Source organism: [Actinomadura] parvosata subsp. kistnae, assembly GCF_900323885.1.
Classification (GTDB): Bacteria; Actinomycetota; Actinomycetes; order Streptosporangiales; family Streptosporangiaceae; genus Nonomuraea; species Nonomuraea composti.
The window spans coordinates 342,657-565,718 of sequence record NZ_OOHJ01000015.1; the positions used below are offsets into that span (position 1 = coordinate 342,657).

The following is a 223,062-nucleotide window of genomic DNA, read 5'->3' on the forward strand; positions in this document are numbered from 1 at the left end:
CAGGAGGCCAAGGAGGAGGTGCTGACCTTCGACCGGCCCCCGTACGTGCTGGACTACCACAACCCGCTGCAGACCGACCTGCTGCGCAACGGCGTGCGCTACCGCACCCTCTACGTGCCCGAGGCGTTCGACCACCCTGGGGCGCTCGACGAGGTGGGCAGCCTCATCCGGGCGGGCGAGGAGGCGCGGATCCTGCCGTGGCTGCCGTTCAAGATGGCGCTCGTGGACCGGTCGCGGGCCGTCATGCCGCTGCACATGGAGCCGCCGCTGACGCGCGGCGTGCTGATCAGGGGCTCCACCATGGTCGTGGCCCTGGTGGAGCTGTTCGAGCGGCTGTGGCGGGAGGCGCTGCCGGTGCGGCCCGAGCTGTGGTCGCACGGGGTGCCCGAGCCCCAGGTGGAGCCGGACCCGGGCGCGGGGCTGAGCGTCGAGGACCGCCGGCTGCTGGCGCTGCTGGCGGCCGGGCTCAAGGACGACGCCATCGCCCGGCAGCTCGGCACCAGCCCGCGCAGCCTGCGCCGCCGGCTGCGGCACCTGCTCGACGAGCTGAACGCGGAGACCCGCTTCCAGGCGGGTGCCCAGGCCAGCCGCCGCGGCCTCGTCTGAACGGCTGGGTGTCAGCCCTTGAGGGCGGTGTAGAGGTCGAGGGTGCGCCGCGCGATGCGTTCCCAGGAGAAGTGCTCGATCGCGCGCGCCCGGCCCGCCTCCCCCATCGCGCGCGCCCGCGCCGGGTCGCCCAGCAGGGCGTTGACCCGCTCGGCCAGGTCGGCGGCGAAGCGCTCGGGGTCGTGCGGCGTGCCGTCGGCGCCCTGCGCGATGGGCACCAGCAGGCCGGTCTCGCCGTCGGCCACCACCTCGGGGATGCCGCCGGTCGCGGTCGCCACCACCGCGGTCTCGCAGGCCATCGCCTCAAGGTTGACGATGCCCATCGGCTCGTACACCGACGGGCACACGAACACCGTGGCGTGCGTCAGGAGCTGGATCACCTCGGGCTTGGGCAGCATCTCCTGGATCCAGACGACGCCGTCGCGGTCGAGCCCGCGCACCAGCCCCGTGACCTCCTCGGCGATCTCCGGGGTGTCGGGGGCGCCCGCGCACAGCACGAGCTGCGCCGCCGGGTCGAAGGAGCGCGCCGCGTGCAGGAGGTGCACCAGGCCCTTCTGGCGGGTGATGCGGCCGACGAAGACGACGTAGGGGCGGCCCGGGTCGACGCCGTGCCTGGCCAGGACGTCGGTGCCCGGGTCGGGGGCGTATTGGGCGGTGTCGATGCCGTTGTGGATGACGGTGACCCGCTCGGGCGGGATCTCGGGGTAGGCGGCCAGGACGTCGCGGCGCATGCCCTCGGAGACCGCCACGACCGCGTCGGCGGCGGCCAGGGCGGTGCGCTCGGCCCACGACGAGATCGCGTAGCCGCCGCCGAGCTGCTCGGCCTTCCACGGGCGCAGCGGCTCGAGGCTGTGCGTGGTGACCACGTGGGGGATGCCGTGCAGCAGCTTGGCGGTGTGGCCGGCGAAGTTGGCGTACCAGGTGTGGGAGTGCACGACGTCGGCGCCCGCGCAGGCGGCGGCCATCTCCAGGTCCACCCCGAGCACCTGCAGCGCGGCGTTGGCGCCGGACAGCTCGGCGGGCGCCCGGTAGGCCGAGACGCCCGGCTCGTCGCGCTCGGCCCCGAAGCAGCGCACGCGTACGTCGGCCAGCTTCCGCAGCTCCCTGGCGAGGTATTCCATGTGGACCCCGGCCCCGCCGTACACCTCGGGCGGATACTCCCGGCTGAGCAGATCAACACGCATGAGACGACCTTAAGGGCGGTCCAGGCAAGAAAAACACATCGACAAGCCCAAGCTCGGCAAGCCCAGTTCGTACATCCGATCCCAATTCCGGACAAGAAAGGAGCTCGTGGTGCGGGGTTTCGTCGATAGATCGGCCATTTGAGGGTAGCGTCTCGGACATGAGGTCCCGGAGGGTGCTTGCGGTCGTGCTGGCAGGTGGAGAGGGCAAGAGGCTCATGCCGCTCACGGCGGATCGAGCGAAACCGGCGGTGCCGTTCGGCGGGATGTACCGGCTCATCGATTTCGTCCTGTCCAACCTCGCCAACGGCGGCTTCCTGAAGATCGTCGTGCTGACGCAGTACAAGAACCACAGCCTCGACCGGCATGTCTCGCGCACCTGGCGGCTGTCGGCGATGCTGGGCAACTACGTCACGCCGGTGCCCGCCCAGCAGCGGCTCGGGCCGCGCTGGTTCTCCGGCTCCGCCGACGCGTTGTTCCAGAACCTGAACCTGATCTACGACGAGATGCCCGAGCACGTCATCGTCTTCGGCGCCGACCACATCTACCGCATGGATCCCCGGCAGATGGTCGAGCAGCACGAGGACTCCGGCGCGGACGTGACCGTCGCGGCCATCAGGCAACCGCTGTCGCTGGCCGACCAGTTCGGCGTGATCGAGACCGACCCCGAGGGGCGCCGGATCGTCGCCTTCCGCGAGAAGCCGAAGGACGCCGTGGGGCTGGCCGACTCGCCCGACGAGGTGTTCGCCTCGATGGGCAACTACGTGTTCAAGACGCAGTCGATGATCGACGCGCTGCGGGAGGACGCGCTCGACCCCACCAGCAAGCACGACCTGGGCGGCAACATCATCCCCATGCTGGTCAAGTCGGGCGGCGCCGACGTCTACGACTTCGCCAACAACATCGTCCCCGGCTCCAGCGAGCGCGACCGCGGCTACTGGCGCGACGTGGGCACGCTCGACGCGTACTACGAGGCCCACATGGACCTCATCTCGGCCCACCCGATCTTCAACCTGTACAACGACAAGTGGCCCATCTTCACCGGGCACGACCCGCTGCCGCCCGCCAAGTTCGTGCACAACGACGGCGACCGGGTGGGGCGGGCCATCGACTCGCTGGTCTCCCCCGGCGTGATCGTCTCCGGCGGCACGGCGATCAGGTCGATCCTATCGCCCAAGGTCGTGCTCCACTCGCACTCGCTGGTGGAGGACTCCGTGCTGATGGAGAACGTGAAGGTCGGGCGGGGCGCGGTCGTGCGCAAGGCGATCATCGACAAGAACGTGGTGATCCCCGACGGGGCGCGGATCGGGTTCGACCTCGAGTACGACCGCACGCGCTTCGCGCTGACCAGGGGCGGCGTCGTGGTGATCGGGAAGAACGAGATCGTCGACCGGTGACGGGCACCCCTCCGCGGGCGCCGCGCGGGGAGGGCCGTCCTTCGCCGGGGGCATGACAAGGTCCCGGGCCACGTGAGTGCCCCGGGACCACGCCGGACTAAGTCATGAGGCCGGCGTCGGCCGGCCTCCGCTCAGAACCGGTAAGCCGAGGTCGGCCAGCCGTAGCCGCGCGAGCCGGGGGCCCCGGGCAGGCCGTAGCCGCGGTTGCCCCAGTTGCCCGGCGAGGCCCAGTTGGTGGTGTAGCCATGGCCGCCGTGGCCCCAGTTGCCGCCGTTGTTCCAGTTGCCGCCGTTGCCCCAGCTGCCGTTGTCCCAGCCGCCGCCGTTGTCCCAGTTGTTGCCGTCGTCGTACTTGTCCTTCTCGTTCTCCCACTTGTCGTGGGCCAAGCCGTGGTCGCTCTCGCACGCGTCGGCCTCGCGCTGCCCGGCGTACACGCCCCAGGTGTCGATGCCCAGCGAGCGCGAGGCGTCGGCCAGGCTCAGGTTGCAGTAGGCCGGGACGGCGCTGGCCGGAGCGGCCAGCACCATCAGCGCGGCGGCGGTGGCAAGCGCGCCACCCGCCGCTATGAGCGTACGTTTCATGATCTCCCCCTGTAGTCACGATGTGACATCGGTTCCTCACTTTACGTAGCCTGACCTGGGACGACGTGTAACGCCACGCCCGGAACGTCTCACCGGATCGTCGCGTCATGGGGTCATAGCCACCGGTTATGCCGATAGGTCTTGGACGGATCTCCCGCCCCTGCCGCAGGATCGCGACATGCGAAGGCACTCCCTCTTCCTCGGGGCGGCGCTGGTCCCGTTCCTGCTGGCCGCGGCCTGCGGCGCGCCGCCCTCTCCGAGCCCGCCCCGGCCCGCACCCCGACCGGCGCGGCGGCCGTATCCGGCGTGGACGGGGCGGCGCGGGCGTACGTGGACGCCGTGAACGCGGGCGACCTCGACGCCCTCGTCGCCGCCTTCGCCCCCGAGGCCGAGATCATCGACGTCACCCGGAGCATCAAGGGCCACGACGCCATCAGGACCTGGGCGGACAACGAGGTGATCGGCGGCACGCTGCGGGTCCTGGCGATCGCCGAGCGGCGGCCGGACGGGCAGAAGCTGCTCGTCCACTGGGCTCCCGGCGGCTCCGGCGGCTGGCGGGCGCACTACGACTTCACGCTCGCCGGCGGGCGCATCGTCAGGGCCGACCTCCAGTACGCCTGACGCCGTTTTGGGTCTTGCTGCCTCCGCCCTACGGGATCACCCTGGGGGCCACAGGAGGCAGTGACATGTCGCACCCGCTCGGAGTCAGCCGTCCCGATCTCGAAGTCACCGACCTGCCCACGCCGGAGGAGGTCTTCAAGGTCTCCAGGATCGGCTTCAAGGAACTGTTCAAGTACGCCGTCGGCCCGAGCCTGATCGCTCTCGGCATCTCGATCGGCAGCGGCGAGTGGCTGCTGGGCCCCCTCAACGTGGGGCAGTACGGCTTCGTCGGCGTCGGCTGGGTCATCGTGGTCTCGGCGCTGCTGCAGACGTTCTACAACGTCGAGTGCTCCCGCTACGTCCTGGCGACCGGGGAGACGCCGGTGGTGGGGTGGGGCCGGGTGCCGCCCGGCTGGCCGCTGTGGGTGCCGCTGTCCGTCCTCATCGTGATCTTCGCGTTCATCGCCGGCGGCTGGGCCGCGTCGGCGGGGCAGGGCGTGTACGCGCTGGTGCACGGCGTCCCGCCCGGCGCCGGCGACGTCGAGCCGCGGCTGTGGGCCATCGCCCTGCTCGTGCTGGTGTTCCTCATCACCGCCGGAGCCCGCCGCATCAGCCGCGCGCTGGAGCTGGCCAACTGGGTGATGGTCGGCGCCATCCTGCTCGCCCTGCTGGCCGTGGACCTGCTCGTGGTGCCGTTCGGCCTGTGGTGGGAGGGCATCCGCGGCTTCGTCACCCCGGCCGCGCCGCCCGCCGGGATCACCGCCACCCAGCTCGGCGCCCTGGCCGGCTTCACCGCGCTGGCCTCGGGCCTCAACTGGTACGTCATGGGCCACTACCGCGACAAGGGCTACGGCATGGGGCACCGCGTCGGCTACCTGTCGGGGCTGCGCGGGGAGCGGCGCGCGGTGCTGGCCAGCGGCGTCACCTTCCCCGACGACGAGCGCAACCGCGGCCTGTGGCGGCGCTGGTACCGGCTGCTCATGGTGGACATGTGGGGCGTGTTCTTCGTCGGCGCCATCCTCGGCATGCTGCTGCCCACCATCCTCATGGCGCAGGCGGTCGCCCTGTCGGGCGAGAAGCCCACCCGCGCGAACGTGCCCACGTTCGTCGCCTCCGCCCTCGGCGACCAGTACGGCCGGCTCACCTTCTACGTCGCTCTGGTGGTCGGGGTGCTGATCCTGTTCTCCACGCAGCTCGGCATCTTCGAGGCCATGGTGCGGGTGACGACCGACGCCGCCAACGCCACCAGCCCCCGCCTGCGCCGCCTGATCGAGGGCGACCCGCGCCGCTTCTACTACCCGTTCATGCTCCTGCTGCTCGTCGTCATCTCGATCATCATCTTCCAGTCGCTGCCGGTGGGCCTGGTCGAGTGGTCGGCGAACATGTCGAATCTCGGGGCGCTGATCTACCCGTTCCTGCTCATGTACCTGAACAGCCGGTTGCCGCGCCCGGCCCGCCCGCGCCCCTGGCACTACGTCATCCTCGTCCTCAACTTCCTGTTCTTCGGGTTCTTCTTCGTCAACTTCATCGCCGACTTCGTGGGGGACCCGCTGGTGACGTTCTGATCGCCGCATGCCTTGCCCGGGGCGGCGGCGGTGTGCTTCCTTGGCTGGGTGATCTCCCCCTACACGGGCTGGACCAGGGAGCACTGGGCGGCTCTGGCCGACCGGCTGCTCCTGGCCGCCCGCCGCCACGCCTCCCCTCGCACGCCCGCGTCAGCTTCCCCGGCGCGCCCGGCGGGTACGGCCCCGACGTGGACGCCCTGGAGGGCTTCGCGCGGACGTTCCTCGCGGCCGGGTTCCGGGTCGCGGGCGAGGCGGGGCACGATCCGCTGGGGCTGATGGAGTGGTACGCCGGCGGGATCGCGGCCGGCACCGACCCGCACCACCCCGACCGGTGGGTGCGGCTCGACGAGCACGGGCAGGCCAAGGTGGAGGCCGCCTCCATCGCGCTGGTCCTGCACCTGACCAGGCCGTGGCTGTGGGACCGGCTGCCGCCCCGCGTGCAGGAGCAGGTGGTGGACTACCTGGCGCCCGCGGTCGGGGCGGACTACCCGCCGATCAACTGGGTGTGGTTCCAGATCGTCGTGGAGCAGTTCCTCGCCTCGGTCGGCGGGCCGTACGCGCAGGAGGACATCGACGCCGGGCTCGCCCTCGCCGAGAGCTTCGAGCGGGCGGACGGCTGGTACGCCGACGGCTCCGAGCGCGCCTACGACCACTACGCCGGCTGGGCGCTGCACTTCTACCCGCTGCTGTGGAGCGAGATGGCGGGCCGCGCGCCGGACCCCCGCTACCTGGCGCGCCTCGAACGGTTCCTCGACGACGCCGTGCACCTGGTCGGCGCCGACGGCTCGCCGCTGATCCAGGGCGCAGCCTCGCCTACCGCTTCGCCGCCGCCACGCCGTTCTGGGTCGGCGCCAGGGCCGGGGTCGGCTCCCCCGGGCTGCTGCGGCGGGCCGCCTCCGGCATCGTGCGGCACTTCGCCGAGCGCGGCGCGCCCGACGAGGACGGGCTGCTCACGCTGGGCTGGCACGGGCCCTACCGGGGGATCGCGCAGGACTACTCGGGGCCCGGCTCGCCGTACTGGGCGGCGAAGGGCCTGTTCGGGCTGGCGCTGCCGGCCGACCATCCCGTGTGGACCGCCGTGGAGGAGCCGCTGCCCGTCGAGACGGGCGACTTCACCCGCGTCGTACGGGCCCCGGGCTGGCTGGTCAGCGGCACCCGGGCGGACGGCGTCGTCCGCGTCGTCAACCACGGCACCGACCACTCGCACGAGGGCTCCGACCTGGCCGACGCGCCCCTCTACGCGCGGCTCGGCTACTCGACGGCCACGTTCCCGCTGCTGACCGGCGACCCGCTGGACCAGTCGGTGGCGGTGCTGGACGAGAAGGGGCGGGCCAGCCACCGCACCGGCTTCACCGCCGGTCCGGTGCGCGCCCTGCCGTCGGGCACGCTCACCGGGTCGTCGCGGTGGCGGGCGCACTGGGGCGGGCAAGGGCCCGGCCCCGACCACGGCTACTCCCGGGCGGGCGCCGGGATGCGGCACGGGCCGGAGGTGGAGGTCGTGTCTCTCGTACGCGGGGCGTGGGAGGTGCGCCTGACCCGGTTGATCGGCCAGCCGCACAGGCTACGGATGGGTGGCTGGCCCTCGCCCGAGGGCGGCCCCGCCACGCGCGTGCACGGCGGGCCCGGGCTGAGCGAGGCGGGCACGGAGGTGGCGGCCACGCCGCTGGGCGAGCGGACGCTGGTGCCATGGTGCGCGACGCCCGGCGCGGCGGAGCCCGGCCGCTGGTACGCCGCCGCGCTGCTGCTGGGCGACGGCGACCAGCCGCCCGTGATCGACGACCGGAAGGTCACCTGGCCGGACGGGACGATCGACGACCTGCCCGAGACCGTGACGCTTTCAGGTCTGTCGAAGTGATCTCCCTGGCCGATCGGGCGTTGTTAGCTTGGCCGACGTCTTGATCAGCCCATCGGGAGGAAACCCACTATGTCGTTCGGCCGCATGACCCGTCCCGTCGGCCTCGGGCTGGCGGTCGCCCTGGGCGCCACGCTGTCCCTCGGCGTCGCCACGGCGCAGGCCGCCACCGCCACCGCGAAGACGTCGGCCACGGAGACGGCGGCCACGAGCGTCGCCGCGCAGCGGGTGAAGGTCTACGAGCTGGTGACGAAGGACGGCGGCTTCTTCTACACCGCCAGCGAGTCGGAGAAGCAGGACGCGATCACCAAGCACGGCTGGTCCACCACGCAGACGCCGCTGTACTACATCGCGCGGGCCCCGTTCGCCGGCGGCAAGCCGCTGTACCGGCTGCGCTGGGCGAAGAAGGCGTCGTACATCGTGACCGCCTCGGTGGCGGAGCGGGAGCGCCTGGTGACCTCGGGCGAGTTCCGCTACGAAGGCATCCTGGGGTACGCGCCCGGCAGCGCGGACGCGGGCGGCGATGTGAAGATCTTCCGGCTGTCGAACAACAACAAGTGGCGGCTGGCCATCGAGTCGCACACCGAGAAGATCCTCGCCAACGAGCCCGGCTGGAAGCTCGACGGCCCGCTGCTGAGGCAGTTCAGCACCGGCAGCTGAGCCGTAGGCCCGTAGGGGCTTCCACCGCACGGGTGGAGGCCCCTTCGTCGTGTCCGGGGCCGTGCCTACGTGCGGCGGAACAGCTCCAGCAGCTCCTCGGCGCGGTGGGTGCGGCCCACCCACACCTCCCTGCCGCGGCGCTCCCTGGTGATGAGCCGGGCGGCCCGCAGCCGGTCGCAGTGGTAGGTGATGCTGCTGGGCGCGATCTGCATGTCGGCCGCCAGCATGCTCATCGTCTTGGGCCGGGCCACGGCGCACAGCAGGTCGGCGCGTACCTGGCCCATCAGCGCCGACAGCTCGTCGCGCGCCGGGGCGGCGGGCCGGCGCCACAGGGTGGCGGCGCCGGGCACCGGGTAGGCGATCCAGACGGCCTCGCGGTCGTCCAGGCTGAGGATGAGGGCGTCCTTGCCGGCCAGCATCGGCACCAGGACGATGGGCCGCTCCCCTAGGTCGTGGGTGCCGGCGTCGGCGCCGGAGACGAGCAGGCGGTCCCCGCCGTACGTCAGGCGCGGGCTGAGCGTGCCGAGCAGCGCCTCGGGGCCGCCGCGGACGGCCGCCACGCCGACCCTCCTGATCTCCCTGTCCAGCAGGGCGCGGGCGTTGTCCCACAGGGGCGCGGCGGTGTCCCACGCCTCGGAGATCGCGCTCGCGTACCCGTGCAGCCAGGCGGCGGGCCGCTCGGCGGCCGAGCGCCACTGCACGGGCAGCGGCCCGGAGCCGAACGCCTGCTCCAGGTCGGCGAGGAGCCGGCCGGGCGGCAGGTCGCGCAGCGCGGCGAGCTGCTCCGGTACGGTCGCGTCGCCGCGGGCGGGCGTCAGGGGGACGAGGCAGTCGGGGCCCACGGAGGTGCCGGGGGCGGCCAGCGGGCGGACCGCCTGGTGCCCGGGCCGGCCGACGCGGGCGGCGATCGCGTCACGCCAGAGGCCGGGCAGGCCCGGCGGCGGCCGGCGAGGGCGTCGGTGATCAGGGCCAGGGCCGTGAGGTGCGGGGAGATCGAGAGGGACAACTGAGGTGTGGAGGTCACGCGCAGCTCGCTCCACGCAGTCGTGCTGGTTACGTCGGCTCCTTGAGGTCGACTCGATCGGGCAGGGAGTCAACCTATGCCTGACACTTTCTCCTGACTTACAGGCCGATTGCAGAGTTTCGACGGGCTTGTCATCGTCCCGACAGACGGCGTTGTAAGTTATAACGAGCACTTCCCGCACGACAGGACGAACATGGGCGAACCAGCAGCAAAAGGGAACAGGCGTTATGCGATGGCCGTGCTGCTGGCCCACTCGGCGACCACCCAGATCGTGACGTTCGTGCTGCGGCCCACCATGTCGTACCGGGCGATCGAGCTGGACGTGCCGCCCGCCTGGCTGGGCGTGCTCGGCGCCAGCTTCGCCATCGCCCCGCTGCTGCTGGCGCTGCCCGCGGGGCACGCCGCCGACCGGTACGGCGAGCGGCGCATGGCGGTGGCGGGCGCGCTCACGCTCACCGCGGCCGGGGCCGCCTTCCTCGCGCTGGGGGACAGCGTGCCGGGGCTGATCGTGGCCGGGGTGCTGCTCGGCACCGGCCACCTCGGCTGCGTCATCGCCCAGCAGGCGCTGGTCGCCAACACCACCAGGCGCGGCGGCCACGACACCGCGTTCGGCCGCTACACCTTCGCCGCCTCCCTGGGTCAGGCGGCCGGGCCGGTGCTGATCTCCGCGTTCGGCGGCGAGCGGGCCATCCCGGACACCGAGCAGATCTTCCTGTGGTCGTGCGGGCTCGCGCTGCTGCTCGTGGTGCTGGCGGCGCTGCTGCCGCGCAGCCCCCGTCCCGAGACACAGGACCGGGAGGCGGGCGGCGGCCTGCGCGGTCTCCTGCGGCGGCCCGGGCTCGCGCACGCCCTGATCACCAGCTGCGTGGTGCTGGCCGCCGTGGACATCACGCTCGTCTACCTGCCGGCGCTCGGCACCGAGCACGGGCTCGCGGCGGGCACGATCGGCCTGCTGCTGACCGTGCGCGGGCTGGCCTCCATGGTCTCGCGGTTCTTCCTGGGGCGCCTGTCGCGGGCGCTCGGCCGGCGGCGGCTGCTCGTCGGCAGCACGGTCGCCGCGGCCGCGGCCATGCTCCTCACTCCCCTGCCGATGCCGCTGTGGCTGCTGGTCGCCGTGCTGGTCGTGCTCGGGTTCGGGCTCGGGGTGGGGCAGCCGATGACCATGTCGTGGCTGGCCGAGTCGGCGCCGCCCGGCCTGCGCGGGCGCGCCATGTCGCTGCGCCTGGTCGGCAACCGCACCGGGCAGCTCCTCCTGCCGGGCGCGGCGGGGCTGGTGGCGGCCGGGCTGGGGGCCGCGGGCGTGCTCATGATCACGGCGCTCGGGCTGGGCTGGGCCGGCGTGGCCGCCCGCCGCCTACCCGTCGACGGCTGAGCGGGAGGGAAACCCTTGGGGTGCGTCGCTCGTTGTGCCCGATGACGGGAGAACGCCGACCTCTTGGAGGCGCAGCGTGGAAATCACCGGCATCATCTCCGGCCTCATCATCGGCATCGTCATCGGCGCCCTGGGACGGCTCGTCATCCCGGGGCGGCAGCGCATCCCCATCTGGCTCACCATCCTGATCGGCGTGGTGGCGGCCCTCATCGGCACCGCCATCGCGGCCGCGCTCGGGGTGGCGGACACGCGCGGCATCGACTGGATCGAGCTGGCCATCCAGGTCGCGCTGGCGGCGCTGGGAGTGTCGCTGACGGCGGGCATCTACGGCAGCAGAAACCGCGGGTGACCCCGGCCCGGCCACGGGGCACTCCCCGTGGCCGGGCGGCGGGTCAAAGGCCGGCGGCGGGCCGGCGAGGCCGCGCTCGATGCGGCGGCGGGCCGGCGGGGCGGCGCTCAAGCCGGCGGCGGGTCACCAGTCGTCGCCGCCCTCCTCCTCGTCGCCTTCGAAGATCTCCTCCACGATCTCCCCCGCCACGAGGCCGCCCACCACGCCGGCGGCGCCGGCGGCGACCACCGCGCCCATGCCCGCCCCGCCGTGGTGCCCGTGGTGGTCATCGTGGTGACCGTAGTGGGGCTCGCCGTAGTGGTGGCCACCCCCGTGAACGCCGTACTGGGTGAGGCCGTCGAGCCAGCGCCCCAGCTCCCCCGCCCAGTCCGTACGCAGCGCGTCGTCGTGGCTGATCGTGAAGCGGCCGATGGCGTCGCCCGAGTAGTGGCCGGCGCGCTTGTCGGCCTCCAGGACGACCTCAAGGCCGCCGGGGTTGGCGACGAAGGTGACCTCGACCTCGCGCACCCGCCCGGCGTAGTGCCCGGTGGGGTAGAACTCGATCTCCTGGTAGAACGGCAGCTCCTGCGCGACCCCGTACAGGTGGCCGGCCTCCAGGTCGGCCGACTTGAAGGCGAAGCCGAGCTGCAGGAACGACTCGAGGATGCGCAGCTGCGAGGGCAGCGGCTCGACGGCCACCATGTCGAGGTCGCCCTTGTCGACGGCCTTGGCGATGGCCAGCTCGGTGCGCACGCCGACGGCCATGCCGCGCAGCGGCTGCCCGGCGATCTCGCTGATGGGCGCCTCCCACGGGACGGGGATGCGGAAGTCGATGGTGCGGTCCTCGCCCTTGCGCAGGGTGAAGGGGCCGGAGACGCGGACGCTGCCGAACTCGCTGAGCCCGGCGCTCTCACCGCCTCCGTGCTCGATCTCCACCCGGGCGACGAGGCCGAGGGTGACGTGCTCGATCTCGGCGTCGAAGTCGCCGCCCTTGAGCCGTACCTCTCCTTCCAGCGTGCCGCCCGGCCGGGTTCGCGGTGTGGACAGGACGGTGTCCACCGAAGGCGCGCCTACCCCGAACGCACCCAGCATCCTCTTGAAGACCACGGCTCTTGTTCTCCTGTCGAACGAAGATCGAAACGTGTGACGCCCGCGTCAACGATCGGCCGTGGGGCGGAGTTCCTCGGGGCGCTCTCTCATAAGGAGCTGGTCCAGCTTGGCGTTGACCGCGGCGAGCTCCTGCTTGACGGCTTCGAGCTCGGGCGGGGTGTCGCTCTCCTCGTTCATGGCGTTGACCACGACCGCGATGAACAGGTTCAGCGCGACGAACGTGGACATGAGGATGTAGACGATGAAGAAGATCCACGCCCACGGCTTGTGCTCCATGACCTCCTGGGCGACGTTCCCCCAGTCGTCCCCCGTCATGATCTGGAAGAGCGTGAACAGCGAGCGCGGCAGCTCGTCGAAGCGCTCGGGCACGATGTCGCCGAAGAGCTTGGTGGCGATGACGGCCGCGATGTAGATCATCAGGACGAGCAGCCCGATGATGGAGGCCATGCCGGGCACGGCGGCGAGCAGCGCGCCGACGACGCGGCGCATGCTGGGCACGGCCGAGACCAGTCGCAGGGCCCGCAGGATGCGCAGGGCGCGCAGCACGGACGTGGGGCCGGAGGCCGGGATGAGCGCGACGGCGACGATGATCGCGTCGAACCAGTTCCAGGGGTCCTTGAAGAACGCCTTGCGGTAGGCGTACAGGCGGGCGGCCAGCTCCACGGTGAAGATGGCCAGCGCGACCCGGTCGATGGCGTGCAGCAGGCCGCCGGCCCGCTGCATCAGGTAGGCGCTGGTCTCGCAGCCGATGGTGATCGCGTTGACGACGATGACCAGGATGACCGCCCGCTGCACGAGGCGGCTCTCCAGGACGGCCCGGACGCGTTCTTGCCGAGACAACGATCACCCCTCCGAATGATCGTTGATCATCGTAGGGACGCGCGGGGCCGGGGCCCCCGGCAAAGGTCAGGCTGAGACGTGGATCACAGACCGCCACCGGCCCTGACCCGCTCGACGAACCCGCACACGTGCGCGCGCAGCAGCTCGGCGGCCTCGGCGGCGGAGCCCGCCTCGGCGGCCCGCAGGATCTCGCGGTGCTCGTCGGCCTCCGCCTCCCAGGTGGGCACCCGCTCCCAGGCCGCCGCCGAGATGAGCGCGGTCTGGTCGCGCAGCGAGTCGAGGGTGCTGACGAGCAGCGGGTTGCCGCAGCCGGCGTAGAGGGCGCGGTGGAAGTCGCGGTTGGCGAGGCTGCGCTCGGCGCGGTCGGCGGCGGCGTCGGCGCGGCGCAGCGCCTCGGCGGCCGGGGCCAGGTCGGCGCCGCGCTCGACGGTTCGGGTGACCGCCTCGGGCTCCAGCAGCAGGCGCAGGTCGTAGACCCACTCCATGAGCGCGTCGTCCACGGTGCGCACGGTGGCGCCCTTGTACTCGCTCATCGTCACGAGCCCGGCGCCGGCGAGGGTCTTGAGCGCCTCGCGCACGGGTGTCTTGGACACGCCGAGCTGCTGGGCGAGCTCGGTCTCGACGAGCTGACGGCCGGGCGGGAGTGCGCCGGTCAGGATCGCGTGCTTGATCGCCTCAAGGACGACCGTGCCGCGCGAGGACAGCGATCGGGGCTGTCCGGAGAAGACCGGGGACGCCATCACCTCACTCATGCGATGAAAGATATCGTACATCGCATCTCGTATATGACCGCTGTTTGGGTTACAGTCCCGTTAATTAGGACTTCACCCATGTCAGGAAGGGGAAACCCGTAACCGCGCCGTCCGGTGTGGCCCGCGGCCACGGACCACACCGGCGAAGCGGCTCCGTTCACTCGAACACCCGGACCGGACGGATCCCCGTCAGGACGCCGTTGGCGCGGCGCCCGGCGGGCTCACGAGCCGGCGGCCCGGCGTGACCACTGCACTGACCTGCAGCCTGGAGCTCGAATGCAGTCTAACTCCGCGACACCCGCCCCGGCGGTGCCCGCGACCGCGCGACGCGCACGGTCCCGGCTCCGCTGGACGATCATCACGATGTCCGGCCTCGGCCTGACCATCGCCTACCTCGACCGCTCCGCCCTCAGCGTCGCCAGCACCTACATGCAGGACGAGCTGGGCTTCGACCAGACCGTGAAAGGGATCCTGCTCAGCTCGTTCTTCTGGACGTACGCGATCTTCCAGCTGCCCTCCGGGTGGCTGCTCGACCGCTTCGGCCCCCGCCTCATCTACCCGATCGCCGTCGTGTGGTGGTCGTTGTGGACGGCCGCGACGGCCCTGGCCCACGGCGTCGGCACGCTGCTGATCACCCGGCTCGGCCTCGGCATCGGCGAGGCCCCCGTGCAGCCGGCCAACATCAAGGTGGTCGCCACCTGGTTCCCGCGCAGGGAGCGGGCGCTGGCCTCCAGCCTGTTCGACACCGGGCAGCAGGTCGGCGTGGCCCTGTCCGTGCCGGTCGTCACCGCGCTGATCGCCGCCTTCGGGTGGCGCGCGGCGTTCGTGGTGATCGGCGTGGCGGGCCTGTTCTGGGTGATCGGCTGGTGGATGATCTACCGCTCGCCGCGGGAGCACCCGCGCATCTCGCAGGCCGAGCTCGACTACATCGAGGGCGGCGACGCCGCCGTGCCCGAGAGCGGGCCGCGCATGCGCTGGGTGGAGCTGTTGCGCTACCCCACCGTGTGGGGGCTGGTGCTCGGCTACATCTGCCGCTCGGCGACCGGCGCGTTCTTCCTCACCTGGTATCCGAGCTACCTGGTCGAGGACCGCGGCTTCTCGATCCTGGAGCTGGGCGTGTTCGGCTCGATCCCGTCGCTGCTCGCGGTGGGCGCCACGATCGCGGGCGGCGCGTTCTCCGACTGGCTGGTCCGCCGCGGCGTGCCCATCGCCCGCGCCCGCAAGCTGCCCATCATCACCGGCATGCTGCTGGCCTCGTCGATCGCACTGACCACGTTCGTGGACGGGAACGTGGCCGTGATGGTGCTGCTGTCGATCAGCAACTGCGCCCACTCCTTCGCCGGCGCCGCCATCCTCAGCCTGCCCGTCGAGGTCGCCCCCGCCCCCTCGGTCGTCGGGTCGGTCGCCGGCTTCCAGAACTTCGGCTCGCAGATCGGCAACATCGTCAGCCCGATCCTCATCGGGTTCTTCCTGACGCTGAGCGGCAACTCCTACACGGGCCCGATGCTGTTCGCCGGGGTGATGGCCATCCTGGGCACGCTGATCTACGGATTCGTGGTGAAGGTCAGGCCGCTGAACGAGAACATCCCCGCAGAGAGCAGAGGTTGAGCCGAGGTGCAGTCCCTGATCGAGAAGCTGAACGACGTCGCGGCCGTCACCGTGACGCCCTTCGACGCGGACGGCGCCGTCGACCTCGACGCGAACGCCAAGCTGGTGCGCCGCCTCGTCGACGCCGGCGTCAAGGTGATCACGCCGAACGGCAACACCGGCGAGTTCTACGCGCTCACCCCCGACGAGCGGCGCCGGATGCTGGAGTCGACGGCGCGGGCGGCCGGCGGCGACGCGATCGTGCTGGCCGGGGTCGGGCTCGACGCGTTCTCCGCGATCGAGGCGGCCCGGCACGCCCGCGACCACGGCGCCCGGGCGGTGATGGTGCACCAGCCGGTGCACCCGTACGTGGCGGCCGAGGGGTGGGTGGACTACCACCGGCAGATCGCCGAGGCCGTGCCCGACCTGGGCGTGGTGCCGTACGTGCGCAGCCCGCGCATCACCGGCGCGGAGCTGGCGCGGCTGGGCGAGGCGTGCCCGAACGTCGTCGGCGTCAAGTACGCGGTGCCCGATCCGGTGAGGTTCGCGTCGGTGGCGCGGGATGCCGGGTTGGCGCGGTTCGCGTGGTTGTGCGGGCTGGCGGAGCCGTACACGCCGGCGTACTGGGCGGTCGGCGCGCGCGGCTTCACCTCCGGGCTCGTCACCGCGGCGCCCGGGCTGACGCTGCGCATGCGCGACGCGCTGCGGGCCGGCGACCAGGCCGCCGCCATGGAGGTGTGGGAGCTGATCAGGAGGTTCGAGGAGCTGCGCGGCACGGACGCCTCCGCCGACAACGTGGCCGTGGTCAAGGAGGCGCTGGCGCAGCTCGGCCTCTGCCGCCGCGAGGTGCGCCCGCCGAGCCGGGCGCTGCCGGCCGCCGTACGGGAGGAGGTGGCCGCGATCCTGGCCGCCTGGCACGAGAAGGGGATCGCGTGAAGATCACCGCGTTGCGGACGTACATGCAGCGGGTGGACGTCCGCCCGCGCCTGCTGGTGAAGGTGGAGACCGACGAGGGGGTGTCCGGCTGGGGCGAGGCGTACAACCACGGCCCCGACCACGCGCTGATCCCGGTGCTGGAGTACATGTTCCAGCAGATCGAGGGCGTGGACCCGCGGCGGGTGGAGTACGTCGTGCGGCGGCTGCTGCAGGAGGCGCGCTTCCCGCCAGGCGCGATCGGGCTGGCCGCGATCGCGGCCATCGACCAGGCGTTGTGGGACATCTCGGGCAAGGCGGCCGGCTTGCCGGTCTACATGCTGCTCGGCGGCAACGTCCGCGACCGCGTGCCCGTCTACTGCGGCGTCTACACCGCGCCCGACCCGCCCGCCTGCCGCGACCTGACCCAGGAGCTGCACGACCGGTACGGTTTCACCGCGTTCAAGCTCAGCCCGTACCGGCGCGACCTGTACGCGGGCCGCTGGGGCAACGTGGTCAAGGAGGCGGCCGACTACTTCGCGCAGATCCGCTCGATCCATCCGGACGAGTGGGAGTTCGCGTTCGAGGCGCACGCCCGCATCTTCGAGCCGCGCCAGGCGATCCAGCTCGGCAACGCGCTGGCCCCGTACGACCCGCTGTGGTTCGAGGAGCCGATCAGGCCGGAGTACATCCCGGCCTGGGGGCACCTGCGCGCCCAGCTCCAGGTGCCGCTGGCGACCGGCGAGTCGCTGTTCCTGCCGCAGGACTTCCTGGCCCTGCTGACAGCGGGCGGCGCCGACATCGTGCAGCCGGACGTGTGCGTGGTCGGCGGGCTGGCGCAGATGCGCAGGATCGCCACGATCGCGGAGGCGCACTACGCGAGCGTGGCCCCGCACAACCCGATGGGCCCGCTGGCCACGGCGGTGAACGTGCACTTCGCCGCCGCGCACCACGGGCTCAAGCTGGTCGAGTACAAGCCGTGCGAGACCACCTGGTGCCCCGACCCGTACCTGCCGGTGGACGGGTACCTGGAGCTGCGCCCCGACCGGCCCGGCTGGGGGGTGGAGATCGACGAGTCGGTGCTGGGCGCCGACGACTACGTGCGCTGGGAGCGCGTCCTGCCGATCCGGCCGGACGGCTCCACGGGGTACGTCTGAGTCAGGCCGCTGGAGCGCTCGCGGGGCCGCCGGTCAGCGGGCGCTCCACTTGATCTCGTACGCCTTCAGCGTGTACTCCTTGCCGTCCACCGTCGTGGTGACCTCGCCGTCGCTGGTGTTGACCAGCAGGAGCCGCTCCGGCTGGGCCAGCACCTTGACGGAGGGCTCGGAGGAGGTGACGGGGTCGAGCCGCACGCCGGCCGGGAAGTACGTGACGAAGTCGCTCAGCAGCCGCCCCGACTGCGTCTCGGAGCCGCTGCGCGGATCCCACAGGCAGCCCTTGCAGGCGCCCTCCTTGGCCTGCGGGTTCCAGTAGAGCGCGGTCGCGGCGCCGCTGTTCACGAACGCGATCATGGAGGTGGCCTGCACGGCGAGCCGCTTGGGCTCCGCCCAGTTCGTGCTGCCGTCCTCCGGCTCGAAGTACCACTCCGACCACCAGATCGGCATGTCGCCGGTCTTCTCCCGCAGCCACTTGGTGACGTCGGCGAACTTGTCGACCGCGCCGAACTCGTCCGGGAGCTGCTCGTGCGCGTCGGTGACCGAGGCGCCGTCCACCACGATGAAGTCGGCGCCCTTCTTGTTCTCGAACCAGTAATTGAAGGCGTCGAGCACGTTCTGGTTGACGACCCCCCACTCGCCGCGCAGCTCCGTGTCACCCCGCGCGTTGCTGTCGAAGCCGAGGTACGGGCCGCCGACCTGGGCGTCCGGCCGGACCTTCTTCACCGCGTCGTAGACCTTGTTGTACATCTCGGTGTAGCCCTTGTAGTCCGCGGGCTTGGCGTGGTCCTTCCAGAAGCCCTTGAACTCGTTCCACACCATGAAGTACTTGACGTCCTTGTAGCGCTCGGCGACCGCGGCCGCGAGCTTGGCGAAGTCGTCGAAGTGCTCGGGGTAGGGGGCGTCCTCCAGGTGCTCGCCCCACGCCGACTCCTCCGTGGGGCCCTCGGGGCCGCCCTTCATCCAGTCGGGCGCGCAGCACAGCGTGATGACCGGCGTGGCCTTCGACTGCCGCATGAGGTTCATGCGGCTGTCGAGGTCCTCCCAGTAGTACTGGCCCGGGTACGGCTCGGGGTTCAGCGCGCCGAAGCCCATGATGTGCTGGTTCTGCAGCATCGGCGTGCGGGCCAGCTCCCCGGCGACGACCTGCTCGAACTCCCGGGTGATGTTGTTGGCGCTGACGCCCGTGTGCGTGAAGCCCCAGCGGGGCCAGCCCTCGTCCACCTTCGGCGGCGTGGCCGCCTGGCTCTGCGCCGGAGTCTCCGCCGCGGCCTCGGTCGGCCGCTCGGTCGGCCGCTCGGCCGGCGGCCCCTGCTCCGCCACGCCGACGCTGCCGCACCCGGCCATGATCCCGGCCATCGTCACGGCCATCGTGGCGACCCCCGTCGCCCGGCCGAGCCTGCGCCAGAACGATCCCCCGCTAGTCGTTGCCACCCGATTCTCACCCGATTCCACTTTGAGCATGCCGCTCGTAGCGTTCCATGCGTGGGCTAAAGGGGGCATATCGGGGGGCGACTTTCACAGGTAATCGTTATCGTTCGGTGGTCGAAACCGGAGCGCCGGCCTCCAGCGCGGCCGCCGTGTTGACCACGGCCAGGTGACTGTACGCCTGGGGGAAGTTGCCGACCTGGCGGCGGCGCGCGGTGTCGTACTCCTCCGCCAGCAGCCCCACGTCGTTGCGCAGGCCCAGCAGCCGCTCGAACAGCTCCCGCGCCTCCTCCCCCTTGCCCATCAGGGCCAGCGCGTCGGCCAGCCAGAACGAGCAGGCCAGGAACGTGCCCTCGCCGCCGGTCAGCTCGTCGAGGTTGTCCAGGTCGTGGCGGTGGCGCAGCACCAGCCCGTCCCTGCCGAGCTCGCGCCGCACGGCCTCGACCGTGCCGGCCACGCGTGGGTCGGACGGCGGCAGGAAGCCGAGCCTGGGGATGAGCAGCAGCGCCGCGTCCACCCCGCGGGAGCCGTAGAACTGGGTGAACGTGTTGCGCTCCGCGTCGTAGCCGTGCTCGCACACCTCGCGGTGGACCTCCTCGCGCAGCGCCCGCCACCGGCCGGCCGGGCCGCCGTGGTCGCCCGACTCGACCGTGCGGACCATGCGGTCGGCGGCGACCCAGGCGAGCACCTTGGAGTGGGTGAAGTGGCGGCGGGGGCCGCGCACCTCCCACAGGCCGTGGTCGGGGTCGCGCCAGTGGCCCTCCAGGTAGTCCATGAGGGCGCGCTGCAGGTCCCAGGCGGCGTCGTCGTGGTGCAGGCCGGCCCGCCTGCCCTGGTACAGGCAGTCGAGGACCTCGCCGTAGACGTCGAGCTGGACCTGGGCGTACGCGGCGTTGCCGACGCGCACCGGATGGGAGCCCTCGTAGCCGCGCAGCCACTCCGCCCGCCACTCGGGGATGCGGCGGGTGCCGTCGAGCGTGTACATGATCTGCAGGTCGGCCGGGTCGCCCGCGACCGCGCGCAGCAGCCAGTCGCGCCAGGCCCGCGCCTCGTCCTCGTAGCCGGCCTGCAGCAGGGCGCGCAGCGTGAACGAGGCGTCGCGCAGCCAGCTGTAGCGGTAGTCCCAGTTGCGGGTGCCGCCGATCTCCTCGGGCAGCGACGTGGTGGGCGCGGCGACCAGGCCGCCGGTGGGCGCGTAGGTGAGCGCCTTCAGGGTGAGCAGGCTGCGCCGCACGGCGTCGCCGTACCGGCTGCCCTGGTAGGTGCAGTCGCGCAGCCAGCCCGTCCACGTGCGTTCGGTGTCGTCCAGCGCGGTGAACGCGTCGACCCGGGCCGGGCGGGGCAGCCACGACTGCTGCCAGGTCAGCACGAACGGCAGCCGGTCGCCCGCCGCGACCGAGAAGCGCGCCGCGGTGACGCCCGTGCCCTCGCCCGTGCCCTCGCCTGTGCCCTCACCCGTGCCCTCGTCGAGCGGCACGGGCGCGTCCAGCCAGGCCGAGTCGGGGCCCGCGACCGCGGCCAGCTCTCCGCCGTCCTGCCTCGTCCAGGGGACGATGCTGCCGTAGTCGAAGCGCAGCGCCAGCTCCGTACGCATCTCGACCCGGCCGCGCACGCCCTCGACGATGCGCACGACGTCGGGCGCCTCGACGCGCGGCGGCATGAAGTCGAGCACCCGCACGCACCCGCCCTCGGCCTCCCACGTCGTCTCCAGCACGAGCGTGTCCTGCCGGTAGCGGCGCCGCGCGGTGGCGTCGGCGTCGGCGGGGGCCAGCAGCCAGCGGCCCGCGCGCGGGTCGTCGAGCAGCGCGGCGAAGCAGGCCGCCGAGTCGAAGCGGGGCAGGCACAGCCAGTCGATCGAGCCGTTCCTGCCCACGAGGGCGGCGGTCTGCATGTCGCCGATCAGCGCGTAGTCCTCGATCCGCATCGGTGCACCCCCTGGTCGGTCCAGTGCCCCAGGACCGGCCGATGGAACGCAGGGGTTATCCCTGAGTCACCCCCGGTGTCGCGGGCGCGGGGGCGGGTGGACCCTGGGGGCATGGCCGCTGAGGGTGACATTCTCTCGGCCGAGGTCGAAGCGGTGCCCGGCCGGCAACGCCAGGTGGCCACCGCCCTGACGCGCCTCGGCTTCAAGGTGCTCCACATCGGGACGACGATCAGCGTGCGCGCGCCGAAACAGGTCTGGGAGCAGGCGTTCGGCCTGCCCCAGGTGGAGGTTCCGGGGGAGCTGGGCGAGCTCGTGGTCGGCGTGCACTTCGCGGAGCCACCGGACCTGCACGCTCTTTGACGGCCGCCCCCGGTCCTCTTCCGCAAAGGAGCGACATGACCACGATGACCGAGCGCCGGGAGGACACCGTCTACTTCGAGGCGGCCCTGCGGCCGGACAGCGGGGCCTCGATGTTCGCCGAGTCCTCCGCCACTCAGAGCACCGGTCTGGAGCAGCTCAGGCCGGCGCCGGGGCTCGCCGAGCGCACCGCGAGCGCGTTACAGGCCAAGGGTTTCACCGTACGGCACGTCGGGACCTTCTCCATCAGCGCCGAGGGCCCGAGGTCGCTGTGGGAGAGCACGTTCCACACGCACGTCGAGGTGCGCCAGGCCGACCTGGAGGGCCGCCCGCCGGACGTGACCGCCGCCGCCGGCCCCCAGGTGCCCTACCTCGCGCACGTCAGCGGCGAGCCGTTCACGATGCCGCAGGACCTGGAGCCGTACATCGAGCGGGCCTACCCGCAGCCGCCGCCGCGCTTCTTCGCCTCCCCCATCCCGCCCCGCGTCGCCTACCACCACCTGCGGGTGCCCGACGACGTCGCGCTCCTGCTGCGCGCGCACGCCGTGCACGACCGGGGCATCACCGGCCGGGGCGTGCTGGTCGCGATGCCCGACACCGGCTTCTACCGGCACCCCTTCTACGACCACCACGGCTACAACTTCAACGCCACCCTCGCCCCCGACGCGACCCGCGTGCAGCGCGACGAGCACGGGCACGGCACCGCCGAGGCGGCCAACATCTTCGCCAGTGCCCGCGACGTCGACTTCGTCGGCGTCAAGATGGGCGCCAACGCCACGCTCGCCTTCAAGACGGCCTCCGACCTGTCGCCCGCCGTCATGACCAACAGCTGGGGCTACCACCTGCCCGGCCTCGACACGCTGCCGAACTTCCTGCGCCCGCTGGAGCTCGCCGTCGTCGAGGCGGTGCGGGAGCGCGGCATCACCGTCTGCTTCTCCGCCGGCAACGGGCACGTCGCCTTCCCCGGCATGATGCCCGACGTGATCTCCGTCGGCGGCGTGTTCGTGGACGAGACGCAGGTCAACGGGGACTTCAAGCTGGAGGCGTCCGACTACGCCAGCAGCTTCGACAGCCTCATCTACGCCGGGCGGCACGTGCCCGACGTGTGCGGCCTGGTCGGCAAGGCGCCCCGCGCGATCTACATCGTGCTGCCCGTCGAGCCCGGCGACGAGATCGACACCAGCCTCGCCGGGCCCGGCTACCCCGCCAAGGACGGCACCGCGCCCGACGACGGCTGGGCCGTGATCAGCGGCACCAGCGCCGCCTCCCCGCAGGTGGCCGGGGTGTGCGCGCTGCTCAAGCAGGCCCAGCCCGGCCTCTCGCCCGACCTGGTCAAGGCCGTGCTCAAGGCGTCGGCCCGGGACGTCGTCGACGGCAAGAGCGCCATGGGGCAGGTGGCCGGCGACGGCTACGACGGGCCCACCGGGGCGGGGCTGGTGGACGCGGAGGCGGCGTACCGGCTGGCCCGCTCGGTCACCCCGCGCAACCTGAACACGCTCCCGCCGCCCCGCTGAGCCCCCGCCTCGCGGGGGCGCCGGGCAGGTCGTCGCCCGGCGCTCCCGCGAGGGTCACGCCCAGGTGTCGGCGGGCGGGGCGCCTGCCTGATCGCCGGCCCAGGCGACGTGGCCGTCCGGGCGCACCAGCACGGCCCGTACCGTCGCCCACGCTCCGGCCGGATCGGCGAGGCGGGCGCGGTGCGGGTCGGCGTGCGGGAGCTGCGGCAGCTCGGCGTCGCCGGTCAGGTCCAGCAGGACGTGGCGGCCCGCGTGCATCAGCCCGTACAGCGTCCCGGCCCCGTCGGCGAAGGGCAGGTCGGGGGCGCGGGTGCCGGTCAGCGGGTGGGCCGGGCCCGGCCCGGACGGGGGGTAGCGCACGTCGAGCGCGGCCAGCCGTTCGGCCAGCGTGCGCGACAGCTCGGGCACCTCGGTGAGGAGCGAGCTGAGCAGCGAGCGCAGCGCCCGCCCGTCGTCGGAGATCGCGGTCATGAGCGCGGTCTGGGCCATGGTGTGGCGCAGCAGCTCGGCGCCGACGGGGTGGCGCTCGGCGTGGTAGGTGTCGAGCAGGCCGGCGGGCGCGGTGCCGCGGACGGTGGCGGCCAGCTTCCAGCCGAGGTTGGCGGCGTCCTGCACGCCGACGTTGAGCCCGACCCCGCCGGCGGGGAAGTGCATGTGCGCCGCGTCCCCCGCGAGCACGATCCGCCCCCGCCGGTACGTCTCCGCCTGGCGGGCGGCGTTGCCGAAGCGGGACAGCCAGCGCGGATCGCGCATGCCGAAGTCGGTGCCGAGCACGCGCACGACCTTGGCCCGCAGCTCCTCCAACGTCAGCTCGCCCGGGTGGCCGGGGCGCAGGTCGTCGGCGGTCGCGCCGACGAACCGGTGCACGCCGCCCGGCAGCGGCACCACCATCACGCCGCCGTGCTCGCCGGCCGCGCTGAGCGGCCCGGCGGGCGGCTCGTCGAGGACGACGTCGCCCAGCCAGCCCCAGACGCTCGGCTCGGTGCCGGGGAAGGCGATGCCGGCCGCCTGCCGGACGGTGCTGCGGGTGCCGTCGCAGCCGGCCACGTAGGAGGCCCGCAGCCGGTACGTCCCGCCGGGTCCCTCCGCCAGCACGGTCACCGCGTCGGCCCGCTCCTCCAGCCCGGTGACGCGGTGGCCGCGCAGCACGGTGGCGCCCAGCTCCCGCGCGTGCTCCTCCAGCAGCCGCTCGGTGTCGGCCTGCGGCAGGAACAGCGTGAACGGGTACGCGGTGTCCAGCACGCCGAAGTCGAGGCGCTGGGGCAGCCCGCCGAAGTGCCCGGTCGGGATCGGCAGGCCGGCGGCGCGGAAGCGGCCGGCGATGCCGCGCATGGCGAGCACCTCCAGCGTTCTGGGGTGAATGGTGACCGCCTTGGAGTGCGGGTCGCGCTCCTCGCGGGTCTCCAGCACGGTCACCGGTACGCCGTGCAGCCGCAGCTCGGCGGCCAGCCACAGCCCGGTCGGCCCGGCGCCGACGACGATGACGGGGTCCATCGTTCCTCCCTTGGTCGGTGACCAATTCAGTGAGGCGAGTAAACTAGGTCAGTGACCAAAAGGCAACCTGGGGCCGACCGCCTGGAGCCCCGCACGGTCGTGGCGGCGGCCCTGCGGCTGCTCGACGATCAGGGGCTGGACGCCGTCTCCACGCGGGCCGTCGCGGGCCTGCTCGGCGTGCGGATGAACACCGTGCTCTGGCACGTCAAGACCAAGTCCAGGCTCCTGGAGCTGATGGCCGACGCCGTCGTGGCCGGCATCCCGCTCGACGGGCTGCCGGCGGCCGCGCCGCAGCGGGCCAGGGAGCTGATGCGGCGCTACCGCGCGGCATTGCTGCGCCACCGCGACGGCGCCGCGCTGGTGGCCGGCACCTACGCCGCCGAGCCCGCCACCCTCCGCTTCGCGGACGCGGTCGTCGCGGCCCTGGCCTCCGGCGGCGCGACGCCCCGGCAGGCCGCCTGGACGCTGAGCGCCCTGGTCTACTTCACGCTGGGGCTCACGCAGGAGGAGCAGGGGGCGACGGGAGCCGACGGGAACCGGCTGCGCGCCGCCGTCGCCGCCGGCTCCTACCCCGCCCTCGCCGAGGCGGTCGGCCACCTCGTGGAGGGCACGTTCGACGAGCGGTTCGAGGACGGGCTCGACCGCATCCTCGTCTGACGAGACGGTGAGTGAAGGCCGGCCTCGTTTTCCAGGCGAACAGCGTGAGAGGCACGGCCCCGTCTCTAGGCGAACAGCGAGACAGGCACGGCCTCGGCCAGGGCGCGGTAGCCGGCCGGGCTCAGGTGGAGGTGGTCGCCCTCGTCGTAGGCGGCGGCCAGGCGGCGGGGCGCGGCCGGGTCACGCACCGCCCGGTCGAAGTCGACCACCGCGTCGAACGCGCCCGCGTCGCGGATCCACGCGTTGACCGCCTGCCGGGCCTCCTCCCGGTGCCCGTCGGGGTCGTCGTACGGGTCGTTGCCGCCGAACGGCGTCAGCGTGGCCCCGTACACGAGCAGGTCCTTGGCGCGGGCGCGGACGGCGATCTGCTCGTAGGCAGCGAGCAGGTCCGCCACGACCTGCCGCTGGCCGGCCCGGGTCGCGGGGGCGGTGCCGAGGTCGTTGACGCCCTCGAAGACGAGCAGCCAGCGGGCGCCGCTCTGGGCGAGGACGTCCCGGTCGAGGCGGGCCAGGGCGCTCGGGCCGAGGCCGTCGTTCAGCACCCGGTTGCCGCCCGCGCCCTGGTTGGCGACGGCGACGCCGGCCGGGAGCCGGTCGAAGAGGCGGTCGGGCCAGCGGTCGTTGCCGTTGGTGGTGGAGCCTCTGCCGTCGGTCAGCGAGTCGCCCAGCAGGACGAGCGTGGCCGCGTCCGGCCCGGCCCAGACCTCGGCGCCGCTGAGCAGGTACCAGTGGTCGACCGGGGTGGCGGCGGGCAGGCCGGCGGCGTTCACGTGGTCGCCGGTGGCCAGGTGGGAGGTGGTCCTGGAGCCGGGGTGCGAGGTGAGGGCGGAGGAGGCCAGCCCGTGGGCGAGGTGGACGGTGACGGCCAGCACCGAGCCGGGGAGCAGGTCGTACTCCAGGGGGTCGGAGACGACGTGCGCCCCGGGCGGGACCGTGGTGGAGTCGCGGCCGGAGAACGTCACGGGCCGGGAGGTCTCCGGCCGGATGCCGCTCGCGCCCGCCCCGCCGGCCGGCAGCGCCACGGCCACGCGAGTGATCGGCAGCGGCGCGCCCCCGAACGCGTTGGACAGCCGCAGCCGCAGCCGGTCGCCGCCGAGCGTGACGCGCAGCGTCTGCCGCAGCGTCGTGTCGGCCAGGCTCAGGCCCTCCTTGGCGTACGGCGGGGGCGGCATGTTGTCCGGCTCGGTGAGCTGCGGCATGGCCGTCCACGTGGTGACCCAGCGGCCGGACGGGTGCGAGACGGACATGAGGGCGCTCCACTGGTCGGTCGTCAAAACTTTCGGCACCCTAGCGAATGTTTCGCCGACGCTCGCGGCCGGGTCGCGTTTTTACCGGCACTTGTCGATCAAGTCATAGGTCCGCGCACCCTTCCCGCCTAAGGTCGCCACCATGGACTCTGCGGACGACGGCGGGCGGGAGCTGATTCTGCGGACCGCCACCAGGCTGTTCGCGGCGCTCGGCTACGACTGCTCCTCCGTCGCGCAGGTCGCCGAGGCGGCCGGGGTGGGCCAGGAGGAGATCCACGCCCACTTCCCCACCAAGCGCGAGCTCTACCTGGCCGTCATGGAGCAGGCCCGCAACGTGCTCGCCGAGGGCATCCGGCCCCGGGTCGACGCGCTGATGGCGGCGCCGCCGGAGCGGCGGGCGCGGGCGCTGCACGACTTCATCGACGGCTACCTCGACCTGTGCGTGGCCCATCCGGAGATGCCCGCGCTCTGGATGCACCGGTGGCTGTCCGACGCCAGCGACATCGTCAGCCTGGAGGCCGAGAACGCCCAGCCGCTGACCCAGTACGTGGTGGAGGGCGTGGACACGCTCGCCGCCCCGGCCGGCGCGGACCCGCTGCACACCACGTACACGCTGATCTGGTGCACCCACGCGTTCGTGGTCAGCGGCGTGCTGGACGGGAGCGGGGTGCGGCGCGGCATCGACGACCAGCGCCAGCTGCGCCGCTTCCGCGCCCACCTGCACCAGCTTCTCGGGCGCGGGCTGGGCCTGCCCGAGCCGGAGGCCGGGCAGCGGGTGCCCGGCCTCTAGGGTCCGGCGAAGCCGCGCTCTCAGCTCAGCAGCAGGATCAGACCGGCCAGGAGAAGCACGGCGACGACCGCGGCCGCCGCGGTCACGCCTGCCGCGCCGAACCGGCGGCGGATGAGCTTCGGGTTGTGCGCCATGGTGATCCTCTTTCCGTGGTCGGGCTTGTCACCCAGCACAGTCGGGCCAGCGGCCGGGGAGGTTCACGGGTCACGGAAACCGGCGCCGCCGACCTGTCACTCCATGGGCGGAACGTAACCAAATCCCTACAGGTCTGCGTGTAACCTGCCCGTATGGGGGGTTTCGATGGGGTTGCGGGCTCACCGCGCGTGAGCGAAGCCTGCTGACGCGGTGCCGACGGACGACGCCCCGGCGACAGCGAACGGCCCGTCCCGCCCGGACGAGCCGGCGAGCGGCGCGTCCCGCCCGGACGAGCCGGCAAGCGGCTCGTGCCACCACCCGGACGAGCCGGCCGACGGCGCGGCCCGCCTCGACGAGCTGCTGATCGACGCCGTCGTCAGCACCGGCGCGCACATCGGCGCCGTCTACCTGCTCGACGACAGCGGCCAGGTGCTGCAGATGGTCTCCGAGGTCGGCCTGCCCGCACCGATCGCCCGCGCCTGGGCCAGGGTCAGGACGAAGGACCCCGTGCCGATCGCCGTCGCGGTGCGCGAGCGGCGGCTCATCTGGATCAGCGGGCGCGAGCACCTGGCCCGCGAGTTCCCCGCGGCGGCGCTGGCCCTGCCGTACCCGTTCGCCGCCGCTCTGTCGCCGATCCGCTGCTCCGGCGGCGAGGTGCGGGGCGGGCTCCTGCTGTTGTGGCCGGCCGGGTACGTGTCCGGGCTGACCAATCGCCAGTACGACGTCATCGACCGGACCCGCACCGCCATCGGCGACCTCGTCCGCGACGGCGCCCGGCGGGGGCGGCCGGTCCAGGCCGGGCCGCGACCGCGGCTGCTCGGCCCGCGCACCGCGCACGCCGCCGACGGCCGGGCCGGCCTCGTCGCGCTGGAATGCCTCAACCGGCTGCCGGAGGGGTACTGCGTGCTGGACGTCGAGGGCCGGGCGACGCTGGTCAGCGCCCCGGCCGCCGACCTGCTCGGCGTGGCGCCGTCCGCGCTGCTCGGCCGGCGGCTGTGGGAGGTGTTGCCGTGGCTGGCCGACCCCTCGTACGAGGACCGCTACCGCGCCGCCATCATCAGCCTGCAGACCACCCACTTCGTCAGCCGCAGCCCGGCGGGGCGGCGGCTGACGTTCTGGCTGTATCCGGGCCTGTCCGGCATCACCCTGCGCATCACGCCCGGCGTCGCGTCCAGCGCCGCGACCGGGACCTCGACCGGCGGGGTGTCGTCCGGGGAGGTCACGCTCGATCCCGTCGTCGGCGGGGACCGGGCGCTGCGCGTCATCGCGGTGCACGAGATCCTGAACCTCGCCACCGCGCTCGCCCGCGCGGTGACCGCGCAGGAGGTGCTCGACCTGGTCGCCGACCACGTCATGCCGGTCTACAACGTGCAGGCGCTGGCCATTCTCACCGCGAAGGGCGGGCGGCTGCGCGTGGCCGCCTCGCGCGGCTACAGCCGGCAGGCCGTGGACGAGTTCGACGGCCGCCCGGTCATCCCGGTCGCGCCCGAGAACCAGCCGTTCGACGCGGCCAAGCCGGCGTTCTTCTCGACGTGGGACCAACTGCGCGCCACCTACCCCGACGCGATCCGCTCCGACGGCATGTGCGCGTGGGCGTTCCTGCCGCTGGTCACGTCGGGGCAGCCCATCGGCACGTGCGTCCTGGCCTACGACCGGCCCCACCGGTTCAGCACCGACGAGCGGGCCACGCTCACCGCGCTCACCGGCCTCATCGCGCAGGCCTTCGAGCGGGCCCGGCTCTACGACGTCAAGCACCAGCTCGCCCAGTGCCTGCAGTCGAGCCTGCTGCCGCACACGCTCCCGCACGTCCCCGGCCTCGACGTGGCCGCCAGGTACGTGCCCGCCACCCCCGGCATGGACATCGGCGGCGACTTCTACGACCTGATCCGCCTCAGCGACACCATGGCCGCGGCCGTCATCGGCGACGTGCAGGGGCACGACGTGACCGCCGCCGCGCTCATGGGGCAGGTGCGCACCGCCATCCGCGCGCACGCCTCGGCCGGCGGCAGCGCCGGCGACGTGCTGGCGCACACCAACCGGCTGCTCGTCGAGCTGGCGCCCGACCGCTTCACCAGCTGCCTGTACGTCGGCCTCGACCTGCGCCGGCACACCGCGCGCCTGGCCAGCGCCGGGCACCTGCCGCCGGTGCTGGGCCGGCCCGGCGCCCCGGCGCGGGTCGTCGACACCTCCCCCGGCCTGCTGCTCGGCATCGACCCCCGCGCCGAGTACGCCACCACGGAGCTGGCCATCGAGCCCGGCGACGTCCTGGCCCTCTACACCGACGGCCTCATCGAGGAGCCGGGCCTCGACCTGGGCGACGCCATCGCCGCCCTGGCCCGCCGCTTCCGTCCCGCCGCCGGCCGGCCGCTGCACGACCTGGCGGAGACGCTGATCGAGCCGGCCACGCTGGAGCGGCGCACGGACGACATCGCCGTGCTGCTCCTGCGCGCCGCGTCCGGCTCAGCGGCGGGCTGACAGCCGCAGCACCGCCTTGCCGGAGGAGAGCGACACCACGCGCACGCCGATGTTGTTGACCGAGCCCGTCGCGCCCTCACTGAGGAACACCTGGGACATCGCGCCCCGCGCGGTGCCCTTCACGTGGACGGTGGAGGAGTCGAAGGAGATGGCCAGCCGGGTGATGCCGAACCGGGGGCTGACCCGGAACGAGACGCTCTTGGTGAGGGTGAGGTTGCACCTGCCGTCGTAGCAGGCGCGCAGGTTCGGCTTGGCGGCAGCTGTGCTGGCTGCGGTGGCCGCCGGGGTGACGGCGGGGACGATGGCGAGGGCGGCGGCCACCGCCAGGGCGGCGCTCCTGATCGTGCGGGACATGATCCTCCTTGCTCTCCATGTGCGGGGCATCCAGTGTGCGACGGCCGCGCCGGGACCGGTCCCGGGAAGGAGCGGGCAAGCTTGGGTACGGAAGTTCCAGGAGAGGGAGGAGTGCGATGGACGTCCCGGGGAGCCTCGCGCGCGGCGTCGCGCCCGCCGCGCCCGGCACGCTGCACGCCCGCAGCGTCAACGGCGGCGTCGCGATGCCGCCGAGGCCCGGCCTGACCGTGCGGTTCGGCCGGGGCGAGCGGCCCGACGTGGACCTGTGCGTCGGCGAGGACGACCTGTGGGTGAGCCGCCGTCACGGCGAGCTGACCTACCGCGAGCACCGCTGGTGGCTGCGCAACACCGGCCGTCAGCTCCTGCGCCTGCCCCGGGGCCGGCTGATGCACGCGACGACGGAGGCGATCCCGCTGGCGCCGGGGTACACGCCGGTGTTCGTGCGCGGGTCCGGCTTCCGCGAGCACCTGGTGGAGCTGTACGTCACGGGCCACGACGCGGATCGGGCGCCGCGCCGGCGGGCGGAGACGCAGCCGCCGCGCAGGTGGCCGCTGGACGACGACGAGCGGCTGCTGCTGGTGGTGCTGGGCCGGCGGTACCTGCTGTACGAGGAGGGGCCGCGCCCCCTGTCGTACCGGCAGGCGGCCGAAGAGCTCGCCTGCTTGCGGCCGGACGGCGACTGGCGGGAGCGCAGGATCGAGAACCGGATCGAGGGCGTGCGCCGACGCCTGGACGCGGCCGGTTTCCCGTACCCGCTGACCCACGACAAGGCGGCGGGCGGCCCGTCGGACAACCTCCTGCACAACCTGCTGCGCGGCCTGGTGGAGTCGACGACGCTGGTGCCCCCGGACCTCGACCTGCTGGAGGACGACCCCGGCGGGCCCGTGGGGTGACGGATGGCGTCACGGCTCGCGCAGCATGAAGCCCGCCCCGCGCACGGTGTGCAGCATGCGCGGGTGGCCGGACGCCTCCAGCTTGCGGCGCAGGGAGCCGGCGAGCGGGTCGAGCGGGCCGGCGCCGATCTCGAAGTCGTACCCCCAGACGCGTTCCAGGAGCAGGGTGCGGGACATGGGGATGCCGGCGTTGCGGGCCAGCACCTCCAGCAGGTCGAACTCGCGCCGCGTCACCTCGACCTCCGCGCCGCCGAGGGTGACCCGGCGGGTGGCCGGGTCGACGGTGAGCGGGCCGACCGTGACCGGGGCGCGGGCGGCGGCATGGGGCGCGACGTGGCGCAGGAGTGCGCGCAGGCGCCGGGCCAGCTCGTACAGGTCGAACGGTTTGAGCACGCAGTCGTCGGCGCCCGCCGCGAGCGCGGCCGCCCGGCCGTCCACGTCGTCCCGCTCCGCCAGCATCAGGACGGGCATCCGCGTGCCCGCCGCCCTGATCCGCGCGCACACCTCGACGCCCGACATGCCGGGCAGCGTGACGTCGAGGACGATCGCGTCGGGCGGGGCCTTGTCCACGCGGTCGAGCGCGAGCGGCCCCGCGTCGACGGTGTCCACGGCGAAGCCCTCCAGCCGCAGGCCGCGCCACAGCGCCCGCAGGATCGCCCAGTCGTCGTCCACGGCGAGGATGCGGTAAGCGGTCATGGGCGGGCTCCGGTCAGCGGGGGTCGCGGCGCAGGGGGTGGCCGGCCGGGACCTCGACCAGGACGATGCGGTGGCCGTCGGGGTCGGCGATCCACGCCTCGATCAGCCCCCACGGCTCCTCGCGCGCCTCGCGCAGCACGGTGACGCCCGCCTCGCGCAGCCGTTTCTCCTCCTGCGCCGCGTCGCGCACCTGCAGCCAGAGCCGCATGCCCGGCCCGCCCGCCTCCTCCGAGGACCCGGACAGCTCCAGGAAGCCCTGGCCCAGGAAGAAGACCACGCCGGGATGCTCGGGCGGGCCGAACTCGCGGTAGACGGCCAGCCCGAGGGTGTCGGCGTAGAAACGGCGGCTGCGCGTGGGGTCACGGGGACGCAACAGCACGCGACTGCTCAGCACCTCCATGCCGAACCTGTTCCCCACGCCGGGCCGGGGAAGCCCCGGATCGGGAAAGCCCGGGATCCGGAAGATCACCCGCCCCGGCGGGGCCCGCGTCACACCACGGCGCCCGAGCCCCTCGGTTCCCTGGCGGGGCGGCGGGGTTCGGCCGGCTCGGGGGCCGGGCGGCGGTCGAAGCGGCCGAGCAGGATCGCCGCCGGCCCGGCCACGAACGCGGACGACAGCGTGCCCGTCACGATCCCGGTCACCAGCGCGATCGCGAAGTCCCGCAGCGAGTCGCCGCCGAAGGCCATGAGCGCGAGCAGGATGAACAGCGCGCCGAGCCCGGTGTTCACGGTGCGCGGCATGGTCTGCAGGACGGCGCCGTTCACCGCGAGCGCCAGCGGCTCGCGGCGGCGGGCCGCCCACAGCTCCCTGACCCGGTCGAACACCACCACCTTGTCGTTGACCGAGTACCCGACGACGGTCAGCATGGCGGCCAGGAACACGCCGTCGATCGGCTTGCCCAGCCACGCGAACAGGCCCGCCACCACGATCACGTCCACCAGCAGCGCCAGCACGGCCGCCGTGCCGAACGTCCAGCGGAACCTGACCGCCAGGTAGGCGAGCTGCAGGGCCACGGCCACGCCGAGCGCGACGAGCGCGTTGCGGCGCAGCTCCTCGCCCAGGCTGGGGCCGATGAACTCCTCGCTGCGCTTGGTCACCTCGCCGCCGTGGGCCTCCAGCGCCTGCTCGATCCTGGCCACCTCGTCGAGGCCGAGCCGCGCGGCGCGGACGGACACGCCGTCGTCGCCCGCCTGCACCACGGCGGTGGGGAACCCGGCCCGCGCGACCGCCTCCCCCGCCGCCTCGGCCGGGATGGGCTTGGAGGTGGCGAACTCGACGAGCCGGCCGCCGGTGAACTCGACGCCGAAGTTCAGCCCGCGCGCCACGAGCCCGGCGACGGCCACCGCCGCCAGCCCGCCCGCGATCGCCAGCCAGAGCTTCGGGCGCCGCATGAGCCGCGGGTTCCTGCGCGTCAGCCACGTACGCACGGAGCCGGCCGAGCCGAGCCCGGACAGGCGGGGACCGACGCGGCCCATCACGGCCTGGGTGAGCACGCGGGTGATGAGCATGGCCGACACGAGCGAGGCCAGCACGCCGACGGCCAGCGTCACGCCGAACCCCTTGACCGGGCCCGATGCCAGCCAGAACAGCAGCCCGGCGGCGATCAGGGTGGTCACGTTGGAGTCGGCGATGGCGCTCCAGGCGTTCCTGAAGCCCCGGTCGAGCGCCCTGCGCAGCCCGCGGCCGGGCGCCTGCTGGTACTCCTCCCTGGCCCGCTCGAAGACGAGCACGTTGGCGTCGATGGCCATGCCGATGGCCAGCACGAACCCGGCCAGGCCCGGCAGCGTGAACGTGGCGCCCATCGCGACCAGCGCCGCGTACGAGATGAGGCCGTAGCAGAGCAGGGCGGCCACGGACAGGAGCCCCGCCAGGCGGTAGACGGCCACGATGAACGCGGCGGTCAGGACCAGCCCGGCGATCGCGGCCTGGGCGCTGGCCTCGATGGCGGCGGCGCCGAGCGTCGGGCCGACCGTGCGCTGCTCGACCAGGTCGAGCGGCACGGGCAGCGCGCCGCCCTTGATGAGCACGGCCAGGTCGCGCGCCTCCTCGTGGGTGAAGGAGCCGGTGATCTCGGCGCTGCCGCCGGGGATGCCGGTGCGGCACGGGATGGACGGGTCGAGCGGCGGCGAGGAGATGATCTCCCGGTCGAGGACGATGGCGATGCGGCGCGCCGGGTCGCCCTGCGGCTTGCAGGCCGCTTCTCCGGTGAGCCGCCGCCACGGCTCCTGCTCGCGGAAGTCGAGGCTGACCCACCAGCCGGGGCCGCGCTGGGGGTCGCTCTGCTCGGTGGCGTCGCTCACCCCGTCGCCGGTGATGGCGGCGGGACCGAGCTTGAGCGGCACGCCGCTCTCGTCGGGCACCGCCGTCTTGTCGCCGGGCTCGGCGGCGCCGAGCACGGGGTGGAAGGCGAGCTGCGCGGTGCGGCCGATCACCTCGGCGGCCTGCCTCGGGTCGAGCACGCCCGGCAGCTCGACGATGATGCGCCGCTCGCCGGAGCGGACCAGGGTGGGATCGACGACGCCGAGCGCGTCGGCCCGCTGGCGCAGCACGTTGAGCGCGCGGTCGGTGGCGGCGGCGTCGGCCCGGACGGTGGGGGTGCTCCTCGTCTCGAAGACGAGCTGGGTGCCGCCGCGCAGGTCCAGGCCCAGGCGCGGCGCGGCGGCGAGAGTGACGATCAAGGAGATCACGATGACGGCAGCCGCCGTCACCGCACGCCAGAACGGCGCACGGAACATGGAAGCCTCCACAGGCTTGAAAATCAGGAAAAAGGGATCTTCAGTGCCCTGTGGAGGGAGGCGCCCGCGCGCCCGACGCCCGGGGCCGCCGGGCCTGCGGGACGTCGAGGGAGGCCGGAGGGACGACGACGGCCCACGCCGGGCGTGCGCCGGACGGCTCGGCCGCGAGCGCCGCGGCCGTGCCTCCCGTGCCCCCGGTGCCCGCCGCGCCCGTCTGCCCCTGCCAGGCGCGCAGGTCGGGCCCCGGGTACGGGAGCTGCCGCGCCCCCGACTGCTGCTGCTCGGCCCGCCAGACCGCGGCGTGCACGGCGGCCGCCTGCTGGGCGGCCTGCGCGTGGGCGGTGGCGGGCAGGAACCACGACAGGAGGAGGAGCAGGACGGCGGGCAGCCTCGCGCGCATGTCACCCCTCCCCTGACCGACCACCCACCCTAGCGGGCCGTGGCCGGCCGTGCCCCTACGACTTGAGCCCGTAGGTCAGGACGATGATGCCCGACGTGAAGCGGGTCGAGTCCAGCAGCTCGAAGTGGGTGAGGTCGAGGCCGTCGAGCAGCCGGTCGCCGCCGCCGGCCACCACCGGGAACATCCACAGGTGCAGCTCGTCGATCAGCTTGTGCTCGATCAGCGTGCGGTCGAGCACGCCGCTGCCGTACTTGAGGATGCTCTGCCCCGGCTGCCGCTTCAGCTCCGCCACGGCGGTGGCCACGTCGCCCTCGATCAGGTTGCCGTTCCAGGCGGTGGCCTCCTTCAGCGTCGTGGAGGCGACGTACTTGGGCAGGCCGTTGATCCGGTCGGTGTACTCGTCGCCGGAGCGGGCGCCCCACGCCTCGGCGAAGCCCTCGTACGTCTCGCGGCCCAGCAGCAGCGCGTCGGCGCCGAACAGCAGCTTCGCCGAGTAGGCGTTGTGCTCGGCGTCCCAGTACGGCGGGCCCCAGACGTGCGGGTCGCTGATGACGCCGTCCAGCGTGACGAAGGTGGATTCGACGAGCTTCCTCATCGTGTGCTCCTCAGGTCGTTCCTCGTGGTCGATGAGGAGAGCATGGCGACGGCCGCTTACCGAATCCTGCCGATATTCTTACGGCGCCTTCCCTACGGTCGCTCCGCAAGGAACACGAACTCCTTGCCGGGCCGGTCGGGGGCGTCCCTGACCTCGCGCACGACGTAGCCGCTCGCCTCCAGGTCCGCCTCGACCTCGGCGCGCTCGCGGAAGCGCAGCGTGGAGTGCGAGGTCAGCACCTCGCCGTCGGAGGTGAAGACGACGGTCGTCCGGAAGGTCACCAGCGGCCCGCTGACGTCGGTCACGTCGTGCCACTGCTCGACCCTGCCCACGCCCGGGACGTCGGTGACCTGGTGGGTCTGCTCCTTGGTCCAGCCGAGCCACGCCCGCCTGGCCGGGTCGCGGGTCTCGAACACCAGGTGCCCGCCGGGCCGCAGCGCCGCGCGCACGGCCGCCAGCGTGGCCCGCCAGTCGTCCGGCTCGACGATGGCCTGGGCGGCGTTGCCCGTGATCGTGGCGAGGTCGGCCTCCAGCGGCGGCACGTCGGTGGCGTAACCGTGGATCCAGCGCACCCGCTCGGCGCCCGGCTTGGCCCTGGCCACGTCGAGCGACGCCCCGGCCGGGTCCACGCCCGTCACCTCCATGCCCCGGCCGGCCAGCAGCAGCGCGAACGTGCCCGTGCCGCAGCCGACGTCGAGCACGCGGCGGGCGCCCAGCTCCTCGGCGATGGCGGCGTAGACGTCGAGGTCGCTCCGGTCGGGGTCCAGGGGGTCGTACACGGCGGCCAGCCGTGGATGCTCGAAGATCGCGTCAGCCATGCGGCCACGATAAAGGGATTTCGCGGACATGAAGGACGGTTATCCTCGTTCGATGCTCTTCACGATCACCCACGCCCGCCTCACCACCCGTTTCACCGCGCCGGGCGCGGCCCGGTGAGCGCCGCCGTCCACGCCTACCTCAGGGCGGCGGCCGGGCCCGGCGCGGTGCGGTCCGGGCCGTTCCTCATCAGGTTCGACGCGCGCGACGACGCCCGCCCGTTCAACTACGCGGTGCCCGACGATGGCGCCTCGCCCACGCCGGACGACGTCGCGGCGCTGGTGGCGGCCTTCCGCGAGCGCGCGCGGGTGCCCCGGCTGGAGTACGTGCCGCAGACCTCGCCCGAGGTGGAGGCCGCCCTGCTGGCCGCCGGGTTCGTCCCGGAGGGGCGTTACCCGCTGCTCGTGTGCCCGCCCGCCGAGGTGGTGGACGTGCCGGTCCCGCCTGACGTGCGGGTGCGGCTCGTGAGCGACGACCCCGGCCTGTGGGCGGTGGCGCGGGTGATGAACGAGGCGTTCGGCGCGCCGGAGGCCACCGAGCACGACGTGGCCCGGCTGCGCAACGTCCTGGACGGCGGCGGGCTGGTGGCCGCCGCCTCCGTCTCCGGCCAGGTCGTGGGCGGCGGGCAGCTCGGCCGGCCGCACGAAGGGGTCGCCGAGGTGGCCGGCATCGCGGTGGCGCCGGCGTACCGGCGGCGCGGCATCGCGGGCGCGGTCACCGCGCTGCTGACCCGCGAGGGGGCCGGGGCCGGGGTCGGCACGCCGTTCCTCACCCCGGCCGACGACGCGGCGGCGCGCGTGTACGCCCGCACCGGGTACCGCCGGGTGGGCGAGGCCCTGCACATCTCGCTCCCCTGACCCGCCGGCCCTGCTACGTGGCGCCGTTCAGGGGCGGCGCGTGCCTCGACACCCAGACCGCGAGCTGCGTGCGGTCGCGCAGGCCGAGCTTGCGCAGGCAGCTCGAAATGTGGTTCTTGGCCGTGCCCTCCGTGATGTGCAGCCGGCGCGCGATCTCCCGGTTGGCCGCCCCGGCGCCGATGAGCAGCGCGATCTCGTACTCGCGCTCCGACAGCCCGCCCGGCGGCTCCTGGAGGGCCCGTGTGATCGAGGGGGCGGGCGCGCCGCGCAGCAGGGCGACGAGCCGCTCGCTGGCCGCCCCGCCGAGCACGGTCTCGCCGCGCGCGGCCCGCCGGATCGCGGCGACCAGCTCGTCCGGCGGGGTGTCCTTCAGCAGGTAGCCCTTCGCGCCGGCGCGCAGGCCGCCGAAGATGTAGTCCTCGTCGTCGAACGTGGTCAGGATGACCGGCGCCAGCCCGGGGAACTCGGCGCGCAGCCGGGCCACCAGCTCGACGCCGTCCATGCCGGGCATGCGGGCGTCCACGAGCACGACCTGCGGCCGCTCGCCGGCCACGGCCCCGGCGAGCCAGGCCAGCGCCTCCTGGCCGCCGCCGGCGGTGGCGGCGATCTCGATGCCCGGCTCGATCTCCAGCAGCTTGCGCAGGCCCTCCCGCATGAGGATCTGGTCGTCGACCAGCATCACCCGGATCGGCTCCGCGCCGTCGCCCGGCCTCATCCGGCCCGTCCCAGCACCGGTACGGTGGCGCGCAGGGTGAACCCCTGCCCTGCGCCGTCGATCACGTCCAGCTCGCCGCCCACGCCGCGCAGGCGGTCGCGCAGCCCGCGCAGGCCGAAGCCGTTCGCCGTCGTGCCGGGCGCGGCGCCGGTGCCGTCGTCGGAGACCGTCACCTCGACGCGTTCGGCCGTGCAGTCGAGGGCGACCTCGACGTGCCGCGCGCCCGAGTGGCGCACCGCGTTGGTGAGCCCTTCCTGGACGACGCGGTAGCAGACCAGCTCGCGGCCCTCGTCCACGTCGGGCCAGGTGCCGGTGACGGTGAAGGCGACGCCCGTCTCGGCCGAGCCGAACGACTCGGCCAGGGCCCGCAGCGCGTCGGGGCCGGTGCGGCCGTCCATGCGCAGGGGTTTGAGCGCGCGCACCCAGCGGCGGGTGTCGTTCAGCGCCTCCAGGGTGAGCGCCTGGGCCTGGCGCACCTCGTCCCAGGCGGCCTCGGGGCGGGCGGTGCGGTAGCGCTGGGCGTTCTGCAGGCCGACGTTGATGACGGTCAGGTAGTGGCCCACGGAGTCGTGCATGTCGCGGGCGATCCTGGCGCGCTCTTCGGCGATGGCCAGCTCGCGGGAGCGGGCCGCGTACCCGGCCAGCTCGGCGTGGGCCTGTTCGAGGTCGGCGAGCAGGCGGCGGGTCTCCTCGGCGCGCCGGCTGGAGTCGAACATGGCGACCGCGCCCAGCAGCAGCACCAGGCAGAGGAAGATCATGATCAGGCCGTTCATGGCGGCCTCGAACAGGGTCTGGACGGGGTTGAGCGCGCCGATCACGAAGCCGAGCAGGCCGGCGATGCCGGTGTAGGCCAGCGCGCCGCGCAGCCCGAGCACGAGCAGCGCGTTGCTGACCGCCAGCCCGACGATCAGCAGGCCCGCGACCCCTCCCGACAGCATGAGCGGCAGCGTCAGTGCCAGGAACGCCACCGTCACCGCCTTGCGGCCCGGCGAGGCCCCCGGCTGCCAGGGCAGGACCCGCCACAGCACGGCCGCGGGCAGCAGGGCGGCGGCGCCGGCGTAGAAGAGCACGGCGAACAGCGGCCAGCTCCACAGCTCGGCGCGTTCGATGGAGGTGAAGGAGAACCCGTAGATCGTCGCGGCGATCGTGGCCGCGGCCCAGAAGAACACGCTGAACACCAGGGGCGGCCGGTCGTCGGTGAAGCGCACCCAGCCGTTCAGGTCCCGGAACGATCGCGCCTGCCGCATATGCGGAGCATAACCATCCACCGCCCGCCTGACAGGGTGCCAAAAGTCATGTGACGCCGGTCATGGTGAGACATGACGTGACATGACCCGCGCCGGATATCCGTCCCGGCCTTCGCGATCTACGCTCACAGCACGGTAGTCGGCGAGGCGAGGAGAGGAGGCGGTCATGGCGGTGACGGAGCGGCGAGCGGGTGGCGTGCCGTGGGCGGGGGTCGTGGTGACCGCGCTGAGCCTGGCCGCGGCGGTCGCGATCTCCTTCGCGGTCTACGACTCGCTGCCGGAGCTGGTGACGACGCGGGAGCCCCGGCCCGGACGGATGGGCAGCCAGGTGCCGAGGATCGTGCTGGTGTCCGCGGTCCCGCTGACGCTGGTGCTGCTCGGCACGCTCATGGTCGGCCGCGCCCTGGTCGCCGACCGGCTGCGCCGCCTGGTGCCCGCGGCGCTCGTGCCCCGGCGCCGGTCGGCCGATCTGTTCCTGGTGGTGCTGCCGCCGTTCTTCGCCGTCGTCCACGGCGGCGTGCTGCTGCGGACCGCCGGCCACGCCTTCCCGCTGGAGGTGACCGTCGCCGTGGCGTTCGGGCTGCTGATCGCGGGGCTGAGCCGGGCGCGCCCGCTGCTGGACCCGCTGCGGTTCGTCCCTGGCGTGGAGCAGGCGCGCCGGCTCGGCGGACACGGCCTGGCGGCGGTGGGCGGCTGCTGCGCGGTCGGGGCGTTCTTCCTGCCGCCGATGTTCGTGGCAGTGTCGGCCGCGTTCGCGGCGGGGGCGATCTCCCTGCTGATGGTGCTCGTGCCGCTGTCCAGGCTGCGGTCATGACGGGCTCAGGCCGCCCGATTCCCGGACGAACGGCATAAATGGGTCCTCTCGGCGCGCAATACGCCGTTTACGCTGACGACAGCACTCGTTCATCGAACGCTTCACATGGACTCCCGGTCTATGCCCTTGTCCCGAGGGGAGCACCATGACCGAGCTCGACCGTCGTTCCTTCCTCGGCCGCGGCCTGGCCACCACCGGCGGGGTGCTGGCCAGCGGCCTGGCCATCGAGACCCTTTCCGCGCACGCCGCCTGGGCGGGCGCCGGCCGCCCCGCCGCCGACCCGCGCGAGAGCGGCTACGGCCCCCTGCGCCGCATGCCCGCCAGGAACACCGGCGAGGAGTACCTCGCCCTCCCGGCGGGCTTCTCGTACGTCGTGCTGAGCAAGAGCGGCACGCCCATGACGGACGGCGTCGCCACCCCCATCGCCCACGACGGCATGGCCGCCTTCCCGGGCACCCGCCGCCACACCGTCCGCCTCATCCGCAACCACGAGGTGCGCACCACCCCCGGCTCCCCCGTCGGCCGCGTGTACGTCGAAGGCTCGCGGCGCTACGACGAGCTGGGCGTCGGCGGCACCACCACGCTGGAGGTCGACCTGCGCAGCGGCGCGGTGCTGCGGCACTTCGTCAGCCTCAACGGCACGATCGTCAACTGCGCGGGCGGCCGCATGCTGTACGACCGCGGCTGGCTGACCTGCGAGGAGACCACCGCCGGCCCCACGCAGGGCTGGCAGCGCAAGCACGGCTACATCTTCGCGGTGCCGCTCGACGGCCCCGCGCCCGGCAGCCCCGCCCCTCCCCGCCGCTGACCGCGATGGGCCGCTTCTCGCACGAGGCGGTCGCGGTCGACCCGCGCACGGGGTACGTCTACGAGACCGAGGACCAGTCGGGCACGCCCGACGGCTTCTACCGCTTCCGCCCCAGCGACCCGCGCGACCTGGCGAAGGGCGGCGTGCTGGAGATGCTCAAGATCAGGGGGGTGGACGGCTACGACTGCCGCGAGGGCCAGACCATGGGCGCCCGCCTGCCCGTCGAATGGGTCCGCATCGACGACCCCGACCCCGACCTCGAGAACGGCGCCACCACCTGCACCGGGCAGGGCCTGGCCAAGGGCGGCGCCAAGTTCAACCGCCTCGAAGGCTGCTGGTACGGCGACGGCAGCGTCTTCTTCAACTCCACCAGCGGCGGCGACGCCAAGAACGGCGACCCGCCGAACGCCGACGGCTACCTGGAAGGGTACGGCCAGGTCTGGCAGTACGTCCCCGGCCGCCGCGACGGCGGCACGCTCGTGCTGGTCTACGAGTCGCCCGGCCGCAAGGAGCTCGACTCGCCCGACAACCTGACGTTCACGCCGCGCGGCGGCATCGTGCTCTGCGAGGACGACGCCAGCTCCGCCGACGCCGACCCGCACCCGCTGGCCCCCGGCCTGACCAACGTGAACCGGCTGATCGGGCTCGACCCGCGCAGGGGTCAGCCGTTCGAGTTCGCGGTCAACATCGCCGACGAGTGCGAGTTCGCCGGCGCGTGCTTCAGCCCGGACGGCTCCGTCCTGTTCGTCAACAACTTCGGCGACTCCGTCTCGCTGGACCCGCCGGGCCGCACGTACGCGATCCGCGGCCCCTGGCACCGCGGCCCGCTCTGACGAGCCCCGGAAGGACGGCTAACATCACACCGAGCGAGCTTTTTGTGGCGCTCAGTGTCACAACTGCCCACTTGCATGGGAGTACGGGCAGGGGCGGACACTCGTAAGGAACACACACGCTCCTTACCCGGCCGGGGGTGATTCCCTGTGCACGACGGGTTCGAATCCCGTGAGTCATGGCCTTTCGAGTGCCTGCGCTGTCTCTACGTATGGGAGGAGGACTACGTCGTCCGTCACCTGACCGACGACCACGGCAACGAGACGGAGATCTGGCTCGCCTCCGGGGTGCCCGTCCAGCCACCCTGGTCCGGGCTGAGCTGCCCGGCGTGCGGCGCCTACCATCTCACGTCCTTCCCCGCCGGCTACCTGGCCCGCCACCCCGAACTGGCGGCGGCCCCCGACCCGGTGCCGCTGGCCAAGGTGCCGGTCATCCCCATCAAGGACATCGCGCCGCCGGTCGCCCGGCCGCCGCTGCCGCGCCGCCTGCTCATCGCGGTCGGGCTGCCGGTGGTCGCGTTCGTCGGGTACGAGCTGTACGCGTACATGGCGCCCATCGCCCATCACCACTAGCCCACCCGGCGAGGAGGCCGCACACGGCTCACAGGCGGCGCAGGCTTCGCAGGGGTGAGGCGGCGCCGATGGCGGTGCCGGCGAGCATCACGCACGAGGTGACGACCAGGGTGGCCCGGAGCCCCAGCGCCGCGGCTGCGGCGCCGCCCGCCAGCGCGCCCAGCGACTGCCCGCCGTACGCGAGGAAACGCCAGGTGGCGTTGGCGCGCGACAGCAGCTCGGCGGGGATCAGCGCCTGGCGGAACGTCTGCTGGTTGACGCCGTACAGCGAGGGGCCCGCGCCCCGCAGCAGCTGGGCGAGCACTACGACGGCCACGACCAGCGCGAACGGGCCGGCCGCCGCGGCCAGCACCAGGCCCGCGACGGACGCGAGGACCATGCCCGCCACGAACGCCGGCCCCGGCCCGAGCCGGCGCGTGACCCGGGTCGCCACCGCCGCGCCCGCGACACCCGCCACGCCGCTCGTCGCGACCAGCACACCGATCAGGGACGGTGACAGGTGGAGGCCGCGCACGAGATAGAGCACGAGCACGACGGCCTGGGCCGAGCCCGCGAACGCGCCCACGGTGGCCGCCAGCACGACCGCCCGCATGACCGGATGCGCGAACACCGCACGCAACCCCTCCGCGACATCGGCCCGCAACCGCACCGGCCGCCGCTCCCCACCCGACGGACTGCGCCCCTCCACCCGGATCCGGGCCTTGAGCAGGGACGACACCGCGAACGAGGCCGCGTCCACCGCGATCGCGACCGGCGCCGTGAACGCCGACACCAGCAGGCCGCCCACCGCCGAACCGACCGTGCCGACCGTCGTGTTGCCCAGCATCAGCATGCTGTTGGCGGCCAGCAACCGCTCACGCGGGACGAGCTGCGGCGTGAACGACTGCGCGGCCACCGACTCGACCAACGCCGCCGTCCCCGCCAGCGTCACCACCACGTACAGGTGCCACATCCGCAGCCCGCCGAACACGGCCAGCACCGGCACCGCACCGAGCAGCCCCACCCGCACCGCGTCGGCCACCACGACCGCCCGGCGGTACGGCACCCGGTCGATCCACACGCCGGCGGGCAGGCCGAGGAGCAGGTGCGGCAACAGGCCGAGGGCACCGAGCACGCCCATCTCGGTCGCGGAGGCGCCCAGGTGGACGACGGCGGTCAGGGGCAGCGCGACCGTGGTGACGCTGGATCCGAGCAGCGAGACGGTGTTGCCCGCGAGAAGCCGGCGAAAGTCCGCATGCCGCACCAGCACGGCCCAGGGGCTGGACACGGCACCGCCCTCGGCGGCGCCTCCGGCTGCGGCCTCCCCGAGCGTGGCGCCCGCGACCGCGACGCCCTCGGCGGCCCGGCCCTCGGCGGCCCTGCCTTCGGCTGTGGCCGCCCTGGGTGCGGTGTCCCGGGGGGCTGCGGATTGCTCGGGGCCCGTCTCGGGGTCGCTGCCTCGGGTCATGCGGCACGCTAACCCGGCCCCCATGCCCCCGCAAATCGCGGGGCGGGAGCGTCAGGGGGACAGGGCGAGGGCGGCGATGTCCACGTGGAGGTCGGCGCGGTGGCGGGTGGCGCGGATGGCGGCGGCGTTGGGCTCGTCCACGGTCGCGACCCAGCGCTCCGCCTGCTCCGGGCTCTTGCCGAACCGGACGTGCCGCCGCGTGAGGCGCTCCAGGCGGACGCGGTCGTCGAGGTCGGCGTACCAGACCTCGGTCATGGCCGTGCGCACCTGCCGCCACGGGTCCTCGTCGTGCAGCAGGTAGTTGCCCTCGCTGACGACGACCCGCGCCTGCGGCGGCACGGCGATGGCGCCGGCGATCGGCTGTTCGATGTCGCGGTCGAAGGACGGGGCGTACACGACGGTGCCGGTCTCGGTGTGCAGGCGGCGCAGCAGGGCGAGGTAGCCGTGCCCGTCGAAGGTGTCGATGGCGCCCTTGCGGCCGAGCCGGCCGAGGCGTTCGAGGGCGACGTCGGCCAGGTGGAAGCCGTCCATCGGCACCCAGACGGCGGGCAGCCCGGCGGCGGTGAGCGCCGTGGCGAGCCGGCCCGCCAGCGTCGACTTGCCCGCGCCGGGGCAGCCGGCGATCCCGACCACCACGCGCTCACCTGCGGCGGCCAGCCCGCGCACGCGCTCGACCAGCCCCTCCATCCCGCTCACCGGCCACCCCACTGATCCACACGAGCACCCTAGCGGCGTACCGGCCAACGGCGCGCCGACCACCCGCGGGCACCGCCCGGGGCCCGCGCATCACCGCCGGCGGCACGCGGCTCACCGTCTCGGGCACGCCCGCCAACGCTCCGGGCACACGTGTCATCGCGGGCGGCACATGCGTCGCCTCCCGGGGCACGCACGCCACCGCCGGCGGCACGTGTGTCACCGCTCGCGGCACGCGGGTCGCCACATGACGGGCGTCACCCGTGGCCAGGTCACCACCGGAGTCGGACATGGCCGGGGGCGCCACGTGGCGGGGTGGTCACCAGGTGACGGGTAGCTCGTAGACGCCGTAGACCTGGCCGTCGTGTTTGAAGGGGATGCGGTCGAGGTCGGTGGCCAGGGTGAGGGTGGGGATGCGTTTGTAGAGGGTGCCGTACACGACCTGCAGCTCCATCCGGGCGAGCGGCTGGCCGAGGCACTGGTGGACGCCGAAGCCGAAGGCGATGTGGCGGCGGGCGTCGCGGCGCAGGTCCAGCTCGTCGGGGTCGGGGAAGACGGCGGGGTCGCGGTTGGCGATGTCGTTGGCCATGATGAGGCCTTCGCCGGCGCGGATGACCTGGCCGGCGATCTCGATGTCGGCCAGGGCCACGCGGCGGCGTCCGCTGTGGGTGATGTTGAGGTAGCGCAGCAGCTCTTCGACGGCGCCCGCGATCAGCTTGGGGTCGTCGCTCTCGCGCAGGAGGGCGAGCTGGCCGGGGTGCTGGAGCAGGGCGAGGGTGCCGAGGGCGATCATGTTGGCGGTGGTCTCGTGGCCGGCGATGAGCAGCAGGACACCCATCTGGGCCGCCTCGGCGCGGGTCAGCTCGCCGGCCTTGACGCGGGCGGCCACCTGGGAGAGCAGGTCGTCGCCGGGGTGGTCGAGCTTGTCGCCGACGAGCCCGTCCAGGTAGTCGAACAGGCGGCCGCCGGCGGCGGCGCGTTCCTCGGCGGTGGTGTCCCGCTTGATGATGGTCTTGCTGTTGTCCTGGAAGAAGTCGTGGTCGGCGTACGGGACGCCGAGCAGCTCGCAGATCACCAGCGAGGGCACCGGCAGGGCGAACGCCTCCACGAGGTCGACGGGTCTGGGCCCGGCGAGCAGGTCGTCGATGAGCCCGTCCACGATCCGCTGGACGGCGGGGCGCATGCTCTCGACCCGGCGGACGGTGAACGCGCCCTGCACCATGCGGCGCTGCCGGTGGTGCTCGGGGTCGTCCATGAGGATGAAGCTGAGGGAGCCGCCGGCGGTCCGGGGCGCGGACAGCGGGTAGCCGGGCCGGGTGACGTCGGAGCTGATCTGTGGGTGGCTGAGCAGGGCTTTCTGCTCGGCGTACGTGGTGACGAGCCAGGGGGTGCTGCCGTCCCACAGCCGGACCCTGGTGAGCGGCCCGTCCTGCTGGAGGGCCTGGATCCGGGGCGGCGGGTCAAAGGGGCACTTCTCGGCTCTGACGCCGGGGAACTCGGGCAGCGTCTCGGACTGGGTGCCGGGCAGCGTCTCGGTCATGCGCCCTCACCGATCCTGATCGCGCCCGCCGGGCAGACGGCGGCGGCCTCGCGGACCCGCGCGTGCTCGGTCCCGGCCGGCTCGGCGTTCAGGAGGAGCACGATGCCGTCGTCCTCACGCTGGTCGAACACCTCGGGCGCGAGCAGCACGCAGTTGCCGGCGCCGCAACATTTGTCCTCGTCAACGGTGACCTTCACAGGCTCACTCAACCAGCCTGACCATCGTAAGTCAAGCAACTGATTTAAATTTTGTCCCGACAAGGCGGCGCGCCGGTGAGGGGGAGGCATTGAATGGTCATGCATTCATGTGTATATACTTCTACTCGTGTCCAAGATGCTCACCTCCCTCCCCGTAGGCGAACGCGTCGGGATCGCCTTCTCCGGCGGCCTCGACACCTCCGTGGCGGTCGCGTGGATGCGCGAGAAGGGTGCGGTTCCCTGCACCTACACCGCCGACATCGGCCAGTACGACGAGCCCGACATCGCCTCGGTGCCGGGCCGCGCGACGGCGTACGGCGCCGAGATCGCCCGGCTGGTCGACTGCCGGGAGGCCCTCGTGGAGGAGGGTCTGGCCGCGCTGGCCTGCGGGGCGTTCCACATCCGCTCCGGCGGCCGCACCTACTTCAACACGACGCCGCTCGGCCGCGCCGTCACCGGCACCCTGCTGGTGCGCGCGATGCTCGACGACGGCGTGCTGATCTGGGGCGACGGCTCCACGTTCAAGGGCAACGACATCGAGCGGTTCTACCGCTACGGCCTGCTGGCGAACCCGTCGCTGCGCATCTACAAGCCGTGGCTCGACGCCGACTTCGTCAGCGAGCTCGGCGGGCGCAAGGAGATGTCGGAGTGGCTGCTCGCCCGCGACCTGCCCTACCGTGCGAGCACGGAGAAGGCGTACTCCACCGACGCGAACATCTGGGGCGCCACCCACGAGGCCAAGAGGCTCGAGCACCTCGACGCCGGCATCGAGATCGTCGAGCCGATCATGGGCGTGCGGTTCTGGGACCCTGAGGTCGAGATCGCGGCCGAGGACGTCACGATCGGGTTCGAGCGGGGCCGGCCGGTGACGATCAACGGCAAGGAGTTCGCCTCGGCGGTCGATCTGGTGCTGGAGGCCAACGCGATCGGCGGCCGGCACGGGCTCGGCATGTCCGACCAGATCGAGAACCGCGTCATCGAGGCCAAGAGCCGGGGCATCTACGAGGCGCCGGGCATGGCGCTGCTGCACGCGGCCTACGAGCGGCTGGTCAACGCCATCCACAACGAGGACACCCTGGCCAGCTACCACATCGAGGGCAGGAAGCTGGGCCGGCTGCTCTACGAGGGCCGCTGGCTCGACCCGCAGGCGCTGATGCTGCGCGAGTCGCTGCAGCGCTGGGTCGGCATGGCGATCACGGGCGAGGTGACGCTGCGGCTGCGGCGCGGGGAAGACTACTCGGTGCTCGACACGACGGGCCCGGCGTTCAGCTACCACCCCGACAAGCTGTCGATGGAGCGCACCGAGGACGCCGCGTTCGGCCCGCTCGACCGCATCGGCCAGCTCACCATGCGCAACCTCGACATCGCCGACTCGCGCGCGAAGCTGGAGCAGTACGCCGGGCTCGGCATGGTGGGGCACCAGACGCTGCTGGGCACCACGCAGGTGGCCGCGACGGGGCTGATCGGCGCGATGCCGGAGGGCGGCGCCGAGGCGATCGCCTCCCGTGGCGAGGCCCCCGGCGAGGTGTCCGACGACGACGTGCTGCTCGACCAGGCGGCGATGGAGGCCGGCACTGACTGACGCACGCGCCCCTTCATCCTCTGCCGGGTGTGTCCCGCCCGGCAGAGGTGCCTTGCCACACCGATGCGGCGGCCAAACATATCCAAGACAACCGGTCTAGCGGGTTGTCATTGACTGGAATTGTTGGAACATATGGTTCGAGTCATCGAGTGAGGTCCAGAGATCGTCTACCGGCTTGCCGGTAGCGGCGAGGGAAAAGGGGCCATCATGCACCAGCGTGCCGTGCGGAACTTGGCCGGCCTCGAGACCACGCAGGCCAGAATAACGCGCATCTTCGACGCTGCGGCAGGTGGCAAGAACCATTTCCTCGCGGACAAGGACACGGTCCGCCATTTCGATCAGGCGGCCCCCGCCCTGACCACGGCGGCCCGCGCGGTGCTCGAATTCTTCTCCCGCATGATCGGCCATTTGTCGGCGGAAGGCGTCGACCAGTATCTGATCGTGGGCAGCGGCATCCCGAGCGGCCCGTCGGCCGGGCACGGCCTGCACGACGTGGCCCGCCAGGCGTGCGCCGCCGCTCCGCGCGTCCTGTACGTCGAGAACAACCCGATGGTGGTCACCATGGCGCAGGCCACCATCGAGCCCTTCACCGACCTCGTGCGCGTGGTGGAGGGCGACATCCGCGAGATCGACGAGGTGCTGCGCGACCACGTGGTGCGCACGTTCATCGACTGGGACCGGCCGGTGGCCGTGCTGCTGCTGTCGACCTACAGCCTCAACGACGACGAGTACGCCCACTACGTCATCAAGCGCCTGCGGCACACGGCGCCGGGCGGCAGCTTCCTCGGCCTGCTGCACACCACGTTCGACGGCGTCCCGCCGGAGCTGCTGCCGGCCATCCGCGACCTGCTCGCGATGACGCTGCCGCACCTGGCGATCCGCACGAAGGACGAGGTGGCGGCCCTGCTGGAGGGGCTCGACCTGGTGGCGCCCGGGCTGGTGTGGGTGCCGGAGTGGCGCCCTGACGACAACGGCCACGCCTGTCGCGAGGAGCCCAGCTCGTCGGGCAACTACGGCGCCGTCGCTCGCATCCCCTGAGGAAACTTCTCTGCCACGCATTCACAAAAGTGAAGGCGAGCGCTTATCGTAAGTGTGGGAGCGCTCCCAAAATGAAAGAACGTGATGCGTATGGCCCCCCACCTCGCCCCTCACGGCGGGTCCCTGACCGCCCCTCAGGCCCGCGCGGTGGAGTACCTGCTGCCCTCCGCTCCCGCCGGGGTCGCCGAGGCCCGCTCCCTCGTACGGGCGGAGCTGTCCCGCTGGGAGCTGGCCCATCTCTCCGACGACTGCCTGCTGATCGTCAGCGAGCTCGTCACCAACGTCGTACGGCACGGCGGCTCCGCCTACACGCTGCGGCTTGAGGAGCGCGGGGGCCGGTTGTACGGCGAGGTGTTCGACCCGGGCGAGGGCGTGCCGTTCCAGCGCTCCCCCGGCGTGGACGCCCTGTCGGGGCGCGGGTTGCAGATCGTCGCCGCGATCGCGGACGAGTGGGGCGTGACACCGGCCGACAACGGCAAGCTGGTCTGGTTCGCGATCACCGCCTGAAGACTCCGCCACCGAACGGGACTCGCGATCGCCGCCTGAGCACCCCGTGTCGCCGCCTGACCACCCCCGTCACCGGGCGGAGCCCAGCGCCGGCCGTTCCCGCAGGATCCTGATGAGCAGCCCGGTCAGCCGCTCCCGCTCCGCCTCGTCCAGCGGCGCGAACCACTCCCCCTCCCGCCGCGCCTGCTCGGCGAACGCCTCCCGCACGGCCTTCTCCCCCGCCCCGGTGAGCGCGATGACGACCGCGCGCCCGTCTCCCGGCACCGGCCGCCGCTCCACCAGCCCGCCGCGTTCCAGCGTGTTGACCGCGTTCGTGACGGCGGAGCGGGACATGGCCGACAGCTCGGCCAGCCGGACCGGCTGGGCGGGGCCGAGCAGCCACAGCTTGAACATCAGCCGGAAGCCCGGCAGCGTCCAGCCGCGCGGCCGGTGGATGCGTGTCTCCAGGTCCGTCACGAGCAGGTAGGCGAGCTGCAGCAGGTGGTAGGCCAGCGCGAACGCGTCGGGATCGGCGGGCGGCGGCATCGCGGCCAGCCGCTCCCGCGCGTACGCGGCGTACTCGAGGTCGGGCGGCCCGGCCTGGGAATCGGTCACCGGTCAAGTCTTGCGTAGCGGGACGCCCACCCGAGATATTGTTTCGGCCATAACAATCTCGGAGGAGGGCCAGTGCGCATCGTCATCGCCGGAGCCGGCATCGGCGGCCTGACCGCCGCACTCAGCCTGCACGCGGCGGGCTTCTCCGACGTGACCGTGCACGAGGCCGCCCGCGAGCTGAAGCCCCTCGGCGTCGGCATCAACCTGCTCCCCCACGCCGTCCGCGAGCTGACCGAGCTGGGCCTGGCCGACCGGCTGGCCGCGATCGGCGTCGCCACGGCCGAGCTGGCCTACTTCAACCGCTACGGCACCCCCATCTGGTCCGAGCCGCGCGGGCTCGGCGCGGGCTACGCCTGGCCGCAGTACTCCGTGCACCGGGGCCGCCTGCAGATGCTGCTGCTGGAGGCGGTGATCGAGCGGCTGGGGCCGGACAGCGTACGGACCGGCAGCCGGATCACCGGCCCCGGCGAGGAGGACCTGCTGATCGGCGCGGACGGCATCAACTCGGCCGTGCGCGCGCACCTGTACCCGGACGAGGGCCCGCCCCCGGGGAACGGCCTGGTGCTGTGGCGCGGCACCACGTACGGCGAGCCGTTCCTGACCGGCCGATCCATGATCATGGCGGGGGACGGCACGCAGAAGTTCGTCGCCTACCCCATCGAGACCGGCAAGCGCACCCTGATCAACTGGATCGCCGAGCGCCCGCTCGACGGCGAGCCGCCTGAGCGCGGCAACTGGAACCGCCCCTGCGACCTGGCCGAGGTCGGCCGGCACTTCGCCGACTGGCGCTTCGACTGGCTGGACGTGCCGGGCATCATCGCCGGCGCGGACACGGCCTACGAGTACCCGATGGTGGACCGCGACCCGCTGCCCCGCTGGACCGTCGGCAACGTCACGCTGCTCGGCGACGCGGCCCACGCCATGTACCCGATCGGCTCGAACGGCGCCTCCCAGGCCATCATCGACGCCCGGGTGCTGGCGTACGCGCTGGCCCACGACGACCTGCCCGCGTACGAGCGGCTGCGGCGGCCCGCCACGACGGCGCTGCAGCTCTCGAATCGGGAGATGGGCCCGGAGGTCGTGATGAAGCTGGCCCACGAGCGGGCGCCGGGCGGGTTCGACGACGTGGAGCAGGTCATCCCGCTGGCGGAGCGGGCCGAGATCGCCGCCTCCTACAAGCGCACGGCAGGCTTCGACCCGGCCTCGCTCAGCGCCCGCCCGTCCTGGAGCGTCACCCGATGAACCTCGAACCGCTCGCCTCCTTCCACGTCGAGCTCGACCCGATCCTCGACCTCGGCGACTCGCCGTGGGGCCGCCGCCGGGTGATCAACATCGTGGGCGGCTCGTTCGAGGGGCCCCGCCTGTCGGGCGTGGTGCTGCCCGGCGGCGCCGACTGGCAGGTGGTGCACGCCGACGGCGCGATCAGCGTGGACACCCGCTACACGCTGCGCACCCACGACGGCGCGCTGCTCTACATCTCGACCAGCGGCGTGCGGCACGGCCCGCCCGAGGTGCTCGACCGGCTCGCGCGGGGCGAGGAGGTGGACCCGTCGGAGTACTACTTCCGGCTGTTCTGCCGTTTCGAGACCGGCGACGGGCGTTATCTCTGGCTGAACCGTACGCTGGCGGTGGCCTCGGCGGCGCGCGCCGCCTCCGCCGTACGGTACGACGCCTACGCCCTCACCTGACCGGCGCCGGCCCCGCTCACGCCGACCCGACCCGACCGACGCCGGAGGCTCCGATGCCGAAGCTCGACCGCTCGCCGATGCGCGTCACCGCCGAGTACGACACGCCCATGCCGATGCGTGACGGCACCGTGCTGCGCGGCACCGTGCACCGCCGGGCGGAGGGCGGCCCGTTCCCGGCGTTGCTGGCGCGCAGCCCGTACGGCGAGGGCGCGTTCCGGATGATCCCGGTGACGGCGGCGCTGGAGGCGGGCTTCGCGGTGGTGCTGCAGCACTGCCGGGGGCGCGGGAGCAGCGACGGCGAGTTCCGCCCGTGGCGGGACGAGGGCGACGACGGGCACGACACAATCGCCTGGATCACCGGGCAGCCGTGGTCGAACGGCGAGGTGGTGATGACCGGCATGTCGTACCTGGCCGGTTGCGCCCTCCAGGCCGCCGCCACCCGCCCGCCGGGGCTCAAGGCGGTGTACGCGGCGATGACGCCGCACGACTTCCACGACGGTCTGAAGTACCACGGCGGGGCGCTGGCCCTGGGCTCGGCGCTCAACTGGGGCACGATGCAGGCGGCGCTCGGGCTGATGCACGCGGCGGAGGCGGGCGAGGACGTCGGGGCGGCGTTCGGCGCGCTGCTGCCGGCGATGACCGACCAGGCCACGGCGCTGCGCACGCTGCCGCTGGACACGATCGAGGGCATCCCGTGGTGGCGCGAGTGGATCTCGCATCCGGCGCGCGACGCGTTCTGGGAGGAGCTGGCCGAGACGTTGCGGCACGACCGCATCGAGGTGCCGGTGATGCACGTGGCCGGCTGGTTCGACCTGTTCCTCGCGGGCACGCTGGAGAACCACCGGCGGCTGGGCGGCCCGCTGGTCGTCGGGCCCTGGTCGCACCTGACGGCGGCCTCGTCCGGCACGGGGCGGCTCGACTTCGGGTTCGCCGCCTCGGCGCCGGCGGTGCAGCTCGAACAGCGGCAGCTCGCGTTCCTGATGGGCCGCGACACCGGCCCGGCCGTCAGGATCTTCGTGATGGGCGACGACGTGTGGCGGGACGAGGAGTCGTGGCCGCTCGCCCGCGCCGTGGACACGCCGTACTACCTGCACGCGGACGGCCTGCTCAGCCCCGAGCCGCCGGTCTCGGCCGAGCCGGCGACGTTCACGTTCGACCCGCGCGACCCGGTGCCCACCACCGGCGGCCCGACGCTGCTGGCCGACCCGACGAACGTGGGCCCGCAGGACCAGCGCGACGTGGAGCGCCGCCCCGACGTGCTCTGCTACACGTCGGAGGTGCTCGGCTCCGACGTGGAGGTGACCGGGCCGGTGTCGGTGACGCTGCACGCCGAGACCTCGGCCGCCGCCACCGACTGGACGGCCAAACTGGTGAACGTGTATCCGGACGGGCGGGCGATGAGCGTGATCGACGGCATCGTGCGCACCGGCACGCCGACGGGGACGTACACCATCGATCTGGTCGCCACCAGCCAGGTCTTCAAGGCCGGTCACCGGATCCGGGTGGAGATCTCCAGCTCGAACTTCCCGCGCTTCGACCGTAACCCGGGAACCGGCCGCCCGGCCGCGCTGGCGACCGAGGCTGACCTGGTCGTACAGAATCAGCGGGTTTTTCCGGACTCGTACATCACGCTGCCGGTGGTGCCGCGTTAAGCGGCCGTTCCCGTTCAGGCAATTTCCAGGTACGCCCGGTACTCTCCCTGGGCATGAAGTGGCAGCGCACAATCAACGGGGCGCTGGCGAGGTACACAGGATTCCAGTTCAACCGAGTAGGTAAAGCAGGGCAAGCGGCTACGACGACGGTCCAGGAAAAGGCTCCGGTCAAACGGCCGGAAACGCCTTTCCGGCTCCCGGCGGATCCGAAGACCGATCGCCTCGTGCAGGCGCCGGTGTTCATCATCTCGCCGGTCCGATCGGGCTCGACGCTGCTGCGGGCGATGCTCAACGCTCACCCGGACCTGCACGCTCCGCACGAGCTGCACGTACGCCGGTTGCGAGTGGAATTCGACACCTCGCTGGCGGAAAAGGCCATGGAGGCACTCGGCCACAACAAGGCCGACCTGGAGCACCTGCTGTGGGACCGCGTGCTCCACCGGGAGCTGGTCCGCAGCGGCAAGCGGTACATCGTCGAGAAGACGCCGGCCAACGCGTTCGCCTACGAGCGGCTGTCCACCTGCTGGCCGGACGCGCGGTTCGTGTTCCTGCTGCGCCACCCCGCCTCGATCGCCAGCTCCTGGTACGAGGCCAGCCCCGGCAAGCGCACCCCCGACGAGGCCGCCGCCGACGCGCTGCGATACATGAAGGCCGTGCAGCGCGCGCGCAAGGCCCTGCCCGGCCTGACCGTCCGCTACGAGGAGCTGACCGCGGAGCCCGAGCGCGTCGGCCGCGCCATCTGCGACTTCCTCGGCGTGCCCTGGGCGCCCGAGCTGCTCACCTACGGCACCCCCGACGTCGTGACGAAGGGCCTGGGTGACTGGAAGGACAAGATCCGCTCAGGAACGGTACAACGCGGCCGCGACCTGCCCCGCCCCGACCAGATCCCTGATGTGCTGAAGGACATGTGCAGGACCTGGGAGTACCTGACATGAGGATCCGCTACATGCTGCTGCACGCCTACGGCATGGGCGGCACCATCCGCACCGTGGTCAACCAGGCCAACGCGATGGCGGCGGCCGGCCACGACGTCGAGATCGTCAGCGTGGTCCGGCGCAGGACCGAGCCGCAGTTCGCGATCGACCCGCTGGTGCGCCTGTCGACGCTGGTGGACCAGCGCGCGGGCGTCACCGCAGACTCCCTGGCCCGCAAGGTGTGGCGGCGGGCCCGCGGCAAGATCGTCCCGTACGGCGAGTTCGCCGCCGAGTACTTCACCGAGCGCGTCGAGGCGGCCGTCATCGAGTACGTCTCCGGCCTGCGTGACGGCATCCTGGTCACCACCCGTCCCGCGCTCAACCTCATCGCCGCCCGCCGCGCCTCCTCCAGCGTGATCCGCGTCGCCCAGGAGCACATGAACCTCGCCTCCTACCATGAGCGGGTCCGCGAGCAGATCGCCCGCCACTACGGCCGCTTCGACGCGATCGCCGTGCTCACCGAGACCAGCCGCCGCGAGTACCGCAAGCTGCTGAAGGACACGCCGGTCGTGCGCATCCCCAACGCGGTGCACATGGACGAGCGCAAGCACTCCGACCAGAGCGAGCCGATCGTGATCGCCGTGGGCCGGTTGGTGCCGCAGAAGGGCTTCGACATGCTCATCCCGGCCTTCGCGGCCACCGCGGAGGAGCACCCGGAGTGGAAGCTGCGCATCTTCGGCACCGGCCCGTCGAAGGAGCGGCTGCAGAAGCGCATCGACGAGCTCGGCGCGGGCGACCGGATCCGGCTGATGGGCCGCAGCAACCGCATCCACGAGGAGCTGGCCAGGGCGTCGGTGTACGCGCTCAGCTCCCGCATCGAGGGCCTGCCGATGGCCATGATCGAGGCGATGGGCCACGCGCTGCCGATCGTCGCCTTCGACTGCCCGACCGGGCCCGCCGACGTGCTGACCCCCGGCAAGGACGGCCTGCTCGTGCCGCCCCGCAACGTGCCCGCCATGACGGAGGCGCTCGGCCGGGTGATGGGCGATCGCGAGCTGCGGCTGCGCCTGGGCGCCACCGCGGCCGAGACGGCCTACGGCTACACCCCGCACGTCGTGATGCCGATGTGGGAGAAGCTGTTCACGGCGCTGGCCGACCGCCGGCCGATCGACGCCGACCTGCTGAAGGCCACCCGCTAACGCCTTCGACGATCCCCGGACGCGTCCGGCACCGGCCGGTGCGCGTCCGACCCTTCCTTCTCAGGGGCGAGGACGATGTCGAAGCGCACCCGCGTCCACGGCCCCTCGATCCGCCGCCCGCCCGGCGCCGGGGTGCCGGGCTCCTGCCGGACGAAGTCCTTGACCAGCGACTCCTTGACGCCGAACACGCTGTCGCGCCCCAGGTACGCGCAGCCGCGGACGAAGATGTGCGTCACCAGCGTGCGCAGCCCCTCGGCGGAGACCAGGAAGTGCAGGTGCGAGGCGCGCATCGGCGAGCGCCCGGTGGCTCTCAGCAGGTCGCCGACCGGGCCGTCGGCCGGGATCGGGTACGGCGTCGGCGTGACCCCCCAGAAGGCGAAGCGGCCCTGGTCGTCGCTGTGCAGGCAGGCGCGGCCCGCCGTGCGGCCGTCGCCGTACTGGACGTCGTAGAAGCCGTCGGCGTCGGCCTCCCACACCTCGATCCTGGCGCCGGGCACCGGCGCGCCCGCCGTGTCGGTGACCACGCCCTCCACCCAGCACGGCTCGCCCGCCGCGCCGCCGGGCAGCTCGCCGCCGATCGGGATCTCCGGCGCGCCCTCGGTGAAGAACGGCCCGAGCACGGTCGCCTCGGTGGCGTCGCCGCGTGCCTCGTTGTTGACCGCGATCGTCTGCATCGACAGGCCCAGCACGTCGGACAGCAGGATGAACTCCTGCCGCCGGTCGTCGGTGATGTGCCCGCAGGCGGTGAGGAAGCCGATCGCCGCCTCCCACTCCTCCGTGGTCAGCCGGGTCTCGCGGACGAACGCGTGCAGGTGCCTGACCAGGGCCTGGACGAGCTGCTTGAGCCGGGGCGACGGCGTGCCCTCGAAGGCCGCCAGCACCTGCTCGACCAGGGCCTGCTCACGGGCGTCCTGCTCCTCGCTCATGCCCCACTATGACACGATCGCCCCGGCTCCCGGGAACATCGGCGGCTCCTGCTCGGGGGTGAGCGCGGTCGGCCCGAACAGCCAGTCCACGTAGGTGTAGTCGTGCACGTCGCGCCCGCGCAGCACGTCGTTGCGCCACAGCCGCTGGTCTCCGTCGTGGTGCCACAGGTTCCCCCAGGCGCGCGCGGTCGTCACCACGCGGCGGCAGTGCTCGGGACGGACGGCGTCGTACGCCGCCAGCACCGCGTCCCAGTCACCGTTACCGCCCGCGTGCTCCGACAGCACCCAGGCGTCCTCGATCGCCATCACCGCGCCCTGCGCCAGGTACTGCAGCGGCGGGTGCGCCGCGTCGCCGGTGAGGGCGATCCTGCCGGTGACCCAGCTCATGATCGGGTCCCGGTCGAACATCCGCCACCAGCGGTCCCGCCACATCAGCGGCAGCCCCGCCCGCACCTGCGCGCACGTGTGCTCGAAGGCCGCGTCCAGCTCGTCGGGCGTGCCCCACTCGGCTTCGCCGGCCAGCGCCTTGGGCGACTCGAACACCGCTACCTGGTTGAACATCTCCCCCTGGCGCAGCGGGTACTGCACGAAGTGGCAGCGGGGGCCGATGTAGACGACGACGTCCTTGGGGTGCACGTCGAGGCCGCTCACCTCGTGGAACGGCACGGCGCCGCGGTAGGCGACGTACGCGGAGCTGACCGGCTCGTCGTCGCTCAGCAGGCGGCGGGCCACCGAGTGCAGCCCGTCGGCCGCGATCACCACCCGGCCGAACTCCCGCCCGCCCTCATGCACCGCCACGGCACCGCCCGCGGCCTGCTCGTACCCGGTCACCGTGACGCTCGTGACCAGGTCCACGCCCGCCTCGCGGCAGGCGCGCAGCAGTGTGCCGTGCAGGTCGCTGCGGTGGATCACCACGTAAGGGAAGCCGTAGCGGCGCTCCACGTCGTGCAGGTCGAGCCGGGTCAGGACGCTGCCGTCGAGGGCGTCCTTCATGACGATGTGCTCGGGGAGCACGCCCAGCGAGACGATCTCGTCGAGCAGGCCCCAGTGGTCGAGGATGCGGGTGCAGTTGGGCGCGATCTGCAGGCCGGCGCCGACCTCGCCGAACTCCCTCGCCCGCTCCAGCACCCGCACCCGCAGGCCCTTGCGGCTGAGGGCGAGGGCGTTGGCCAGGCCGCCGATGCCGCCGCCCACCACCACTACGTCGACACTGGTCATCCGGGGTGTTCCTCTCGTCGGGGGGCTAGAGCCAGCGCGGCAGGGCGGGTGCGGGGCGGCCGCCCGGGCCGCTCGCCCGGCCGGACAGGTAGGCGGCCAGCTCGGCGAGGGTGCCGGTGACGGTCACGGGGCCGTCCCCGGTGCCGGAGACGTGCCACGTACCGTCGTGATCCGTCGCCTCGAGCAGGAGCGCGGGGCCGTCGGCGGCGCCGGAGCGCTTGGCGGCGATGTCGTCGACCAGGGCCGCGAGGAAGTCCGGCGGGAGGTCGGCGAAGCCGACGCCCGCGCCGAGATCGACGGCGTGCACCATGACCTCCCGCGCCCGCAGCCACGGGATCTCGGTCGCCGGGACGGTACGGCCCTGCGCGGTGCGCACCGGCCGGGCCCACTGCCGCTCGTCCAGCCCGGACAGCCGCTTCTCCAGCAGCCCGGCGGAGGTCGCGGCCCAGGACCGCAGCTCGGCCGGGGACCGCACCGCGCCCGTGCGGATGTCGGCGTCGCGCTGCTCGAACGAGGTGTACATGGGGCGCTCCTCGCCCGTGCTCGCCCAGTGCGCCAGATTGAGCAGCGCGTCGGCGTTCGCGGCGACGTGCGCCAGCAGGTGCCTGCCGGTCCAGCCGGTCAGCGCCGTCGGCCGGTCCAGCCGGTCGTCGGGCAGGCGGGCGAGCGCGTCGAAGAACGTGCCGGTGCCCTCGGCCATCCAGCGCAGGCTGTCGGCCAGGCTCCGCCGGGCCGCCATCAGGAGACCCCCTCAGCGGCGGCGGGCTTCTCCGCCACCGCCTTCGACTCCGCGCGGCCCAGGCCGGTGATCTCGGTGGCCAGGACGCTGCCGTCGGTGAGGTAGCGGGCGGGCTCGCGGGCGTGCCCCACCCCGCCGGGCGTGCCCGTCGCGATCACGTCGCCCGGGTTGAGTGTGACGATCGTGGAGACGTACCGGACCAGCGCGACGGGGTCGAAGACCAGGTCCGAGGTGTCGGCCCGCTGCACCACCTCGCCGTCCACGTACCCGGTCAGGGTGAGCGAGGGGCGGGTGCCACCGGGCAGCTCGTCCGGGGTGACCAGGTACGGGCCGAACGGCGTGCTGGCCTCCCACGTCTTGCCCTGCAACCACACCGGCGAGCGGTACTGCCAGTCGCGCATGGTGACGTCGTTGAGCACGGCGAACCCGGCGATGGCCGCCTCCGCCTCCGCCTCACCGGCCCGCCGCACCCGCCCGCCGATGACGACGGCCAGCTCGGCCTCCCAGTCCACCTGGCCGGACTCGGGCGGCAGCCGGATCTCGTCGTACGCGCCGATCAGCGCCTCGGCGTACTTGGCGAACAGCGTCGGATACCGGGGCAGCTCGCGGCCCATCTCCAGGATGTGCGTGCGGTAGTTCAGCCCGATGCAGACGATCTTGCCGGGGCGGGGCACGACCGGCGCGAACCCGGCGCTCTCGACCGCGTCGCCGTCCGCCCGCGCGGCACGCTCGGCCCAGCCCGGCCGGGCCAGCAGCTCGCCCACGTCGGCGGCGCCCAGATCCACGAGAGCGTCCCCGTCCACGCGCACCGCCCTGGTCCGGCCATCGGACGTGCGGATGGTGGCCAGCCTCATGCCTGGTCGTTCCCTTCCACGGTGACCCGGTCGAGGTGCAGCGCCTCGAAGACCGGCCCGTCGCTGAACCTGAACAGATCGAGCGCGCCCGAGTCGGAGTCGGACGCCGACGCCTCGGACCTGGCCGAGAACGGCTGCCACGACGGCACCACGAACAGGTCGCCGCGCGTCACCGACCACGACGAGTCGCCGACCGTGACGCGCCCGCTGCCGTCGAACACCTGGAACACCGACGAGCCCGCCTCGCGGCGCGGCGCGGTCTCTGCCCCGGCCCGGATCCGGTGCATCTCCGCCCGGATGGTGGGCAGCACGTCGCCGCCGGTGGTGGGGTTGGTGTAGCGGACGGCCGCGTGGCCCGGCTCGACCGTCCCCGCGTGCCCCTCCGCCTCCAGGTCGAGCTGGTCGGCCAGCGCGCGGTCCGTGTCGGCCCAGCGGTAGGCCAGCAGCGGGGTGCCCGGCCGCGGGCCGGGCGCGGAGACGGGGCGCAGGCCCGGATGCCCCCACAGCCGCTCCGAGCGGGAGCGGTCCGGGGTGGTGCGCTCGGCGTCGGAGATCCGGTCCCGGCCGAACTCGAAGAACTGGGCGTCCACGGCGTACTGGAACGGGATGTCCAGGCCGTCGATCCAGGCCATCGGCTCGGCCGCGCCGTTGTGGTGGGCGTGCCAGTTCCAGCCCACCTGGGGCAGGAAGTCGCCGCGCCGCATCGGCACCGGGTCGCGCCCGACGACCGTCCACACGCCCTCGCCCTCGACGACGAACCGGAACGCGTGCTGCGTGTGCCGGTGCTCCGGCGCGTCCTCACCCGGCATCAGGTACTGGATCGCCGCCCACAGCGTCGGCGTGGCGAACGGCCGGCCGCCCAGCCCCGGGTTCGCCAGCGCGATCGCCCGCCGCTCCCCGCCGCGGCCGACCGGCACCAGGTGCCCGGCCCGCTCCGCCAGGGCCAGCAGGCTCCGCCAGCGCCACAGGTGCGGGACCGCCTTCGAGCGCGGGTGCGGCGGCATCAGGTCGCCGATCTCCGTCCAGAGCGGGATCAGCAGCTCCCGCTCGAAGCCGCGGTACAGCTCTTCCAGCGCGGGCGACGGCGGCGGCTGGTCCGGGGCGTCGACCACGGCGAGGCGCACCGGATGGTTCGCGGTGTGGGTCATCTCGGCTCCTTCGGGCGTGCGGCTCGATGCCGTCGGTGCCAGCTTGTAGCCTGGGCGCGCCAGAAGAACAGGACATTCTGCTCTGAAGAATCCGCCGAACCTGCTGTGAAGAATCCGCCGGACCCGCTGTGAAGAATCCGCCGAACTACGCCATCCGCAGCGTCGACCACGCGCTGCAGCTCGCCGTCATGCTGCAGGTGGAAGGGCCGCTCGGCGTCGGCGAGGCCGCCGAACGGCTCGGCGTCGTGCCCTCCACGGCGCACCGGCTGCTCGCCATGCTGGTGTACCGCGACTTCGCCGTGCAGCTCGAAGACCGCCGGTACGCGGCCGGGCCCGTGCTCTCGCTCGGCGCCAGCTCCCTGTCCCACACCTCGCGCCTGCGCGCGATCGCCATGCCGCACCTGGCGGCGCTGGTCGAGCGGGTACGCGAGAGCGCGAACCTCGTCATCCTGGCCGGCGACCACGTCCGGTTCATCGGCACCGTGGAGTGCGCCCAGGCGCTGCGGGTCGGCAACCGCGAAGGCATGGTCTTCCCCGCCCACCTGGCGTCCGGCGGCAAGGTCATGCTCGCCGACCTGCCGCCCGAGCGGCTCGACCTCCTCTACAGCGCGGAGAAGTGGGCCGACCGGCCCGAGCAGCGGCCCAACCTGGCGGCGCTGCGCCGCGAGCTGCGCACGACGCGGGAGCGCGGGTTCGCCATCAACGCGGGCCGCACCGAAGCGGGCGTCACCGCCGTCGGCCGGGCTGTGCGCGGCGCCGACGGCACGGCCCAGGCGGCCGTGTCGGTGTCGATGCCCACCACGCGCTTCTCGCGGGACCTGCTGCCCGGCCTGGTCGGCGCGCTGGCCGCGACCGCGCGCGACATCGAGGCGGAGCTGCGCGGCGCCGCCATGTGAGCCCTCCTGTCTTGGGCGGCCGGCTCCATCAGCACATGGTCCAGGTCGCCGACTTGCTCCTGCGCTGCGGGGAGGTGAGCTGGAAGACCACGGTGTGGGACGTGCCCAGCTCCGGCCTGACCTCCTTCTTCGAGCCGAAGTAGTCGCTCTTGCCGTAGGACGGGATCCTCCTGGAGCCGCTCTCCAGCACCTGGCCGTCCACGATCCACTGGTAGGAGAACGGGGCGCCCGCCTGGCTCGCGTCCAGGCCGATGCCGAAGCCGATCGAGCCGGTGTAGCAGGTCACGCCCTCAGGGTTGATCTTCGACGCGCCGGCGACCCGCACGTACGCGAGGCTGAACGAGGCCGCCGCCGGCCGCGTCTTCCTCGCACTGGCGGACGGCGACGGCCGGCTGGCCGCCGTCCGCGTCCGGGACGGGGTGGGGCGCGGCCGCGTGGTCGTGACGGTGGGCGACGGGGTGCTCTTGGGGGTCCTTCTGGGCGTGCTTTTTGGGGTGCTTCGGGGAGTGCTTTCGGGGGTGCTTCGGGGAGTGGACGGCGTGGTGCGGGCGCGGTGCTTGCTTCTCGTGGCGGACGGGGTCGGCTCGCCGGAGCCGGCCGCCAGCACCGGCGTCACGGGGGTGTCGCCGGACCGGACGTTCCACACGACGACCCCGGCCACCAGGCACGCGACCAGCCCACCCGAAACCCCGGCGACCAACGGCAACCGCCGCCGCCCCCGGCCCACCGGCGGGGCGGGCGCCGCATGGTGAGCGGGCGGGGCATGGTGAGCGGGCGCGGCATGGTGAGCGGGCGCCGCATGGTGAGCGGGCGCGGCGTGCGCGGCGGGGCCGTCGCCGAGGAGGTGCAACAGGACGTCCTGCATGCTCGGCCGGGCCGCCGGGTCCTTGGCCAGGCAGGCGGAGACGATCGGGCGCAGCGGCGCCGGCAGGTCGCCGAGGAACGGCTCCTGGTTCAGGATGCGGTTGATGACCGCGGGCAGCGAGTCGTCACCGAACGGCGGCGTGCCCGTACCGGCGAACACGATGACCGAGGCCCAGGCGAACACGTCCGCCGCCGGCCCGACGGGCGCGCCGGCGAGCTGCTCGGGCGCCAGGTACGCGGGCGTGCCGACGACGCCGCTGGCCGCGGTGAGCGCGGTGCCGGCGGCGCGGGCGAGGCCGAAGTCGATGACGCGCGGCCCGTCGCGCCCGAGCAGCACGTTGGCGGGCTTGAAGTCGCGGTGCACGATGCCCGCCCGGTGGATGGCGGCCAGCGCGGTGGCGGTGCTGACGGCCAGCCGCTGCAGGTCGGCGCCGTGGTGGCGGCCCGCCTGCTGGAGCGAGGGCCCTTCGACGTACTCGCTGACGATGTACGGCCGCCCGCCCGCGCCGGCGTCGAGCACCTGCGCGACGCAGAACGGCTGCACCCGCCGGGCCGCGTCGACCTCCCGGGCGAACCGGCCGTCGTCACCGCGCGCGGCCTCCCGCAGCACCTTGACGGCCACCGGCCGCCCGTCCGGCGCCCAGCCCAGGTAGACGACGCTCCGGCCGCCCTCGCCGAGCCGCCCGGTGATCCGGTACGCGGCGATGGCCTCGGGGTCGCCCGGGCGCAGCGGTTCGGCGTGGGGCATGGGCGGCGGTACTCCTGTGACGGCCGGGACGGACCCCATGCACCTTAGCGAGATAAATCCCGACTTGTAGGTCGTTCCCCAGGGATGAGGCCAGCGGGCCCCCTCGCGGGCCGACGCGCCGCAGCCTCGCCCTCGCGGGCCGACGCGCCGCGGCCCCGCCCCTCGCGGGCTGAGGTTAGTGCGCCGCGACCGCCTGCTTCTTGCGGGCCCGGTAGGCCGCCGCCTTGACCTTGTTGCCGCACGACTCCATGCCGCACCACTCCCGCCGCCCGCCCCGCGACCGGTCGATGAAGACCTTGGTGCACTCGGGGTTGGCGCACTCCTTCATCAGCGGCACGTCCGGCCCGCTGAGCAGCTCGATGGCGTGCCGCGCCACCGTGGACAGCGCCTGCTCGGGGGTCGCCTCCGTCCACCGGCCCGTGGCGGTGAGCCTGGGGGTCGCGGGTGGCGTGCGGGCCGCCTCGTTCACCAGCGCGAGCGCCTGCTCGTCGTAGCCCTCGCCGGCGAGGCGGGCGGTGACCAGCGCGTAGATGGCCTCCCGCACCCGCACGGCCCGCGCGAGATCGTCCCCGGAGCAGGAGGGCGCCTCGTTGACCAGGCCGCACTCCACGTACCAGGAGTCGAGCGCGGCGGGGGCGTCCAGCGTCTCGAAGCGGTCGGTGCGGCGGGCGCGCATCGTGCAGGCGAAGTCGAGTGCGGGGTTGCCACACAGGAAGACATGTTTCACATCACCAGTTTGACAGGTGACGCCCCGATCGGGCAATCGCCGGGCGGAAGGGCGGTGAAGACGAAATGAAACAGCTCCGGGTTTGACTGGAGTTCGTACCGATCACCCCACCTCTCCGGGAATCTCATGAAAAGAGCCCTTCTGCCCCTCCTCCTGACCCTGCTCGCCGCGACGTCCTTGATCCCCGCGACCGCCGCCCAGGCCCGTTCCGCACCCGAGCGGCCCGCCGTCATCTTCGACACCGACATGGACTTCGACGACGCCGCCACCCTGGCCTACCTCGCCCAGGAGCACCACGCCGGCCGCATCGACCTGCGCGCCATCACCGTCACGAACAGCGGCGCCGGCTTACCCGGCCGGGCCATCCGGCACGCCAGGTGCCTGGCCGAGCGGCTCGGCCTGCGCGGCGTCCGCATCGCCGACGGCTCGGGCACCGGGCCCCATTCCTTCCCCGCCGACCTGCGCCGGCTCTTCGACCGGGTGCTCACGGCGGCCACCCCCGGCTGTGCGGGGGACGAGAGCCCGTCGGCCGTCCGTGCCCCCGAGCTGATCAGGAAGCTGCTGCGGGACGACCCCGCGACCCAGATCATCGCCACCGGCCCGCTCACCAACCCGGCTGCCGCCCTGCCGTACTCGGCGGCACGGCTGACCACGATGGGCGGCGCCCTCCACGTGCCGGGGAACCTGTGCTGCGGCACGCCGCCGGAGTTCGACGGGACGCAGGAGTTCAACTACTGGCTCGACCCCGCCGCCGCCCGCGCCGTGCTCACCGGCAGCCGGGGAACCGTCCGCATGGTGTCCCTGGACGCCGCCAACGAGGTGCCGATCACGGACCCGTTCCTGGACCGGCTCGCCGCCGACCACGGCACCCCGGCCGCCGCCACCGTCCTGGAGATCGTCACGCATCCCGAGGTGCGGCCCCTGATCGCGCAGAACCTCCTCTACTGGTGGGACCCGCTCGCCGCCATGAGCGCCGTCCGCCCCGGGTACGTGGAGTTCACGTACGGACGCGTGGACGTCGCGCTCAGCGGCCCGTCGGCCGGCCGCACGTTCCTGTCCCCGGCAGGAGGCCGGCTCCGCTACGGCACGGCCGCCGACCGGGCCGCGTTCGAGCAACGCTTCCTCGACACCCTGAACGGCCGCCCCTAGGAACGCCGGCGGTCGGTGGCCTGGATGAGCAGGCTGCGGATGCCGGGCTCCGAGCCGCCGTGACCGGCGTCCTCCACGATGTGCAGCTCCGCCTCCGGCCAGGCCTGGTGCAGGGCCCACGCCTGGCCGGGCGGCGTCTTGATGTCGTAGCGGCCGTTGACGATGACGGCCGGGAGGTGGCGGATGCGGTCGATGCCGGCCAGCAGGCCCTCGTCCGGGAGGAAGGCCCCGTTCGCGATGTAGTGGTGCGTGATGCGGGCGAAGCCCAGCAGCACGGCGTCGTCGAGGTCGGGCGGGGCGACCGGCAGGAGCGTGTTCGCCGACAGCTCCCAGCCCATCCAGGCGCGCGCGGCGGGCAGGTGCACGGCGGGGTCGGGGTCGGCGATGCGGCGGCCGTAGGCGGCGATCAGGTCGTGCCGCTCCTCGGCGGGGATCGGGGCGACGAAGGCCGCCCACTCGGCCGGGAACAGGTGCGCCGCCCCCGACGGCGTGAACGACCACGCCTCGTCACCGGGCCGGACGAGCCACACGCCGCGCAGCACCAGCTCGGTCACGCGGCCCGGATGCGCCTGCGCGTACGCGAGCCCCAGGGTCGTCCCCCAGCTTCCGCCGAACACCAGCCAGCGCTCGACGCCCAGGTGCTCGCGCAGCCGCTCGATGTCGGCGACCAGGTGCGGCGTGGTGTTGTGGCGCAGCGAGACGGCCGGGTCGCCGGCGTGGGGGCGGCTGCGGCCGCAGTTGCGCTGGTCGAACAGCACGATCCGGTACGCGTCCGGGTCGAAGAAGCGCCGATGGTCGGGCAGCAGGCCGCCGCCGGGGCCGCCGTGCAGGAACAGCGCGGGCTTGCCGGCGGGGTTGCCGCAGGTCTCCCAGTAGATCTCGTTGCCGTCGCCGACGGCGAGCAGGCCGGAGTCGTACGGCTCCGTCTTCGGGTACCAGTCGATCACGCTACCCGAAGATAGATCACCGTCCCGGACGCCGGTGGCCGGCTCTCGTTGCCGAGGTCGGCGCACCCGCGCCCAGGATCGCCGGATCGGGCCCCGCGGCGACCGACCCGGAGTCGCCCACGTACGTGTGCCGCGCCCAGCCGATCGCCCAGCCGATCGCCCAGCCGATCGCTGGGCCGTCACCGGTGGTGGAGCGCGCCGGCATCGCCCCGTGTCGCGAGAGAGGGAGCGTGGCGGGCACGGCGCTGTGCCCGCCCTGTCACCGGAGGTCGCCGGCGCTCGGGCCCGCGTACCGGGCCGGGGGGATCAGGCGTTGCAGCCGCAGCTGCAGGTGCTGGCGCAGGAGCAGGAGGATCCGTGTCCGCATGAGCAGGATTTCGTTCTCTTCGCCGTCATACCGGATACGTTGCACGGAACGCGGTCGCCCGAACTCGCCGCGAAGCGACAAACACCACGCCCTCACGGCAGGAACATGGCTCTTGGCATGCTCCCGCCATGAGATCCCGGGACGGCCTCCTGGATGATGGGAGGTGATGTCGATCCATTCGCTGCCGGCGCGGCCACGGCCGGAGCCGTACGAGGTCCGGGTCCGCGCGGCCCGGCCGCAGCTGCGTCCCTACGTGCTGGGCTGGGCGGGTTTCCGCACGCCGGCGGTGGCGGGGCAGCCCACCCGGATGTTGCCGCTGAACGCGGCCACCTTGATCGTCGACTTCACGGGCGCGGGGGCGTTCGTCACCGGGCCGCGCAGCGCCGCGGCGCTCGTTCCTCAGGCGCTCTGGCGTCACGGGGTGGCGGTCGGGCTGACGCCCGCCGGGATGGCGGCGCTGACCGGGACGCCCATGCGCGAAGTGGCCGGCGCCGCCGCCGTCCCCCTGGAGGAGCTGCTCGGAGCCCGTCAGGCGGCGAGCTGGCCGGGCGGCTGGCGGAGCAGGCGGGCTGGGCGGAGCGCTTCGCCCTGCTGGAGCGGTGGCTGGCGGCCCGGCTGCGGCCGGCCGGCCCCGACGACCTGATCATGCGGGCGTGGCGTCGGCTCCAGGAGCCGCCGGACGGGCAACTGTCGGAGCCAGGCAGAAAGCTGCGGGAGCCGGGTGGGCGGGTCACGGTGGAGGGGGTGGCTGCCGAGCTGGGGGTGAGCCGCCGTTATCTGGAGCTGGGGTTCCGGCGGGTGGTGGGGTTGTCGCCGAAGACGGTGGCGAGGGTCGCCCGGTTCCAGCGGGCGGTGCGGGCGCTGAGCCGTCCCGCCGCCGTGCTGGACGAGGCCGCGGTCGCGTGCGGTTACGCCGACCAGCCGCACCTGACGCGCGAGGTGCGGGCGATGGCGGGGATGACGCCGGGGCAGCTGTTCGCATTCGTTCAAGACACCGGGACGGCGGCGCACTAGCGTGCGCGTTCATGACGCTCACCGGGACGACGGGAGCGGCTCTCGCGGCCGATCCCACCCTCGCCGACTTCGGCCATGATCCGCTGTGGATCACCATCGTCAAGGCCGTGATGCTGTTCGTGTTCCTGGGGCTCGGCGTGGTCTTCGGGGTGTGGTTCGAGCGCAAGCTGATCGCGCGGATGCAGCACCGCTACGGCCCGAACCGGGCGGGCAGGTTCGGCTTGCTGCAGTCGGTCGCGGACGCGATCAAGATGGGGCTGAAGGAGGATCTTTTCCCCCGGAACGTGGACAGGGTGCTCTACCTGCTGGCTCCGGTGATCATGGTGGTGCCGGCGTTCCTGGCCTTCTCCATCGTGCCGTTCGGGCCGGTGGTGAACCTGTTCGGGGTGCAGACGCCGCTGCAGCTGGTGGACCTGCCGGTGGCGGTGCTGTTCATGCTGGCCATGGGCGCGGTCTCGGTCTACGGGGTGGTGCTGGCCGGGTGGTCGTCGCGCTCGCCGTACGCGCTGCTGGGCGGTTTGCGCTCGGCGGCCCAGGTGGTCTCGTATGAGATCGCGATGGGCCTGTCGTTCGTGGCGATCTTCCTGTTCGCCGGCACCCTGTCGACCTCCGAGATCGTCAAGGCGCAGGAGCAGACCTGGTTCGCGGTGCTGCTCATCCCGTCCTTCCTGGTCTACGTGATCTGCATGTTCGGCGAGGCCGCGCGCATCCCGTTCGACCTGCCCGAGGGCGAGGGCGAGCTGGTCGGCGGCTTCCAGACCGAGTACTCCTCGTCGCTGAAGTTCGCCCTCATCATGATGGGCGAGTACCTGCACACCTTCACCGCCTCCGGCATCGCGGTCACCCTGTTCCTGGGCGGCTGGCGGGCGCCGTTCCCGATCTCGCTGTGGGACGGCGCGAACCAGGGCTGGTGGCCGGTGCTGTGGTTCTTCATCAAGTTCGTGCTCACCTTCTGCTTCATCGTGTGGGTGCGCGCCTCGCTGCCGCGGGTGCGCTACGACCAGCTCATGTCGCTGGGCTGGAAGGTGCTGATCCCGGTCAACCTGGCCTGGATCCTGCTGGTGGCCGCGGTGCGCAACGTCGTGGTCAACGACGGCAACCGCACGCTCGGCATCGGCCTCGGCGTGGTCATCGTAATCGGCGCGCTGGCCATCTGGATGCGCTTCGACACCGTCGGCCAGCGGCGCAAGGAAGCGAAGAAGGCACAGGTGGAGGCCGAGTTCGAGCAACTGTCCGAGGAGCCGACGGCCGGTGGCTTCCCTGTGCCGCCGCTCGACCTGCCGCACTACCACGGCGTCCAGCGGGATCGCGTCTGAGGGCCCTCAGGCCAGGGACAGGAGAGCGGGGATGCTCGCCACGCCCGGCAGGAGGTGGGTGTGGCGGACGGCGCCGAGGGTGGCGGCGTCCTGGCTGCCGGTGAGGACGCCGGCCACGACGCGGGCGCCGGCGTTCGTGCCGGCTTCCAGGTCGCGGACGGTGTCGCCGGCGGTCAGGACGCGGCCGACGTCGTGCACGCCGGTCGCCTCCATCGCCCGGAAGATCATGTACGGGGCCGGCCGCCCGGTGGTGACGTCGTCCACGCACACGACCGCGTCGAGGACGCCGTGCTCCCAGCCCACCACCTTCAGCAGCTCGGTGGTGACCTCGCGGTCGAAGCCCGTGGTGAGCGCCACCTTGACGCCCGCGGCACGCAACGTGCCGATCGCCTCGGGCACGCCGGGCAGCGGCGCGGGCGGCCGGGCGGCGTAGGCGGCACGGAGCCGGGCGCGGAAGTCGGCGAAGGCAGCGTCGATCGTCTCACCGGACGGCCCGCCGGACGTTTCGCGGGACGGGCCGCCGGTCGGTGAGCCGGTCAGCAGGGCGGCGATGGCCTCGCGCTTGTCGGCGCCCATCCAGCGCTCGATGTCGGCGGCCGACGGTGTGCCGCCCGCCGCTCGCACGGCCTCCTCCAGGGCGAGGTAGACGGCGCCGTGCTCTTCCACGGTGGTGCCGGCGATGTCGAGGACCGCCAGTTCGATCACGGGGTTACTCCTTGCGCGGCTCGCGCGGCGAGCGGGTGGCTGGGGCTGCGCAGCAGCGCGGGGTGGGCCTGCTGCGAGTTGTCGATGGTGAACGAGACGAGGTCGGGCCGGTAGCGGTCGTCGGAGAACTCGACGGGCTCGCCGGCGGCGGAGGAGGTCTGGCGGCGCTCGCGCAGCAGGGGCGCGCCGCGCGGGATGCCGAGGAGCGCGGCGTCGGTGTCGTCGGCGCCGACGGCGTCGATGACGTGGCGGGCCCGGCTGAGGTCGACGCCGCGTCCGCTGAGGTAGGCGAACACCGACCCGGAGTCGCAGTCGAAGTCGAACAGCAGCCGCCCCACGGGCCAGACGAACGTGGTGCGCTCGACCATGGCGGGCAGGTCGTCCATGAGCCGCAGCCGCAGCATCTCCACGACCGGCTCGCCCTCCTCCAGCCCGAGGGCGTCGCACGCCTCCTGGCCGGCCGGGCGGCGGGCGATCTCGAGGGTGCGCTGCCCGGGGGTGCGGCCCATGAGCTGCACCCAGCGCGAGAACGACAGGAAGGTCTCGAACGGCTGGGGCATGCTCTGGCTGCGGACGACGGGAGGCTTGCCGCGCCCGCCGCCGATGAGGCCCTCGGCGCGCAGCGTGGCGAGGGCCTGGCGGATCGGGCCGCGCGAGATGCCCCACTGCTCGCACAGGTGCGACTCGGAGGGGATGGCCGCGCCCACCGACAGCTCGCCGGAGCTGATGCGGCGGCGCAGGTCCGACGCGACGCGTTCGTGAAGAGGTGCGTCCATGCGACTTGACCATACAGGAGCGCGCAGACTTCGCGAAAGCCTCGATCCTGCTTTTACCTGCGAAAATGACGGGCAGGCGAACGCGAGATGACATGTCCGGGCCGGGATTGACGCCGCCGGGCGGCGAGCGGCAGCGTACCTGTCATGACAAGTCACTTGCCGTGGGACACGTCCCTCGGCGCGGCCGATCTCGTGGTCGTGGGCGCGGGCATCGTGGGGCTGGCCCACGCCGTGGACGCCGTGGCCCGCGGGCTGTCCGTCGTCGTGGTCGAGCGGGATGAGCGCGCCGTCGGCGCCTCGGTACGCAACTTCGGCCACGGCTGCTTCACCGCCCAGGACGGCGACGCCCTGCGGTACGCGATGGCCGCCAGGACCGCCTGGCTGCGCCTGGCCAAGGAGGCCGGGCTCCGGCTCGACGAGACCGGCACCGTCGTGGTGGCCCGCGCCGACGACGAGTACGCGGTGCTGCGCGAGTTCGCCGCCGCCCGCGACGGGCAGGCCGTGCTGCTCGACGGCCGCCGCGTGGCCGAGCGGGTGCCGGTCGGCGCCGGGGTGGTCGGGGGCGCCTGGCTGCCGCTGGACGTGCGGGTGGATCCGCGCGAGGCCGTGCACGCCATCGCCGCCTGGCTGGCCGGGCAGGGCGTGCGCTTCCACTGGGCCACCACCGCGCACCTCGTCGAGCCCGGCCTGGTGACCACCAGCCGCGGCCGGATCAGGGCCGGGCACGTGGTGCTGGCCGTCGGCCACGACGTGGACCGGCACTTCCCCGGCCTGGCCGAGCGCGCCGGGCTGCGCCGCTGCGTCCTGCGCATGCTGCGGGTCGCCGACCCGCACGGCCGCCGCGTCGACCCGGCCGTGCTGTCCGGCTTCTCGCTCCTGCGGTACGCCGGCTTCGCCGCCTGCCCGACGGGGCCCGCGCTGCGCGCCCGCCTGGAGCGGGAACGCCCCGAGCTGACCGGCATCGGCCTGAACCTCATGCTCACCCAGCGCCCCGACGGCGACCTCATCGTCGGCGACACCCACGCCTACGCCGTCACGCCCGAGCCGTTCGGCGCCGACGAGCTCGACCGGCACATCCTGGACGAGGCCGCCCGCCTGCTCGGGTCCGGGCCGCTGGCGGTGCGCGAGCGGTGGCGCGGCGTCTACGCCTCGGCGCCCGACCCGTTCCTGATCGCCGCCCCGATGCCGGGCGTGCGCGTCGTGTCGGTCACCTCCGGCATCGGCATGACCACCGCCCTGGGCCTGGCCCCCGAGATCCTCGACGACCTGCTGGCCTGACCAGCCTTTTTCCAGGAGACACCTATGCGCGCACGACCTGCCCTGGCCGCCCTGGCCGTGCTCCCGGCCCTGCTGCTGACCGGATGCGGCGGCGGTGACACCACCACGGCCACCTCGCCCACCTGCCCGAACGGGAAGATCCGCTTCGGCGTGGAGCCGTACGAGGACCCGGCCAAGCTCAAGCCCGCCTACGAGACGCTGGCCGCCGCGCTCCAGAAGACGCTGAACTGCCCGGTCGAGCTGAAGGTCGTCGAGGACTACTCGGCCGAGGTGCTGGCGATGCGCAACGGCCGGCTGGAAGTGGCGCAGTTCGGCCCGCTCGGGTACGTCTTCGCCAGCACCAAGGCCGACGCCCAGCCCGTCGCCTCCTTCGCCGACGCCAAGGGCGCCCTGACCACCTACACCGCCGGCATCTGGGTGCCCGCCGACTCGCCGATCACCTCCGTCAAGGACCTGAAGGGCAGGTCGCTGGCGCTGTCCAGCCCCGGCTCGACCTCGGGGGACGCACTCCCCCGTTACGCGCTCAAGACGCAGGGCGTGGCCGAGGCCGACGTCAGGATCGACTACGCGGGCGGCCACCCGGAGGCGCTGCTCGCCCTGACCAACGGCAAGGTGGACGCCGCCGAGATCAACAGCCAGCAGCTCGCCACCGTCCAGGCGGAAGGCGGCTTCGATCCCGCCAAGTATCGCCGGATCTGGACCTCCGACCCCATCCCGAACGACCCGATCACCGTGCACGGCAAGCTCGACCCCGCCGTGCGGCAGGCGATCACGTCGGCGCTGCTGAAGCTCGGGCCCGCCGACGTCGCCAAGGTCGGCGCGTTCCTCGACGTGGACCCGCCCGGGCCGCTCGTCGCCGTGCGCAAGGAGACGTACCAGCCGCTGTTCGACCTGGCCACCGCCCTCGACCTGACCGAGAAGGACGTATGACCATGACCTCGCCGACGTGGCCCGCCCCTCCAGGGGCGGCGGCGCGAGTCGGTGGAGCCGCGTTGCAGGTGCGCGGGCTGCGGAAGTCGTTCGCCGGCCGGACCGTCCTGGACGGTCTCGACCTGAGCCTCGCGCCCGGCGAGTTCCTCGCCCTGCTCGGCGCGAACGGCAGCGGCAAGTCCACCGCGCTGCGCTGCGTCGTCGGCCTGGAGCGCCCCGACGCGGGCGAGATCCTGGTGCACGGCCGGCCCGCCGACACCGCCCCGCCGCACCGCCGGATGGCGATGATCTTCCAGCAGATCCACCTCGTCCACCGCCGCACCGCGCTGGACAACGTCTGCGCCGGCGCCCTCGGACGGCTGCCGCTGCGCCGCTCGCTCACCCCGCTCCTGTTCCCGCGCGAGCTGCGCGAGGAGGCCATGGTGTGCCTGGACCGCGTGGGCATGGCCGGCCGGGCCGCCGAGCCGGCCGGGCGGCTGTCGGGCGGCCAGCGTCAGCGGGTCGCGATCGCCCGCGCCCTGTGCCAGCGGGCGGAGATCATCCTGGCCGACGAGCCGGTCTCCGCCCTCGACCCGGCCGCGGCCGAGCAGGTGGTCGCGCTCCTCGCCGACCTCGCCCACGAGCAGGGCCTGGCCGTCGCCGCCGTGCTGCACCAGCCCGACCTGGCCCGCCGGCACGCCGACCGCGTCACGGGGCTCCTGCATGGCCGCGCCACGCTCGACACCCCGGCCGCCGCCCTCACCGCTGCCGACCTCGCCACCTTGTACGCCCCCGATCACCAGCACCACCCGGACGCCGACCAGGAGCACCAGTGAGCACCAGCACGGGCGCGCTGCCGCCGGACAGCCGCCTCACCCCGCCCCGCCGGCGCCCGGTCACCACGGTCACCGCCGCCGTCACCGTGGCCGTCGTGCTCGCCCACGTGCTGGCCTGGAACGGCACCGAGTTCTCCCCCGCCGCCCTCGTCCAGGGCTGGCGCGGGATGGCCGACTTCGCCGGGCAGGCCCTGCCGCCGGACCTGTCGTGGGACGGGGTGCTGCGGCCCGGCCTCCAGGCGGCGCTCGTCACGCTGGGCATCGGCCTGCTGGGCACCACGTTCTCGGTGCCGTTCGCGCTGGTGCTGGCGCTGCTCGCGGCGCGGACGACGGCGCCGAACCGCTGGGCCTACCAGGCGGCCCGCTCGGTGCTGTCGTTCCTGCGCGCCGTGCCGGACGTCGTGTTCGCGCTGGTCTTCGTCACCGCCGTGGGGCTCGGCCCGTTCGCCGGCGTGCTGGCGCTGATCTTCCACAACACGGGGGTGATGGGCAAGCTGTGGGCCGAGGCGATGGAGGAGATCGACCTCGGCCCGCGCGACGCGCTGCGCGTCGGCGGCGCGTCGGGCGTCCAGGCCGCGGCGCACGCGGTGCTGCCCGCCGTGCTCCCGCAGTTCGTGGGGCTGCTGCTCTACCGCTTCGACGTGAACGTGCGCTCGTCCCTGGTGCTCGGCCTGGTGGGCGCGGGCGGCATCGGCTTCCTGGTCAACCAGTCGATCAAGCTCTTCCGGTTCGACGAGATGGTGACGCACCTGGCGATCGTCATGGTGCTCGTGGTCGCGGTGGACCAGCTCTCGGCGTACGTGCGCCGCCGCGTCGGAGGTTAGCGCGCGGGTCACACGGCCAGCGTGCGGCCGCGCGCGCCGCCCTCCACGGCCTGGACGTAGACGCGGGCGACGTCGGCCGCCGGGGTGCCGCCGGCGGGGTCCATGCCCAGGTCGAGAAGGGTTTCGCGGACCCAGCCCGGGCTGACGGCGTTCAGCCGGATCCCGCGCGGCATCTCGATCGCGGCGGCCCCGACGAACGCCTCCAGGCCGGCGTTGACGAGGTGCCCGAGCGAGCTGCCCGGGATGGGTGCGGCGAAGCGCCCGCTGGTGATCGTGACGGAGCCGCCGTCACGCACGTGGGCGAGTGCTCCGCGCACCAGCGTCACCTGGCCGATGAGCTTGCCCTGGAGCCCGCGCCAGTAGTCCTCGTCGGACGGCGTGTCCAGGGGGCTGAGGCCGCCGCTGGCGGCGCAGCACACGACCGCGTCCACCGGGCCGGTCCCGGCGAGCAGGGCGCCGATGGAGGCGGGGTCGTCCATGTCCACGCGGGGTGAGGTGTTGCGGGACGCGCGGACCACGTCGTGGCGCGCCTCCAGTGCCCGGGCGACCGCGCCGCCGATGGTTCCCGTCGCACCGATCACGATGACTTTCACGCTGCTCCTCCGTTGGTAAGGGGTTCGCAGGACAGACTGCGGCCGGCCGGCGGATCTCAGCCAGCCATCCGCCGTGCCTACACCTGACAGGTGCAGGCACCGCGCCCCGCCGACCGGCGATACTGGCCCGTATGGACACATCGGGTGAGCTGGGCGAGTTCCTGCGATCGCGACGGGCGCGGCTGCGTCCCGAGGACGCCGGGCTGCCGACGTTCGGCGGCCGGCGCCGCGTGCCGGGGCTGCGGCGCGAGGAGCTGGCCCAGCTCGCCGGCGTGAGCGCCGGCTACTACACCCGCCTGGAGCAGGGGCAGAGCCCGAACGCCTCCGACGCCGTGCTCGACGCCGTCGCCCGCGTGCTGCGCCTGGACGAGGCCGAGCGGGCCCACCTGTACGCGCTGGCCAGGCCGAAGGCGAAGGCCCGGCCCCGGGCGGCCAGGCCCGAGCGGGCCCGGCCCGGCGTCCGGCTCATGATCGGCTCGTTCGGGGACGTGCCCGCGCTGGTCATGGGCCGCTTCCTCGACGTCCTCGCCTGGAACCCGATGGCGCACGCGCTGCTGGCCGGGCACCTCGCCTTCGACGCGCCCGGCCGGCCCGCCGACCGGCCCAACATCGCGCGGATGTTGTTCCTCGACCCGCACCTGCGGGAGCTGTACGGCGACTGGCCGGCCAAGGCCCGCTCGACGGTCGCGGACCTGCGGCTCATCGCGGGCCGGTATCCCGGCGCGCCGGGGCTGGCCGCCCTGGTGGGCGAGCTGACCGTGGGCAGCCCGGAGTTCGCGGCGCTGTGGGCGGCGCACGCGGTCGGCGACTGCGGCACCGACCCGCGCACCTACCACCATCCGGTGGTGGGCACGATGGAGCTGCTCACCGAGTTCATGACCCTGCCGAACGACGACGGGCAGCGCGTGGCCGTGTTCAACGCCGAGCCCGGCTCGCCGTCGGAGTCCGCGCTGAAGCTCCTCGCCGGCCTGACCGCCGCTCAGTGCCCGGCCGGGCTGGAGGCGCGCGAAGCCGGGCGGTGACCGCTCCCGGCCTGCTGCACCAGCTCGTACACGTGCCCTCTGAGCTGCGCGAAGCGCGGCAGCGAGCGGCCGCCCGCGCGCAGGTCCGCCGGGCCGGACCGGGCGGAGGCGTCACACCGCCGGCAACATCGCGATCCACGTGCCGGGGGCGGCAGTGCGAGCGGGGCGGTCAGCGGCGGAGGGCGACCAGCTCCCCCTTGCCGAGGTTGAGCGTGGTGACGGTCAGGGCCGGCTCGGCGAGGAGCAGGTCGCGGAGCGGGGCGATCTCGTCCGGATGGGACAGGGCGTTGTCGGCCACGAGCACGCCGCCCTCGCGCAGCACCCGGTAGGGGTGGGGCCACCAGGACGGGTACTCGGTGCGTTCGGCGTCGAGAAAGAGCAGGTCGACCGAGCCGTCCGGCAGGCCGGCGAGCGCGGCGCCGCCGTCGGCGACCCGGAACTCCACGTGCTCGGCCAAACCGGCCTCGGCGGTGGTGCGGCGGGCGTGCTCCTGGGCGGCGGCGTCGGTGTCGAGGCTGAGGACGTGGCCGCCGGTCGCGCGGGCGGCGTCGGCCAGCCACAGCGTGGACACGCCGCGGGAGGTGCCGACCTCCACGACGGCCCGCGCCCCGACGCTCTGCGCCAGGAACCACAGGAACTCCCCCGCGTCGGGCTCCAGGACCCGCCACCGGTCGAGCCGGTCCTGCTGGGCGGCGTCGTGCCGGGCCGCGGCTTCGTTCAGGGCCTCGATCGTCTTGCGTACTCTCTCGTCCACAGGAGAAGTGTGCCCTGGCCGCCGTTCCATCACTGCCCCAGGAGGCACCTGCGGCCGCCGGGAAGAGCTACGCCGAGCGTGAGCAGGACAGGGGTGGCCGCGCCTGTGCCGACTGGAGCAGCTTGGCGCTGATCTGCTTGCGGGAGACGATGCCGAGCTTGGCGAACACCTTGCGCAGGTGCCACTCGACAGTGTGCGGGCTGATGAACAGCTGCGCGCCGATCTCGGGATTGGTCAGCCCCTCACCGGCGAGCCGGGCGATCTGCGCCTCCTGCGCGGTGAGCGCGGCCCGCTCCTCCACGGCCCGCCTGCGCACGGTCTCGCCGGTGGCCGAGAGCTCGCGCCTGGCGCGCTCGGCGAACGCCTCCACCCCCATCTCGGCCAGCGACTCGTACGCGATGCCGAGCTGCTCGCGCGCGTCGACGCGGCGGCCCTCCCTGCGCAGCCACTCGCCGTAGAGCAGATGGGCGCGGGCGAGCGTGGTGCGGACCTCGGTCCGGCCGAGCCGCTCGATCGCCTCGCGGTACAGGGCCTCGGCGGCCTGGCCCTCGCTCACCTGGGCGCGCGCGCAGGCGGAGGTGCCGAGCGCCCAGTCGGTGCCGGTGGCCTGCGCCATCTCGTCGAGCGTGCGGGCGACCTCGGCGGCGCGGGCCCGCCGCCCGCTCCTGGCGGCGGCCTCGACGAGCTCGACCATGGACCTCATGTACGTGCCGCCGAGCTCCTGGGGGTGCTCGGCGCCGCGTTCGGCCGCCACGTACGCCTCCTCGTAGCGGCCGAGGCCGTTGCCGAGCACGGCGTTCGCCCATTGGGTGGCGGTGCGCACCTTGCCCTCCCCCTGGATGGCGGTGTCGCGGGTGATGGCCTCGCTGACCTGGCGCATCGTGGCCTCCCTGCCGCGCCACGCCTCCAGGACGAGGGCCGCGTACTGGGCCAGGAAGCGGCTGCCCGTCACCTCGCCGATCGTGGCCGCCTCGGCCACCAGCGTTTCCGCGACGCTCAGCTCACCGGCCAGGACGCGGTTCGCGACGAGCATGTGCAGCGCCGACGGCAGCACGGACAAAGCGCCCGTCTCCCGGGCGAGGCCGGCCAGCCGCGCGGAGAGCACGGACCAGCTGTCGAAGTCCCACACGTTGTGGGCCATCCGGGAGGCGAACGGCAGCCAGCCGAGCCCTTCCTCCCTGGTCACCGCGTCGGCGCGGAAGGCGTCGAGGGCCCGGCGCACCAGCGGCACGCCCGCCGCGTACCCCTCGGTGGCCGACCGGGCCACGCCGTTCAGCAGCAGGTCGTGGCGGGGCGGCGGCGGGCCGGGGGGCGCGGCGAGCGTGGCCGCGGCGATGTCGGCGGCCTGGGCGCCGTCGGGCAGGTGGCCGGCGGTCATGGCGGCGTTCAGCGCGTCGCGGTAGGTCTCGCGGGCCAGGCCCGCGTCCAGCGGCTCCAGCCGCTTGCCGGCCTTGAGCAGCAGCGGCAGGGAGGCGCCGGCGCTGGTGGAGGCGAACGTGATCTGGCCGCGCAGCAGGTCGGCCTGGGCGCGGTCGCGCTCGTCGAGCGGGCTCAGCTCCGCCGCGTCCAGCAGCTCGTACGCGGCGTCGAACCCGCCGGCCCGGTACTTGGCCCTGGCCGCGGCCAGCCCTCTGAGGCCGCGGCGCGCCGGATCGGGCGTCAGCTCGGCGGCCCGCTCCAGGAACGCCGCCGCCGCGGCCACGCCGCCGCGCGCCTGCGCCCGGCCGGCCGAGCGCTCCAGCTCGGCGGCCACCTCCTCGTCGGGGCCCGCCACCGCGTTGGCGAGGTGCCAGGCGCGCCGGTCGGGGTCGGCGTCGGGGTCGGTGGCGTCGGCCAGCGCGCGGTGCACCCGCTGCCGGTCCTCCAGCGCGGCCACCCGGTAGGTCGCCGAGCGGACGAGGGGGTGGCGGAAGCGCACCCGTGTGCCGATGGTGATCAGCCCGGCCGCCTCCGCCGGCGCCGCCGCGCTCGCCTCGATGCCGAGCAGCTTGGCCGCCCGGGTCAGCAGGGTGACGTCGCCCACCGGCTCGGCCGCGGCGATGAGCAGGAGCTGCTGCGTCTCGGGCGGCAGCGGGCGGAAGCGGCGCAGGAAGCTCTGCTCGATCTGGCCGGCCAGCGGCCGGGTGTCGGGCCGGCCGAACCCGCCCGCCAGCTCCGCCGCGCTCAGCCCGCGCGGCAGCTCCAGCAGGGCCAGCGGGTTGCCCTGCGCCTCGGCCACGATGCGGTCCCTGACCCGCTCGTCGAGCCGGCCGGGCGTCACCGAGTCGAGCAGGGCGCGGGCGTCGGTGTCGTTCAGCCGCGTCACCTCGATCTGCGGCAGCCCGGTCAGCTCGCTGTCCAGGCAGGGCTCGCGGACGGCGAGCACCAGCCCGACCCGCTCGGCGAGCAGGCGCCGCGCCACGAACGCGAGGGTCTGCGCGGAGACCTGGTCCAGCCACTGCGCGTCGTCGACGAGGCACACCAGCGGCTCCTGCTCGGACACGTCGGACAGCAGGCTCAGCACCGCCAGCCCGACCAGGAAACGGTCGGGCGGCGTGCCCGCGCTCAGGCCGAACGCCGTGGCCAGCGCGGCGCGCTGCGGCGCGGGCAGCCGGTCGAGGCGGTCGAGGAACGGGGCGCAGAGCTGGTGCAGCCCGCCGTAGGCCAGCTCCATCTCCGACTCCACGCCGGCCGCCCTGGCGATGCGGCAGCCGGCCGCGTTGTCGCGGGCGTGCTCCAGCAGCGCGGTCTTGCCGATGCCGGCCTCGCCGCGCAGCACCAGCACCGCGCTGCGGCCGGCCTGCACGGTGGCGACGAGCCGGTCCAGGGCCTCGCGTTCGAGCCGCCGGCCGCGCAGCGACGATCGGGCTTCCCTGCTCATTTCAGGCACCGCCTCCACCCACGGAACGAGGACGCCGAATGGGAGGGAGGCGACCGGTTTTGATTTTATGTGGCGCGGTGCCCGCGCCGGTCGTCCGATGATCCGTCGAATCGGCGGCACGTACGGTGACCTGCGCGCGTGCACCGTCTCTCGCATCTGATGAATGATTCACGCGTCGGACGGGGGGCGGGTGACCCGAGACGCGGGGTCCCCGGCGATCGTCGGGCGGTCGGCGCAGCTCCAGGCGCTCACCACGTTGCTGGACGACGCCACGCGGCGGCGCCCTCGTGGTGCGGGGCGAGGCCGGCATCGGCAAGTCCGCGCTGTGGAGCCGGGCGTGCGCGCCGGCCGAGGAGCGCGGCATGCGGGTGCTGACCACCACGGGCGTGCAGGCCGAGATGGAGCTCCCCTACGCCGGGATCACCCACCTGTTCCGCCGGCTGCCCGAGCTGACCGTCTCCGGGGAGGAGTCGCCGTTCCGGGTGGGGGTCGAGGTGCTCGACCTGCTCGGCCGCCTCGACCGGCCGGTCCTGCTGGCCGTGGAGGACGCCCACTGGCTCGACCGGGCGAGCTGGGAGATGCTGACGTTCGTGGCGCGCCGCCTGGAGCCCGACCCGGTGGCGCTCGTGCTCACCGCCCGCGACGGCGGGGACGTCGACCGGCTCCTGGCCGCCGCCGCGCTGCCGGAGCTGCCGCTCGACCCGCTCGACCCGGATCAGGCCGGCGCGCTGCTCGCGAGCTGCCGGCCGCCGGCGAGACGGCGCGCCGGCGTGCCGCCGAGACCGGCGACCGGCTGACGCCGCACGAGACGCAGGTCGTCCGGCTGGTACGCCAGGGCCTGACGAACAGGGAGATCGCCGCCCGCCTCTACGTCAGCCCGCGCACCGTCGAGTACCACCTGGGCAAGGTGTTCACCAAGCTCGGCATCACCTCCCGCCGCCAGCTCGGACGGGCCTCGTGACCGGCGGGCCGGACTACCGGTGGCGCCTGCGTGAGGTGATGGCCGCGCGGGGGCTGTTCTCGAGGCCCTGCTGGACATCCTCGGCTGCGCCATGGACGACCTCATCGAGCCGCTGCCGGCCCGGACCGGCCGCCGGGGCGGACCAGGCCGCTCTCGTACGCCAGGATGACGAGCTGCACCCTGTCGCGCACCTCCAGCTTGGCGATCGCCCTGGTGATGTGGGTCTTGGCGGTGAGCGGGCTGATGACGAGCCGCTCGGCGATCTCGTTGTTGGACAGCCCCAGCGCCACGAGCCGCACCGCCTCCAGCTCCCGCGCCGTCAGGACGTCCAGCCGCCGGTCCGCCCCAGGCGAGAGGTCCTGCCGGTGGGCGAACTGCTCGACCACGCGCCGCGTCACGCCCGGCGACAGCAGCGCGTCGCCCGCGGCGACGGCGGCCACCGCCCGGCGCAGCTCGGCCGGCTCGACCTCCTTGGTGAGGAAGCCGCTGGCGCCGGCGCGCAGGGCCGCGAAGACGTGCTCGTCGCTGTCGAACGTGGTCAGGATGACCACCCGGCAGCCCGTGGCGCCCGGCTCCGCGAGGATGCGGCGGGTGGCGGTGATGCCGTCGGTGCCCGGCATGCGGATGTCCATGAGGATGACGTCGGGGCGGGTGCTCGCGGCCAGCCGCACGGCCTCGTCGCCGTCGCCGGCCTCGCCGACGACCGTGATGTCCTTGGAGCGGGCCAGCAGGCTGCGGAAGCCGGCCCGGACGAGAGCCTGGTCGTCGGCGAGGAGCACCCTGATCGTCATGCCGCCGAGCCTGCCACAGTGCATCCCCCAGGGCCTCCCAGCGGGCCTCCCACAGGAATCTCCGCCCGGACGGCGAAGCCGCCCGGCACCGGCCCCGCGCTGAGCACGCCCCCGAGTGCGCTCACCCGCTCCCGCATGCCGGCCAGGCCGTGCCCCTCGGTCACCTCGGCGGCGCCCCGGCCGTCGTCGGTGACCTCGACGGTGACCGACTCCGGCCGGTAGCCGATCGTCACCCCGGCCCTGCTCGCGCCCGCGTGCTTGATCGTGTTGGCCAGCGACTCCTGGACGACGCGGTAGACGGCGATGGCGGGCACGGCCGGGACGGCGGCCGGGTCGCCGCGCTCGTCCAGCGTCACCTCCAGGCCGGCGGCGCGGGCGTCGGCGACGAGCGTGCGCAGGCCGGCCAGGTCGGGCTGGGGCGCGGTGTCGCCCGAGTCGTCGCGCAGGGTCGTGATCAGGGTGCGCAGGTCGTTCATGGCACGGTTGCGCACGTCCTTGGCCAGGCGCAGCGCGGTGGCGGCCGCCGCCGGGTCGTCCTCGTCGAGGGCGTCGGCGGCGACGTTGAGCTGCACGCCGACGAGGGCCAGCGTGTGGGCGATCACGTCGTGCACCTCGCGCGAGACGCGCAGGCGTTCCTCCGCCACGCGGGCCCGCTCATCGGCCTCGCGCAGCCGCTCGCGCCGGCGCGTCGCGGCGGCGTACAGCAGGCCCGCCGCGATGAGGGCCGCCAGCAGCAGCCCCTCGCCCGCGACGTGCAGCACGTAGCGGAACAGGTTCCGGTCCACGATCGCGCGGGCGTCGAACGCGGAGTACGCGAGCTGGGCCACGCCGACCACGGCCGCCCAGCGCACGCGGGGCGTGGTCGCGGCGGTGAAGTACGCGGCCGCGACCGGCCAGATCCAGCCGGCCGGGGACCAGTTCCCCGCCAGGTGGTAGACGAGGACGCCGCACACCGACAGCAGCAGCACGGCCGTCGGCCACCGGCGCCTGACCAGCAGCAGCGCCCCGAGGAACAGGCCGAGGGGGACCGCGTTGCCCATGGGCTGCCGCACGCCCGCGGCCAGGGCGATCGAGACGAACAGGACGAGAGTGACTGCGGCCAGCGCGACGTCGGCGATCCTCGCGAGGTGCCGGACGGGGGCGGGCTCGGCCATGCGCGGGCTCCTTGGTGCTCAGGGTCGTTGCCAGGGCCGGCGGGGTCACCGGCCCTGGCGGAAGTATCAGACGTGAGTGACCAGAAGGGTCACGCCCGCCTCGCCGCCGCAGTCGACGAAGACGGGGCCGACGCCGTTGCCGATCCTGGGCGAAAGGGTCGCCTTCGCCTCGAACCGCTTCGGGTCGTCCCTGACGATGCGGATGTTCTCCAGCACCGGATGCTCCCTGTCGAGGCCGGCGAGGACGGCCTTGAGCCCCTTGCCGCCGCCGCAGTGGCCGGTGATCGTCACCTCCTGGCCGCGCCTGGCGGTGGGGTTGGGGCTGACCTGCACCACCGCCCTGGCGCCCTTCGGCGGCTTCGGCGCCGCCGTGCGCGCCGTCACGCCGGCCTTCTGGGCCGTCACATCGGCCGTGCGGGCGGTCACGTCGGCGGCGGCGATGGACGGGATGCCGGCCGCGCCCACGAGCCCGGCCATCAGGGCCAGGCCGGCGACCGTCGTGAGGACACTCTTGAACATGATGTTTTCTCCCGGTTGTCGGCTCGTCCGGCCACGCTAGACGGGGCCTCACCGGGATCGCGTCCTCTCACGGCTGTCACTCTGCCGTGCACCGTTCGCCGTACATCTGCACCGAAAGGAGCAGGCGTGCGGCGCCTCACTGGGGCTGCAGGTAAACCACCGTCGCGAGCGGCACGCGCTCGCGGATGCGTTCCTCCGCGCCGCGCAACGCCTCGGCCACCTGCCCGTCCGTGACGGTGACGCGGGCCGCCACCAGCAGTTCCTCGGGGCCCAGGTGCAGGGTACGGAGCTGGGTGAAGTCGCGGATGGCGCTGTCGTGGCGCAGCACGTCCTCGATGGCCCGCTGGATCTCGGGCGACGCCGCCTCCCCGATGATCATGCTCTTGGTCTCCCTGGCCAGCGTCACCGCCACGACGATCAGCAGCAGTCCGATGGCGATCGAGCCGAGACCGTCGAAGAGCGGGTTCCCCGTGAGCAGGGCCAGCGTCACCCCGACGAGCGCGAAGGCCAGCCCTGCCAGGGCCGCGGTGTCCTCCAGCAGGACCACGGGCAGCTCCGGCGCCTTCGCCTCCCGGATGTACCTGGCCCACGACCGGCCGCGGCGCACCCGGCCGGCGTTGCGGACCGCCGTACGCAGGGACAGCCCCTCCATGACGATGGCCGCCACCAGCACCCCGACCGCCCACGGCCAGCTCTCCAGCGGATGCGGGTGCGCGACCTTCTCGTACCCCTCATAAAGCGCGAACAGCCCGCCGCCGAAGAACAGCACCACCGACACCAGGAACGCGTAGAAGTACCGCTCCCTGCCGAAACCGAACGGATGGTCGGGCGTGGGCTCCCGCTCCGCCCGCGTCCGCCCGAACAGGAGCAGCCCCTGGTTGCCCGAGTCGGCCACCGAATGGATGCTCTCGGCCAGCATCGACGACGACCCGGTGAAGACGAACGCCACGAACTTCGTCACCGCGATGCCGATGTTGGCCGCCAGCGCCGCCAGCGTCGCCTCCTGAGAACCGCTCCCGCTCACCCTGCCCCGCTCCTTCCGCCGCCGTCCACAGCGACATTGCCCAGTACCCGGGACGGGGCGGGACAAGCTTCGGGGGCGACGGAAACTGCCGGACGCCAGGCCGACGACCCGCCCCGCTCTCCACCTTGCGGCCTCGGCGGGTGCGGGACGTGGGCGATGCGCCGGGGTTATCGTGCGGGACGTGAGCGATGTGATCGAGTCCCACCGCGAACGCGTACGAGCCGCCGACCCCCTCGTCGCCGTCACGGACCTCGGCAGCGTCACGGATCTCGGCGGCGGCTGGTTCGAGACCGCCGGGGCCGTCGGCGCGTCCGCCACCATCACGGCCGACCCCGCCGCCCGCGCGGTGCACTGGGGCCCGCCCACCACCCACTCCCTGCACGCCAGAGCCGCCGGCGACGACCCCGCGGACGCGCTCGGCCGCCTCCTCGACCGCTGGATCGCCGCCCTCGACCCCGAGCCGGGCTCCGGCCTCGTGGTGAGCTGGCCCAGCCGGGACACCGCACCGGTCGCGGCACTGGCCAGGAGGGGGTTCGCACCGCGTTCCGTCCGCGCCGTACGCACCCGCCCCGCCGCCGCCGGCGAGCCGCCCTCCCCCGGGGTACGGCAGGCGTCGGCGGGCGACCTGGACGCCCTGTGCGCGCTGTACCTGGAGCTGGTGGGCTACGAGGCGCAGTTCGGCTGGATCGAGGTGCTGCCCTCGACGCCCGCCGCCGCCCGCGCCGAGATCGAGGGCAAGCTCGCCCGCGGCGACGGCTGGTGCTGGCTCGCCGAGACGGGCGGCGAGGCCGTCGGCATGCTCGCGGTCCACCACCCCGCCCACGCCGCCGGGCCCGCCGCTTGCGTGAACGCCTCACCGGTGGCGTACGTGGGCTCCATGTACGCGCGCCCGGGCAGCCGGGGGCGGGGCGTCGGCGCCGCGCTGGCCGCCCACGCCCACGCCGAGGCGGCGGCGGCCGGCGTCGGCACGATCCTGGTGGACTACGTGGCCCCGAACCCGCTGTCCGGCCCCTTCTGGTCCCGCCAGGGCTACCGCCCGCTCATCACGACCTGGGGACGCCTCACCCCGTCCGGCCACGGGGCCGCCCAGCGTGGTGGTTCAGCGGGGTGACGGGAGGACGGAAAGGTCGCAGGCGTAGGCGTCGGGCGGGGCGTTCAGCAGCCAGACGATCATCGCTGCCAGCGACTCCGGGCGGATGCAGGTCGCCGGATCGTACGGCCGCCCGAAAGCGCTCCTGACCTCGCCCAGCAGGTCGGTGGCCGTCGCCGCCGGGTGGACCGTGGTGACCCGTACCCCGTGGGCGGCCTCCTCCTCCCGCAGCGAGTCGGCCAGCTCCCGCAGCGCCGCCTTGCTGCCCACGAACCCCGACCAGCGGGCGACCCCCGTCAGGCCCGGCGAGGCGTTGACGAAGATCACGTGCCCTCTGGAGCGGCGTAACGCGGGCAGCGCCAGCCGGACCAGCTCGGCGGCGGAGGTCACGTTCACCGCCATCGTCCGCCGCCAGGTTTCGGGGTCGGCGTCGGCGACGGCCGCGACGGGCGAGATCCCGGCGCAGTGCACCAGCGCCTGGACGTCGTCCAGGGGGCCGACTGCGGCGGCCAGCGTCTCGGGGGCGGCGAGGTCGGCCTCGATGCCCGGGACGTCCAGCCGGCCGATGTCGCGCCCCACGGCGGTCACCTGGTGGCCGGCCTGCGTGAGTGCGCTGACCAGCGCCGTTCCGATGCCTCCGGTGGCGCCGGTCACCAGCACGTTCCCCATCGACTTCCCCTCTCCAAGATCGCCCCGATCCTCGCACCCGCCGGGCCGTCCGTCATCCCGGGGACGTGGTGAGGAAGACGTCGCCGTTGCCGAGCGCCTCCCCGCCCTCCGGTGCGCCGTACGTCAGGCCCGCGATCGCGACCTGGCCGGAGGCGGTGGCGGCGGCGTACAGGTTGGGCTCGGCGAAGGGGTCGACGGCGTCGTCCCGCGCGGTGCCGAGCTGGCCGGCGGCGAGCTGCCGGCCGCGGCCGTCGAGGCGCAGGGTGAGGACGTCGGCGCCGCCGGCCGGCACCCCGACCCGGCCCCGCGTGTGCCCCGCGACCAGCACCTCGCCGCCCGGCAGCGGCACGATGGCGGCGCCCTCGTCGGACGCCGAGGTGGCGAGGGTGTGCTGCCAGCGGCGCTTGCCCGAGGAGGTGTGGGCGACGGTCAGCGCGTCGCCGCCGGAGGCTCCCGTGGCGACGGCCAGGCCCGAGGTGGTGACGGTGACCGCGTTCAGCCGGTCGTCGCCGCCGCCCCCACGGCGGCGGCCCACTTCCTGGCGGCGCCGTCGGCCGGGTAGGCGGCGATCCAGCCGTCCAGGCCTCCGAGCGCGGTCGTGCCGGGCATGGCGGCCCCGGTGCTGCCGACCACGTACACGGTGGTGTCGGCATCAATGGCAGCGTCAGTGCGGGCGGCTGCGGCGGTGGTGGCTGCGGTGGTGGCGATGCCGGTGGCCTTGTCCTCGCCCGGGCCGCCGTACTGGCGGATCCAGGCCACCTCGCCGCCCGCGGTGAGGCGGGCGACGACGGCGTCCTTGTCGCCGGCGTTGGGCCCGTCGAGAGCGCCCTTGGTGTAGCCGGCCACGTAGGCGCCGCCGTCGGGGGCGGCGGTCAGGCCGTACAGGCGGTCGGCCGCGTCCGGCGCGCCGAACTGGGTGATCCACCGCACCGCGCCGTCCGCGCCGAGCCGGACCACGAACGCGTCGTCGGCGGCGTTGCCGGGGTGCCGGCCGTCCAGGTCGCCCTTGGTGTAGCCGGCCGCGAGCACCCCTCCGTCGGGCAGGGCCGCCAGGCCGTAGAGGCGCTCGTCGGCCGCCGTGCCGAGCTGCCTGGTCCACTTCCCGGGACGGGTGACGACGGCGTCGAGGCGGCCGGCGTGCGGCTGGCCGGCGACGGGGCCGGAGGCCGCGTACGCGAGGGTCAGGGAGCCGTCGGCGTGGGCGGCGACGCCGCCGGCCCAGTCGGTGCCGGGCGTGCCGTGCAGCGGGGCGGGCAGGCCGGTCGGCGGCGTGGTGCTCAGGCCGGGGCCCAGCTCGGCCATGGCCTGCTCGAACGCGGGCGTCCACACCGTCCAGTCGTGGCCGCCGTCCAGGACGCGGAGCTGCGCGGAGATCGCGGGCGAGCGCCTGGCGGCGTTGTAGAGGGCGGCGGACTCGAAGTCGAGGTCGTGGCGGGCGTCGGCCGGGGCGGGGTTGGCGTACTCGTCGTCGCCGACCGCCACGAACAGCCGGACGGGCAGGTCCGGGTCCAGCCCGGGCAGCAGCGCGGGGTAGTTCAGCTCCCGGTACACCTCGTCGGAGAACTTCGTCCCGCCCGCCCCGAACGCGCCGTGATCACGGGCGGAGGAGTCGGACGGCGGCAGCGGCGTGTAGACGGCCGGGCTCAGCACGGCGGCGGCGCCGAACAGGTCCTGGTGCGCGAGCGCGAACCGCAGCGCGCCCGCGCCGCCCATGGAGTAGCCGCCGACGAGCCGCGCCTGCCTGATGGGCGCCGTCCGGTACGTGGCGTCCACGTGCGCGACCAGGTCCCGGGTCAGCGCTGTCTCGACGGGACGTCCGGGCAGGTCCGCGCCGGTGTAGCGGGAGTCGACGTACCAGCTGCCGCGCTCGCTCCAGGGCGCGTCGGGCATGACCGCGATGACGGGCGGGATCCGCTTGGTACGGATCATGTCGTCGAGCGTCGTGCGCACCCGCGTCCACGCCTGCATGGTGTCGCCGCGCCCGTGCAGCAGGTAGAGCACCGGGTAGCGGGCCTCGCTGCGGTCGTAGCGGGCGGGCAGGTAGACGTTGTAGGCGATGTCCTCGCCCAGGGCGGGCGAGGGGGCCGCGCCGGTGGCGAGCGTCCCGCTCACGCGCACGTCCGTCTCGCCTGGCGGTGCCGTCAGGACGAGCGCGAGTAAGACGGCGAGCACGCCGGCGAGGGTCCATCGGGGTACGGGGGGCATGCACTCTCCTGTAAACGTTTACCGTAGGCACGTGGCCGTTTCGGGAGAGTGTAGATCCACCCCGGGGCGGCTCGGGGCCGTGCCGCGGGAGTCCGCGGCACTGCGACCCGGAGCTACGGGCGGGTGTCGGCGAGGTCGTTGGCGGCGATGTAGCCGAAGGTCATGGCGGGGCCGATGGTCGAGCCGGAGCCGGCGTAGCTGTGGCCCATGACGGCCGCGCTGGCGTTGCCGGCGGCGTACAGGCCGGGGATGACCGTCCCGTCGGCGCGCAGGACGCGGGCGCGGGCGTCCGTGCGCATCCCGCCCTTCGTGCCGAGGTCACCCGGGATGATCTTGAACGCGTAGAAGGGCGGCAGCCAGAGCGGGGCCAGGCACGGGTTCGGCCTGACGAGGGGGTCGGCGTAGTAGCGGTCGTAGGCGCTGTCGCCGCGGCGGAAGTCGAGGTCCTTGCCGGTGGTGGCGAAGGTGTTGAAGCGGTTGACGGTGGCGCGCAGCGCGGCCTGGGGGACGCCGATCTTCTGGGCGAGTTGCTCGACGCTCCACGCCTGGAACGCGGCGCCGCTGTCGAACCAGGCGGCGGGCAGCGGCAGCAGGGGTGCGACGTCGCGGAACAGGTACTTGTTGCGGTAGTGCTGGTCGACGATCAGCCAGGCGGGGATGTGCGGGTCGGCGGCGCTGTTGCGGTCGTACATGACGTGGACGACGTCGCTGTACGGGGCGCCCTCGTTGACGAAGCGCACGCCCTTGCCGTTGACGAGGATGCCGCCGGGCAGGGTGCGCTCGGCGAGGCAGAAGTAAGGCTCGCCGGGCAGCGGGATCGAGGGGCCCCACCAGGCGTCGTCCATGAGGTCGAGCGCGGCGCCGGCCCGCTCGCCGGCCTCGATGCCGTCGCCGGTGTTCTCCTTGGCGCCGACGGTCCAGCTCGTGCCGATGGGCTGGCGCTGGAACTCGGCGCGCATGGCCGCGCTGTGCTCGAACCCGCCGGACCCGACGATCACGCCGAGCCTGGCCCTGATGGAGCCGGACGGGGTGCGCACGCCGGTGACGCGGCCGGCCTCGCCGGTCAGGTCGAGCAGCGGGGTGTTGAGCAGCACCGGGACGCCGGCGGCGAGGAGCCCGGCGCGCAGCCCGGCGGCCAGTGACTGGCCCATGGTGAGCGGCTTCTCGCCGCGCAGCGCGGCCTCGGTGCCGCGCAGCAGGCACGCGGCGCTCACCTCCAGGCCCTTGGGGTTGACGGCGGCGAGCGTGAGCCACTTGTAGTCGGCGCTGTGCACGACCATGCCGGCCGGGCTGGGGATGTACGGGGCGTTCAGCCGGGCCAGCTCGGCCCCGAGGAGGTTGCCGTCGAGCTGGGCGGGCTCGATGGAGCGGCCGTCCGGCATGCCGCCGGGCAGCTCGGGATAGTAGTCGGAGTAGCCCTGCATGAACCGGAAGCGCAGCGGGCTGTTCCGCAGCACGAACGAGATCATTGCGGGCCCGGCGGCCAGGAACGCGCGCTGCCGTTCGATCGGCACGGTGTCGCCGACGACGCGGGCGAGGTAGGCGGCGGCCTTGGCCGGGGTGTCCTGGACGCCGGCGGCGAGGATGACCTCGTTGTTGGGGATCCAGATGCCGGCGCCGGAGCGGGCGGCCGAGCCGCCGAACGTGGGCGCCTTCTCGATCACGACGGTGCGCAGGCCGCGCTTGGCCGCCGTCAGCGCCGCGGTCATCCCGGCGGCGCCGGCGCCGACGACCACGACGTCGTACTCGGCGTCAGCGAAGGAGGCGTCGGAGGCGTCGGCGCGGACGGGCGCGCTGCCCAGTGTGGCGCCCGTGACCAGCGCGCCGCCGGCGACGGCGGCGCCGCGCAGGAGGGTGCGGCGGGTGGGCCCTGCGGGTGTGGGCCGGTGGTCGTTGATCCCGACATGCGCCCAAGCATGCGCTTGGTTGTTTCGCCTGTCAACGGCCGGTTTCCTAGGGAAATTCCCAGGGCCGTCCCGGACTCGGCGCGAGGCGCGCGGGCCCTACGGTCGTCCTGCCGGCGCAGCACAGCGGCGGCGGGCGGCGGAGAACGGAGGGCGCCATGGCCGATGGCACAGAGCTCCGCATTCACGGCGTCGCCGGCAGCGCTCCCCAGTCGGTGCTGTTCGCCGACCCCGTGCCGGTGACCGCCGACGCGTCGGGCGTCGGCGTGTACGCGCCGTTCCCCGACACCGTCCCCGGCGTCCACCGCCAGGCCTACGTCTGGGGCAACCTCACCTCCGGCGGGCGGTGGCGGGCGTTCTGGCTGCTCCTGCTGCCGTTCGCGCTGTCGAACATCGCCTTCTTCATGACGCCCCGCTGCGCGCCGCCCGCGAAGGAGCGCGGGCACGCGCTGCGCCGCGCGGTGGAGGTGGGCCACCGCTGGTTCGCGCTGGCGCTCACCTGCACGATGATCACGGCGACGGCGGCCGCGTCGATGGACGTCGTCGCCTGGCAGTCCGTCCGGACGACCGAGGTCTCGGCGTTCCCGCCGGTCCGGTGGCTGACCACGGCCGCGAGCGGCGATCCGGCGCTCCGGTTGGCGCTCGCCTCGCTGCTCCCCCTGGTGGTGCTGGCCGCGCTCTGGCGGGTGGCCCACCTGACGTGGGTCAAGCTGGACCGGTACTGCCCCGACGGCACGGACTGGCAACGCACCCCGCCCGATCCCGATCTCCCGCTTCTCGCTCACCCCGGCATGTGGAACGGCGGCGATCCCGTCGGCCGGATGCGTTCCCTGCACGTGGCGATCGGCTTCGCCGTCATCGCGATCCTGATGGCGGCGCCGTTCACCGCCCGCCCGCTCTTCGCCGCGTTGTGGGTCGCGGAGCTGGCCGTGCTCGTCGTCACGGTCGCGCTGGCGGCGCTGCCCCAGGTGGCCAGGCGCTACGGGGCGGGCGGCGCGCCGGGCTGGGTGGGCCGGCTGGAGCTGGCGTGCAGGCTCGTGCGGGACGTGGCCGTGGCCGGTTACGCCCTCGCCTTCGCCGCCCTGGTCGTCGCACGGCCGTACGCGCCGCCGGAAGGCGCCCTGCCGGGCTCGCACGCCCTGCAGACCTGGCTGTTCCTCGCGCAGGTGATCCTGCTGGTCGCGATCGCCGTCCCGACCTACGCCCTGTCCAGGATCAGCGCCGCCCCGGGCGATGCCGGGCTCCGGTACGGGCGGGCCATGGGCGGGATGGCCGCCCCGGTCACGCTGCTGCTGGCGTGGATGCTGACCAAGGGGTTCGCCATCGGGCTGGCCTTCACGGTGGCCGAGATCGTGGGCCGGCCCTCGTACCCGGGAGGTGCGGGCAGGGACGCCATCGTGCTGCCCGCCGCCCACTGGTGGGCGGCGCCGGCGGGCCTGGCGACCCTGCTCGTGGCCGCCGTCGTCGCCGGCTGGCTGCTGCGGGTGCGGTCCGCCGCCGCGAAGGAGCCCCGGCGCGGGGAGCGGGTGAGCGAGAGCGTGCGCGGGGCGTGGGCGACCGCGGAGCTGACCGACCGCTGCGGCACCGTGCTCACGGCCCTGGCGCTGGTCCCGGTCCTGGCGATCGCCACCGTGGGCGTCACGACGGTCACGGCCGCGAAGCCGTGGGAGGGCTGGGTGATCGCCCTGAGCGTCGCCGTGCTCATCTGCCTCACGGCCGGGTTGCTGCTGCTCGGCTGGCAGGCGTACAGCAACACCGCGTTGCGCCGCACGGTCGGGGTGCTGTGGGACATCAGCACGTTCTGGCCGCGCGCCACCCATCCGCTCGCACCCCCGTGTTACGCCGAACGGGTGATCCCCGAGCTGGTGACCCACGTCCGCGGCCTGCTTCAGGACGGCGGCGGCCGGGTCGTGATCTCCGGGCACAGCCAGGGCAGCGTCATCGCGGCGGCGCTCGTGCTGCAGGTGGATCCGGAGGTCAGGACGCGCACCCGGCTGCTGACCCACGGCTCGCCGCTGTGCCGCCTGTACGCGCGCTACTTCCCCGCCTACTTCGGCGCCGGCATGATCGAGGCCGTACGGCAGGCGCTGCGCGATCCGGCCCGGCCGGCGGAGGCCACCTGGCGCAACCTCTACCGGCGCACCGACCCCATCGGCGGGGCGATCCTGGCCGGCGACAACGACGTGGACCTGTGCCTGCGGGACCCCGAGCGCGACGGCGAGCCGGTCCGCGGGCACGGCGACTACTACGTGGACGCCGCCTACACCCGCGTCCTGACCGGCTGGATCACGCCGTGATCACGCGGGCGTGCCGTGCCGGTGCCGGGGGCCGAGCGCGCGCAGCAGGTCCAGCGCCTCGGTGCCGCCGGGCGGCGGCGTGAAGATGCGCAGCCGCTGGTCCGCCGCCGGCGTCGCCAGCAGCTCGCAGTCGAACACGATCCGGCCCAGCTCGGGATGGACGATCCGGTACGGGTGCGAGCGGCGCACCGCGACCTCGTGCCGTTCCCAGAGCGCCGCGAACTCGGGGCTGGCCGCGCGCAGCCGCGTGACCAGGGCGCGCGACGCCGCGTCGTCCCCGCGGTGCGCCACCGCGGCCCGCAGGTCGGCGACGAGCTGCCGGGCCAGCTCCTCGTGCTCCTCGGGCGCGAAGTGGCCGCGGACGTATGGCTCGGTGAACCAGCGCAGCACGATGTTGCGGTCCTCGGGCGCCACCGTGCACACGCAGCCGAACAGGGCCTGCGCCAGGTCGTTCTGGGCCAGCAGGTCGCCGAGGTCGCTCAAGACCTGCACCGGCACGCTGTCCAGCCGGTCGAGCAGGTACAGCATGCTCGGCCGCAGGTATTCCCCCGCCCGCGCCCCCTCCGGCGGGCGGTGCCCGGCGAGCAGGTACAGGTGGTCCCGCTCGTCGACGGTCAGCCGCAGCGCGCGGGTCAGCGCGGCCAGCACCTGCGCCGACGGCTGCGGGCTCCTGGCCTGTTCGAGGCGCATGTAGTAGTCGGCTGAGATGTCGGCGAGCGCGGCGACCTCCTCGCGGCGCAGGCCCGGCGTGCGCCGCCGCGGCCCCTCCACGAGCCCGACGTCCCGGGGCGTGAGCCGTCCCCTGGATCGGCGCAGGAAGTCGGCGAGTTCGTCGCGGTTCATCCCCATGTCGGTAGTGATATCACCCTTCGTCGCTTCGCATCCTCGGAGCGCCGGTCCTAGGGAGAGCGGTCCGTTCCACGGCCCCCTGGGGCGGCGGCATGGTGGAGCCGCAGCCGACAACGGGAGCAAGGGGAGAACGATGAAGGCAGTGCGGTTTCACGAGTACGGCGGGATCGAGGTCCTGCGGGTGGAAGAGGTGGAGCGGCCGGTGCCCGGCCCCGGGCAGGTGCTGGTCAAGGTGAAGGCGGCCGGGATCAACCCGGGCGAGGCGTACATCCGCGTCGGCGGGGTGCACGGGCGGTGGCCGGCGACGTTCCCCTCCGGGCAGGGCACCGACCTGGCCGGCGTCGTGGTGGAGCTGGGCCCGCACGCGCGCGGCTTCGCGGTGGGCGACGAGGTGCTCGGCTACACCCACCGCAGGGCGAGCCACGCGCAGTACGCCGTGGTGGACGACACGGCGCTGACCGTCCGCCCGCAGGGCCTGTCCTGGGACGTGGCGGGCTCCCTCCAGGTGGCCGGCGCCACCGCGTACGCCACCGTGTTCGCGGTCGAGCCGGACCCCGGTGACACGGTCGTCGTGTCCGGGGCGGCGGGCGGCGTCGGGTCCCTGGCCGTGCAGCTCGCGCGGCGGCGCGGGGCCACCGTGATCGGGCTGGCGAGCGAGCCGAACCACGCCTGGCTGAAGGAGCACGGCGTCGTCCCGGTCGCGTACGGGCAGGGCGTGGCCGACCGCGTCCGGCAGGCCGCCGGCGGGCGCGTGGACGCGTTCATCGACACGTGGGGCGACGGCTACGTGGAGCTGGCCGTGGACCTGGGCGTGCGCCCCGAGCGCATCAACACCATCCGCGACTGGCACACCGCGGCCAAGGTCGGCGCCCGCGCCTACGGGGAGAGCTCGGCGACGTCCGCGGTCGTGCTCGGCGAGCTGGCCCGCCTGGCCGCGCGCGGGGAGCTGGACGTGCCGATCGCCCGCACCTACCCCCTCGACCAGGTCCGGGACGCCTTCCGCGAGCTCGAACGGCGGCACACGCACGGCAAGATCGTGCTCAGGCCGTGGCCGGACGAGGAGCGCTGATCACCTCCCAGGGGGAAGCTCGACGCCGGCCGCCCGCAGCCGCGCCTCGACCAGCGCGTTCAGCCGGGTCCACGCCGGTTTCCCCGCCTCCCCGTGCCGGCTGAGCAGCCCGTAGCGGATCGCGCCGTCGGCCCGCTCCCGGAGCGCGGCCGGGACGGGCAGCAGGCCGGGGTCGGCGAGATAGTGGTCGGCCAGGGCCTCCGCCAGCTCGTCGACGCGGGGGTCGTCCGGCTCCCACCCGGCGGCCTGCCACAGGCGCTTGATCAGCGCGACGTACCGGGGATCGGCCAGAGCCCGCTCGACCCGGGAGACGTAGTCGTCGAAGCCCTCCGGCACGAGGGCCCTGATCAGCACCAGGCCCTCCCTGGCCATCGTCACGTCGTCGGCGGTGAAGCCGAACTCGGCGGCGGCCCTGTCCAGCTTCTCCAGCACGTGGGCGGGCAGCAGGGCCCGGTCGCCGGTGACCAGCCGGCGCAGCATGTCGCGGCGCGCGACCAGGTCGTCGATGCGCTCGTCGAGGCGGCGTTCGACGTCCGCGAGCGCGGCGGCGAACCGGTCGGGGCCGGCGTCGAGGATCGCCCCGACCTCGGCCAGCGGGACCCCGGCGGCGGCCAGCGTGCGGATCTGCACCAGCCGCAGCAGGTCCGCCGACCCGTAGCGCCGGTAGCCGGAGGCGTCGCGCCGCGGCTCCCCGATCAGCCCGAGCCGGTGGTAGTGCCGCACGGTCTTCACCGTGACGCCGGCGAACGCCGCCGCCTGCCCGATCGTGACGCCCGCCGTCATGTGCTCAGCCGCCCGTCACTCGCCGGCCGCCCGTCGTCCGCTGTCATCCGCTCAGCCGGCCCCTCCTACGTGGGGGGCGGCGGCGGCCAGCTCGCGCACCGCGTCCGCGACCGCGCGGAAGTCCTTGCGCAGGATCGTGCCGTGGTTGCTCGCCACCTTCGCGCTCACCTTGATGTTCGGGTTGCGGGCGAGCACGGGGGCGAGGCTGTCGCGCATGCTCTCCATTTCAGCACGGCCGCCGCCCAGGTTGCCGCCCGTCGCGGCCACGTACCGGACGGGGAACGGCACACTGTCCAGGACCGGGCCGAGCGCCGCGTAGATCTCGCACAGCTCGATGTTGCTGTCGGCGTGCTGCCGCGCCGACATCCGCGCGGCCATGCCCATCCTGGCCAGCAGCGGCAGCAGCCACGCCGACCGGCGCCACAGCCGCCGGATCCGCTCCTCGGCGTAGGAGAAGTCGTACGGGTACGCGCCGTCCACGCACACCACGCCGAGCACCCGCTCCGGGTTGCGGCTGGCCCAGTGCAGCGCGACCGGCGCGCCGTAGGACCAGCCGGCCAGCAGCGGCCGCTCCACGCCCCTGGCCGCGAGGACGGCGCCGACGTCGCGGACGTTCGCCTCGAACGAGTAGTCCGCCGACCGCCCGGACCGGCCGCGCGCCCGCATGTCGTAGGTGATGTGCCGGAACGCGCCGCCGAGCTCGGCGACGACCCGCCGCCAGTACGCCTGGGTGGCGAACTGGCCGTTGAGGTAGACCACGGGACGGCCGGGGCCGCCGGTGTCGGTGACGGCCAGCGCGGTGTCGTCGACCGGCACCAGGCCGGTCCAGGTGGAGGTGGTGGTGGTCACCCGTTCAGCGTGCACCCTGACCCAAGGTCAAGGTCAACGGCCGCCGATCGCCTCGGAGGCGTACTCCCACAGCCGGTCCGCGGCGGCCGGGTCGACGGACCAGGTCGCGACGCCCTTCTTGGCGTCAGGCCCGCCCTGGACCACCTCGGCCTCCTGGTTGTCGTGGGTGAAGAAGCGGCCGGTCACGCCGTCCATCAGCGGGGAGGCGGCGAGCAGCACGGAGGTGGCCGCGCCCTGCTCGGGGGTGGTGAAGTGGGCGGGGGTCAGCAGGTTGCCCTCCTCGTCCATGGCGCCGGCCGCGCGCATGGCGTCCGCGTCGAGGTGCCGCTGCAGGTTCGTGTGGACGTAGCCGGGTTCGAGGGCGTTCGCGGCGATGCCGTCGCCGGCCCAGCGGCGGGCGGCGGCGACCGCGAGCAGCACGTCGGCCGTCTTCGACTGGGCGTAGGCGATCCACGGGTCGTACGGGCGGCGCTCGAAGTGCGGGTCGTCGAAGTCGACCGGCGCGAGGAGCTGGGCGCCCGAGCTGACCATGACCACCCTGGCGCCGCCGGCCTGCCGGAGGTGGTCATGAAGGCCGGTGATCAGCGCGAAGTGCCCGAGGAAGTTCGTGGCGAGCTGCAGCTCCCAGCCGTTGGCGGCGAGCCGGCGGGCGGGCAGCGCCATGATCCCGGCGTTGGCGACGACGGCGTGCACCGGCCCGCTCCACCCGGCCACGAACGCGCGCACCGACTCCAGGTCGCTCAGGTCGAGGGCCCGCTGGCCGGGCGCGGGGTTGCGAGTGGCGACCGTCACCTCGGCCCCCGCGGCCGCCAGGGCCCGCACGGTCTCCAGGCCGATCCCGGAGGCGCCGCCGGTGACGATGATCCGCCGGCCGGTGAGGTCAACGCCGGCGAGGATCTCGGAGGCGGTGGTCCTGCTGGTGAACGGAGTGGTGATGAGTGCCATGAATCCAGAGTAAGAACGTCAGGCTGGACGGAGAATACTCATCCGTCCGCGACAGTTGCGCGAGCGTCCAGACACTGCGAGCTTGACCTTGTCACTGGCGTCAGCGTTTACGATCGGCCCGCCCGCCATCGACGAACGGACCCGCATGAGCACCGACCCGAGCCTCCTCCTCCAGCACGACCAGAGCTTCTTCGACGCCCTGACGGCCGCCGACGCGGGCCTGCTCCGGAGCCTGCTGTCGGACGACTTCGTCCTGGTCAGCGTCGAGAACGGGGCCGTCGCCGACAAGGAGCTGCTGCTCGGCCTGGTCGCCTCCGGCTCGCTGAGCTTCCCCCGCATCGACGCCTTCCCCGAGGAGTCCGTCGTGCGGTTCTTCGGGGACGTCGGCATCGTCGTGGGCCGTACCGGGATGAACTTCACCGGCCCGGACGGCTCCGCGTTCCACGCCGCGAGCCGCTACACCCACGTCTACGCCGCCACCCCCGCCGGCGCCTGGCAGCTGGTCTCCGCCCAGGGCACCGCGATCACGACCTGACCCGCGGCTCCCCCGGGGCCCCTCCCCTGGTGCGCTCGCGGCGGCCTCGACGGTCGGGGTCGTCCTGCGCCGCCCCCGGCGGGGCGGCGCACGGTCCTGAGGCGTGATCAGAAAACCTGGGCCAGGCAGCCCAGGGCGACCGCCACCACGATGACGGCCACCGCCAGCGCTCTCACGGAGCTCGGCAGACTCAGCACGACGACCTCCCGTTCACGCGCAGTACCGGACGAGCCATTCGTCCGCGTCGTAGGCCCAGCGGGCCGGGTCGGGGGCGGTGGCCGGGTGCTCCTCGACCGTGTCCTCCGGCCGGACCCGCTCGGGCAGCCGGCCGAAGCGGCGGCGGCGCGCCGTCTCGGCGGCGTCCCGGACGGCCGGCATGTCAGGCGGCCTTCGCGTTGATGGTGACCGGGATGTTGCCGCGGGTCGCCTTGGAGTAGGGGCAGAGCTGGTGGGCCGCCGCGCCCAGCTCCTCGGCCGTCCGCTGGTCGACGCCGCCGAGCTCCAGATTGAGCACGGCGCTGAGGCTGAACTCGCCGTCGTCGCCGTGGTGCAGGGTGGCCTCGACGGTGATGGCCGTGCTGGTCGGCTTGATCTTGCGCTGCGCGGCCGCGCGCCTGACCGCGCCGAGGAAGCAGGAGCCCCAGCCGGCGGCGAAGAGCTGCTCGGGGTTGGTGGCGCCGCCCGCGCCGCCGAGCTCCTTCGGGATGGCGAGGGTGGTGTCGAGCATGCCGTCGTCGGCCTGGACCCGGCCGCCGTTGCGGCCCTCGCCCGTGACGGTGACGACCCCGGTGTAGCTGACAGCCATGGCTATGTCCCTTCTGAACGGGTACGCCGGGGAACGCCTTCAACGTCACCGGCTTAACTGGTGACGATATTGGCAACTCCGGCGTCACCTGTCAAGCCGGTGACGCTCGTACGGGACTCGGCGGCGCGGCGCCTGCACCGCGCAGCAGCGTGTCCACCACGACGTCGGCCGCCTGCGCCGGGCTCAGGCCGGGCAGCCGCTCGGCGGCGTGCTCCAGCAGCGACGGCAGGACGGTCGCCACCCAGCCGGGCGGCAGGTCGGAGCGCAGCAGCCCCTCGTCGGTGGCCCGCCGCAGGAACAGGTCCACCTCCTCGATCAGGCGGCGGCGGCGCTCGCGGATCGCCTCCTCGCGCAGCATGCGGCTCGTCTCCACCGGCCATTTGCGGTTGACGGCGATGATGCCCTCGGCGTACCGGTGCAGCGCCACCGCCACGGGGGCCTCGCGCAGCCGGGCCGCCGCCACCGCCTCCTCGACCGCGTCGTATCGTGCTCCGTAGACGGCGGCCATGAGCTCTTCGCGGGAGGCGAAGCGGCGATAGACGGTGCGACGGTCCACCCCTGCCGCGGCGGCGATGGCGGCGATGGTCGCCGAGGGGTCGTCGGCGAGCATGCGGGCGCCCGTACTCAGGACGCGTTCGAGGTTGCGTGTCGCATCTGCTCTCACCTCGCCAAAGGTACCGGCTTTCCTGTCACGGACAAGTGGAATCTAACCCTTCAAGCGCTACGCACATGAGGCGGTTGAGATCGCTTTTGCCCGTGCCTGCCGGCGGGCGGCTACGCACAGTCGAATGACTGAACGCTTCCGCCGCCCGGGCCGCCGTGTCCTGCTCGGACCGGGATTCCGCCTGGCCGGCGCGGGTAGCGTGCCCCGGTATCCCGCCGTCATCTGACTGATGTGCGCAATCCTCCGCCGGACGACAGTAGGAGCAGGCCGCGAACCGCGCGGCCGGACACACGGAGGACTTCCATGATGAACAGGCGCACCTTCGGCAAGGTCGTCGGTCTGGCGACCGGCGCGACCGTCGCCTCGCTGGCGGGCCTGCCCGCCCTCTCCACCGCCGCCGCGGACGCGCGGGGCACGGCCCCGACGCTGCCGCCCGTCACGCCCGGCACGCACACCTCGTTCCCGGTGCTGAAGCAGGTCAGGGCGGGCGTGCTGAACGTCGGCTACGCCGAGCTGGGGCCGGCGCGCGGGCCGGTGGTGATCTGCCTGCACGGCTGGCCGTACGACATCCACAGCTTCGTGGACGTGGCCCCGCTGCTGGCGGCGCAGGGTTACCGCGTGATCGTGCCCTACCTGCGCGGTCACGGGACGACGCGGTTCCTGTCCTCCCGTACGGTGCGCAACGCCCAGCAGTCGGCGATCGCCCTGGACATCGTCGCGCTCATGGACGCACTCAAGATCGAGAAGGCGGTGCTCGCCGGCTTCGACTGGGGGTCGAGGACCGCCGACATCATCGCGGCGCTCTACCCGCAGCGCTGCAAGGCCCTGGTGTCGGTGAGCGGCTACCTCATCACCAACCTCCAGGCCAACCTCTCCCCGCTGCCGCCCAAGGCCGAGTACGCCTGGTGGTACCAGTACTACTTCGCCACCGAGCGCGGCCGCCTGGCCATGCAGGACAAGGACAAGCGGCGCGAGCTGGCCCGCCTGGTCTGGGACACCGTCTCCCCGACGTGGAAGTTCGACGACGCCACCTTCGACCGCACGGCCGCCGCCTTCGACAACCCCGACTACGCCGCCATCGTGATCCACAACTACCGCTGGCGGCTGAGCCTGGCCGAAGGCGAGCGCCGCTACGACGCGGTCGAGCAGCGGCTCCAGGCGCGGCCGGTCATCACGGTGCCGACGATCGTCCTCGACGCCGAGCTCGACCCCTTCACCGCGCCGAACGACAGCGGCTACCGCGACCGGTTCACCGGCGCCTACGAGCACCGGACGCTGCCGGGCATCGGCCACGACCTGCCGCAGGAGGCGCCGACGGCGTTCGCGCAGGCCGTCGTGGACGTCGACCACCGCTGATCCGTCACGGTCTCGCGTAGGTTCACTCTCTAAGTGCTACGCTAATGAGACAGTTAGAGTGCACAAGGAGATCCCCATGGCCAAGACCTGGCTCATCACCGGCGCGTCCCGCGGCCTCGGGCGCCGCCTCGCCGAAGCCGTCCTCGACGCCGGAAACCACGTCGTCGCCACCGCCCGCGACCCCAAGCAGCTCGACGACCTGGTGGCCCGGCACGGCGACCGCGTGCGGGCGGTCGCGCTCGACGTGACCGACGCCGCCGCGGCCGTCCGGGCCGTCGAGGCGGCCACCGGCGCCTTCGGCCGCCTCGACGTGGTCGTCAACAACGCCGGCTACGGCAACAGCGCGGCCATCGAGGAGATGCCCGAGGACGACTTCCGCGCCCAGATCGAGACGAACCTCTTCGGCGTCGTGAACGTCACCCGCGCCGCCCTGCCCGTCCTGCGCGCCCAGCGGTCGGGGGTCTTCGTGCAGGTCTCCTCCATCGGCGGGCGCGTCGGCGGCACGCCCGGCATGGGCGCCTACCAGACGGCGAAGTTCGGCGTCGAAGGCTTCTCCGAAGTTCTCGCCAACGAGGTGGCGCCCTTCGGCGTCAAGGTGATCATCGTGGAGCCGGGCGCGTTCCGTACGGACTGGCAGGGCTCGTCCATGGAGATGCACCCGGTCGGCCCCGACTACGAGCAGACCGTGGGGGCCATCCACCGCTTCCGGCGCGAGAGCGACGGCACCCAGCCCGGCGACCCGGCCCGCGCCGCCAGGGTCATCATCGACGTCGTCCGCGACGCGAACCCGCCGCGGCGGCTGCTGCTCGGCAGCGACGCCGTCGCCGCCGCCCAGAAGGCCGGCGAGCTGCGCGCCGCCGAGACCGAGAAGTGGGCCGACGTGAGCCGTTCGACCGACTTCCCCGCCGGCGAGCGCTGACCTTCCGGAGGCAACCCCATGAACGCCAGACCCAGGGGGTGGCGCGCGCCGCCTCGTGACTCGTCCTCTTGACAACGAGAAGGATGGGCTGATCATGCGCTGTGAAGCATTGCATAGGAAGCTTTCCTATTTAATACTGCGATCAGCGCAGCGTATCGCGGTGCACGCCCGAACATCCCGCCGGTGCGCGTGACGCCCCGCCCCGCCGACTCGGCGCCTTACTGTCCGGAGGTTCCCGTGACCCGTCGTGTCCTCACCCTCCTCGCCGCCGCGCTCACCAGCCTCGGCGCCCTCACCCTCACCTCCACGGCCGCGCACGCGGCGGTCGTGGAGGTGACCTTCGGCCCCGTCTCCCTCGGCGACTACTGCGCCGCCAAAGTCAACTCCTCCTCCACCATCGGCTTCTACAACGGCAGCCTGGGCTGCTACCGCTGGAGCACCGGCGGCACCGGCACGACCCCCACCGGCTACGGCAGCGCCTCCGCCGCCTGCGCCTACCTCAGCCCCGCCGCCACCTACATCAGCCACGCCCAGGGCCCCAGCCAGTCCCTCAAGTGCACGTACGCGGCCTGACCCGCTTCACAGCTCGCAGATCGTGAACGTCAGGCTCCTGCTCGCCTTGGCGTGCGTCAGCAGCCGGAACACCACCGTGTGCCGGCCCGCCGGGAACGAGCTCAAGGGGTTGCGGCGCAACACGTCCGACCCGTTCGTCAGGAAGCCCGTCAGCCAGCCCTCGTCCTGGCCGTCCACGATCCAGCGGTAGCCGTACTCGATCTGCCTGCCCGAGGTTCCCGACAGGCGCGCGACCGGGAACGTGCTGGGGTGGTAGCAGCCGCCCATCTTCGTCCCGTCGAGCGTCACCGACACCAGCCGGACGCTCTCCCCACCCGAGGTGTCCGTCGGCTTCGGCGCGGCCGTCGTCGTCTTCGGGGTGCGCGGGGGCGTGGTCCTCACGGAAGGGCGTCCGGTCGGGGTGGCCGCCGGTTTCTTCGTCGCCTTCGTCGCCTTTTCAGCCGGCTTGCTGGGAGTCGGCGTCGCAGGAGACGGCGTGGTGGCGGCCGGCGGGACGGCGGCGGGCGGGGCCGCGCCGGGCGTGGACGGTGGCAGCAGCGTGATCGCCCCCGCCACCAGGACGCCCGCCACCGCCACCGCGCCGACCCCCATCAGCACCGGCGCCCTCTTCCTGCCGGCCGGAGGCATCGTCGGGTGCCCGTGCGGAGAAGCGTCCGGGCGGCCGGGCGGCGGAGCCATGGGCTGTCCGGGCGGCGGGGCCATCGGCTGTCGGGATGGCGGAGCCGTGGGAAGGCTGGGTGGCGGAGCCGTGGGAAGGCTGGGTGGCGGAGCCGTGGGAAGGCTGGGTGGCGGCGGGATCGTGTGGGCGCCGATCAGCCACAGCAGGACGTCCTGCATACTGGGCCGCGCCGCCGGGTTCTTGGCCAGGCACGCCTGCACGATCGGCCGCAGCGGCCCGGGCAGCTCCCCGAGATACGGCTCGTCGTGCAGGATGCGCCGGATCACGAGGGGCAGCGAGTCGTTCCCGAACGGCGGCGCCCCCGTCGCGGCGAACACCATCACCCCCGCCCACGCGAACACGTCGGCGGCCGGCCCGACCGGCTCGCCCGCGAGCTGCTCCGGCGCCATGTAGGCGGGCGTGCCGACGATGCTGCTCGTCACGGTCAGCGAGTGCCCCATGGCGCGGGCGATGCCGAAGTCGATGACGCGCGGCCCGTCGCGGCCCAGCAGCACGTTGGCCGGCTTGAAGTCGCGGTGCACCACCCCGGCGCGGTGGATCGCGGCCAGCGCCGTCGCCGTCGCGACCGCGAGCCGCTGCAGGTCGGCGCCGGTGTGCCGGCCCGCCTGGCTGAGCGCGGGCCCCTCGACGTACTCGGTGACGATGTACGGCCGCCCGCCCAGCGAGGCGTCCAGCACCTGCGCGATGCAGAACGGCTCCACCCGCCGCGCCGCCTCGACCTCCTTGGCGAAGCGGTGATCGCCGGCGTACCCGTCCTGGAGCACCTTGACGGCCACCCGCCGCCCGCCGGGCGCCTCCCCCAGGTACACCACGCCCTGGCCGCCCTCACCCAGCCGCCCGAGCAGCCGGTACGGGCCGACGGCGGCCGGATCCCCTTCCCTGAGCGGCCCCATCATTCGGTCCCGGTGGGGCAGATCCGGAAGGTCAGCGTCCGCGAGACCGTGCTGGGCGAGGTCAGGCGGAGCGTGACCCGGTGGGAGCCGACCGGCTCGACCAGCGGGCCGATGACCTGCTGGGTGTGGCTTTCGGCGATGTAGGAGGTGGAGCGCCCGACGACCTTGCCGTCCAGGATCCACTGGTAGTCGAACTGGGTACGCAGCTTCGTGCCCTCGACCACGGCGAAGATGTTCGACTGGCCGACCTGGCAGTCCTGGGTGTTGGCGGTTCGCGCGCCCTGGGCCCGCAGCGAGACGATCCGCAACGTGCCACCGCCCTCGGCGGCCGTCCTGGTGGGCCGCGCCGTCCGCGTCGTGGGCGCGACGGTCGGCTCCTTGCTCTTCCTGCTCGGGGTGGGGGACGGCGTGCGGGTGGGGGACGGCGTGCGGGTCGGGTGCGGCGTGCGGGTGCGCTTCGGGCGCTTGCGTTCGGCCGTGGGGCCGGGTTCTTCGGTCGTCGTCGCGGGCAGGGCCTGCGGGCTCGAACTCGGAGGCCGCTCCCCCCAGACGTTCGTGACCCCCCAGGCGACCCCGCTCACGACCACCAGCGTCACCGCACTGGCGACCCCCGCGACCAGCCACATCCGCCCCGCCCCGTGCCGGGGCGCCGTCGGCGGCCCCGCATCCCCGGGCCAGGACGCGCCCCCACCTCGACCGGCCATCATCTGCGGCGCCCCGACCGCGCCCGGATGAGGAGGCGCCGGCGAGCCCACGGCCGCGGGCTGCTGCTGGGCGCCGCCGAGCAGCCGCAGCAGCACGTCCCGCATGCTGGGCCGCCGCGCCGGATCCTTGGCCAGGCAGTGCAGCACCACGGTGCGCAGCGGCTCGGGCAGGTCGCCGAGCTGCGGCTCGTTGTGCAGGATGCGGTTGATGACGGCGGGCAGGGTGTCCTCGCCGAACGGCGGAGCCCCGTTGGCCGCGAACGCCATCACCGAGCCCCACGCGAACACGTCCGCCGCCGGCCCGATCGGCGCTCCGGCGAGCTGCTCCGGCGCCATGTACGCGGGCGTCCCCATGACCCCGCTGGCCCCCGACGGCCCGGAGTCGGCCGAGCGGGCGATGCCGAAGTCGATGACGCGCGGCCCGCCCGGCCCGAGCAGCACGTTGGCGGGCTTGAAGTCGCGGTGCACGATGCCCGCCTGGTGGATGGCCGCCAGCGCGGTCGCCGTCGCGACCGCGAGCCGCTGCAGGTCGGCGCCGGTGTGCCGGCCGGCCTGCTGGAGGGAGGGCCCGTCGACGTACTCGGTCACGATGTACGGCCGGGGCCCGCTCAGCGAGGCGTCGAGCACTTGGGCGATGCAGAACGGCTCCACCCGCCGCGCCGCCTCGACCTCCTTGGCCAGCCGCCCGTCGCCCCGCCCGTCGCGGAGCACCTTGATCGCGACCAGCGCGGTGTCCGGTCGTTGCCCCAGGTAGACGACGCCCTGGCCGCCCGCCCCGAGGCGTCCGAGCAGCCGGTAGGGCCCCACGGCGGGGGGATCGTCCTCCCGGAGCGGTTGGGCCTGCGGCATGACTCTCCCATAACGGCATCAACGGATCTTCAGCACCATAGCGGGAATGTCGGTATACAGGGGAAGCAGTTCGCAGCATCGCGACACCGGCCGGGAACCATCGCTCCAGCCCCCCGGCACCCATGGAACTCGATACCAGAAAACCCCACAATGGGCGGATTGTCCGTTTTCATGGCAAGATGCGGGACGTCCAGCGTGTTCCGGATCTGGAGGAATCCCATGCGCAAACCCCTCGGGGTGCTCGCCGCCGTGCTCGGCCTGGCCGCCTGCGCCCCGTCCACCGGCAGCACGCAGGGCGCCCCCTCCGCGGCGGTCACGCCCCAGGCGGACGCGCCCACCACCCGGCCACGACACCCACCCCCAAGCCGGCCCCCGAATCGGACAAGTGCCGCGTCACCGTGGCCCGCCCGGACGTCACCGCCCTCACGATCGAGACCTCGGCCGTCCGCCGCGACTGCGTCCGCCCGGCGCTGCTGCGCATCCGGATCAAGCGCGCCGTACCCGGCGAGGACCCGGTCGTGAAGAGCGGCGCGGCCAGGAAGGACCGCATCACCCTGAAGACGCCCTGCAAGCCGGGCACCTACTACGCGGTCGCGACCGACTACTCGACGGACACCGCCACCTCGAAGGCCGTCCGTCTGACCTGCGCCACCCCGACCCCCACCCCCACCGTCACCCCTACGGCCACGCCCACCCCCGCACCCCGGAAGACGGCGGCGCAGGCGACGTCCGCCGGGACGGCGCTGGAGAGCGAGGTCGTCCGGCTGACCAACGCCGAGCGGGCCAAGGGCGGCTGCGACCCGCTCCGCCCGGACGCGCGCCTGCGCAGGGCGGCGTTCGGCCACTCCGCCGACATGGCCAAGCGCGGCTACTTCGACCACGACTCGCAGGACGGCCGCGACATGGTGGACCGCATCCGCGCGACCGGCTTCTCGGGCTCGGCCTGGGCGGAGAACATCGCGAAGGGGCAGCGCACGGCCGCCCAGGTGGTCCGGGACTGGATGAACAGCGCCGGCCACCGGGAGAACATCATGAACTGCTCCTACACCCACATCGGCGTGGGCGCGGCGAAGGACTCCAGCGGCCAGACCTACTGGACGCAGGACTTCGCCACCCGCTGACCGGAGCTACAGGTAGCCGGGGATGTCCTCGACCCTGTAGTAGACGGGCAGGCCGCGCTCGGTCGCGATCCGCACGTCCTGGTCGGCCCCGGCGGACTCCCCCGGCAGCCGCAGGACCGCGTCACAGTGCCGCAGCAGCCGCTCCGCCGTCGGATACATGATCTCCTCGGCGACGGGGTCGGCGGGCCCGCCGCCGCCGGCCCCGCGCAGCACGGGCAGGGCGACCCACTCCCCGATCATCGGGACGTGCCCGCTGCGGAACACGGGCCACGCCGCCTCCTCCAGCCGGGCCAGGTTGCGTGCCATCAGTTCGGGGTCGTCGCCCGTACCGGAGCGGTACGGGCCGGCAATGAGAATCATCATGGGATGGGACTATAATACGAAGAAATCGGAAAGAACAAGGAGAAACGTGCATGCTGGCCGCGCAACGCCGGGAGCTGCTCCTGGAACGCCTCGCCCGCGACGGCAAGATCATCGCCAAGGACCTCGCCGCCGAGCTCGGCCTGTCGGAAGACAGCATCCGCCGCGACCTGCGTGACCTCGCCGCCGCGGGCCTGTGCCAGCGGGTGTACGGCGGCGCCCTGCCCGCCTCCCCCGCGATCGCCGACTACGCCACCCGCCAGGGCGTCGAGGTCTCCGGCAAGCAGCGGGTGGCCGCCGCCGCGGCCGCGCTGGTCAGGCCCGGCAGCACCGCGATCATCGACGGCGGCACCACGGCCCTCGCCGTCGCCCGCGCCCTCCCGCCCGACCTGCGCGCCACCGTCGTCACCCACAGCCCGACGGTGGCCGGCGCCCTGGCCGAGCACCACGACGTGGAGGTCTACCTGATCGGCGGCCGGCTGTTCAAGCACTCGATGGTCTCCTGCGGCGCGGCCGCGGTCGAGGCGGCCCGCGGCGTCAACGCCGACCTCTTCCTGCTCGGCGTCACAGGCGTGCACCCGGAGACGGGCCTGACCACGGACGACGCCGACGAGGCCGCGATGAAACGCACGCTGGCCCGGCAGGCGGCCGACACGTACGTGCTGGCCAGCTCGGAGAAGATCGGCGCCGCCTCCCGCTTCTCGGTCCTGCCCCTGACGGAGGTGGCCGCCGTCATCACGGACGCCGACGCCGGCAACGCCACGGTACGAGCACTCGGCATCCCCGTCATTCACGCCCCCTGACCCTGCTGCACGATCATGCACGTTTCACCGTCCTGTGCACGATCACGTCCCCGTACGGCCGCGGGTTGACACGCGACATCGCCGTCAACCAACATTGACGCCGTGACCGACGCGCCCCTCGACGACCTCGTCCGCCGTACCGCAGAAGAGCTGGCCGCCCGGCGGCGGGGAGCGGTCGCGGTCGGCGCGATCCGGGGCGAGGAGCGCGCGACGCACGGCGCCGGCCCGCACACCGTGTTCGAGATCGGCTCGATCACCAAGACGTTCACCGCGCTCACCCTGGCCAGGCTGGCCGGGCGCGGAGAGGTCGCCTTCGAGCAGCCCGTGCGGGAGCTGCTGCCGGACGGGGCCGCCGTGCCGCGGCGCGACGGCCGGGAGATCGAGCTGGTGCACCTGGCCTGCCACACCTCCGGCCTGCCCCGGCTGCCCAAGGGGCTGATGCCGGGCGCCCTGTTCTCGCTCGACCCCTACGCCGGCTGCACCGAGGAGGTGCTGCTGGCGGGGCTGGCCAGGACGCGGCTGCGGTCCGTGCCCGGCAGCCGGTTCCGCTACTCCAACCTCGGCGGGGGGCTGCTGGGGCTGGCGCTGGCCAGGCAGACCGGGCTGGGCTACGACGAGCTGGTCCAGCGGGAGATCTGCCGCCCGCTCGGGCTGGCGGACACGCGGGTGGTGCTCGACGGCGAGCGGGCCGCGCGGCTCGCGCCCGGGCACTCGCGTTCCGGCCGGCCCCGCCCGGGATGGCGGCTGGCGGCCCTGGCGGGCGCGGGCGGGCTGCACTCCACGGCGCACGACCTGCTGCGGCTGGCGGCGGCCACGTTCGGGTCCGGCCCGGCGGAGATCGCCGAGGCCGTCGCGCGGACCCGCGCCGTCGGCCACCCGATCAGCGGCGTCTCGACCGCGCACGCGGGGTGGTTGTCGGTGGAGCGGGCGCGGGACAAGGGCGGGCCGCGGGTGCTGTTCCACAACGGCGGCACCGGCGGCTACCGCTCCCTGCTGGCCGTGATCCCCGAGCGCCGGACCGCCGTCGTCGTCCTCAGCGCCGACGCGCGTTCGGTGGACGGGGCGGGGATGCGGCTCCTGTCCGACCTCACCGACCGCGACGGAACGGACGAGCCGCCACCCCACGAGCCGGGCACGCCCTGACGCAACCGAGAGCCCGCGCGCCCGTCACGTGTCGCGATGCCCGCCTCTCGGGGTCCCGTACGGGTCGTGGGGCGTGTCGGCGTAGGCCCACTGGTGGTCGCGGGCGTGCCGGCAGGCCGTCTCGACGTCCCCGGCGCGCATGACGTCCAGCAGCTCGTGGTGCTCCTCGGCCACCCGCTCCAGCTCGGGCCCCGTGACCATGAGGGCGATGGCGGTGCGGGCCTCGATCTGCAGCGCCTCCCAGGCGCGGGTCAGCAGCGCGTTGCCGCCGGCCTGCACGACGTGCCGGTGGAAGCGGGCGCTGGCCAGGCCGATGCCGGGCACGTCGCCGTCGCGGGCGCATCGGCGCATCTCCTCGACCGCCTCCTGCAGAAGGTCGAAGGGCAGCGTGCCGGCCAGCATGGCGAGCCGGGTCGCGGTCTCCTCCAGGGCCGCCCGCAGGATGTACGCCTCCCGGATCGTCTGCTCGACGAACGGCAGCACCCGGCTGCCGTGGCGGGGCTGGCTCTCGATGAGGCCGAGCCCTTCCAACTGCCGCAACGCCTCCCGCACGGGGGCCTGGCTGGTGCCGAACTCCTGGGCGATCTTCGTCTCGATCAGGCGGTCACCCTCGCCGAGCTCGCCGGAGACGATCCGGCGCAGGAGCCCGTCACGGATCTGCCGGCTCAGGGTCGGCCGCGCGGAACGCGGCCCAGCCGACTGAGGGGCAGGCGGAGGGGCGGGCTGGGCCCCGGGCTGGGCCCCGGGCTGGGCACCGGGCTGGGCCCCGGGCTGGGCAGGGCCGAGGTTGCCCGTGGGTTCCGGCAACGAGCCTCCCGATGTCGAAAGAGGGGCCTTGACTCTCCGATCATGCCATCTACTCTCCAATTATCGATATCGATAATGGGAGCGCGAATGCTGATATCGGTTGAGATGCCAGACAGCGCCGAAGCGGCTCACGCGAGCCTCCAGGCGGGCGCCGTCCCTCTGGGCGGCGGCACCCACCTCCTGACCAGGATGAACGACGAGGCAGGCCCCGACCTGCGGGTGGTCAGCCTCCGCAAGGCGGGGCTGCGCGGCATCGACGTGGACGGCGACACGGTGACCCTGGGAGCGGCCACCACCCTCGCCGACCTGGAGGACGACCCCCGGCTGGGCTACCTGGCGGGGTGCGTGCGCTCGATCGCCTCCCCGCCGGTCCGCACCCTCGCCACGGTGGCCGGCAACCTCTTCGTGCCGCAGCCGTACGGCGACCTGGCCGCCGCCCTGCTGGCCCTGGACGCCGAGCTGGACGTGCTCGGCACGGCCGGCCTGCGCCGCGAGCGGCTGGAGCGGGTGGTCGCGGACGGCCTGCCCGAAGGCGAGCTGGTGACGAGGATCCGGTTCACCGCTCCGGCGCCGGGCACGTTCCGCTTCCACAAGGCGAGCCGGCGGCGGCTGAACTCGGGCTCCATCGTCACGGTGGCCGCCCGCCTCACGGTCGAGGACGGCCTGGTCGGCGACGTGCGACTGGTGCTCGGCGGTCTCTCGCGCCGCCTGCTGCGGGCGGCGGGCGCCGAGCGCGTGCTGCGGGGCGCGCCGCTGACCGCCGAGGTCGTCGCCGAGGCGGCGGGGGCGGACGTCATCGAGCCGTTCGACGACGCCTACGCCTCCGCGTGGTACCGCGCCCGGGTCTACCCCGTCCACCTGCGTCGTGCCCTGCTCGGGGCCTGAAAGGGGAGCCTATGCCCTCGACCATCGTCACCCTCAAGCTGAACGGCACGGAGCGGGAGCTGATCGCCCGCCCGTCCACGACGTTGCTGAGCGCCCTGCGCGACACGTTCGGCCTGACGGGGGCCAAGCGCGGGTGCGCGCAGGGCGGCTGCGGCAGTTGCACGGTGCTGCTGGACGGCCGGCCCGCGGTCTCGTGCCTGATCCCCGTCGTGACGGTCGACGGCTGCGCCGTGGAGACGGTCGAGGGGCTGGCCGACGGCGACCGGCTCGATGACGTGCAACAGGCGTTCGTCGACCACTTCGCGACGCAGTGCGGCTTCTGCACCCCCGGGATGATCATGTCGGCGACGGCGCTGCTCAACCGGGAGCCGGCGCCGACCCGCCAGGACGTCACGGAGGCGATCTGCGGGAACGTGTGCCGCTGCACCGGCTACGAGCCGATCGTCACCGCCGTCCTGTCGGCCGCGGAAAGCCGCCGCGACGGCGCCGCGGAAGGCCGCCACGACAGCGCCGCGGAACGCCGCCACGACGGCGCCGGGGAACGACACCGCGACGCCGCCGCGCCGCTCTCCGGAAAGGCCGCCGGCTGATGGGCCGCCTCACGCCGATCGACACCACGTACTTCAAGGACGAGCGCGCGGGCGACTTCACCGTCATCGGCTCGGCGGTCCAGCGCTCGGACGCCCGCGGCCACGTCACCGGCCGCACGCTGTTCTTCGAGGACCTGACGCCGCCGGGCCTGACCCACGTCAAGATCCACCGCTCGACGCGGCACCACGCCCGCATCGACCGGGTCGACGTCTCCGGCGCGCTGGAGGTGCCGGGCGTGCTGCGGGTCATCACCCACGAGGACGTGCCGAACAACTGGTACGTCGTGCTGCGCCTGATCGGGGTGGGCCCGGACGACGAGCCGGTCCTGGCCGAGGACCGGGTGCTCTACCGGGGCGAGCCGATCGTCGCCGTGGTCGCGGAGACGGAGGAGGCCGCGCGCGAGGGCGCCGCCCGGGTCGTGGTCGACTACACGGACCTGCCCGCCGTCCTGGACGTGGAGGCGGCGCTGGCCGACGGGGCGCCGATCATCAAGCAGGCGGGCACCAACCACTTCGTGTACGAGGGGCACCCGTGCCGCCGGATCCGCTTCGGCGACGTCGAGCGGGGCTTCGCCGAGGCGGACCGGATCATCGAGGGCCGTTACAGCTCCTCCCCCATCGAGCACGCGCCGGTCGAGCCGACCGGCTGCATCGTGGTCCCGCAGGGCGACGGCCGGCTGCGCATCCACAGCAACACCCAGGCGGCCTTCTTCACCCTCGACAACACGGCGCTCATCCTGGGCGTCCCGCCCACGAGCCTGCGTGTCGTGGGCGGCACGGTCGGGGGCGGGTTCGGCGGCAAGGTGGACGTCATCGTCGAGCCGCTGGCGTGCCTGGCCGCGATGCTGACGGGCCGGCCCGCGAAGTACGTCTACAGCCGCGCCGAGGAGATGCAGGTGTCGTCGACGCGGGCGGCCGAGCACATCCACATCAAGGACGGCGTCATGGACGACGGCCGGATCGTGGCCCGCCAGGTCACCCTGTACGTGGACGCGGGCGCGTACTCGCGGCACAGCCCGTACGGCACGACCAAGGCGGCGGCGCACATGCCGGGCCCGTACACGATCCCGAACGTGCACGTGGACTGCTACTGCGTCTACACGAACCGGACGCCGTCCAGCGCCATGCGCGGCTTCGGCGTCACGATCGGCGACTTCGCGCTGGAGTCGCACATGGACCACGTCGCCAGGGAGCTGGGCATGGACCCGCTGCGGCTGCGGCTGAAGAACGCCTACCGGGACGGCGACATGAAGGCCCACCGCAAGATCGCGTCCGGCACGGCGCTGGTCGAGGTGATCCAGAGCGCGGCGGACCTGGTGGGGCACGACCTGCCGCCGGAGTACCGGGCGATGTCATCGGCCGAGCGACCGGAGGGCTGAGCGATGGCGATACGGCAGGGGCGCGGGTACGCGGCGGTCAACTACCCGACCGGCATGAACCTGGGCGGCGACCCGTCGCAGGCGCTGGTGCACGCCACGACCATGGGCGGGTTCGTGGTCACGCTCTCCTCGGTGGACCTCGGGCAGGGGCTGCGGACGGTCGTCGCGCAGTGCGCGGCGGAGACGCTCGGCGTCCCGCTGGAGAACGTCATCGTGGACACGGCCGACACCGACACCGGCCCGCACTGCATGGGGACGTTCGCCAGCCGCGGCACGCACCGGGTCGGCAACGCGGTGATCATGGCGGCCCGCGAGGCCAGGGAGGTGCTGCTGCGGGTCGCCGCCGACGAGCTGGAGGTGGACGCGGAGGACCTGGAGACCGACGGCACGGGCTTCGTCCGGCTGAAGGGGGCGCCGGAGAAGAAGATCCACGTCAGCGAGGTGGCGCTGGCCGCTCACTTCCGTCAGGGCCGGACCATCTCGGGGCGGGGCATCTTCCTCAAGGAGCCGAGCACGCCGGTGCCGGAGACGGGCGAGATGGACCCCGACTCCTGCCAGGCGCACGCGTGCACGGTGGCCGAGGTCGAGGTGGACGACGAGACCGGCGTCATCGAGGTGCTGCGGCTCTACAACACCTACGAGGTGGGCCGGGCGCTCAACCCGGCCATCGCGACGCAGCAGGTCGAGGGCGGCGCGTGGATGGGGTTGTCGCACGCGTTGTTCGAGTCGACGGAGCCGTACTATCCGCACTCGCGCGAGCACGGCCCGCTCGACTTCGCCGCGTACTTGATGCCGGGGCCGGCGGACCTGCCGGAGCAGACGAGCGTGTTCCTCGAACGGCCGGCCGGCAACGGGCCGTTCGGGGCCAAGGGGATCGGTGAGATGACGGCGAACGCGCCGATCCCCGCGATCGCCAACGCCGTGTTCGACGCGGTCGGCGTGCGGCTGACCAGCATGCCGTTCACGCCGGAGAAGGTGCTGCGCGGGCTGGACGAGCTGAGGGCCGGCCGTGCTGGCTGACCAGGAGACGCTGGGCCGGCGGCTGGGCGCGGAGGGCTACCTCGCCGACGAGGGCCTGCTCACCGCCGTCCGCCTGGCGGGCCTGCTCGGGCTGCCGCTGCTGCTGGAGGGCGAGCCGGGCGTCGGCAAGACGGAGATCGCGAACGTGTTGGCGCGGGTGCTCGGGCGCGAGCTGATCCGCCTGCAGTGCTACGAGGGCCTGGACGCCTCCCAGGCCCTGTACGAGTGGGACTACCCGAAGCAGCTGCTGTCGCTGCGGGCGGCCGAGGTGGAGGGACGCGGCGTCGGCGACCTGTACCGGGAGGAGTTCCTCCTGCAACGGCCGCTGCTGCGGGCCCTGCGGGCGGCGTCGGGGGCGGTGCTGCTGATCGACGAGATCGACCGGGCGGACAGCGAGTTCGAGGCGTTCCTCCTGGAGTTCCTCGGCGACTTCCAGATCACCATTCCCGAGATCGGCACCATCAGGGCGGCGAGCGTCCCGTTCGTCATCCTCACCTCGAACCGGACCCGCGAGCTGCACGACGCGCTCAAGCGCCGCTGCCTCTATCACTGGATCCCGTTCCCGGACGCCGAGCGGGAGCAGGCGATCATCCAGGCGCAGGCGCCCGGCCTGGACGAGCGCAGCGCGGCCCGCCTGGTGGCCGCCGTGCACCGGATCAGGGGGCTGGCCCTGCTGAAGCGGCCCGGCATCGCGGAGTCCACGTCGTGGGCGCGCGGCGTGCAGGCGCTGACCCGCGAGGGGGCGGGCTGGCTGGAGGCGATGCGCAGGTCGGCGGGGCTGCTCGTGAAGTACGAGGAGGACCTGTCGCTGGTCGGCCGGCACGCCGCGGAGGTGTTCGGTGACTGAGCGGGCCCTCGTGGCGCGGGTCCGCGAGCACGTGCACGGGTTCCTGCGGGACCTGCACGGGCAGGGCCTGCGCGTCCCGGTGTCCAAGCAGCGGGTCTTCCTCCAGGCGATCGAGGCCGCCGGCCCGCGCGACGCCACGGAGCTGTACTGGATCGGGGCGAGCACGCTCACCGCCTCCCGCGCGGACCTGGAGGTGTACTCCCCCACGTTCGAGCGCTGGTTCGGGGCCGCCCGCGCGCGGCCCGTCCCCGAGCGGGAGTTCCCGGACGAGGAGGAGCCGGCGCCGCGCGGGAAGGGCGACGAGGCGCCCTTCGCGGCGGCGCCGGGCGGGGAGGCGGGCCTGGAGGCCGGCTTCTCCGAGCGCGTGGGCCGCCCCGCGTTCGGGACCGCGAGCCGGGACGAGCGGGCCGTGCTCGCGCTGCTGCGCCGGGAGCTGCGCGGCGCCGTGCCCACGGTACGGTCCCGCCGCCGCCGGCCCGCCCGCCGCGGCCCGTGGATCGACGTCGCCAGGATCTGCCGCGAGTCCCGCCGCAGCCACGGCGAGATCGTCACGCTGCGGCGGCGCAACCGGCCCCGGCGGCAGCGCCGGGTGCTGCTGCTCATCGACGTGTCGGGGTCGATGAAGCAGCACAGCGCCGCCTACCTCCGCTTCGCGCACGCCATGGTCGGCTGCCTCGACCGCGTCGAGGTGTTCACGTTCGGCACCCGGCTGACCCGCGTCACCGAGCCGCTGCGGGCGCGGGACGTCGACGCGGCCGTGGCCGCGCTGAGCGAGGTCGTGCTGGACGCCGAGGGCGGCACCCGGATCGGCCCCTCGCTCCAGGAGTTCCTCGGCAACGCCCGCCACGTCACGATGGCGCGCGGCGCCCTGGTGATCGTGCTGTCCGACGGGCTGGAACGCGGCGACCCCCTGCCCATGGAGGCCGCCGTGCGCCGGTTGTCGCTGCTGGGCCACCGGTTGCTGTGGTGGACGCCGCTCGCCTGCGACCCGGCGTACCAGCCGGTCACCCGCGGCATGGCGGCCGTGCTGGGCAGCGTGGACGCGCTCGCGGGCGTACGGGACCTGCGGACGGCGTACGAGCAGGTACAGACCTTGGCCAGGGAGTGATCACCATGCCGGAAGCGGCCCCCTACTCGGGCGACATCGTCGACGCGCACCACCACATCTGGCGGGTCGCCGACCTGCCGTGGCTGTCCGGGCCGATGGTGCCGCGCATCTTCGGGCCGTACGAGGCGATCAGGCGCGACTACCTGATCGACGAGTACGCCGCCGATGCCACGGCCTGCGGCATCACCGAATCCGTCTACGTCCAGACGAACTGGCCGCTCGACCGGGTCGTGGACGAGGTGCGCTGGCTGCGCGACGTCCACGAGGAGACGGGCCGGCCGTCGGCGGTCGTCGCGGCGGCCGACCTGTTCGACGACGACACGCCGCGGGTCCTGCGGCGGCAGGCCGCGCTCACCCCTCTCGTCCGGGGCATCCGGCAGCAGCTGCACTGGCACGAACGCCCGGAGTTCCGCTTCGCGACCGCGCCCGACCGGATGAAGGACCCGGTGCTCCGCAAGAACCTCGGCGCGGTCGCCGACCTCGGCTGGCTGTTCGAGCTGCAGGTCTTCCCCGAGCAGATGGCGGACGCGGCCGACCTGGTCGCGGCCTTCCCCGACCTCACCTTCGTGCTCGTGCACGCGGGCATGCTCATCGGCGAGGAGTACGTGGAGCCGTGGCGCGCCGGGCTGTCCGCGCTGGCCGAGCTGCCGAACGTGGTCGTCAAGCTCACCGGCCAGGGCACGTTCGTCCACCGCGTGGACCCCGAGCTGATCTCCTTCGTCGCCGGAGAGGTGCTCGCCCGCTTCGGCGCCGGCCGGGCCATGTTCGGCACCAACTTCCCGGTCGAGCGGCTCTGGACCACCATGCCGCACCTGGTCGGCGCGTGGAAGGACGCGCTGGCCCACCTGCCGCCCGCCGACCGGCACGCCGTCTTCGCCGGCACCGCCCGGCGGGTGTACGGGCTCGGCGGCTGACATCAACGAAGGCTGACATCAACAAAAGGGAGTACCCAGGAATGGCACTGTTCGTCCTGACCTACGGCTACAACGACACCCCGCTGCGCGCGGAGCGCCGCGACGACCACCTGGCCCACCTGAACAAGCTCTGGGAGCGGGGCGCCGTCGTCGCGGCCGGCCCGTACACGGACCTGACGGCCGGCATGATCGTGCTGCGGGCGGAGGACGAGGCGGCGGCGCAGGCGCTCGTCGACCAGGACCCGTACACGCAGCTCGACGTCACCAAGGACCGCACCCTGCGGGAGTGGCGGGTGACGGTCGGCTCCCTCGACTGACCTTCGCGGTGCGACCGGCGGCGGCGTGCCGCCGGCCGCGCCGGGTCACTCCTTCGGGTCCAGGACGAACACCGGGATCTGCCGGTCGGTCTTCGTCTGGTACTCGGCGTAGGCCGGATAGGCCGCGACGGCCCGCTCCCACCACTCCGCCCGCTCCGCGCCCTCGACCTCCCGCGCGACGTACCGCTTGGTGACGGTGCCGTCCTGCAATGTGAACTCGGGGTGCGCCTTGATGTTGTAGTACCAGGTGGGGTGCTCGGGAGCGCCCCCCTTGGACGCCACGACGGCGTACCGGCCCTCGTGCTCCACCCGCATCACGGGCGTGTAGCGCAGCTTGCCGCTCTTGGCGCCGCGCAGGGTCAGCAGCACGATCGGCGACCCGGCGATGTCGATGCCCTCGGTGGTGCCGGTCTCAAGGATCTTCTTCGTCTGGTCCCGCACCCAGTCGCTGGGGCTCAGCTCTACAGTCTCGTCCGACATGCTCACCACCAACAACCCCCGCCCGCTCGCCATTCCTGCCGGCGATCAGGTCAGGTCGGGCAGCGAACGGTCGTGCAGCCAGGCCGACAGCAGCGGGGCGACCGGGCGGTCTGTGTGCCGCTGCACGTGCTCCGCGAACTCCCCGGTGGTGACGGTGCCGTGGCGGTGGGCGGCGGTCCACGCACGCAGGGCGGTGAAGAACGGCTCGTCGCCCATCGCCCCGCGCAGCGCGTGCAACGTCAGCGCGCCGCGCTTGTAGACGCGGTCGTCGAACAGGGCCGGCGCGCCCGGGTCGGACAGGACGAAGTCCTGCGGGAGCTGGGTGAGGCGGTGCCGCCAGCGCCGGGCGTGCTCGGCGGCGGGCGGGCCGCCCGACGACTCCGACCAGAGCCATTCGGCGTACGTGGCGAAGCCCTCCTGCAGCCAGATGTCGCTCCAGCGGGCCACGGTGAGGCTGTTGCCGAACCACTGGTGGGCCAGCTCGTGCGCGACCAGCCGCTCACCGCCGCGCACGCCGTCCACGTGGTTGCGGCCGAAGATCGACATGCCCTGGGCCTCGACCGGGATCTCCAGGTCGTCGTCGGCCACCACGACCGTGTAGCCGGTGAACGGGTAGGGGCCGAACAGGTCGCCGAACAGCGCCATCATCTGGCCCTGCCGGGCGAAGTCGTGGCGGACGCGGGTGGCCAGCCGGGGCGGGTGGGCGAGCCGGGCGCCGCCGTACTCGGAGATCTGGTAGCGGCCGATCTGCACGCTGGCCAGGTAGGTCGCCATCGGCTCGGGCTGCTCGTAGATCCAGGTCGTGTTCCCGGCGCCGCGCCGCCTGGCCAGCAGCGCGCCGTTCGCGATGACCTGGTACGGCGTGGCCGTCGTCACGGAGATGCGGTAGGACGCCTTGTCCCCGGGACGGTCGTTGCACGGGAACCAGGACGGCGCGCCGATCGGCTGGCCGGCGACGAGCGCGCCGTCGCTCAGCTCCTCCCAGCCCAGCCCGCCCCAGGGGCTCGGCACCGGCACGGGCTTGCCGGAGTACCGCACCCCCACGACGACCCGCTCCCCCGCGGCCAGCGGCCGGGACGGTGTCACGCGCAGCTTGCCCCGGCCGTGGGCGTAGCGGGCGGGCAGGCCGTCCACCGTGACGCCCGCGACCCTGAGCTGGGCGAAGTCCAGCTCCAGCGCGCTGAGGGGCTGGGCGGCCGTGACCGTCAGCAGGGCGGTGCCGTCGAGCCGGTTGGCGGCGACGCGGTAGGTCAGCCTCAGGTCGTAGTGCGAGACGCCGTAGCGGTGGTCGCCGTGCGCGGGGAAGTACGGGTCCCCGGGCAGGTGCGGGGTGCTGTGGATCTGCTCGGTCATCGCCATGCCGAGACCGGGTTGCCGAACCAGCGGGTCCGATCGGGCACGTGCTCGCCCCGCATGACCAGGGACGCGGGGCCGACCGTGGTGTCGGCGCCCACCCGCGCCGCCGGCAGCACCACGCCGTGCGGGCCGAGGGTCGCGCCGGCGTCGAGGGTGACGGTGTCCATGCTCATGACCCGGTCGTGGAAGAGGTGGGTCTGCAGGACGCAGCCCCGGTTGACGCACGCGCCGTCGCCGAGGGTCACCAGATCCGCCTCGGGCAGCCAGTACGTGTCACACGTGACCCCATGTCCAATGCGTGCCCCGAGGGAGCGCAGCCACACGTTCAGCGGCGCGGTTCCCAGCCACGGCTGGGCGAACCAGGGCGCGGCCAGCACCTCGACGAAGTTGTCCGCCAGCTCGTTGCGCCACACGAACGAGCTCCACAGCGGCCGGCTGCCCGCGCCGATCCGGCCGACCAGCAGCCACTTGGCGGCCGTGGCGACCGCCGCCGCCACCACGCCGGCGACCGCCATGATCACGCCGCTCAGGGCGATCGCCGCCGCGAAGCCGTACCGGGCGGCGACGGCCTCGAACGCGGCGGCGGCCAGGACGGCGAGCGCGACCGCGGCCATGGCGGGCACCACGCGGAACGCCTCGACGACGGCCCGCGCCACCTTGAACCGGGCGGGCGGGTCGTAGGTGCGGTTCCTGTCGCCCTCCTCCGCGGTGCGGCGCAGCTTCATGGGCGGCATGCCGACGTACGACGAGCCCGACTTGGCCTTCTTCGGCGTCGCCGACAGCACGCCGACCAGCCCGTCCTTGGGCACCTTGCGCCCGGGGGCGGTCATGCCCGAGTTGCCGAGGAAGGCGCGCTTGCCGATCCGCGCGGTCGCGATGCGCATCCAGCCGCCGTCGAGCTCGTACGGAGCCACCATCGTGTCGTCGGCCAGGAAGGCGCCGTCGCCGACGGACGTCATCGTGGGCAGCGCGAGCACCGTGGACAGCTCGGCGCCCCGGCCCACCTTCATGCCGAGCGCCCGCAGCCACGCCGGGGTCAGGACGCTCGCGTACAGGGGGAACAGCCAGACGCGGGCGGAGGCCATCAGCCGGCCGGTCGCCCACGCCTGCCACGCCTGCCGGCTGTGCACCGGGTGCTGCCCGGCGTGCAGGCCGAGCCCGAGCAGCCGCACACTGGCCAGCGTGAGCAGCGCGAACGCGGCCATGCCGGTGACCGTCGCGAGCGGCACGCCGGGCAGGGCGGCGGCCAGCGCCGCGCCGAGCGTACGCGCCTCGCGGGCGGACCAGGCCAGGACCGCGAAGGCGGCCCCGGCGGCAGCGACGGGGAGGAGGCCGAGCGCCACGGCGGTCACCCCGTACAGGGCGGTCCACCAGGGGGAACGCGCGGCGCGCTCGCCCGGCTTGCGCGACCTGCCCTGGCGGAACGCGGGCACGCCGGCCCACAGCTCGCCGGACGGCACCGCGCCGGCGACCGCCGACCCGGGCGCCACCTGCGAGTTCTTGCCGATCTTCGCGCCGGGCAGCAGCGTGGAGCGGGAGCCGATCGTGGCGCCGGCGCCGATCCTGATCTCGCCGACGTGCAGGACGTCACCGTCGAACCAGTGCCCGCTGAGATCCACCTCCTGCTCGATCGACGCGCCCCTGCCGACCTTGAGCAGGCCCGTGACAGGCGGCGGCGAGTGCAGGTCCGCGTCTTCGCCCACCTGCGCGCCGAGCAGCCGGGCGTACCAGGTCATCAGGGGCGCGCTGGCGAGGTCCGGCACGCCGAGCCTGGCCGCGAACTGCTCGGCGAACCACAACCTCAGGTGGACGCCGCCGCCGCGCGGATGGCTGCCGGGCCGTACGCCGCGCAGCAGCAACCGGGCGAGCGCCGCCGACAGGCCGACCCGGCCCATGGGGGTGAGGAACGCCAGCGCGCCCAGCGCCACCCACCACCAGGACAGCGCGGGCGCCCACGGCGCGGCCAGCACGTTGCCGAGCGCGGCCAGGGGGACGATCCAGCGCATGGCGCCGGCCGTGAGCAGCGGCACCATGAGCAGCGCCTGGACCGTCGCGGCCCGGCGCGGCATGGGCGTCACGGGCGGGCGGGCGGCCTCGGAGCCACCCCTGGTGGCCAGGAGCGCGGCCAGGCCGGCCAGCGTCGGGTGCGCGTACACGTCGCCCACCGCCACGTCGGGGTGGTCGGGGCGCAGCACGGACACCAGCCTGGCCGCGGCGAGGCTCGTGCCGCCACTGGCGAAGAAGTCGTCGCCGGGCCCTTCCGGCGCCACTCCCAGGATCGCGGTCCAGTGCCCGGCCAGCCGCGCCTCAGCGGGAGTCAGCTCCGAGACGGCGAGTCGCCCGGTCAGGGGCCAGGGCAGCGCGTCGCGGTCGATCTTGCCCGAGGTGCGGGTCGGGAGCGCGCCGACGGGCGCCAGGCGCGGCACCAGGGCGGCGGGCAGCGAGTCGGCCAGCAGGTCGCGCGCCTCGCCGGCGTCGAAGCCGGGGCCGGTGACGACGTACCCGACGAGGAGCTGATGCCCGCCCCCGGCGGTACGGACGGCCGCCGCCGCGCCGGTGACACCGGGCAACGCCTGCAACGCGGCGTCCACCTCGCCCAGCTCGATCCGGCGCCCGCCCAGCTTCACCTGGTCGTCGGCCCTGCCGACGAACACCAGCCCCTCCGGGTCGGCCCGCACCAGGTCGCCGCTGCGGTAGGCGCGCGCCCAGCCCAGCGACGGTAACGGCGCGTACTTCTCGGCGTCCTTGACCGGGTCGAGGTAGCGGGCCAGGCCCGCGCCGCCGATGACCAGCTCGCCGGTCTCCCCCATGGCGACCGGCTCGCCGTCGTCGCCGACCACCGCCAGGTCCCAGCCGTCGAGGGGCAGCCCGATGCGGACGGGCTGCTCGCCGGTCAGCGGCGCCGCCGACGCGACCACCGTCGCCTCCGTGGGGCCGTAGGTGTTCCACACCTCCCGCCCCGGCACGGCCAGCCGCGCGGCCAGCTCCGGCGGGCACGCCTCCCCGCCGAAGATCAGCAGCCTGATCCCGTCGAGGTGCTCGGCCGGCCAGAGCGCGGCCAGCGTCGGCACGGTCGAGACGACCGTGATGCCCTTGCCGGCCAGCCACGGGCCGAGGTCCATGCCGGTGCGTACGAGCGCCCTGGGCGCGGGCACCAGGCAGGCGCCGTGCCGCCAGGCCAGCCACATCTCCTCGCACGAGGCGTCGAAGGCCACCGACAGCCCGGCCAGCACGCGGTCACCCGGGCCGATCGGCCGCTCCCGCAGGAACAGCCCCGCCTCGGCGTCCACGAACGCCGCCGCGGAGCGGTGCGTCACCGCGACACCCTTCGGCTTGCCGGTGGAGCCGGAGGTGAAGATGATCCACGCGTCGTCGTCCGGCGCGGGCGGGCCGCCGTCGTCCCGGCCGCCCCCGAGCACCTTGATCTTGTCGGTGATGACCGCGTCCACGGCGGCCTCGGTGAAGACCAGCTCGGCCCGCTCGTCCGGGTCGTCGGCGTCGACCGGCACGTACGCGGCGCCGGCGGCGAGCACCGCGAGGATGGACAGGTACAGCTCGGCCGTCCCCGACACCACCCGCACGCCCACCCTGGCGCCGCGGCCGATCCCCGCCTCCGCCAGCTCCGCGGCCATCCGGCCCACCTCCGCGCGCAGGTCGCGGTAGCTCCAGCACACGGTGCCGTCGTCGAGCGCGGGCGCGTCGGGGTGCAGGCGCGCGGTCTCGTCGAGGACGTCGACGAGGGTACGGGGGGACGCCGCCAGCACTCCGGCGGGATAAACCGCGGAAGCGGCCTTCTGGGACACATCGACCGAGTCGCTACGCAAACGCCGCTCCTTGGGGTCAGGCGGTCGATGCCTCGGGGAAGGCACACGGCCCCCGCATCATCCGCCACCGTCGTGGCGTTCGCCACCCCACACGCAACGGCCGTCGCGACGGTGCCTATTCCGGGCCTATTCCGCTACTCAAGTCCGCCTACTCGCGAAACACACGGCGCCCATAGTGACATCCGCATCTGTTCGCGCAGGCCACCCAAGGTGCAGGGTGGGGCTTCATCACCCGCTCAACCGCTTCACAAGGAGCCCACCATGGCAAGCGTGCAGATCACCCGCACCTACCCCACCACCCCCGAGCACGTCTGGCAGCTGTGGACCACCCCGGAGGGCATCGTCTCCTGGTGGTCGCCCGACGGCTTCACCGTCGAGGTCGGCAAGCTCGACCTGCGGCCCGGCGGCGACCTCATCTACACGATGACCGCCACCGCGCCGGAGCAGATCGCGTTCATGGAGAGCCACGGCATGCCGCTGAACACCGAGTCCCGCAAGACGTTCGTGGAGGTGTCCGAGCCCGGCAGGCTCTCCTACACCTCGCTCGCCGACTTCATCCCCGGCGTCGACCCCTACGACTTCCTCACCGTGGTCGAGCTGCAGCCGGTCGAAGACGGCGTCCGCGTCACGATGACGGCCGACGCGATGCACGACGAGGAGTGGACACAGCGGCTGGCCGCCGGCCGGGCCAACGAGCTCGACAACCTCGGCCGGGTGATCGACGCGGGCGTGCGGGCCTGAGCCGGGCATGACCCTCCCCCTCTCCCCGTCCCGGCCGCCGCTGGTGGTCGCCGATCGGCCGGGTCACCTACCCTGGTCAGCCAGGGCACGTGGACGAGGGGCGGTTCGGCTGGTGGGGTTCTGGCGGTCCGACCGCGTCGTCCGGCTCGCACCGGCCGGCGCGGTCGCCTGCAGCGGCCTGCTGCCCCTGCTGCAGGTCGCGCTCGCCTTCAGCTACCCCGGCAACGACACCCGCACCGGGCTGTGGAGCGTCGCGGCGACCGCCGCGTACCTGCCCCTCCACCTGCGCCACGTCTGGTACGCCGCCCGCGCCGCCCGGCAACCGGCCGGCCACTGGACCTTCGCGGCCATGGCCGTGATCGTCCTCGCCGCCACCCCCGTGGCCGGGAACATGTGGCCGCGCGCCTACACGAGCCTCGCCGTGTCGGCGGTCCTGGTCCTGCCCGGCCCGTGGGCGTTCGCGGCGTACCTGGCGCTGGTGCTCGCGGCGGCGCCCGCGTCCCTGCTGCTGGGCCTGCCGTGGAACGCGGCCCCATGGCTCACGCTCTCGACGCTGTGCGGCAGCGGGGCCGTCCTCATGCTCGTGTGGCTGTCCGCCGCCCTCGTCCGCCTGCGGTCGGCCAGGGAGGTGCTCGCCCAGCGGGCGGTGGCGCAGGAACGACGCCGCATCGACGACGACCTCCGCCACACCCTCGGCACCGCCCTCGAATCCCTCGCCGCCCGCGGCACCCGCGCCACCAGCCTCCTGACGCCGCTGCTCGACGGGCAGGCCGAACTCGGCGAGCGGACCGAGCTGGACAGGCGCGCCGCGCTCGACGCGCGAGCCGCGCTCGACCGGCGGGCGGAGCTCGACCGGCGGCGGGCCGAGCTGGTGGCGGAGCTGTCCAGGCTCGCCGACGATTCGCGGCGCACGCTCGCCGACGCCCGGCAGCGGGTGCGCGGCTACCGGCAGCCGTCCCTGCGCGCCGAGCTCGACACGGCCGCCGCCCTGCTCTCCGCCGCCGGCATCGAGACCCGCCTGCACCTTCCCCGCACGGGCGTCCCCGACACGATCGCGCCGCAGCCCCGTGCGGCCCTGCGCGCGACGGTCACCCGCCTGCTGCGCGCCGACGGGGTGCGCGCCTGCACGATCACGGCGGTCGCCCAGCCGGGCGGGGCACGCCTGGAGGTGCGCACCGACGACACCATGGAGACCATCGACGTCCGGCCCGCCACCGACCCGACGAAGGCCGACCCGACGAAGGCTCGCACGTCGGAAACGAGCCCGACCGACACCCACCCATCGCAGACGAGCCCGACCGAGGCCGGCCAGTCGCAGACAAGCCCGTCGGAGGCCCGGTCATGACGCCGCCGATCACGCCGCGCTGGGTCGTGCGCCACCCCCTGTGGCCGCTGATCGCCCTGCACGTCGTGCTGGCCGGGCAGGTCCCGGTCTACACGGCCCTCGGCATGGACGGCCCGGCCGGCGACCCGCTGGCCGGCACCGTCGCCTTCGTCCTGGCCCTCTGCCTGAGCCTGCGCCACAGCCTGGCCGCCACCAGGGGCGAGCGCCCGGCGGGCTGGCCGTGGACCCTGGCGGCCCTCGTCGCCCTCGCGAACGTCCCGCTGTGGTGGTTCGGCTCGAACTGGCAGGCTTTCACCGGCTTCGCGCTCGCGTCGATGGTGATGCTGCTCCGCGGCCGCCCGCTGTGGCTCGCGGCGATCGCGCAGCTCCTGCACAACCCGGTGAAGGAGGTGATCGGCATGCTGCACGACGACGCCTACACCGTCGCCCAGGCCCTGCTCCTGGGCTCGTACAGCCTGTTCAGTCTCGTCCTGTACGCCGGCACGCTGGTCGGCGGCGCCCGCCTGGTGCGGCTGCTGCACGAGCTGGAGGCCACCCGCACGGAGCTGGCCGCCACGGCCGTCGGCGAGGAACGCGTCCGCGTCTCGCGCGATCTGCACGACCTGCTGGGCCAGAGCCTGTCGGCCATCTCCCTCAAGGGCGACCTGGCTCTGCGCCTGCTCGCGAAGGACGCCGCCGCGGCCCGCGCCGAGGTCGAGAGCCTGACGGGCGTCGCGAGGGACGCGCTGCGGGACGTACGCGCGATCACCCGCGACGAGCACTCGGTGTCGTTGCGCACCGAGATCGACGGGGCCGCGGCCCTGCTCGGCGCCGCCGGCGTCGACACCCGCCTCGACGTGGCCGACGTCCCGCCGCTGTCCGGGGCGGCCCAGAGCGCCCTGGCCTGGGCGATCCGCGAGGGCACCACGAACCTGCTGCGCCACAGCGACGCCCGCACCTGCACCATCACCCTCACCCACCGCCAGGGCACGGTCCGCCTGGAGATCGTCAACGACGGCGCCCACCCCGCCCCGGCACCCGCACCCACCGGAGCGGCCGGCCCAAGCCCCGCCCCATCCGGCACGGAGCTGTCCGAGGCGGCCGGCCCGAGCCCCACCCCACCCGGCACAGGGCTGGCCGGGCTGGCGGAGCGGGCCCGGGCCGCGTCCGGCACGTGGCTCACCACCGTCCGCGACGGCCTGTTCACGCTGTCGGTAGAAGTCCCCGAGGAGGTCGCGTGATCCGTGTGCTGATCGCCGAGGACATGCACATGATCCGCTCAGCCCTGGTCGCCCTGCTGTCGCTGGAGGACGACATGGAGGTGGTGGCCGAGATCGAGCGTGGCGACGAGGTCCTGGCCACTGCCCTGCGCACCGAGCCCGACGTGGCGGTCCTCGACATCGACCTGCCGGGCCTGGACGGCCTGTCCGCCGCCGAGCAGCTCTCGGCCCGGCTCCCGGCCTGCCGCACGCTCGTCCTGACCGGCCTGAGCCAGCCCGGCAACCTCCTGCGCGCCCTGAAGGTCCATGTCAGGGGCTTCATCGTCAAGGACGCCCCCGCCCACGCCCTCACCGACGGCATCCGCCGCATCGCCCGCGGCGAACGCGTCATCGACCCGGAGCTGGTCGCCGCCGCCCTGGAGACGGGAAGCAGCCCGCTCACCCCGCGCGAGACCGAGGTCCTGCGTGCCGCCGCCACCGGCATCCGGGTCGCCCAGATCGCCACCGACCTGTCGCTGTCGCAGGCGACGGTCCGCAACTACCTGTCGAACGCGATCAGCAAGGTCGGCGCCCGCAACCGCATCGACGCCATCCGCATCTCCCGCGACGCCGGCTGGCTCTGACCGTCCCCCAGCGTGCCCTTTCAGGCGGCGGCCCGGGTGGCCGCGTAGCGGTCGGAGGCGGCGGTGAGCCTGGCGAGCTGGTCGGGCGACAGGTCGAGGGTCGCCGAGGCGAGCAGCGCGTCGAGCTGTCCGGCGGTGCTGACGCTGGCGATGGGGGCGACGACGGTGGGCTGGGCGCGCAGCCAGGCGAGTGCCACGGTGGCGGGGGACGTGCCGAGCTCGTCCGCCACGGCGCGCAGCTCCCTGGCGACGGCGAAGCCGGGCTCGGTGAGGTAGCCGCCGAGCATGGGGCCGCGCTGGGCGTCCTGGGCGTCGGCCGCCGAGAGGTACTTCCCGGTCAGGAACCCGCCGGCCAGCCCCTGGTAGGGCACGACGCCGAGGTCGTTGCGCTCGGCCACGGGCCGCAGCCGCCGTTCGAAGTCGGCGCGGTGCAGCAGGTTGTAGTGCGGTTGCAGGGTGACCGGCAGGGCCGCCCCGGTGGCGCGGGCGATGTCGATCCATTCCTGGACGCGCGCGGCGTCGTAGTTCGACAGCCCCACGTGGCGGACGAGGCCGCGCCGTACCAGGTCGTCGAAGGCCGCGACGGTCTCCTCCAGCGGCGTGCCGGGGTCGTCGGCGTGGGCGTAGTAGACGTCCACGTAGTCGGTCCGCAGGCGCTTGAGCGACTGCTCGATCGCCGCGGCGACGTTGCCGGCCTTCAGCCCGGGGTAGGCGGGGTGGCTGGAGACCTTCGTGGCGATGGTGACCTTGTCGCGGTCGGCTCCGGCGGCCAGCCACTCGCCGATCACCGTCTCCGCGTCGCCGCCGCTGCTGCCGGGCGCCCAGATGGAGTACACGTCGGCGGTGTCGAGGAAGGTGCCGCCACCCGCCACGAACGCGTCCAGGATGCGGTGCGACTCTTCGGCGCTCGCCGTCCAGCGGAAGGTGTTGGTGCCCAGGGCCAGGGGGAAGATGGGCAGACCTGATGATCCCAGAACGGGCATGCTGCGCTCCTTGTAGGATGAACGTTCCGGGGAATTCCCCGGAACCGGGAGGCTTCACCATAAAATGGGAGTTCCCCGTTTAGCAAACTCCGGGAGGCAGACGTGACGACCACCACACCGAAGCGCGCCGACGCGCTCGAGAATCGCCACGTGATCCTGGCGGCGGCCCTGGAGGCCCTCACCGAGTCGCCCGACGTCTCGCTGAACGCCATCGCCAAGCGAGCCGGCATCGCGAACGGAACCCTGTACCGGCACTTCCCCACCAGGGAGGCCCTGGTGCTGGCGGTCTACCAGTGCGACATCGAGGAGATGCGGGATGCGGCGACCCGGCTGCTGGCCGAGCACGCCCCGCTCGACGCGCTGCGGGAGTGGCTGCGCTCGCTCGCCGCCTGCGCGATGACCAAGCACGGGCTGGCCGACGCCATGCGGCTGGCGACCGGCGCAGGGAAGTCGCTGTTCCCGGAGACGTACCAGGCGATGAAGGCCGCGATCGGCGAGCTGCTCGCCGCCGGCGAGGCGGCCGGGGTGGTCCGTCCCGGCCTGGACCCCGAGCTGGTCCTGCTGGCGCTGTGCGGCATCTGGCAGCTCGACCCCGGCGCGCACTGGCGCGGGCAGGCCGACGACCTCATCGACCTCCTCGTCACCGGCCTCGCCGGCGACGCGGCCTCCAGGGGTTAGCGTTGGGCCGGCGGGCCGCGCTCGGGCAGCGTCTTCGCGGCGTCTCCGCGGCCGCGTTCGTCGGGCGGCGGCAGGAGCTGGACACCTTCGACGCGGCGCTGCGCGGCGACCGGTTCAGCGTGCTGTTCGTGCACGGGCCCGGCGGCATCGGCAAGTCGGCGCTGCTGCGGCGCTTCGCCGAGCGGGCGGCCGACGCGGGCCGGACGGTGATCCGGCTGGACGGCCGCGTCCTGAGCCCCACCCCGGAGGCGTTCGAGGCCGAGGCCGGCGCGGTGCTGCGCGACGAGCGCGCGGTGCTGCTGGTCGACACCTTCGAGCAGATCCAGGGCCTGGAGGGCTGGCTGCGCGAGCGGTTCCTGCCCCGGCTGCCGGTGGGGGCGCTGGTCGTCCTGGCCGGAAGGACGCCACCGGACCTGTGCTGGCGCGCCGAGCCCGGCTGGGCCGGCGTCCTGGAGGTCACGCGGCTCGGCGAGCTCGGCCCGGAGGAGGCCCGGGCGCTGGTGGAGGCCCGGGGCCTGGCCGCCGGCCTGCGGGAGCCGCTGCTGTCCTTCGCGGGCGGTAACCCTCTGGCGCTGTCGCTGGGCGCCGCCGTGGCCGCCGCCGACGAGCAGGCCGGCAGCCGGTGGACGCCCAGCCAGGACGTGATCCTCACGCTGCTGGACCAGCTCGTCGGCGACCTGCCGTCGCCCGCGCACCGGCGCGCCCTGGACGTGTGCGCGCACGTCCACATGACGACGGAGGAGCTGCTGCGCGCGGCGCTGCCCGGCGACGACGCGACCGCGCTGTTCGCCTGGCTGCGGCGGCTGCCGTTCGTCGAGTCCAGCGCGATGGGCCTGTATCCCCATGACGTCGTACGGGAGCTGCTGGAGGCCGACCTGCGCTGGCGCGCCCCCGACGGCTACGCCCGGATGCACCGGCGCGTCCACGGCCATCTCTCGCTCAAGGTCCGCACCGTGCCCGACGCGGAGGTCCTGGCCGCGGCGGCCGCGCTGACCTTCCCGCACCGCGGCGACCCGCTGTCGGCCAGGTTCTTCACCAGCTGGCGCGGTCACGGCGAGGTCCAGGAGGGCCCCTTCCGAGACGCCGACCTCGATGCCCTGCTCCAGGTGGCCGGCACCGAGGGCCAGGAGTCGGCGGACTGCGCCCTGTTCTGGCTGCGGCGCCGGTCGGCGGACTTCCGCGTCTACCGCCTGACCCGCACGGGCGAGCCGGTGGCCTTCCGCGCCTGGCTGCGGCTGCACGCGCCCGACAAGGACGAGCTGGCCACCGATCCGATCATCGCCGCCGCCTGGGCCCACGCGCGCGCCACCGAGCCCTTGCGGCCCGGCGAGCACATCGCCGTGTCCAGGCCATGGGTGCTGCCGTCCTACCGCGGCAGCTCGCCGGCGATGGACCTCATCCAGTGGCGCGGCACCGGCGACCGGGTCCGCTCGCAGGGACTGGCCTGGTCCTACAGCGTCCGGCACGACCCCGACGACTGCCGCGACTTCCTCCGCCAGTACGACTTCATCGAAGTGCCGCGACGCCCCCGGGTGGGCGAGATCGAGTTCGGTCTGTTCGCCCAGGACTGGCGCAAGATGCCGGCCCAGGTGTGGCTGGACCGGCTGAGCGACCTGCCTCCACTCGCGCCGCACGAGACGGAGGCTCCGGGTCAGGGTTCGCTGGCGGTCCTGAACGAGGAGGAGTTCCACGCCGCCGTCCGCAAGGCGCTGCGCCGGCTGTCCCGCCCCCGCGAGCTGGCCGCGAGCCCGCTGACCCGCACCCGCCTGGTCACCGAGGACCCCGGGCCCGACCCCGCCGCGTCACTGCGCGCCCTGCTGGTCGAAGCCGTCGCCCGGCTCGGCGACGATCCGCGCGCCCGCAAGCCGCACCGGGCCGTCGAGGCGACGTTCCTGCGCGGCTCCCCCAGCCAGTTGATCACCGCCGAACGGCTCGGCCTGCCCTTCACCACCTACCGCCGCCATCTGGCCGCCGGCGTCCAGCGCATCTGCGCGGACCTGTGGCGGCGGGAGCTCTACGGCAGCGCCGGCAAGCTCTGAAGGGCGGGACACCTCCCCGCGGATTACCCGGCGGCCGGAGGCAACGTGAACATCCGGTACGCCGACACGACCTCGAAGCCCATCCGCCGGTACACCGGCGCCCCCATGGCGCTCGCCTGGAGGGTGGCGACACGAAGCCCCCGTTCGCGACCCTCCTGGAGGGCGGCGGCCGTCAGGGCGGCGCCGATACCGCGCCGCCGGTACCCCTCGCGGGTCGTGACCACGTAGATCCCGGCGACTCCCCGCCGGTCGAGCAGCACGGACGTGCCGACGACCCGCCCGTCCAGCCGCCCGGCGAACCGCACGATGGCCCCTTCCTCGTCCCCCCGCCACTCCTCGACCCGCGTGACCTGCTCCACCTGGTCAGGCATGACACCGAACGAGGGCGCGTAGGCGCTCACCCACTCCCGCAGCGCGTCCGCCCCCGTCACCTCCTCGATCCGCAGCCCGGCCGGCCCGTCCGGCATGGTCACCCGGTCCAGGGCCACGGCCATCACGGGCATCGTGGCGACCTCGGCGGCACCGGCGGCGGCCAACCCCTCCGCGAGGCCCGGCCGGCTGTCCGGCCCGACCCACCACATCCACGGCACCCCCGCGAGCCGCTCCCGCGCCTGCGCGACGGCCTCCTCCACGGCGATCCCGCCCCGGCCCGGAGCACCCCGTTCAGCTGCGGATGCGACACCCCGCTGCGGTAGAGGGTCAGCTCGCCGTCGCACCGGTCGGCGCTGCCCCATCCCAGCCAGTAGTCCCGCGTGTTGGCCAGCTGCCCTTCCAGCTCGGCGACCGCGTCAATGATCGTCACAGGAGATCCCCCTCGAACGGATGATGTCCGTGACAGTCTCGGGGGACGAACTGTCCACTCACCAGTCCGGTTTCCTGTCCAGTGGCGATCCTTCCGGTCAACGTTTGCGGTAGTACTTCAGGAACATGTCGACCCCGGTGGTGATGAGCTCGTCGGTGAACCCGGGGTCGAGCCGGTCGCCGTAGGCGCTGTGCACGATGTGCGGGTAGAGCACCAGCGCGTAGAACTGGACGATCGCCAGCTCCATCCGGGGGATGTCGAGGTCGTCGCGCGCGGCCAGCGCGGTGGCCAGCGGCTCGGCGAAGCGGTCGGGCCGTGCCGGCGCCACAGGCGGCCCAGCTCGGGGAAGCGCCGCGCCTCGGCGGTGATGAGCGCGCGCAGCGCGAGCACGTCGGGCTGGGCGATGCCCTCGACCCACTCGCGGGCGGTGGCGCACAGGACGTCGCGCAGGTCGTCGCCGGTGCGCAGGCGCTCGTTCATGGCGCGCATGGTCTGGCCCAGCGCCTGTTCGAGCGCGTCGCTCACCACTTCGGTGAACAGCTCCTCCTTGCCGGCGAAGTGGTTGTAGACGGTCACCTTCGACACGCCGGCCTCGGCGGCGATGTGGTCCATGCCGGCGCCGAAGCCGTGCTCCAGGAACTGGCGGCGGGCCGCCCGCACGATGGCGGCCCGCTTGCGTGCCGCGCGCTCTCCCGTCGGGACGCGCCTGCTCGTTGTCGTCACGTCCCCATCCTAGCTGAACTGTACTGTTGAGTTCATGTGAACTGTGCTGTACAGTTCAGGCCGCTCAGCGAGAGAAAGGACCGGAGATGATGAGGGAAACCGGCTTGATGACCAGCCACGAGATCGTCCACGGCACGGTCGCCGCGGGGTTCGAGGACGTCCGGCGGGCGTTCGCGGACATCGCCGCCGGCGAGCCCGGCCTCGGCGCGCAGCTCGCCGTCCGGCACCACGGCCGCCCGGTCGTGGACCTGTGGACCGGCCCGGAGGTGACCGGCGACTCGCTGCTGGCCCTGTACTCCTCGGGCAAGGGCGCGGCCCACCTGGTCGTGGCGCTGCTGGTGCAGGACGGCACGCTGGAGCTCGACCGGCGCGTCGCCCACTACTGGCCGGAGTTCGCCGCCGCGGGCAAGGGCGAGATCACCCTGCGCGACCTGCTGGCCCACCGCGCGGGCCTGATCGGCGTACCAGGCGGGTTCAGCACGGCGGAGCTGGCCGACGACCGGCTGCTCGCCCGGCGCCTGGCCGGGCAGGCGCCGTACTGGCGGCCGGGCAGCGGCTACGGCTACCACGCCTTCGTCATCGGGGCCCTGACGGGTGAGGTGGTCCGCCGCGCCACCGGGCGTTCGCTCCAGGAGGTGTACGACGAACGGGTGCGCGTCCCGTACCGGCTGGACTTCTTCCTCGGCCTGCCCGAGGACGAGGAGCCCCGCTACCTCCCCGTTCAGCCGCTCGCGCCGGAGCAGCGGGGCGCGGCCGGCCCGCCCGCGCCGGACAGCCTGCTCGGCATCGCCTTCAACCTCAACGCGGCCCGGCCGACCGATCTGGTGGAGTTCGCCAACGACCGGCACGTACGCGCCCTGGGCCCGGCCTCGTCCGGGAGCGTGGGCAACGCCCGCGGGCTGGCCAAGCTGTACGCCGCCGCCATCGGCCCGGTCGACGGGCGGCCGGCGCTGCTGGAGCCGGCGACGCTGACCGCGTTCACCCGGCCGCACACGCCGGGCGTGGACCTGGTGACCGGGGAACGCGATCACTTCCTGCTCGGCTTCGAGGCCCTGGGCGCGCGTTACCCGGGCCTGGGCGCCGACGCCTTCGGCCACAGCGGCGCCGTGGGCGCCCAGTCGTTCGCCGACCCGGGCAGCGGCATCGCCTACAGCTACACCCGCCGGCGCTTCACCGCCGGCGGGGGCGGCGCCCCGGAGAACCGCCTCCTGATCGACGCCGTCATGCGCGCGGCGGCGGCCTCCGACGGACGCCCGTAGCCGGGCGCGGGCCGCGTCCTCCCACGGGTGCCGGCAGCCGTGTTCAGCGGACCCGGACGGGCAGGGTGTGCGGCCCGCGGATGAGGGTGCTGGCCCGCCACTGCAGGACGGGCGCGGCCAGCTCGATGCCGGAGAAGCGGGCGAGCAGCCTGCCGATGGCGATCTGCGCTTCGAGCCTGGCCAGCGGCGCGCCCACGCAGTAGTGGATGCCATGCCCGAACGCCAGGTGGCCGCCGCCCGGCCGGGTGACGTCGAGCCGGTCGGGGTCGGGGAAGCGGGCCGGGTCGCGATTGGCGGCCAGCAGGGAGATGAAGACGAACTCGTCCGCGGGGATCTCGACGTCGCCCACCCGCACCGGCTCGGTCGTGAAGCGCAGGGTCGCGATGTTGATCGGCCCGTCGAAGCGCAGGAACTCCTCCACCGCGCCCGGCAGCAGAGCGGGGTCGGCCCGCAGCGCGGCCAGCTGGGCGGGCGCGCCGATCAGGGCGAGCACGCTGTTGGCGATCAGGTTGACCGTCGTCTCGTGGCCCGCCACGAGGAGCAGGAACGCCATGGACACCACTTCGTCCCGTGACAGCCGGTCGCCCTCGTCGGAGATGTGCACCAGCTCCGACAGCAGGTCCTCGCCGGGCACGGCCCGCTTGGCGGCGACGAGATCGGTCAGGTAGGCCAGCATCCACGCGTGCGCCTCCCGCATCTCCTCCGCCGACGAGGCCGCCACGAACGGGGCGGTCCAGGTCCTGAACACGTCGTGGTCGGCGGCCGGGATGCCGAGCAGCTCGCAGATGACGGCGATCGGCAGCGGGAAGGCGAACGCCTCTATCAGGTCGAGCTCGCCCGCCTCCGCCATGCCGTCGAGCAGCCCGTCGGTGATCTGCTCGATGCGCGGGCGCAGCCGCGACACCGTCTTCGCGGTGAACGCCTTGGTGACGAGCCGGCGCAGGCGCGTGTGGTCGGGCGGGTCGGAGTTGAGCATGTGGGCCGACAACGACGAGGCGTACGGGCCCGCGGTCCCCGGCGGGAACAGCTCCATCGCCCCGGCGCTGTCCTTGGCCAGCCGGGGATCGTTGAGCAGCTCCCTGGCCTCGGCGTACCTGGTGACCAGCCAGACCCTGAGCCGCCGGTGCGCGAGCGCGGGCAGCACCGGCCCCGCCTCGCGCACGCGCCGGTAGACCGGATGGGGGTCCTGGAAGAAGGACCGGTCGAGATCGACCACCGTGCCGGCGGCCGGTTCGCCGTGCTGCACCGTTCACCTCTCTCTGGCTCAGCGGCACCCGCCGGGCTGCCTCATCCGCGGGCGGGCAGAGCCGCCGTCACCTCGTCGACGAGGCCGGCCAGCTCGCCCGGCCGCGACAGGAACGGAGAATGGTCCCCCGGCAGGTGCCTGACCACCTCGGTCATCGTGAGCTGCCGCTTGATGAACAGCTCGGGCATGATCCGGTCATCGTCGCAGACGATGAGCGCGGACGGTAGCGCCCGCCACGAGGCCCGCGTCTGCCGCTCGGTGAACGCCCGCGCGCTCTGCGGCCTGAGCCGGGCGACGGCCGCCTGCGCCCACGCGGCGGGCACGTCGTGGTAGAGCGTCTCGATCGGCTGGTCGGGAGCCGGCAGCAGCTCGGCGTCCTCCGGGAACCACGGCCCGCCGAGCGGCGTGATCACCGCCTCCCCTGCCTCCAGCATGTGGGCCGCGAGGTAGACGAGCCGCCGCACGTTCGGCACGGTCTCGGCCACCTCGCTGACGGGGACCCCGCCGTAGGAGTGCGCGAGCACGGTGACCGGCCCCTCCAGGGCAAGCAGCCGTTCCCGTACGGCCCGCGCGTCGTCGTACATCCCCACCTGCGGATCCCCCCACGTGCTCGGCAGGTCCACCGTGGACGTGCGCCAGCCGCGTTCCTCCAGCTCGGGCACGAGCCGATCCCAGCACGACGGACTGTGCCAGGCGCCGTGCACGAGCAGCAGCGTTCCCTTGTTCATCATGTTCTCCTCCGTTTTCGCAAGTCGCCCTGTCAGGGTGGTGAGCCGGTGTGAGTCAGCGGCCCGGCGCCCGTACCGTGATCTCCTGGAGGATCCAGCCGTTGCCGTCAGGGTCGGCGAACGCGGCGAAGGACCCGTAACTGGCCCGCTGCGGGTGCGCGCCGGAGACCCGCTCGCGCCCGCCGGCGTGGTGGAAGGCGCCGGTGGCGTCGTGGAACGGCTCGGTGACCTCGACGCCCCGGCCGACCAGCTCCTTCACGGCCTGCTCGATGTCCGCCACGATCAGGTGCAGCCCCTCGGCCGAGCCGGGCGCGGAGTCGGAGACACCGTCGCCGAAGATGATCGAGCACGCCGAGCCGGGCGGGGTGACCTGCACGATCCGGTAGCCGTCGTTGATCGGGAAGTCGGCGTCGAGGCGGAAGCCGAGCTGCCGGGTGTAGAAGTCCTTGGCGCGGTCGACGTCGGAGACGGGCAGGACGACGACTTCGAGCTTCATGTCCATGTGCTTCTCGCTTTCTGCGTGAGTGTTCCGGCGGGCGGCGCGCCCGGTGCGGGGTTTTCGGGGCCCGCGGTCTTGATCGGGCCGGCGACCGCGTGCCGGGTGGCCTCGTACGCGGATCCCGGCGGTCCTCCTGACGTGACCACTCTCGACCGCGGGAGCGTCCGTCACATCCGTCATTTGACGGTCATTCACGGCAGCCCCGAGACGGGTGGCGGCGGACTCGCCTAGGCGCGGACGAGAGGGTGGGTGTGGAGGCCGTCCGGGGTGCGGAAGACGGCGGCGCGGTGGCGGTGGCGGGCGGTGCCGCGGCAGCGGGCGGCGACCCGGACGGGCCAGGCGTCCGCCCGGAGACGGGGACGGCCCAGGGGGGCGCCGCATCGTGTGCAGCGGTTCTCGGCCGCGACCGTCTCATAGGCGGTCTCGATCATCCACTTCTCCGCGGGTCCGGGAGGCTCGTACCCGTGCCGTTCGGTCCGGGGCGGGGCGGCCGGGTCGAAGCCTGCGGTCAGGTAGGCCATGAAGGTCCACGGCAGGAAGAACCACTCCATGTTCGTGCTCCCGTTCTCAGCGCCCGCTGCGCAGCGGGACGGCGGTGTCCCGATGGGTTTCGAGGAGGCGGAGCCAGACCTCGCTGAGCGTCGGGAAGGCCGGGACGGCGTGCCAGAGGCGCTCCAGCGGGATCTCGCCGGTGATGGCGAACGTCGCGGACTGCAGCAGCTCGGCGACGCCGCGGCCGGCGAAGGTGGCGCCCAGGAGGGTGCCGCGGGCGGGATCGAGGAGGATGCGGGCCCGGCCCCGGTAAGCGGGGCTGTGCTGGTGGGCGCCGGCGACGAGGCCGAGGTCGTAGTCGACGACGTCCGCCTCCCTGCCCAGCCGCGCGGCGTCGGCGGTGGTGAGGCCGACGCAGGCGATCTCGGGGTCGGCGAAGAGGACCTGGGGGACGGCGACCTGGTCGGCCGTTCCGGTGTGGCGGCTCCACGGGCCGCGGTCGAGGGGCTGGTCGCGGGCCCGGTCGGCGATGACCGTACCGGCGATCCTCGCCTGATACTTGCCCTGGTGGGTGAGGAGGGCGCGCTCGTTGACGTCGCCGACGGCGTACAGCCAGTCGCCGGGGACGCCGGGCACGGTGTAGGTGTCGTCGCAGGGCAGCCGGCTGCCGGGGCGCAGGCCGACGGTCTCCAGGCCGAGGTCGTCGGTGCGGGGAGCCCGGCCGGTCGCGAGCAGGAGCTCGTCGGCATGCAGCACCTGCCCGTCCGACAGGGTGAGCCGGACGTCGGTGTCGCGGGTCGCGGCGGTGAGGGTCGTGTCGAGGCGCAGGTCGACGCCCGAGGCGCGGAGCGCGTCGGCGACGAGGTCGGCGGCGAAGCGTTCCATCCGGGGAAGCAGCCCCGACTCCCGGACGAGGAGGGTGACCTGGGAGCCGAGGGCCTGCCAGGCGGTGGCCATCTCGACGGCGACGACGCCCCCGCCGACGACGGCCAGCCGGGGCGGGACCCGGGTCGCGCTGGTGGCTTCGCGGCTGGTCCAGGGCCGCAGGGCGGCTAGACCGGGCAGCGGGGGCAGGGCGGGGCGGCTTCCGGTGCAGACGGCCACGGCGTGCCGGGCCGCCAGCCGCAGGGTCTCGCCGTCCGCACCGGTCACCTCCACCATCCGCGGCCCGGACAGCCGCGCATGCCCGCGGATCAGGGTGATGCCCGCCTGCTCCAGCCACCGCACCTGCGGTCGGTCGTCCCAGCCGCTGGACATCCGGTCGCGGTGCCGCAGGACGGCTTCGACGTCCAGCGGGCCAGGGTCGATGCCGGGCATGTCGCGGGCCTCCGCGTGCAGCAGGACCGGCCGGAGCAGCGCCTTGCTGGGCTCGCACGCCCAATAGGAGCACTCTCCGCCGACCAGCTCGGCTTCCACGATGACGGTGTCCAGCCCGGCGGCGGCCGTCCGGTCGGCGACGTTCTCGCCGACCGGTCCGGCGCCGATGACGACGACGTCGAAAATGCGCACAGGATCTCCAATGTGGACGGGAAGGCGGCGGTCCGCCGTCCCCCATGGGGGCGCTCCCACTGTCGGCCGCGCCCCTGATCGCGCACATCCGTCATCTGACGGTGAGTCGTGCGACGCCTGGCGGAGGTGGGCAACGCCTGGCCGCGAGCGCCGCACCCGGCACAGGCCCGTGTCTCCCGGGTGCTCGTCGTGCGGGACGAGGCGGGCGTGGGCAAGAGTGCGCTGCTGGAGGAAGCGGCGGAGCTGGCCGTCCGGGACGGCCACCTCGTCATCCGGATCACCGGGGTCGAGGTCGAGCTGGAGTATTCCGGGCTGCACCAGTTGCTCTACCAACTGCTCCCGCTGAGCGACGGCAGCCGCCCGGTGCTCGACGCGGTCACCGGCCGGCGAGCCGACGCCCCTCCGTCGTCGATGACGCTCGGCGTCGCGGTGCTCGACCTGCTGTCGGACATCGCGGCGCGGCCCTGTGTGACGCCATGAACCGCCACGACCGCGGCACGGCGTCGAAGCACTGACGTGCCGCTCCAGGGATTCGAACCCTGAACCTCCGCCTCCTGAAGGCGGCGCCTCTGCCGTTGGGCCAGAGCGGCTTGGGCCCCGGGCCTGGCTGGCGTGGGCCGGCCCGGGGCGTGGGCCGGGTCCGGCCGGGGGCGCCATTCCCGCCGGCCAGGCCGTGGCCCGCGGCCCTTTCCTTTCAGGGCCGCCGTCTTTTCACAATGGGGTCCGAGTGGCAGGATTCGAACCTGCGGTGCTCCTGCTCCCAAGGCAGGCGGGCTGACCAAGCTGCCCCACACTCGGCTGGTGGAAGGGGAAATGAAGAAGCCGCCTCGAAGTGGTCGAGACGGCTTTCCCGCGAACCCGTGTGTGGGTCAGCCGGAAAGCCTTCGCCGCAGCTCGGGCAGGGTGGCGGCGCTGGGTCGTGGCAGGGTCTGGGTGTGCACGTCGCCGCCTTTCCTTTTCGTTTTCCTGGACGATGTCCACGGTAGGCCGGTGATCGGCTCCGTGCCACTTATTTATTCGCCGGCGCCGACGCGGCTTTCCGGGGTGTCGACGCGGAAGCGGGGCAGCGAGTCGGGGTAGTTGTCGCGGATGAAATTGACCAGGAATTCGCGTACGTCGCACTTGAGGTCCCAGGAGGACGGCGAGTCGGCGGCGCTCATGAGGGCGCGCAGCTCGACCAGGCCGTTCGGCAGCACGTCGGTGACCTGGAGGGTCCAGTCCTTCTGGTCCCACAGCGGGTTGCCCTGGAGGAACTCGTAGAGGGCGTCGCGCAGCTTCGGCACGGGGACCGACCAGTCGACGCGCAGCAGGCAGACGGCCAGGACGCGGCTGCCGTGGCGGGTCCAGTTCTCGAACGGGTTCTGGGTGAAGTAGGAGACGGGCAGCACGAGGCGGCGCTCGTCCCACAGGCGGACCACCACGTACGTGAGCGTGAGCTCCTCGATGCGGCCCCACTCGTTCTCCACCACGACCACGTCGTCGAGGCGCAGCGCGTCGCTGAAGGCGAGTTGCAGGCCGGCGAGCATGTTGCCGATGGTGGGCTGGGCGGCGATGCCGACGATGGCGCCGGCGATGCCGGCCGAGGCGAGCAGTCCGGCGCCGAGCGCGCGGACCTGCGGGAAGGAGAAGAGCATGGCGCCGACCGCGATCACGATGATGACGGCGGCGGCGACGCGGCGGACCAGCGCGATCTGCGTCATGATCCGCCGCGCGCGCCGGTTGCGCTCCCCTTCGACCAGCACGAGCCGTTCGAGGATGACGTCGGTCAGCGCGTACGTGGCCTGCACGACGAGCCAGGTCACCGCGGCGATCGAGGCCAGCCCGAGCACCCGCTCGACGCTGCCGGCCACGCTCTTCTCGCTGGGCGAGCCGCCGAACATGCCGGGCCCGAAGACGAGGTTGAACGCCAGCACGGCGGCCACCGCGAAGGCGGGCCACGTACAGTGCTCCACCAGGTGGCGGGCGAGCGCCCATTTCCGGCCCACCCTGGTGAGGACCCTCCTGGACAGCTCGACCAGGAGAACGGCTCCCACCACCGAGATGACGAGGATCGGCCAGTCAGCCGGAGACTGCACGCTCATGCCCCCAATGTCTTAGAACGTCTCGTCAAAGGTCACATTTCCCTCAACAGCCACTTGATACGCGGAAACGCGACGTTCGAAGAAATTGGCCAGCTCCTGCACGTCCTGCAGCTCCATGAACGCGAACGGGTTCGCCGAGCCGTACCGCCTGGGCATACCCAGCCTGACCAGGCGCTGGTCGGCCACGTACTCCAGATACTGGCGCATCTGGTCCACGCTCATGCCGGGCATGCCCGCGCCGCACAGATCCTCGGCGAAGGCCAGCTCGGCGGCCACCGCCTCCTCCAGCATCAGCGTCACCTGCTTGCCGAGCTCGTCGTCGAACAGCGACGGCTCCTCGGCCCGCACGGTGTCCACGACGCTGAACGCGAACTCCATGTGCATGGACTCGTCCCGGAACACCCAGTTGGTGCCGGTGGCCAGGCCGCCGAGCAGGCCGCGGGAGCGGAACCAGTAGACGTAGGCGAAGGCGCCGTAGAAGAACAGGCCCTCGATGCAGGCGGCGAAGCAGATCAGGTTGAGCAGGAACTGGCGGCGCTGCTCGGCGGTCTCCAGCCGCTTCAGGCTCTCGATGGAGTCGATCCACTTGAAGCAGAACTCGGCCTTGTCCCGGATCGACGGGATGTGCTCGATCGCGGCGAACGCCTTGACCCGCTCGTCCGGGTCCGGCAGGTACGTGTCGAGCAGCGTCAGGTAGAACTGCACGTGCACGGCCTCCTCGAACAGCTGCCTGCTGAGGTAGAGGCGCGCTTCGGGGGCGTTGACGTGCTGGTAGAGGTTGAGCACGAGGTTGTTGGCCACGATGGAGTCGCCGGTGGCGAAGAACGCGACCAGCCGGTTGATCAGGTGCCGCTCCTGCGGCGTCATCCTGGCCAGGTCGGCGAGGTCGTTGTGCAGGTCCACCTCCTCGACGGTCCACGTGTTGCGGATCGCGGCGCGGTAGCGCTCGTAGAAGTCCGGGTACCGCATGGGCCGGAGGGTGAGGTCCATTCCGGGGTCGAGCAGCATGGGGGTGAAACTCCTTTACTGGCAGGCTTCGCAGGTCTCGGGGTTCTCCAGGGAGCAGGCCAGGGTCTCCGCCTCGGAAAGGGTGGACACCGTGGTCTGCGCGATGCGGGTGGCGGGGCGGGAGCGCAGGTAGTAGGTGGTCTTCAGGCCCTGCTTCCACGCGTAGGCGTACATCGAGGAGAGCTTGCCGATGGTCGGGCTGGCCATGAAGAGGTTGAGCGACTGCGACTGGTCGATGTACGGCTGGCGCGCGGCGGCCAGGTCGATAAGCGCCTTCTGCGGCAGCTCCCAGGCCGTGCGGTAGAGCAGCTTGAGGTCGTCGGGGACGCCGGGGAGCTGCTGCACCGAGCCGTCGGCGCGCTTGAGGTCGTCGCGCAGCTGCTGCGTCCACAGGCCGCGGGCCTGGAGGTCGGCCACCAGGTAGCGGTTGACCTGGAGGAACTCGCCCGACAGGGTCTCGCGCTTGAACACGTTGGACACCTGCGGCTCGATGCACTCGTAGCAGCCGGCGATGGAGGCGATCGTGGCCGTCGGCGCGATGGCGATCATGAGGGAGTTGCGCAGGCCGGTGCGGGCGATCTTCTCCCGCAGCGCGTCCCACCGTCCGGTCGTGCCCGCGCCGTAGTGGTCGGGGTGCAGGACGCCCGCCGCGGCGCGGGTCTCGTCGTACGACGGGTGCCGGCCGCGCTCGGCGGCGAGGTCGGCCGAGGTGTCGTACGCCGCCAGCGCGATCTCCTCGGAGATCCTGGTGGACAGCTCCAGTGCCCGCGGCGAGTCGAACGGCAGCCGCAGCGTGAAGAACACGTCGGCCAGCCCCATCAGCCCGAGCCCGATGGGCCGCCAGCGCCGGTTGGCCGCCTCGGCCTCGGGCGTCGGGTAGAAGCCGAGGTCGATGGTGCGGTCGAGGAAGCGGACGGCGGTGCGGACGGTGCCGCGCAGCCGTTGCCAATCCACGTCGCCGTCGGCCAGGTGGGCGGCCAGGTTGATCGAGCCGAGGTTGCAGACCGCGGTCTCGGCGTCGCTGGTGACCTCCAGGATCTCTGTGCAGAGGTTCGACAGGTGGATGACGTTGCCGGGGCGGGCGGTCTGGTTGGAGGTGCGGTTGGCGGCGTCCTTGAACGTCATCCAGCCGTTGCCGGTCTGGGCGAGCGTGCGCATCATCCGGCCGTAGAGGGTGCGGGCCGGGATCTGCCTGACATATCGCCCAGCGGCCTCGTAAGCGCGATATCTCGCGTCGAACTCCGTCCCGTACAGGTCGGTGAGGTCGGGCGTCTCCTTCGGGTCGAACAGCGACCACATCTCGTCGGCCTCCACCCGGCGCATGAACTCGTCGGGCACCCAGTTGGCCAGGTTCAGGTTGTGGGTGCGGCGGGCGTCCTCGCCGGTGTTGTCCCGCAGCTCCAGGAACTCCTCGATGTCGGCGTGCCAGGTCTCCAGGTAGACGCAGGCCGCGCCCTTGCGCCGGCCGCCCTGGTTGACCGCCGCCACGGACGAGTCGAGCGTGCGCAGCCAGGGCACGATGCCGTTGGAGTGGCCGTTCGTGCCCCTGATGAGGGAGCCGCGCGAGCGGACCCGGGTCCAGGAGATGCCGATGCCGCCGGCGTACTTGGACAGGCGGGCGACCTGCCCGTACCGGTCGTAGATCCCCTCCAGCTCGTCGCGCGGCGAGTCGAGCAGGAAGCAGGACGACAGCTGCGGGCGGCGCGCGCCCGAGTTGAACAGGGTGGGCGAGCTGGGCAGGTACGCCAGCGACGACATGAGCCCGTACAGCTCGGCCGCCTCGGCGACGCTCTCCGACAGGCCGCAGGCCACGCGGAGGAAGAAGTGCTGCGGCCGCTCCAGCACCTTGCGCGTCTCGGGGTGGCGCAGCAGGTAGCGGTCGTAGACCGTGCGCAGCCCGAAGTACTCGAACCGGCCGTCGGCCTCCTCGCTGATCAGCGCGTCCAGCTCGGCGGCGTGGGCGGCGACGAACTCGGCCAGCCCGTCCTGGATCAGCCCGGCCGCGTGGGTGGCCGCCACCGACTCGGAGAACGAGCGCACGCCGTGCCCGGCGGCCTCGTCGGCGATCTCCTCGGCCAGCAACCGGGCGGCGACCCGCGAGTTGGCCGGGTCGGCGATCACCCGCGCGGCCGCCTCCTCGATGGCCAGGCGGCGGTCAACCTCGACGATCTGCGTCACGTTCGCTCCTCATCCCCGTGAGGGCATGCGAGAGCACGGCAGCACCCGTCGTCGTGCCGCGTCGCGCTCCGGCCCACCCTCGAGACCCTGAACACTTCATGCCGGGCGCACCCCGGCATGCCGCTGGCAGGTCTTCGGGCTCGCGGGCACGCTCGATGGCACCTACTGGCCGTCGCTTCCCGGATCTCTCCAGTGCGTGTGACGGCGGTCGTTCCCGCTCACCGCTGCGGGGCAGCCCCGGAATCGCACCGGGTTCCCTCTTGCTTCGCCTCCTGCGAGGCGAACCAGCGACGAGCAGGATCCTACATCTAGTGGCCGTTCCCGCAACTACCCCAGCATGTTGTGGCTTTCGTGCTGTCGAGCAAGCCAAGATCACGCAGTACGGCCCGCGTGCGGGCGATCTCGGTGCCGAGCCAGCGGGCGAAATCGTCGCCCGACAGCGGGATCGGCAGCCAGCCGGCGGCCAGGCAGGCCGCCTCCCACGCGCCCGACCGGATGACCTTCTCGCACATGCGGACGGCCGGCTCGCGGCTCTCGTCCGGCATGTCCTCGGGGCCGAACGCGGCCGTCCAGTCGGCGAAGTCCACCCGCACGCCGCACTCCAGCAGCGTCGGCACGTCGAGGTCGGGCACGCGCTGGGCCGAGGAGATCGCCAGCGCCCTGACCCGGCCGCGGCCGATCGCGGCGCGCCAGCCGGCCAGCGGGCCCGCCGCCGCGACGGCCTTGCCCGCCAGCAGCGCCGAGGCGACCTCGGCCAGGCTCGGGTAGCCGGTGTAGTCGACGCGCCTGCCGTCGGCGCCGATCGCCCGGGCGACCAGGCCGAACAGCAGGTGGTCCGGCTCGCCCTGCGGGCCGCCCGCCAGCAGCGTGCGGCCGGGGTCGGCGAGCAGGCGGGCGCCGAAGTCGTCGAAGTCCTGGACGGGCGAGCGGGCGGGCACGACCACCACCTCGACCTGGCCGCTCAGCCTGGCGAGGGGGGTGGCGGTGTCGAGCAGGCTCTGGCCGTTGTTCAGCTCGGCGGCGGCCAGCGCGGGCAGCCCGCTCACCGTGATGGCGAAACCGCCGCCGGCCCCCTGGCCGTGACCCGCCCCCGAGCCGCCGCCCCGGGAGTCGCCGGTGATCGCGGAGCCGTCGGCGGCGGCGAAGCCCGCAGCGCGGGCCGCGCCCGCGAACGCCTGCCCGACGTGCGCCCAGCGCCGCCCCGCCGCCTTGATCGAGAATCCGGTACGCAGCACGTTCCGCGCCCGCTCCGTGCCGCAGCCGGCCACGCACGCGGCGACGCCGAGCCCGCAGGCGAGGAACCGCCGCCGGCCGATGTCCTTCTCCCCCGAATCCCCCATTACTCTAGGTTATTAACCCATTACAAGACGCTCTACACTGGGGTCGCGGTCAACACCATTTATCGCGCTTTTGACTGATTTTCCGGCTTAAGTGATTTTTCTCGCCACCCCGGCCATCAAGGACGACGGCAACGACCAGTCCCCCACCAGTTTCGGCCGGTCCGGCCGCCAGTCGGTCGCCTGCACGAGCCCCGGCGGCTCCAGCGGCCAGTCACCGAAGAACGCCCTGATCTGCGCCGGCGACCGGTCGGTCCCGCCGCTCGCGGACGCGCCCCGGCGGTAGGAGGCGGCCCGCTCCTCGTCCTCCACGTTCCCCAGGGTCGTGGCGTGCGAGATCACCAGGTAGCCGCCCGGCGCCAGCCGCTCCCGCAGCACCGCCACCGCCCGCTGCGGGTCCGCCCCGTCCGGCAGGAAGTGCAGGATCGAGACCAGCAGCACCCCGACCGGCCGGTCGAGATCGAGGAACTCACCGGCCCCCGCCAGCACCTCCTCGGGATCGAGCAGGTCCGCCTGGACGAAACGGGCCCTGCCCGGCGAGTGCCGGAGCAGGGCCGTGGCGTGTGCGGCGACGACGGGGTCGTGGTCGACGTAGACGACCCTGGCCTCGGGCGCCACCTCGTGCGCGCTGCCCTGGGTGGGCAGCCCGCTGCCGAGGTCGAGGAACTGGTCGACCCCGGCGCGGGCGACGTAGCGTACGGCACGCTGAAGGAAGGCCCGGTTCGCGCGGGCCAGCGGGACCGCCTCCGGGATCAGCTCGGCGAGCTGGTCGATGGCCTGGCGATCGACCGCGAAGTTGTCCTTCCCGCCGAGCATGTAGTCGTACATGCGTGCGGGATGGGGCCTCTGATGGTCGAACTGCCGCACAGTATCGAATTTATGTCGTATCCAGCCGGATAACACTACCTTGGGAAGATTGTGGCTGAATTAATCTCGGCTATTCCACCGTAACGCTCTTGGCGAGATTGCGCGGCTTGTCCACATCGCGGCCCAGCGCCACCGCCGCGTGGTAGGCGAACAGCTGCAGCGGGATCGTCAGCAGGATCGGGTCGAGCTCGATCTCGTTCTTCGGGATCACGATCACGTCGTCGGCCAGCTTCGCGTCCGGCTCGCGGTGCCCCACCATGAGCACCTGGCCGCCGCGCGCCCGGATCTCGCCGAGCGTCGTGAGGTTCTTGTCGAGCAGCTCGTCGTCGGGCACGATCGCGACCGTCGGCATGTCGGGGCCGATCAGCGCCAGCGGGCCGTGCTTCAGCTCGCTGGCCGGATACGCCTCGGCGTGCACGTAGGAGATCTCCTTGAGCTTCTGCGCGCCCTCGCGGGCCACCGGGTAACCACGCACCCGCCCGACGAACATCATGCTCGGGTGCGGCGCGTACTTCTTGGCCAGCTCCGCGATCCGCTCGCCCTGCCCCAGGATCTGCTCGATCTGGCCCGGCAGCTTGCGCAGGCCCTCCACGATGCGCCGCCCGTCGGCGGGCGACAGGTCGCGCACGCGCCCCAGGTGCAGCGCGAGCAGCGCGAACGCCACCGACGTCGAGGTGAACGCCTTCGTCGAGGCGACCGAGACCTCCGGCCCCGCGTGCAGGTAGATGCCGCCGTCCACCTCGCGGGCGATGGCGCTGCCCACGGCGTTGACGATGCCGATGACCCGGCCGCCCTTGCGCTTGAGCTCCTGCACGGCGGCGAGCGTGTCGTAGGTCTCGCCCGACTGGCTGATCGCGACGTAGAGGGTGTCGGGGTCGACGACGGGGTTGCGGTAGCGGAACTCGCTGGCCGGCTCGGCGTCGGACGGGATGCGCGCCAGCTCCTCGATCAGCTGCGCGCCGATCTGGCCCGAGTAGTACGCGGAACCACAGCCGATGATCTTCACCCGGCGGAAGCCGCGGGTCTCGCGCGCGTCCATGTTCAGGCCGCCCAGGTGCGCCACGTGGAAACGCTCGTCGAGCCGGCCGCTCATCGTGCGGGTCATCGTCTCCGGCTGCTCGGAGATCTCCTTGAGCAGGTAGTGCTCGTAGCCGCCCGTGTCGTAGTGGCCGGCGTCCCAGTCGACGGTCAGCGGCTCCTTCGCCGTCTCGCGCGCGTCGCTGGCGAACGTGTGGAAGCCGTCGGCCTTCAGCACGGCCAGCTCGCCGTCCTCGAGATGCACGACCTGGCGGGTGTAGCGGACCAGCGCGGCCACGTCGGAGGCGGCGAACATCTCCTTCTCGCCGATGCCCAGCACGATCGGGCTGCCGTTGCGCGCCACGACCACCTCACCCGGCCGCTCGGCGTCGATCACCGCGATGCCGTACGTGCCGACGATGCTCTTGAGCGTCTTCCTGACGGCCTCCTCCAGCGACTCGTTCTCGTCGACCGCGGCGGCGATCAGGTGCGCCAGCACCTCGGTGTCGGTCTCGGAGGCGAACACCACGCCGTCGGCCTCCAGCTTGGCGCGCAGCTCCCCGGCGTTCTCGATGATGCCGTTGTGGACGACCGCGATGCGCTCGTCGGCCGACAGGTGCGGGTGCGCGTTGACGTCGCTCGGCACGCCGTGCGTCGCCCACCGCGTGTGCCCGATGCCGAGGCCGCCCTTGAACCTGGCCGGCACGACCTTGGCCAGATCCGCCACCCGGCCCTTGACCTTGCGCACCTTCAAGCCCTTGTTGGACACCACGACCCCGGCCGAGTCATAGCCCCGGTACTCCAGCCGCTGCAGGCCCTCCAACAGGATGGGCGCCGCGTCCTTGGGGCCGACGTAGGCCACGATTCCGCACATCGAGGTCTCCTCTATCCGTAAACGATCCTGCGTAGCTGCCTCAGCGACAGCTCTGGAGCCGCTACCCGCCGGCTCCGTAATTCGGCGGCGATCCGGGGAAAGCTCTCGTCATTGGTGAAGCCCTTGGACTTCAACTCGCCGTGGCGGCGGCGGACGTACTCCTCCGTGGACTCCGAGAAGTACGACAGCACGTCGGCGACCACGCGGGCGGCCTCACCCGGGCCGAGCGGGCTCGTCCGCGTGAGGTGCGCGATGAGATCTTCGTACGGATGCCGTGCCGTGGACACAGACGAGGACACTACGGCGCTGGAACGAGACACGCCAACATCCTGCCCGATATCGGGCAGGAAATGCTTCCAGGTCGTTGGTTCGGGCGTGGCTCAGGGCTGGAGTGAGGATGAGAATCGGTGCTGATCCGATGGTTCCCATCCGTATCATCCGACCCGTCTGACACATCCCTTTCCTGGGCATGGTTACGGTGAGTAGTCGTCTCGTGACGTTCCTGGGGAGATGTTCATGCAGCTCTGGCTCGCCGTCGTCCTGGCCGCCGGTGTCCTGACCGCGCCCACCGGCGTCCTGTCCCCCTCGCCCACCGTCACCTCGGCGGGCGCTGTCGCTTCGGCGGGCGCTGTCGCTTCGGCGGGCGCTGTCACCTCGGCGGGCGCCTTTGGGCTGCCTCCCGGCACCGTCACGCAGCCGGGCACCGTCGCGGGGCGGCAGGCGGACTTCGCCGCCGCCGCGCGCGAGTACGGCGTCCCGGAGAGCGTGCTGCTCGCGGTGGCCTACCTGGAGTCACGGTGGGACGCGAACGGCGGGCGGCCCAGCACGGCGGGCGGCTACGGGCCGATGCACCTGGTGGACGCGTTCCCCGCCGACGTCCGCACCCACGGGCACGCCGCCGCGCCCGGGGAACCGGCCCTCGGGGACGCGCTCGGCGACCCCCGGGGCGATGACGCCCGGCCCATGTCGGCCGCCCTCACCGAAGCCCTGTCCCGCTCCGCGCTGCGCACCTCGGCGGAGCCGCCGCCCCGCACCACCCTGCCCGAGGCCGGCCGCCTGATCGGCGTCGACCCCGACCGGCTGCGCACCGACCCGGCCGCCAACATCCGCGCCGGCGCCGCCCTCCTCGCCTCCTACCAGTCACGTCCCAGCGCCGACCCCGCCGACTGGCACGCGGCCGTCGCCCGGTACGCGGGAACGGACGATCCGGTGGCGTCCCGGGCGTTCGCGGACGAGGTGTTCGCGGTCATGCGCGAAGGCGCCCAGCGCCGCACCGACGACGGCCATCTCGTACGCCTGGACCCGGTGCCCGGCCTGCCCGCGACAGGCACCCCTCCCAGCACGGCAACCTCACCCACCGGCCAGGTACCCGCCACCGCCCCCGCTGGCACCACCGACGCGGGCACCGCGGGCATCGCCACCGCCCCCGCTGGCACCGCCAACGCGGGCACCGCGGGCACCGCCACCGCCGACGCCAGCACCGCGGGCACCGGCACCGCCGACGTCGGCACCGCGGGCACCGACAGCGCCGCCGCGCCCAGCGGGCAGGAGCCTGGTTCCGCCGCCGCACCGGCCGTCCGGCCGCCAAGCGCCGCCGCCTCCGCACCGGCAAACCGGCAGCCCGCCACCAGCACCAGCACAAGCGCCACTACCAGCACCGGGACCCACCCTGGCCCCGGCGCTGGCACGCCCAGCGAGCAGGTGCCTGGCCACGCCGCCGCAGCACCCGGCCACGCCGCCGCAGCACCCGGCCACGCCATCGCAGCACCCGGCCACGCCATCGCAGCACCCGGCCACGCCATCGCAGCACCCGGCCACGCCGCCGCAGCACCCGGCCACGCCGCCGCAGCACCCGGCCACGCCGCCGCAGCACCCGGCCACGTCATCGCAGCGCCCGGCCACGCCGCCGCAGCGCTCGGCCACGCTGCCGCAGCGCCCCGCCAGCAGCCGCATGTCGTCACCTCCTCGTCGGCGAACCCGCAGCTCAGCACCGCGACCGCACCCGGCGGCGGCCAGGAGCCTGGCCTCGCCGCTGCACCAGCCGACCGGCAGCCAAGCGCCGCCGCCTCCGCACCGGCGAACCCGCGGCCCGCAACCAGCACCAGCGCCACCACCGGCACCGCCACCGGCACCAGCACCAGCACCAGCACTGGCACCGGCACCAACCTAGGCACCGTGATCGCCCCGGACGCTGGCTCCGGTGGTTCGGCAGGCGGTGGGTGGTGGGCCGGTGACGATCCGGCGGGCGGTATGGACGGGTGGCCCGAGACGGAGTACGGCCTTTTGGAGGGAGCCGAGGGCGATCTCGTGGACGGGGCGGACGTCGACGCTCTGTGGGGCAACGGGATGAACGAGGCGAACGGGCCGAAGGGGCAGGCGTCCACGTCCAGCCAGGTTGAGTGCCCCTCCTCCTTGACCTGCGAATGGATGCCCGCCGCGTACAAACGCTTCGGCAAGAAGAAGGACCGCGACTACGGCAACCATGACCACCTGTCCCGCAAGCGCGAGGTCGACTACATCGTCATCCATGACACGGAGGGCAGTTACCAGGGTATTCCGAGCCTGATCCGCAACCCGAAGTACGTGAGCTGGCACTACACGATCCGCTCCAGGGACGGACATGTCGCCCAGCATGTGCCGACGAATGACATCGCCTGGCATGCGGGCAACTGGGACATCAACACCCGTTCGATCGGCATCGAGCACGAGGGTTACCTGGCGAAGGGCGGCGCCTGGTACACGGAGGCGATGTACCGGTCGTCGGCCAGGCTGGTGAAGTACCTGGCCGCCAAGCACCACATCCCGCTCAACCGGGCCCACATTCTCGGCCACGACAACGTCCCGGGCACGAGCCCGCAGACGGTGGCCGGCATGCACGAGGACCCGGGCCCGTACTGGGACTGGGAGCACTACTTCGAGCTCATGGGCAGGCCGTTCAGGCCGGTCAAGAACGGCGACTCGGTGATCATCCGCCCGTCGTACGCGTCCAACCGCCCGCACTTCACCGGCTGCGTGCCCGCCAAGGCCGCCCAGGCGTGCCCGGCGCACGGGGCGTCCACCGTGTGGCTGCACAAGGCGCCGAGCCAGACCGCTCCCCTGGTGACGGACCTGGGCAAACATCCGGGCAAGCCGAGCACGTACAGCGTGTACGACCACAGCGCCCGCGCCTCCACCGGCCAGCGCTTCGCCGTCGCGGCCCGGCAGGGCGACTGGACGGCGATCTGGTACCTGGGGCAGAAGGCGTGGTTCCACAACCCGGCCTCGAACCCGACCGCGATCCCGGCCAAGGGCCCGATGGTGACGCCGCTGTCGGGCGAGGTGAAGGTGTACGGGCGGGCGTACCCGGAGAAAGCCGCCTACAAGCGGGCCGCGTACCAGCCGCTGACTCCGCTGAAGTACCGGATCGGGCCTGGCCAGACGTACACGGTGGGTGACACCGTCACCGGCTCCTACTACGCCGCCAACGCCTTCTCGCCCGCCAAGCACGTCACCACCACCGGCAGGACCCGCTACCACCAGATCCAGCTCGGGCACCGGGTGATGTTCGTGATGGCCAAGGACGTGCGCCTGATCGGCTGAATTTCGCTCCCCATTTCCCCCCACGGCCCGCGCAGTGCGCACAGGCACTCTCCGGAGACGATATGGTTTTCCCGTGGCCCGGCGCCGACGCCGGAGACTCACGCGGAAGTGGCTCAGTGGTAGAGCATCACCTTGCCAAGGTGAGGGTCGCGGGTTCGAATCCCGTCTTCCGCTCGGAGCAAGACTCCTGGTGGAGTGGCCGAGAGGCGAGGCAGCGGCCTGCAAAGCCGTCTACACGGGTTCAAATCCCGTCTCCACCTCGGCGATCTGCGGAGCCTCCGGGATCCGCTAAAGTAAGTGCGGCGCCATGCGGAAGTGGCTCAGTGGTAGAGCATCACCTTGCCAAGGTGAGGGTCGCGGGTTCGAATCCCGTCTTCCGCTCTGAGTTCACAACTCAACATGGACGATTAGCTCAGCGGGAGAGCGCTTCCCTGACACGGAAGAGGTCACTGGTTCAATCCCAGTATCGTCCACCACACTCCATGTGAGACCTGGTCGAACCGGACTCACAGCCCCAGCTCACGGCACATGCCGAGGGTCTGGGGCTTCTTGTTGTTCCGGGTTGACCTTCCTGGGCAAGGCGCCTCACCCGTGACGACTTCCGCGCGCTGTGGATCAGGCGTCGGCGGGCCTTCCAGGGACTCCAACGGCGTCGAGGACGAAGAGGGACCGTTCCGCAGGTGGCTCCTGGGCGGAACGGACGACCCCCAGCGGCACCAGTCCTGGTTGTCCGTCACCCGGATCACCGGGGCACGGTCATCCAGCGGACTTTGATCAGCTCACAGCATCAGCGGTATATGGGGCGGGCGATGGCTGGTCAGTGCGGCAAAGGTGGCATTTCGCTCTGTCGGCCCATCGGGCCTCCTCGATGGCGTCGCCCGGTCGAGCACTGCGTCTGCGCCATTCCCCGAGCTCACCATTTTCGTGGACACCGGCTGCCGCACGCTCGGGCAGTTCCTTGCGCGAGCCGGCCCCGTTCACAGCGCCACCTCGTCATCCCGTCACCGGGCTCGCGGGCGTGGCCGCCATGCAGCCCGCCGCAGGTCATCGCGATGTCAGCGGATCCGGTGGCGCGGCCGGATGCCATCACGGTGTCGCGAGTCGCGACATTCCGGAATCAACCGCCAAGTCCCGCCACCCCGCCTTTTCCGACAACTCTATTATACCACAAAAAGGGAAAAATAGCATTTCGTCGTTAAATGCAGAAATTTCGCTATATTGATTGCCATGGTTGCCCGCGAAGCGAAATTCATCACGTCAGGGAATGTGCTACTGTGGAGCGAGCGATTCGGCGATCCGGCCGATCCGGCCGTGCTCCTGATCATGGGGACCTCCACGCCGGGCCTGGGCTGGCCGGACGAGCTCGTGGACAGGCTCGTGTCCGGTGGGCGGCACGTCATCCGCTTCGACCATCGCGACACCGGCCGCTCCGACTGCGTCGATTTCGCCGCGCATCCGTACACGCTGGGCGACCTGGCCGGCGACGCCGTCGCCGTGCTGGACGCGTACGGCATCCCCGCCGCCCACATCGCCGGGGCCTCCCTCGGCGGCGCGATCGCGCAGTGGCTGGCCGTGCACCGGCCGGAACGGGTGCGGACGCTCACCTTGATCATGACGGGGCCCATGGGCGCGGACGCCGGCCCCGCCTGGGCGCGGGCCCTGTCGGGGCAGGAGCCCGACCCGGACGACCTGCCCCCACCGGCCGCGCGATTCCTCGATCACATCATGCGCTCGGCGACCGTGCCGCGCACCACCCGCGAGGAGCACCTGGCCGCCGGCCTGGAGACCTGGCGGGTGCTGAACGGCGAGGTGCTCCCCTTCGACGAGGAGGCGGCGCGGCGGCTGGTGCAGGAGTCCTACGACGCCGCGCGCGACCCCGCCGCCGCGGCCAACCACGACCTGGCCGGGCGCGTGATGACGGCCGACCGGCTGGTCCCGCTCTCCTCGATCAAGGCCCCGACGCTGGTCGTCCACGGCACGGAGGACCCGCTGCGCCCGCTGCCGCACGGCGAGGCGGTGGCCGGGCAGATCCCGGGAGCGCGGTTGGAGACGATCCCGGGCATGGGGCACTCGTTCCTGTCGCCGGGGCTGCCACGCCGGATCGCCGACCTCATCCTCCGGCACACCACGGCCTGATGGAGCGCCGCGGCGCCTGCCCACCGCCGCTCACGCCTTCTCCGGGCACACCGCGGCCTGATGAAGTGCCCGCGGCGCCTGCCTCCTCAGTGGCGGACGGGCTCGCCGTCGCCGGGCAGGCGCACGTCCGGGGCCTTGCCTTCCAGCAGCCGCAGCAGGTGGGCACGGCGTTCCGGCCACTCCGCGGCGATGATCGAGAACATCGCCGAGTCGCGCAGCAGGCCGTCCTCTCCCGGTGCCCACGACGGCGACCACTGGCGCAGCACCCCCTCGAACTGCGCGCCGACCTTCGCCAGCGCGGCCCGGGAGCGGGCGTTGCGGGCGTCGGTCTTCATGTCGACCCGAGCCACGCCCCACGTCTCGAAGGCGTGGCGGAGCAGCAGGAACTTGGCCTCGGTGTTCACCCCGGCGCCCTGCGCGGAGCCGGCGAGCCAGGTGAAGCCGATCTCGACCGCGCGCAGCCGCTCGCCGTCCGGCCACAGGCGCGGGTCCCAGTAGGCGGTGACGCCGACCGCGCGGCCCGACGCCAGGTCCACCTGGGCGTACGGTGCGAGCCGGCCCTCCGCCTGCCGCCCGAGCTGCGCGTCGATGTACGAGGCGACCTCGTCGCCTCTCGGTACCCAGGTGAACGTGTACGCGCCGCGCTCCTCCTCGGCGGCCACGGCCAGGTCGCGGGCGTGCTGGTGGCCCAGCGGCTCAAGGCGGACGCGCGTGCCTTCGAGCACGGGCCCCGTGAGCTTGAATGTCATCGATACCTCCCCAAGGCGAGCATCCTCGCCGGGGCTCGGGGCAGCCGTCAACGGGGTTATCCGGGCCAGGTGCGGCGGTGAAAGCCCGCCGGTTCGAGGGTCGTCTCGGCCGTGTCCGCCTTCCCTTCTGCGCGCCGGCCTTCGCCACGTCCGGCCGGTCGCTTCGGAGGGTGCCGGCCGGCTTTGCGCCTTCGCTGCAGGCAGAGTTATGTCGCCCTGTGCGAAGTTTTGGCTTCTGTGCGTGTATAGACCGTTTTGGAGCGGGTAGCGCCGATGCATTGGCTCCTCGGAGGGGGAAACCGTGGACATCAACATCGGCCAGGGCCTTTCAGACGCCTGGCGGCAAATAGCGACGTTCGTGCCCAGGCTGGTCGCGTTCCTGGTGATCCTGATCATCGGGTGGATCGTGGCCAAGGCGCTGGAGAAGATCGTCGACAAGGTGCTCGAACGGGTCGGCTTCGACCGCGCGGTGGAGCGCAGCGGCGTGCGCCGCTGGCTCGAACGCAGCAAGTACGACGCCAGCGACCTGCTCGCGAAGATCGTGTTCTATGCGATCCTGCTGGTCACCCTGCAGATAGCCTTCAACGTCTTCGGCCCCAACCCGGTCTCGGCACTGCTGGCCGGCGTGGTCGGCTGGCTGCCCAAGGCCCTCGTGGCCATCGTGATCATCGTGGTGGCCGGGGCGGTGGCCAGGGCCGTCAAGGACATCGTGGACGGCATGCTCGGCGGGCTGTCGTACGGCCGCTGGGTGGGCACCGCCGCGGCGGTGTTCATCTGGGCGCTGGGCATCATCGCCGCGCTCAACCAGATCGGCGTGGCCACCACCGTGACGACGCCGGTGCTGATCACGGTGCTCGCCACGATCGGGGCGATCGCGGCGATCGGCATCGGCGGCGGGCTCGTGCGGCCCATGCAGCAGCGGTGGGAGCGCTGGCTGGGACGGATCGAGCAGGAGGCGCCGCAGGCCAGGGCGCACGCGGAGGCGTACCAGCGGGGGCGTGAGGACGCCCGGTCCATGACCGCGGAGACGGAACCGATGCGGACGTCGTCCCCCGGCGGATCGCACCGCTCCGACCTGCCTCCCGGCTGAGCCTCCGTCCACCCCGCCCGCCGCGCCCACCGGCATCAAAGCGGGACGGCGCGGTCAGGCGGGGTGGCCGTCGGCCAGGAGGTCGAGCTCGCGGGTCAGCCAGCACACCGCCGTCAGCCGCAGCGAAGCCGCGTCGGGCTCGCCGGTGAAGGCCCAGCCGCGGTGGCGCAGCTCGTCGAGGAAGCCGAGCAGGTAGTCGCCCAGCGTCTCGCGGTCGAGCGGGATGGCGTCACGCAGCACGGCGGCGTGCTGGTCGACCGCCGCCACCAGCCCCGGGTCGCCGGACATCCGGGCGAGCTGGGCGTCGCCCAGGGTGTGCATGAGCCAGCGCAGGGGCGAAGCCGCCCATCCCTCCTCGAAGACCACGCGCCAAGGTTAAGGCATCCTGCGAGGTCATCGGGCGCATGGTCGTCGGACGCGTGGTCATCGGGCGCGAGGTCATCGGTCGAACGGCAACCCCACGTAGTTCTCCGCCAGCGTCGTGGCCGCCGCCTCCGAGGAGGTCACGTAGTCGAGGTAGGACAGCTGCAGCTTGCGCGCGTACGGGTCGTCCTCCTCGAACGTGTGCAGCAGCGTCGTCATCCACCACGAGAAGTGCTGCGCCCGCCACACCCGCTTCAGGCACGCGTCGGAGTACCCGTCGAGCAGGCCGGTGGAGCCGTCCGCGAAGTAGGCGGCCAGCGCCTCGGTGAGCACGCGCACGTCGGCCACGGCCAGGTTGAGCCCCTTGGCGCCGGTGGGCGGGACGATGTGGGCGGCGTCCCCGGCCAGGTAGAGCCGCCCGTACTGCATGGGCTCGGCCACGAAGCCGCGCATCGGCGTGATGCCCCGCTCCATGATCTCGCCGGTGGCCAGCGTGAAGCCGGGCACGGTCTCCAGCCGGGTGCGCAGCTCGGCCCAGATGCGCTCGTCCGTCCAGTCCTCGAGCCGGGCGTCGGCGGGGACTTGCAGGTAGAAGCGGCTGACGGTGGGCGAGCGCATGCTGTGCAGGGCGAAGCCGCGCTCGGTCCTGGCGTAGATCAGCTCCTCGGACGACGGCGCCACCCGGGCCAGGATGCCGAGCCAGGCGAAGGGATAATCGCGCTCGAAGACGCTCAGAACGCCCTCGGGGATCGCCGGCCGGGAGACTCCGTGGAAGCCGTCGCAGCCCGCGATGACGTCGCAGTCGAGCCGCTCGCCGCCGAACGTGATGTACGGCTGCGACTCCAGCGAGTGCAGGGCCACGTCCTCGACCTCGAACCGCACGTCGCCGCCGGCGGCGAGCCGGGCCGCGATCAGGTCCTTGACCACTTCCTGCTGCCCGTACACGGTGATGGAGCGGCCGGGCACGAGCTTCTCGAACGGGATGCGGTGGCCCGCGCCGCCGTACCTGAGCTCGATGCCGTGGTGCGGCAGCCCCTCGCGCAGCATCCGCTCGCCGACGCCGGCTTCCACCAGCGTGTCCACCGTGCCCTGCTCCAGGACACCGGCGCGGACGCGGCGCTCGACGTACTCACGGCTGCGTTTCTCCAGCACCACGGAGGAGATGCCGCGCAGGTGGAGCAGGTGTGACAAGAGCAGTCCAGCGGGGCCTGCCCCGATGATCCCGACCTGAGTTCGCATGAGGGAAGCATCCAGCCTCGAGCGGGATTTGGCCGAGCCCCCTCTTCCGCTGAGTGGAAGAACGGTGCAGGATTGCGGCATGTCTGGCGGAGCCCGCGAGCCGGGGCGGTCGGTGACGTCCAAGGTCCTGGCCATTTTGGGGGCGTTCGACGCGGCGCGCCCGCAGCTCACGCTGACCGAGCTGGCCGCGCGCAGCGGCGTGCCGCTGAGCACGGCGCACCGGCTGGTCGGCGAGCTGGAGGAGTGGCAGGCGCTCAGCCGCTCCCCCGACGGGCGGCTGCGGGTCGGGCCGCGGCTGTGGGAGCTGGGCCAGCTCGCCCCGAACCGGCTGCAGGAGCTGGCGCATCCGTGGCTTCAGGAGCTGTTCGGGTCAACCGGGGAGAACGTGCATCTCGCGGTCAGGGACGGCCTTGAGGTGCTGTACGTGGACAAGGTGTACGGGCGGCGGGCCGTGCCCATCGTGTCCAGGATCGGCGGCCGGCTGCCGATGCACCCGACGGGCGTCGGCAAGGCGTTGCTGGCGTACGAGCCGGACTGGTTCGTCACCTCCTACCTGGCGCGCAAGCTCGAACGGCCCACCTCGCACACGATCACCGAGCCGGGGCGGCTGGCCAGGGAGCTGGCGGCGGTGCGGGCGCAGGGATACGCGCTGACGTACGAGGAGATGACGCTCGGCTCGTGCTCGGCGGCGGCGCCGGTGCTGGTGGACGGGCGGGCGGTGGCGGCGCTCGGCATCGTGCTGTCGTCGCGGCGGGCGCGCGAGCTGCCCCGCCTGGTGGAGCCGCTGCGCGCCGCCGCCGCCGGCATCGCCACCGCGTACGCGAGCCAGCGCGCCAGTCCCCCAGCTTGAGCCAGCCAGCCAGTCCCCCAGCTTGAGCTGGCGAGCTAGTCCCCCAGCTTCTGGATGCGGTCCTTGAAGAGGGTGGTCGCGATGGCCGCCTTGTGCGGCTGCCCCTTGAGGAACGCCTGGGCGAAGCTCTTGGCCTGGTCGTAGGAGACCTTGCCGGGCATGGGCGGCTCGTTCGGGTTGACGTCCACGTCCACGAGCGCCGGCCCGTCGTGGGACAGGGCCTGACCGATCGCGTGGGCCACGTCCTCCGACTTGGTGACCTTGGCGCCGAAGCCGCCGCACGAGCGCGCCCAGGCCGAGAAGTCGGCCTCGGGCTGCGCGTAGCGCACGCCGTGCTCGGGGTAGCCGAGGACCATCTGCTCCCACAGGATCTGCCCGAGCGAGTTGTTGTTGTTGATGATCACCTTGACCGGCAGCCGGTGCTGCACCGCCGTCAGGAACTCGGCCATCAGCATCGAGAAGCCGCCGTCGCCGACGTAGGCGATGACCTGGCGGCCGGGGTAGGCGTGCTGCATGGCGATCGCGTACGGCAGGCCGGGCGCCATCGTGGCCAGCGTGCCGGACAGGTAGAACTCGCGCCCGCCGCGGATCGTCCAGTGGCGGGCCGCCCAGGTGGCGATGGTGCCGCTGTCGCAGGTCATGATGGCGTCGTCGGTGGCGAGCTCGTCGATGATGGACATGACGTACTGCGGGGCGATGGGGTCGCGGTCGGGGTTCTCCAGGGCCTCCATGTCGGAGCGCCACTTGGCCATCATCTTCTGATATTTCGCCAGATGGCCGTTGTTCTCGCGCGGGTGCAGCAGCGGCAGCAGCGCCCGCAGCCCCTCCTTGGCGTCGCACACCACCGGCACGTCCGTCGCGATCCGCGCGCCCGCCCTGGTCGGGTCCGCCTCGAACTGCACCACCCGGGTGTCACGCACCTCGGGCAGGAACTTGGAGTAGGGGAAGTTCGTGCCCACCATGAACAGCACGTCCGCCTCGTCCATCAGCTCCTCGCTCGGGCGGGTGCCGAGCAGGCCGAGACCGCCCGTCGTGTACGGCGAGTCGTCGGGGATGACCGCCTTGCCCGGCAGCGTCTTGACGACGGGCGCCCCGAGCGCCTGCGCGACGGCCAGCACCTCCTCCCTGGCGTGCAGCGCGCCCTGCCCGACGAGCATGGCGGGCCGCTCGGCCCGGTTGAGCAGCTCGGCCGCCCACTCCACGTCCTCCTGCCGGGGCGCGCCGGACGGCTGCAGGTATACGGGCGCCGTCTGCGGCGCGCGCACCGGCGCCACGCTCTTGTACGGGTCCGCCCCCGCCTCGGCCACCTGGATGTCGTTGGGCAACGTGAGGTGGGAGACGCCGCGCCGCGCGTACGACGTCCGGATGGCCAGGTCCACCAGCGAGGGGAGCTGGGCCGGGTTGGTGACCATCATGTTGTACTCGGCCACGTCGGCGAAGAGCTTGTCCAGGTGCACCTCCTGCTGGTAGCCGGTGCCCAGCACGGACGTCTCCTGCATGCCCGTGATGGCCAGCACGGGCACGTGGTCGAGCTTGGCGTCGTAGAGGCCGTTCAGCAGGTGGATGCCGCCGGGCCCGGACGTGGCCAGGCAGACGCCGATGCGGCCGGTGGCCTTGGCGTAGCCGGTGGCCATGAAGGCGGCGGCCTCCTCGTGGTGGACGAGGACGAAGCGCACCCGGTCGCGGTGGCGCCGCAGCCCCTCCATGATGCCGTTGATGCCGTCGCCCGGCAGGCCGAAGACGGTGTCGACGCCCCATGCCGCGAGCCGTTCGATCAGGGATTCGGATGCGATTCGAGCCATGTGTGCGGCCCTACCCCGCTCGCCCGCCCGCAGACGCGGAAGCGGGATTCATTGACATTTCTCGAAATTGGCGGGTAGGGGACCCGGCATGCGCATTCTGGTCACGGGAGCCACCGGCACGCTGGGCGGCGCACTGGTGCCCGCGCTGCTCAAGGCGGGTCACGAGGTGCGGGCGCTGAGCCGTACCAAGAGGGACGGGCGCGGCAACGTCGAGTGGGTGTGGGGCGACCTGATCTCGGGGAACGGCGTCAGGGACGCCGTGGACGGCGTGGACGCCATCGCCCACCTGGCCACCAGCGGGCGCAGGGGGCGCGGCGCGGTGGACATCCCCGGCACCAGGACGCTGATGATCCTCGCGCACGCGGCCGGGGTGCCGCACGTGCTGTTCACCTCGATGGTCGGCGCCGACCGCGCGCCCTACGGGCACCTGCGGCACAAGCTGGAGGCCGAGCGGATCGTCGAGGAGAGCGGGCTCGCCTGGACGATCCTGCGCGCCACCCCGTTCCACCAGTGGCTGCACGAGCGGCTGCGCGCGCACGCGTCGCTGCCCGCGCTGCCCGTGGACCGCGCGCTGCCCTGGCAGCCGGTGCACACGGGCGAGGTCGCCACGCGCGCCGCCGCCCTGCTCAGCGCGGGGCCGACGCACCGGCACCTCGAGTACGGCGGCCCGCAGGTCCTCGGCACCGAGGAGCTGGTCAGGACGTGGCTGCGCGCCACGGGGCTGCGCCGCCCCTGCCTGCCCGTCCGCTATCCGGGCCGCCTGTACGCCGCCCAGCGCGCCGGCCACCTCACCACCGACGCGGCGCCCAAGGGCGAGATCACCTGGCACGACTACCTGATGCCGCCCGCCCCGGTCCTGTCGGACGACTTCGCCTCCGAGCACACCGCCTCTCCCACGAGCCCGGCCACCCAGCCGGAGCAGGACCCTGACCTGCGCGTATACGGGGGCGACGAGGGGTACGAACGCCCGACACGAAGCTAGCCGGACGTCCAGTTTTATTACACTTCGCCGCCTTGTTGCTTTCTGTCTGTTATTAGAAGATGTGTCCGGTGATGAGAGGCATCCCGCTGACCGAGGACTTCGCCAACGGCGGGGTCTCCTTCTGGTACCGGCAGATCGGCCTGCCCACCCGGCGGCCCGGGCTGCCCGGGCCGCGCACGTACGACGTCGCCATCGTCGGCGGCGGCTACACCGGCCTGTGGACCGCGTACTACCTGAAGCAGGCCGAGCCCGGCCTGCGGATCGCGATCCTGGAGAAGGAGTTCGCCGGGTTCGGCGCGTCCGGGCGCAACGGCGGCTGGCTGTCGGCCGAGTTCGCCGGCTCCCGCAAGCGGCACGCCAAGGCCCGCGGACGGCAGGCCATGATCGACCTGCAACACGCCATGTTCCGCTCCGTGGACGAGGTCATCGAGGTCACCCGCGCCGAAGGCATCGACGCCGACGTCCACAAGGGCGGGCTCATCCACGTCGCCACCAACCCCGCCCAGCGCCGCCGCCTGCGCGCCGGCGTCGCCGACCTGCGCGCCTGGGGGTACGGCGAGGACGACGTACGGCTGCTCGGCCGCGACGAGCAGCACGAACGCGTCCAGGTCGCCGGAGCCCTCGAAGCGTCGTACTCGCCCCACTGCGCCCGCATCCAGCCCGCCAAACTCGCCGTCGGGCTCGCCGCCGCCGTCGAACGCCTCGGCGTCGACATCTACGAGGACACCACCGTCACCGAGATCCGGCCCCGCCACCAGGGCCTCGCCGCCGCCGTCACCACCCGCGGCATCGTCTCCGCCGAGTACGTCATCCGCGCCACCGAAGGCTTCACCGCCAGCCTCGCCGGCCAGCACCGCCAATGGCTGCCCATGAACAGCTCCATGATCATCACCGAGCCGCTGCCCGCCGACGTGTGGAAACACATCGGCTGGCAGGGCAACGAACTCCTGGAGGACGAGGCCCACGCCTACGTCTACGCCCAGCGCACCGCCGACGACCGCATCGCCATCGGCGGGCGCGGCGTCCCCTACCGCTTCGGCTCCCGCACCGACCGCCACGGCGCCACCCAGGCCCAAACCGTCGCCCTCCTGTGGCGCATGCTCGTCAAGCTCTTCCCCGCCGCCGCCGACGTCCGCGTCCAGCACGCCTGGTGCGGGGTGCTCGGCGTGCCCCGCGACTGGTGCTCCACCGTCCACCTCGACCACGCCAGCGGCCTCGGCTGGGCCGGCGGCTACGTCGGCAGCGGCGTCACCACCACCAACCTGGCCGGCCGCACCCTGCGCGACCTGCTCCTCCGCCACGACACCCCGCTGACGGGGCTGCCGTGGGTGGGGCGCCAGGTGCGGCAATGGGAGCCGGAGCCGCTGCGATGGGTGGGGGTACAGCTCATCTACGCGCTGTTCCGCGCCGCGGACCGCAACGAGAACGAACGCGTGGCCACGACGTCGGCGTACGCACACCTCGCGAACCTCATCTCAGGCCGCTGACCTGAGCACACCTTGACCTCAGGACGCTGAGCCGGGGTCGCGGCCCCAGGGGTCGTAGTCGACCTCCAAGGGCTCCTGCGGCGGGCGCTCGTCCTCCGGGACGTGTTGCAGGTTGACGCGGATGCGGTACCACACGCTGCTGCGCCCCCGCATGCCGTCGACCAGCACGTCGGCGGGCTCCAGCCGGGCCGCGGCCTCCGGGTGGCGGGCCTTCCACCGGTCGAGGCCCGCCATCGCCTCGTCCTTGTGCTCGGCCCTGGCGATCTCGATCACCGGCATCGTCTGCTGCCGGCGCCCGCTGCCCTTCGGGGGCTTGGGGGCCGGGCCGAGCTCCTCGGCCAGCTCCAGGAGGCCGTCGAGGGAGCCCGGGTGCAGGTCCATGTCCTCCCACGGGTCGCCGCGCTCGGCCAGCCGCGCGGGCACCGTGTCGATGGTGAACGCCTCGGGGCGGCAGCCCGGCACCTCGTCCCAGGTGAGCGGGGTGGAGACGCGGGCGTCGGGGACCGCGCGCACCGAGTAGGCGGAGGCCACCGTGCGGTCGTAGGCGTTCTGGTTGAAGTCGACGAACACGCCGTGCCGCTCCTCCTTCCACCACCTGCTGGTCGCGAGGTCGGGGGCGCGGCGCTCCACCTCGCGCGCCACCGTCTCGGCCGCCTTGCGCACCTTCGCGAACGGCCAGCGCCGCTCGATGCGGGCATAGACGTGGAAGCCGCGCGAGCCGGACGTCTTCGGCCAGGCGACCAGCCCGTGATCGGCCAGCACCTCCCTGGCCACCTGTGCCGTGCGCAGCACGTCGGCCCACGGCACGCCGGGCACCGGGTCGAGGTCGATGCGCAGCTCGTCGGGCCTCGAAAGGTCGTCGGAGCGTACCGGGTGCGGGTTGAGGTCGACACAGCCGAGGTTGACCACCCACACCAACTGCGCCAAATCTGTGCAGACCACCTCTTCCGCGCTGAGCCCGGACCGGTACTTCAGCTCGGCCACCTCGATCCAGTCGGGCCGCTTGGCGGGGGCCCGCTTCTGGAAGAAGGCCTCCTGCTCGATGCCGTGCACGAACCGCTTGAGCACCATCGGCCGCCCGTGCACGCCGCGCAGCGCCGCCTCGCCCACGGCCTGGTAGAACCGGACCAGGTCGAGCTTGGTGTGCCCGGACTCCGGGAAGACGACCTTGTCGGGGCTGGTGATCCGGACCTCGCGCCCGGCGACCTCGATGTCAGGCATGAAGGTCACACTACGCGGGCCGACCGACAACCCCCGGGACCCGCCGACGAGTGATCCGGGAAGGAGGCGTGGCGCCTGGTCGTCGGCCGGTTCAGGAGCAGTGGTCGGTGAAGGAGCCGTGGCGGCCCGCGCCCGCCGCGAAGCGGGCCGCGCCGTCCGACGCGTCGGGCAGTGACACGAGGCCGTGCCGCAGCTCGTTCCGCATCGCCTCCCCCTCCTCCAGCCCGTCCTGCTCCAGCACCGACATCCGGTCGCCGCGCAGGCACGCCTGCGGGAACCCCGCCAGCTCCCTGGCCAGCGACTCCGCGTGCCGCCTGGCGGTGCCGCTGGGGACGATCCGGTTGGCCAGCCCCCACTGGTACGCCTCCGGCGCCTCGACGGGCCGTCCCGTGAGGATCATGTCCATGGCCCGGGAGGCGCCGATGAGCCGCGGCAGCCGTACGGTGCCGCCGTCGATGAGCGGCACCCCCCACCGCCGGCAGAACACCCCGAACACCGCGTCCTGCTCGGCCACCCGCAGGTCGCACCAGAGCGCCAGCTCCAGCCCGCCGGCCACGGCGTGCCCGGACACGGCGGCGATGACCGGCTTGGTCAGCCGCAGCCGGGTGGGCCCCATCGGCCCGTCGCCCTCCTCGCCGACGTGGTTGTCGAGCGTCTTGAGATCGGCGCCGGCGCAGAACGTGCCGCCTTCGCCCCACAGCACGGCCACGGCGGCGTCGGAGCCGTCGAAGTCGCGGAACGCCTCCGTCAGCGCGTCGGCGGTCTTGCGATCGACGGCGTTGCGCGCCTCGGGCCTGCTGATCACCACGGTGGCGACCGGGCCCTGGCGCTCCACGCGTACGGTCATGCGACCCTCCTCGGGGAACATGCTGGGTGTCCTCGGGGACGTGCAGAGCGTACGTCGATGCGGGGACGCGGGCCAGGCGCGCGCCCGGGGTTCTGTCGGACGGCGCTGCTATAGATGGGCGTGATCATCCGGCACGACGACGGGACGAGGACGGCCGATGGACGCTTGGGGCGGGCTCAGCGAGGCGGACGAGCGGGAGTTCGCGCGGCTCGACGCGGCCTTCGCGGCCGGTGCGCCGCTGAGCGGCGAGCACGATGCGGTGTTCGGGATGTGGGCACAGGTCAGGCTGTGCGAGGCCCCGGCCGACGAACGGCGGCAGGCGGTGCTCGGCCAGGCGATCGAGAGCGTGCCGGAGTGGCCGGGGAGCGCGGTCGCCGGCCTGTGGCGGCTGGCTTTGGGCACCGCCGACGCGTCCGACCCGCGCCTCTACCGGTTGCCGCTGGCGGCCACCGCCGCGTTGCCCTATCCGGAGCGGCGGCGCGTGCTGGAACGCGATCACGTCTGGCTGCGCCGGTACCGCGGGCGGATGTGGGATCTCATCGGTGACGAGGTGCTGGCGCTGCTGGCCGAGCCGGAGGCCGGCGACCCGGCCGAGGCGGCCCGCAACGTGCTGTGGGACGACGACCCGTTCACGACCCGGCTGCTCGGCGCGTTCGCGGCGCGGCTCGGCCGCCCGGAGGTGCTGCCGCTGCTGCGGCACTGGGCCACCGCCCGCGACTCCAGGCCGGGCCTGCGGTGGATGTGGGACGCCAGGGAGCTGCTGACCGCGCAGGCGGTCGAGGTGATCCCCGGCGTGCTGCGCGAGCTGGCCGCCCACCGTGAGACGGCGGTCCGGCACCCGTACGGGGGCACCGAGACCGTCTTCCTGCGGGAGCCCACCGCCACGGCGTTACGCGGCGTGGTGTGGACGTGCGAGCTGATCGACCGGCCGTGGGTGACGCCGCTGCTCGGCGACGTGGCCGTGACGACGGGCACGGGCATCGGCGGCTCGGGCGCGAACGCGCGCAGCGAGCTGCTGGCCAACGCCGCCATCGGCGTGCTGGCCAGGCGCGGCGGCCTCGACGTGGTGGCGCAGCTCGCCCGCGTGCAGGCGAAGGTGCGCAAGAAGACGATCCTGGCCGCGGTGGACCGCACGCTGAACGAGGTGGCCGAGCGGGCCGGTCTCTCCCCCGAGCAACTGCTGGACCGCACGGTGCCCACGTTCGGGCTCGGCCCCGACGGCACCCGTACCGAGCAGGGGCTGTGCCTCTCGCTCGACGGCCGGGTCACCTACGAGGGCCGCAAGACCATCCCCAAGACGGTGAATCGGGAGCTGCTGGCCGAGCTCAGGGCCACCGCCAAGGAGCTGAGGAAGGCCGTGCCGGCCGAGAGGTTCAGGGTCGAGCGGGCGCTGGCCACCGAGCGGATCTGGCGGTGGCGGGACGTCTGCGAGCACTTCCTCGACCACCCGGTGACCGGCTCCATCGCTCGCGACCTCATCTGGGAGATCCTCCAGGGCCCGGCCGGGCTGCCCGTCCGCAGCGAGGGCGGCTGGGAGCTGACCGACCCGGCGGGGCGGCGCATCCAGCCGTTCCCCGACACGCCCGTCCTGCTGTGGCATCCGATCGCGCACACCGTGCAGGAGGTGCGCGGCTGGCGTGACCACCTCATCGCGAACGACCTGCGCCAGCCGTTCAAGCAGGCCTTCCGCGAGGTCTACCTGCTCACCCCGGCGGAGGAGCGCACCCGCGACCACTCGCGCCGCTTCGCCCGCCACCTGCTGCGCTACGGCCAGGCCAAGGCGCTGCTGACCGAGCGCGGCTGGCGCGACCTGTCGCTGGGCCACTGGGGCTGGCTGTACGGCTCGGGCCAGGCGACGGCCACCAAGGAGCTGCCCGGCGGCCTGACCGCGCACTGGGACTTCCACCTCGACGAGCACTCCTTCGACCGCGACGCCGGCGGCACCGCCTCGATCTGCGTCAGCGGCGACCTGCGCTTCACAGCCGAGGAGCGCACGGTGCCGCTGGCCGAGGTGCCGCCGCTGACGTTCTCGGAGGTGATGCGCGACGCCGACCTGGCCGTCGGCGTCACCTCCACGGGGCTCGACCCCGACGGGCACGGCGCGTACTGGGAGTCGTACGGCTTCGGCGAGCTGAGCGAGTCGGCCGAGATGCGCCGCGACGCGCTGGCCCGGCTGCTGCCGCGCCTGTCCATCGCCGCCCGCTGCACGCTGGCCGGCCGGTTCCTGCACGTCAAGGGCGACCTGCGGACGTACAAGATCCACCTGGGCTCCGGCAACATCCTCATGGAGCCCAACGACGCCTACCTGTGCATCGTCCCGTCCGGCGACGGCGACCAGGTGTTCCTGCCGTTCGAGGAGGACGGCGGCATGCTGTCGATCATCCTGTCGAAGGCGTTCCTGCTGGCCGCCGACACCGCGATCACGGACCCGTCGATCACCCGGCAGCTTCGCTGAAGGCTCCGGCGAGCAGCTCGTCGAACGGGTCGGTGGCGGGGCGGTCGAGGCCGCGGAGGGGGCCCTGGTCCGCCAGGTGGGCTTCGGCGTACAGGCGGGCCACCAAAGACTTGCGGGTGTCGTCGAGGCCCCACGTGGCCTGGTGCTCCAGGAGGGCGGCGGCGTAGACGTCGGCCATGAACTGGGCCAGCGGGTACAGGCGGGCCTCGGCCGTCGCGGGGTCGAGCGCCGACCAGGCCTCGATGGCCTTGGTGAGGTCGTCGATGCGGGTCTGCACGAGGTCGGAGGTGGCCAGGGCGCGGACGTGGTCGAGGAAGGGCAGGTGGGCGCGTTCCTTGAGCATGGCGCGGCGGACGTCGAGGCAGAGGATGTTGTCGCCGCCCTCCCAGATGGGGTTGACCTGGGCGTCGCGCAGGAGGCGGGCGACGGGCCACTGCTCGATGTAGCCGTTGCCGCCGTGCACCTCGACGGCGTCGGTGGCGGCGGTGACGCCGAGGCGGGCGGTGCGCAGCTTGATGAGGGCGGGGGCCAGGCGGAGGCGGGGGCCGACGTGCCCGTCGAAGACCATGGCCTGCGCGGCTTCGACCTCGACGATCAGCTCGCTGAGCTTGCGGCGCATGAGGGGCTGCTCGATGAGCGGCCGGCCGAACGCCTCGCGGGCGCGGGCGTAGCAGAGCGCCTCGACGAGGGCGCGCCGGGCGACGCCGGCGCCCATCATGGCGACGCCGAGCCGGGAGGCGTTGGTGAGCTTCATCATGGTGCCGAGCCCGGAGCCGGAGCCCTCGCCGGCCAGCAGGAACGCCTCGGCGCCGGCCAGCTCGACCTCGGCGGAGGCGACGGACCTGGTGCCGAGCTTGTCCTTGAGCCTGCGGATGCGCACGCCGTTGCGGCTGCCGTCGCGCCGCTCCCACAGCACGAGGAACGGCGCCACGGCGCCGCCGGGCAGCCGGGCCAGCACGACGAAGGCGGAGCCGTTCGCGTTGGAGGCGAACCATTTGAAGCCGGTCAGCAGCCACGCGTCGCCGGCGGGCACGGCCTCGGTCTCCAGGGCGGCGAGGTCGGAGCCGCCGGTGCGTTCGGTGAACATCTGAGCGGCTTCGCCGGAGTAGAAGCCGTTGGCGAAGATCTCCCGTACGCGGTCGCGGACGTCCGGTGGCGCGTGCTTCTCGGCGAGGGAGACCACCATGTCGCCGCCCGTGCCGAGTGCGCAGCCCATCCCGATGTCGGCCTGGTCGAGCAGGTACGTCCACGCGGCGCCCAGGGCGGCCGGATCGGCCCCGTTCGCGCGGGCCTGTTCGGCGAAGGCCGGGGAGGTGAAGTTGTCGGCCATCAGCGCCTGACGGGCGGTGTGGAAGGAGGGCGGCATGACGACCTGGCTGACGTCCCTGCCCCACTTGTCGTACTTCTCCAGCCGTGGCGGGTTGCGGTCGGTCTCCTCGGCGCACTCGGCGACGAGGCCGCCCATGAGCGCGCCGAGCCGGTCGAGGTGCGGCTCGGCCCAGGCGTAGCCGTCGCCGAGGTGCCGCCGCATGAGGAGGCGGAGCGTGGGGTCGCAGCGCCACCAGTTGCGCCCGGTGGCGCCCTGGTACTGCTCGGTGGCGTAGCGGTCGCTGCGGTCGAACGGTTCGATGAGGTACCGGCCCATACCGGCGAGTGTTACATATACTCGACACGCGATGGAAGAGCGTAACAGCAAGACGTTGAGCGCCCGGTCGGCCGTGCTGAGCGCGTTGCTGGGCAGCCATCCGCCCCGGCTGCCGGCGCGCCACCTGGTGCGCATCGGCGCGTTGTTCGGCATCGCCGAGGGCACGGTCAGGGTGGCGCTGTCGCGCATGGTCGCGGCCGGCGACCTGTCACAGGCGGGCGGGCACTACACGCTGTCGCAGCGGCTCGTCGAGCGCCAGGCCAGGCAGGACGAGAGCCGCGACCCGCACACCCGCCCGTGGGACGGCACGTGGGAGGTGGCGGTGGTGACCGCCGAGCGGCGCGCGCCCGCCGACCGGGCGGCGCTGCGGCACGCGATGACCGCGCTGCGCCTGGCGGAGCTGCGCGAGGGCACCTGGCTGCGCCCGGCGAACCTGGTGCGGGCCTGGCCGGAGATCGTCACCGCGCAGTGCACGCTGATCGACGGCCGCCCGCACGCCGACCCCACTCCCCTGCTGTGGGACCTGGACGGCTGGGCGGCCGAGGCCCGCCGCCTCGAACGCGCTCTCGACGGTGCTCTTGACCGGGCGGACGGGCTGGCCGAGGGGTTCCTCGTCTCGGCGGCCGTGCTGCGCCACCTGCTGGCCGACCCGCTGCTGCCCGCCGAGCTGCTGCCGGACGACTGGCCGGGCGCCGAGCTGCGGGCCCGCTACGACGCCTTCGACCGCCGCTACCGCGAAGTGCTGCAGGAGCACCTCAAAGGCTGACCCCGAAAACGGTCCGCTTGTTCCTGAACTCGCTGACGCTCCACAGCTTGCCGGCCTGCACGGTCAGGTCCTCGGGGCCGATCGGGAACGGCCTGGTCTCCAGCTTCTCGCCGGAGTACACCAGCAGCTTGCCGTTGGCGGTGGAGCCGGCCGCCTGGCTCAGGTACCACTTGCCCCGGTACGACATCGCCCCCTGGATCTTCGGATGCCCCATGACGAACGCCTCGGCGGGCTCCCCGCCCTCCAGGTCGAGCGGCCAGCGCCCCACCCAGCCGTCGGGGGTGTGCTCCTGGTACTGGCCGGTGATGAGCATCGGCGTGTCGCCGCTGCGGTCGATCGACACGAACGAGAACAGCGGCCCGGTCTGGGCCACCTTCCAGAAGTCGGTCTGCGGGATGATGTAGCGGTAGCCGAAGGCGTGCAGCTTGCCGCCGTTGCGGCCGACGCGCCGGCCGTCGCCGAGGTCGTTCTGGACGGTGCGCAGGTCGAGCACATTGTTGAGGTCGAAGACGCGCAGGCCGCGCTTGGTGTCGGCGACGTAGAGCAGGTCGCCGTAGCAGGCGATGCCGCCGGCGTGGATGTTGATCGGCCCGTACGACCCGTCGGGCTTGGCCTGCACCAGCAGCGCGTGCTGGTACTTCAGCGACTTGGGGCTGAGGAAGGAGACGCGGATGCCGCGCTCGCCCGCCTCGGGCTTGAAGTACCAGCTCACCATGAACGCGGGGATGCCGATGTTTCCGGAGTCGTCGCTGCCGGTCAGCCCTTGGGGGTACCAGTCGGCGGTGTCCTGGTCCTTGTCGTCGAAGGCGTACCATTCGGCGGGCCTGGGCCGCATGGAGCCCATCGCCGCGGCGGCGCCCTTCTTCTGCCCGGTCCTGTTGGCCTGCGCCAGCACCGCCTCGACGGAGGTGCTGCCGATCTCGCTGGCCAGCTTGGCCGCGCCCTCGGCCAGGTCGCCCGTCTCCCGGCTGAGGGCGTACGCCGCCTTGTCGGTAGGAACCATCCCCGTACCCGCCATATCCCCGCCTCTGCTTTTCCGTCTCTTGACCAGTTTGACGGAGAGGAGATGCGCAATGTTGGCGATCACTTCCACAAGTGCACGGGTGTCCCGGAAAGCGCCAGTTCGCGGTAGCGCCGGACGAGTGCGCGCCGGTCGCCGCCGAGGCGGGCCAGGGTCTCGCGCTGCCAGACCGAGCCGGTGCGGCGCAGCCGGGCCCGCTGGGCGATGACGTCGAGCGCGCGGTCGGCGTCGTTCGGCGCCACCCCGGCCTGGAGCAGCCCCTTCCTGGCTTCGGGCAGCAGGTAGAGCACCAGCTCGGCGGCGTCGTGCTCGCCGTCCATGCCGGGCCAGGAGAGCTTGGCGTCCAGGCCGTGCATGGCCGCGTGGTAGAAGTTCTGGTACGCGGTCGCGAAGCGGTAGCCGGTCAGGTCCCGCTCGGCCTGCGCCAGCGTCAGCCCGAGCAGGAAGGCCGTGTTGGCGGCCATGTCGGCGCAGGAGGGCCCGGCGGGCAGCGCGCGCAGCTCGATGCGCAGGTGGCCGCCGTCGGCGGGGTCGTAGACGGGGCGGTTCCACTGCCAGATCGTGCCCTGGTGCAGCCGCAGCTCCGGCACCTCGTGCCGCTCGGCGTCCTCGGTCAGGTCGGGCACGATCGGGTCGTAGTCCTGCACGTACCGCTCGAACAGCTCGTGCGCGCCCTCGTGCACCCAGTCGGAGCCGAACGTGACGCGCCCGTCCCTGCGCTCGGGCCGCTGCACGTCACGGTCGTCGGCGGCCTCCTCCATGAGCGCGATGCGGGTCTCCTCCCACAGCTCGCGCCCGAGGAAGAACGGCGAGTTGCCGCACACCGCGAGCACCGGCCCGATGGCGAGCTGGGCGGCGTTGAACAGCCGGGCGAAGCGCTCGGGCGGTGTGCGGATGTGCACCTGCCAGGAGGTGTTGGCGCTCTCCAGGATGACGTCCTCGACCGACAGCTCCAGATCGTCGATCTTGACGAGGAACGGCTCCAGCCGCAGCCTCCTGAGGCCCCTGCTCATGGCCCGGTACCGGTTCTGGTCGCTCATCGCGCCGAGCGTGAAGTCCTCGGTGTCGAGCGTGGGCAGGATGCCGATCGGCAGCGCTCCCCCGCCCTCCACGGCCCCGTCCACCTTGGCGATCATCTCCTGCACCTCGGCGCTCAGGGCCTCGAAGGGCCGGCCCGCGAGGGGCAGCGGGGTGAGGTTCGCCTCGATGTTGTAGCGGCCCAGCTCCAGCACCACGCGGTCGTCGTCGAGGGCGTCCCGTACGCGGTCGTTGCGCGGCAGGGGGCGGCCCTCGTCGTCGATCAGGAACAGCTCCAGCTCGGCCCCGATCGTGACCGGGCCCTGCCCGAAGCCGGGGGTGTCGAGCAGCTCGCGGAGCACTCCGAGCTGCTCCCGGATGCGCTCCCCGAAGCGGGTGTACTCCGCTTCGGTAAATCGCTCCTTATCCAGATCTCTTCCCATCACCCCAATCTGTCCCAAAAGTAAGCCTTGACACCTTCACCAGCGAACCGGGCCCGCATCCTCCAGGAACGCTCCAGAAGGGCCGCTTTCGTCCAGCGTCGCCAGCCGCACGGCGATGGCCGCGCCCTGCTCGGCGGTGCGGAATCCCTGGTGCTGGTTGAGGTCGGTGGCGCAGTAGCCGGGGTTGGCGGCGTTCACCTTGATCGGGGTGTCCTTCAGCTCCTTGGCGTAGGAGACGGTGACCATGTTGAGCGCGGACTTGGAGGAGTTGTAGGCCAGGATGTTGACGTCGGCGTACGGGCTGTCCGGGTCCGCCGCCATGGCCAGCGAGCCGAGCTCGCTCGACATGTTCACGATCCGCCCGGCCGGCGAGCGGCGCAGCAGCGGCAGCATGGCGTTCGTCACGGTCACGACGCCGAACACGTTCGTCTCGTAGACCTCCCGCAGGTGCGCGGCCGTGGCGGCGCTGGGCAGGTAGGCGGCGGTGTCGCCGGTGATGCCGGCGTTGTTGACGAGGATGTCGAGCCGGCCGTACTCGCCGTCGATCCACTTCGCGGCGGCGGCCACGCTCTCCTCGTCGGTCACGTCGAGCCGCACGTACGGCTGCCCGAGCCGCTCGGCGGCGGCCCGGCCGCGCTCCTCGTCGCGCGCCCCCACGATCGTGGTGACGCCCTGCCCGGCCAGCAGCCTGGCGATCTCGTAGCCGATGCCCTTGTTGGCGCCCGTGATGAGTGCGATGTTCGTCATGCCTCCACGTTCGCGCTGGTCAGCGGGGCGGCGGGAGAGACCTGGAGAGGCTGGGATCAGCGGTACCACCCACGGGGGCGCGTCCAGGGCCCAGGATGGACGCATGAACCGCGACGAACTCGCCGAATTCCTCCGGGTCAGGCGCGCCCGGGTCACCCCCGCGGACGTGGGCCTGCCCGCCGGGGGCACCCGCCGCACGCCGGGCCTGCGCCGGCAGGAGGTCGCGCAGCTCGCGGGCATGTCGATCGACTACTACATCCGGCTGGAGCAGGGCCGCGGCCCGCACCCGTCCAGGCAGGTGCTGAACGCGGTGGCCAGGGCCCTCATGCTCGGCCAGGACGAGCGCGCCCACCTGTTCCACCTGGCCGGCCAGCCCATGGACCCGCCGCGGATCAGGGAGGACGTGCCGCAGAGCATGCTGCACCTGATCGCGTTCCTGGACGACGTGCCCGCCTACGTGCTCGACGCCCGCTACGACCTGCGGGCCTGGAACCCCATGGCGACCACCATCATGGGCAACCTCGACTGCCTGGCGCCCGACCAGCGCAACGTCCTGCGCTGGATCTTCATGTCGCCCGACATCAGGCTGCACTTCGACGACGAGGAGAAGGGCGCCTTCGCCCGCGCCTCGGTCGCCGACCTGCGCGCCGCCGCCGGCCGCTACCCCGGCGACCGGCGGATCCAGGCGCTGGTGGCCGAGCTGCTCGCGCTCAGCCCCGAGTTCGCCGAGCTGTGGGGCAGGCACGAGGTCCAGGTACGCAGGGAGCAGCGCAAGCGCATCCACCATCCGGTGGTGGGCACGATCGACACGATCTGCCAGGTCATGCCGGTGCCCGACCGCGACGACCTGCGCCTGGTGCTCTACACCACCGAGCCCGGCTCGCCGTCGCACCGGGCCTTGCGCGAGCTGCGGCAGCACACCCTAAGCTCATGAGATGCGAGCGGTTGCCTTTGACATCTTCGGTGGGGAGCTCGACGTGCGCGAGCTGCCCGATCCTTCCCCTGCCCCGCACGGTGCGGTGATCCGAGTCGAGGCGACCGGGTTGTGCCGCTCCGACTGGCACGGCTGGCAGGGCCACGACCCCGACATCAAGGTGCTGCCCCACGTGCCGGGGCACGAGCTGGCGGGCGTGGTCGAGGCGGTGGGCTCCGACGTGCGCGGCTGGCTGCCGGGGGCGAGGGTGACCGTGCCGTTCATCTGCGCGTGCGGCTCGTGTGCCGCCTGCGCCACGGGCGAGCAGCAGGTCTGCGAGCGGCAGACGCAGCCGGGCTTCACACACTGGGGCTCGTTCGCCGAGTACGTCGCCATCGACCACGCCGACGTCAACCTGATCGCCGTGCCCGAGGACATGGCCTACGCCACGGCGGCCGGCCTCGGCTGCCGGTTCGCGACCGCGTTCCGCGCCGTGGTGCAGGTCGGCGAGGTACGCCCGGGCGAATGGGTGGCCGTGCACGGCTGCGGCGGCGTCGGCCTGTCGGCCGTGATGATCGCGACGGCGGCGGGCGCCCGCGTGGTGGCCGTCGACATCAGCGGCGACGCGCTGCACCTGGCGGAGCTGGCCGGGGCCACGCACTTCGTCAACGGCTCCGATGGTGACGCGGCGGCCCAGGTCAGGGAGCTGACCAGGGGCGGCGCGCACGTGTCGATCGACGCGCTGGGCAGCCCCGCCACGTGCGCCGCCTCCGTCGAGAGCCTGCGCCGCAGGGGCCGGCACGTGCAGGTGGGCCTACTGCCGGGCGGGGCGACGCCGGTGCCGATGGGCCGCGTGATCGCCCACGAGCTGCGGCTGCTGGGCAGCCACGGCATGGCCGCGCACGCCTACCCGCCCATGCTGGAGATGATCAGGGCCGGGATCCTGCATCCCGATCAGCTGGTCACCCGCACGATCGGGCTGGCCGACGCCGGCAAGGCGCTGGCCTCGATCGGCTCGGTGCCGGGCGTCACGATGATCACTCCTCGGTGATCTCCGGCTCCGGCCGCACCCTGAACGTCCTCAGCACCAGGGCCAGCATCCCGTGGTGGGCCACGAGCATGACCAGCTCGATCCGGCCCGCCTCGTCGTAGCGGTCGCACAGGGCCGCCCAGGTGGCGTCGGTCAGGTCGCCCGCATAGTAGAGGTCGTCGGCCACCTGGAGCACGAGCTGGTCCTCGACCGACCACAGGGCGTCCGGCCGGCGCACCAGCTCCACCTCCTGCCGGGTCAGGCCCGCGTCGAGGGCCAGGCGGGCGTGCCTGGCCCACTCGTAGGCGCTGTCGCAGTGGTGGGCGGTGCGCAGGATGGCCAGCTCCCGGTCCCTGGCGGGCAGCGTGCCGTCCTGCAGCGCGCCGTGGAAGTCCCGCCAGCCCCGGTAGAGGGCGGGATGGCGGGCCAGCGTGGCGAACACGTTGTACGGATGGGCCTTCGTGAACTCGTCCCAGTGTTCGGGCGGAAGGGGCCGCACGCGGGGTTTCATGTCCGCCAGCATCTCCCAAACGGCCGGACGCTTGGTAGGCCGTCATCGGGGTACGGGCATTCTCCGGTAAACAATTGACGACCAAATACAAGTCCTTTTCAGGATTGGGTCAATACGGCAGGATTAAGGAGCCCGCAGACGTTGCAAGCCTGTCGACCGCAAGGACGCATGGTGATTCGAACGTTGCTCGCTGAGGACATGCACCTGGTACGTGGGGCGCTCGTGGCGCTGCTGGCCTATGAAGAGGACATCGAGGTCGTGGCCGAGGTCGAACGCGGCGACCGCATCCTGGCCGCCGCCCGCGCCTGCCGCCCCGACGTCGCCGTCATCGACATCGCGTTACCGGGGCAGGACGGGCTCTCCGCCGCCGGGGAGCTGCACGAGAAATTACCCGAGTGCGGCGTGCTCATCCTCACCGGCGTCGGCACGCCGGGACTGCTGAAGAAGGCACTCGACGTCCACGTCCGCGGATTCATGGCCAAGGACGCGCCACCCGGACGGCTCGCCGACGGCATCCGCAGGGTCGCCGAGGGCGAGCGGGTCATCGACTCCGAGCTGGCGATCGCGGCCATGCGGCCGGCGGAGGCGCCGCTGACGCCCCGCGAGCTGGACGTGATCGGCGCCGCCGCCGACGGGGCGTCGGTCGGGGAGATCGCGGCCTCGCTCTACCTCGCCGAGGGAACGGTCCGCAACTACCTGTCCAGGACCACGGCCAAGCTCGGGGCGCGCAGCAGGATCGACGCGATCCGCATCGCCAGGGAGTCAGGCTGGATCTGATCAGGGCAGGTCGAGGCCGGTGTGCTCGGCCAAGAAGGCCAGCACGTCGGCGGCCAGCGCGACCGAGCGGCTGACCGCCCGCGCCCCGTGCCCCACGTCCGGCTCGTAGCGCAGCAGGACCGGCCGGTCGCCGCCGCTCGCCCACTGCAGCGCCGCGCACATCTTGCGGGCGTGCATCGGGTCGACGCGCGTGTCGGCCGCCGCGACCGTGAACAGCGTCGCCGGGTAGTCGACGCCCTTGCGCACGTGGTGGTAGGGCGAGTAGGCGAGCAGCCAGCCGAGCTGCTCGGGGTCGTCCGGGTCGCCGTACTCGCCGGTCCACGACGGGCCGAGGCCGCTGAGGTGGTAGCGGGCCATGTCGAGCAGCCCGGCCGAGCACACCGCGGCGGCGAACAGGTCCGGCCGATGGGTGAGCGCGGCGCCGACGAGCAGGCCGCCGTTCGACTCGCCCCAGATGCCGAGCTGCTCCGGAGTCGTCCAGCCGTCGGCGATCAGCTTCTCCGCCGCCGCCACGAAGTCGTCGAACACGTTCTGCTTGCGCTCCCGCATGCCGTCGCGGTGCCAGCCCTCGCCCTCCTCGCCGCCGCCGCGCAGGTTCGCGATGGCCAGCACGCCGCCCGCCTCCACCCAGGCCAGGGAGTCGGCGGCGTAGCCGGGCATGAGGGGGATGCCGAAGCCGCCGTACCCGCTGAGTATCGCCGGGCGCGGGCCGCCCGCCGAAGGGCGGGCGACGACGATCATGCGGATGACGGTGCCGTCGGCGGAGGCGTACTCGACGTGGTGGCTGCGCACCTCCGGCGGCGTGCCTCGGCCGGGCGCGGCGGACCAGCGCGTGGTGGCGTCCGTACGGGCGTCGTAGCGCCAGATCTCGGCCGGCGTGACCGCGTCCGTGTAGGCGAACCACGCCTCGGGGCCGCCCTCGGGGCGCGAGGTGAGCGAGGCGATCGAGCCGTTGCCGGGCAGCGGCACCATGCCGATCCGCTCCCCCGTGCGGGCGTCGTGCACGGCGATCTCGCCGACCGCGTGCCGCGTCCTCGACACCAGCAGCCGGTCCCCGTCCAGCAGCGTGAACGCCCCCAGCACCGCCTCCCCGTCCTCCGGGATCAGCTCCCGCCAGGCCGCGGGCGCCTCCGGATCGGCCACGCAGAGCCGGCGGCGCGGGGCGTCCCGATCGGTGAGCAGGTACAGGCGGCCGTCGCGGGCCACCGCGCCGGCCGTGCGGGCGTGCGAGCCGTCCTGTACGGGACGCGGCGCCGGGTCTTCGCCGGCCAGGTCGGCCAGCCAGAGCCCGTTGCCCGACGCGGTGCCCGCCGAGATCGTCAGCCACCGGCCGTCGGGGCTGATCTGCACGCCGTACGAGATCGCGCCCCTGGTGAACACGGGCACGTCGGCCTCGGCCGAGCCGATCCTGTGCAGGAAGACGCCCTGCTGGAAACGGACGTAGTAGAACGCCTCGCCGCCCGGCAGCCAGGCGACCGCCGAGTAGCGGCAGCCGCCGATGGGGCCGTCCACGATCGCGCCCGTGTCCAGGTCCCGCACGTACAGGCACGCCTTCTCGTCGCCGCTGCGCGAGGTCTGGTACGCCAGGCGGCGGCCCTCCAGGTCGGGCTGCCAGTCGTCCAGGGTCGTCAGCCCGGACGGGTCCAGCTCCATCGGGTCCAGCACCACGCGGTCGTCGCAGCAGAGCACCGGGTGCTCCTGGTCGGGCGACTGGCGCAGGTGGAAGCGCCGGCCGCCGCGCCACACCGGCGGGGTCACCAGGCCCGTCTCCCTGGCCTCGGTCAGCCTCGCGAGGAAGCGCTCGCGGCGGGGCAGGCGGGCGGCGGCGTCCTGCCAGAGCCGGTCCTGGGCCGCGAGCCAGGCGCGGGTGCGAGGGTCGACCGGGTCCTCCAGCCAGCGGTACGGGTCGTCGATCTCGTGGCCGTGGCGGCGGTCGGTGAGGGGGAGGCGTTCGGCAGGCGGGTAGTTGTCTGGAAATTTCATGACACGGGCTCCGGGTGCCAGTGGCCGGCCAGGTCGGCGTACAAGGGGGAGGTCCGGACCAGCTCCTCGTGGGTGCCGAGCGTGATCCGGGTGCCGTCCATGAGGAGGATGCGGCGGGCGCGCAGCGCGGAGGTCAGGCGGTGGGCGATCACGATCAGCGTGCCGCCCCGGCGCGCGAACGCGGCCTCGGCCACGGCCTCCGCGGCGGGATCGAGGTGGCAGGTGGCCTCGTCGAGGATGACGACGGCGGCAGGGGCCAGGTAGGCGCGGGCCAGGGCGACGAGCTGGCGCTGACCGGCCGAGAGCGCGCCGGGCTCGACGGGCGCGTCGTAGCCGCCCAGCTCGTCCACCAGCCGGTCCGCCCCGACGGCCGCCACGGCCTCCGCCAGCGCGGCGTCCGTCAGCGTGGGGTCCGTCAGCGTGGGGTCCGTCAGCGCGGCGTCCGTCAGCGCGGCGTCCGCCGGCCCCGCTTCCGCCGGCCCCGTGTCCGGCCCGTGTCCGTTCGTGCGTGGTACAGCAGGTTCTCCCTGAGCGTGCCCCTGAAGACGTACGCCTCCTGGGGGATCAGCACGCGGGCGGCGGGGTCGAGGCGGTCGGCGGGCACCCCGCCGACCAGCACCTCGCCCTTGCCGGGCCGCAGCAGGCCGCTGATCAGGGACGCGAGCGTGGACTTGCCCGCCCCGCTGGGCCCCACGATCGCCAGGTGGTCGCCCTCGGGGACGACCAGGTCGAGGCCGACCACGACGGGCGCGGAGTGCGGGCCGTAGGCGAAGGTGACGGCGTCCAGCCGGATCTCCGTGGTGGCGGGGCGGATCAGCGGCGGGGCGAGGGCAGGGGGCGGGGCCATGGCGAGGATGCGTCCGAGCGAGACGGCCAGCCGCACGCCGCTGACGCCGAGCCCCTGCACGAGCCCGCCGAGCGCGGGCGCGAGGGACTGGGTGACGTACGCGAGGGTGCCCACGATCACCCCGGCGCCCACGCCGCGCTCCATCAGCCACGGCGTTCCCGCCAGCACGAGCACGACGGGCAGCCAGCCGCCGGCGGCCAGGGCCGCGGTGCGGACGGCGCTCACCCGGGCGAGCCTGCGCGCGGCGGCGGCCTGCGCGCCGACCCGGCGTTCGAGCCGCGCCGCCACGCTGTCCCGCAGGCCGCACGCCTCGATGTCGCGCAGCCCGCCTGCCATCTCCGTCATGGCCTCGGCCAGCCGCTCGTCGGCCACGAGGTACGCGCGCTGCCGCCGGGCCAGCGCGGGCAGCGAGGCCAGGAACAGGCAGAGCCCCGCCAGGAAGGGCGGCATGACCAGCAGCAGCGTCTCGGGCGCCAGCGTCAGCAGCCCCAGCACCACGCTGATTACGGTGAACACGAACCCCCGTACGGTGGTGACCACGGCCGCGAACGCGTCCCTGGCCAGCTCCACCTGGAGCCCGGCCCTGGCCACGGCGGCGCTGTCCCGGCCCGTGCCGGTCCTGAGCGCGCCCGCCACCACCCGCGTCAGCAGGTCGTCACGGAACGGCTCCGCCACGGCGGCGACGGCCAGCACCACCTGCCGCGCGGCCACCGCCCCGGCCAGCCACGCGACCCCGAGCGCGGCCAGCCAGGCGAGGCCGATCATCGGGGCGGCGGCGGCGAACCCGTCCTCGATGGCGCGGGCGACGGCCTGCCCGATGAGGAACGCGGGCGCCGCCTCGACCACCGACCAGAGCCCGAGCCGGACGAGCTGCCGCGGCTCGCGCCGCAACGCGTGGGCGAGCGGGTGCACGACGCGGCCCCCTGTGTCCTGCGGGTTCATGACGCCGCTCCCGAGTCCTGCGGGTTCATGGCTCGGCTCCCTGGAAGACCGCCCGGTAGGCCGGGTCCCGCCACAGGACGTGGTGCGGGCCGCAGGCGCGCACCGTGCCGCCGTCGAGCCAGACGACCTGGTCGGCGCGGGCGGCGGTGGCCGGCCGGTGGGCGGCGACGAGCCGGGTGCGGCCGAGCGGGTCGCTGGTGAGCGCCCGGCCGACCTGGCGCTCGGTCACGGTGTCCAGGCTGGAGGTGGCGTCGTCGAGCACGAGCAGCCGCTCCCCCTGCGCGAACGCCCTGGCCAGGCCGATGCGCTGCCGCTCGCCGCCCGACATGGGCGCGTCGCGGAGCGGGGTGGCGTAGCCGAGCGGCAGCCGCCGCACGAACACGTCCGCGCACGCCGCCCGCGCCGCCTCCACGACCCGCCGCCCCGGCGGCTCCGCAAACTCTGGAACGGGCTCCGGCTCCGGGGCGATGGCGTCGCCGATCGTCTCGCCGACCAGCGCCGGGCGTTCGAAGGCGTAACCGATCGCCCGCCGCAGCTCCGCCTCCGCCAGCTCCCCCAGGGGGACGCCGTCGAGCAGCACGGTTCCACGTTCGGGCTCGGCCAGCCGCCCGGCCAGCGCCGCCAGCAGCGACTTGCCGGACCCGGACCGCCCGACCACGGCCGTCACGGACCCGCCGGGCAACGTCAGGTCGCCGACGGTCAGCCCGTTCACGGCCACGTCGCGGAACCGGAGCGTCCCTGGCCCGGGCGGGAGCGTGCGGGAGCCGTACCGGACGGGTGGCAGGTCGAACACCTCGGCCACCCGTCCGGCGGCGGCGCGCGCCCTGGCCAGGCCGCCGATGTGGCCCAGCGCCGTGCTGAGCGAGGCCCCGAGCACGGCGTAGCGCGCGGCGGAGTAGAGCTCTCCGACGGTGAGGTCGCCGGCGGCGAGCATGAAGCCGCCCGCGGCGAGCACGGCGATCTCCAGCAGCGGCACGACGAGCCCCGACCGGACGGCGGCCGAGGCGTTGGCCCGCCACAGCCCCATCCCGTGCGCGCGCAGCCGGGCAGCGGCGCGAGCACGCGGCGCGACTCGCGGCCCGCCGTGCCGGCGGCGGCGATCGTGCGGGCGCCGCCCAGCGCCTCCACGAGGCGGGCGGCGATCTCGCCCTGCACCTCCTGGTAGCCGCCCGAGATCGTGGTCGTCGCGCGGAGGAAGGCACGCAGGACGAGGAGGATGACGACGATGCCCGCCCCGAGCGTCAGCGTCAGGACGGGAGCGATGAGGGTGAGCGCGACCAGCGCGCCCGCCGTGGGCACGAGCAGGGCCAGCGCGCTGGTCACCGTCTCGGGCGCCCGGCCGACCTCCTCGGCGTTCAGGCCGGCCCGGGTGACGAGCTCGCCTTCCGGGAAGCGGCGGGTGGCCGCCGAGCCGGTGCCGAGGACGTGCCGCAGCACGCCGGTGCGCAGGGTCGCGGCGGCGTGGGCGCCGCTGGCACCGCGCGCCCACACGCCGATGCTCTCGCAGAGCATCACGGCGGCGACCGCGGCGGCGCAGAGCGCGAGCCAGTGGGTGGCGTCCGGCCCGCGCGTCACGAGGGTGTCCACGGTGCGGCCGATCAGGTACGGGACGGCCAGCTCGCCGGCCGCTCCCACGACCGCGGTCCCGGCCAGCACGGCGGGCCATGGGCCGCTGCGCCGTACCGCGCCGGCCACCAGCCGGTCTCCTGCCCGCAACGTGACGCCTCCTTCACCGTCAATGTCCCCGCGCCGTGGTGAACGGCGCGGGGACCTTTATGCGCAAGATCAGTGGCACAGAGCGACACTGAGGTTGCTGGGCTTGCCGGAGTGGCAGGAGAGAACGGTCAGCGTGCTGCCGCCGCTGGCCACGTCGCTGGCCGCGGGAGCCTCAAGACCCTGCAGGTCGAGAAGAACCATGTCGTACACCTCCTTCCGTGGTGTCGTCGGGGAGAGGCCGCTCGGGTGCGGCCTCCAGGAACGGCAGATGGCAGGGTCCGTCGCCCAGCGCCGAGGCGAGGGCGAAGAGCACGCCGGCCGTTCCGGTCGCGAAATCCATGGACAGGCGCAGGAGCTGGTCGCCGGGGAAGGCCAGGCCCCCCGCGTACGGCAGCGCGTGCCAGCGCAGCCCCTTCACCAGTTCGGGCACGTCCCCGGCGCCCGCCGCGATGATCCCGGCGCGTCCGGTGAACAGCCCGGCCTGCACGAAGAAGCCCGCGCGCCCGGCGAGCCGCAGCTCGGCCAGCGCCGTCCCGAACGCCTCGTCGTGCCGGTACCGCAGGTAACGCTCCAGCACGAGGGCGATCCCCGCGGACCCCTCGTCGAGGTACGGCAGCAGCCGCCACCCCTGGTTGACCTGGAGCGAGCCGTCTTCCGAGTGCCGGCAGCGCCGCAGGTCCTGCCGCAGCGCGGTGGCCGCGAGGTCGAGCAGCGCCGGGTCGCCGGTCTGCTCGTAGGCGCGCAGGAACAGCAGCGCGGGGCCGGACGAGCCGTGCATGAGCCCGGCGCGCGGATTGGTGCCGCCGCTGATCTCGGGCACGGGGGTGTCGAGCCGGCCGGCGCAGATGTCCACCGCGCGCAGGGCGAGGTCGGTGTGCCCGAAGTGGAGCAGGTTCAGCCCGATGCCGGACAGGCCGGAGATGAGCGCCGATTCCAGCCGGTCCCACTTCTCGCGCAGGCAGATCTCGACGAGGTCGTGCGCGTCCTCGTGGTGTCCGAGCAGATCGAGCACGTACGCGATGCCGTGCAGCCCGTCGTACAGGCCGAGCCCGGAGCCCTGGACGGGGCGGCGGGCGCGCTCGCGCAGCCAGCTCTCGTACTCGGGGTAGGGCCCGAGGCCGGCGCTGTGCAGGGCGAACAGCACGCCGGCGGCTCCGTGCGCGAGGTTGAGCCCGCCGCCGGGCTGGAACTGGGCGACGTCGCCGGGGAAGAGCCGGTCGTCGCGCCCGGGCGTGGCCGCGGCCGTGATCGCTGTGGCCATGGCGTTCCGCAGCTCGGGCCAGCTCGCCACGCCCGGCATGGGGACGGCGGCGGTGTCCCGCTCGCCGCCGGCGATGGTCGCGACGGCCCCGTCGATCATGCTCGCCGGCACGGGGAACGTCTCCTTGACGATCTCCCCGAGGTGCACCACCTTCGGGCGGTGCAGCGGCAGCATGATCGTGCACTGGGGCGCGAACAGGCCGAGGCGCAGGCAGGCCAGCGCGTACCGGTCCACGTCCACGCCCTGGCGGTCGGCCGGGGCGGCGAAGGCGGGGTGGGCGAGCGCGGCGCGCGCCCTGTCCTCGGCGAGCGTGGCCACCTCGTAGTCGATCAGCGCGACCCGGCCCTCGTCGGTCAGCAGGATGTTGTCGGGGTGCAGGTCGCCGAAGACGACCCCGCGCTCGTGCAGCGAGCCGACCGCGCGGGTCACCTCCTCCAGCGTCCGCACCGCCCACTCGGTGTACTCGGCCAGGTCCCGCTCGGTGCAGGTGGCGCGGGTGAGCGGGTAGCGGTGCACGAGCCGGCGCTGCAGCGGCGTGCCGTCCACGAACTCCTGGACGAGGAAGTGGTGCTCGCCGAGCGTGAAGTAGCCGCGCAGCGCGGGGGCGGCCGGCAGGCCGGACAGGCGTTCGAGGATGTCGCGCTCGTGCTCGATCCTGGCGACCGCGTCGCGGCCGGCCGCGTCGAGCCCGGCGTGCGGCCTGGCCTCCTTGAGCACCACGCGCTCGCCGGTCCGCTTGTCGCGGCCCAGGTAGACGCCGCCGCCGTTGGAGAAGTGCAGGACGCTCTCGATCGTGTACGGCAGCCCGGTCGTCGTCACGGCGTTACGGGCGGCGAGCTGCGGCTCCAGGAACGCGGGCAGCGTCGTCCACGGCGGCACCGAGAACGTGGCGCCCCGCACGTCCGGCACGAGCCGGCCGTCGCCGTCCTCCAGGGCCAGCACGCGCTCGCCCGTCAGTGACAGGCAGTGCCGCTCGGCGAAACCGCCGTACCTGACGAACAGCGGGCCCTCGTTGTAACGCAGATCGCTCAGGATGTACGGGCCGCGCACGTCGCGTAAAAGCTCGTCGAGCTCTTTCAGCACGAGTTCGAGCTGCGCCTCGTCCCTTGGGTAAAGGGTGACGAGCTTGCCGCTGGAGGCCCTTGAGGCGGCCTTGGAGTTCACCATCACCAGGACCGGCAGCCCGCGCAGGAACTTGAACGCGACGCCGCGCGGCATGCAGTAGTCCCACACCGTTTCGATGGCCTTTTCCGCGTCCTCGACGCGGGCCGACACGTGAATCTTCCAGCCCTGCGCCGGCAGCGGCGTGTCGCTGTCCGGAGCGAAATAACACCAGGTGTCGGTGCGGGCCGAGGACCAGCCGGCAGGCAGCGGGCGGCGCAGAATGGGAAAGTCGGCGTCCGTCGCCGTGCTGTGCTCGAGGTTGTCGTAGAAGCACGGGTCGACTAGGCAATACAGCTCGTACTTGTCCATCTGGCCGGGACCTCCAGGGCGGTGTGTCCAGTAGCTTCCCGCCGCCGGGGGGCGTCCGGCTAGTCACATTCTTCAGCACCGATACATGGCTATTTCAATGGCTTTTGTGAACATCGCATCATTGACCGGTAGACGATTATTTCTTTCGTGGGACGTACACGCTGAACGTGAATTGACCGGTCCGCGACGAGGTCGCTTCGAGCCAGCCGCCGAGCGCGGAGACGCGGTCGGCCAGGTTCAGCAGGCCCTGGCCGGCGTCGCCGGGGCGGCGCGGCGGGCGCACCCCGTCGTTCCTGATCGTCAGGCGGACCATGTGGTCACGTTCCAACAGATGCACGGAGCACTGGCGGGCCTCCGCGTGGCGCAGCACGTTCGTGACGCCCTCGCGCAAGGCGTGCGTGAGCGCCTCCTCCACGGCGCCGGGTAAGTCGCGGCAGGACACCCTGATCTGGCAGCGCACCCGCGCCGACTCCAGCAGCGAGCGCGCCGAGCCCAGCTCGGCCGCCAGCGAGGAGCTGCGCAGGCCGTGCGCCACCGCGCGCACATCGGCCGACAGGTTGCGCAGCAGCTCCAGCGTCTCGCTCACCTCGACCCGCGCCTTCTCGTCGCCCTCGGCGACCAGCCGCTCCAGGAGCTGCACCTTCAGCACCAGCACCGTCAGCCGGTGGCCGACCAGGTCGTGCAGGTCGCGGGTGAAGCGGCGGCGCTCCATGGCCACCGCTCTGCGCATCACCTCGGTACGCGCCTCGCCGAGCCGCCTGGCCCGCTGTGTCAGCGTGATCACCGCGTACTCGGCCAGGCCGGTCAGCGGGGCGGCCAGCGCCCAGAGCGGGTCGATCATCGTCCGGTCGGGGGCCGCGAGCACCACCGGCCCGCAGGCCAGGGCCAGCAGCACCAGCACGACGGAGCGGATCCGGGCCGCCATCACCAGCACCGCGCCCGCCAGCAGGCCGCAGACCGGGGTCCAGGCCGCCCCGAACATCGTCAGCGGCAGGTACGTCAGCCACGCCTGCACGGCCACGATCCACCAGGCGCCCGCACGGCGTACCGGGGACTCGGTAATGAACGCGACGTGCAGGCCCAGCAGGACGACCAGCGCGACGGCGCCCCCGGCCAGCGCCTTCGAGGCCGCCAGGCCCGCCAGGACCGGCACGCAGAGGCCGGCGATCCCCGCCGCCAGCCCGAGCCCGCCCACCCAGGAGGGGCCATTGAGCCGGGCACGCAGATCCCTGAGCTTGGCCCGCCGGCCGTGGAAGGTCACGCGGCTTTTGTGGAGCTTGGCACGGCTTTCGTGGAGTCTGGAACGCGCCCGAGACACGAGCCCACGGTGTGTTTCTTCCACCTCACCCCCGGTATGCGTTCGGGTCCGCCTGATCTGCCACGTCGCCAGAGCACCCCACCGTTTTGCAACGTTCCTCTAATCGACCCGATCCGTGTCGCCCGTGTAAAGGTCATTTCCGCTTTTGGACAGCCCTGACTTCCGCGCCACCCTCCTGGTCAACCACGAGATATCTGGTCATATGGTGAGCTTCATGGAGTACACGCGACTGGGTAACTCAGGCTTGAAGGTCTCGCGGCTGTGCCTGGGCATGATGAGCTACGGCGACCCCGCCAAGCAGCAGTGGGCGCTCGCGCAGGACGAGGCGGAGCCCCTCATCCGCCGGGCCGCCGACGCCGGCGTGACGTTCTTCGACACCGCCGACGTCTACAGCGCCGGCGCCAGCGAGGTCGTGACCGGCGCCGCGCTGCGCGCGATCTTCCCCAGGCGCGAGGACTACGTCCTGGCCACGAAGGTGTTCTTCCCCATGGGCAAGGGCCGCAACGACGGCGGCCTGTCGCGCAAGCACATCATGGACGCCATCGACGCCTCCCTCACCCGCCTCGGCACCGACTACGTCGACCTCTACCAGATCCACCGCTGGGACGACGAGACGCCCATCGAGGAGACCATGGAGGCGCTGCACGACGTCGTCAGGGCCGGCAAGGCCCGCTACATCGGCGCGTCCAGCATGTGGGCCTGGCAGTTCGCCAAGGCGCAGCACGTCGCCGAGTCCCGCGGGTGGACGAAGTTCGTCTCCATGCAGAACCACTACAACCTCCTCTACCGCGAGGAGGAACGCGAGATGCTGCCGCTCTGCGCCGACCAGGGCGTCGGCGTCATCCCCTGGAGCCCGCTGGCGCGCGGCGTGCTCGCCAGGGCCGGCTCCACCGCCACCACCGCCCGCACCGGCTCCGACGAACGCATCGACTACCTGTACGACCCCGAGAACGACAAGCTCGTCATCGACCGGGTCGCCCAGGTGGCCGCCGACCGCGGGCTGCCGGCCGCACAGGTGGCGCTGGCGTGGGTGCTGCACCGCAGCGAGATCACGGCGCCGATCGTGGGGGCCACGAAACCGCGGCACGTGGACGACGCGGTGGCGGCTGTTTCGGTGAGGTTGTCGGCGGAGGAAGCGGCCTTCCTGGAGGAGCCCTACCGCCCGCGCGAGGTCCGCTTCTGACGCTCTTCTTCTGAACGGGCCGGCTTCTTCCGAACGGGCCGGCTTCTTCCGAACCGGCCGGCCCACCCGGGCTCCCTCGCCCCTGGCCCGCGTCGCCGGGGGCGTCACCGCCTGGGCAGGATTGTCGGAGCGGCCCCCTAAGGTATGGGTCATGCGGGCAAACGAGGAAGCGGCGGCGGCGCTGCAGGAATACGCGGAGCTGTTCGCGCTCTCCGGCGGCGACGCCTTCCGGGTGCGCAGCTACCAGAAGGCGGCCAAGGCGATCGCCGGGTTCCCCGAGGACATCTCGGTCGTCGACGTACGCTCCGTGCCCGGCGTCGGCGAGGCGATCGCCAAGAAGATGGAGGAGTTCCTGGAGCGCGGGAGCTTCCGCCAGCTCGACGACCTGCGGGGCCGCGTCCCCGACGGCGTGCGCCGGCTGACCAGGGTGCCGTCCCTGGGCCCCAAGACCGCGATCATGCTGTTCGAGGACTTCGGCATCGACTCCACCACCGCGCTGAGCGAGGCGATCACCTCGGGCCGCCTCGACGGCGTCAAGGGCCTCGGCCCCAAGACCCTGGCCAACCTGCTCAAGGGCATCGAGCAGCTGGAGCAGTCGGGCCGCCGCGTGCACATCGGCGTCGCGATGTCGCTGGCCGAGCAGGTGATGGCGTCATTGAAGGCCGAGCGCATCGCGTACGCCGGCTCGCTGCGCCGCATGCGCGACACGATCGGCGACATCGACATCCTGGCCGTGGCCCCCGACTCCATCATGGAGGACTTCCGCGCCCAGCCGTACGTCGCCGACGTCATCGCCGCCGGCGACAAGAAGACCTCGATCCGCACGACGTCCGGCATCCAGGTGGACCTGCGCGTGGTGCCGGCCGGCTCGTGGGGCGCGGCCATGCAGTACTTCACGGGCTCCAAGGAGCACAACGTCGCCATCAGGGAGATGGCGGTCAAGAAGGGCTGGAAGCTGTCGGAGTACGGCCTGTTCGAGGGTGAGCGGGTGATCGCCGCCGAGTCCGAGGAGGACATCTACGACGCGCTCGGCATGCAGTACGTACCGCCGCCGATGCGTGAGGACGGCGGCGAGGTGAAGGCGGCGCTCGCCGGCGAGCTGCCCGTGCTCGTGGAGCTGGCCGACCTGAAGGGCGACCTGCACACCCACACCGACCTGACCGACGGCATCGCGTCCCTGGAGGACATGGTGGCGGCCGGTCACGCCCGCGGCTACGCCTACTACGCGGTCACCGACCACGCCCCCGACCTGGCGATGCAGCGCATGACCCTCGACAAGGCGCTGGAGCAGCGGGGCCGCGTGGCCGAGCTGCAAGCGAAATATCCCGACATGCGCATCCTGCACGGCTCCGAGCTCAACATCGCCCCCGACGGCTCCGTCGACTGGCCCGCGGAGATCCTGCGGGAGTTCGACGTGTGCGTGGCGTCGGTCCACTCGCACTTCACCCAGTCACGCGACGAGATGACCCGCCGCTTCATCGCCGCCTGCGAAAACCCGTACGTCGACATCATTGGCCACCCCACCACCCGCAAGATCGGCAAGCGCGAGCCCGTCGACGCCGACTGGGACGCCGTCTTCCGCGCCGCCGCCCGCACCGGCACGGCCATGGAGATCGACTCCTACCCCGACCGCTCCGACCTGCCGTCCGACCTGGTGCGCCTGGCCAAGCACCATGGGGTGAAGTTCTCGATCGACAGCGACTCCCACGCGATCCCCCACCTGGCGCACCAGCGCTTCGGCGTCGGCATCGCCCAGCGGGCCTGGCTCACCTCCGACGACGTCATCAACACGTGGCCGCTGGAGCGCCTGCTGGCCTTCCTGGGCCGGTGACCACTGGCCGGTGATCACTCCCCGTTCCAGACCTGCAGCCGATTCCGCCACACCCAGCGCCCCTTCTGCTCCCCCTCCTTGATCCGCACCCAGTGCTCCGGCCCCCGCCCTCTGGCCGCACAGGTGGCCTTGACCGGCTCGCCGGAGGGAGGCAACTCGGCCGTCTTCCGATACTTCTTGCCCGGCCCGAGCCTCACGGGGGCCGGCTTGTGGGTCTGGTTGACGTACCGGCAGGTCGGCGACCGACTGACCGAGTCGGCGCCGACCGGGGCCGGGGGGATGACGGCGAGCGCGACACCGAGGAGAAGGCCTGGCACGGCACCCGCGAGAAGGCGTCCGGCGACTCCCATGAACCGTCCCCTTTCGACGAGACAGGTCTCCGCCCCTCCCCTTCTCCCCAATACCGACTTAACGCCATATACACGGATGTTTTGGGCACCTCTTGAAGCCCACCCAAGCCCCTCCGCACCTCCCACGCTCCCGCCTCACCACACGGCCGCCCACGCCACCCCTCAGCCGCGCGCCCGCCGCCTCCCCCAGGAGCGCATCCACCCAGAGAATGACAAACCCTGGTCCGATGTGCCGATCCCGGGATTGCGAGAAGCTGTCCTCACCAGCCGCCCCGCCCCACCCAGAAGGAGAACCCCGGAGGATGCACTCCGCGCGAAAGAAGCCCCGCACCCTGCTGGCGCGCGTGTTCGCAGTACTGGCCGCCCTGCTCGTCGCCGCCCTCGCCGGAGTAGCCCTGGCCTACCCCTCACTGGCCGCGACCACCTGCCCCGGCTGCTACGGCCTGACGGAGCTGGAGGATTCCGTCTACACGGAAGACGGCCTGTCAGAAGCACAGCAGGCCCAGGTCAAGCAGACGATCGCGGAGGCCCGCCACCGCGTCACCGCCTTCTACGGCAGCCAGACGAGCACCCCCACCCTGCTCGTCTGCGTCACGGAAGGCTGCTACGAGCGGATCGGAGGCGGCAAGGAGCGCGGCATCGCGGTGCTCAACCGGGCGGTGATGCTGTCCCCGAGGGGCCTCGACCCGGTGATCGCCTCGCACGAGATGTCCCACGTAGAGCTGCACACCAGGCTCACGTCCGGCGCGGAGGTCCCCCAGTGGTTCGACGAGGGCCTGGCGGTCGTGGTCTCCGACGACCCCCGCTACCTGGCCCCGAAGACGACCGAAGACCGCTGCCTCGCCTCCCCGTCGGGCCCGCTCCCGGCAACGCTGGACGAGTGGCTGAGCACGGCGAGCAAGGACGCGAACACCTACGCCAAGTCCGCCTGCCAGGTATCCCGCTGGTTACACGCCAACGGAGACCGCACGGGCCTCCTCTCCTTGATCGAGCACCTCAACACCGGCACCCCGTTCGCAAGTCTGGTGAGCCCCGCGTAGCCCCTTCTCGAGCGCAGACACCACAGGGACAGCACCCGTCCGCCTTGCGACCGCCCCCGAACGCCGTCACCTCCTCCGTCCCCACCAAAAACCCGCACCTGCCCCCGTAGGCCTCGGCTGGAGGTTGGGGTGGCTCGGGGCTCGGGTAGGGGACCAGGAGTGGCGCTGGATGGAACGTTCCCCCAGCGCTGGGACACATTTTGGCAATGAAGGGCGCGCGGAGACAGCACGAGGAGATTAAATGGTTTCCAGGTAGGAAATAGGTATTAAGAGGTGATGCTCCATGAAGCAAGCCACCGCGGCGATCGTGAAGCCCCTGCCCGACCACCTGTTCAAGGTGCACGGCAACAGCGCCGAGATGCGCTGGGAAGCCATGGCGGGTCTCGGCTACCACACCCCCAACGACCGGTTCTTCGTCCGCAACCACACCTTCACCCCGCTCATCGACGTCACCACCTGGCGGCTGGGCATCCATGGGGCGGGCGTGCGATGTCCGCGCGCGTTCAGCTACGAGGAGCTGCGCGCCATGCCGTCGCGCACCTACGACGTGGCGATCGAGTGCGCGGGCAACGGCCGGCGCTTCTACCGGACGCAGCAGCACGACGGCGCCCCCGGCACGCAGTGGGGGCTGGGCGCGATCGGGGTGGCGCGGTGGCGCGGGGTGCCGCTCAAGTACCTGCTCGACCAGGCCGGGGTACGTCCGGAGGCGGTGGACGTGCTGCCCGTCGGGCTCGACGCGCCGTTCGAGGAGCACGGGCACGTACGCCGGCCGCTCCCCATCGGCAAGGCCATGGACGACGTGCTCGTCGCGTACGAGATGAACGGAGTCCCGCTCCCGCCCGATCACGGATTTCCAGCACGGCTGGTGGTGCCGGGATGGGTGGGAATAGCGTCCATCAAATGGCTCGGTGACATAGAAGTTTCCACTGAACCGCTCTTCACGCCGTGGAACACGGTCTTTTACCCGGACGTCACGACGCAGCCGGTGAAGAGCGCGTTCGAGCTTGCCTGGAATGCGCGACTGCCCGTCGCGGGCCCGCACATCCTGCACGGCCGATCATGGTCGGGGCGGGGCAGGATCGTGCGGGTGGAGGTCAGCTTCGACGGCGGGCTGACCTGGCGGACGGCCGAGCACCACGGTCAGCACCTGGTCAAGGCCTGGTTGCCCTGGCACGTCGCGTGGGCTCCACGGCGTACGGGCACCCGCCTGCTCATGGCGCGCGCCACCGACGAGACGGGCGCCACGCAACCGCTCACCACGCCGCGCCACCCGTTCGGATACCACTTCGACGCCGTCGTCCAACACCCCATTCACGTCGTCAATGGATAGGAAATTGTCACGGATCCGGGCTGAGCTGGAGCATTCCTTTATCCCGCGTACGGCGCACTCGAATTCATCTGGAAGACTCGGCCGGAAACCTTCCGGAAATCCCTTCATGTGATGCTGTCCATCCCAGGGAAAAGGAGAGCCGATGCGCCAGCTGACCGCACTCGACGCCCAGTTCCTCAACGTCGAGACGCCGACGACCGCCGCACACGTGGCGGGCCTGGCGATCCTCGACCCGGCGGACGGAGCGGTCACCAGGAGCGCGCTGGCGGAGCTCCTCCTCGACCGGATCCACCTCTCCCCCGCGCTCAGCCTGCGCCTGGCGGAGGTGCCGCTCCGCCTCGACCACCCTTACTGGGCCGCCGACCCCGACTTCGACCTCGACCATCACCTCTTCGAGACCACCCTGCCCGAGCCGGGCGACCACTGGCAGCTCGCCGACACCGTCGCCCAGCTCCACGCCCGCCGGCTCGACCGCGCGCACCCGCTGTGGGAGATGCACCTCATCCACGGGCTGAACGACGGGCTGGTGGCCGTCTACACGAAGGTGCACCACGCCGCGATCGACGGCATCTCAGGCGCGGAAACCCTCGCCACCCTGCTCGACCTGACCCCCGACGGCCACCTGACCCCCAGACGCCACTCCACGCCGGTAAGCGAGAGCGCCGAAGCGGTCAGCGGTGGCGGGGCAAACAACGGTGAGAGCGGGCCGGCGAGGGGCCGCGATGGTGGGGCCGCTGGCGGCGAAGGCGGGGCGGTGGGTGAGGGAGGTGCATGTGCCGGTGTCGCCGTGCGTGGGGGCCGCGCCGGGTCGGCTCGGGCGGGTTCCAGCAGGTCCAGGCAAGCGGCCCGCGACGCTCGTCCGGACGGCACGGGCCTGCACGATGCCCACCCGGACAACGCGCGTCCAAACGGCGCCCACCCGAACAACGCCAGCCCGAACGACGCCCACCCGAACGGGGCCAGCCCGAACGGCGCCTGCCTGAACAACGCGAGCCCGGACGGCGGGAGTCTGAATGACGCTCGCCCGAACGACGCGCGCCTGAGCGGCGCCCACCCGGACGACGCCCTCCCGAACGGCGCCCACCCGAACGGGGCCAGCCCGAATGACGTCCACCCGACCGGCGCCCACCCGAACGGGGCCAGCCCGAACGACACGAGCCCGAACGACACGAGCCCGAACGACACGAGCCCGAACGGCGCCAATCCGGACGACGTGAGTCTGATCGGTGCTAGCCCTGACGACACCGGGCAGGTGGACAGTGGTGTGGGCAGCGTGGGTGACGAGGCGCCTGGTCTGGTTGGCATGTTGGCCGGGGCCGTGTTGCGGAGCGCTACCCAGCCCGTCCGTGCGGTCCGGTCGGTGGTGAGGGCGGCGGGGGATCTGGATGTGATCCCCGTCGTGGGCGGGTTGCCGGGGGCGAGGCTGGTGGCCAGGGCGGCGCGGATGGTGGGGCGTGAAGGGCAGCGACGGCCCGAGTTGCCCAGTCTCGCCGCCCCCCGCACGCCGTTCAACGGCCCCATCAGCGCTCGCCGTCACCTTTCGTTCGGCTCGGTGTCGCTCAAGGACGTCAAGAAGGTCGCCAAGGCCAACGGCGTGAGCGTGAACGACGTGGTGATGACCCTGTGCACGTCGGCCCTGCGCTCGTGGTTGTGCGAGCGGGACGCGTTGCCGGAGGCGCCGCTGGTCGTGGGGGTGCCGGTGGCGGTGCGTAAGGCGCAGGCGAAGGACCTGGTGGGGAACCAGATCTCGGCGATGGTGGCGCCCGTGCCGACGCACCTGTCCGACCCGAAGGAGCGTCTGCGGGAGGTGGGCGCCGCGATGGGCCGGGCCAAGCGGCGCTTCGCGGTGGCTCCGGCGACGTGGTTGAGCGAGCTGTGCTCGATCCTGCCGACGCCGGTCACGAGTCTCGCCACGCCGGCGATCTTCCGGTTGGCGGGCATGGCGTTCCCGCCGATCAACCTGATCATCAGCAACGTGCCGGGCCCACAGTTCCCCCTGTACCTGTGCGGCGGGCGGATCCTGTCGTACTACCCGCTGTCGGTGCTGACCGACCTGAGCGGCGGCCTGAACATTACCTGCTTCTCGTACGACGGCATGCTCGACTTCGGCATCGTGGCCTGCCCCGAGCGGGTGGACGATGTGTGGGGCCTGCTGGTGCACCTGCGTACGGCGCTCGACGAGTTGCTAGACGAGCGAGTGGGCGATGAGTTCCGCGACGGCGTCGGGGTCGATCTGGTGGCCGGTTAGCTGGCAGAGGTTCTCCTGGTAGATGAGGATGGCGGCGAACGTGGCGGCCGCCACCTCCAGCCGGGCCGCGTCGCCGCGCGCGCCGGGCAGGGCCAGGCCGAGGGCGAACCGGGCGCGCCTGACCAGCTCGCCGTTGAGGCGTCCGAGGCGTTCCTTGACGGAGCCGTGCGTGTCGGCCTCCCGGGACAGGATGCGCCGCATCGCGGGCGAGGCGCGCAGCGGCAGGACGCGCGCGAGTCTGGACAGCGTGCCCGCCAGGTCGCCCGGCACGGCGTCGACCTGGTCGTTCTCCTCGACGTGCGTGCGCTCGTCGACGAGGGCGACCAGTACGTCGATCTTGCGCGGGAAGTACTGGGAGATCAGGTCGCCGGGGACCTTCGCGAGTTTGGCGATGACCGTGGTCGGGGTGGCCGCGTAACCGCCGCACGCGAAGAGCTCCTCGGCCGCGTCCAGGATGCGGGTACGCACGTCGTTCAGGATGCCGGGGTGCCCCTCGTTCAAGATGCGCGTGCGCCCGTCGTCCGGGATGCCCGGACGCCCGTCGTTCAAGATGCGCGTGCGCCCGTCGTCCGGGATGCCCGGGTGCCGGTCGTCCGGAATGCGCGTGCGCCCATCGTCCGGGATGCCCGGGTGTCCGTCGTTCAAGATGCGCGTGCGCCCGTCGTCCGGGATGCCCGGGTGCCCATCGTCCAAGATGCGCGTGCGCCTGTCGTTCAGGATGCGGGGGTGCGCGTCGTTCAGGTTGCGCGTGTGCGCGTCACCGCTCATCACAGCTCCGCACCATAGCCCCACCTGCGGCCCGATCGCCATCTCCCGGGAGAGGGAGAGGGAGAGGCCGGTGCCGAGCTCTGCTCGGCCCTTTCGCCGAGCCCTCGTCGCCCCCGCCCGTCCGAGTCGGTGATGTAGCATGTGAGACGAAATTGTCTCAAACAATACGTAGGTGTCCATCATGGCAGCGACACGTGACCAGATCATGAAGGCCGCGATCCAGCACCTCAACGAGAGCCCGGCCGCGTCCATGGCCCAGCTCGCCGAGGCGGTCGGGATCAGCAGGGCCACCCTGCACCGCCACTTCAGCAGCCGCGACGACCTGATGCTGGCCCTCGCCCACCGCGCCCACGACCAGTGGGAGGACCTGCAGACGAGCAGCGGCATGGTGGCCGCCACCGCGTCACAGGACCGGGCGGCGCTGGAGCGAGCGCTGAAAGCGCTGCTGGAGGGCCTGATCGAGGTGGCCGACGAGTACGGGTTCGGCCTGACCGACGACCGTCTCGCCACTCACCCCGAGCTGAAGCGGCGCGCCGACGAGCTGGAGGAGCGCGAGGTCGTCTTCTACGCCGCCGCCCAGCGCGCCGGCCTGCTGCGGGCCGACCTGCCGGCCCGCTGGATCAGCAACACCGTGTTCGGGCTGCTCGTGGCCGTACGGGAGAGCCTGCGCAACGGCGACGTCGCCCGCCGGGACGTGGCGAGGCTGCTGCTCGACACGTTCCTGCACGGCGCCGCACCCGAGAAGGAGCGAGCATGACGATCACCACGCCGGCCGTCCCGACGAGGAGGCGATGGGCGGGCCTGGCGGTGCTGTCGGCCAGCGTGCTGCTCGTCGTCATGGACATGACCGTCCTGAACGTCGCCCTGCCCGCCATCTCGGCGGACCTGCGGCCGGAGTCCATCGAGCTGCTGTGGATGGTGGACGCGTACGCGCTGGTCCTGTCCGGGCTGCTCGTCACCGTGAGCGCGCTCGGCGACCGGTGGGGCCGCAAGCGGATGCTGATGACGGGGTTCGCGGTGTTCGGGCTGGCGTCGACGACCGTGCTGGCGGCCGACAGCCCGCTGGAGGTGATCGCGGTACGGGCGCTGCTCGGCGTCGGCGGCGCCATGATCATGCCGTCCACGCTGTCCATGATCCGGAACCTGTTCACCGACCCCGCCGAACGCGCCAAAGCCCTCGGCGTGTGGTCGGCCATGGCCGCCGTCGGCGCCGCACTGGGGCCGCTCGTGGCCGGGGTGCTGCTGGAACACTTCAGCTGGCACGCCGCGTTCCTCGTGAACGTGCCCGTCATGGTCCTCGCCATCGCGTTCGGCCTGTTCCTGCTGCCCGAGTCCAAGAACCCGAGGCCCGGACGCTGGGACGCCCTGGCCACACTGCTGTCCATGGCCGGCATGGTCGCCCTCGTCTACGCGATCAAGAACTTCGGCAAGTACGGCCTCACCTCCCCCGGCGCTCTCGTGGCGAGCGTGGTGGCGGTGGTGGCGCTGGGCTGGTTCGCGGTGCGGTGCCTGCGCAGGCCCGATCCGCTGCTGGAGCTCCGGCTCTTCCGCAGCGCGCCCTTCTCCGCCGGCGTCGTGACGGCGCTGATCACGTCAATCGCGATGGCGTCCGTATTGCTGCTGCTCGCGCAGTGGATGCAGCTCGTCCAAGGGTACGGGCCGCTGGAGGCCGGCGTCCGGCTGCTGCCCGCCGCGCTGGCCGCCGTCATCGCCTCACCGCTGGCGCCGTCGCTGGCCGCCCGCATCGGAGCCCGTACGGTGCTCGCCGGCGGGCTGGCCCTGACCGGGGTGGCGTTCCTGCTGCTGTTCGTCGTGCCGGGCCCGCTCGGGTACTGGACCGTCGCGGTCGCCCTCACCCTCGTCGGCCTCGGAAACGGGTCGCTCGCCATCGCCTCGGCCACCATCATGTCCGGCTCGCCACCGGCCAAGTCGGGCAGCGCGGCCGCCATCGAGGAGACCAGCTACGAGCTGGGCGGAGCGCTCGGGGTGGCCGTCCTCGGAAGCGTCGCCGCCGCCGCCTACCGGAGCGAGGTGACGTACTCGGGGCCCGGGGCCGGCGTCGTGCGGGAGTCGCTGGGCGGGGCGCTCGACGTCGCCAAGGAACTGGGGGCGGCGGGCGGACGGCTCGCCGAGCAGGCCACCGCGGCGTTCACCAACTCCCTCACCCTGACCAGCGGGGTCGCGGCGCTGCTGCTGGCGGTGGGGGCGCTGGTGGTGTGGTGGCTCACCCCCCGCCACCTCGACTTGTCCGCCGCCGACCACCACTGACCTGGACACGGGCCCGCCGGGCCGAGGGTGGCACAGGGGGCGGGTGCGTGAGAGGGGTCGGGCGCGCGCGGTCGGGGGCGAGGGAGGCACGGGCCGGTACGGGCGCCCCACGGATGCGAGGCGCTGAGTACGGGGGTCGGGACACGGGGGTGCGGGGGCATCGGGTGCGGGGCGGCGGGCTGCTGGGCGAGCCGAGGCTGGGCGAGCCGAGGCTGGGCGAGCCGAGGCTGGGCGAGCCGAGGCTGGGCGAGCCGAGGCTGGGCGAGCCGAGGCTGGGCGAGCCGAGGCTGGGCGAGCGGAGGCTGGGCGCGTGGGGTGCTGGGGCGAGCGGAGGTTGGGGCGGCCCCGGCGGCAGGTGCAAGCGCGGCCGGAGGGCGCCGATCGTGATGCGGGGTGCCTGACCCGGCGGGCGCTGGGCGACGAGGGGCGGGGCAAGGGCGCAGGGACTCACAAGCGGGGTGCTGGGCGAGGCGAGGCTGGACGCGGGTTGCTAGGCGAGCGGAGGCTCGGGCGGCCCCGGCGGGAGGTACAGGCGCAGGCGTGGGGCGCCGATCGTGACGCAGGGCGCAGAACCCCGCGGCGCGAGCGGCGCGAACCCCGGGGCGGGCGGCGCATGGGTCGCACGGGTTGCGGCGGGTGGGTCGGAGTCGCGCCGGGCGTGGCGAGCGGCGCGGAACTCGGCGTGCGCGGCAGGGGCGCGGGGCCGATCGAGCTGCGAAGGGGTGCGCGAAGCGGGCGCGGCAGCGCGAAGCGGGCGCGGCGGCTGGGGTGCATAACGCGGCGAAAGCGAGGAGGCGCAGCAGCGGGGCCGGCGGGCGAGTGCGGGGTCGGCGGCAGCGGGACGGATGGGAGTGCGGTCGGCGAATGGCCAGCCGCTGGCAGCATGGCGTAGGGACCGGTGGCCCGGCGGCCGGGACGGGAAGGCGTAGGGGCGGGCGGCCCGGCAGCCGGGACGGGAAGGCGTAGGGGCGGGCGGCCCGGCAGCCGGGACGGGAAGGCGTAGGGGCGGGCGGCCCGGCAGCCGGGACGGGAAGGCGTAGGGCGGGCGGCCCGGCAGCCGGGACGGGAAGGCGTAGGGGCCGGTGGCGCGGCGGCCGGGGCGGGGAAGGCGTGGGGGTTAGCGGTCGGGGCCGGCGACCTGGTCGGCGACGCGGCCGATGCGGGCCAGGCGGGCCAGGGCCGGGCGGGCCAGGACCTCGCCGATGTCGTGCAGGGCGACGATGAGCTCCTCCACCCCGTCCAGCGGCATGTCCGGCTCTCTGTTCAGGAGGATTCCGCGGTAGTCCTCCGGGGAGACGGCGCCGCCGGGGAGTTCGATGCGGTCTTCCTCGGCGCGGAACAGCACCGGGACGGACGTGTCGAGGACGAGGGCGAGGGCGGTCAGCTCCGCTGCGGTGAAGGAGCGTTGCCCGCGTTCGGCCTGGTGGACGGCCTGGCGGCTCCATGGCCGGTCGAGGTAGCGACCGAGGGCTTCGCCGAGCTCGGTCAGCGACATCCGGCGTTCGGCGCGCAGCCGGGCGATCTGCCGCCCGATGGCCTCTTCTACCCGCATCCCCACACCTCTCCAGCTTCTCCCCGTATCCTGCACCTCTCCAGCCCACTTGTCATTGTGCAGGATGACACCGACAGTCAGCCATTGACGGACCGTGAGCGTCGCAGTACTGTGTAAATGCAGAGAGTTCCCCGTCAATGTAGTCGATGACATGAGCGATGGTGAGGCGCGAAATGCAGGACATCGTCATTGAGGTGGTCGGACCGGTCGGCGACTGCGCCGTGCTCAAGGTCGCCGGCGAGGTCGACGTGTTCACCGCGCCCAAGCTGCGCGAGCAGATCATCGACCTGGCGGCCAAGGGCACCGTGCACGTCATCGCCGACCTGAGCGCGGTGCAGTTCCTCGACTCGACCGGGCTGGGCGTGCTCGTCGGCGGTCTCAAGCGGCTGCGGACGCAGGACGGCACGCTCTCGCTCGTCATGACCACGGACCGCATCTCGCGCATCTTCAAGATCACCGGCCTGACCGCCGTGTTCGCCTCCCACTCCTCCGTCCACGACGCGATCACGGCCGATCCGCACTGGAAGCAGGTCGTGGAGGGCGCGGCGGGCAGCGTCGCCGAGTGGTGCGGGAGCAACAGCCTGGCGTGATGCCCCAGGGCCGCACCCCCACTGCCACGCCCCCACTGCCACGCCCCCACGGCCGCCCCCCACAGGTCGTCCCCCACGGCTGCCTCTCATGGCCGCCTCTCATAGCCCCCATGGCCCCTCGTCGCCCGCACCACGTGGCGAGGGGGCCGGGCGAGAAAACGCCGTCAGGGGCGGGAGGCGGTGTCGAGGATGGACAGTTCCTCGGCGCTCAGGGAAAGCGCCGCCGCCTCCATCAACGGCCCCAGCTGCGCCAGGTCGCGCGCGCTGGAGATCGGCGCCGTGACCGTGGGCTGGGCGGCGAGCCAGGCCAGCGCCACCGACGCGGGCGCGACCCCCCGCTCCTCCGCCAGCCGCCCCAGCGCCTCCACGGTGCGCGGCCCGTGGGCCGTGTCGAGGTATTCGGCCGCCTTTCCCGCCCGCGGGCTGTCCACGTGCGCGCCGGGCGCGTACTTGCCGGTCAGGAATCCGCGCGCCAGCCCGAAGTACGGCACGCTGGACAGCCCTTCGCGCGCGACGACGTCGCGCAGCTCGCCCTCGTAGTCGCGCTCCACCAGGTTGTACGGCTGCTGCAGCGCGACGTACCTGGCCAGCCCTTCGCTGTCGGAGGTCTTGAGCGCTTCGGTGAGCCGCGGCGCGGAGTAGTTGGACGCCCCGATGTGGCGGACCTTGCCCTCCTGGATGAGCGCGTCGAACGCGGCCAGCGACTCCACCAGCGGCGTGTCGTGGTCGTCCACGTGCGCCCAGTAGAGGTCGATGTAGTCGGTACGCAGCCGCCGCAGCGAGTCTTCGACCGCGGTCCTGATCGTGGCGGGCGCGAGCCCCCGGAGCCCTTCGAGCATGCCGACCTTGGTGGCGAGCACGATCGAGTCGCGGTTGCGCCGCGAGGCCAGCCACTCGCCGATGATCGTCTCGGACGTGGACTCCCCCGTGGCCCAGTAGGGGTAGACGTCGGCGGTGTCGAGGAAGTTGCCGCCGCCGTCGACGTAGGCGTCGAGGATCGCGAACGACGTCTCCTTGTCGGCCGTCCAGCCGAAGACGTTGGTGCCGAGCGCTATCGGGAACACGGACAGGTCCGTGGTGCCTATTGATCTCATCCCGCTATTATCCGCACATCCAACAAGGAGACTGCGATGCGGCCCCGGTTACTCGGATGCCTGGTCGGCGCGGTGATCGCCGCTGGTCTGTGTCTGGCGGTCCTGGTGGTGATGGTCGTGCTGCGGCCCGGCGGGCGGGAAACGCCCCGTCCGCAACCGTCTCCGTCGGCGACCGAAATCGTGGCCGAGCGGCGGCTGGACGAGCGCAGGATGGAGCTGACGATCAGGTCGCGGGCGCTCGACGCGACCACGAAGGTGCGCCTGCTGCTGCCGCGCGGCTGGGAGTCCCGTACCGGCTGGCCGGTGTTGTGGCTGCTGCACGGCGGGCTCGACGACGAGACCTCGTGGACGGCCAAGACGGACGTGGAGGCGCTCACCCGCGACACGGGCGTGCTGGTCGTGATGCCGGACGGCGGCAAGTGCGGCAGCTACTCCGACTGGTGGAACGGGGGCGAGGGCGGCCCGCCGCGCTGGGAGACCTACCACCTGAAGGAGCTGCGGCCGCTGCTGGAGGCGCGCTACCGGGCGGGCGGGCGGCAGGCGATCGCGGGCTACTCGATGGGCGGGCAGGGCGCCATGCTGTACGCGGCCAAGGGGCACTTCGAGGCGGCGGCCTCGTTCAGCGGCGCGCTGCACATCCTGAGCCCGGGGGTGCCGCAGGCGGTGATGGCGGGCACGGCGCTCGGCTGTTTCGGCACCGACTGGAAGCGCATCTGGGGCGATCCGGAGGAGCAGCGGGAGGTCTGGCGCGCGCACAATCCCTACGACCTCGCGGGCGAGCTCAAGGGCGTCCGGCTGTACGTGGCCGCCGGCGAGGGCGACCTGGTGGAGGATTTGGCGAACCGGGCGGCCAGGGCGTTCGCGGGCCGGCTGGAGGAGCTGGGCATCCCGGTTCGCACCCATTTCTACCGGGGCGGGCACAACCACACGTTCTGGCAGCGGGAGCTGCACCGGGCCTTCCCCCTGCTGATGTCCGCGATCGGGGCGAAAACAGTCAGGTGACGCGCCCAACCGGAAGCCGCGACCAGGGAGCCGGTCAGTTGACGCGGTCGACCAGGGAGTGGCACAGGGCGCGCAGCTCGGCCGCGTCGGGCAGGCACGCGTCGAGCACGCCGAGCGCCGACGACAGGTAGCGGTCGGCCAGCGCCCGTGCCCGCTCGCGGCCTCCGGCCTCCTCGACGAGGTGGGCGGCGTGCCGTACGGACTCCTCGTCGCCCGTGCCGGAGGCGAGGACGGCGGCGAGCTCGCGGGCGGCGGGCCCGTCGGAGGCGAGGGCGGCCAGCACGGGGAGGGTCTTCTTGTCGCGCCGCAGGTCGCTGTGGACGGGCTTGCCGGTCAGGCGGGGGTCGCCCCAGATGCCGAGCATGTCGTCGACGATCTGGAAGGCGATCCCGAGGTCGCGCCCGGCCGCCCACATGCGGTCGGCCAGTTCGGGCGCCCCGCCGAGGGCGACGCCCGCGGCGGTGGCGGCGCCGAGCAGGCCGCCGGTCTTGCCCGCGGCCATCTCGGCGTACTCGTCGATGGTGACGGCGTCGGGGCCGCGCCAGGGGCGGTTCTCGAAGGCCATGTCGGCGGTCTGGCCCTGGACGAGCTCGATCAGGGCCGCCGACAGGTAGGGCATCGCCTCGGGCCGCCCGGCGAGCTGGGTGACGGCCAGGGCGAGGAGCGCGTCGCCGGTGAGCAGCGCGGGGCCGACGCCGTACGCCTTCCAGAGGGCGGCGCGGTGCCGGCGCAGCTCGTCGCGGTCGATGATGTCGTCGTGCGCGAGGGAGAAGGCGTGCACCAGCTCGACGGCGACGGCGCCGGGCAGGGCGGACTCGGCGGTGCCGCCGACGGCTTCGGCGCTGAGCATGGTGATCGCGGGCCGCACGCCCTTGCCGCCGTCGCCGGCGCTGGGCCCGCCGTCGGTGTCGGACCAGCCCAGCGCGAACGCGGCCATCCGGGCGCCCCAGGGGTGCAGCACCGACACGGCCTGGCGCAGGGCCGGCTCGAGCAGGCCGCGGCAGCGGGCCATGGTCGTCTCATTGACGGGACGACGGTGATTCAACTGGCGCTCCTACCCTGGGTACGATCTTGAATCTACATGCACAAGCATGTGATACTCCACCCATCGGTTGACATTTGTCAGGGAATGTCCGTGATGTGAGACGTGCACCGTACGCGACGGAAGGATCACCTGTGGCAATCAAGGCTACGGCCGCCACGCCCGCCCCGGTAACCGCACCTCAAGCACCCCTCCGGACGCGGCTCCACCGGGGAGCCCCCTGATCCAGACCCGCACCGATCATCACCACCAGTCACACAGGTACACCGCACCCGGATCGGGGATCGCTGCCATGCCGCACGTCACGGGCACCTTCGCGACCAGTCCTCACGTCGTTCCCACTCATCGGGCCATACCCCGGCTCGTGAGCGACCCGGTCACCGAGCTGGCCAGGATGGGCACCGACGCCTCAGGACAGATCGTCCGGCTCCACCTGGGGCCCTTCCGCCCCTACCTCGTCTCGCATCCCGACCACGTTCAGCAGGTGCTCAAGACGGACTGGACCAACTTCGTCCGCGAGGGCGTGTTCTGGCGCCCGCTGCAGCGCCTGATCGGCCACGAGAGCATCCTCGGAGAGGGCGAGGGCTGGGCGTCGGCCAGGAAGATCCTGCAGCCGCTCTTCACCGCCCGCTACGTGGCCTCGCTGGCCGAGGACATGGCCGACATCATCGCCGAGCGCGTCGCCGGGCTCGGGGACCTCACCCGCGGCGACAGCCCGATCGACGTCGAGCACCACATGACCTCCATCGTCAACCAGGCCGTCATCAAGGTGCTGTTCGGCGGCCGGATCTCCCCCGAGACCGCCGAGTCGCTGGCGCCGGAGTTCGCCACGTGCGCGACCTCCATCGGCTTCCGCATGCTGCTTCCGTTCGCGTCGTACTCGATCAGGCTGCCGGGCGACCGCGCCTTCCTGCGCGCCGCGAAGAAGATCGACGAGATCGTCTACCCCCTCATCGAGCGGGCCAAGCGCGAGAACAACGACGGCAAGGAGGTCGTCTCGGCGCTGCTCACGGCCAGGCTGGAGAAGGAGGGCCGGGCCGACCTGCGGCAGGTGCGCGACGACCTGGTCAACATCTACGGCGCCGCCTCCGAGACCACCGCGATGTCGCTCATCTGGCTCTGGCAGGTGCTGCACGACCACCCGGACGTCAACGCCCGGCTCCAGGAGGAGATCGACCGCGTGGTGGGCGGCGGCCCGGTGCGGCCGTCGCACGTCGCCGAGATGCCCTACCTGCGCGCGGTGCTGCAGGAGCTGCTGCGGGTCTACCCGAACGCGTGGGTCGTGCCCCGCCAGACCGTGGCGGACACGGTGATCGGCGGCGTCCCGGTCAAGGCCGGCTCGCAGGTGCTGATCAGCCCGTACACGACGCACCGGCTGGAGGAGTTCTGGCCCCGGCCGCTGGAGTTCGACCCGGGCCGGTGGACGGACGACACGGGGGAGCGCCGGCACCGCTACGCGTTCATCCCCTTCGGCCTGGGGCCGCACGTGTGCCTCGGCCAGCATCTCTTCTACATCGAGGCGTCCCTGGTGATAGCGAACCTGATGAGCAGGTACCGGCCGGTCGTGGCCAACCCGCAGAAGCTGCGGCCCGTGCCCGGCGGAGCCACGCTGCGGCCCAAACAGAAGCTCTTCCTGCACCTGCAGCCGATCGAACGGAACCGCGCGGCGTGAGCATCGGCGAAGCACTCGACCTCACCGCGCAGGCGGACGAGCTGGTCACGAGCCTCATGCTCCGGCCGTGGGGGCAGGTCTCGCCCTCGGTGTACGAGACGGGCCGCCTGGTCTCGCTCGCACCGTGGCTGACCGGCCACCAAGAACGCATCGACTACCTGATCAGGACGCAGCGGCCGGACGGCTCCTGGGGCGCGCCCGACGGGTACGGCGTGGTGCCGACCCTGAGCGCCACCGAGGGCCTGCTGGCCGCGCTGACCCGCCGCGACCAGGAGGCGGGCCGCGACCGGCTCGCCGACGCGGCCCAGCGCGGCCTGCGGGTGCTCACCACCTGGCTGAGCGGCCCGCTCGACCTGCCCGACATGCCGGCGATCGAGCACATCGTGCCCTCCCTCGTGGCCCGCATCAACGAGCACGTGGAGGGCTCGCCGGTGCCGTTGCCGCCGGCCATGAGCTACGACGCGCTGCACCTCGTCCGGTCGCGGGTCAGGTCGGGCAAGGAGGTGCCGGAGAAGCTGCTGCACGCGCTGGAGATCGCGGCCGACGCCGCCGCCCAGGCGCCCGGCATCCGGCCCACGCCGATCGGCAGCGTCGGCGCCTCGCCCGCGGCGACCGCCGCGTGGCTCGGCGAGCGGGCGGAGCCCGACGCGCACGAGCCGGCCCGCGGGCACCTGGAGGCGGTGGTCCGGTTATTCGGCGGCCCCGTGCCCGTCGGGCTGCCCATCACCGTGTTCGAGCGGGGATGGGTGCTGAGCTGGCTGCTCAGGGCAGGGGTGACCGTCGACGTGCCGCCCGAGATGGTGGCCGACATCCGGGCGGCCATCGGCCCGTCGGGAACTCCGGCCGGTCCCGGGCTGCCGGCCGACGCCGACACGACGTCCGTGGCGCTGTACGCGCTGGCGCTGCTCGGCGCGCCGCACGAGCCGGAGAGCCTGTGGGCGTTCCGCTCCGGCACCCACTTCGCCACCTGGCCGGGCGAGCAGGGTGTCTCCGTCAGCGTCAACGCGCACGTGCTGGACGCCTTCGGCGAGTACGTCCGCCGCCGGCCGGCCGCCGCGCCGCGGTACGCGCCGGCCATCGGCGAGCTGGCCGCCTGGATCCGCGAGCGCCAGCGGCCGGACGGGAGCTGGACGGACCGCTGGCACGCCTCGCCGTACTACGCCACGGCGAGCTGCGCGCTGGCGCTCGACGCCTTCGGCGGGGAGGCCTCACGCGAGTCGGTGCGCGCGGCGGCCGAATGGGTGCTGGCGACCCAGCGGCCGGACGGCTCCTGGGGCCGCTGGGAGGGCACGGCCGAGGAGAGCGCGTACGCGATCCAGACCCTGCTGCTGACCGGGGCAGCGCGGAGCCGCGGCGGCTGCGCGCGGCGGAGCGCGGGCAGCCGCACCTGGTGGACCCGGCCGGCGGCGAGCACCCGCCGCTGTGGCACGACAAGGACCTGTACGTGCCCAGGGCGGTGGCCCGCGCCGCCGTGATCGCCTCCTCGCACCTGGTCCGGCAGGCGCTGGCGGGCTAGCGGCGATGAGCCTCCGCGTCCGCGGCGAGATCACGCACGGTGTACGCGTGCGTGTCCCTGGCCATGTACCAGCCGCCGCTGAACGTCACGCACCGGTACTGCCCGTCGGCGGCCCACGCCAGCTCGGCGGGCAGGCCCGCGATCGCCGCCGCGAACTCGGCGTTGAGCTCGCGGATGTGCGCGGACACCCGCTCGACCGCCGCCTCGGTGCTCATCCCGGTGCGTTCCAGGATGAGCACCGCGTTCGGCTTGCCCTCGCCGCGCTCCCGCTCGAACGTCCTGACGTCGTTGGCCAGCCGCAGGCACGCCGCGCCCAGGTCGGTGACCGGCTCCAGGGCCCGCCAGGCGCCGGTGCCGGCGGGCTCGGGGTCGCACATGGCCAGGGCCGCCGACCACCACGTGTGGTAGAGGAACGTGACGAGCGCGTTGGGCAGGTACTCCTCGTACGACGGCCACGGCCGGCCGCCCGTCGCCCACACGTGCTCCCTGGCCATGGCCTCGCCGGTGCGTTCGAGCTGCCGGGCCAGCTCCGGCAGGTACGCGGCGGCGCCCTCGTACGTGCGGAACCGCTCGCACCAGGCGTGCCAGGCGTGCACGGCCTGCTCCACCGGCCGGGTCCCGCCGCCCTCAGGCGGCGCACCGGACAAGACGGAGGACAGCTCCCGGAACAGCTCCCCCGCGTCCTGGTCGGTCCCGTCCTGCGCCACCCGGTCCGTGATGTCGTCCACGCCGAACAGGATCGTGCTCAGGGCGCCGAGGTCGGCGATCCGCCGGCGCGGCGCCCGGGGGAACGTGGCGGCGGCCGCCAGGCAGCTGAAGGCCAGCCGGCTGGCGGAGCTGTCGCCGTCGGCGAAGAGGGCGGGGTAGGGGCGCAGGAAATCCCGCACGTCGGGAACGGAGTCAAGGGCCGCTTCCAGGACGGCGCCGCGATCCTGCTCCGGTACGCCGGCCAGCTGGTGCGACCGTTCAAGGAGCTCATCGGCAAGATGATTACGGATGTTGAAATATGCGGACGCAGGGTTGTTCACTAACGAAGAATACCGATTTTCCCCTAATACGGGTCAAACTTAACTATATTAGGTCAAGGCCGTGCCATCTGGGATTGTCGTTGCTTGAGGGGCGCTTTACCCTGCGCTAGAGTTCCTTGATCGATACGATGGCCGGACGATGTCCAGCGTCACGGATGACGGGCGACTGGCAAACGAACATGTGACTTTCACAGGACGGGTATAATGCGCTTCCGCAAGACGCGGCTGCGGACCAAGATCACTGCCATGCTGCTCTCCCTGGCAGCCTTGTGGGTCTTCGCCGCGTGGGTCACCCTCCGCGAGGGGGTCAACCTCCTGTGGGTCTCCCAGCTCGACTCCTCCGTGTCCGCCCCCAGCGACCCCCTGCTCTTCGCCCTGCAACGAGAGCGCCGGCTCTCGCTGACCCGCCTCGGCGACCGGGCCCCCCAGACCCGCAAGGAGCTCGACAAGCAGCGGGCGGAGACCGACACCCTGCACTCCGCCTTCCGCGAGGCGGCCGACACCACCGCCGTGAGCTGGGCCCTCGACGACGAGGGCGAAGAGCGGCTCGCCGTGATGCTCAAGCGGCTCGGCTCGCTCAAGGAGCTGCGCCAGAGCATCGACGCGGGCCGGCTCAACCGCGCGCAGGCCGCGAACGCGTACGACGACGTCATCGACCCCATCTACGACGTCTACGGCTCGCTGGCCACGCTCGACGACAAAGAGCTCGCCAAGGACGTCCGGTCACTCCTGGCACTCAGCCGCGCCCGCGAGCTGCTCACCAGGGAGGACGCGCTGCTGGCCGGCGCGCTCGCCGAAGGCCGGCTGAGCCCCGCCACGCAGGCCGAGTTCGCCCAGGCCGTCGGCCGCTGGCGGATCACCGCCGAGCAGGCCGCGCGGGAGCTGCCCGACTTCGACCGGGCCGCCTACGACAAGCTGATCAAGGGCCAGTCGTCCGTCCGGCTCCAGACCCTCGAGAAGCAGGTCATGGAGCACGACCCCAACTCCCTGACCCTGCCGCTCACGGCCGAGGTCTGGAAGGCGACGACCGAGCGCTTCCTCACCGACTTCAACACGATGGTGCTCGACGCGGGTGACCGCGTGGTCGACCGCACCATCCCCGTCGCCGTCAACGTGATCATCCGGCTCGTCCTGGCCGGCGGTCTCGGGCTCATCGCCGTCGTCGCCTCGATCATCCTGTCCATCACCACGGCCCGCTCGCTGCTCGCCCAGCTGCAGAAGCTGCGCGACGCCGCGCACGAGCTGTCCGACGAGCGGCTGCCCGGCATCGTCGAGCGCATCGGCCACGGCGAAGAGGTGGACGTCGCCAAGGAGGCGCCCGCGCTCGACTTCGGTGACGACGAGATCGGCCAGGTCGGCCAGGCGTTCAACACCGTGCAGCGCACCGCCATCGCCGTCGCCGCCGAGCAGGCCGAGCTGCGCCGCAGCATCCGCGACATCCTGCTCAGCCTCGCGCGCAGGACCCAGGGCCTCGTGCACCGCCAGCTCACCGTGCTCGACGTGATGGAGCGCCGCGAGACCGACCCCGAGGAGCTGAAGGAGCTCTTCCGGCTCGACCACCTCGCCATCCGCATGCGGCGCAACGCCGAGAACCTGATCGTCCTGTCCGGCTCCTCCCCCGCCCGCACGTGGCGCCGCTCCGTCCCCATGGTGGACGTGGTGCGTGGCGCGCTCGCCGAGGTCGAGGACTACACCCGCGTCTCGCTCATGCCCATGGGCGAGGTCGTGCTCGTCGGCCGCGCCGTCGGCGACGTCATCCACCTGCTCGCCGAGCTCATCGAGAACGCCGTGTCGTTCTCGCCGCCGTACACGAACGTGCAGGTCAGCGGCCAGCTCGTGGCCAACGGGTACGTGATCGAGATCGAGGACCGCGGCCTCGGCATGAAGCCCGAGGACCTCGACGCCGCCAACGAGCGCATCGCCGACCCGCCCGAGTTCCGCATCACCGGCACCGCCCGGCTGGGGCTCTACGTGGTCAGCCAGCTCGCCAAGCGCCACGACATCCAGGTCGTGCTCAAGGCGTCCCCGTACGGGGGCACCACGGTCGTGGTGCTGCTGCCGCAGGAGCTCGTCCAGCTCGACCCCACGCCCGACCCGCACGACGGCGGCGAGCGGGAGCGGCTGCCGCGCCGGCAGCCCGCCGTCGCCACCGCCACCCGGCCCACCACGGCTCCCCCGAGGGCCTCGGCCGAGAACGTGCGCACGCTCCCGACCAGGCCCACCCCCGTTCCCGCCCCTGGGCCGCCCCTGTGCCCGCCCCTGGGCCCGCCCCGACTCTCGGCCCCGGCCCCAGGCCGCACCCGCGCCGAGACCCGAGCCCGCGCCCGCCCGGAACCAGAAGCCGAAACGCCAGCCGAACCGGAGCAGCAGTCTGTGACCGAGTTCACACCAGGGGGGCTCCCCCTTCGGGTGCCCCAGGCCAACCTGGCGCCAGCGCTGCGTGACGACACACCCACGCAGCCCGACTTTGAGGAGGACGATGACGAGCGCTCGCCGGAGGAGATCCGCGCGATGATGGGATCTCTCCAGTCAGGCACCCGTCGCGGCCGCTCCCAGGCGGCCAAGATGCTGGAGGACCAGCAAGGAGGTGACGCATGACCCCCACCGCGGGCACCGACCTCAACTGGCTGATGGACGACCTGGTCAACCGGATCAAGGAGGCCGAGCACGCGATCGTGCTGTCGTCCGACGGGCTGCTGATGGCCTCGTCCGCCGCGCTGCAGCGCACCGACGGCGAGCACCTGTCCGCCGTCGCCTCCGGGCTCCAGAGCCTGGCCAAGGGCGTCTCCGACCACATCTCCGCAGGTGCGGTCCGGCAGACGGTCGTGGAGTGGAAGAACCAGTTCCTCATCGTCACCGCCGCCGGCGAGCGGGCCTGCCTGGCCGTCCTGTGCGCCCAGAACGCCGACATCGGCCTGGTGGCGTACGAGATGGCGATGATGGTCGCGCGGGTGGGCCAGTACCTCACCTCCGGCGCGCGCACCGCCGAGGCCGCCGCCAGGAGCGACCGGTGAGAGGCGCGGACGAGCCCACGGACGAGCACTGGGTGGATCCGGAGATCATCCGGCCCTACGTGGTGACCCGTGGCCGTACCCAGCCCGCCCACGGGAGGTTCGACCTGATCTCCATGGCCCTGGCGGTCGGCCCGCCACCAGGGCCCGACGCCGGGCTGGACCCCGAGCACCTGCGGATACTCCAGCTCTGCCGCGAACCCAAGTCCGTAGCCGAGATAGCCGCATACCTGGACCTACCGGCCGGCACCATCCGCGTGCTGCTCGGCGACCTGTTCGACCGCGAACTCGTCTCTGCCCAGGAACCCCGATCCGAGGTGGACATGCACGACATGAAGATGTACAGGGCGGTGCTCGATGGTCTTCGCTCGCTCTGAGCGTCCGCGCCTGCCGACGGCGATCAAGATCCTGGTCGCCGGCGGGTTCGGCGCGGGCAAGACGACGATGGTCGGCGCGGTCTCCGAGACCCGGCCGCTGCGCACCGAAGAGGTGCTGACCGACCGCGGCATCGGCGTCGACGACCTCACCTCGGTGGAGGCCAAGCGCACCACCACCGTGGCCATGGACTTCGGCCGCATCACCCTCGGCAACGACTACGTCCTGTACCTGTTCGGCACGCCCGGCCAGGAGCGGTTCTGGTTCGTGTGGGACGAGCTGGCGGAGGGCTCCCTGGGCGCCGTCATCCTCGCCGACACCCGCCGCCTGGCCGACTGCTTCCCCTCGGTCGACTACTTCGAGCGGCGCGGCACGCCGTTCGTGGTGGCGGTCAACTGCTTCGAGGGGGCGCCGACGTTCGAGCTGGACGAGGTACGGCTGGCGCTGCAGCTCAACCCGTCCATCCCGATCATCATGTGCGACGCCCGCAAGCGGGACTCCAGCCGGGAGGTCCTGATCACGCTCGTCAAGCACTCGGCCCGCCTGCGTGCCGAGCCGGTCGGCAGCTGACCGCCCCCCTGCGCCCGCCCCGCCTGCAGCACCGGGGCGGGCGCGTTCGTTCTCACGGGGCAGCGGCCGTGATGCCGGTCAGCCGCCGTGCGGTGCGGACAGGCCGGCCTTGATGCCGGCCACCCGGCCGTACCCGTCGAACTCCACGACCGCCTCGAAACCCGGCCCCGTGATCCTGCCCTGCTCGCCGGAGAAGTCGGCGCCGAGGCCCGCTTGACCGCGTAGCTGTGCAGGGCGCGCCGGTGATCGGTGAGCCGCAGGCCGGCGAGCGCCTGCTGGATGACGCGCATGACGCGGGCCGGCTCGGGCGGCGGCAGCCGGAAGTCCGGGTGCTCCACCAGGAACGCCGCGCGCGTGCCGCCACCCGCGTCGCCGTTGTAGGAGGTCCACCGGCCCGTCACCGCCTTGGCCGCCTCCGTCAGGAGCCCCGCCGCCAGATGCGCCTCCGTCGGCGCGCCGGGCAGGGCGCTGAACGGGACCTCCGCCGACGCCAGCTCCTGGATGCCGTACTGGAGGCCGAAGTCGCGCAGCCGGGCGGACGCGGCCACCACCGCCTCAGGGAAACCCGACGGGTTCGCCCACGCCCACAGCCACGTGCCCGGGCCGGGGGCGGCGCTGCCGAGCAGGTGGAAGGCGGTGCAGGTGATCGTACGGGTGACGCAGGCGAAGTCGAAGCGCGGCTGCTGGAGGTCCACCTGCCAGCTGTGGCCGCCGAGGACCTCTTCGAGGTGCACCTGGTGCTCCAGCGAGAGCAGGGCGGCGTCGTCGAGCAGGTCGGTGAAGGTGAGCGAATTGTGCACGCCCTGCAGACTAGAGGCTTTCGCCGGGATCGACGGGGTGCGGGCGCGGGAGGACAGTGAAGGGATGAGTGCTTCAAGCGCGGCACCGTCCGGGAAGGCCGCGTCCGGCGGGAAGACTGCCTCCGGTGGGAAGACTGCGTCCGGCGGGAAGGCGGCGTCCGATGGGAAGGCCGCGTCCGGTAGGAACGCCGTGTCCGGTGGGAAGGCGGCGTCCCGGAAGGCGGCCTCCAGGGAGGGTGAGACGGCGCTCGTGCTGGGCGTGCCGGAGGCCGAGCCGCTCGTCCGCCCGTGGCGGCAGCGGGAGATCGGCCTGCCCGCTCATGTGACCGTGCTGACGCCGTTCCTGCCCGCGCCCCGCATCGACGACGTGGTGCGCCGGGAGCTGCGGGCGCTGTTCATGCGGTATCCAGCCGTCGACGTGACCTTCCGCGAGATCCGGCGCTTCACCGGGGAACCCGGGGTGGTGTTCCTCGCGCCGGAGCCCGCCAAGCCGTTCGTGCGGCTGACCGAGGCGGTGACCGGGCGGTGGCCGGGGACGCCTCCGTACGGCGGGCGGTACGACGAGATCGTGCCGCACCTGACCCTGGGTGAGGACGGCGCGGTGGACGAGGCGTGGGTGGCCGGGGAGCTGCCGGTGACGGCGCGGGTCACGGCCGTGTCGCTGCTGGTGCGGGACGCCGGCGGCCACTGGCGGCCGACCGAGGTCTTCCCCCTCGCGTGACGGCTCAGCGGCCGTAGAGGGCGGCCAGGCGGGGCAGGCGGCGGCTCAGCTCATCACGCTGCTCCTCGAAGTCGAAGCCCCAGCCGGGGTCGAGGGCGGGGTAGCGGATCGTGTAGGAGCCGTGGGGCAGCTCCTCGCCGGTCGCCGCCCGGTAGGCGTTGTAGGCGGCGCCCAGCATCGCCTCGCAGTGCTTCTCCGTCCAGTCGGCCGCCGCCTCCTGGATCACCGGCAGGCCGGCGAGACTGTCGGGGTCGGCCACGACCTGCTCGAACACCTCGCGGCCCTGCGTGACCAGCCAGCCGCGGAAGTACTCGAAACCGTCGTCGGAACAGCCGCCGTTGATCATGTAGGCGGCTCCCCAGAGCGGGGCCCGGTAGGAGGCCGTCATGAGATCCCAGAAAGCCTGCTGGGCGGCGATGATCTCGGCGGGCGGGAGGGCCGACAGCCGCTCGGAGAGGCGGGCGGCCACCTCCCACTCGTCCTTGGCGCCGGCGCGGGCGTCTTCGACGAGCTGCCAGTAACGCGTGGTGTCCATGGCAGGCAAGCATGCCAGCCGGGGCCGACAAGAACCGCGGGTGCGCCTACTCCTGCTCGTCCAGGTACGTGTGCAGCGCCGCCGCCCCCCGCAGCATCGCCCGGCCCCGGGCCGACAGCCGCTCCTGCCAGTCGCGCAGCGCGCTCTCCAGCGGCGCCAGGCCGCCCGCCGCCCGTACCTGCCGGATCAGTGGCGCGATCTGCTCCAGCAGGTAGCCGCCCCGGCGGAGCTGGTGAGCGAGCTGGGCGTCGCGCACGTCGGCGGCGCTGTAGACGCGGTAGCCGGTCGCGGGGTCGCGGCGCGGCTCGACCAGCCCGGCCTGCTCCCACTTGCGCAGCGTCGCGGGACGGATGCCCAGCTTCCTGGCCAGCGGCCCGATGAAGGTGACACCGGGCTCCGCCTTGGGCGCGGGTGAAGGGGCGCGCGACGGCTCCGCCGAGGGCGCGGGCGGCGGCACCAGGGAGCGCAGCGCCTGCTCCACCGCCTCCAGCGTGCGCCGGTCTTCGAGGAGCTGGGCGTGGCTCTCGTCGATGAGCCGCAGCGCCTCCTCCGTGGCGCCCTCGTTCGCCGCGCGCATGATCGAGGTGGCCGTGGCGTGCCCGTGCGCCGGCACCAGGGCGAGGAACGCCCGCAACGCCTGCGCGTGCCGGGCCGTGTAGGTGCGGTAGCCGTGCTCGGTGCGCGCGGCGGCGGGCAGGATGCCTGCCTCCTCGTAGTTGCGGACGGCCTGGGTGGACAGGCCGTGCTCGCGCGCCAGGTCCACCGGCCGCAGCCGCCCACGGGGCATGACGTACCTCACCAGGTTGAGGGTCCCGCAGCATCCGAGCGCCGGAACCGATGTCAAAGTCTCAACGGAACCTTCAACGATACCGTAGAAGGCATGACGACATCGCCACCGAAGAGAACGGAAGGGGCTGCCGCCATCCGCGAGGCCGCCTCCATTCGCGAGGCCGCCGCCGACCTCGACGCCGAGGGCGCCGGCGCCGTCACCCGGCTGCTCCGCTCGCTGCCCGCCCGCCCGCGCCTGCTCGGGCTGGGCGAGGCGCTGCACGACGAGCGCCCGGTGCACGAGCTGCGCAACGAGATCTTCCGCGAGCTGGTCGAGCACGAGGGCTACCGCGCGTTCGCGATCGAGAGTGACTGCGTGGCCGGCCTGGTCGTCGATGAGTACGTCCGCACCGGCGCGGGCTCGCTGGACGATGTCATGCGTACGGGCTTCAGCCACGGCTTCTGGGACCGGGAGGCGACACGGGAGCTCATCCGCTGGATGCGCGCCTGGAACGAGAGCCACCCCGACGGCGACCGCCTGCGCTTCTTCGGCTTCGACGCGCCCCTGGAGATGATGAGCGCCGCCGGCCCCCGCCACACCCTCGTCGCGCTGCACGCCTACCTGACGGCGGCCGGCGTCGCCGTCCCCTGCACCCGCGACAGGCTGCTGGCCCTGCTGGGCCCCGACGAGCGGTGGACGAACGAGGCCGCCGCGCTGGACCCGTCCCAGTCGGTGGGCCACTCCCCCGACGTCGCCGAGCTGCGCCTGCTCGCGGACGACCTCGTGCCGCTGCTGACCGTGCACGCACCCCGCCTCATCCCCGCGACGTCCCGGGAGGAGTGGGAACGCGCACATTTGTACGCCCGCACCGCCACGGGCCTGCTGCGCTACCACACGATCATGGCCGACCCGGCGCCGGAACGCGTCGTCCGCATGCTGGGCCTGCGCGACGCCATGATGGCCGACAACCTGGAGGCCATCGCCCCGCACGGCCCCGCGCTCGTCTTCGCCCACAACCGCCACCTGCAACGGGAGGCGAGCCGGTGGCAGCTCGGCGACCTGACGCTGGAGTGGTGGAGCGCGGGCGCCATCACCAGCGCCCGCCTCGGCACCGGGTACGCCTTCCTGGCCTCGGCCCTCGGCACCGTCCCCCACCAGGGCCTCGACCTCCCGGACCCGAGGACGATCGAGGGCATGCTGGCCACGCTGCTGGGCGAGCGCTACGTGCTCGACTCACGCCGACTGACGACGGCGGTGCGTGAGGCGGAACTGATCCAGCGAACGGACACCGCGGCCAACCACGGCTACTTCCCCCTCGACCCCGGCGAGCTGGACAAGACCGACGGGCTCATCTTCCTCAAGAACGTGCGCGCACCGGGACCGGAAGCCCCGTGAGCCAAGGCGCGCGCCGTTTCAGGACAGGAGGGTGCGGGCAGTGGCGAGCCAGCCCTCGCGGGCGCTCGGGTAGCGGGGCGCCCAGCCGGTGGCCGTGCGGAAGCGGGCGTTGCGGACGCGGAGCGAGCGGGTGAGGGAGGTGAGCCGGTCGCCGAAAGCGTAGGCCAGCCGGCCGGGCCCGCGCACCCACGGGACGGCACCGGCGGCGCGGGCGAGGGCGTCCGCGTACGCCCGCTTGGTCAGCGGCTCGTCGTCCACGACGTTGTACGTGCCGCCGGGCACCGCGAGCGCGGCCACCACGGCGGTGGCGGCGTCGGCGAGGTGGATGGAGGAGACGTAGCCGCCGGGACGGCCGAGGACGACGGCGACGTGGTGGCGGGCCTGGGCGAACAGTTGCTCGCTGTGCGCGGCGCCCGGCCCGTAGAACCAGCCGAGGCGCAGCACGACGGCCGCTCCCCCGCCGGTGTCGGCGAAGCGGCGGGCGCTGGCTTCGGCGGCGAAGTTTCCCCTGGTGAGGGGGTAGTGGTCGACGGGAGCGTGCTCGTCGAGCCAGCGGTCGCCGCCGTCGCGGTAGAGCATGCTGACCGACTCCTGCACGAGGCGGGCGACCCCGGCGTCGAGGGCGGCGGAGGCGACGGCGGCGGAGCCCTCCGCGCGTACGCGGTGGTTGGCGCGCAGGGCCTTGGTGCTCATGAAGCGGCTCATGGAGGGGATGGCGGTGGCCAGGTTGATCACGGCGTCGTGCCCCTCGAAGGCGGACGCCAGGCCCGCCCGGTCGAACAGCGACACCCGGACGGGCCGGGCGCCCTGCCGTTCGAGGGCGGCGGCCTTGTCGGGGGTGCGGGCCAGCGCGGTGACCTCGTGGCCGGCCGCGACCAGCGCCGGGACGGCGTGGCGGCCGAGCGCGCCGGTGCCGCCCGCGATGAAGACTCGCATAGTGAGAGAGTACTCTCTTACCATGGCGAGATCCACGCCGGGGGTCACCCGGCAGCGCCTCATCGACGAGGCGGTCAGGTTGTTCTGCACGCGCGGCTACGCGGCCACCTCGGTCGCCGACATCCAGGCCGCGTGCGGGCTGACGACCGGCTCGGGCGCGCTCTACAAGCACTTCCCGTCCAAGCGGGCGCTGCTGGAGGCGGCGGTGCGGCGCAACCTGGAGCGGATCGCGGAGCGGGGCGGCGAGACGGCCGTCGCGACCGGCGACCCGCGGGCCGATCTGGAGCGGATGGCGCGGGCCGTGTGGGAGGTGATCGAGCAGGACCGGGAGCTGATCCGGATCATGCTGCGGGAGTTCGACGGGTTCGGCGAGCTGTTCGAGGGCATGTGGCAGGGGGTGATGGCCGGCGTGTACGCCCAGGGCGCCCGTTGGATCGAGGAGCAGCGGGAGCGGGGCAACGTCGAGTGCGCCGATCCGGAGGCCACCGCGGCCGTGCTGCTGGCCTCCCTCACGTACTACCCGCTGCTCCGCCTCATGATCGGCCACACGCCCGGCGACCTCGGCCCCGAGCGGTTCCTGGCGGCCTGGGCGGAGCACGCGGCCGTCACCCTACGGGTGCGGCCTCACCCGTCCTGACCTCGCCCGCTCCGCCCGTGCCTGCCTCGCCCAGCAGAGCCTGGTCCAGCCCGGCCGGGGCGAGGGCGAGCACCTGCTCGCAGGCGAGCAGCAGCACCCCCGCGCTCCAGGCGTGCGACAGCGTCAGGTACATGCCCTTCGGCTGGAAGCAGTCCGTCTGGTAGTACCGCTCGGTGATCATGCCCCGGTAGGCGTTGAGGTCGCCGTCGGCGGCGGGCAGGAGCTGGCGGAAGCACTCCAGCGTCTCGTACGCCCGCTCCGCGTAGTACGGATCCCCCAGCGCCTCCGACAGCTCGGCCAGCTCGGTCGTGCACACCAGCCCGTACGCGTGCAGGTGCTGGTTGGACGGCGAGGCCTGGTCGGCGCCGCGGGTGGCGAAGCCGTAGCGGCCGAGCGGGGTGCGCGGGCCGAAGCGCACGTTGTAGGTGTAGCGGAAGGTGAGCGTCCAGTCGGCGGCGCGGCGGGCCAGGTCGAGCCAGCGGGCGGCGCCGGTGCGGCGGAACAGCGCCATGTACGCCAGCACGGCCGCGTACCCGTCCTCGGAGGTGGGGGCGAGGTCGACGTCCTCGGGGGCGCCGTAGACGAACTCGTCCTCGACGAAGGAGGCGTAGTACTCCCCGGCCCGCTCGGCCGCCCGCAGGTGGCCGGGGTCGCCGGACTCGGCGAGTGCCGCGATCCAGGTCAGGCCGGAGGCGCCGGACCAGGACAGGACCTCGCCGGTGGCGGCGTGGTGCAGCGTGCCGAGGTTGCCGTCGGGGCGCTGGCGGGCGGCGATCACCCGCAGGTTGGAGCGGGCGGCGGCCTCCCAGGCGGGGTTGGGGCGCAGGCGCAGCGCGCGCAGCAGGAAGAGGGTGGCCTCCCCGAGTGTGCGCGCGTGCAGGGCGTCCTTGACGTGGCTCCAGCTCTGCGACCAGCCCGACTGCCGGTACCAGACGCCCCAGAACGTCCCGGACGGCGACAGGTTGGCGCAGATGAGGTCGATGACCCGTTCGGCGGCGGCGACGTGCTCGGGCCGTCCCCTCCGCAGCCCGTGCTCCAGGAGCGCCGCCGCCCACGGGATCCCGCTGACCCAGCCGACGTGCATGGCCTGCCGGTCCACGCGCTCGCCGTTGGTGCCGCTCACCTCCCTGTCGAACCCGACCGTCTCCAGCAGCACGCCGGGGTCGGGGTCGTAGTGCCAGCGGTACAGGCCCTCGGCGGCGATGTCGGCGGCCTCGGCCACGTCCTGCCACGGCTCGATCGGGGCGGCGGGCAGGCGCAGGTCGCGGTCCTCGCGCAGGAGCGGCGCGTACGCGTGCCGGTCGGGGGCCAGCGCGCTGGTCGCGACCGTCAGGACGTGCGACTCGCCGGGCCGCCACACGTGGGTGGCGGCGCGGGCGGCCAGCGCCAGGGCCGAGCCGTAGTACGTCACCGGGTACTCCCGGTACGGGAACAGCAGCGCGACCGTGGCCCGCCCCGCCTCGTGCTCGATGGCCAGCCCGGTCGGGCCGAGCGGCGACTCCTCGTCCGCGATCAGCGCGGTGCCGCCGGTGTCGCCCCACACCAGCACGGCGGGGGTGGCGGCCCGGTCGGCGCGGAAGCCCCAGCGGGCCGAGACCATCTCCTCGGGGCGGTCGGCGCCGGCCTCGAAGCGGGGGAAGATCCGCTGGCAGGCGGCGGGGCGGTTCTCGCCGTAGAAGAGGCCGGGGATGAGCCACCACGGGTCGGCGGCGGCCACGGACCTGCTCACGCGGACGGTCGCGGCGGCGGGCTCGGCGCCGTCGTACCGGAGGCCGAGGGTCAGCTCGCGGCGGCCGGTGGGGCGCCGCTCGCCCCACTCCCACTCCACGCGGAACGGCCCGGCGGCATCGAGCAGCTCGACCAGCACCTCACCGCCGTCGGGGTCGGCGACCCTGACGGCCTGACCGCCGCTCACCACGGCTCCACGGTGAACGCGCCCCGGCGGACCCCCAGCTCGACCAGGTCCGTCTCCACCGCGGACAGCGGGTCGTCGAGCGGGATCCGGAACGTGCGGATCTCGCTCGGCCCGAAGTCGGCGACGAGCCTGATCCCGGCCATCGGGATGTGCAGCGAGGCGACGGCGGGCCGCCCGGTGGTCTCGACGGCGCGGACGACGAGGTCGCGCGGGGCGTCCTCGTGCAGCTTCACCGCCGTGACCATGACCTGGTCGCCGCCGTCGTCGAGGTAGCCGCGCGCGCTGGGCAGCGGGCCGTCGTGGAAGCTCTCCAGCATCGCCCGCACCGGCGAGCCGAGCAGCGCGGCGCGCCGGGTGAGCCCGGCGGCCCGCCAGTCGCCGGCGTGCGGCACCAGCAGGTACGAGAAGCTATGCGTCCCCTGGTCCTGGAAGGAGTAGTAGCCGTCGGGGTCCAGCAGGCGGGGGTCGTGCCAGGAGTAGACGGGGCTGCGGACGGCGGTGATGCCGATGCTGTGGCTGCGGCCCGGGCTCGGCGGGGAGACGTCGTAGCCGTGCTTGGCGTTGTTCACCACGGCCAGGCCGGCGCGGGCGCCGTCCACGGAGCCGGACAGGTCCACCCACGACTGGGCGGGCTCCTCCGCGCCGTCGATGGGCCTGGTCAGGTGGGCGAACGGGATCTCGTACGTGGCGACGGGGCTCTGCAGCCCGACGGGGAAGCGCAGCTTCATCAGGTGCGCCTGCTCCCGCCAGTCGAGCGTGACCCGCACCTCGACGGCGTCGTCGCCGCCCGCGCCCAGGATGAACTCCTCGGCCATCGTGGAGCGGCCCCACTCGCGCTCGACGCGCAGGCGGGCCCGCAGCGGGCCGTGCTCGCGCAGCACGATGTCGGTGGTGACCATCTCCTCGCCGGGCCAGTCGTAGGAGACGACCCGGTGGCCCCACGTGTCGGTGGGGTCCTCGCAGACCTGGGTGTGCGGGCCGGCGGCGCCGGCCAGCAGGTCGGCGCCGGTGCGCTTGTCGACCAGGCTGGACAGCCAGCCGGTGACCGGGTCGAGCTCCAGGCGGAGCACGTCGTTCTCCAGGTGGTGCTCCGAGGCGAGCAGCGTGCCGCCCGGATGCTGCCCTGGGCCCTGGCGCAGGCGGTAGAGGCGGTAGCCGAGCGCGGGCAGCTCCGCCTGGAAGACGGTGGCGCCGCGCCCCTTGTCGTCGGTGGTGGCGACCGACTGGGTGCGCTGGCACGGCACGTCGGCGCCGTCCGCGTCCACGACGTGCACGCCGTTGGGGGCCAGGCCGTACTGCATCTCGACGCGGGTCGTGACCGGCCACGGGTGCGGGTTGAACACGACGACCGGCTGGGTGCCGCTCTCCTGCGGCACGGAGATCTCGCGGGCGATCACGTTGTGCGCCCTGGTGATGATCCGCTTGGAGATCGCGACGGCCTCGCCGAGCTGGTCGCGGGCGTCGTCGTAGGCGGGCTCGATGGCCGAGCCCGGCAGCACGTCGTGGAACTGGTTGAACAGCACCTGCTTCCACGCCCGCTCCAGGTCGGCGCGGGCGTCGTGGCCGGCGACGGCGGCCCACCGCTCGGCCGACAGCACCGCCGCCTGCGCGCGGCGCTGCCACGCCTTGATGCCGGAGTGCGCGGAGTAGCAGCCGGCCGCGTGGTGCTGCAGGTCGTCGCGCCACACGGGCAGCTCCGCCAGGCCCTGCTCGCCGAGCCGCTTGGTCATCTCGTCGAAGTAGCGGCGCGGGGACGACATCGTCAGCTCCCCGAACGTGCCCATCCGGTCGTAGCGGTGGATGGAGTCGATGTTCGCCTTCGTGGGGCCGCCGCCGTGGTTGCCCACCCCGTAGAAGATCATCAGGTCGCCGAGCGAGCGGTCGAGCTGGCCGAGCGCCTTCTCCGTCTGCCCGGCCACCTCGCCGGGCGGGCTGCAGTACTCGAACGGGATCCGGTAGGCCAGCACCCGGCTGCCGTCGGGCGCCTCCCACCAGAACATCGTGCCGGGCAGCTCGCTCTCGTGCGGGCCGGGCCGCAGGAAGCAGTACGAGTCCATGCCCTGGCCTCGCAGGATGGCGGGGAGCATGGCGTTGTGGCCGAACGGGTCGACGTTCATGCCGACCGAGGCCGTGACGTCGAACTTCTCCTTCAGGTACCGCTGACCGTACAGGCCCTGGCGGACGAACGACTCGCCCGACGGCATGTTGCAGTCGGGCTCCACCCACCAGCCGCCCGTCATGACCCAGCGGCCCTCGGCCACCCTCTCCTGGATCCTGGCGAACAGCTCGGGGTCGGACTCCTCGACCCACGACAGCAGCACGACCTGGTCGCAGGTGAAGACGAAGTCGGGGTACTCGTCCATGCGGTGGATCGCCGACCAGAACGTGGCCCGCGCCTCCTGGTAGCCCTCCTGCCACGGCCACAACCACACCGGGTCGAGGTGCGCGTTGCCGATCATGTGCAGGGTGCGGGCGGGCGAGGCCACCGGACGGGGCGCCGTCGGGAGATCGCGCGGCCGGCCGCCCGAGGGGGCGTTCGACATCGGGGCCACGCGCCGGGTCATGCGGCCGCCCATGCGTCGACCTTCTCGCTGATCATGTGCAGCATCAGTGTGTGGATCTCCTGGATGCGCGGGGTCTCTGAGCTGGGGGCGAGGAGGAGGTGATCGGCGTGCTCGGCGGCCGCGCCGCCGTCGCCACCGCCGAACAGTACCGTCACCGCGCCGTTGGTCCGTGCGGCTTCGAGCGCGCTGACCACGTTGGCCGAGTTGCCGCTGGTGGTGAACGCAGCCACGACGTCGCCCGGGCGGGCCAGCGCGCGCACCTGCCGGGCGAAGACGTCATCATAGGCGTAGTCGTTGGCGATGCACGTCATAACGGTCGCATCGGTCGTCAGCGTGACCGTGGGCAGCGGGCGGCGGTCGCGCTTGTAGTGGCCGATCAGCTCGCCGGTGAGGTGCTGGGCGTCGGCGGCGCTGCCGCCGTTGCCCATCGTGTAGAGGGTGCCGCCGCGGGTGAAGGTGTCGATGAGCAGGTCCGCGACGCTCTCGACGGCGGGCAGGAGCGCCGGCATGCCGCGCGCGGCGGCCAGGTGGCCCGCCACGTGCTCGGCGAGGACGTCGGTGAGCGGGGGCATCGGGGGAAGATCAGGCATGGGTCTTTCCTGAGGCGAGGTCAGGGGGGCCGGCATCCGGCCGGCCGGGGATCAGGGCGTGGCCGGGATCGGTTGTGGCCGGGGATCAGGTCGTGGCTCCGGTGATGAGGTCGTGGGCGACGGCGCCGGCGCCGACCACGCAGACGCCGTCGCCGAGCCTGGCCAGCTCGAAGCGGGCGGCGCGGGCGGCGGGCGGCATGGCGTCCCTGGCCACGGCGGCGGCGACGGGGTCGAGGAGCCGGGCGCCGGACCGGGTGACGCCGCCGCCGAGGACGACGAGCTCCGGCTCGAACGCGTTCACCAGGTCGGTGAGCGCGGTGCCCAGTGCCCATGTGGTCTCGTTCCACACCTCGACCGCCAGGGGGTCGCCCTCCTCGGCGGCGCGGGAGACGTCCGCGGCCGTGGGCAGCGTGAGGGCCGACAGCGACGAGGGGCGGCCGGCGGCCAGGGCCTCGCGGGCGCGCTCGGCGATGGAGGTGCCGGACGCGTACGCCTCCAGGCAGCCCCGACGCCCGCACGAGCACGGCCGGCCGCCCGGGCGCACCATGACGTGCCCCAGCTCGCCGCCGTTGCCGGCCGCGCCGCGGTGCAGCCGGCCGCCGATGACGGAGCCGCCGCCGACGCCGGTGGAGATGGTGAGGTAGAGCATCGTGCTGGTGCCGCGCCCGGCGCCGTACCGGAATTCGCCCAGCGCGGCGGCCGTGGCATCGTTCTCAAGGGTGGCGGGGACGCCGAACGCCTCCGTGGCCAGCGCGACGACCGGGACGTCGATCCAGCCCGGCAGGTGCGGCGGGCACTGCAGGACGCCGGTGGCGGTGTCGAGCGGGCCGCCGCAGGAGATGCCGACGGCGGCCACCTCGGGCACGCCGGCCTCCGCGATCGCCTTCCTGCCCAGGTCGAACAGCCTGGTCAGGACGGGTTGCGGCCCCTCCTCCCTGCGGGTGGGGGCGGCCTGCCAGCCGTGGATCAGGCCGTCGCCGGTGACCACGCCGGCGGCGATTTTGGTGCCGCCGATGTCGAGGGACAGGACAGCGGGAAGATCGTGCTCCATTGGGCCTCCGTCGGGAACGACTGCCGCAATTCAGGCTGTGACATCGTTCCCACACGGGATCCTAGGACGACCTTTCCCCGTGGGTCAACGCAAAGGGCGCGGAAAATGTCAGAGCGCGGGAGGCGGCGCGGTGGACTCGCGCTCGACGAGCCGCACGTTCAGCACCGTCGTGACGGAGTCGGACTCGGGCCGCTCGATGCGCTCGTCGAGCCGGCGCACGGCGGTCGCGCCCAGGTTGAAGGTGTCTTGCGAGACCGCGCTGACCTGCGGCGAGACCATGCTCATCCACGGCGCGTCGTCGAAGGCGACGAGGCTGATGTCGCCGGGCACGCGCAGGCCCAGCTCGCCGATGGCCCGCCAGACGCCCTCGGCGAGCACGTTGTTGGCGGCGAAGACGGCCGTGGGCCGGTCGGGCCGCGCAGCATGTCGAGCGCGCGGCGGTGCGCGCCGGTGACGTCCCAGCCCGAGGAGACGACCAGCTCGGGGTCGACCTTGATGCCCCCGGCGCTCAGCGCCTCCAGGTAGCCCTGGTAGCGCTCGTAGCCGGTGGTCCAGTCGGTCTCGTCGATGAACAGCGCGATGCGGCGGTGGCCCAGCCCGACGAGGTGGGCGGTGGCGGTGCGGGCGCCGACGCGGTTGCCCACCACGACGCCGTCGGTGGAGCCTGCCGCGAACTGCCGGTCGACCTCGACCACGGGGATGCCGTGGGAGGACAGGTAGGTGGACACGGCCGAGGAATTGGGCGTCACCACCACCCCGGCCACCCGCAGCGCGACCAGCGCCTCGGCGGCCTCGCCCTCCGCCTCGGCCGACAGGCTCGTGTCGGCCAGCACCATCGTGTAGCCGCGCTCGCGCGCCTCCCTGCTGGCGCCGGCGGCCAGCTCCGCGTAGAACGGGTTGCGCAGATCGCTCACCAGCACCCCGACCGACCGGCTGACCTGCTGCTTCAGCGTGCGGGCCATGACGTCGGGCACGTAGCCCAGCTCGGCGGCGGCCCGCAGGACGCGCTCGCGCACGTCGCTGGCGGCGTAGCCGCGCCCCGTCAGCGCCCGGGAGACGGTCGAGCGCGAGACGCCCGCGGCCTCCGCGACATCCTTGATCGTGGGGCGGCGGGAACGGCCGAGGGGGGCGCTGCGCCGTTCTACGGTCATCGATTCCCTTCCGCGACCACGTCGACCAGAGCCTCGGCGTGCTGCCCGAGACGCAGATCGCCGATGGTCAAGTCGACTGCGAGGCGAACGCGGCGTCGCGGGACGGCATCGGCGCCGAGACGGAGATGCACCTGCTCCATACCCCCTCCGGGCAGCCTAAGCGTGACAGAGCCCCGCTCGCGTCTCCAGCCTGGCGGCACCACCGGCTCGACGGTGGCCACGACTTTGTCCGGCCACGGGTTGCGCACGGTGGCCGTCAGCACGACCTCGCCGCCCGCGGGGACGCTCGTATAGTACGGCGTCAGCCGGCACAGCACGCCGTCCGCCCCGAGCCCGAGCCGGTCGAGCGGCAGCAGGTCGTGGTGCAGCGCGACGAGCTCCTCACCGCGTTCGGTGACCATGCGCAGGTAGTCGTCGTCCACCCAGCGGGGCCGCCAGTGGCCGCTGACCAGGAGATCGGGGCGCAGGCGCCGGTAGAGGGCGGCGCTCTTGCGGTAGTCCTCGATCTGGAAGCGGTTCTTGTACTGGAAGTTCAGTATCTCCTGGCGCTCGCCGGGGATGCCCATGCCGTCCTGCTGGTCGCCGGTCACCAGCACGCGGTGCCCGTCCACCTCGAACTCGTACGCCGCCGCGAACAGCGTGTGCCCGGGCAGGTCGTGCACCGTGATGGCGTACTCCCGCCAGCGCACCGTCTCCCCCAGCCCGAGCACCCGGTCGGCGGGGATGGGGTCGAACCACTGGCAGGGCAGGTCGTGGTGGAGCGGCGCGGCCAGGATGGGCGCGATGTGGGAAGGTGCCCAGATCTGCGTGCCCTCGACGTCGCGCAGCAGCGGCATGCCGGCCACGTGGTCGTCGTGGTAGTGGGTGGGCAGGGCGACCTCGACGGTGGTGACGCCGTAGTGGGCGCGCAGCGCGGGCAGGGAGGCCAGCCAGGGGCGGCGCGCCTCGCGGGCGGTGCTCTTCACCAGACCGGTGGACATGTCGTAGCCGAAGTCGAACACCATGGCCGCGCCCGACTCCGACAGCAGCACGTAGCTGTAGGACTGGCTGCTCCTGTTCATCAGCAGGTGCGGGGTGACCTGCACGAACGGGTTGTCGAGCAGGCCGCGCACGTCCCACGGGTGGGGGCGGCGGAAGTCGACGTACCGCTGCATGGCGGCCGACAGGCGCGACAGCGCGTCTTGGGGGTCGCTCATCGGCTCGCCGTGCGAGGGCAGCAGCACGTCGAGCTGCTCCCGCTGGAGCAACTCGGCGCTGAGGACGACCATGGCGGGGCCCTCGTTCTCGGTGTAGGACCACTGGGTGGCGGCCAGGGACCACACCTTGCCGGGGGCGTAGATCAGGTCGCCGGTGAAGGCGGCGCCGCCGACGACGTACGTGACGGAGCCCGGCGTGTGGCCCGGCGTGGGCAGGACGCGCACGTCCACCCCGCCGTATCGGGCCGTCCGATACTCGGGCACCACGCCCGTGATCGCCACCGGCTCCAGCAGGGAGAAGCGGTCGTCGCGGAGGTCGTAGTCGTTGAGGAGCTGGCGGCCCGCCCACATCTCGCCGACCTTCTCGAACAGGTCGCGCTCGACCGGCGGCACGTGGATCGCCACGCCCGCCTCGACCGCCCGGTGCAGCCCCTGCACCTGGTCACGGTGGTGGTGGGTGACGAGGACGTCGGTGATGCAGTCGAGCCCGAGCTGGTCGAGCAGGTCGAGCACCCGCCCCGAGCCGAAGTCGACGGCGATGCCCGTGCGCTCCCCGCCGGGCGCGGCGGGAGCCTTGATGACGTAGACGTGACAGGTGTCTGCGACGCGGAGCACCCCGGGGAGAACTTCGGTGACTTCCATACCCACGGGGCAGGATCCTATCCGGTATCGTTCCCACAATGGATGCCCTGGAGTGGATTGTTCCCTGTCCGAAAAAGGCCGCCCTTGGTACATCGCACCTCGATCTGAGCAAATGCCGGATCCAGGGCGGTCTGGGCACCGACCGCGCCGTCACCGTGCTGCGCCCCCTCCTCCCCACGGAGGAGCCGGACAGCGCCACGGATACCCCCGTGGAGGTGCGGATCGATGGGGACACCGGGCTGCCGCCGGAAGGGTACACGCTGACGGCGGGCGACGGCGGTGTCCTCATCGTGGGAGCCGACGCCGCCGGGGCGTTCTACGGCGCGCAGACGCTCGCCGCGCTGCTCGCCGCCCCGTGCGCCGAGCATCCGGCGTGCGTGCCGGAGACCGACATCAGGGACTGGCCCGACCTGCCGCTGCGCGGCACGATCGAGGGCTTCTACGGCACCCCGTGGACGCACGCCGACCGCCTGGAGCACCTGCGCTTCTCCGCCCGGCACAAGCTCAACACCTACGTGTACGCCCCCAAGGACGACCCGTTCCACCGGGAGCGGTGGCGGGAGCCGTACCCGGAGGAGGAGCTGGCCCGGCTGGCCGAGCTGGTCACCGAGGCGCGCGCGCAGCACGTGCGGTTCGTCTTCGCGCTCAGCCCCGGCCTGTCGATGACCTACAGCGACCCGGCCGAGCGGGCCGCGCTGCGCGCCAAGGCCGAGCAGGTGTGGGAGGCCGGCGTCAGGGAGTACGCGCTGCTGTTCGACGACATCCGGCCCGAGCTGAGCCAGCTGCGCGACCGCGAGACGTACGGCACGGAGGAGGGCGCGAGCGCGAGCGCCCACGCGGCGGTGTGCCGCGACTTCGCCGAGCGGTTCCTCGCCCCCCGGGGCGCGGAGCGGCCGCTGACCATGGTGCCCACCGACTACGCGGGAACGGCTCGCACCGCCTACCGCGACCGGCTGGCCGCCGAGCTGCCCGCCGACGTGCTCGTCTGGTGGACCGGCTCCGACGTGGTGGTGGGCGCGATCCCGGCCTACGACATGACCGCCGCCGCGGCCTCGTACGGGCACCGGGTGGCGCTGTGGGACAACTTCCCCGTCAACGACTTCGACTTCTCCCGGGTCTTCCTCGGGCCGCTGGTCGGCCGGGCCACCGACCTCGACGGCGTGCCGCTGGAGGGCATCACGGCCAACCCCATGGTCGAGTCCGCCGCCTCGCGCATCGCGCTGACCACGGTGGCCGACTACGCCTGGCATCTCGCGGCCTACGACCCGGCGCGCTCGCACCGGCGCGCGATCCGGCTGCTGCCCGGCGCCACCGAGCTGCTGCCGCTGGTGCGGGCGTGCTCGGCGTGGCCGCCCGGCGACGACCAGAGCCCGGCGCTGACCGCTCTGTGCGCGGCGGCGCTGGAGGGCGGGCCGTACGAGGTGCTGCGGGCCGAGCTGACCCGGCTGGCGGAGCTGCCCACGGACGTGCCGGGGCCGATCGCCAGGGAGCTGGCCCGCTGGGTGGCGGCGGCCAAGGACATGGGCACGGCCGGGCTGGCCGCGCTCGACCTGCTGGCCGGGGCGGGCACGCTGGCGGCGGCCGAGGAGGCGCTGGCCCGCGCCGAGTCGCACGAGGCGAACGTGCTGCGCAAGGTGATCCCGCCGTTCGCCCGCCAGGTCCTCGAACGCGTCACCGCCTGAGACACGCACGAGGAAGGGCCCGCGCCGACCGGCACGGGCCCTTCTTGGTGTCATGGGCGCCGGAGCGCCGGCCGCAGCCGTAGCTGGTCAGAGTGACAGCACCTGGCCGGCCGCCCGCAGCTCCTCCTGCAGC

Annotated in this window: 208 protein-coding genes, 6 tRNA genes, 4 pseudogenes and 1 riboswitch (2 of these 219 running past the window's edge); of the genes and pseudogenes, 104 read left to right on the forward strand and 114 right to left on the reverse strand. The window is 73.1% G+C overall.

Going from position 1 to position 223,062, the window contains the following annotated elements:
• Window positions 1-606, forward strand: the 3' portion of a protein-coding gene (locus tag KIS93_RS16250) for a TrmB family transcriptional regulator (protein ID WP_080036793.1). 399 nt of this gene lie to the left of the window's left edge; 606 of the gene's 1,005 nt are visible here — the last part of the coding sequence; its start codon lies beyond the left edge, outside the window; its stop codon occupies window positions 604-606.
• A gap of 11 nt (window positions 607-617) precedes the next feature.
• Here KIS93_RS16250 and glgA read toward each other — a convergent pair whose 3' ends face one another.
• Window positions 618-1,790, reverse strand: coding sequence for a glycogen synthase (glgA, locus tag KIS93_RS16255; protein ID WP_080036792.1), 1,173 nt, complete (start codon window positions 1,788-1,790; stop codon window positions 618-620).
• 158 nt (window positions 1,791-1,948) lie between these two features.
• Between glgA and glgC the strand changes: the two genes are divergently transcribed.
• Window positions 1,949-3,184 carry a glucose-1-phosphate adenylyltransferase gene (gene glgC, locus KIS93_RS16260; RefSeq protein WP_080036791.1) on the forward strand — a complete coding sequence of 412 codons (1,236 nt, stop codon included), beginning with the start codon at window positions 1,949-1,951 and terminating at the stop codon, window positions 3,182-3,184.
• Window positions 3,185-3,315: 131 nt separating this feature from the next.
• Here the strand turns inward: glgC and KIS93_RS16265 are convergent, their stop codons facing one another.
• Window positions 3,316-3,765 (reverse strand): hypothetical protein, encoded by a 450-nt coding sequence (locus KIS93_RS16265; RefSeq protein ID WP_155126474.1) that lies wholly within the window; start codon window positions 3,763-3,765, stop codon window positions 3,316-3,318.
• 178 nt (window positions 3,766-3,943) lie between these two features.
• Between KIS93_RS16265 and KIS93_RS16270 the strand changes: the two genes are divergently transcribed.
• From KIS93_RS16270 to KIS93_RS16290, 5 genes and pseudogenes are all read left to right on the forward strand, one after another.
• Window positions 3,944-4,108 (forward strand): hypothetical protein, encoded by a 165-nt coding sequence (locus tag KIS93_RS16270; RefSeq protein ID WP_186404263.1) that lies wholly within the window; start codon window positions 3,944-3,946, stop codon window positions 4,106-4,108.
• Window positions 4,072-4,386 (forward strand): nuclear transport factor 2 family protein, encoded by a 315-nt coding sequence (locus KIS93_RS16275; RefSeq protein ID WP_186404264.1) that lies wholly within the window; start codon window positions 4,072-4,074, stop codon window positions 4,384-4,386. The genes KIS93_RS16270 and KIS93_RS16275 overlap by 37 nt, the downstream gene beginning before the upstream one ends.
• A 65-nt stretch (window positions 4,387-4,451) precedes the next feature.
• Entirely contained in the window at window positions 4,452-5,930 is a 1,479-nt protein-coding gene (locus KIS93_RS16280; protein ID WP_080036789.1) for an Nramp family divalent metal transporter, read from the forward strand.
• 188 nt (window positions 5,931-6,118) lie between these two features.
• A pseudogene (locus tag KIS93_RS16285) lies at window positions 6,119-7,785 on the forward strand (DUF2264 domain-containing protein).
• 84 nt (window positions 7,786-7,869) lie between these two features.
• Window positions 7,870-8,442 (forward strand): hypothetical protein, encoded by a 573-nt coding sequence (locus KIS93_RS16290; RefSeq protein ID WP_155126471.1) that lies wholly within the window; start codon window positions 7,870-7,872, stop codon window positions 8,440-8,442.
• 65 nt (window positions 8,443-8,507) lie between these two features.
• Here KIS93_RS16290 and KIS93_RS16295 read toward each other — a convergent pair whose 3' ends face one another.
• A complete protein-coding gene (locus tag KIS93_RS16295; RefSeq protein ID WP_186404265.1) occupies window positions 8,508-9,284 on the reverse strand; it encodes an ArsR/SmtB family transcription factor in 777 nt (258 codons plus the stop codon).
• A gap of 414 nt (window positions 9,285-9,698) precedes the next feature.
• Here KIS93_RS16295 and KIS93_RS16300 point away from each other — a divergent pair, with 414 nt between their 5' ends.
• Both KIS93_RS16300 and KIS93_RS16305 read left to right on the forward strand, forming a co-directional pair.
• Complete coding sequence (locus KIS93_RS16300) at window positions 9,699-10,838, forward strand: MFS transporter (RefSeq protein WP_080036785.1); 1,140 nt, start codon at window positions 9,699-9,701, stop codon at window positions 10,836-10,838.
• Between the two features lie 76 nt (window positions 10,839-10,914).
• On the forward strand, window positions 10,915-11,187 hold the full coding sequence (locus KIS93_RS16305) for a GlsB/YeaQ/YmgE family stress response membrane protein (RefSeq protein WP_080036784.1): 273 nt from the start codon (window positions 10,915-10,917) through the stop codon (window positions 11,185-11,187).
• Between the two features lie 123 nt (window positions 11,188-11,310).
• Here the strand turns inward: KIS93_RS16305 and KIS93_RS16310 are convergent, their stop codons facing one another.
• The 3 genes from KIS93_RS16310 to KIS93_RS16320 all read right to left on the reverse strand — a co-directional run bounded on the left by KIS93_RS16310 (window position 11,311) and on the right by KIS93_RS16320 (window position 13,868).
• Window positions 11,311-12,273, reverse strand: a complete 963-nt coding sequence (locus KIS93_RS16310; RefSeq protein WP_080036783.1) for a sporulation protein — start codon at window positions 12,271-12,273, stop codon at window positions 11,311-11,313.
• Window positions 12,274-12,321: 48 nt separating this feature from the next.
• Complete coding sequence (locus KIS93_RS16315; RefSeq protein ID WP_080036782.1) at window positions 12,322-13,116, reverse strand: ion transporter; 795 nt, start codon at window positions 13,114-13,116, stop codon at window positions 12,322-12,324.
• 83 nt (window positions 13,117-13,199) lie between these two features.
• On the reverse strand, window positions 13,200-13,868 hold the full coding sequence (locus KIS93_RS16320) for a GntR family transcriptional regulator (RefSeq protein WP_155126465.1): 669 nt from the start codon (window positions 13,866-13,868) through the stop codon (window positions 13,200-13,202).
• 363 nt (window positions 13,869-14,231) lie between these two features.
• Here KIS93_RS16320 and KIS93_RS16325 point away from each other — a divergent pair, with 363 nt between their 5' ends.
• From KIS93_RS16325 to KIS93_RS16335, 3 genes are read left to right on the forward strand one after another with little or no spacing between them, the layout of a single operon-like run.
• Window positions 14,232-15,476: an MFS transporter gene (locus KIS93_RS16325; protein ID WP_186404267.1), complete on the forward strand. Its 1,245-nt coding sequence runs from the start codon at window positions 14,232-14,234 to the stop codon at window positions 15,474-15,476.
• A gap of 6 nt (window positions 15,477-15,482) precedes the next feature.
• A complete protein-coding gene (locus KIS93_RS16330) occupies window positions 15,483-16,391 on the forward strand; it encodes a dihydrodipicolinate synthase family protein (RefSeq protein ID WP_080036780.1) in 909 nt (302 codons plus the stop codon).
• Window positions 16,388-17,524: a mandelate racemase/muconate lactonizing enzyme family protein gene (locus KIS93_RS16335; RefSeq protein WP_080036779.1), complete on the forward strand. Its 1,137-nt coding sequence runs from the start codon at window positions 16,388-16,390 to the stop codon at window positions 17,522-17,524. The genes KIS93_RS16330 and KIS93_RS16335 overlap by 4 nt, the downstream gene beginning before the upstream one ends.
• Window positions 17,525-17,557: 33 nt before the next feature.
• Here the strand turns inward: KIS93_RS16335 and KIS93_RS16340 are convergent, their stop codons facing one another.
• Complete coding sequence (locus tag KIS93_RS16340) at window positions 17,558-18,955, reverse strand: GH39 family glycosyl hydrolase (protein ID WP_222107489.1); 1,398 nt, start codon at window positions 18,953-18,955, stop codon at window positions 17,558-17,560.
• Between the two features lie 97 nt (window positions 18,956-19,052).
• On the reverse strand, window positions 19,053-20,873 hold the full coding sequence (locus KIS93_RS16345; RefSeq protein ID WP_080036778.1) for a glycoside hydrolase family 15 protein: 1,821 nt from the start codon (window positions 20,871-20,873) through the stop codon (window positions 19,053-19,055).
• Between the two features lie 111 nt (window positions 20,874-20,984).
• Between KIS93_RS16345 and KIS93_RS16350 the strand changes: the two genes are divergently transcribed.
• A complete protein-coding gene (locus KIS93_RS16350) occupies window positions 20,985-21,233 on the forward strand; it encodes a hypothetical protein (RefSeq protein ID WP_155126462.1) in 249 nt (82 codons plus the stop codon).
• Window positions 21,234-21,268: 35 nt separating this feature from the next.
• The gene (locus KIS93_RS16355) at window positions 21,269-22,744 is read left to right on the forward strand and encodes a S8 family serine peptidase (RefSeq protein ID WP_080036776.1); all 1,476 of its coding nucleotides are present in this window, start codon (window positions 21,269-21,271) and stop codon (window positions 22,742-22,744) included.
• A 54-nt stretch (window positions 22,745-22,798) separates the two neighbouring features.
• On the opposite strand, the gene KIS93_RS16360 is transcribed toward KIS93_RS16355, so the two are convergent.
• Window positions 22,799-24,238 carry an FAD-dependent monooxygenase gene (locus tag KIS93_RS16360; RefSeq protein WP_080036775.1) on the reverse strand — a complete coding sequence of 480 codons (1,440 nt, stop codon included), beginning with the start codon at window positions 24,236-24,238 and terminating at the stop codon, window positions 22,799-22,801.
• A gap of 51 nt (window positions 24,239-24,289) precedes the next feature.
• On the opposite strand from KIS93_RS16360, the gene KIS93_RS16365 reads away from it, so the two are divergent.
• Window positions 24,290-24,895, forward strand: a complete 606-nt coding sequence (locus KIS93_RS16365; protein ID WP_080036774.1) for a TetR/AcrR family transcriptional regulator C-terminal domain-containing protein — start codon at window positions 24,290-24,292, stop codon at window positions 24,893-24,895.
• A 65-nt stretch (window positions 24,896-24,960) separates the two neighbouring features.
• Here KIS93_RS16365 and KIS93_RS16370 read toward each other — a convergent pair whose 3' ends face one another.
• Window positions 24,961-26,181: an SGNH/GDSL hydrolase family protein gene (locus tag KIS93_RS16370; RefSeq protein ID WP_230465975.1), complete on the reverse strand. Its 1,221-nt coding sequence runs from the start codon at window positions 26,179-26,181 to the stop codon at window positions 24,961-24,963.
• Between the two features lie 103 nt (window positions 26,182-26,284).
• Between KIS93_RS16370 and KIS93_RS16375 the strand changes: the two genes are divergently transcribed.
• The gene (locus tag KIS93_RS16375) at window positions 26,285-26,932 is read left to right on the forward strand and encodes a TetR/AcrR family transcriptional regulator (protein ID WP_080036772.1); all 648 of its coding nucleotides are present in this window, start codon (window positions 26,285-26,287) and stop codon (window positions 26,930-26,932) included.
• Window positions 26,933-27,277: 345 nt separating this feature from the next.
• Window positions 27,278-29,542, forward strand: a complete 2,265-nt coding sequence (locus KIS93_RS16380) for a SpoIIE family protein phosphatase (protein ID WP_080036771.1) — start codon at window positions 27,278-27,280, stop codon at window positions 29,540-29,542.
• Here KIS93_RS16380 and KIS93_RS16385 read toward each other — a convergent pair.
• A complete protein-coding gene (locus KIS93_RS16385) occupies window positions 29,528-29,896 on the reverse strand; it encodes a hypothetical protein (protein WP_080036770.1) in 369 nt (122 codons plus the stop codon). The genes KIS93_RS16380 and KIS93_RS16385 overlap by 15 nt on opposite strands.
• Before the next feature lie 116 nt (window positions 29,897-30,012).
• On the opposite strand from KIS93_RS16385, the gene KIS93_RS16390 reads away from it, so the two are divergent.
• Window positions 30,013-30,789, forward strand: a complete 777-nt coding sequence (locus tag KIS93_RS16390; protein WP_080036769.1) for an FHA domain-containing protein — start codon at window positions 30,013-30,015, stop codon at window positions 30,787-30,789.
• Between the two features lie 9 nt (window positions 30,790-30,798).
• On the opposite strand, the gene KIS93_RS16395 is transcribed toward KIS93_RS16390, so the two are convergent.
• The 6 genes from KIS93_RS16395 to KIS93_RS16420 form a co-directional block, all read right to left on the reverse strand.
• A complete protein-coding gene (locus KIS93_RS16395) occupies window positions 30,799-31,485 on the reverse strand; it encodes a response regulator transcription factor (protein ID WP_080036768.1) in 687 nt (228 codons plus the stop codon).
• Between the two features lie 13 nt (window positions 31,486-31,498).
• Window positions 31,499-31,885, reverse strand: coding sequence for a VOC family protein (locus KIS93_RS16400; protein ID WP_080036767.1), 387 nt, complete (start codon window positions 31,883-31,885; stop codon window positions 31,499-31,501).
• 89 nt (window positions 31,886-31,974) lie between these two features.
• On the reverse strand, window positions 31,975-34,221 hold the full coding sequence (gene secD, locus KIS93_RS16405) for a protein translocase subunit SecD (protein ID WP_080036766.1): 2,247 nt from the start codon (window positions 34,219-34,221) through the stop codon (window positions 31,975-31,977).
• Between the two features lie 40 nt (window positions 34,222-34,261).
• Window positions 34,262-34,621 (reverse strand): hypothetical protein, encoded by a 360-nt coding sequence (locus KIS93_RS16410; RefSeq protein ID WP_080036765.1) that lies wholly within the window; start codon window positions 34,619-34,621, stop codon window positions 34,262-34,264.
• Between the two features lie 55 nt (window positions 34,622-34,676).
• On the reverse strand, window positions 34,677-35,216 hold the full coding sequence (locus KIS93_RS16415) for a dihydrofolate reductase family protein (RefSeq protein ID WP_080036764.1): 540 nt from the start codon (window positions 35,214-35,216) through the stop codon (window positions 34,677-34,679).
• A 92-nt stretch (window positions 35,217-35,308) separates the two neighbouring features.
• Complete coding sequence (locus KIS93_RS16420; protein ID WP_080036763.1) at window positions 35,309-36,034, reverse strand: class I SAM-dependent methyltransferase; 726 nt, start codon at window positions 36,032-36,034, stop codon at window positions 35,309-35,311.
• 114 nt (window positions 36,035-36,148) lie between these two features.
• Here KIS93_RS16420 and KIS93_RS16425 point away from each other — a divergent pair, with 114 nt between their 5' ends.
• On the forward strand, window positions 36,149-36,889 hold the full coding sequence (locus KIS93_RS16425) for a GNAT family N-acetyltransferase (RefSeq protein WP_186404268.1): 741 nt from the start codon (window positions 36,149-36,151) through the stop codon (window positions 36,887-36,889).
• Window positions 36,890-36,902: 13 nt separating this feature from the next.
• Here the strand turns inward: KIS93_RS16425 and KIS93_RS16430 are convergent, their stop codons facing one another.
• Together KIS93_RS16430 and KIS93_RS16435 are read right to left on the reverse strand one after the other, a co-directional pair.
• A complete protein-coding gene (locus KIS93_RS16430) occupies window positions 36,903-37,604 on the reverse strand; it encodes a response regulator (protein ID WP_080036762.1) in 702 nt (233 codons plus the stop codon).
• The gene (locus tag KIS93_RS16435; RefSeq protein ID WP_080036761.1) at window positions 37,601-38,851 is read right to left on the reverse strand and encodes a sensor histidine kinase; all 1,251 of its coding nucleotides are present in this window, start codon (window positions 38,849-38,851) and stop codon (window positions 37,601-37,603) included. Before KIS93_RS16435 ends, KIS93_RS16430 begins: the two co-directional genes overlap by 4 nt.
• Before the next feature lie 166 nt (window positions 38,852-39,017).
• Between KIS93_RS16435 and KIS93_RS16440 the strand changes: the two genes are divergently transcribed.
• The 4 genes from KIS93_RS16440 to KIS93_RS16455 all read left to right on the forward strand — a co-directional run bounded on the left by KIS93_RS16440 (window position 39,018) and on the right by KIS93_RS16455 (window position 41,876).
• Window positions 39,018-39,665: a hypothetical protein gene (locus KIS93_RS16440; RefSeq protein WP_080036760.1), complete on the forward strand. Its 648-nt coding sequence runs from the start codon at window positions 39,018-39,020 to the stop codon at window positions 39,663-39,665.
• Window positions 39,666-39,810: 145 nt separating this feature from the next.
• Complete coding sequence (locus tag KIS93_RS16445) at window positions 39,811-40,473, forward strand: alkaline phosphatase PhoX (protein WP_186404269.1); 663 nt, start codon at window positions 39,811-39,813, stop codon at window positions 40,471-40,473.
• Window positions 40,474-40,478: 5 nt separating this feature from the next.
• Window positions 40,479-41,306 (forward strand): alkaline phosphatase PhoX, encoded by an 828-nt coding sequence (locus KIS93_RS16450; RefSeq protein ID WP_186404270.1) that lies wholly within the window; start codon window positions 40,479-40,481, stop codon window positions 41,304-41,306.
• Window positions 41,307-41,453: 147 nt separating this feature from the next.
• Window positions 41,454-41,876 carry a hypothetical protein gene (locus tag KIS93_RS16455; RefSeq protein WP_080036758.1) on the forward strand — a complete coding sequence of 141 codons (423 nt, stop codon included), beginning with the start codon at window positions 41,454-41,456 and terminating at the stop codon, window positions 41,874-41,876.
• A gap of 28 nt (window positions 41,877-41,904) precedes the next feature.
• Here the strand turns inward: KIS93_RS16455 and KIS93_RS16460 are convergent, their stop codons facing one another.
• From KIS93_RS16460 to KIS93_RS16475, 4 genes are all read right to left on the reverse strand, one after another.
• A complete protein-coding gene (locus KIS93_RS16460; RefSeq protein WP_186404271.1) occupies window positions 41,905-43,323 on the reverse strand; it encodes an MFS transporter in 1,419 nt (472 codons plus the stop codon).
• A gap of 51 nt (window positions 43,324-43,374) precedes the next feature.
• Window positions 43,375-44,010, reverse strand: coding sequence for a nucleoside/nucleotide kinase family protein (locus KIS93_RS16465; protein WP_080036756.1), 636 nt, complete (start codon window positions 44,008-44,010; stop codon window positions 43,375-43,377).
• Between the two features lie 325 nt (window positions 44,011-44,335).
• Window positions 44,336-45,556 (reverse strand): cytochrome P450, encoded by a 1,221-nt coding sequence (locus KIS93_RS16470; protein ID WP_080036755.1) that lies wholly within the window; start codon window positions 45,554-45,556, stop codon window positions 44,336-44,338.
• Window positions 45,553-45,753, reverse strand: coding sequence for a ferredoxin (locus KIS93_RS16475; RefSeq protein WP_080036754.1), 201 nt, complete (start codon window positions 45,751-45,753; stop codon window positions 45,553-45,555). The genes KIS93_RS16470 and KIS93_RS16475 overlap by 4 nt, the downstream gene beginning before the upstream one ends.
• Window positions 45,754-45,880: 127 nt before the next feature.
• Here KIS93_RS16475 and argG point away from each other — a divergent pair, with 127 nt between their 5' ends.
• The 3 genes from argG (at window position 45,881) to KIS93_RS16490 (ending at window position 48,880) form a co-directional block, all read left to right on the forward strand.
• Window positions 45,881-47,335, forward strand: coding sequence for an argininosuccinate synthase (gene argG / locus KIS93_RS16480; RefSeq protein ID WP_080036753.1), 1,455 nt, complete (start codon window positions 45,881-45,883; stop codon window positions 47,333-47,335).
• 207 nt (window positions 47,336-47,542) lie between these two features.
• Window positions 47,543-48,373, forward strand: coding sequence for an SAM-dependent methyltransferase (locus KIS93_RS16485; RefSeq protein WP_080036752.1), 831 nt, complete (start codon window positions 47,543-47,545; stop codon window positions 48,371-48,373).
• A gap of 84 nt (window positions 48,374-48,457) precedes the next feature.
• Window positions 48,458-48,880, forward strand: coding sequence for an ATP-binding protein (locus KIS93_RS16490; RefSeq protein ID WP_186404272.1), 423 nt, complete (start codon window positions 48,458-48,460; stop codon window positions 48,878-48,880).
• Between the two features lie 69 nt (window positions 48,881-48,949).
• On the opposite strand, the gene KIS93_RS16495 is transcribed toward KIS93_RS16490, so the two are convergent.
• Window positions 48,950-49,474: a MarR family winged helix-turn-helix transcriptional regulator gene (locus KIS93_RS16495; RefSeq protein WP_230465974.1), complete on the reverse strand. Its 525-nt coding sequence runs from the start codon at window positions 49,472-49,474 to the stop codon at window positions 48,950-48,952.
• A 72-nt stretch (window positions 49,475-49,546) separates the two neighbouring features.
• Here KIS93_RS16495 and KIS93_RS16500 point away from each other — a divergent pair, with 72 nt between their 5' ends.
• The 5 genes from KIS93_RS16500 (at window position 49,547) to KIS93_RS16520 (ending at window position 54,927) form a co-directional block, all read left to right on the forward strand.
• The gene (locus KIS93_RS16500; RefSeq protein WP_080036751.1) at window positions 49,547-50,716 is read left to right on the forward strand and encodes a flavin-dependent oxidoreductase; all 1,170 of its coding nucleotides are present in this window, start codon (window positions 49,547-49,549) and stop codon (window positions 50,714-50,716) included.
• Entirely contained in the window at window positions 50,713-51,162 is a 450-nt protein-coding gene (locus KIS93_RS16505) for a DUF3237 domain-containing protein (RefSeq protein WP_186404273.1), read from the forward strand. Before KIS93_RS16500 ends, KIS93_RS16505 begins: the two co-directional genes overlap by 4 nt.
• Before the next feature lie 53 nt (window positions 51,163-51,215).
• Window positions 51,216-52,814, forward strand: a complete 1,599-nt coding sequence (locus KIS93_RS16510) for a CocE/NonD family hydrolase (RefSeq protein WP_080036749.1) — start codon at window positions 51,216-51,218, stop codon at window positions 52,812-52,814.
• Window positions 52,815-53,050: 236 nt separating this feature from the next.
• Window positions 53,051-53,749 carry a sulfotransferase family protein gene (locus KIS93_RS16515; protein WP_230465973.1) on the forward strand — a complete coding sequence of 233 codons (699 nt, stop codon included), beginning with the start codon at window positions 53,051-53,053 and terminating at the stop codon, window positions 53,747-53,749.
• Complete coding sequence (locus tag KIS93_RS16520; protein ID WP_080036747.1) at window positions 53,746-54,927, forward strand: glycosyltransferase family 4 protein; 1,182 nt, start codon at window positions 53,746-53,748, stop codon at window positions 54,925-54,927. Before KIS93_RS16515 ends, KIS93_RS16520 begins: the two co-directional genes overlap by 4 nt.
• On the opposite strand, the gene KIS93_RS16525 is transcribed toward KIS93_RS16520, so the two are convergent.
• The 5 genes from KIS93_RS16525 to KIS93_RS16545 are packed head-to-tail and all read right to left on the reverse strand — an operon-like array spanning window position 54,924 to window position 59,812.
• Complete coding sequence (locus KIS93_RS16525) at window positions 54,924-55,853, reverse strand: intradiol ring-cleavage dioxygenase (protein ID WP_080036746.1); 930 nt, start codon at window positions 55,851-55,853, stop codon at window positions 54,924-54,926. The genes KIS93_RS16520 and KIS93_RS16525 overlap by 4 nt on opposite strands.
• Before the next feature lie 6 nt (window positions 55,854-55,859).
• A complete protein-coding gene (locus tag KIS93_RS16530; RefSeq protein ID WP_080036745.1) occupies window positions 55,860-57,071 on the reverse strand; it encodes an FAD-dependent oxidoreductase in 1,212 nt (403 codons plus the stop codon).
• A 25-nt stretch (window positions 57,072-57,096) separates the two neighbouring features.
• The gene (locus tag KIS93_RS16535) at window positions 57,097-57,810 is read right to left on the reverse strand and encodes a maleylpyruvate isomerase family mycothiol-dependent enzyme (RefSeq protein ID WP_080036744.1); all 714 of its coding nucleotides are present in this window, start codon (window positions 57,808-57,810) and stop codon (window positions 57,097-57,099) included.
• Window positions 57,810-58,664 carry a fumarylacetoacetate hydrolase family protein gene (locus KIS93_RS16540; protein WP_080036743.1) on the reverse strand — a complete coding sequence of 285 codons (855 nt, stop codon included), beginning with the start codon at window positions 58,662-58,664 and terminating at the stop codon, window positions 57,810-57,812. Before KIS93_RS16540 ends, KIS93_RS16535 begins: the two co-directional genes overlap by 1 nt.
• The gene (locus KIS93_RS16545) at window positions 58,661-59,812 is read right to left on the reverse strand and encodes a cupin domain-containing protein (RefSeq protein ID WP_080036742.1); all 1,152 of its coding nucleotides are present in this window, start codon (window positions 59,810-59,812) and stop codon (window positions 58,661-58,663) included. Before KIS93_RS16545 ends, KIS93_RS16540 begins: the two co-directional genes overlap by 4 nt.
• A 128-nt stretch (window positions 59,813-59,940) precedes the next feature.
• On the opposite strand from KIS93_RS16545, the gene KIS93_RS16550 reads away from it, so the two are divergent.
• The gene (locus KIS93_RS16550) at window positions 59,941-60,708 is read left to right on the forward strand and encodes an IclR family transcriptional regulator (protein WP_080036741.1); all 768 of its coding nucleotides are present in this window, start codon (window positions 59,941-59,943) and stop codon (window positions 60,706-60,708) included.
• 28 nt (window positions 60,709-60,736) lie between these two features.
• On the opposite strand, the gene KIS93_RS67500 is transcribed toward KIS93_RS16550, so the two are convergent.
• Window positions 60,737-62,320, reverse strand: a complete 1,584-nt coding sequence (locus tag KIS93_RS67500; RefSeq protein ID WP_186404274.1) for a serine/threonine protein kinase — start codon at window positions 62,318-62,320, stop codon at window positions 60,737-60,739.
• Between the two features lie 175 nt (window positions 62,321-62,495).
• Window positions 62,496-63,047 (reverse strand): CGNR zinc finger domain-containing protein, encoded by a 552-nt coding sequence (locus KIS93_RS16560; RefSeq protein WP_222107490.1) that lies wholly within the window; start codon window positions 63,045-63,047, stop codon window positions 62,496-62,498.
• A gap of 126 nt (window positions 63,048-63,173) precedes the next feature.
• Between KIS93_RS16560 and KIS93_RS16565 the strand changes: the two genes are divergently transcribed.
• Window positions 63,174-64,196 carry a nucleoside hydrolase gene (locus tag KIS93_RS16565; RefSeq protein WP_080036739.1) on the forward strand — a complete coding sequence of 341 codons (1,023 nt, stop codon included), beginning with the start codon at window positions 63,174-63,176 and terminating at the stop codon, window positions 64,194-64,196.
• On the opposite strand, the gene pip is transcribed toward KIS93_RS16565, so the two are convergent.
• Window positions 64,193-65,143 (reverse strand): prolyl aminopeptidase, encoded by a 951-nt coding sequence (gene pip / locus KIS93_RS16570; RefSeq protein ID WP_080036738.1) that lies wholly within the window; start codon window positions 65,141-65,143, stop codon window positions 64,193-64,195. The two genes, KIS93_RS16565 and pip, sit on opposite strands and share 4 nt — an antisense overlap.
• 533 nt (window positions 65,144-65,676) lie before the next feature.
• Here pip and KIS93_RS63380 point away from each other — a divergent pair.
• The 3 genes from KIS93_RS63380 to nuoH are packed head-to-tail and all read left to right on the forward strand — an operon-like array spanning window position 65,677 to window position 67,840.
• Window positions 65,677-66,153 carry a hypothetical protein gene (locus KIS93_RS63380; protein WP_222107491.1) on the forward strand — a complete coding sequence of 159 codons (477 nt, stop codon included), beginning with the start codon at window positions 65,677-65,679 and terminating at the stop codon, window positions 66,151-66,153.
• A gap of 2 nt (window positions 66,154-66,155) precedes the next feature.
• Window positions 66,156-66,524, forward strand: a complete 369-nt coding sequence (locus KIS93_RS63385; RefSeq protein WP_222107492.1) for a helix-turn-helix transcriptional regulator — start codon at window positions 66,156-66,158, stop codon at window positions 66,522-66,524.
• 11 nt (window positions 66,525-66,535) lie between these two features.
• Window positions 66,536-67,840 (forward strand): NADH-quinone oxidoreductase subunit NuoH, encoded by a 1,305-nt coding sequence (gene nuoH, locus KIS93_RS16580; RefSeq protein ID WP_080036735.1) that lies wholly within the window; start codon window positions 66,536-66,538, stop codon window positions 67,838-67,840.
• Between the two features lie 6 nt (window positions 67,841-67,846).
• Here the strand turns inward: nuoH and KIS93_RS16585 are convergent, their stop codons facing one another.
• Both KIS93_RS16585 and KIS93_RS16590 read right to left on the reverse strand, forming a co-directional pair.
• The gene (locus KIS93_RS16585; protein ID WP_155126454.1) at window positions 67,847-68,545 is read right to left on the reverse strand and encodes a phosphonatase-like hydrolase; all 699 of its coding nucleotides are present in this window, start codon (window positions 68,543-68,545) and stop codon (window positions 67,847-67,849) included.
• A complete protein-coding gene (locus KIS93_RS16590) occupies window positions 68,542-69,321 on the reverse strand; it encodes a GntR family transcriptional regulator (protein WP_155126451.1) in 780 nt (259 codons plus the stop codon). The genes KIS93_RS16585 and KIS93_RS16590 overlap by 4 nt, the downstream gene beginning before the upstream one ends.
• A gap of 144 nt (window positions 69,322-69,465) precedes the next feature.
• On the opposite strand from KIS93_RS16590, the gene KIS93_RS16595 reads away from it, so the two are divergent.
• The 4 genes from KIS93_RS16595 to phnE are packed head-to-tail and all read left to right on the forward strand — an operon-like array spanning window position 69,466 to window position 73,168.
• Window positions 69,466-70,599, forward strand: a complete 1,134-nt coding sequence (locus KIS93_RS16595) for a TIGR03364 family FAD-dependent oxidoreductase (protein WP_080036734.1) — start codon at window positions 69,466-69,468, stop codon at window positions 70,597-70,599.
• Between the two features lie 24 nt (window positions 70,600-70,623).
• Window positions 70,624-71,529, forward strand: a complete 906-nt coding sequence (locus KIS93_RS16600) for a phosphate/phosphite/phosphonate ABC transporter substrate-binding protein (RefSeq protein WP_080036733.1) — start codon at window positions 70,624-70,626, stop codon at window positions 71,527-71,529.
• Window positions 71,530-71,531: 2 nt separating this feature from the next.
• On the forward strand, window positions 71,532-72,344 hold the full coding sequence (locus tag KIS93_RS16605) for a phosphonate ABC transporter ATP-binding protein (RefSeq protein ID WP_222107493.1): 813 nt from the start codon (window positions 71,532-71,534) through the stop codon (window positions 72,342-72,344).
• Window positions 72,341-73,168, forward strand: coding sequence for a phosphonate ABC transporter, permease protein PhnE (gene phnE / locus KIS93_RS16610; protein ID WP_080036731.1), 828 nt, complete (start codon window positions 72,341-72,343; stop codon window positions 73,166-73,168). The genes KIS93_RS16605 and phnE overlap by 4 nt, the downstream gene beginning before the upstream one ends.
• Before the next feature lie 8 nt (window positions 73,169-73,176).
• Here the strand turns inward: phnE and KIS93_RS16615 are convergent, their stop codons facing one another.
• Window positions 73,177-73,761 (reverse strand): short chain dehydrogenase, encoded by a 585-nt coding sequence (locus tag KIS93_RS16615; protein WP_080036730.1) that lies wholly within the window; start codon window positions 73,759-73,761, stop codon window positions 73,177-73,179.
• Between the two features lie 131 nt (window positions 73,762-73,892).
• Between KIS93_RS16615 and KIS93_RS16620 the strand changes: the two genes are divergently transcribed.
• Window positions 73,893-74,783, forward strand: coding sequence for a helix-turn-helix transcriptional regulator (locus tag KIS93_RS16620; protein WP_080036729.1), 891 nt, complete (start codon window positions 73,893-73,895; stop codon window positions 74,781-74,783).
• Window positions 74,784-74,952: 169 nt separating this feature from the next.
• Here the strand turns inward: KIS93_RS16620 and KIS93_RS16625 are convergent, their stop codons facing one another.
• Window positions 74,953-75,537 carry an O-methyltransferase gene (locus KIS93_RS16625; RefSeq protein ID WP_222107494.1) on the reverse strand — a complete coding sequence of 195 codons (585 nt, stop codon included), beginning with the start codon at window positions 75,535-75,537 and terminating at the stop codon, window positions 74,953-74,955.
• 67 nt (window positions 75,538-75,604) lie between these two features.
• Complete coding sequence (locus KIS93_RS16630) at window positions 75,605-78,397, reverse strand: helix-turn-helix transcriptional regulator (protein WP_080036727.1); 2,793 nt, start codon at window positions 78,395-78,397, stop codon at window positions 75,605-75,607.
• Between the two features lie 287 nt (window positions 78,398-78,684).
• On the opposite strand from KIS93_RS16630, the gene KIS93_RS65230 reads away from it, so the two are divergent.
• Together KIS93_RS65230 and KIS93_RS65235 are read left to right on the forward strand one after the other, a co-directional pair.
• On the forward strand, window positions 78,685-79,194 hold the full coding sequence (locus tag KIS93_RS65230; RefSeq protein WP_080036726.1) for an AAA family ATPase: 510 nt from the start codon (window positions 78,685-78,687) through the stop codon (window positions 79,192-79,194).
• A gap of 41 nt (window positions 79,195-79,235) precedes the next feature.
• Window positions 79,236-79,358 (forward strand): helix-turn-helix domain-containing protein, encoded by a 123-nt coding sequence (locus KIS93_RS65235; protein WP_246005325.1) that lies wholly within the window; start codon window positions 79,236-79,238, stop codon window positions 79,356-79,358.
• Between the two features lie 101 nt (window positions 79,359-79,459).
• Here KIS93_RS65235 and KIS93_RS16640 read toward each other — a convergent pair whose 3' ends face one another.
• The 4 genes from KIS93_RS16640 to KIS93_RS16655 form a co-directional block, all read right to left on the reverse strand.
• A complete protein-coding gene (locus KIS93_RS16640; RefSeq protein ID WP_080036725.1) occupies window positions 79,460-80,149 on the reverse strand; it encodes a response regulator in 690 nt (229 codons plus the stop codon).
• Complete coding sequence (locus tag KIS93_RS16645; protein WP_080036724.1) at window positions 80,146-81,303, reverse strand: sensor histidine kinase; 1,158 nt, start codon at window positions 81,301-81,303, stop codon at window positions 80,146-80,148. The genes KIS93_RS16640 and KIS93_RS16645 overlap by 4 nt, the downstream gene beginning before the upstream one ends.
• Before the next feature lie 66 nt (window positions 81,304-81,369).
• The gene (locus tag KIS93_RS16650; protein WP_080036723.1) at window positions 81,370-81,822 is read right to left on the reverse strand and encodes a hypothetical protein; all 453 of its coding nucleotides are present in this window, start codon (window positions 81,820-81,822) and stop codon (window positions 81,370-81,372) included.
• Window positions 81,823-81,958: 136 nt separating this feature from the next.
• Window positions 81,959-82,846, reverse strand: a complete 888-nt coding sequence (locus tag KIS93_RS16655) for a cation diffusion facilitator family transporter (protein ID WP_080036722.1) — start codon at window positions 82,844-82,846, stop codon at window positions 81,959-81,961.
• A gap of 181 nt (window positions 82,847-83,027) precedes the next feature.
• Between KIS93_RS16655 and KIS93_RS16660 the strand changes: the two genes are divergently transcribed.
• The gene (locus tag KIS93_RS16660; RefSeq protein ID WP_186404275.1) at window positions 83,028-83,957 is read left to right on the forward strand and encodes a GNAT family N-acetyltransferase; all 930 of its coding nucleotides are present in this window, start codon (window positions 83,028-83,030) and stop codon (window positions 83,955-83,957) included.
• Here KIS93_RS16660 and KIS93_RS16665 read toward each other — a convergent pair.
• The 4 genes from KIS93_RS16665 to kstD all read right to left on the reverse strand — a co-directional run bounded on the left by KIS93_RS16665 (window position 83,946) and on the right by kstD (window position 88,708).
• Complete coding sequence (locus KIS93_RS16665; protein WP_080036720.1) at window positions 83,946-84,605, reverse strand: SDR family NAD(P)-dependent oxidoreductase; 660 nt, start codon at window positions 84,603-84,605, stop codon at window positions 83,946-83,948. The genes KIS93_RS16660 and KIS93_RS16665 overlap by 12 nt on opposite strands.
• 52 nt (window positions 84,606-84,657) lie before the next feature.
• Window positions 84,658-85,140, reverse strand: coding sequence for a hypothetical protein (locus KIS93_RS16670; protein WP_080036719.1), 483 nt, complete (start codon window positions 85,138-85,140; stop codon window positions 84,658-84,660).
• The gene (locus KIS93_RS16675) at window positions 85,101-86,810 is read right to left on the reverse strand and encodes an alpha/beta hydrolase-fold protein (protein ID WP_080036718.1); all 1,710 of its coding nucleotides are present in this window, start codon (window positions 86,808-86,810) and stop codon (window positions 85,101-85,103) included. Before KIS93_RS16675 ends, KIS93_RS16670 begins: the two co-directional genes overlap by 40 nt.
• 113 nt (window positions 86,811-86,923) lie before the next feature.
• Window positions 86,924-88,708, reverse strand: coding sequence for a 3-oxosteroid 1-dehydrogenase (kstD, locus tag KIS93_RS16680; protein WP_186404337.1), 1,785 nt, complete (start codon window positions 88,706-88,708; stop codon window positions 86,924-86,926).
• A 164-nt stretch (window positions 88,709-88,872) separates the two neighbouring features.
• Here kstD and KIS93_RS16685 point away from each other — a divergent pair, with 164 nt between their 5' ends.
• Window positions 88,873-91,011 carry a hypothetical protein gene (locus KIS93_RS16685; RefSeq protein WP_080036716.1) on the forward strand — a complete coding sequence of 713 codons (2,139 nt, stop codon included), beginning with the start codon at window positions 88,873-88,875 and terminating at the stop codon, window positions 91,009-91,011.
• Here KIS93_RS16685 and KIS93_RS16690 read toward each other — a convergent pair whose 3' ends face one another.
• Complete coding sequence (locus tag KIS93_RS16690) at window positions 91,012-91,854, reverse strand: helix-turn-helix transcriptional regulator (protein WP_222107495.1); 843 nt, start codon at window positions 91,852-91,854, stop codon at window positions 91,012-91,014.
• A 139-nt stretch (window positions 91,855-91,993) separates the two neighbouring features.
• Here KIS93_RS16690 and KIS93_RS16695 point away from each other — a divergent pair, with 139 nt between their 5' ends.
• Entirely contained in the window at window positions 91,994-92,929 is a 936-nt protein-coding gene (locus KIS93_RS16695; protein ID WP_080036714.1) for an NADP-dependent oxidoreductase, read from the forward strand.
• On the opposite strand, the gene KIS93_RS16700 is transcribed toward KIS93_RS16695, so the two are convergent.
• Genes KIS93_RS16700 through KIS93_RS16710 form a run of 3 tightly spaced genes read right to left on the reverse strand, consistent with a single transcriptional unit; the run spans window position 92,930 to window position 95,506 of the window.
• On the reverse strand, window positions 92,930-93,712 hold the full coding sequence (locus KIS93_RS16700) for a MerR family transcriptional regulator (RefSeq protein WP_080036713.1): 783 nt from the start codon (window positions 93,710-93,712) through the stop codon (window positions 92,930-92,932).
• Between the two features lie 51 nt (window positions 93,713-93,763).
• The gene (locus KIS93_RS16705; protein WP_230465972.1) at window positions 93,764-94,561 is read right to left on the reverse strand and encodes an alpha/beta fold hydrolase; all 798 of its coding nucleotides are present in this window, start codon (window positions 94,559-94,561) and stop codon (window positions 93,764-93,766) included.
• 33 nt (window positions 94,562-94,594) lie between these two features.
• Window positions 94,595-95,506: an SDR family NAD(P)-dependent oxidoreductase gene (locus KIS93_RS16710; RefSeq protein ID WP_080036712.1), complete on the reverse strand. Its 912-nt coding sequence runs from the start codon at window positions 95,504-95,506 to the stop codon at window positions 94,595-94,597.
• Between the two features lie 145 nt (window positions 95,507-95,651).
• On the opposite strand from KIS93_RS16710, the gene KIS93_RS16715 reads away from it, so the two are divergent.
• Window positions 95,652-96,041 (forward strand): YybH family protein, encoded by a 390-nt coding sequence (locus KIS93_RS16715; RefSeq protein WP_080036711.1) that lies wholly within the window; start codon window positions 95,652-95,654, stop codon window positions 96,039-96,041.
• 210 nt (window positions 96,042-96,251) lie between these two features.
• Here the strand turns inward: KIS93_RS16715 and KIS93_RS16720 are convergent, their stop codons facing one another.
• The 3 genes from KIS93_RS16720 to KIS93_RS16730 all read right to left on the reverse strand — a co-directional run bounded on the left by KIS93_RS16720 (window position 96,252) and on the right by KIS93_RS16730 (window position 97,510).
• Window positions 96,252-96,419, reverse strand: coding sequence for a hypothetical protein (locus tag KIS93_RS16720; protein WP_168007479.1), 168 nt, complete (start codon window positions 96,417-96,419; stop codon window positions 96,252-96,254).
• A 1-nt stretch (window position 96,420) separates the two neighbouring features.
• On the reverse strand, window positions 96,421-96,846 hold the full coding sequence (locus KIS93_RS16725) for an organic hydroperoxide resistance protein (protein WP_080036710.1): 426 nt from the start codon (window positions 96,844-96,846) through the stop codon (window positions 96,421-96,423).
• A gap of 91 nt (window positions 96,847-96,937) precedes the next feature.
• A complete protein-coding gene (locus tag KIS93_RS16730; RefSeq protein ID WP_186404276.1) occupies window positions 96,938-97,510 on the reverse strand; it encodes a TetR family transcriptional regulator in 573 nt (190 codons plus the stop codon).
• A gap of 303 nt (window positions 97,511-97,813) precedes the next feature.
• Here KIS93_RS16730 and KIS93_RS16735 point away from each other — a divergent pair, with 303 nt between their 5' ends.
• The 3 genes from KIS93_RS16735 to KIS93_RS16745 all read left to right on the forward strand — a co-directional run bounded on the left by KIS93_RS16735 (window position 97,814) and on the right by KIS93_RS16745 (window position 100,358).
• Complete coding sequence (locus KIS93_RS16735; protein ID WP_080036708.1) at window positions 97,814-98,866, forward strand: alpha/beta fold hydrolase; 1,053 nt, start codon at window positions 97,814-97,816, stop codon at window positions 98,864-98,866.
• Window positions 98,867-98,942: 76 nt separating this feature from the next.
• Window positions 98,943-99,785, forward strand: coding sequence for an oxidoreductase (locus KIS93_RS16740; protein WP_080046463.1), 843 nt, complete (start codon window positions 98,943-98,945; stop codon window positions 99,783-99,785).
• 237 nt (window positions 99,786-100,022) lie between these two features.
• Window positions 100,023-100,358: a hypothetical protein gene (locus KIS93_RS16745; protein WP_080036707.1), complete on the forward strand. Its 336-nt coding sequence runs from the start codon at window positions 100,023-100,025 to the stop codon at window positions 100,356-100,358.
• 6 nt (window positions 100,359-100,364) lie between these two features.
• Here KIS93_RS16745 and KIS93_RS16750 read toward each other — a convergent pair whose 3' ends face one another.
• Window positions 100,365-101,933, reverse strand: coding sequence for a serine/threonine-protein kinase (locus tag KIS93_RS16750; protein WP_080036706.1), 1,569 nt, complete (start codon window positions 101,931-101,933; stop codon window positions 100,365-100,367).
• Window positions 101,930-103,483, reverse strand: a complete 1,554-nt coding sequence (locus KIS93_RS16755) for a serine/threonine-protein kinase (protein WP_080036705.1) — start codon at window positions 103,481-103,483, stop codon at window positions 101,930-101,932. The genes KIS93_RS16750 and KIS93_RS16755 overlap by 4 nt, the downstream gene beginning before the upstream one ends.
• Window positions 103,484-103,881: 398 nt before the next feature.
• Here KIS93_RS16755 and KIS93_RS16760 point away from each other — a divergent pair, with 398 nt between their 5' ends.
• Window positions 103,882-104,604, forward strand: a complete 723-nt coding sequence (locus KIS93_RS16760) for a CAP domain-containing protein (RefSeq protein WP_155129479.1) — start codon at window positions 103,882-103,884, stop codon at window positions 104,602-104,604.
• A 6-nt stretch (window positions 104,605-104,610) separates the two neighbouring features.
• Here KIS93_RS16760 and KIS93_RS16765 read toward each other — a convergent pair whose 3' ends face one another.
• A complete protein-coding gene (locus tag KIS93_RS16765) occupies window positions 104,611-104,967 on the reverse strand; it encodes a hypothetical protein (protein WP_222107497.1) in 357 nt (118 codons plus the stop codon).
• A 50-nt stretch (window positions 104,968-105,017) separates the two neighbouring features.
• Here KIS93_RS16765 and KIS93_RS16770 point away from each other — a divergent pair, with 50 nt between their 5' ends.
• Together KIS93_RS16770 and KIS93_RS16775 are read left to right on the forward strand one after the other, a co-directional pair.
• Complete coding sequence (locus tag KIS93_RS16770) at window positions 105,018-105,767, forward strand: DeoR/GlpR family DNA-binding transcription regulator (RefSeq protein ID WP_080036703.1); 750 nt, start codon at window positions 105,018-105,020, stop codon at window positions 105,765-105,767.
• Window positions 105,768-105,869: 102 nt separating this feature from the next.
• A complete protein-coding gene (locus KIS93_RS16775; RefSeq protein WP_186404277.1) occupies window positions 105,870-106,910 on the forward strand; it encodes a serine hydrolase domain-containing protein in 1,041 nt (346 codons plus the stop codon).
• Between the two features lie 24 nt (window positions 106,911-106,934).
• Here the strand turns inward: KIS93_RS16775 and KIS93_RS16780 are convergent, their stop codons facing one another.
• A complete protein-coding gene (locus tag KIS93_RS16780) occupies window positions 106,935-107,717 on the reverse strand; it encodes a GntR family transcriptional regulator (protein WP_155126445.1) in 783 nt (260 codons plus the stop codon).
• A gap of 105 nt (window positions 107,718-107,822) precedes the next feature.
• On the opposite strand from KIS93_RS16780, the gene KIS93_RS16785 reads away from it, so the two are divergent.
• The 8 genes from KIS93_RS16785 to KIS93_RS16820 are packed head-to-tail and all read left to right on the forward strand — an operon-like array spanning window position 107,823 to window position 114,777.
• Entirely contained in the window at window positions 107,823-108,602 is a 780-nt protein-coding gene (locus KIS93_RS16785) for an FAD binding domain-containing protein (RefSeq protein WP_186404278.1), read from the forward strand.
• Between the two features lie 11 nt (window positions 108,603-108,613).
• Window positions 108,614-109,192 carry a (2Fe-2S)-binding protein gene (locus tag KIS93_RS16790; protein WP_080036699.1) on the forward strand — a complete coding sequence of 193 codons (579 nt, stop codon included), beginning with the start codon at window positions 108,614-108,616 and terminating at the stop codon, window positions 109,190-109,192.
• Window positions 109,192-110,571, forward strand: a complete 1,380-nt coding sequence (locus KIS93_RS68355; protein ID WP_080036698.1) for a xanthine dehydrogenase family protein molybdopterin-binding subunit — start codon at window positions 109,192-109,194, stop codon at window positions 110,569-110,571. The genes KIS93_RS16790 and KIS93_RS68355 overlap by 1 nt, the downstream gene beginning before the upstream one ends.
• Before the next feature lie 3 nt (window positions 110,572-110,574).
• Window positions 110,575-111,591 (forward strand): xanthine dehydrogenase family protein molybdopterin-binding subunit, encoded by a 1,017-nt coding sequence (locus KIS93_RS68360; protein WP_080036697.1) that lies wholly within the window; start codon window positions 110,575-110,577, stop codon window positions 111,589-111,591.
• Window positions 111,581-112,438 carry an AAA family ATPase gene (locus KIS93_RS16805; RefSeq protein WP_080036696.1) on the forward strand — a complete coding sequence of 286 codons (858 nt, stop codon included), beginning with the start codon at window positions 111,581-111,583 and terminating at the stop codon, window positions 112,436-112,438. The genes KIS93_RS68360 and KIS93_RS16805 overlap by 11 nt, the downstream gene beginning before the upstream one ends.
• A complete protein-coding gene (locus tag KIS93_RS16810; protein WP_080036695.1) occupies window positions 112,431-113,546 on the forward strand; it encodes a vWA domain-containing protein in 1,116 nt (371 codons plus the stop codon). The genes KIS93_RS16805 and KIS93_RS16810 overlap by 8 nt, the downstream gene beginning before the upstream one ends.
• Before the next feature lie 5 nt (window positions 113,547-113,551).
• Window positions 113,552-114,460: an amidohydrolase family protein gene (locus KIS93_RS16815; RefSeq protein WP_080046461.1), complete on the forward strand. Its 909-nt coding sequence runs from the start codon at window positions 113,552-113,554 to the stop codon at window positions 114,458-114,460.
• Between the two features lie 41 nt (window positions 114,461-114,501).
• Complete coding sequence (locus KIS93_RS16820; RefSeq protein WP_080036694.1) at window positions 114,502-114,777, forward strand: YciI family protein; 276 nt, start codon at window positions 114,502-114,504, stop codon at window positions 114,775-114,777.
• Window positions 114,778-114,822: 45 nt separating this feature from the next.
• Here KIS93_RS16820 and KIS93_RS16825 read toward each other — a convergent pair whose 3' ends face one another.
• Genes KIS93_RS16825 through KIS93_RS16835 form a run of 3 tightly spaced genes read right to left on the reverse strand, consistent with a single transcriptional unit; the run spans window position 114,823 to window position 120,437 of the window.
• Window positions 114,823-115,257 (reverse strand): nitroreductase family deazaflavin-dependent oxidoreductase, encoded by a 435-nt coding sequence (locus KIS93_RS16825; RefSeq protein ID WP_080046460.1) that lies wholly within the window; start codon window positions 115,255-115,257, stop codon window positions 114,823-114,825.
• Between the two features lie 45 nt (window positions 115,258-115,302).
• Window positions 115,303-116,610, reverse strand: coding sequence for a M1 family metallopeptidase (locus KIS93_RS16830; protein WP_155129476.1), 1,308 nt, complete (start codon window positions 116,608-116,610; stop codon window positions 115,303-115,305).
• Window positions 116,607-120,437, reverse strand: coding sequence for a Pls/PosA family non-ribosomal peptide synthetase (locus tag KIS93_RS16835; protein WP_080036692.1), 3,831 nt, complete (start codon window positions 120,435-120,437; stop codon window positions 116,607-116,609). Before KIS93_RS16835 ends, KIS93_RS16830 begins: the two co-directional genes overlap by 4 nt.
• A 261-nt stretch (window positions 120,438-120,698) precedes the next feature.
• Between KIS93_RS16835 and KIS93_RS16840 the strand changes: the two genes are divergently transcribed.
• The 4 genes from KIS93_RS16840 (at window position 120,699) to KIS93_RS16855 (ending at window position 124,345) form a co-directional block, all read left to right on the forward strand.
• Window positions 120,699-121,178, forward strand: coding sequence for an SRPBCC family protein (locus KIS93_RS16840; protein WP_080036691.1), 480 nt, complete (start codon window positions 120,699-120,701; stop codon window positions 121,176-121,178).
• 112 nt (window positions 121,179-121,290) lie between these two features.
• A complete protein-coding gene (locus KIS93_RS16845; RefSeq protein WP_080036690.1) occupies window positions 121,291-122,523 on the forward strand; it encodes a sensor histidine kinase in 1,233 nt (410 codons plus the stop codon).
• A complete protein-coding gene (locus tag KIS93_RS16850; RefSeq protein ID WP_080036689.1) occupies window positions 122,520-123,743 on the forward strand; it encodes a sensor histidine kinase in 1,224 nt (407 codons plus the stop codon). The genes KIS93_RS16845 and KIS93_RS16850 overlap by 4 nt, the downstream gene beginning before the upstream one ends.
• On the forward strand, window positions 123,740-124,345 hold the full coding sequence (locus tag KIS93_RS16855; RefSeq protein WP_080036688.1) for a response regulator transcription factor: 606 nt from the start codon (window positions 123,740-123,742) through the stop codon (window positions 124,343-124,345). Before KIS93_RS16850 ends, KIS93_RS16855 begins: the two co-directional genes overlap by 4 nt.
• Before the next feature lie 20 nt (window positions 124,346-124,365).
• On the opposite strand, the gene KIS93_RS16860 is transcribed toward KIS93_RS16855, so the two are convergent.
• Window positions 124,366-125,328 carry an aldo/keto reductase gene (locus KIS93_RS16860; protein ID WP_080036687.1) on the reverse strand — a complete coding sequence of 321 codons (963 nt, stop codon included), beginning with the start codon at window positions 125,326-125,328 and terminating at the stop codon, window positions 124,366-124,368.
• A 102-nt stretch (window positions 125,329-125,430) separates the two neighbouring features.
• On the opposite strand from KIS93_RS16860, the gene KIS93_RS16865 reads away from it, so the two are divergent.
• Window positions 125,431-126,006: a TetR/AcrR family transcriptional regulator gene (locus KIS93_RS16865; protein WP_080036686.1), complete on the forward strand. Its 576-nt coding sequence runs from the start codon at window positions 125,431-125,433 to the stop codon at window positions 126,004-126,006.
• A gap of 2 nt (window positions 126,007-126,008) precedes the next feature.
• Window positions 126,009-128,045 (forward strand): ATP-binding protein, encoded by a 2,037-nt coding sequence (locus tag KIS93_RS16870; RefSeq protein ID WP_186404279.1) that lies wholly within the window; start codon window positions 126,009-126,011, stop codon window positions 128,043-128,045.
• A gap of 23 nt (window positions 128,046-128,068) precedes the next feature.
• Here KIS93_RS16870 and KIS93_RS16875 read toward each other — a convergent pair whose 3' ends face one another.
• The 3 genes and pseudogenes from KIS93_RS16875 to KIS93_RS68955 all read right to left on the reverse strand — a co-directional run.
• Window positions 128,069-128,677 carry a GNAT family N-acetyltransferase gene (locus tag KIS93_RS16875; protein WP_186404280.1) on the reverse strand — a complete coding sequence of 203 codons (609 nt, stop codon included), beginning with the start codon at window positions 128,675-128,677 and terminating at the stop codon, window positions 128,069-128,071.
• A gap of 267 nt (window positions 128,678-128,944) precedes the next feature.
• The gene (locus KIS93_RS65245) at window positions 128,945-129,175 is read right to left on the reverse strand and encodes a hypothetical protein (protein ID WP_246005293.1); all 231 of its coding nucleotides are present in this window, start codon (window positions 129,173-129,175) and stop codon (window positions 128,945-128,947) included.
• 38 nt (window positions 129,176-129,213) lie between these two features.
• Window positions 129,214-129,459: pseudogene (locus tag KIS93_RS68955) on the reverse strand (TetR/AcrR family transcriptional regulator); the annotation flags it as partial.
• Between the two features lie 197 nt (window positions 129,460-129,656).
• Between KIS93_RS68955 and KIS93_RS16885 the strand changes: the two are divergent.
• Complete coding sequence (locus KIS93_RS16885; protein WP_222107499.1) at window positions 129,657-130,829, forward strand: serine hydrolase domain-containing protein; 1,173 nt, start codon at window positions 129,657-129,659, stop codon at window positions 130,827-130,829.
• Between the two features lie 43 nt (window positions 130,830-130,872).
• Here the strand turns inward: KIS93_RS16885 and KIS93_RS16890 are convergent, their stop codons facing one another.
• From KIS93_RS16890 to KIS93_RS16910, 5 genes are all read right to left on the reverse strand, one after another.
• Entirely contained in the window at window positions 130,873-132,075 is a 1,203-nt protein-coding gene (locus KIS93_RS16890; protein WP_222107500.1) for a cytochrome P450 family protein, read from the reverse strand.
• A 41-nt stretch (window positions 132,076-132,116) separates the two neighbouring features.
• On the reverse strand, window positions 132,117-132,806 hold the full coding sequence (locus tag KIS93_RS16895) for an alpha/beta fold hydrolase (protein WP_080036682.1): 690 nt from the start codon (window positions 132,804-132,806) through the stop codon (window positions 132,117-132,119).
• Window positions 132,807-132,858: 52 nt separating this feature from the next.
• Window positions 132,859-133,299: a VOC family protein gene (locus KIS93_RS16900; RefSeq protein ID WP_230465970.1), complete on the reverse strand. Its 441-nt coding sequence runs from the start codon at window positions 133,297-133,299 to the stop codon at window positions 132,859-132,861.
• Between the two features lie 230 nt (window positions 133,300-133,529).
• Entirely contained in the window at window positions 133,530-133,853 is a 324-nt protein-coding gene (locus KIS93_RS16905) for a hypothetical protein (protein WP_080036680.1), read from the reverse strand.
• A gap of 16 nt (window positions 133,854-133,869) precedes the next feature.
• The gene (locus KIS93_RS16910; RefSeq protein WP_222107501.1) at window positions 133,870-135,303 is read right to left on the reverse strand and encodes a dihydrolipoyl dehydrogenase family protein; all 1,434 of its coding nucleotides are present in this window, start codon (window positions 135,301-135,303) and stop codon (window positions 133,870-133,872) included.
• Between the two features lie 108 nt (window positions 135,304-135,411).
• Between KIS93_RS16910 and KIS93_RS16915 the strand changes: the two genes are divergently transcribed.
• Window positions 135,412-135,783 carry a hypothetical protein gene (locus KIS93_RS16915; RefSeq protein WP_080036679.1) on the forward strand — a complete coding sequence of 124 codons (372 nt, stop codon included), beginning with the start codon at window positions 135,412-135,414 and terminating at the stop codon, window positions 135,781-135,783.
• A 37-nt stretch (window positions 135,784-135,820) separates the two neighbouring features.
• On the opposite strand, the gene KIS93_RS16920 is transcribed toward KIS93_RS16915, so the two are convergent.
• From KIS93_RS16920 to KIS93_RS16960, 9 genes are all read right to left on the reverse strand, one after another.
• A tRNA-Leu gene (locus KIS93_RS16920) sits at window positions 135,821-135,893 on the reverse strand.
• 132 nt (window positions 135,894-136,025) lie between these two features.
• Window positions 136,026-136,101 (reverse strand) — tRNA-Pro (locus KIS93_RS16925).
• A 215-nt stretch (window positions 136,102-136,316) separates the two neighbouring features.
• Window positions 136,317-137,384 carry a mechanosensitive ion channel family protein gene (locus KIS93_RS16930; RefSeq protein WP_155126442.1) on the reverse strand — a complete coding sequence of 356 codons (1,068 nt, stop codon included), beginning with the start codon at window positions 137,382-137,384 and terminating at the stop codon, window positions 136,317-136,319.
• Between the two features lie 12 nt (window positions 137,385-137,396).
• Window positions 137,397-138,392, reverse strand: a complete 996-nt coding sequence (locus KIS93_RS16935) for a ribonucleotide-diphosphate reductase subunit beta (RefSeq protein ID WP_080036678.1) — start codon at window positions 138,390-138,392, stop codon at window positions 137,397-137,399.
• A 15-nt stretch (window positions 138,393-138,407) separates the two neighbouring features.
• Window positions 138,408-140,570, reverse strand: a complete 2,163-nt coding sequence (locus KIS93_RS16940) for a ribonucleoside-diphosphate reductase subunit alpha (protein WP_080036677.1) — start codon at window positions 140,568-140,570, stop codon at window positions 138,408-138,410.
• 108 nt (window positions 140,571-140,678) lie between these two features.
• A riboswitch (cobalamin riboswitch) is annotated at window positions 140,679-140,874 on the reverse strand.
• A gap of 4 nt (window positions 140,875-140,878) precedes the next feature.
• Window positions 140,879-141,910, reverse strand: coding sequence for a Bug family tripartite tricarboxylate transporter substrate binding protein (locus tag KIS93_RS16945; RefSeq protein ID WP_080036676.1), 1,032 nt, complete (start codon window positions 141,908-141,910; stop codon window positions 140,879-140,881).
• Window positions 141,911-141,997: 87 nt separating this feature from the next.
• Window positions 141,998-142,810, reverse strand: a complete 813-nt coding sequence (locus KIS93_RS16950; protein WP_335673893.1) for an SAM-dependent methyltransferase — start codon at window positions 142,808-142,810, stop codon at window positions 141,998-142,000.
• A 34-nt stretch (window positions 142,811-142,844) separates the two neighbouring features.
• Window positions 142,845-144,665, reverse strand: a complete 1,821-nt coding sequence (glmS, locus tag KIS93_RS16955; RefSeq protein WP_080036674.1) for a glutamine--fructose-6-phosphate transaminase (isomerizing) — start codon at window positions 144,663-144,665, stop codon at window positions 142,845-142,847.
• An 11-nt stretch (window positions 144,666-144,676) separates the two neighbouring features.
• The gene (locus KIS93_RS16960; RefSeq protein WP_080046456.1) at window positions 144,677-144,952 is read right to left on the reverse strand and encodes a hypothetical protein; all 276 of its coding nucleotides are present in this window, start codon (window positions 144,950-144,952) and stop codon (window positions 144,677-144,679) included.
• A gap of 229 nt (window positions 144,953-145,181) precedes the next feature.
• Here KIS93_RS16960 and KIS93_RS67505 point away from each other — a divergent pair, with 229 nt between their 5' ends.
• From KIS93_RS67505 to KIS93_RS16990, 6 genes are all read left to right on the forward strand, one after another.
• Window positions 145,182-148,244, forward strand: a complete 3,063-nt coding sequence (locus KIS93_RS67505; protein WP_268966933.1) for an N-acetylmuramoyl-L-alanine amidase — start codon at window positions 145,182-145,184, stop codon at window positions 148,242-148,244.
• Between the two features lie 102 nt (window positions 148,245-148,346).
• A tRNA-Gly gene (locus KIS93_RS16970) sits at window positions 148,347-148,418 on the forward strand.
• Between the two features lie 15 nt (window positions 148,419-148,433).
• A tRNA-Cys gene (locus KIS93_RS16975) sits at window positions 148,434-148,504 on the forward strand.
• 49 nt (window positions 148,505-148,553) lie between these two features.
• Window positions 148,554-148,625 (forward strand) — tRNA-Gly (locus KIS93_RS16980).
• A gap of 20 nt (window positions 148,626-148,645) precedes the next feature.
• Window positions 148,646-148,720 (forward strand) — tRNA-Val (locus KIS93_RS16985).
• A gap of 751 nt (window positions 148,721-149,471) precedes the next feature.
• Complete coding sequence (locus KIS93_RS16990) at window positions 149,472-150,380, forward strand: alpha/beta fold hydrolase (protein ID WP_080036673.1); 909 nt, start codon at window positions 149,472-149,474, stop codon at window positions 150,378-150,380.
• An 86-nt stretch (window positions 150,381-150,466) separates the two neighbouring features.
• Here the strand turns inward: KIS93_RS16990 and KIS93_RS16995 are convergent, their stop codons facing one another.
• Window positions 150,467-151,129, reverse strand: a complete 663-nt coding sequence (locus KIS93_RS16995; RefSeq protein ID WP_080036672.1) for a GNAT family N-acetyltransferase — start codon at window positions 151,127-151,129, stop codon at window positions 150,467-150,469.
• 307 nt (window positions 151,130-151,436) lie between these two features.
• On the opposite strand from KIS93_RS16995, the gene KIS93_RS17000 reads away from it, so the two are divergent.
• Entirely contained in the window at window positions 151,437-152,219 is a 783-nt protein-coding gene (locus KIS93_RS17000) for a mechanosensitive ion channel family protein (protein WP_186404338.1), read from the forward strand.
• A 54-nt stretch (window positions 152,220-152,273) separates the two neighbouring features.
• Here the strand turns inward: KIS93_RS17000 and KIS93_RS17005 are convergent, their stop codons facing one another.
• Together KIS93_RS17005 and KIS93_RS17010 are read right to left on the reverse strand one after the other, a co-directional pair.
• Entirely contained in the window at window positions 152,274-152,585 is a 312-nt protein-coding gene (locus tag KIS93_RS17005; protein WP_230465969.1) for a DUF6401 family natural product biosynthesis protein, read from the reverse strand.
• Between the two features lie 72 nt (window positions 152,586-152,657).
• Window positions 152,658-153,821 carry a 4-hydroxybenzoate 3-monooxygenase gene (locus KIS93_RS17010; RefSeq protein ID WP_080036670.1) on the reverse strand — a complete coding sequence of 388 codons (1,164 nt, stop codon included), beginning with the start codon at window positions 153,819-153,821 and terminating at the stop codon, window positions 152,658-152,660.
• 79 nt (window positions 153,822-153,900) lie between these two features.
• Here KIS93_RS17010 and KIS93_RS17015 point away from each other — a divergent pair, with 79 nt between their 5' ends.
• A complete protein-coding gene (locus tag KIS93_RS17015; protein ID WP_080036669.1) occupies window positions 153,901-154,671 on the forward strand; it encodes an IclR family transcriptional regulator in 771 nt (256 codons plus the stop codon).
• 35 nt (window positions 154,672-154,706) lie between these two features.
• Here the strand turns inward: KIS93_RS17015 and KIS93_RS17020 are convergent, their stop codons facing one another.
• Entirely contained in the window at window positions 154,707-156,473 is a 1,767-nt protein-coding gene (locus KIS93_RS17020; protein WP_080036668.1) for a thiamine pyrophosphate-dependent enzyme, read from the reverse strand.
• 88 nt (window positions 156,474-156,561) lie between these two features.
• Between KIS93_RS17020 and KIS93_RS17025 the strand changes: the two genes are divergently transcribed.
• Both KIS93_RS17025 and KIS93_RS17030 read left to right on the forward strand, forming a co-directional pair.
• Complete coding sequence (locus KIS93_RS17025) at window positions 156,562-157,455, forward strand: SDR family oxidoreductase (RefSeq protein WP_080036667.1); 894 nt, start codon at window positions 156,562-156,564, stop codon at window positions 157,453-157,455.
• A gap of 71 nt (window positions 157,456-157,526) precedes the next feature.
• Window positions 157,527-158,942 carry an NAD(P)/FAD-dependent oxidoreductase gene (locus KIS93_RS17030; RefSeq protein WP_080036666.1) on the forward strand — a complete coding sequence of 472 codons (1,416 nt, stop codon included), beginning with the start codon at window positions 157,527-157,529 and terminating at the stop codon, window positions 158,940-158,942.
• A gap of 18 nt (window positions 158,943-158,960) precedes the next feature.
• On the opposite strand, the gene ligD is transcribed toward KIS93_RS17030, so the two are convergent.
• Window positions 158,961-160,163, reverse strand: a complete 1,203-nt coding sequence (ligD, locus tag KIS93_RS17035; protein WP_080036665.1) for a non-homologous end-joining DNA ligase — start codon at window positions 160,161-160,163, stop codon at window positions 158,961-158,963.
• A gap of 91 nt (window positions 160,164-160,254) precedes the next feature.
• Window positions 160,255-161,010: a crotonase/enoyl-CoA hydratase family protein gene (locus KIS93_RS17040; RefSeq protein WP_080036664.1), complete on the reverse strand. Its 756-nt coding sequence runs from the start codon at window positions 161,008-161,010 to the stop codon at window positions 160,255-160,257.
• Between the two features lie 157 nt (window positions 161,011-161,167).
• Between KIS93_RS17040 and KIS93_RS17045 the strand changes: the two genes are divergently transcribed.
• Entirely contained in the window at window positions 161,168-163,465 is a 2,298-nt protein-coding gene (locus KIS93_RS17045; RefSeq protein WP_186404281.1) for a DUF4132 domain-containing protein, read from the forward strand.
• Here KIS93_RS17045 and KIS93_RS17050 read toward each other — a convergent pair.
• On the reverse strand, window positions 163,446-165,110 hold the full coding sequence (locus tag KIS93_RS17050) for an acyl-CoA dehydrogenase family protein (protein ID WP_080036662.1): 1,665 nt from the start codon (window positions 165,108-165,110) through the stop codon (window positions 163,446-163,448). The two genes, KIS93_RS17045 and KIS93_RS17050, sit on opposite strands and share 20 nt — an antisense overlap.
• A gap of 31 nt (window positions 165,111-165,141) precedes the next feature.
• Between KIS93_RS17050 and KIS93_RS17055 the strand changes: the two genes are divergently transcribed.
• Window positions 165,142-165,876, forward strand: a complete 735-nt coding sequence (locus KIS93_RS17055) for a PaaX family transcriptional regulator C-terminal domain-containing protein (RefSeq protein ID WP_080036661.1) — start codon at window positions 165,142-165,144, stop codon at window positions 165,874-165,876.
• Here KIS93_RS17055 and KIS93_RS17060 read toward each other — a convergent pair.
• From KIS93_RS17060 to KIS93_RS17070, 3 genes are all read right to left on the reverse strand, one after another.
• Window positions 165,866-166,879, reverse strand: a complete 1,014-nt coding sequence (locus tag KIS93_RS17060) for a hypothetical protein (protein ID WP_080036660.1) — start codon at window positions 166,877-166,879, stop codon at window positions 165,866-165,868. The two genes, KIS93_RS17055 and KIS93_RS17060, sit on opposite strands and share 11 nt — an antisense overlap.
• Window positions 166,880-166,959: 80 nt before the next feature.
• Window positions 166,960-168,357 carry a glutamate-cysteine ligase family protein gene (locus tag KIS93_RS17065; RefSeq protein ID WP_080036659.1) on the reverse strand — a complete coding sequence of 466 codons (1,398 nt, stop codon included), beginning with the start codon at window positions 168,355-168,357 and terminating at the stop codon, window positions 166,960-166,962.
• Window positions 168,358-168,393: 36 nt separating this feature from the next.
• Entirely contained in the window at window positions 168,394-169,104 is a 711-nt protein-coding gene (locus tag KIS93_RS17070; RefSeq protein ID WP_080036658.1) for an SDR family oxidoreductase, read from the reverse strand.
• 103 nt (window positions 169,105-169,207) lie between these two features.
• On the opposite strand from KIS93_RS17070, the gene KIS93_RS17075 reads away from it, so the two are divergent.
• A complete protein-coding gene (locus KIS93_RS17075; RefSeq protein ID WP_080036657.1) occupies window positions 169,208-170,038 on the forward strand; it encodes a helix-turn-helix transcriptional regulator in 831 nt (276 codons plus the stop codon).
• 1 nt (window position 170,039) lies between these two features.
• On the forward strand, window positions 170,040-171,068 hold the full coding sequence (locus KIS93_RS17080; RefSeq protein ID WP_080036656.1) for a zinc-dependent alcohol dehydrogenase family protein: 1,029 nt from the start codon (window positions 170,040-170,042) through the stop codon (window positions 171,066-171,068).
• On the opposite strand, the gene KIS93_RS17085 is transcribed toward KIS93_RS17080, so the two are convergent.
• Complete coding sequence (locus KIS93_RS17085) at window positions 171,055-171,558, reverse strand: carboxymuconolactone decarboxylase family protein (RefSeq protein WP_080046453.1); 504 nt, start codon at window positions 171,556-171,558, stop codon at window positions 171,055-171,057. The genes KIS93_RS17080 and KIS93_RS17085 overlap by 14 nt on opposite strands.
• Before the next feature lie 171 nt (window positions 171,559-171,729).
• Here KIS93_RS17085 and KIS93_RS17090 point away from each other — a divergent pair, with 171 nt between their 5' ends.
• Entirely contained in the window at window positions 171,730-172,335 is a 606-nt protein-coding gene (locus KIS93_RS17090) for a response regulator transcription factor (RefSeq protein WP_080046452.1), read from the forward strand.
• On the opposite strand, the gene KIS93_RS17095 is transcribed toward KIS93_RS17090, so the two are convergent.
• The 8 genes from KIS93_RS17095 to KIS93_RS17120 all read right to left on the reverse strand — a co-directional run bounded on the left by KIS93_RS17095 (window position 172,336) and on the right by KIS93_RS17120 (window position 181,818).
• Window positions 172,336-174,318: a prolyl oligopeptidase family serine peptidase gene (locus KIS93_RS17095; protein WP_080036655.1), complete on the reverse strand. Its 1,983-nt coding sequence runs from the start codon at window positions 174,316-174,318 to the stop codon at window positions 172,336-172,338.
• A complete protein-coding gene (locus KIS93_RS68365) occupies window positions 174,315-174,695 on the reverse strand; it encodes an ATP-binding cassette domain-containing protein (protein ID WP_335673894.1) in 381 nt (126 codons plus the stop codon). The genes KIS93_RS17095 and KIS93_RS68365 overlap by 4 nt, the downstream gene beginning before the upstream one ends.
• 68 nt (window positions 174,696-174,763) lie before the next feature.
• A complete protein-coding gene (locus KIS93_RS17100; protein ID WP_335673895.1) occupies window positions 174,764-176,107 on the reverse strand; it encodes an ATP-binding cassette domain-containing protein in 1,344 nt (447 codons plus the stop codon).
• Between the two features lie 25 nt (window positions 176,108-176,132).
• Entirely contained in the window at window positions 176,133-176,825 is a 693-nt protein-coding gene (locus KIS93_RS65255; RefSeq protein WP_246005295.1) for an ATP-binding cassette domain-containing protein, read from the reverse strand.
• On the reverse strand, window positions 176,816-177,763 hold the full coding sequence (locus KIS93_RS65260) for an ABC transporter transmembrane domain-containing protein (RefSeq protein WP_246005296.1): 948 nt from the start codon (window positions 177,761-177,763) through the stop codon (window positions 176,816-176,818). The genes KIS93_RS65255 and KIS93_RS65260 overlap by 10 nt, the downstream gene beginning before the upstream one ends.
• 129 nt (window positions 177,764-177,892) lie before the next feature.
• On the reverse strand, window positions 177,893-178,024 hold the full coding sequence (locus KIS93_RS17110) for a SapB/AmfS family lanthipeptide (RefSeq protein ID WP_103955008.1): 132 nt from the start codon (window positions 178,022-178,024) through the stop codon (window positions 177,893-177,895).
• Window positions 177,996-180,557, reverse strand: a complete 2,562-nt coding sequence (gene lanKC / locus KIS93_RS17115) for a class III lanthionine synthetase LanKC (RefSeq protein WP_080036652.1) — start codon at window positions 180,555-180,557, stop codon at window positions 177,996-177,998. Before lanKC ends, KIS93_RS17110 begins: the two co-directional genes overlap by 29 nt.
• Window positions 180,558-180,693: 136 nt before the next feature.
• A complete protein-coding gene (locus tag KIS93_RS17120; protein ID WP_080036651.1) occupies window positions 180,694-181,818 on the reverse strand; it encodes a histidine kinase in 1,125 nt (374 codons plus the stop codon).
• Window positions 181,819-182,089: 271 nt separating this feature from the next.
• Here KIS93_RS17120 and KIS93_RS17125 point away from each other — a divergent pair, with 271 nt between their 5' ends.
• Window positions 182,090-183,058, forward strand: coding sequence for an aldo/keto reductase (locus KIS93_RS17125; RefSeq protein WP_080046451.1), 969 nt, complete (start codon window positions 182,090-182,092; stop codon window positions 183,056-183,058).
• Between the two features lie 151 nt (window positions 183,059-183,209).
• On the forward strand, window positions 183,210-184,889 hold the full coding sequence (polX, locus tag KIS93_RS17130; protein WP_080036650.1) for a DNA polymerase/3'-5' exonuclease PolX: 1,680 nt from the start codon (window positions 183,210-183,212) through the stop codon (window positions 184,887-184,889).
• Between the two features lie 14 nt (window positions 184,890-184,903).
• Here polX and KIS93_RS17135 read toward each other — a convergent pair whose 3' ends face one another.
• The gene (locus KIS93_RS17135; protein WP_080036649.1) at window positions 184,904-185,206 is read right to left on the reverse strand and encodes an SH3 domain-containing protein; all 303 of its coding nucleotides are present in this window, start codon (window positions 185,204-185,206) and stop codon (window positions 184,904-184,906) included.
• A 335-nt stretch (window positions 185,207-185,541) separates the two neighbouring features.
• On the opposite strand from KIS93_RS17135, the gene KIS93_RS17140 reads away from it, so the two are divergent.
• The 3 genes from KIS93_RS17140 to KIS93_RS65265 all read left to right on the forward strand — a co-directional run bounded on the left by KIS93_RS17140 (window position 185,542) and on the right by KIS93_RS65265 (window position 189,857).
• A complete protein-coding gene (locus KIS93_RS17140; RefSeq protein ID WP_080036648.1) occupies window positions 185,542-186,279 on the forward strand; it encodes a hypothetical protein in 738 nt (245 codons plus the stop codon).
• A gap of 283 nt (window positions 186,280-186,562) precedes the next feature.
• Window positions 186,563-187,609, forward strand: a complete 1,047-nt coding sequence (locus KIS93_RS17145; protein ID WP_080036647.1) for a sulfite oxidase — start codon at window positions 186,563-186,565, stop codon at window positions 187,607-187,609.
• 142 nt (window positions 187,610-187,751) lie between these two features.
• Window positions 187,752-189,857 carry a wax ester/triacylglycerol synthase domain-containing protein gene (locus tag KIS93_RS65265; RefSeq protein ID WP_230465968.1) on the forward strand — a complete coding sequence of 702 codons (2,106 nt, stop codon included), beginning with the start codon at window positions 187,752-187,754 and terminating at the stop codon, window positions 189,855-189,857.
• Here KIS93_RS65265 and KIS93_RS17160 read toward each other — a convergent pair.
• Window positions 189,795-190,625 carry a TetR family transcriptional regulator gene (locus KIS93_RS17160; RefSeq protein WP_186404282.1) on the reverse strand — a complete coding sequence of 277 codons (831 nt, stop codon included), beginning with the start codon at window positions 190,623-190,625 and terminating at the stop codon, window positions 189,795-189,797. The genes KIS93_RS65265 and KIS93_RS17160 overlap by 63 nt on opposite strands.
• A gap of 181 nt (window positions 190,626-190,806) precedes the next feature.
• Between KIS93_RS17160 and KIS93_RS17165 the strand changes: the two genes are divergently transcribed.
• The 3 genes from KIS93_RS17165 to KIS93_RS17175 all read left to right on the forward strand — a co-directional run bounded on the left by KIS93_RS17165 (window position 190,807) and on the right by KIS93_RS17175 (window position 193,294).
• Window positions 190,807-191,382 carry a TetR/AcrR family transcriptional regulator gene (locus tag KIS93_RS17165; RefSeq protein WP_080046448.1) on the forward strand — a complete coding sequence of 192 codons (576 nt, stop codon included), beginning with the start codon at window positions 190,807-190,809 and terminating at the stop codon, window positions 191,380-191,382.
• The gene (locus KIS93_RS17170) at window positions 191,379-192,893 is read left to right on the forward strand and encodes an MFS transporter (RefSeq protein ID WP_080036646.1); all 1,515 of its coding nucleotides are present in this window, start codon (window positions 191,379-191,381) and stop codon (window positions 192,891-192,893) included. The genes KIS93_RS17165 and KIS93_RS17170 overlap by 4 nt, the downstream gene beginning before the upstream one ends.
• 149 nt (window positions 192,894-193,042) lie before the next feature.
• A complete protein-coding gene (locus KIS93_RS17175; protein ID WP_155126435.1) occupies window positions 193,043-193,294 on the forward strand; it encodes a hypothetical protein in 252 nt (83 codons plus the stop codon).
• Window positions 193,295-194,010: 716 nt separating this feature from the next.
• On the opposite strand, the gene KIS93_RS67510 is transcribed toward KIS93_RS17175, so the two are convergent.
• Window positions 194,011-194,445, reverse strand: a complete 435-nt coding sequence (locus KIS93_RS67510) for a helix-turn-helix domain-containing protein (RefSeq protein ID WP_168007643.1) — start codon at window positions 194,443-194,445, stop codon at window positions 194,011-194,013.
• Window positions 194,446-194,618: 173 nt separating this feature from the next.
• On the opposite strand from KIS93_RS67510, the pseudogene KIS93_RS17185 reads away from it, so the two are divergent.
• A pseudogene (locus KIS93_RS17185) lies at window positions 194,619-194,951 on the forward strand (STAS domain-containing protein); the annotation flags it as partial.
• Window positions 194,952-195,199: 248 nt separating this feature from the next.
• Here KIS93_RS17185 and KIS93_RS17190 read toward each other — a convergent pair.
• A complete protein-coding gene (locus tag KIS93_RS17190) occupies window positions 195,200-196,129 on the reverse strand; it encodes an aldo/keto reductase (RefSeq protein WP_080036642.1) in 930 nt (309 codons plus the stop codon).
• A gap of 36 nt (window positions 196,130-196,165) precedes the next feature.
• Between KIS93_RS17190 and KIS93_RS17195 the strand changes: the two genes are divergently transcribed.
• Window positions 196,166-197,131, forward strand: coding sequence for an alpha/beta hydrolase (locus KIS93_RS17195; RefSeq protein ID WP_080036641.1), 966 nt, complete (start codon window positions 196,166-196,168; stop codon window positions 197,129-197,131).
• Between the two features lie 34 nt (window positions 197,132-197,165).
• On the opposite strand, the gene KIS93_RS17200 is transcribed toward KIS93_RS17195, so the two are convergent.
• The gene (locus KIS93_RS17200) at window positions 197,166-198,143 is read right to left on the reverse strand and encodes a polyprenyl synthetase family protein (RefSeq protein WP_080036640.1); all 978 of its coding nucleotides are present in this window, start codon (window positions 198,141-198,143) and stop codon (window positions 197,166-197,168) included.
• Window positions 198,144-198,537: 394 nt separating this feature from the next.
• Between KIS93_RS17200 and KIS93_RS17205 the strand changes: the two genes are divergently transcribed.
• Together KIS93_RS17205 and KIS93_RS17210 are read left to right on the forward strand one after the other, a co-directional pair.
• Window positions 198,538-199,845, forward strand: a complete 1,308-nt coding sequence (locus KIS93_RS17205; protein WP_186404283.1) for a cytochrome P450 — start codon at window positions 198,538-198,540, stop codon at window positions 199,843-199,845.
• Window positions 199,842-201,320, forward strand: a complete 1,479-nt coding sequence (locus KIS93_RS17210) for a prenyltransferase/squalene oxidase repeat-containing protein (RefSeq protein ID WP_246005297.1) — start codon at window positions 199,842-199,844, stop codon at window positions 201,318-201,320. Before KIS93_RS17205 ends, KIS93_RS17210 begins: the two co-directional genes overlap by 4 nt.
• 37 nt (window positions 201,321-201,357) lie before the next feature.
• Here the strand turns inward: KIS93_RS17210 and KIS93_RS17215 are convergent, their stop codons facing one another.
• Window positions 201,358-202,389, reverse strand: coding sequence for a terpene synthase family protein (locus tag KIS93_RS17215; protein WP_186404284.1), 1,032 nt, complete (start codon window positions 202,387-202,389; stop codon window positions 201,358-201,360).
• Window positions 202,390-202,635: 246 nt separating this feature from the next.
• On the opposite strand from KIS93_RS17215, the gene KIS93_RS17220 reads away from it, so the two are divergent.
• Genes KIS93_RS17220 through KIS93_RS17235 form a run of 4 tightly spaced genes read left to right on the forward strand, consistent with a single transcriptional unit; the run spans window position 202,636 to window position 206,345 of the window.
• Window positions 202,636-204,987 (forward strand): sensor histidine kinase, encoded by a 2,352-nt coding sequence (locus KIS93_RS17220; protein ID WP_246005298.1) that lies wholly within the window; start codon window positions 202,636-202,638, stop codon window positions 204,985-204,987.
• Complete coding sequence (locus KIS93_RS17225; RefSeq protein WP_080036636.1) at window positions 204,984-205,403, forward strand: roadblock/LC7 domain-containing protein; 420 nt, start codon at window positions 204,984-204,986, stop codon at window positions 205,401-205,403. Before KIS93_RS17220 ends, KIS93_RS17225 begins: the two co-directional genes overlap by 4 nt.
• Complete coding sequence (locus tag KIS93_RS17230; protein ID WP_080036635.1) at window positions 205,400-205,777, forward strand: DUF742 domain-containing protein; 378 nt, start codon at window positions 205,400-205,402, stop codon at window positions 205,775-205,777. Before KIS93_RS17225 ends, KIS93_RS17230 begins: the two co-directional genes overlap by 4 nt.
• The gene (locus KIS93_RS17235) at window positions 205,758-206,345 is read left to right on the forward strand and encodes a GTP-binding protein (protein ID WP_080036634.1); all 588 of its coding nucleotides are present in this window, start codon (window positions 205,758-205,760) and stop codon (window positions 206,343-206,345) included. Before KIS93_RS17230 ends, KIS93_RS17235 begins: the two co-directional genes overlap by 20 nt.
• Window positions 206,346-206,731: 386 nt before the next feature.
• Here KIS93_RS17235 and KIS93_RS68370 read toward each other — a convergent pair.
• Window positions 206,732-207,145: pseudogene (locus KIS93_RS68370) on the reverse strand (DUF6882 domain-containing protein); the annotation flags it as partial.
• Between the two features lie 190 nt (window positions 207,146-207,335).
• On the opposite strand from KIS93_RS68370, the gene KIS93_RS17245 reads away from it, so the two are divergent.
• Window positions 207,336-207,866 (forward strand): 2'-5' RNA ligase family protein, encoded by a 531-nt coding sequence (locus tag KIS93_RS17245; protein ID WP_222107502.1) that lies wholly within the window; start codon window positions 207,336-207,338, stop codon window positions 207,864-207,866.
• A 4-nt stretch (window positions 207,867-207,870) separates the two neighbouring features.
• On the opposite strand, the gene KIS93_RS17250 is transcribed toward KIS93_RS17245, so the two are convergent.
• Both KIS93_RS17250 and KIS93_RS17255 read right to left on the reverse strand, forming a co-directional pair.
• The gene (locus KIS93_RS17250; protein ID WP_080036631.1) at window positions 207,871-208,401 is read right to left on the reverse strand and encodes a DUF4240 domain-containing protein; all 531 of its coding nucleotides are present in this window, start codon (window positions 208,399-208,401) and stop codon (window positions 207,871-207,873) included.
• Between the two features lie 46 nt (window positions 208,402-208,447).
• A complete protein-coding gene (locus tag KIS93_RS17255) occupies window positions 208,448-209,188 on the reverse strand; it encodes a TioE family transcriptional regulator (RefSeq protein ID WP_080036630.1) in 741 nt (246 codons plus the stop codon).
• 93 nt (window positions 209,189-209,281) lie between these two features.
• Here KIS93_RS17255 and KIS93_RS17260 point away from each other — a divergent pair, with 93 nt between their 5' ends.
• On the forward strand, window positions 209,282-210,565 hold the full coding sequence (locus KIS93_RS17260) for an erythromycin esterase family protein (protein ID WP_080036629.1): 1,284 nt from the start codon (window positions 209,282-209,284) through the stop codon (window positions 210,563-210,565).
• Window positions 210,566-210,583: 18 nt separating this feature from the next.
• Here the strand turns inward: KIS93_RS17260 and KIS93_RS17265 are convergent, their stop codons facing one another.
• On the reverse strand, window positions 210,584-211,501 hold the full coding sequence (locus KIS93_RS17265; protein WP_080036628.1) for an NAD-dependent epimerase/dehydratase family protein: 918 nt from the start codon (window positions 211,499-211,501) through the stop codon (window positions 210,584-210,586).
• A gap of 22 nt (window positions 211,502-211,523) precedes the next feature.
• Between KIS93_RS17265 and KIS93_RS17270 the strand changes: the two genes are divergently transcribed.
• Window positions 211,524-212,138 carry a TetR/AcrR family transcriptional regulator gene (locus tag KIS93_RS17270; protein WP_080036627.1) on the forward strand — a complete coding sequence of 205 codons (615 nt, stop codon included), beginning with the start codon at window positions 211,524-211,526 and terminating at the stop codon, window positions 212,136-212,138.
• Here KIS93_RS17270 and KIS93_RS17275 read toward each other — a convergent pair.
• The 7 genes from KIS93_RS17275 to KIS93_RS17300 form a co-directional block, all read right to left on the reverse strand.
• Entirely contained in the window at window positions 212,107-214,053 is a 1,947-nt protein-coding gene (locus KIS93_RS17275) for a hypothetical protein (protein ID WP_155126432.1), read from the reverse strand. The two genes, KIS93_RS17270 and KIS93_RS17275, sit on opposite strands and share 32 nt — an antisense overlap.
• A complete protein-coding gene (locus tag KIS93_RS17280; protein ID WP_080036626.1) occupies window positions 214,050-216,629 on the reverse strand; it encodes an alpha-mannosidase in 2,580 nt (859 codons plus the stop codon). The genes KIS93_RS17275 and KIS93_RS17280 overlap by 4 nt, the downstream gene beginning before the upstream one ends.
• A complete protein-coding gene (locus KIS93_RS17285) occupies window positions 216,614-217,207 on the reverse strand; it encodes a D-sedoheptulose-7-phosphate isomerase (protein WP_206066621.1) in 594 nt (197 codons plus the stop codon). Before KIS93_RS17285 ends, KIS93_RS17280 begins: the two co-directional genes overlap by 16 nt.
• A gap of 85 nt (window positions 217,208-217,292) precedes the next feature.
• Window positions 217,293-218,258, reverse strand: a complete 966-nt coding sequence (locus KIS93_RS17290; protein ID WP_080036624.1) for an ROK family protein — start codon at window positions 218,256-218,258, stop codon at window positions 217,293-217,295.
• A gap of 108 nt (window positions 218,259-218,366) precedes the next feature.
• Entirely contained in the window at window positions 218,367-218,636 is a 270-nt protein-coding gene (locus KIS93_RS69525) for a substrate-binding domain-containing protein (RefSeq protein ID WP_478212898.1), read from the reverse strand.
• On the reverse strand, window positions 218,540-219,409 hold the full coding sequence (locus KIS93_RS17295; protein WP_222107504.1) for a LacI family DNA-binding transcriptional regulator: 870 nt from the start codon (window positions 219,407-219,409) through the stop codon (window positions 218,540-218,542). The genes KIS93_RS69525 and KIS93_RS17295 overlap by 97 nt, the downstream gene beginning before the upstream one ends.
• Entirely contained in the window at window positions 219,406-221,247 is a 1,842-nt protein-coding gene (locus KIS93_RS17300; protein WP_080036622.1) for an MBL fold metallo-hydrolase, read from the reverse strand. The genes KIS93_RS17295 and KIS93_RS17300 overlap by 4 nt, the downstream gene beginning before the upstream one ends.
• A 38-nt stretch (window positions 221,248-221,285) precedes the next feature.
• Here KIS93_RS17300 and KIS93_RS17305 point away from each other — a divergent pair, with 38 nt between their 5' ends.
• A complete protein-coding gene (locus tag KIS93_RS17305; protein WP_080036621.1) occupies window positions 221,286-222,929 on the forward strand; it encodes a glycoside hydrolase family 84 protein in 1,644 nt (547 codons plus the stop codon).
• An 87-nt stretch (window positions 222,930-223,016) separates the two neighbouring features.
• On the opposite strand, the gene KIS93_RS17310 is transcribed toward KIS93_RS17305, so the two are convergent.
• Window positions 223,017-223,062 carry the final stretch of an FAD-dependent oxidoreductase gene (locus KIS93_RS17310; RefSeq protein ID WP_080046446.1) on the reverse strand. The gene runs 1,457 nt beyond the window's last position, so only the last 46 of its 1,503 coding nucleotides appear in the window; its start codon lies beyond the right edge, outside the window; its stop codon occupies window positions 223,017-223,019.

Excerpts from the sequence above, each read along its gene's own strand:
- KIS93_RS16750 (WP_080036706.1), bottom strand. The coding sequence starts at position 101,933 with ATGATGGGGCCGCTCAGGGAAGGGGATCCGGCCGCCGTCGGCCCGTAC.
- KIS93_RS16520 (WP_080036747.1), top strand. The coding sequence starts at position 53,746 with ATGAGGATCCGCTACATGCTGCTGCACGCCTACGGCATGGGCGGCACC.
- glgA (WP_080036792.1), bottom strand. The coding sequence starts at position 1,790 with ATGCGTGTTGATCTGCTCAGCCGGGAGTATCCGCCCGAGGTGTACGGC.
- KIS93_RS16415 (WP_080036764.1), bottom strand. The coding sequence starts at position 35,216 with ATGAGGAAGCTCGTCGAATCCACCTTCGTCACGCTGGACGGCGTCATC.
- KIS93_RS16395 (WP_080036768.1), bottom strand. The coding sequence starts at position 31,485 with ATGACCGCTTACCGCATCCTCGCCGTGGACGACGACTGGGCGATCCTG.
- KIS93_RS17200 (WP_080036640.1), bottom strand. The coding sequence starts at position 198,143 with ATGGCCCGCTGCCGCGGCCTGCTCGAGCCGGCCCTGCGCCAGGCCGTG.
- KIS93_RS68360 (WP_080036697.1), top strand. The coding sequence starts at position 110,575 with ATGGCGATACGGCAGGGGCGCGGGTACGCGGCGGTCAACTACCCGACC.
- KIS93_RS17280 (WP_080036626.1), bottom strand. The coding sequence starts at position 216,629 with ATGGGCGGCCGCATGACCCGGCGCGTGGCCCCGATGTCGAACGCCCCC.
- KIS93_RS16505 (WP_186404273.1), top strand. The coding sequence starts at position 50,713 with ATGAACCTCGAACCGCTCGCCTCCTTCCACGTCGAGCTCGACCCGATC.
- KIS93_RS16440 (WP_080036760.1), top strand. The coding sequence starts at position 39,018 with ATGGCGGTGACGGAGCGGCGAGCGGGTGGCGTGCCGTGGGCGGGGGTC.
- KIS93_RS16385 (WP_080036770.1), bottom strand. The coding sequence starts at position 29,896 with ATGTCCCGCACGATCAGGAGCGCCGCCCTGGCGGTGGCCGCCGCCCTC.
- KIS93_RS16945 (WP_080036676.1), bottom strand. The coding sequence starts at position 141,910 with ATGGGGGATTCGGGGGAGAAGGACATCGGCCGGCGGCGGTTCCTCGCC.
- KIS93_RS16715 (WP_080036711.1), top strand. The coding sequence starts at position 95,652 with ATGAGCACCGACCCGAGCCTCCTCCTCCAGCACGACCAGAGCTTCTTC.
- KIS93_RS17290 (WP_080036624.1), bottom strand. The coding sequence starts at position 218,258 with ATGGAGCACGATCTTCCCGCTGTCCTGTCCCTCGACATCGGCGGCACC.
- KIS93_RS16485 (WP_080036752.1), top strand. The coding sequence starts at position 47,543 with ATGCACCAGCGTGCCGTGCGGAACTTGGCCGGCCTCGAGACCACGCAG.
- KIS93_RS16685 (WP_080036716.1), top strand. The coding sequence starts at position 88,873 with ATGGCCGATGGCACAGAGCTCCGCATTCACGGCGTCGCCGGCAGCGCT.
- KIS93_RS17080 (WP_080036656.1), top strand. The coding sequence starts at position 170,040 with ATGCGAGCGGTTGCCTTTGACATCTTCGGTGGGGAGCTCGACGTGCGC.
- glgC (WP_080036791.1), top strand. The coding sequence starts at position 1,949 with ATGAGGTCCCGGAGGGTGCTTGCGGTCGTGCTGGCAGGTGGAGAGGGC.
- nuoH (WP_080036735.1), top strand. The coding sequence starts at position 66,536 with ATGACGCTCACCGGGACGACGGGAGCGGCTCTCGCGGCCGATCCCACC.
- KIS93_RS16650 (WP_080036723.1), bottom strand. The coding sequence starts at position 81,822 with ATGTTCAAGAGTGTCCTCACGACGGTCGCCGGCCTGGCCCTGATGGCC.
- secD (WP_080036766.1), bottom strand. The coding sequence starts at position 34,221 with ATGTTCCGTGCGCCGTTCTGGCGTGCGGTGACGGCGGCTGCCGTCATC.
- KIS93_RS16355 (WP_080036776.1), top strand. The coding sequence starts at position 21,269 with ATGACCACGATGACCGAGCGCCGGGAGGACACCGTCTACTTCGAGGCG.
- KIS93_RS17125 (WP_080046451.1), top strand. The coding sequence starts at position 182,090 with ATGGAGTACACGCGACTGGGTAACTCAGGCTTGAAGGTCTCGCGGCTG.
- KIS93_RS16420 (WP_080036763.1), bottom strand. The coding sequence starts at position 36,034 with ATGGCTGACGCGATCTTCGAGCATCCACGGCTGGCCGCCGTGTACGAC.
- KIS93_RS16815 (WP_080046461.1), top strand. The coding sequence starts at position 113,552 with ATGCCGGAAGCGGCCCCCTACTCGGGCGACATCGTCGACGCGCACCAC.
- KIS93_RS16270 (WP_186404263.1), top strand. The coding sequence starts at position 3,944 with ATGCGAAGGCACTCCCTCTTCCTCGGGGCGGCGCTGGTCCCGTTCCTG.
- KIS93_RS16490 (WP_186404272.1), top strand. The coding sequence starts at position 48,458 with ATGCGTATGGCCCCCCACCTCGCCCCTCACGGCGGGTCCCTGACCGCC.
- KIS93_RS16900 (WP_230465970.1), bottom strand. The coding sequence starts at position 133,299 with ATGAAGCTCGAAGTCGTCGTCCTGCCCGTCTCCGACGTCGACCGCGCC.
- KIS93_RS17030 (WP_080036666.1), top strand. The coding sequence starts at position 157,527 with ATGAGAGGCATCCCGCTGACCGAGGACTTCGCCAACGGCGGGGTCTCC.
- KIS93_RS16325 (WP_186404267.1), top strand. The coding sequence starts at position 14,232 with ATGTCCGGCCTCGGCCTGACCATCGCCTACCTCGACCGCTCCGCCCTC.
- KIS93_RS16525 (WP_080036746.1), bottom strand. The coding sequence starts at position 55,853 with ATGAGCGAGGAGCAGGACGCCCGTGAGCAGGCCCTGGTCGAGCAGGTG.
- KIS93_RS16935 (WP_080036678.1), bottom strand. The coding sequence starts at position 138,392 with ATGCTGCTCGACCCCGGAATGGACCTCACCCTCCGGCCCATGCGGTAC.
- KIS93_RS16630 (WP_080036727.1), bottom strand. The coding sequence starts at position 78,397 with ATGAGCAGGGAAGCCCGATCGTCGCTGCGCGGCCGGCGGCTCGAACGC.
- KIS93_RS17025 (WP_080036667.1), top strand. The coding sequence starts at position 156,562 with ATGCGCATTCTGGTCACGGGAGCCACCGGCACGCTGGGCGGCGCACTG.
- KIS93_RS16690 (WP_222107495.1), bottom strand. The coding sequence starts at position 91,854 with ATGAACCGCGACGAACTCGCCGACTTCCTGCGCCGATCCAGGGGACGG.
- KIS93_RS17250 (WP_080036631.1), bottom strand. The coding sequence starts at position 208,401 with ATGGACACCACGCGTTACTGGCAGCTCGTCGAAGACGCCCGCGCCGGC.
- KIS93_RS16675 (WP_080036718.1), bottom strand. The coding sequence starts at position 86,810 with ATGCCCCCCGTACCCCGATGGACCCTCGCCGGCGTGCTCGCCGTCTTA.
- KIS93_RS17100 (WP_335673895.1), bottom strand. The coding sequence starts at position 176,107 with ATGAACCCGCAGGACACAGGGGGCCGCGTCGTGCACCCGCTCGCCCAC.
- KIS93_RS16265 (WP_155126474.1), bottom strand. The coding sequence starts at position 3,765 with ATGAAACGTACGCTCATAGCGGCGGGTGGCGCGCTTGCCACCGCCGCC.
- KIS93_RS16710 (WP_080036712.1), bottom strand. The coding sequence starts at position 95,506 with ATGGCACTCATCACCACTCCGTTCACCAGCAGGACCACCGCCTCCGAG.
- KIS93_RS67500 (WP_186404274.1), bottom strand. The coding sequence starts at position 62,320 with ATGCCCCACGCCGAACCGCTGCGCCCGGGCGACCCCGAGGCCATCGCC.
- KIS93_RS16435 (WP_080036761.1), bottom strand. The coding sequence starts at position 38,851 with ATGCGGCAGGCGCGATCGTTCCGGGACCTGAACGGCTGGGTGCGCTTC.
- glmS (WP_080036674.1), bottom strand. The coding sequence starts at position 144,665 with ATGTGCGGAATCGTGGCCTACGTCGGCCCCAAGGACGCGGCGCCCATC.
- KIS93_RS17040 (WP_080036664.1), bottom strand. The coding sequence starts at position 161,010 with ATGACCGTACGCGTGGAGCGCCAGGGCCCGGTCGCCACCGTGGTGATC.
- KIS93_RS16320 (WP_155126465.1), bottom strand. The coding sequence starts at position 13,868 with ATGAGTGAGGTGATGGCGTCCCCGGTCTTCTCCGGACAGCCCCGATCG.
- KIS93_RS16735 (WP_080036708.1), top strand. The coding sequence starts at position 97,814 with ATGATGAACAGGCGCACCTTCGGCAAGGTCGTCGGTCTGGCGACCGGC.
- KIS93_RS16390 (WP_080036769.1), top strand. The coding sequence starts at position 30,013 with ATGGACGTCCCGGGGAGCCTCGCGCGCGGCGTCGCGCCCGCCGCGCCC.
- KIS93_RS16410 (WP_080036765.1), bottom strand. The coding sequence starts at position 34,621 with ATGCGCGCGAGGCTGCCCGCCGTCCTGCTCCTCCTCCTGTCGTGGTTC.
- KIS93_RS16360 (WP_080036775.1), bottom strand. The coding sequence starts at position 24,238 with ATGGACCCCGTCATCGTCGTCGGCGCCGGGCCGACCGGGCTGTGGCTG.
- KIS93_RS17050 (WP_080036662.1), bottom strand. The coding sequence starts at position 165,110 with ATGGGCCGGTACCTCATCGAACCGTTCGACCGCAGCGACCGCTACGCC.
- KIS93_RS17145 (WP_080036647.1), top strand. The coding sequence starts at position 186,563 with ATGAAGCAAGCCACCGCGGCGATCGTGAAGCCCCTGCCCGACCACCTG.
- KIS93_RS16400 (WP_080036767.1), bottom strand. The coding sequence starts at position 31,885 with ATGGAGGTGCTGAGCAGTCGCGTGCTGTTGCGTCCCCGTGACCCCACG.
- KIS93_RS16820 (WP_080036694.1), top strand. The coding sequence starts at position 114,502 with ATGGCACTGTTCGTCCTGACCTACGGCTACAACGACACCCCGCTGCGC.
- KIS93_RS17170 (WP_080036646.1), top strand. The coding sequence starts at position 191,379 with ATGACGATCACCACGCCGGCCGTCCCGACGAGGAGGCGATGGGCGGGC.
- KIS93_RS16860 (WP_080036687.1), bottom strand. The coding sequence starts at position 125,328 with ATGCCCGTTCTGGGATCATCAGGTCTGCCCATCTTCCCCCTGGCCCTG.
- KIS93_RS16790 (WP_080036699.1), top strand. The coding sequence starts at position 108,614 with ATGCCCTCGACCATCGTCACCCTCAAGCTGAACGGCACGGAGCGGGAG.
- KIS93_RS16565 (WP_080036739.1), top strand. The coding sequence starts at position 63,174 with ATGAAAAGAGCCCTTCTGCCCCTCCTCCTGACCCTGCTCGCCGCGACG.
- KIS93_RS17220 (WP_246005298.1), top strand. The coding sequence starts at position 202,636 with ATGCTGCTCTCCCTGGCAGCCTTGTGGGTCTTCGCCGCGTGGGTCACC.
- KIS93_RS17270 (WP_080036627.1), top strand. The coding sequence starts at position 211,524 with ATGGCGAGATCCACGCCGGGGGTCACCCGGCAGCGCCTCATCGACGAG.
- KIS93_RS16605 (WP_222107493.1), top strand. The coding sequence starts at position 71,532 with ATGACCTCGCCGACGTGGCCCGCCCCTCCAGGGGCGGCGGCGCGAGTC.
- KIS93_RS17195 (WP_080036641.1), top strand. The coding sequence starts at position 196,166 with ATGCGGCCCCGGTTACTCGGATGCCTGGTCGGCGCGGTGATCGCCGCT.
- KIS93_RS17140 (WP_080036648.1), top strand. The coding sequence starts at position 185,542 with ATGCACTCCGCGCGAAAGAAGCCCCGCACCCTGCTGGCGCGCGTGTTC.
- KIS93_RS17295 (WP_222107504.1), bottom strand. The coding sequence starts at position 219,409 with ATGACCGTAGAACGGCGCAGCGCCCCCCTCGGCCGTTCCCGCCGCCCC.
- KIS93_RS17165 (WP_080046448.1), top strand. The coding sequence starts at position 190,807 with ATGGCAGCGACACGTGACCAGATCATGAAGGCCGCGATCCAGCACCTC.
- KIS93_RS16930 (WP_155126442.1), bottom strand. The coding sequence starts at position 137,384 with ATGAGCGTGCAGTCTCCGGCTGACTGGCCGATCCTCGTCATCTCGGTG.
- KIS93_RS17075 (WP_080036657.1), top strand. The coding sequence starts at position 169,208 with ATGAACCGCGACGAACTCGCCGAATTCCTCCGGGTCAGGCGCGCCCGG.
- KIS93_RS16825 (WP_080046460.1), bottom strand. The coding sequence starts at position 115,257 with ATGTCGGACGAGACTGTAGAGCTGAGCCCCAGCGACTGGGTGCGGGAC.
- KIS93_RS17015 (WP_080036669.1), top strand. The coding sequence starts at position 153,901 with ATGTCTGGCGGAGCCCGCGAGCCGGGGCGGTCGGTGACGTCCAAGGTC.
- KIS93_RS16595 (WP_080036734.1), top strand. The coding sequence starts at position 69,466 with ATGACAAGTCACTTGCCGTGGGACACGTCCCTCGGCGCGGCCGATCTC.
- KIS93_RS16765 (WP_222107497.1), bottom strand. The coding sequence starts at position 104,967 with ATGATGATTCTCATTGCCGGCCCGTACCGCTCCGGTACGGGCGACGAC.
- KIS93_RS16645 (WP_080036724.1), bottom strand. The coding sequence starts at position 81,303 with ATGGCCGAGCCCGCCCCCGTCCGGCACCTCGCGAGGATCGCCGACGTC.
- KIS93_RS16530 (WP_080036745.1), bottom strand. The coding sequence starts at position 57,071 with ATGACCAGTGTCGACGTAGTGGTGGTGGGCGGCGGCATCGGCGGCCTG.
- KIS93_RS16590 (WP_155126451.1), bottom strand. The coding sequence starts at position 69,321 with ATGGACGCACCTCTTCACGAACGCGTCGCGTCGGACCTGCGCCGCCGC.
- KIS93_RS16740 (WP_080046463.1), top strand. The coding sequence starts at position 98,943 with ATGGCCAAGACCTGGCTCATCACCGGCGCGTCCCGCGGCCTCGGGCGC.
- KIS93_RS17260 (WP_080036629.1), top strand. The coding sequence starts at position 209,282 with ATGACGACATCGCCACCGAAGAGAACGGAAGGGGCTGCCGCCATCCGC.
- KIS93_RS16600 (WP_080036733.1), top strand. The coding sequence starts at position 70,624 with ATGCGCGCACGACCTGCCCTGGCCGCCCTGGCCGTGCTCCCGGCCCTG.
- KIS93_RS17305 (WP_080036621.1), top strand. The coding sequence starts at position 221,286 with ATGGATGCCCTGGAGTGGATTGTTCCCTGTCCGAAAAAGGCCGCCCTT.
- KIS93_RS17300 (WP_080036622.1), bottom strand. The coding sequence starts at position 221,247 with ATGGAAGTCACCGAAGTTCTCCCCGGGGTGCTCCGCGTCGCAGACACC.
- KIS93_RS16665 (WP_080036720.1), bottom strand. The coding sequence starts at position 84,605 with ATGGGGAACGTGCTGGTGACCGGCGCCACCGGAGGCATCGGAACGGCG.
- lanKC (WP_080036652.1), bottom strand. The coding sequence starts at position 180,557 with ATGGACAAGTACGAGCTGTATTGCCTAGTCGACCCGTGCTTCTACGAC.
- KIS93_RS17190 (WP_080036642.1), bottom strand. The coding sequence starts at position 196,129 with ATGAGATCAATAGGCACCACGGACCTGTCCGTGTTCCCGATAGCGCTC.
- KIS93_RS16885 (WP_222107499.1), top strand. The coding sequence starts at position 129,657 with ATGATGAGGGAAACCGGCTTGATGACCAGCCACGAGATCGTCCACGGC.
- KIS93_RS17110 (WP_103955008.1), bottom strand. The coding sequence starts at position 178,024 with ATGGTTCTTCTCGACCTGCAGGGTCTTGAGGCTCCCGCGGCCAGCGAC.
- KIS93_RS67505 (WP_268966933.1), top strand. The coding sequence starts at position 145,182 with ATGCAGCTCTGGCTCGCCGTCGTCCTGGCCGCCGGTGTCCTGACCGCG.
- KIS93_RS16375 (WP_080036772.1), top strand. The coding sequence starts at position 26,285 with ATGGACTCTGCGGACGACGGCGGGCGGGAGCTGATTCTGCGGACCGCC.
- KIS93_RS17235 (WP_080036634.1), top strand. The coding sequence starts at position 205,758 with ATGGTCTTCGCTCGCTCTGAGCGTCCGCGCCTGCCGACGGCGATCAAG.
- KIS93_RS17055 (WP_080036661.1), top strand. The coding sequence starts at position 165,142 with ATGGAAGAGCGTAACAGCAAGACGTTGAGCGCCCGGTCGGCCGTGCTG.
- KIS93_RS67510 (WP_168007643.1), bottom strand. The coding sequence starts at position 194,445 with ATGCGGGTAGAAGAGGCCATCGGGCGGCAGATCGCCCGGCTGCGCGCC.
- KIS93_RS65265 (WP_230465968.1), top strand. The coding sequence starts at position 187,752 with ATGCGCCAGCTGACCGCACTCGACGCCCAGTTCCTCAACGTCGAGACG.
- KIS93_RS17160 (WP_186404282.1), bottom strand. The coding sequence starts at position 190,625 with ATGAGCGGTGACGCGCACACGCGCAACCTGAACGACGCGCACCCCCGC.
- KIS93_RS17225 (WP_080036636.1), top strand. The coding sequence starts at position 204,984 with ATGACCCCCACCGCGGGCACCGACCTCAACTGGCTGATGGACGACCTG.
- KIS93_RS16460 (WP_186404271.1), bottom strand. The coding sequence starts at position 43,323 with ATGACCCGAGGCAGCGACCCCGAGACGGGCCCCGAGCAATCCGCAGCC.
- KIS93_RS16695 (WP_080036714.1), top strand. The coding sequence starts at position 91,994 with ATGAAGGCAGTGCGGTTTCACGAGTACGGCGGGATCGAGGTCCTGCGG.
- polX (WP_080036650.1), top strand. The coding sequence starts at position 183,210 with ATGCGGGCAAACGAGGAAGCGGCGGCGGCGCTGCAGGAATACGCGGAG.
- KIS93_RS17265 (WP_080036628.1), bottom strand. The coding sequence starts at position 211,501 with ATGCGAGTCTTCATCGCGGGCGGCACCGGCGCGCTCGGCCGCCACGCC.
- KIS93_RS17095 (WP_080036655.1), bottom strand. The coding sequence starts at position 174,318 with ATGAAATTTCCAGACAACTACCCGCCTGCCGAACGCCTCCCCCTCACC.
- KIS93_RS63380 (WP_222107491.1), top strand. The coding sequence starts at position 65,677 with ATGTCGATCCATTCGCTGCCGGCGCGGCCACGGCCGGAGCCGTACGAG.
- ligD (WP_080036665.1), bottom strand. The coding sequence starts at position 160,163 with ATGCCTGACATCGAGGTCGCCGGGCGCGAGGTCCGGATCACCAGCCCC.
- KIS93_RS16840 (WP_080036691.1), top strand. The coding sequence starts at position 120,699 with ATGGCAAGCGTGCAGATCACCCGCACCTACCCCACCACCCCCGAGCAC.
- KIS93_RS16620 (WP_080036729.1), top strand. The coding sequence starts at position 73,893 with ATGGACACATCGGGTGAGCTGGGCGAGTTCCTGCGATCGCGACGGGCG.
- KIS93_RS16510 (WP_080036749.1), top strand. The coding sequence starts at position 51,216 with ATGCCGAAGCTCGACCGCTCGCCGATGCGCGTCACCGCCGAGTACGAC.
- KIS93_RS16770 (WP_080036703.1), top strand. The coding sequence starts at position 105,018 with ATGCTGGCCGCGCAACGCCGGGAGCTGCTCCTGGAACGCCTCGCCCGC.
- KIS93_RS16430 (WP_080036762.1), bottom strand. The coding sequence starts at position 37,604 with ATGAGGCCGGGCGACGGCGCGGAGCCGATCCGGGTGATGCTGGTCGAC.
- KIS93_RS16450 (WP_186404270.1), top strand. The coding sequence starts at position 40,479 with ATGGGCCGCTTCTCGCACGAGGCGGTCGCGGTCGACCCGCGCACGGGG.
- KIS93_RS16300 (WP_080036785.1), top strand. The coding sequence starts at position 9,699 with ATGGCCGTGCTGCTGGCCCACTCGGCGACCACCCAGATCGTGACGTTC.
- KIS93_RS16345 (WP_080036778.1), bottom strand. The coding sequence starts at position 20,873 with ATGCGGATCGAGGACTACGCGCTGATCGGCGACATGCAGACCGCCGCC.
- KIS93_RS17065 (WP_080036659.1), bottom strand. The coding sequence starts at position 168,357 with ATGGGAAGAGATCTGGATAAGGAGCGATTTACCGAAGCGGAGTACACC.
- KIS93_RS17010 (WP_080036670.1), bottom strand. The coding sequence starts at position 153,821 with ATGCGAACTCAGGTCGGGATCATCGGGGCAGGCCCCGCTGGACTGCTC.
- KIS93_RS16995 (WP_080036672.1), bottom strand. The coding sequence starts at position 151,129 with ATGACATTCAAGCTCACGGGGCCCGTGCTCGAAGGCACGCGCGTCCGC.
- KIS93_RS16700 (WP_080036713.1), bottom strand. The coding sequence starts at position 93,712 with ATGACGGCGGGCGTCACGATCGGGCAGGCGGCGGCGTTCGCCGGCGTC.
- KIS93_RS17020 (WP_080036668.1), bottom strand. The coding sequence starts at position 156,473 with ATGGCTCGAATCGCATCCGAATCCCTGATCGAACGGCTCGCGGCATGG.
- KIS93_RS16640 (WP_080036725.1), bottom strand. The coding sequence starts at position 80,149 with ATGACGATCAGGGTGCTCCTCGCCGACGACCAGGCTCTCGTCCGGGCC.
- KIS93_RS16545 (WP_080036742.1), bottom strand. The coding sequence starts at position 59,812 with ATGACCCACACCGCGAACCATCCGGTGCGCCTCGCCGTGGTCGACGCC.
- KIS93_RS17045 (WP_186404281.1), top strand. The coding sequence starts at position 161,168 with ATGGACGCTTGGGGCGGGCTCAGCGAGGCGGACGAGCGGGAGTTCGCG.
- KIS93_RS16465 (WP_080036756.1), bottom strand. The coding sequence starts at position 44,010 with ATGGAGGGGCTGGTCGAGCGCGTGCGCGGGCTGGCCGCCGCAGGTGAG.
- KIS93_RS68355 (WP_080036698.1), top strand. The coding sequence starts at position 109,192 with ATGGGCCGCCTCACGCCGATCGACACCACGTACTTCAAGGACGAGCGC.
- KIS93_RS16470 (WP_080036755.1), bottom strand. The coding sequence starts at position 45,556 with ATGACCGAGACGCTGCCCGGCACCCAGTCCGAGACGCTGCCCGAGTTC.
- KIS93_RS16535 (WP_080036744.1), bottom strand. The coding sequence starts at position 57,810 with ATGGCGGCCCGGCGGAGCCTGGCCGACAGCCTGCGCTGGATGGCCGAG.
- KIS93_RS16445 (WP_186404269.1), top strand. The coding sequence starts at position 39,811 with ATGACCGAGCTCGACCGTCGTTCCTTCCTCGGCCGCGGCCTGGCCACC.
- KIS93_RS16540 (WP_080036743.1), bottom strand. The coding sequence starts at position 58,664 with ATGAGGCTGGCCACCATCCGCACGTCCGATGGCCGGACCAGGGCGGTG.
- KIS93_RS16785 (WP_186404278.1), top strand. The coding sequence starts at position 107,823 with ATGCCAGACAGCGCCGAAGCGGCTCACGCGAGCCTCCAGGCGGGCGCC.
- KIS93_RS16350 (WP_155126462.1), top strand. The coding sequence starts at position 20,985 with ATGGCCGCTGAGGGTGACATTCTCTCGGCCGAGGTCGAAGCGGTGCCC.
- KIS93_RS16990 (WP_080036673.1), top strand. The coding sequence starts at position 149,472 with ATGGTTGCCCGCGAAGCGAAATTCATCACGTCAGGGAATGTGCTACTG.
- KIS93_RS16850 (WP_080036689.1), top strand. The coding sequence starts at position 122,520 with ATGACGCCGCCGATCACGCCGCGCTGGGTCGTGCGCCACCCCCTGTGG.
- KIS93_RS17285 (WP_206066621.1), bottom strand. The coding sequence starts at position 217,207 with ATGCCTGATCTTCCCCCGATGCCCCCGCTCACCGACGTCCTCGCCGAG.
- KIS93_RS16905 (WP_080036680.1), bottom strand. The coding sequence starts at position 133,853 with ATGGAGTGGTTCTTCCTGCCGTGGACCTTCATGGCCTACCTGACCGCA.
- KIS93_RS16895 (WP_080036682.1), bottom strand. The coding sequence starts at position 132,806 with ATGATGAACAAGGGAACGCTGCTGCTCGTGCACGGCGCCTGGCACAGT.
- KIS93_RS16755 (WP_080036705.1), bottom strand. The coding sequence starts at position 103,483 with ATGCCGCAGGCCCAACCGCTCCGGGAGGACGATCCCCCCGCCGTGGGG.
- KIS93_RS16830 (WP_155129476.1), bottom strand. The coding sequence starts at position 116,610 with ATGACCGAGCAGATCCACAGCACCCCGCACCTGCCCGGGGACCCGTAC.
- KIS93_RS17255 (WP_080036630.1), bottom strand. The coding sequence starts at position 209,188 with ATGCCCCGTGGGCGGCTGCGGCCGGTGGACCTGGCGCGCGAGCACGGC.
- KIS93_RS17085 (WP_080046453.1), bottom strand. The coding sequence starts at position 171,558 with ATGAAACCCCGCGTGCGGCCCCTTCCGCCCGAACACTGGGACGAGTTC.
- KIS93_RS16280 (WP_080036789.1), top strand. The coding sequence starts at position 4,452 with ATGTCGCACCCGCTCGGAGTCAGCCGTCCCGATCTCGAAGTCACCGAC.
- KIS93_RS16720 (WP_168007479.1), bottom strand. The coding sequence starts at position 96,419 with ATGCCGGCCGTCCGGGACGCCGCCGAGACGGCGCGCCGCCGCCGCTTC.
- KIS93_RS17070 (WP_080036658.1), bottom strand. The coding sequence starts at position 169,104 with ATGACGAACATCGCACTCATCACGGGCGCCAACAAGGGCATCGGCTAC.
- KIS93_RS16725 (WP_080036710.1), bottom strand. The coding sequence starts at position 96,846 with ATGGCTGTCAGCTACACCGGGGTCGTCACCGTCACGGGCGAGGGCCGC.
- KIS93_RS16290 (WP_155126471.1), top strand. The coding sequence starts at position 7,870 with ATGACCCGTCCCGTCGGCCTCGGGCTGGCGGTCGCCCTGGGCGCCACG.
- KIS93_RS17060 (WP_080036660.1), bottom strand. The coding sequence starts at position 166,879 with ATGGTTCCTACCGACAAGGCGGCGTACGCCCTCAGCCGGGAGACGGGC.
- KIS93_RS63385 (WP_222107492.1), top strand. The coding sequence starts at position 66,156 with ATGCGGGCGTGGCGTCGGCTCCAGGAGCCGCCGGACGGGCAACTGTCG.